This window comes from Chitinophaga sp. SYP-B3965, from assembly GCF_009647655.1.
Classification (GTDB): Bacteria; Bacteroidota; Bacteroidia; order Chitinophagales; family Chitinophagaceae; genus Chitinophaga.
Genome location: NZ_WJFD01000001.1, coordinates 3,056,590 through 3,287,275, shown reverse-complemented (window position 1 = coordinate 3,287,275; position 230,686 = coordinate 3,056,590). Strand labels below are relative to the sequence as shown.

General features: G+C 45.5%; 192 protein-coding genes, 2 tRNA genes and 1 riboswitch (2 of these 195 running past the window's edge). Of the genes, 122 read left to right on the top strand and 72 right to left on the bottom strand.

All coding sequences use genetic code 11. The features are described 5' to 3' along the window. The 8 genes in view from GFS24_RS12990 to GFS24_RS12955 are tightly spaced (at most 39 nt apart) and all read left to right on the top strand, a layout consistent with a single transcriptional unit that may run on beyond the window. On the top strand, nucleotides 1-810 hold the 3' portion of the coding sequence (locus GFS24_RS12990) for a DUF2062 domain-containing protein (RefSeq protein ID WP_153659981.1). It extends 387 nt beyond the left edge of the window; the window shows 810 of its 1,197 coding nt (coding positions 388-1,197); its start codon lies off the left edge, out of view; the stop codon is at nucleotides 808-810. 7 nt (nucleotides 811-817) lie between these two features. Further along, nucleotides 818-4,675 (top strand): trifunctional MMPL family transporter/lysophospholipid acyltransferase/class I SAM-dependent methyltransferase, encoded by a 3,858-nt coding sequence (locus GFS24_RS12985; RefSeq protein ID WP_153659980.1) that lies wholly within the window; start codon nucleotides 818-820, stop codon nucleotides 4,673-4,675. Next, nucleotides 4,668-6,176, top strand: coding sequence for an NAD(P)/FAD-dependent oxidoreductase (locus GFS24_RS12980; protein WP_153659979.1), 1,509 nt, complete (start codon nucleotides 4,668-4,670; stop codon nucleotides 6,174-6,176). Before GFS24_RS12985 ends, GFS24_RS12980 begins: the two co-directional genes overlap by 8 nt. A gap of 1 nt (nucleotide 6,177) precedes the next feature. Then, nucleotides 6,178-7,848: a C45 family peptidase gene (locus tag GFS24_RS12975; RefSeq protein WP_153659978.1), complete on the top strand. Its 1,671-nt coding sequence runs from the start codon at nucleotides 6,178-6,180 to the stop codon at nucleotides 7,846-7,848. Beyond that, a complete protein-coding gene (acpS, locus tag GFS24_RS12970; protein ID WP_153659977.1) occupies nucleotides 7,836-8,207 on the top strand; it encodes a holo-ACP synthase in 372 nt (123 codons plus the stop codon). The genes GFS24_RS12975 and acpS overlap by 13 nt, the downstream gene beginning before the upstream one ends. A gap of 10 nt (nucleotides 8,208-8,217) precedes the next feature. Further along, nucleotides 8,218-9,507: a phenylacetate--CoA ligase family protein gene (locus GFS24_RS12965; RefSeq protein ID WP_153659976.1), complete on the top strand. Its 1,290-nt coding sequence runs from the start codon at nucleotides 8,218-8,220 to the stop codon at nucleotides 9,505-9,507. A 39-nt stretch (nucleotides 9,508-9,546) separates the two neighbouring features. Next, nucleotides 9,547-10,539 (top strand): S9 family peptidase, encoded by a 993-nt coding sequence (locus GFS24_RS12960; RefSeq protein ID WP_153659975.1) that lies wholly within the window; start codon nucleotides 9,547-9,549, stop codon nucleotides 10,537-10,539. A gap of 31 nt (nucleotides 10,540-10,570) precedes the next feature. Then, on the top strand, nucleotides 10,571-11,749 hold the full coding sequence (locus GFS24_RS12955) for a hypothetical protein (RefSeq protein ID WP_153659974.1): 1,179 nt from the start codon (nucleotides 10,571-10,573) through the stop codon (nucleotides 11,747-11,749). An 11-nt stretch (nucleotides 11,750-11,760) separates the two neighbouring features. Here GFS24_RS12955 and GFS24_RS12950 read toward each other — a convergent pair whose 3' ends face one another. Together GFS24_RS12950 and GFS24_RS12945 are read right to left on the bottom strand one after the other, a co-directional pair. Beyond that, a complete protein-coding gene (locus tag GFS24_RS12950; RefSeq protein ID WP_153659973.1) occupies nucleotides 11,761-12,369 on the bottom strand; it encodes a Pr6Pr family membrane protein in 609 nt (202 codons plus the stop codon). Between the two features lie 16 nt (nucleotides 12,370-12,385). Continuing rightward, a complete protein-coding gene (locus tag GFS24_RS12945) occupies nucleotides 12,386-12,859 on the bottom strand; it encodes a DUF6702 family protein (protein WP_153659972.1) in 474 nt (157 codons plus the stop codon). A gap of 66 nt (nucleotides 12,860-12,925) precedes the next feature. Here GFS24_RS12945 and GFS24_RS12940 point away from each other — a divergent pair, with 66 nt between their 5' ends. From GFS24_RS12940 to GFS24_RS12930, 3 genes are all read left to right on the top strand, one after another. After that, nucleotides 12,926-13,516, top strand: a complete 591-nt coding sequence (locus GFS24_RS12940) for a HupE/UreJ family protein (RefSeq protein ID WP_153659971.1) — start codon at nucleotides 12,926-12,928, stop codon at nucleotides 13,514-13,516. A gap of 24 nt (nucleotides 13,517-13,540) precedes the next feature. Then, on the top strand, nucleotides 13,541-15,859 hold the full coding sequence (locus GFS24_RS12935) for a M1 family metallopeptidase (RefSeq protein ID WP_253906441.1): 2,319 nt from the start codon (nucleotides 13,541-13,543) through the stop codon (nucleotides 15,857-15,859). Nucleotides 15,860-16,160: 301 nt separating this feature from the next. Beyond that, complete coding sequence (locus GFS24_RS12930; protein ID WP_153659970.1) at nucleotides 16,161-16,985, top strand: NAD(P)H-binding protein; 825 nt, start codon at nucleotides 16,161-16,163, stop codon at nucleotides 16,983-16,985. Between the two features lie 34 nt (nucleotides 16,986-17,019). On the opposite strand, the gene GFS24_RS12925 is transcribed toward GFS24_RS12930, so the two are convergent. Next, entirely contained in the window at nucleotides 17,020-17,403 is a 384-nt protein-coding gene (locus GFS24_RS12925) for a hypothetical protein (protein ID WP_153659969.1), read from the bottom strand. A gap of 558 nt (nucleotides 17,404-17,961) precedes the next feature. Between GFS24_RS12925 and GFS24_RS12920 the strand changes: the two genes are divergently transcribed. The 6 genes from GFS24_RS12920 (at nucleotide 17,962) to GFS24_RS12895 (ending at nucleotide 26,529) form a co-directional block, all read left to right on the top strand. Beyond that, on the top strand, nucleotides 17,962-18,519 hold the full coding sequence (locus GFS24_RS12920; protein WP_153659968.1) for an RNA polymerase sigma factor: 558 nt from the start codon (nucleotides 17,962-17,964) through the stop codon (nucleotides 18,517-18,519). A 108-nt stretch (nucleotides 18,520-18,627) separates the two neighbouring features. After that, nucleotides 18,628-19,662 (top strand): FecR family protein, encoded by a 1,035-nt coding sequence (locus GFS24_RS12915; protein WP_153659967.1) that lies wholly within the window; start codon nucleotides 18,628-18,630, stop codon nucleotides 19,660-19,662. 195 nt (nucleotides 19,663-19,857) lie between these two features. Beyond that, the gene (locus tag GFS24_RS12910; protein ID WP_216647401.1) at nucleotides 19,858-23,022 is read left to right on the top strand and encodes a SusC/RagA family TonB-linked outer membrane protein; all 3,165 of its coding nucleotides are present in this window, start codon (nucleotides 19,858-19,860) and stop codon (nucleotides 23,020-23,022) included. 24 nt (nucleotides 23,023-23,046) lie between these two features. Further along, on the top strand, nucleotides 23,047-24,717 hold the full coding sequence (locus GFS24_RS12905; RefSeq protein ID WP_153659966.1) for a RagB/SusD family nutrient uptake outer membrane protein: 1,671 nt from the start codon (nucleotides 23,047-23,049) through the stop codon (nucleotides 24,715-24,717). A gap of 54 nt (nucleotides 24,718-24,771) precedes the next feature. Then, a complete protein-coding gene (locus GFS24_RS12900; RefSeq protein ID WP_153659965.1) occupies nucleotides 24,772-24,963 on the top strand; it encodes a hypothetical protein in 192 nt (63 codons plus the stop codon). An 81-nt stretch (nucleotides 24,964-25,044) separates the two neighbouring features. After that, complete coding sequence (locus GFS24_RS12895; protein WP_153659964.1) at nucleotides 25,045-26,529, top strand: arylsulfatase; 1,485 nt, start codon at nucleotides 25,045-25,047, stop codon at nucleotides 26,527-26,529. A 110-nt stretch (nucleotides 26,530-26,639) separates the two neighbouring features. On the opposite strand, the gene GFS24_RS12890 is transcribed toward GFS24_RS12895, so the two are convergent. Both GFS24_RS12890 and GFS24_RS12885 read right to left on the bottom strand, forming a co-directional pair. Further along, nucleotides 26,640-27,410, bottom strand: a complete 771-nt coding sequence (locus GFS24_RS12890) for a DUF4262 domain-containing protein (protein WP_153659963.1) — start codon at nucleotides 27,408-27,410, stop codon at nucleotides 26,640-26,642. 18 nt (nucleotides 27,411-27,428) lie between these two features. Beyond that, the gene (locus tag GFS24_RS12885) at nucleotides 27,429-27,938 is read right to left on the bottom strand and encodes a DinB family protein (RefSeq protein WP_153659962.1); all 510 of its coding nucleotides are present in this window, start codon (nucleotides 27,936-27,938) and stop codon (nucleotides 27,429-27,431) included. Between the two features lie 219 nt (nucleotides 27,939-28,157). Between GFS24_RS12885 and GFS24_RS12880 the strand changes: the two genes are divergently transcribed. After that, on the top strand, nucleotides 28,158-29,105 hold the full coding sequence (locus GFS24_RS12880) for an AraC family transcriptional regulator (protein WP_153659961.1): 948 nt from the start codon (nucleotides 28,158-28,160) through the stop codon (nucleotides 29,103-29,105). A 94-nt stretch (nucleotides 29,106-29,199) separates the two neighbouring features. After that, nucleotides 29,200-30,687 (top strand): S41 family peptidase, encoded by a 1,488-nt coding sequence (locus GFS24_RS12875; protein WP_153659960.1) that lies wholly within the window; start codon nucleotides 29,200-29,202, stop codon nucleotides 30,685-30,687. Nucleotides 30,688-30,733: 46 nt separating this feature from the next. On the opposite strand, the gene GFS24_RS12870 is transcribed toward GFS24_RS12875, so the two are convergent. After that, nucleotides 30,734-32,143, bottom strand: a complete 1,410-nt coding sequence (locus GFS24_RS12870; RefSeq protein WP_216647400.1) for an arylsulfatase — start codon at nucleotides 32,141-32,143, stop codon at nucleotides 30,734-30,736. 191 nt (nucleotides 32,144-32,334) lie between these two features. Between GFS24_RS12870 and GFS24_RS12865 the strand changes: the two genes are divergently transcribed. Beyond that, nucleotides 32,335-32,814, top strand: coding sequence for a hypothetical protein (locus GFS24_RS12865; RefSeq protein WP_153659959.1), 480 nt, complete (start codon nucleotides 32,335-32,337; stop codon nucleotides 32,812-32,814). Nucleotides 32,815-32,877: 63 nt separating this feature from the next. Here GFS24_RS12865 and GFS24_RS12860 read toward each other — a convergent pair whose 3' ends face one another. The 4 genes from GFS24_RS12860 to GFS24_RS12845 all read right to left on the bottom strand — a co-directional run bounded on the left by GFS24_RS12860 (nucleotide 32,878) and on the right by GFS24_RS12845 (nucleotide 36,108). Next, nucleotides 32,878-33,297 (bottom strand): hypothetical protein, encoded by a 420-nt coding sequence (locus tag GFS24_RS12860; protein WP_153659958.1) that lies wholly within the window; start codon nucleotides 33,295-33,297, stop codon nucleotides 32,878-32,880. Between the two features lie 93 nt (nucleotides 33,298-33,390). Next, nucleotides 33,391-34,815: a hypothetical protein gene (locus tag GFS24_RS29090; RefSeq protein WP_216647399.1), complete on the bottom strand. Its 1,425-nt coding sequence runs from the start codon at nucleotides 34,813-34,815 to the stop codon at nucleotides 33,391-33,393. A gap of 227 nt (nucleotides 34,816-35,042) precedes the next feature. Next, nucleotides 35,043-35,240 carry a DNA-binding protein gene (locus GFS24_RS12850; RefSeq protein WP_153659957.1) on the bottom strand — a complete coding sequence of 66 codons (198 nt, stop codon included), beginning with the start codon at nucleotides 35,238-35,240 and terminating at the stop codon, nucleotides 35,043-35,045. A 4-nt stretch (nucleotides 35,241-35,244) separates the two neighbouring features. After that, entirely contained in the window at nucleotides 35,245-36,108 is an 864-nt protein-coding gene (locus GFS24_RS12845; RefSeq protein WP_153659956.1) for an SPFH domain-containing protein, read from the bottom strand. Between the two features lie 241 nt (nucleotides 36,109-36,349). Between GFS24_RS12845 and GFS24_RS12840 the strand changes: the two genes are divergently transcribed. The 4 genes from GFS24_RS12840 (at nucleotide 36,350) to GFS24_RS12825 (ending at nucleotide 43,569) form a co-directional block, all read left to right on the top strand. Beyond that, on the top strand, nucleotides 36,350-36,931 hold the full coding sequence (locus GFS24_RS12840; RefSeq protein ID WP_153659955.1) for an RNA polymerase sigma factor: 582 nt from the start codon (nucleotides 36,350-36,352) through the stop codon (nucleotides 36,929-36,931). 504 nt (nucleotides 36,932-37,435) lie between these two features. Continuing rightward, a complete protein-coding gene (locus tag GFS24_RS12835; protein ID WP_153659954.1) occupies nucleotides 37,436-38,449 on the top strand; it encodes a FecR family protein in 1,014 nt (337 codons plus the stop codon). 4 nt (nucleotides 38,450-38,453) lie between these two features. Continuing rightward, nucleotides 38,454-41,924: a SusC/RagA family TonB-linked outer membrane protein gene (locus GFS24_RS12830; protein ID WP_153659953.1), complete on the top strand. Its 3,471-nt coding sequence runs from the start codon at nucleotides 38,454-38,456 to the stop codon at nucleotides 41,922-41,924. 28 nt (nucleotides 41,925-41,952) lie between these two features. Beyond that, the gene (locus GFS24_RS12825; protein ID WP_253906440.1) at nucleotides 41,953-43,569 is read left to right on the top strand and encodes a RagB/SusD family nutrient uptake outer membrane protein; all 1,617 of its coding nucleotides are present in this window, start codon (nucleotides 41,953-41,955) and stop codon (nucleotides 43,567-43,569) included. 137 nt (nucleotides 43,570-43,706) lie between these two features. Here GFS24_RS12825 and GFS24_RS12820 read toward each other — a convergent pair whose 3' ends face one another. After that, the gene (locus GFS24_RS12820; protein ID WP_153659952.1) at nucleotides 43,707-43,949 is read right to left on the bottom strand and encodes a hypothetical protein; all 243 of its coding nucleotides are present in this window, start codon (nucleotides 43,947-43,949) and stop codon (nucleotides 43,707-43,709) included. Nucleotides 43,950-43,986: 37 nt separating this feature from the next. Then, nucleotides 43,987-44,862 carry an AraC family transcriptional regulator gene (locus GFS24_RS12815; RefSeq protein ID WP_153659951.1) on the bottom strand — a complete coding sequence of 292 codons (876 nt, stop codon included), beginning with the start codon at nucleotides 44,860-44,862 and terminating at the stop codon, nucleotides 43,987-43,989. A gap of 293 nt (nucleotides 44,863-45,155) precedes the next feature. Between GFS24_RS12815 and GFS24_RS12810 the strand changes: the two genes are divergently transcribed. The 3 genes from GFS24_RS12810 (at nucleotide 45,156) to GFS24_RS12800 (ending at nucleotide 51,738) form a co-directional block, all read left to right on the top strand. Next, nucleotides 45,156-46,193: a LacI family DNA-binding transcriptional regulator gene (locus tag GFS24_RS12810; RefSeq protein ID WP_153659950.1), complete on the top strand. Its 1,038-nt coding sequence runs from the start codon at nucleotides 45,156-45,158 to the stop codon at nucleotides 46,191-46,193. Between the two features lie 534 nt (nucleotides 46,194-46,727). Continuing rightward, nucleotides 46,728-50,012, top strand: a complete 3,285-nt coding sequence (locus GFS24_RS12805) for a SusC/RagA family TonB-linked outer membrane protein (RefSeq protein WP_153659949.1) — start codon at nucleotides 46,728-46,730, stop codon at nucleotides 50,010-50,012. Between the two features lie 19 nt (nucleotides 50,013-50,031). Next, a complete protein-coding gene (locus GFS24_RS12800; protein ID WP_153659948.1) occupies nucleotides 50,032-51,738 on the top strand; it encodes a SusD/RagB family nutrient-binding outer membrane lipoprotein in 1,707 nt (568 codons plus the stop codon). A gap of 343 nt (nucleotides 51,739-52,081) precedes the next feature. Here the strand turns inward: GFS24_RS12800 and mutS are convergent, their stop codons facing one another. After that, nucleotides 52,082-54,679, bottom strand: coding sequence for a DNA mismatch repair protein MutS (gene mutS / locus GFS24_RS12795; RefSeq protein WP_153659947.1), 2,598 nt, complete (start codon nucleotides 54,677-54,679; stop codon nucleotides 52,082-52,084). Nucleotides 54,680-54,733: 54 nt separating this feature from the next. Between mutS and GFS24_RS12790 the strand changes: the two genes are divergently transcribed. The 7 genes from GFS24_RS12790 to GFS24_RS12760 all read left to right on the top strand — a co-directional run bounded on the left by GFS24_RS12790 (nucleotide 54,734) and on the right by GFS24_RS12760 (nucleotide 59,724). After that, nucleotides 54,734-55,267 carry an RNA methyltransferase gene (locus GFS24_RS12790; protein ID WP_153659946.1) on the top strand — a complete coding sequence of 178 codons (534 nt, stop codon included), beginning with the start codon at nucleotides 54,734-54,736 and terminating at the stop codon, nucleotides 55,265-55,267. Between the two features lie 4 nt (nucleotides 55,268-55,271). Continuing rightward, complete coding sequence (locus GFS24_RS12785) at nucleotides 55,272-56,144, top strand: UbiA-like polyprenyltransferase (protein ID WP_153659945.1); 873 nt, start codon at nucleotides 55,272-55,274, stop codon at nucleotides 56,142-56,144. Between the two features lie 4 nt (nucleotides 56,145-56,148). Further along, nucleotides 56,149-56,565, top strand: coding sequence for a Holliday junction resolvase RuvX (gene ruvX, locus GFS24_RS12780; protein WP_153659944.1), 417 nt, complete (start codon nucleotides 56,149-56,151; stop codon nucleotides 56,563-56,565). A 42-nt stretch (nucleotides 56,566-56,607) separates the two neighbouring features. Then, complete coding sequence (gene def, locus GFS24_RS12775; protein WP_153659943.1) at nucleotides 56,608-57,186, top strand: peptide deformylase; 579 nt, start codon at nucleotides 56,608-56,610, stop codon at nucleotides 57,184-57,186. Between the two features lie 144 nt (nucleotides 57,187-57,330). Beyond that, nucleotides 57,331-57,882, top strand: coding sequence for an RNA polymerase sigma factor (locus tag GFS24_RS12770; RefSeq protein WP_153659942.1), 552 nt, complete (start codon nucleotides 57,331-57,333; stop codon nucleotides 57,880-57,882). A gap of 50 nt (nucleotides 57,883-57,932) precedes the next feature. Beyond that, on the top strand, nucleotides 57,933-58,751 hold the full coding sequence (locus tag GFS24_RS12765) for an anti-sigma factor (RefSeq protein WP_153659941.1): 819 nt from the start codon (nucleotides 57,933-57,935) through the stop codon (nucleotides 58,749-58,751). Nucleotides 58,752-58,800: 49 nt separating this feature from the next. Beyond that, nucleotides 58,801-59,724, top strand: coding sequence for a hypothetical protein (locus tag GFS24_RS12760; RefSeq protein WP_153659940.1), 924 nt, complete (start codon nucleotides 58,801-58,803; stop codon nucleotides 59,722-59,724). Nucleotides 59,725-59,756: 32 nt separating this feature from the next. Here GFS24_RS12760 and GFS24_RS12755 read toward each other — a convergent pair whose 3' ends face one another. Both GFS24_RS12755 and GFS24_RS12750 read right to left on the bottom strand, forming a co-directional pair. After that, complete coding sequence (locus GFS24_RS12755; protein ID WP_153659939.1) at nucleotides 59,757-61,442, bottom strand: gliding motility-associated C-terminal domain-containing protein; 1,686 nt, start codon at nucleotides 61,440-61,442, stop codon at nucleotides 59,757-59,759. Between the two features lie 167 nt (nucleotides 61,443-61,609). Next, nucleotides 61,610-62,668, bottom strand: coding sequence for an RluA family pseudouridine synthase (locus GFS24_RS12750; RefSeq protein WP_153659938.1), 1,059 nt, complete (start codon nucleotides 62,666-62,668; stop codon nucleotides 61,610-61,612). Nucleotides 62,669-62,715: 47 nt separating this feature from the next. Here GFS24_RS12750 and lipB point away from each other — a divergent pair, with 47 nt between their 5' ends. Beyond that, nucleotides 62,716-63,438 (top strand): lipoyl(octanoyl) transferase LipB, encoded by a 723-nt coding sequence (gene lipB / locus GFS24_RS12745; protein WP_153659937.1) that lies wholly within the window; start codon nucleotides 62,716-62,718, stop codon nucleotides 63,436-63,438. On the opposite strand, the gene GFS24_RS12740 is transcribed toward lipB, so the two are convergent. Genes GFS24_RS12740 through GFS24_RS12725 form a run of 4 tightly spaced genes read right to left on the bottom strand, consistent with a single transcriptional unit; the run spans nucleotide 63,412 to nucleotide 68,790 of the window. After that, a complete protein-coding gene (locus tag GFS24_RS12740; RefSeq protein WP_153659936.1) occupies nucleotides 63,412-64,125 on the bottom strand; it encodes a hypothetical protein in 714 nt (237 codons plus the stop codon). The two genes, lipB and GFS24_RS12740, sit on opposite strands and share 27 nt — an antisense overlap. Nucleotides 64,126-64,180: 55 nt before the next feature. Then, nucleotides 64,181-65,170, bottom strand: a complete 990-nt coding sequence (locus GFS24_RS12735) for a 1-aminocyclopropane-1-carboxylate deaminase/D-cysteine desulfhydrase (protein ID WP_153659935.1) — start codon at nucleotides 65,168-65,170, stop codon at nucleotides 64,181-64,183. Then, a complete protein-coding gene (locus tag GFS24_RS12730) occupies nucleotides 65,154-67,430 on the bottom strand; it encodes a family 20 glycosylhydrolase (protein ID WP_153659934.1) in 2,277 nt (758 codons plus the stop codon). The genes GFS24_RS12735 and GFS24_RS12730 overlap by 17 nt, the downstream gene beginning before the upstream one ends. 25 nt (nucleotides 67,431-67,455) lie before the next feature. After that, a complete protein-coding gene (locus GFS24_RS12725; RefSeq protein ID WP_153659933.1) occupies nucleotides 67,456-68,790 on the bottom strand; it encodes an alpha-L-fucosidase in 1,335 nt (444 codons plus the stop codon). Between the two features lie 153 nt (nucleotides 68,791-68,943). On the opposite strand from GFS24_RS12725, the gene GFS24_RS12720 reads away from it, so the two are divergent. From GFS24_RS12720 to ilvA, 8 genes are all read left to right on the top strand, one after another. Then, nucleotides 68,944-69,843, top strand: a complete 900-nt coding sequence (locus GFS24_RS12720) for a sugar phosphate nucleotidyltransferase (RefSeq protein WP_153659932.1) — start codon at nucleotides 68,944-68,946, stop codon at nucleotides 69,841-69,843. Next, nucleotides 69,843-70,910 (top strand): phosphotransferase enzyme family protein, encoded by a 1,068-nt coding sequence (locus GFS24_RS12715; protein ID WP_153659931.1) that lies wholly within the window; start codon nucleotides 69,843-69,845, stop codon nucleotides 70,908-70,910. Before GFS24_RS12720 ends, GFS24_RS12715 begins: the two co-directional genes overlap by 1 nt. 414 nt (nucleotides 70,911-71,324) lie before the next feature. Continuing rightward, nucleotides 71,325-72,227 (top strand): branched-chain amino acid transaminase, encoded by a 903-nt coding sequence (locus tag GFS24_RS12710; RefSeq protein WP_153659930.1) that lies wholly within the window; start codon nucleotides 71,325-71,327, stop codon nucleotides 72,225-72,227. A gap of 225 nt (nucleotides 72,228-72,452) precedes the next feature. Beyond that, on the top strand, nucleotides 72,453-74,132 hold the full coding sequence (ilvD, locus tag GFS24_RS12705; RefSeq protein ID WP_153659929.1) for a dihydroxy-acid dehydratase: 1,680 nt from the start codon (nucleotides 72,453-72,455) through the stop codon (nucleotides 74,130-74,132). Next, nucleotides 74,098-75,846, top strand: a complete 1,749-nt coding sequence (gene ilvB, locus GFS24_RS12700) for a biosynthetic-type acetolactate synthase large subunit (RefSeq protein WP_371730557.1) — start codon at nucleotides 74,098-74,100, stop codon at nucleotides 75,844-75,846. Before ilvD ends, ilvB begins: the two co-directional genes overlap by 35 nt. A gap of 28 nt (nucleotides 75,847-75,874) precedes the next feature. After that, a complete protein-coding gene (gene ilvN, locus GFS24_RS12695) occupies nucleotides 75,875-76,417 on the top strand; it encodes an acetolactate synthase small subunit (protein WP_153659928.1) in 543 nt (180 codons plus the stop codon). 46 nt (nucleotides 76,418-76,463) lie between these two features. Beyond that, on the top strand, nucleotides 76,464-77,507 hold the full coding sequence (gene ilvC, locus GFS24_RS12690) for a ketol-acid reductoisomerase (RefSeq protein ID WP_153659927.1): 1,044 nt from the start codon (nucleotides 76,464-76,466) through the stop codon (nucleotides 77,505-77,507). A gap of 66 nt (nucleotides 77,508-77,573) precedes the next feature. Then, nucleotides 77,574-78,830 (top strand): threonine ammonia-lyase IlvA, encoded by a 1,257-nt coding sequence (ilvA, locus tag GFS24_RS12685; protein ID WP_153659926.1) that lies wholly within the window; start codon nucleotides 77,574-77,576, stop codon nucleotides 78,828-78,830. Between the two features lie 64 nt (nucleotides 78,831-78,894). Here ilvA and GFS24_RS12680 read toward each other — a convergent pair whose 3' ends face one another. Further along, entirely contained in the window at nucleotides 78,895-79,227 is a 333-nt protein-coding gene (locus GFS24_RS12680) for a HigA family addiction module antitoxin (RefSeq protein WP_216647398.1), read from the bottom strand. Between the two features lie 10 nt (nucleotides 79,228-79,237). Beyond that, nucleotides 79,238-79,522, bottom strand: coding sequence for a type II toxin-antitoxin system RelE/ParE family toxin (locus GFS24_RS12675; protein ID WP_173003061.1), 285 nt, complete (start codon nucleotides 79,520-79,522; stop codon nucleotides 79,238-79,240). 110 nt (nucleotides 79,523-79,632) lie between these two features. On the opposite strand from GFS24_RS12675, the gene GFS24_RS12670 reads away from it, so the two are divergent. The 9 genes from GFS24_RS12670 (at nucleotide 79,633) to GFS24_RS12630 (ending at nucleotide 91,457) form a co-directional block, all read left to right on the top strand. Beyond that, a complete protein-coding gene (locus GFS24_RS12670; RefSeq protein WP_153659924.1) occupies nucleotides 79,633-80,766 on the top strand; it encodes an FAD-binding oxidoreductase in 1,134 nt (377 codons plus the stop codon). Nucleotides 80,767-80,854: 88 nt separating this feature from the next. Then, a complete protein-coding gene (locus tag GFS24_RS12665) occupies nucleotides 80,855-83,248 on the top strand; it encodes a glycoside hydrolase N-terminal domain-containing protein (RefSeq protein ID WP_153659923.1) in 2,394 nt (797 codons plus the stop codon). A gap of 17 nt (nucleotides 83,249-83,265) precedes the next feature. Further along, nucleotides 83,266-84,732 carry an alpha-L-fucosidase gene (locus tag GFS24_RS12660; RefSeq protein WP_153659922.1) on the top strand — a complete coding sequence of 489 codons (1,467 nt, stop codon included), beginning with the start codon at nucleotides 83,266-83,268 and terminating at the stop codon, nucleotides 84,730-84,732. A 142-nt stretch (nucleotides 84,733-84,874) separates the two neighbouring features. Further along, complete coding sequence (locus GFS24_RS12655; protein ID WP_153659921.1) at nucleotides 84,875-86,488, top strand: sodium/sugar symporter; 1,614 nt, start codon at nucleotides 84,875-84,877, stop codon at nucleotides 86,486-86,488. Between the two features lie 23 nt (nucleotides 86,489-86,511). Further along, the gene (locus tag GFS24_RS12650) at nucleotides 86,512-87,999 is read left to right on the top strand and encodes a xylulokinase (RefSeq protein WP_153659920.1); all 1,488 of its coding nucleotides are present in this window, start codon (nucleotides 86,512-86,514) and stop codon (nucleotides 87,997-87,999) included. A 12-nt stretch (nucleotides 88,000-88,011) separates the two neighbouring features. Next, nucleotides 88,012-89,340: a xylose isomerase gene (gene xylA / locus GFS24_RS12645; protein ID WP_153659919.1), complete on the top strand. Its 1,329-nt coding sequence runs from the start codon at nucleotides 88,012-88,014 to the stop codon at nucleotides 89,338-89,340. Between the two features lie 3 nt (nucleotides 89,341-89,343). Continuing rightward, nucleotides 89,344-90,276: an aldose 1-epimerase gene (locus GFS24_RS12640; RefSeq protein WP_153659918.1), complete on the top strand. Its 933-nt coding sequence runs from the start codon at nucleotides 89,344-89,346 to the stop codon at nucleotides 90,274-90,276. 115 nt (nucleotides 90,277-90,391) lie between these two features. After that, a complete protein-coding gene (locus GFS24_RS12635; protein ID WP_153659917.1) occupies nucleotides 90,392-90,577 on the top strand; it encodes a CsbD family protein in 186 nt (61 codons plus the stop codon). A gap of 109 nt (nucleotides 90,578-90,686) precedes the next feature. Further along, nucleotides 90,687-91,457 (top strand): carboxypeptidase-like regulatory domain-containing protein, encoded by a 771-nt coding sequence (locus GFS24_RS12630; protein ID WP_153659916.1) that lies wholly within the window; start codon nucleotides 90,687-90,689, stop codon nucleotides 91,455-91,457. Between the two features lie 76 nt (nucleotides 91,458-91,533). Here GFS24_RS12630 and GFS24_RS12625 read toward each other — a convergent pair whose 3' ends face one another. Then, nucleotides 91,534-92,604, bottom strand: coding sequence for a S1C family serine protease (locus GFS24_RS12625; protein WP_153659915.1), 1,071 nt, complete (start codon nucleotides 92,602-92,604; stop codon nucleotides 91,534-91,536). 26 nt (nucleotides 92,605-92,630) lie between these two features. After that, nucleotides 92,631-93,194, bottom strand: coding sequence for an RNA polymerase sigma factor (locus tag GFS24_RS12620; RefSeq protein ID WP_371730550.1), 564 nt, complete (start codon nucleotides 93,192-93,194; stop codon nucleotides 92,631-92,633). 133 nt (nucleotides 93,195-93,327) lie between these two features. Here GFS24_RS12620 and GFS24_RS12615 point away from each other — a divergent pair, with 133 nt between their 5' ends. From GFS24_RS12615 to GFS24_RS12580, 8 genes are all read left to right on the top strand, one after another. Continuing rightward, nucleotides 93,328-93,543: a hypothetical protein gene (locus tag GFS24_RS12615; RefSeq protein ID WP_153659914.1), complete on the top strand. Its 216-nt coding sequence runs from the start codon at nucleotides 93,328-93,330 to the stop codon at nucleotides 93,541-93,543. A 583-nt stretch (nucleotides 93,544-94,126) separates the two neighbouring features. Continuing rightward, nucleotides 94,127-94,954 (top strand): prephenate dehydratase, encoded by an 828-nt coding sequence (locus GFS24_RS12610; RefSeq protein ID WP_153659913.1) that lies wholly within the window; start codon nucleotides 94,127-94,129, stop codon nucleotides 94,952-94,954. A gap of 26 nt (nucleotides 94,955-94,980) precedes the next feature. Beyond that, nucleotides 94,981-96,165 (top strand): pyridoxal phosphate-dependent aminotransferase, encoded by a 1,185-nt coding sequence (locus GFS24_RS12605; protein ID WP_153659912.1) that lies wholly within the window; start codon nucleotides 94,981-94,983, stop codon nucleotides 96,163-96,165. Next, complete coding sequence (locus GFS24_RS12600; RefSeq protein ID WP_153659911.1) at nucleotides 96,162-97,004, top strand: prephenate dehydrogenase; 843 nt, start codon at nucleotides 96,162-96,164, stop codon at nucleotides 97,002-97,004. The genes GFS24_RS12605 and GFS24_RS12600 overlap by 4 nt, the downstream gene beginning before the upstream one ends. Nucleotides 97,005-97,039: 35 nt before the next feature. Next, entirely contained in the window at nucleotides 97,040-98,125 is a 1,086-nt protein-coding gene (locus tag GFS24_RS12595; RefSeq protein WP_153659910.1) for a chorismate mutase, read from the top strand. A gap of 20 nt (nucleotides 98,126-98,145) precedes the next feature. After that, nucleotides 98,146-99,171 carry a 3-dehydroquinate synthase gene (gene aroB, locus GFS24_RS12590; RefSeq protein WP_153659909.1) on the top strand — a complete coding sequence of 342 codons (1,026 nt, stop codon included), beginning with the start codon at nucleotides 98,146-98,148 and terminating at the stop codon, nucleotides 99,169-99,171. A gap of 11 nt (nucleotides 99,172-99,182) precedes the next feature. Further along, entirely contained in the window at nucleotides 99,183-100,457 is a 1,275-nt protein-coding gene (aroA, locus tag GFS24_RS12585; protein ID WP_153659908.1) for a 3-phosphoshikimate 1-carboxyvinyltransferase, read from the top strand. A gap of 10 nt (nucleotides 100,458-100,467) precedes the next feature. Next, on the top strand, nucleotides 100,468-101,463 hold the full coding sequence (locus tag GFS24_RS12580) for a chorismate synthase (protein WP_153659907.1): 996 nt from the start codon (nucleotides 100,468-100,470) through the stop codon (nucleotides 101,461-101,463). 44 nt (nucleotides 101,464-101,507) lie between these two features. Here the strand turns inward: GFS24_RS12580 and GFS24_RS12575 are convergent, their stop codons facing one another. Genes GFS24_RS12575 through GFS24_RS12565 form a run of 3 tightly spaced genes read right to left on the bottom strand, consistent with a single transcriptional unit; the run spans nucleotide 101,508 to nucleotide 104,876 of the window. Further along, on the bottom strand, nucleotides 101,508-102,221 hold the full coding sequence (locus GFS24_RS12575; protein WP_153659906.1) for an FKBP-type peptidyl-prolyl cis-trans isomerase: 714 nt from the start codon (nucleotides 102,219-102,221) through the stop codon (nucleotides 101,508-101,510). A 39-nt stretch (nucleotides 102,222-102,260) separates the two neighbouring features. Beyond that, nucleotides 102,261-102,965 carry a membrane or secreted protein gene (locus tag GFS24_RS12570; RefSeq protein ID WP_153659905.1) on the bottom strand — a complete coding sequence of 235 codons (705 nt, stop codon included), beginning with the start codon at nucleotides 102,963-102,965 and terminating at the stop codon, nucleotides 102,261-102,263. Between the two features lie 12 nt (nucleotides 102,966-102,977). After that, nucleotides 102,978-104,876, bottom strand: a complete 1,899-nt coding sequence (locus GFS24_RS12565) for a CocE/NonD family hydrolase (RefSeq protein ID WP_153659904.1) — start codon at nucleotides 104,874-104,876, stop codon at nucleotides 102,978-102,980. Nucleotides 104,877-104,943: 67 nt separating this feature from the next. Here GFS24_RS12565 and GFS24_RS12560 point away from each other — a divergent pair, with 67 nt between their 5' ends. Then, nucleotides 104,944-105,453: a DinB family protein gene (locus tag GFS24_RS12560; RefSeq protein ID WP_153659903.1), complete on the top strand. Its 510-nt coding sequence runs from the start codon at nucleotides 104,944-104,946 to the stop codon at nucleotides 105,451-105,453. Here GFS24_RS12560 and GFS24_RS12555 read toward each other — a convergent pair. Beyond that, nucleotides 105,450-107,120 carry a hypothetical protein gene (locus tag GFS24_RS12555; protein WP_153659902.1) on the bottom strand — a complete coding sequence of 557 codons (1,671 nt, stop codon included), beginning with the start codon at nucleotides 107,118-107,120 and terminating at the stop codon, nucleotides 105,450-105,452. The genes GFS24_RS12560 and GFS24_RS12555 overlap by 4 nt on opposite strands. Before the next feature lie 48 nt (nucleotides 107,121-107,168). On the opposite strand from GFS24_RS12555, the gene GFS24_RS12550 reads away from it, so the two are divergent. Next, on the top strand, nucleotides 107,169-107,576 hold the full coding sequence (locus tag GFS24_RS12550) for a nucleoside deaminase (protein ID WP_153659901.1): 408 nt from the start codon (nucleotides 107,169-107,171) through the stop codon (nucleotides 107,574-107,576). Nucleotides 107,577-107,605: 29 nt separating this feature from the next. Here GFS24_RS12550 and GFS24_RS12545 read toward each other — a convergent pair whose 3' ends face one another. Beyond that, entirely contained in the window at nucleotides 107,606-110,434 is a 2,829-nt protein-coding gene (locus GFS24_RS12545; RefSeq protein WP_153659900.1) for an outer membrane beta-barrel protein, read from the bottom strand. Between the two features lie 327 nt (nucleotides 110,435-110,761). Next, complete coding sequence (gcvP, locus tag GFS24_RS12540; protein ID WP_153659899.1) at nucleotides 110,762-113,638, bottom strand: aminomethyl-transferring glycine dehydrogenase; 2,877 nt, start codon at nucleotides 113,636-113,638, stop codon at nucleotides 110,762-110,764. A 160-nt stretch (nucleotides 113,639-113,798) separates the two neighbouring features. On the opposite strand from gcvP, the gene GFS24_RS12535 reads away from it, so the two are divergent. Continuing rightward, on the top strand, nucleotides 113,799-114,290 hold the full coding sequence (locus GFS24_RS12535; protein WP_153659898.1) for a YkgJ family cysteine cluster protein: 492 nt from the start codon (nucleotides 113,799-113,801) through the stop codon (nucleotides 114,288-114,290). A 4-nt stretch (nucleotides 114,291-114,294) separates the two neighbouring features. Here GFS24_RS12535 and GFS24_RS12530 read toward each other — a convergent pair whose 3' ends face one another. After that, nucleotides 114,295-115,551 (bottom strand): MFS transporter, encoded by a 1,257-nt coding sequence (locus tag GFS24_RS12530; RefSeq protein WP_153659897.1) that lies wholly within the window; start codon nucleotides 115,549-115,551, stop codon nucleotides 114,295-114,297. Between the two features lie 117 nt (nucleotides 115,552-115,668). Here GFS24_RS12530 and GFS24_RS12525 point away from each other — a divergent pair, with 117 nt between their 5' ends. Together GFS24_RS12525 and GFS24_RS12520 are read left to right on the top strand one after the other, a co-directional pair. Next, the gene (locus GFS24_RS12525; RefSeq protein ID WP_153659896.1) at nucleotides 115,669-116,856 is read left to right on the top strand and encodes a sorbosone dehydrogenase family protein; all 1,188 of its coding nucleotides are present in this window, start codon (nucleotides 115,669-115,671) and stop codon (nucleotides 116,854-116,856) included. A gap of 227 nt (nucleotides 116,857-117,083) precedes the next feature. Further along, a complete protein-coding gene (locus tag GFS24_RS12520; protein WP_153659895.1) occupies nucleotides 117,084-119,210 on the top strand; it encodes a carboxy terminal-processing peptidase in 2,127 nt (708 codons plus the stop codon). 67 nt (nucleotides 119,211-119,277) lie between these two features. Here GFS24_RS12520 and GFS24_RS12515 read toward each other — a convergent pair whose 3' ends face one another. From GFS24_RS12515 to GFS24_RS12505, 3 genes are all read right to left on the bottom strand, one after another. Further along, a complete protein-coding gene (locus GFS24_RS12515; RefSeq protein ID WP_153659894.1) occupies nucleotides 119,278-120,042 on the bottom strand; it encodes a hypothetical protein in 765 nt (254 codons plus the stop codon). Nucleotides 120,043-120,159: 117 nt separating this feature from the next. Next, nucleotides 120,160-121,110, bottom strand: a complete 951-nt coding sequence (locus tag GFS24_RS12510; protein ID WP_153659893.1) for a hydrogen peroxide-inducible genes activator — start codon at nucleotides 121,108-121,110, stop codon at nucleotides 120,160-120,162. Nucleotides 121,111-121,220: 110 nt separating this feature from the next. Then, nucleotides 121,221-122,441: a hypothetical protein gene (locus GFS24_RS12505; protein ID WP_153659892.1), complete on the bottom strand. Its 1,221-nt coding sequence runs from the start codon at nucleotides 122,439-122,441 to the stop codon at nucleotides 121,221-121,223. Between the two features lie 169 nt (nucleotides 122,442-122,610). On the opposite strand from GFS24_RS12505, the gene GFS24_RS12500 reads away from it, so the two are divergent. From GFS24_RS12500 to GFS24_RS12490, 3 genes are read left to right on the top strand one after another with little or no spacing between them, the layout of a single operon-like run. Further along, the gene (locus tag GFS24_RS12500) at nucleotides 122,611-123,348 is read left to right on the top strand and encodes a glycosyltransferase family 2 protein (protein ID WP_153659891.1); all 738 of its coding nucleotides are present in this window, start codon (nucleotides 122,611-122,613) and stop codon (nucleotides 123,346-123,348) included. Between the two features lies 1 nt (nucleotide 123,349). Then, on the top strand, nucleotides 123,350-124,141 hold the full coding sequence (locus GFS24_RS12495) for an O-methyltransferase (protein ID WP_153659890.1): 792 nt from the start codon (nucleotides 123,350-123,352) through the stop codon (nucleotides 124,139-124,141). Nucleotides 124,142-124,190: 49 nt separating this feature from the next. Further along, nucleotides 124,191-124,823 carry a TMF family protein gene (locus GFS24_RS12490; protein WP_153659889.1) on the top strand — a complete coding sequence of 211 codons (633 nt, stop codon included), beginning with the start codon at nucleotides 124,191-124,193 and terminating at the stop codon, nucleotides 124,821-124,823. Between the two features lie 31 nt (nucleotides 124,824-124,854). Next, nucleotides 124,855-124,947: riboswitch (TPP riboswitch) on the bottom strand. Between the two features lie 8 nt (nucleotides 124,948-124,955). Here the strand turns inward: GFS24_RS12490 and GFS24_RS12485 are convergent. After that, a complete protein-coding gene (locus GFS24_RS12485) occupies nucleotides 124,956-125,573 on the bottom strand; it encodes a DUF4142 domain-containing protein (RefSeq protein ID WP_153659888.1) in 618 nt (205 codons plus the stop codon). A 174-nt stretch (nucleotides 125,574-125,747) separates the two neighbouring features. On the opposite strand from GFS24_RS12485, the gene GFS24_RS12480 reads away from it, so the two are divergent. Together GFS24_RS12480 and GFS24_RS12475 are read left to right on the top strand one after the other, a co-directional pair. After that, nucleotides 125,748-126,536 carry a hypothetical protein gene (locus GFS24_RS12480; protein WP_153659887.1) on the top strand — a complete coding sequence of 263 codons (789 nt, stop codon included), beginning with the start codon at nucleotides 125,748-125,750 and terminating at the stop codon, nucleotides 126,534-126,536. A 9-nt stretch (nucleotides 126,537-126,545) separates the two neighbouring features. Beyond that, nucleotides 126,546-127,322: an alpha/beta hydrolase-fold protein gene (locus GFS24_RS12475; protein WP_153659886.1), complete on the top strand. Its 777-nt coding sequence runs from the start codon at nucleotides 126,546-126,548 to the stop codon at nucleotides 127,320-127,322. Nucleotides 127,323-127,337: 15 nt separating this feature from the next. On the opposite strand, the gene GFS24_RS12470 is transcribed toward GFS24_RS12475, so the two are convergent. From GFS24_RS12470 to GFS24_RS12445, 6 genes are all read right to left on the bottom strand, one after another. Next, nucleotides 127,338-128,324, bottom strand: a complete 987-nt coding sequence (locus GFS24_RS12470; protein WP_153659885.1) for an alpha-L-fucosidase — start codon at nucleotides 128,322-128,324, stop codon at nucleotides 127,338-127,340. Nucleotides 128,325-128,333: 9 nt separating this feature from the next. Beyond that, on the bottom strand, nucleotides 128,334-131,153 hold the full coding sequence (locus GFS24_RS12465; protein WP_153659884.1) for a hypothetical protein: 2,820 nt from the start codon (nucleotides 131,151-131,153) through the stop codon (nucleotides 128,334-128,336). An 85-nt stretch (nucleotides 131,154-131,238) separates the two neighbouring features. Further along, entirely contained in the window at nucleotides 131,239-132,984 is a 1,746-nt protein-coding gene (locus tag GFS24_RS12460) for a RagB/SusD family nutrient uptake outer membrane protein (RefSeq protein ID WP_153659883.1), read from the bottom strand. 12 nt (nucleotides 132,985-132,996) lie between these two features. Next, complete coding sequence (locus tag GFS24_RS12455; RefSeq protein WP_173003059.1) at nucleotides 132,997-136,380, bottom strand: TonB-dependent receptor; 3,384 nt, start codon at nucleotides 136,378-136,380, stop codon at nucleotides 132,997-132,999. 271 nt (nucleotides 136,381-136,651) lie between these two features. Further along, nucleotides 136,652-137,701: a FecR family protein gene (locus GFS24_RS12450; protein ID WP_153659881.1), complete on the bottom strand. Its 1,050-nt coding sequence runs from the start codon at nucleotides 137,699-137,701 to the stop codon at nucleotides 136,652-136,654. Between the two features lie 67 nt (nucleotides 137,702-137,768). Beyond that, the gene (locus GFS24_RS12445) at nucleotides 137,769-138,362 is read right to left on the bottom strand and encodes an RNA polymerase sigma-70 factor (RefSeq protein WP_153659880.1); all 594 of its coding nucleotides are present in this window, start codon (nucleotides 138,360-138,362) and stop codon (nucleotides 137,769-137,771) included. Nucleotides 138,363-138,558: 196 nt separating this feature from the next. Between GFS24_RS12445 and GFS24_RS12440 the strand changes: the two genes are divergently transcribed. Further along, entirely contained in the window at nucleotides 138,559-141,339 is a 2,781-nt protein-coding gene (locus GFS24_RS12440) for a S9 family peptidase (protein WP_153659879.1), read from the top strand. A gap of 103 nt (nucleotides 141,340-141,442) precedes the next feature. On the opposite strand, the gene hemL is transcribed toward GFS24_RS12440, so the two are convergent. From hemL to hemA, 7 genes are read right to left on the bottom strand one after another with little or no spacing between them, the layout of a single operon-like run. Beyond that, nucleotides 141,443-142,729 carry a glutamate-1-semialdehyde 2,1-aminomutase gene (gene hemL, locus GFS24_RS12435; protein ID WP_153659878.1) on the bottom strand — a complete coding sequence of 429 codons (1,287 nt, stop codon included), beginning with the start codon at nucleotides 142,727-142,729 and terminating at the stop codon, nucleotides 141,443-141,445. A gap of 12 nt (nucleotides 142,730-142,741) precedes the next feature. After that, the gene (gene hemB, locus GFS24_RS12430; RefSeq protein ID WP_153659877.1) at nucleotides 142,742-143,713 is read right to left on the bottom strand and encodes a porphobilinogen synthase; all 972 of its coding nucleotides are present in this window, start codon (nucleotides 143,711-143,713) and stop codon (nucleotides 142,742-142,744) included. 21 nt (nucleotides 143,714-143,734) lie between these two features. Continuing rightward, nucleotides 143,735-144,649, bottom strand: coding sequence for an oxygen-dependent coproporphyrinogen oxidase (gene hemF, locus GFS24_RS12425; RefSeq protein WP_153659876.1), 915 nt, complete (start codon nucleotides 144,647-144,649; stop codon nucleotides 143,735-143,737). Beyond that, entirely contained in the window at nucleotides 144,646-145,677 is a 1,032-nt protein-coding gene (gene hemE / locus GFS24_RS12420) for a uroporphyrinogen decarboxylase (RefSeq protein ID WP_153659875.1), read from the bottom strand. The genes hemF and hemE overlap by 4 nt, the downstream gene beginning before the upstream one ends. After that, nucleotides 145,674-146,408 (bottom strand): uroporphyrinogen-III synthase, encoded by a 735-nt coding sequence (locus tag GFS24_RS12415; RefSeq protein ID WP_173003058.1) that lies wholly within the window; start codon nucleotides 146,406-146,408, stop codon nucleotides 145,674-145,676. Before GFS24_RS12415 ends, hemE begins: the two co-directional genes overlap by 4 nt. Further along, the gene (hemC, locus tag GFS24_RS12410) at nucleotides 146,395-147,318 is read right to left on the bottom strand and encodes a hydroxymethylbilane synthase (RefSeq protein WP_153659873.1); all 924 of its coding nucleotides are present in this window, start codon (nucleotides 147,316-147,318) and stop codon (nucleotides 146,395-146,397) included. Before hemC ends, GFS24_RS12415 begins: the two co-directional genes overlap by 14 nt. Nucleotides 147,319-147,321: 3 nt before the next feature. Continuing rightward, nucleotides 147,322-148,719, bottom strand: coding sequence for a glutamyl-tRNA reductase (hemA, locus tag GFS24_RS12405; RefSeq protein WP_253906439.1), 1,398 nt, complete (start codon nucleotides 148,717-148,719; stop codon nucleotides 147,322-147,324). A gap of 174 nt (nucleotides 148,720-148,893) precedes the next feature. Between hemA and hemH the strand changes: the two genes are divergently transcribed. From hemH to GFS24_RS12380, 5 genes are all read left to right on the top strand, one after another. Further along, entirely contained in the window at nucleotides 148,894-149,925 is a 1,032-nt protein-coding gene (gene hemH / locus GFS24_RS12400; RefSeq protein ID WP_153659872.1) for a ferrochelatase, read from the top strand. Nucleotides 149,926-150,094: 169 nt separating this feature from the next. Then, a complete protein-coding gene (locus GFS24_RS12395; RefSeq protein ID WP_153659871.1) occupies nucleotides 150,095-151,228 on the top strand; it encodes a Re/Si-specific NAD(P)(+) transhydrogenase subunit alpha in 1,134 nt (377 codons plus the stop codon). Nucleotides 151,229-151,241: 13 nt separating this feature from the next. Further along, entirely contained in the window at nucleotides 151,242-151,553 is a 312-nt protein-coding gene (locus GFS24_RS12390; RefSeq protein ID WP_153659870.1) for an NAD(P) transhydrogenase subunit alpha, read from the top strand. A 10-nt stretch (nucleotides 151,554-151,563) separates the two neighbouring features. Beyond that, nucleotides 151,564-153,078, top strand: a complete 1,515-nt coding sequence (locus tag GFS24_RS12385) for an NAD(P)(+) transhydrogenase (Re/Si-specific) subunit beta (protein ID WP_153659869.1) — start codon at nucleotides 151,564-151,566, stop codon at nucleotides 153,076-153,078. A gap of 196 nt (nucleotides 153,079-153,274) precedes the next feature. Continuing rightward, the gene (locus tag GFS24_RS12380) at nucleotides 153,275-154,324 is read left to right on the top strand and encodes a LysM peptidoglycan-binding domain-containing protein (protein ID WP_153659868.1); all 1,050 of its coding nucleotides are present in this window, start codon (nucleotides 153,275-153,277) and stop codon (nucleotides 154,322-154,324) included. 212 nt (nucleotides 154,325-154,536) lie between these two features. Here the strand turns inward: GFS24_RS12380 and fmt are convergent, their stop codons facing one another. After that, complete coding sequence (gene fmt / locus GFS24_RS12375) at nucleotides 154,537-155,451, bottom strand: methionyl-tRNA formyltransferase (RefSeq protein ID WP_153659867.1); 915 nt, start codon at nucleotides 155,449-155,451, stop codon at nucleotides 154,537-154,539. A gap of 162 nt (nucleotides 155,452-155,613) precedes the next feature. Here fmt and GFS24_RS12370 point away from each other — a divergent pair, with 162 nt between their 5' ends. The 4 genes from GFS24_RS12370 to GFS24_RS12355 all read left to right on the top strand — a co-directional run bounded on the left by GFS24_RS12370 (nucleotide 155,614) and on the right by GFS24_RS12355 (nucleotide 158,579). Next, a complete protein-coding gene (locus tag GFS24_RS12370) occupies nucleotides 155,614-156,042 on the top strand; it encodes a peptidylprolyl isomerase (RefSeq protein WP_153659866.1) in 429 nt (142 codons plus the stop codon). Between the two features lie 68 nt (nucleotides 156,043-156,110). After that, nucleotides 156,111-157,358, top strand: a complete 1,248-nt coding sequence (gene pepT / locus GFS24_RS12365) for a peptidase T (RefSeq protein ID WP_153659865.1) — start codon at nucleotides 156,111-156,113, stop codon at nucleotides 157,356-157,358. A gap of 74 nt (nucleotides 157,359-157,432) precedes the next feature. Further along, nucleotides 157,433-158,149, top strand: a complete 717-nt coding sequence (locus GFS24_RS12360; protein ID WP_153659864.1) for a MotA/TolQ/ExbB proton channel family protein — start codon at nucleotides 157,433-157,435, stop codon at nucleotides 158,147-158,149. 10 nt (nucleotides 158,150-158,159) lie between these two features. Then, on the top strand, nucleotides 158,160-158,579 hold the full coding sequence (locus GFS24_RS12355; protein ID WP_153659863.1) for a biopolymer transporter ExbD: 420 nt from the start codon (nucleotides 158,160-158,162) through the stop codon (nucleotides 158,577-158,579). 70 nt (nucleotides 158,580-158,649) lie between these two features. On the opposite strand, the gene prmC is transcribed toward GFS24_RS12355, so the two are convergent. Then, nucleotides 158,650-159,504 (bottom strand): peptide chain release factor N(5)-glutamine methyltransferase, encoded by an 855-nt coding sequence (gene prmC, locus GFS24_RS12350; RefSeq protein WP_153659862.1) that lies wholly within the window; start codon nucleotides 159,502-159,504, stop codon nucleotides 158,650-158,652. Between the two features lie 71 nt (nucleotides 159,505-159,575). On the opposite strand from prmC, the gene ribD reads away from it, so the two are divergent. Together ribD and GFS24_RS12340 are read left to right on the top strand one after the other, a co-directional pair. Continuing rightward, complete coding sequence (gene ribD, locus GFS24_RS12345; RefSeq protein ID WP_153659861.1) at nucleotides 159,576-160,589, top strand: bifunctional diaminohydroxyphosphoribosylaminopyrimidine deaminase/5-amino-6-(5-phosphoribosylamino)uracil reductase RibD; 1,014 nt, start codon at nucleotides 159,576-159,578, stop codon at nucleotides 160,587-160,589. A 3-nt stretch (nucleotides 160,590-160,592) separates the two neighbouring features. Beyond that, the gene (locus GFS24_RS12340; protein WP_153659860.1) at nucleotides 160,593-161,189 is read left to right on the top strand and encodes a YigZ family protein; all 597 of its coding nucleotides are present in this window, start codon (nucleotides 160,593-160,595) and stop codon (nucleotides 161,187-161,189) included. Here the strand turns inward: GFS24_RS12340 and GFS24_RS12335 are convergent. Beyond that, on the bottom strand, nucleotides 161,184-162,425 hold the full coding sequence (locus GFS24_RS12335; RefSeq protein WP_153659859.1) for a DUF6786 family protein: 1,242 nt from the start codon (nucleotides 162,423-162,425) through the stop codon (nucleotides 161,184-161,186). The genes GFS24_RS12340 and GFS24_RS12335 overlap by 6 nt on opposite strands. A 259-nt stretch (nucleotides 162,426-162,684) precedes the next feature. Here GFS24_RS12335 and GFS24_RS12330 point away from each other — a divergent pair, with 259 nt between their 5' ends. The 4 genes from GFS24_RS12330 (at nucleotide 162,685) to GFS24_RS12315 (ending at nucleotide 166,360) form a co-directional block, all read left to right on the top strand. Then, nucleotides 162,685-163,905 (top strand): MFS transporter, encoded by a 1,221-nt coding sequence (locus GFS24_RS12330; protein ID WP_153659858.1) that lies wholly within the window; start codon nucleotides 162,685-162,687, stop codon nucleotides 163,903-163,905. A 1-nt stretch (nucleotide 163,906) separates the two neighbouring features. Next, nucleotides 163,907-165,289, top strand: a complete 1,383-nt coding sequence (locus GFS24_RS12325) for an FAD-dependent oxidoreductase (RefSeq protein ID WP_153659857.1) — start codon at nucleotides 163,907-163,909, stop codon at nucleotides 165,287-165,289. A 2-nt stretch (nucleotides 165,290-165,291) separates the two neighbouring features. After that, nucleotides 165,292-166,188 (top strand): endonuclease/exonuclease/phosphatase family protein, encoded by an 897-nt coding sequence (locus GFS24_RS12320; RefSeq protein ID WP_153659856.1) that lies wholly within the window; start codon nucleotides 165,292-165,294, stop codon nucleotides 166,186-166,188. Between the two features lie 99 nt (nucleotides 166,189-166,287). Continuing rightward, nucleotides 166,288-166,360, top strand: a tRNA-Gly gene (locus GFS24_RS12315). 191 nt (nucleotides 166,361-166,551) lie between these two features. Here GFS24_RS12315 and GFS24_RS12310 read toward each other — a convergent pair. Together GFS24_RS12310 and GFS24_RS12305 are read right to left on the bottom strand one after the other, a co-directional pair. Then, nucleotides 166,552-166,749, bottom strand: coding sequence for a hypothetical protein (locus tag GFS24_RS12310; RefSeq protein ID WP_153659855.1), 198 nt, complete (start codon nucleotides 166,747-166,749; stop codon nucleotides 166,552-166,554). 129 nt (nucleotides 166,750-166,878) lie between these two features. Beyond that, the gene (locus GFS24_RS12305; RefSeq protein ID WP_153659854.1) at nucleotides 166,879-167,916 is read right to left on the bottom strand and encodes a glycosyltransferase family 2 protein; all 1,038 of its coding nucleotides are present in this window, start codon (nucleotides 167,914-167,916) and stop codon (nucleotides 166,879-166,881) included. 127 nt (nucleotides 167,917-168,043) lie between these two features. Between GFS24_RS12305 and GFS24_RS12300 the strand changes: the two genes are divergently transcribed. From GFS24_RS12300 to GFS24_RS12280, 5 genes are all read left to right on the top strand, one after another. Next, entirely contained in the window at nucleotides 168,044-169,186 is a 1,143-nt protein-coding gene (locus GFS24_RS12300; RefSeq protein ID WP_153659853.1) for a HAMP domain-containing sensor histidine kinase, read from the top strand. A gap of 54 nt (nucleotides 169,187-169,240) precedes the next feature. Next, nucleotides 169,241-169,324 (top strand) — tRNA-Leu (locus GFS24_RS12295). A gap of 506 nt (nucleotides 169,325-169,830) precedes the next feature. After that, a complete protein-coding gene (locus GFS24_RS12290; RefSeq protein ID WP_216647397.1) occupies nucleotides 169,831-170,385 on the top strand; it encodes an SHOCT domain-containing protein in 555 nt (184 codons plus the stop codon). 50 nt (nucleotides 170,386-170,435) lie between these two features. Further along, nucleotides 170,436-170,645 (top strand): hypothetical protein, encoded by a 210-nt coding sequence (locus GFS24_RS12285; RefSeq protein WP_153659852.1) that lies wholly within the window; start codon nucleotides 170,436-170,438, stop codon nucleotides 170,643-170,645. Between the two features lie 430 nt (nucleotides 170,646-171,075). Then, entirely contained in the window at nucleotides 171,076-171,537 is a 462-nt protein-coding gene (locus GFS24_RS12280; protein WP_153659851.1) for an FxLYD domain-containing protein, read from the top strand. A 92-nt stretch (nucleotides 171,538-171,629) separates the two neighbouring features. Here GFS24_RS12280 and GFS24_RS12275 read toward each other — a convergent pair whose 3' ends face one another. Then, nucleotides 171,630-173,216 (bottom strand): Na+/H+ antiporter, encoded by a 1,587-nt coding sequence (locus GFS24_RS12275; RefSeq protein WP_153659850.1) that lies wholly within the window; start codon nucleotides 173,214-173,216, stop codon nucleotides 171,630-171,632. A gap of 144 nt (nucleotides 173,217-173,360) precedes the next feature. Here GFS24_RS12275 and GFS24_RS12270 point away from each other — a divergent pair, with 144 nt between their 5' ends. The 4 genes from GFS24_RS12270 (at nucleotide 173,361) to GFS24_RS12255 (ending at nucleotide 176,962) form a co-directional block, all read left to right on the top strand. After that, a complete protein-coding gene (locus GFS24_RS12270; protein ID WP_153659849.1) occupies nucleotides 173,361-174,644 on the top strand; it encodes a DUF2130 domain-containing protein in 1,284 nt (427 codons plus the stop codon). A gap of 62 nt (nucleotides 174,645-174,706) precedes the next feature. Beyond that, nucleotides 174,707-175,327, top strand: a complete 621-nt coding sequence (locus GFS24_RS12265; protein WP_153659848.1) for an HAD family phosphatase — start codon at nucleotides 174,707-174,709, stop codon at nucleotides 175,325-175,327. A 340-nt stretch (nucleotides 175,328-175,667) separates the two neighbouring features. After that, the gene (locus tag GFS24_RS12260) at nucleotides 175,668-176,312 is read left to right on the top strand and encodes a DUF4136 domain-containing protein (protein ID WP_153659847.1); all 645 of its coding nucleotides are present in this window, start codon (nucleotides 175,668-175,670) and stop codon (nucleotides 176,310-176,312) included. A gap of 29 nt (nucleotides 176,313-176,341) precedes the next feature. Next, the gene (locus GFS24_RS12255; RefSeq protein WP_153659846.1) at nucleotides 176,342-176,962 is read left to right on the top strand and encodes a porin family protein; all 621 of its coding nucleotides are present in this window, start codon (nucleotides 176,342-176,344) and stop codon (nucleotides 176,960-176,962) included. 125 nt (nucleotides 176,963-177,087) lie between these two features. Here GFS24_RS12255 and GFS24_RS12250 read toward each other — a convergent pair whose 3' ends face one another. Together GFS24_RS12250 and GFS24_RS12245 are read right to left on the bottom strand one after the other, a co-directional pair. Continuing rightward, the gene (locus GFS24_RS12250; RefSeq protein ID WP_173003057.1) at nucleotides 177,088-178,074 is read right to left on the bottom strand and encodes an FAD:protein FMN transferase; all 987 of its coding nucleotides are present in this window, start codon (nucleotides 178,072-178,074) and stop codon (nucleotides 177,088-177,090) included. Nucleotides 178,075-178,099: 25 nt separating this feature from the next. Next, nucleotides 178,100-179,278 carry an acyl-CoA dehydrogenase family protein gene (locus GFS24_RS12245; protein WP_153659844.1) on the bottom strand — a complete coding sequence of 393 codons (1,179 nt, stop codon included), beginning with the start codon at nucleotides 179,276-179,278 and terminating at the stop codon, nucleotides 178,100-178,102. Nucleotides 179,279-179,338: 60 nt separating this feature from the next. Between GFS24_RS12245 and GFS24_RS12240 the strand changes: the two genes are divergently transcribed. Then, nucleotides 179,339-179,731, top strand: coding sequence for a hypothetical protein (locus tag GFS24_RS12240; protein WP_153659843.1), 393 nt, complete (start codon nucleotides 179,339-179,341; stop codon nucleotides 179,729-179,731). 386 nt (nucleotides 179,732-180,117) lie between these two features. On the opposite strand, the gene pyrF is transcribed toward GFS24_RS12240, so the two are convergent. Further along, nucleotides 180,118-180,927, bottom strand: coding sequence for an orotidine-5'-phosphate decarboxylase (pyrF, locus tag GFS24_RS12235; protein ID WP_153659842.1), 810 nt, complete (start codon nucleotides 180,925-180,927; stop codon nucleotides 180,118-180,120). Nucleotides 180,928-181,043: 116 nt separating this feature from the next. On the opposite strand from pyrF, the gene GFS24_RS12230 reads away from it, so the two are divergent. After that, nucleotides 181,044-181,907 carry a sugar phosphate isomerase/epimerase gene (locus GFS24_RS12230; protein WP_153659841.1) on the top strand — a complete coding sequence of 288 codons (864 nt, stop codon included), beginning with the start codon at nucleotides 181,044-181,046 and terminating at the stop codon, nucleotides 181,905-181,907. Between the two features lie 22 nt (nucleotides 181,908-181,929). Continuing rightward, complete coding sequence (locus tag GFS24_RS12225) at nucleotides 181,930-183,300, top strand: Gfo/Idh/MocA family protein (protein ID WP_153659840.1); 1,371 nt, start codon at nucleotides 181,930-181,932, stop codon at nucleotides 183,298-183,300. A 488-nt stretch (nucleotides 183,301-183,788) separates the two neighbouring features. Here GFS24_RS12225 and GFS24_RS12220 read toward each other — a convergent pair whose 3' ends face one another. Further along, nucleotides 183,789-184,415: an FMN-binding negative transcriptional regulator gene (locus GFS24_RS12220; protein ID WP_173003056.1), complete on the bottom strand. Its 627-nt coding sequence runs from the start codon at nucleotides 184,413-184,415 to the stop codon at nucleotides 183,789-183,791. A gap of 43 nt (nucleotides 184,416-184,458) precedes the next feature. Between GFS24_RS12220 and GFS24_RS12215 the strand changes: the two genes are divergently transcribed. Next, complete coding sequence (locus GFS24_RS12215) at nucleotides 184,459-184,890, top strand: RDD family protein (RefSeq protein WP_153659838.1); 432 nt, start codon at nucleotides 184,459-184,461, stop codon at nucleotides 184,888-184,890. Here GFS24_RS12215 and GFS24_RS12210 read toward each other — a convergent pair. Next, nucleotides 184,887-185,984: an Mrp/NBP35 family ATP-binding protein gene (locus GFS24_RS12210; protein ID WP_153659837.1), complete on the bottom strand. Its 1,098-nt coding sequence runs from the start codon at nucleotides 185,982-185,984 to the stop codon at nucleotides 184,887-184,889. The two genes, GFS24_RS12215 and GFS24_RS12210, sit on opposite strands and share 4 nt — an antisense overlap. Before the next feature lie 109 nt (nucleotides 185,985-186,093). Between GFS24_RS12210 and GFS24_RS12205 the strand changes: the two genes are divergently transcribed. Beyond that, nucleotides 186,094-186,732, top strand: a complete 639-nt coding sequence (locus GFS24_RS12205) for a carboxypeptidase-like regulatory domain-containing protein (RefSeq protein ID WP_153659836.1) — start codon at nucleotides 186,094-186,096, stop codon at nucleotides 186,730-186,732. Between the two features lie 69 nt (nucleotides 186,733-186,801). After that, a complete protein-coding gene (locus tag GFS24_RS12200) occupies nucleotides 186,802-187,689 on the top strand; it encodes a 3-hydroxybutyryl-CoA dehydrogenase (RefSeq protein WP_153659835.1) in 888 nt (295 codons plus the stop codon). Between the two features lie 83 nt (nucleotides 187,690-187,772). On the opposite strand, the gene GFS24_RS12195 is transcribed toward GFS24_RS12200, so the two are convergent. Beyond that, on the bottom strand, nucleotides 187,773-188,732 hold the full coding sequence (locus tag GFS24_RS12195; RefSeq protein ID WP_153659834.1) for a GlxA family transcriptional regulator: 960 nt from the start codon (nucleotides 188,730-188,732) through the stop codon (nucleotides 187,773-187,775). A 126-nt stretch (nucleotides 188,733-188,858) separates the two neighbouring features. Between GFS24_RS12195 and GFS24_RS12190 the strand changes: the two genes are divergently transcribed. Continuing rightward, nucleotides 188,859-189,230, top strand: a complete 372-nt coding sequence (locus GFS24_RS12190; protein ID WP_153659833.1) for a VOC family protein — start codon at nucleotides 188,859-188,861, stop codon at nucleotides 189,228-189,230. Nucleotides 189,231-189,314: 84 nt separating this feature from the next. Further along, a complete protein-coding gene (locus GFS24_RS12185; protein ID WP_153659832.1) occupies nucleotides 189,315-189,884 on the top strand; it encodes an HD domain-containing protein in 570 nt (189 codons plus the stop codon). A 61-nt stretch (nucleotides 189,885-189,945) separates the two neighbouring features. On the opposite strand, the gene GFS24_RS12180 is transcribed toward GFS24_RS12185, so the two are convergent. The 3 genes from GFS24_RS12180 to GFS24_RS12170 form a co-directional block, all read right to left on the bottom strand. Then, nucleotides 189,946-190,140 carry a hypothetical protein gene (locus GFS24_RS12180; RefSeq protein WP_153659831.1) on the bottom strand — a complete coding sequence of 65 codons (195 nt, stop codon included), beginning with the start codon at nucleotides 190,138-190,140 and terminating at the stop codon, nucleotides 189,946-189,948. An 83-nt stretch (nucleotides 190,141-190,223) separates the two neighbouring features. Continuing rightward, entirely contained in the window at nucleotides 190,224-191,030 is an 807-nt protein-coding gene (locus GFS24_RS12175) for an SDR family oxidoreductase (RefSeq protein WP_153659830.1), read from the bottom strand. 1 nt (nucleotide 191,031) lies between these two features. After that, entirely contained in the window at nucleotides 191,032-191,910 is an 879-nt protein-coding gene (locus GFS24_RS12170; RefSeq protein ID WP_153659829.1) for a phytanoyl-CoA dioxygenase family protein, read from the bottom strand. A 387-nt stretch (nucleotides 191,911-192,297) separates the two neighbouring features. On the opposite strand from GFS24_RS12170, the gene GFS24_RS12165 reads away from it, so the two are divergent. Together GFS24_RS12165 and GFS24_RS12160 are read left to right on the top strand one after the other, a co-directional pair. Continuing rightward, entirely contained in the window at nucleotides 192,298-194,631 is a 2,334-nt protein-coding gene (locus GFS24_RS12165) for a gliding motility-associated C-terminal domain-containing protein (RefSeq protein ID WP_173003055.1), read from the top strand. 17 nt (nucleotides 194,632-194,648) lie between these two features. After that, nucleotides 194,649-195,530 (top strand): aldo/keto reductase, encoded by an 882-nt coding sequence (locus GFS24_RS12160; protein ID WP_153659827.1) that lies wholly within the window; start codon nucleotides 194,649-194,651, stop codon nucleotides 195,528-195,530. A gap of 4 nt (nucleotides 195,531-195,534) precedes the next feature. On the opposite strand, the gene GFS24_RS12155 is transcribed toward GFS24_RS12160, so the two are convergent. Continuing rightward, entirely contained in the window at nucleotides 195,535-196,170 is a 636-nt protein-coding gene (locus GFS24_RS12155) for a hypothetical protein (protein WP_153659826.1), read from the bottom strand. Nucleotides 196,171-196,335: 165 nt separating this feature from the next. Between GFS24_RS12155 and GFS24_RS12150 the strand changes: the two genes are divergently transcribed. Then, nucleotides 196,336-198,744 (top strand): ABC transporter permease, encoded by a 2,409-nt coding sequence (locus GFS24_RS12150; protein WP_153659825.1) that lies wholly within the window; start codon nucleotides 196,336-196,338, stop codon nucleotides 198,742-198,744. On the opposite strand, the gene GFS24_RS12145 is transcribed toward GFS24_RS12150, so the two are convergent. After that, nucleotides 198,741-199,772 (bottom strand): LacI family DNA-binding transcriptional regulator, encoded by a 1,032-nt coding sequence (locus tag GFS24_RS12145; protein ID WP_153659824.1) that lies wholly within the window; start codon nucleotides 199,770-199,772, stop codon nucleotides 198,741-198,743. The two genes, GFS24_RS12150 and GFS24_RS12145, sit on opposite strands and share 4 nt — an antisense overlap. Nucleotides 199,773-199,989: 217 nt before the next feature. On the opposite strand from GFS24_RS12145, the gene GFS24_RS12140 reads away from it, so the two are divergent. The 8 genes from GFS24_RS12140 to GFS24_RS12105 are packed head-to-tail and all read left to right on the top strand — an operon-like array spanning nucleotide 199,990 to nucleotide 212,501. Further along, complete coding sequence (locus GFS24_RS12140) at nucleotides 199,990-203,235, top strand: TonB-dependent receptor (protein ID WP_153659823.1); 3,246 nt, start codon at nucleotides 199,990-199,992, stop codon at nucleotides 203,233-203,235. 11 nt (nucleotides 203,236-203,246) lie between these two features. Next, on the top strand, nucleotides 203,247-204,992 hold the full coding sequence (locus tag GFS24_RS12135; protein ID WP_153659822.1) for a RagB/SusD family nutrient uptake outer membrane protein: 1,746 nt from the start codon (nucleotides 203,247-203,249) through the stop codon (nucleotides 204,990-204,992). Further along, the gene (locus GFS24_RS12130) at nucleotides 204,982-206,286 is read left to right on the top strand and encodes a polysaccharide lyase family 1 protein (protein ID WP_153659821.1); all 1,305 of its coding nucleotides are present in this window, start codon (nucleotides 204,982-204,984) and stop codon (nucleotides 206,284-206,286) included. The genes GFS24_RS12135 and GFS24_RS12130 overlap by 11 nt, the downstream gene beginning before the upstream one ends. Further along, on the top strand, nucleotides 206,283-207,740 hold the full coding sequence (locus tag GFS24_RS12125; protein ID WP_153659820.1) for a glycoside hydrolase family 28 protein: 1,458 nt from the start codon (nucleotides 206,283-206,285) through the stop codon (nucleotides 207,738-207,740). Before GFS24_RS12130 ends, GFS24_RS12125 begins: the two co-directional genes overlap by 4 nt. Nucleotide 207,741: 1 nt before the next feature. Beyond that, a complete protein-coding gene (locus GFS24_RS12120) occupies nucleotides 207,742-208,884 on the top strand; it encodes a glycoside hydrolase family 105 protein (RefSeq protein WP_153659819.1) in 1,143 nt (380 codons plus the stop codon). A 10-nt stretch (nucleotides 208,885-208,894) separates the two neighbouring features. After that, complete coding sequence (locus GFS24_RS12115) at nucleotides 208,895-210,391, top strand: tagaturonate reductase (RefSeq protein WP_153659818.1); 1,497 nt, start codon at nucleotides 208,895-208,897, stop codon at nucleotides 210,389-210,391. 49 nt (nucleotides 210,392-210,440) lie between these two features. After that, nucleotides 210,441-211,751: a DEAD/DEAH box helicase gene (locus GFS24_RS12110; protein ID WP_153659817.1), complete on the top strand. Its 1,311-nt coding sequence runs from the start codon at nucleotides 210,441-210,443 to the stop codon at nucleotides 211,749-211,751. A 9-nt stretch (nucleotides 211,752-211,760) separates the two neighbouring features. Beyond that, nucleotides 211,761-212,501, top strand: coding sequence for a sulfite exporter TauE/SafE family protein (locus tag GFS24_RS12105; protein ID WP_153659816.1), 741 nt, complete (start codon nucleotides 211,761-211,763; stop codon nucleotides 212,499-212,501). Here GFS24_RS12105 and moaA read toward each other — a convergent pair. Then, a complete protein-coding gene (gene moaA, locus GFS24_RS12100) occupies nucleotides 212,488-213,456 on the bottom strand; it encodes a GTP 3',8-cyclase MoaA (RefSeq protein ID WP_153659815.1) in 969 nt (322 codons plus the stop codon). The genes GFS24_RS12105 and moaA overlap by 14 nt on opposite strands. A gap of 47 nt (nucleotides 213,457-213,503) precedes the next feature. Between moaA and moaD the strand changes: the two genes are divergently transcribed. Both moaD and GFS24_RS12090 read left to right on the top strand, forming a co-directional pair. After that, nucleotides 213,504-213,737, top strand: coding sequence for a molybdopterin converting factor subunit 1 (moaD, locus tag GFS24_RS12095; RefSeq protein WP_153659814.1), 234 nt, complete (start codon nucleotides 213,504-213,506; stop codon nucleotides 213,735-213,737). An 8-nt stretch (nucleotides 213,738-213,745) separates the two neighbouring features. Beyond that, nucleotides 213,746-214,162, top strand: coding sequence for a molybdenum cofactor biosynthesis protein MoaE (locus tag GFS24_RS12090; RefSeq protein ID WP_153659813.1), 417 nt, complete (start codon nucleotides 213,746-213,748; stop codon nucleotides 214,160-214,162). A gap of 171 nt (nucleotides 214,163-214,333) precedes the next feature. On the opposite strand, the gene GFS24_RS12085 is transcribed toward GFS24_RS12090, so the two are convergent. Together GFS24_RS12085 and moaC are read right to left on the bottom strand one after the other, a co-directional pair. Continuing rightward, entirely contained in the window at nucleotides 214,334-214,915 is a 582-nt protein-coding gene (locus tag GFS24_RS12085) for an NTP transferase domain-containing protein (protein WP_153659812.1), read from the bottom strand. Then, the gene (gene moaC, locus GFS24_RS12080) at nucleotides 214,902-215,372 is read right to left on the bottom strand and encodes a cyclic pyranopterin monophosphate synthase MoaC (RefSeq protein ID WP_153659811.1); all 471 of its coding nucleotides are present in this window, start codon (nucleotides 215,370-215,372) and stop codon (nucleotides 214,902-214,904) included. The genes GFS24_RS12085 and moaC overlap by 14 nt, the downstream gene beginning before the upstream one ends. Nucleotides 215,373-215,408: 36 nt before the next feature. On the opposite strand from moaC, the gene GFS24_RS12075 reads away from it, so the two are divergent. The 4 genes from GFS24_RS12075 to GFS24_RS12060 all read left to right on the top strand — a co-directional run bounded on the left by GFS24_RS12075 (nucleotide 215,409) and on the right by GFS24_RS12060 (nucleotide 224,282). Further along, nucleotides 215,409-216,611, top strand: coding sequence for a molybdopterin molybdotransferase MoeA (locus GFS24_RS12075; RefSeq protein WP_153659810.1), 1,203 nt, complete (start codon nucleotides 215,409-215,411; stop codon nucleotides 216,609-216,611). 41 nt (nucleotides 216,612-216,652) lie between these two features. Then, nucleotides 216,653-217,819 (top strand): mannonate dehydratase, encoded by a 1,167-nt coding sequence (uxuA, locus tag GFS24_RS12070; RefSeq protein WP_253906438.1) that lies wholly within the window; start codon nucleotides 216,653-216,655, stop codon nucleotides 217,817-217,819. A 25-nt stretch (nucleotides 217,820-217,844) separates the two neighbouring features. After that, entirely contained in the window at nucleotides 217,845-219,026 is a 1,182-nt protein-coding gene (locus tag GFS24_RS12065) for a multidrug effflux MFS transporter (protein ID WP_153659808.1), read from the top strand. 93 nt (nucleotides 219,027-219,119) lie between these two features. Then, the gene (locus GFS24_RS12060; protein ID WP_153659807.1) at nucleotides 219,120-224,282 is read left to right on the top strand and encodes an FISUMP domain-containing protein; all 5,163 of its coding nucleotides are present in this window, start codon (nucleotides 219,120-219,122) and stop codon (nucleotides 224,280-224,282) included. Here the strand turns inward: GFS24_RS12060 and GFS24_RS12055 are convergent. The 3 genes from GFS24_RS12055 to GFS24_RS12045 are packed head-to-tail and all read right to left on the bottom strand — an operon-like array spanning nucleotide 224,269 to nucleotide 227,568. After that, on the bottom strand, nucleotides 224,269-225,081 hold the full coding sequence (locus tag GFS24_RS12055) for a serine O-acetyltransferase (RefSeq protein ID WP_153659806.1): 813 nt from the start codon (nucleotides 225,079-225,081) through the stop codon (nucleotides 224,269-224,271). The genes GFS24_RS12060 and GFS24_RS12055 overlap by 14 nt on opposite strands. Continuing rightward, complete coding sequence (locus tag GFS24_RS12050; protein ID WP_153659805.1) at nucleotides 225,081-226,664, bottom strand: family 2A encapsulin nanocompartment cargo protein cysteine desulfurase; 1,584 nt, start codon at nucleotides 226,662-226,664, stop codon at nucleotides 225,081-225,083. The genes GFS24_RS12055 and GFS24_RS12050 overlap by 1 nt, the downstream gene beginning before the upstream one ends. Further along, nucleotides 226,648-227,568, bottom strand: a complete 921-nt coding sequence (locus GFS24_RS12045; protein ID WP_153659804.1) for a family 2A encapsulin nanocompartment shell protein — start codon at nucleotides 227,566-227,568, stop codon at nucleotides 226,648-226,650. The genes GFS24_RS12050 and GFS24_RS12045 overlap by 17 nt, the downstream gene beginning before the upstream one ends. 128 nt (nucleotides 227,569-227,696) lie before the next feature. On the opposite strand from GFS24_RS12045, the gene GFS24_RS12040 reads away from it, so the two are divergent. Then, nucleotides 227,697-228,359 carry an NAD-dependent epimerase/dehydratase family protein gene (locus GFS24_RS12040; RefSeq protein ID WP_153659803.1) on the top strand — a complete coding sequence of 221 codons (663 nt, stop codon included), beginning with the start codon at nucleotides 227,697-227,699 and terminating at the stop codon, nucleotides 228,357-228,359. On the opposite strand, the gene GFS24_RS12035 is transcribed toward GFS24_RS12040, so the two are convergent. Both GFS24_RS12035 and GFS24_RS12030 read right to left on the bottom strand, forming a co-directional pair. Beyond that, nucleotides 228,352-229,449, bottom strand: coding sequence for a FecR family protein (locus tag GFS24_RS12035; protein WP_153659802.1), 1,098 nt, complete (start codon nucleotides 229,447-229,449; stop codon nucleotides 228,352-228,354). The two genes, GFS24_RS12040 and GFS24_RS12035, sit on opposite strands and share 8 nt — an antisense overlap. Nucleotides 229,450-229,486: 37 nt before the next feature. Continuing rightward, nucleotides 229,487-230,002 carry an RNA polymerase sigma-70 factor gene (locus GFS24_RS12030; protein ID WP_153659801.1) on the bottom strand — a complete coding sequence of 172 codons (516 nt, stop codon included), beginning with the start codon at nucleotides 230,000-230,002 and terminating at the stop codon, nucleotides 229,487-229,489. Nucleotides 230,003-230,309: 307 nt separating this feature from the next. Here GFS24_RS12030 and GFS24_RS12025 point away from each other — a divergent pair, with 307 nt between their 5' ends. After that, nucleotides 230,310-230,686, top strand: partial view of a SusC/RagA family TonB-linked outer membrane protein gene (locus tag GFS24_RS12025; protein WP_153659800.1) — the 5' portion only. The gene runs 3,172 nt beyond the window's last position; only the first 377 of its 3,549 coding nucleotides appear in the window; the start codon lies at nucleotides 230,310-230,312; its stop codon lies off the right edge, out of view.

Here is a 230,686-nt window from a genome sequence, read left to right as displayed (position 1 = left end):
CAACAGGAGAACATGCCCGGTAAAAATACCTTCGCCAATAAGTTCTCCAACTTCTGGTTCTATGTGGAAACAGGATTGAAATTACCGGATACACAATCCGGCTTCCGCCTGTATCCTTTGCATGCCATGAAGGGGATGAAGTTTTTCTGTAACAAGTATGAATTTGAAATAGAGGTGATGGTAAAATCCTCCTGGAGAGGGATCAAAGTTTTACCCGCACCGGTGAAAGTATATTATCCGCCGGCGGAAGAAAGGGTTTCTCATTTCAGGCCGTTCAAGGATTTCTCCCGCATTGGTGTATTGAACACGGTGCTGGTAACTATTGCATTAGCATATATCCACCCGCGCAATTTCGTGAAGTTCATTTTCACAAAAGGGAACTTTAAGAAAATGTTGCAGGAGCATTTATTCAATAAAGAAGAAAGCACCAGCCGCAAAGCATTGTCTATCGGATTTGGCGTATTCATGGGTATTATACCTATCTGGGGTTTCCAGATGCTGGCAGCGCTGGCATTGGCTACGCTGTTCCGTTTAAACAGGGCATTGGTGATCGTGGCGGCCAATATCAGCATCCCGCCCTGCATCCCCGTGATCGTTTACCTCAGTTTTTTAATGGGCCGCTTCTGGGTAAAAGAAGATGCTACCTGGGTGCTCTTTAAAAAAGACCTTAACCTGAACGACATTTACCTGAACCTCTACCAATACATTACTGGCAGCATCACGCTGGCCATAGTGGCGGGTATATTGGCCTGGGCGATCACATATGTTTTATTGGCCGCATTTCGTAAAAAAAGGCCTGCAGTAATTTAAAGCAGAGATGGGAAGTTTTTTTATATCGATCTACAATTTCTTTAACGGACGCAAATGGCTGTTATGGCTTTTCACGCTCTGCTCATTCCTCATTTCAGGGCTGCTGGCCTCCCGTATCAAACTGGAAGAAGATATCACCCGCATCCTTCCGCAGGATAAAAAGATAGATCAGCTGCAGCAGTTTTTACTGAACGCCAAGTTTGCAGATAAACTGGTGATCATGGTATCCCAGAAAGATACCACACTCCCCGGTGATCCAGATAGCCTGGTAGCTACAGCACAGGCATTCACCAATGGTCTGGAACCTCTGCGCAGTGACATCAAAACCATCCATGCGCAAACAGATGATGCCATGATGATGGATTTCCTGCATACTGTACAGGATCATCTGCCTGTTTTCTTAGAAGAGCAGGACTACAAACGCATCGATTCCCTGATAATGCCGGAGCGTTTGCAGCAAACCATGCAGTCCAATTATAATACCCTGATCTCCCCGGCAGGCCTTGTTTTTAAACAAATGATCCAGGCGGACCCTGTAGGGATCTCCTGGTTAGGTGTAAAGAAACTGGAACGTTTGCAGGTAGATGACCAGTTTGAATTGTATGAAGGATATGTGATGAGTAAAGACCATCGCAACCTGATCCTCTTTATCACACCGGCACATCCGCCTAACGAAACCGGGAAGAACAAAGTGTTCCTGGCGGGGCTGGATAAATTAATCGATACTGTTAATAGCTCGCACACAGAGATCAGTTACTTCGGCGCTACCGCAGTATCCGTAGGCAATGCAGAACAGCTGCGCCAGGATACTTATTTCACGCAGGGCATCACGGTGATCTTATTAATAATACTCATCGCTTTTTTCTTTAAGAAAAAACGTGCGCCTTTATTAGTGATGTTACCTGTAGTATTCGGTGCTTTGTTCTCTGTAGCGATGGTATACCTGCTCAAAGGTTCTATCTCTGTGATCGCACTGGGAGCAGGTTGTGTAGTGTTGGGCATTGCTGTGAATTATTCCCTGCATGTTTTCAATCACTACCGGCATCTGCCGGATATCAGGCTGGTGATCAAAGACCTGGCCATGCCCATGACCGTGGGCAGTTTCACTACAGTAGGTGGTTTCCTCTGCCTGCAATTTGTGAAATCTCCCATGTTGCAGGATGTGGGTTTCTTTGCCGCTTTCTGCCTTATCGGCGCTGCTTTATTTTCGTTAATTTTTTTACCACATTTTATAGTTTTAGGTAAACAAACCCCAACAGTAGCACATAACAACTGGATAGATAAATTATCCAACTACCGCCCGGAACGTAATAAGTACCTGGTGTGGGGCATCCTTGGATTAACGGTTATTTTCTTCTTCACTGCCCGCAACGTGACCTTTGAAAGCGACATGATGCGCATGAACTTCATGACGGAACGTTTGCAGAAGTCGGAAGCGAAGCTGAATAAGTTATACGCTTATGCTGCACAATCTGTGTACCTCGTATCAGAAGGAAAGACGTTAAATGAAGCACTAACCAATAGAGAAACAACAGCACCTGCGTTACAAACCCTCATCGATAGCGGTGCTGTAAAAAAAGTCCTCTCCCCCGCAAGTCTGCTATTCTCCCAGGCAGAACAGGCAAAACGTATCGCCCGCTGGGAAGCATACTGGACAGCAGAGAAGCAGCAACAATTATTCGCACTGCTCCAGAAAGAAGGAGAGCAGTACAAATTCAAACCGGCTGCATTTGAACCTTTTAAAAAGCTGATCAGTAATAAATACGCAATCATTTCACCAGAACAGTCAGAACTATTACAGGCAGATCTGGTCAGTGATTTTGTAACTATCAAAAAGAACACTGCCTCCGTGATCAGCCTGCTGAAAGTTGATCCGGCCAGGAAGAAAGAAGTATATGCAGCACTGGATGGTCGCGAGCACACTGTGATCTTCGATAAACAATATACTGCTAACCGCTTAGTAGAGATCATTAAAGAAGAGTTCAACACCATCGCATGGATGACTTCTTTATTAGTGTTCGCTGCTTTATTATTATCCTATGGTCGTATAGAACTGGCCCTGATCACCTTCATCCCCATGCTGATCAGTTGGGTATGGATTCTGGGGATTATGGGATTGTTTGGTATCCCTTTCAACATCGTGAACATCATCCTCTCTACTTTCATATTTGGATTAGGAGATGACTACAGCATATTTACCATGGACGGTTTACAGCAGGAATACAAAACCGGCAGTAAACATCTTCCATCGTTCAAATCTTCTATTATCTTTTCTGCGATAACAACCATACTGGGTCTGGGTGTACTGATCTTTGCGAAACACCCTTCGCTAAGGTCTATCGCGTTGATTGCCGTGATCGGTATCACCTGCGTGGTAGTCACATCACAGGTATTGATCCCCTTCCTCTTTAACTGGCTCATCACCAACCGTGTAAAGAAAGGCCAACGTCCGCCATGGACAATGAAGAGCTGGAGCCTTTCCATGTTTGCATTTGGTTATTATGCTACGGGGGCTTTATTGCTTACCGGAGCAGGGATAATCCTCACCCGGATCAATCCCTTCAATATTGAAAAGGGCAAGAAGATCTATCATAAGATATTATCCTTCTTTACCTGGAGCCTGCTGCACATCATGGGCAATATCCGGAAAAGGACGGTCAATGAACACGGAGAGGACTTTAAGAAACCAGCCGTGATCATCAGCAACCACCAGTCTTTCCTGGATATCCTGATGTCCACTTCCATGCATCCGAACGTAATTTTGCTAACCAATGAATGGGTATACAACTCTCCTTTATTTGGCTACGCCGTAAGGATGGCAGATTATTATCCCGTGGCAGAAGGAGCGGAAGCCAGTATTGAAAAGTTAAGGGACAGGGTAAATAATGGTTATTCTATTGTGGTGTATCCGGAAGGTACCCGTTCCACAGATGCCAGTATCAAAAGGTTCCACAAAGGTGCTTTCTATTTAGCACAGGAGTTAAACATAGATATCCTGCCTGCCGTGATCCACGGAACAGCATATACCATGTCCAAAGGAGATTTCCTCCTAAAGAACGGCATCATCACTATGAAATACCTGCCCCGCATCAAACCGGATGATAAACGCTGGGGAGATAATTACAGTACCCGTACCAAACTGGTGAGCAAGTATTTCAAACAGGAATATGAGGAGATGCGGAATAAAATTGAAGGGCCGGATTATTACAGGGAACAGCTGGTCTACCAGTATATTTATAAAGGCCCGGTATTGGAATGGTACATGCGTATCAAAACAAAACTGGAAAACAACTATGCCCTCTTCCATGAACTGTTACCAAAAGAAGGGAAGATCATGGACATTGGCTGCGGATATGGTTTTATGAGTTACATGCTGCATTTCCGCGCACCCAACCGCCAGATCCTGGGCGTAGATTATGACGAAGATAAAATTGCCACTGCGCAGCACTCTTACATCCGCAATGAAATGGTACAGTTTGAAGCAGCAGATATCACAAAATACAAACTGGAAAACCAGGATGCCTTTGTGATCCTGGACGTACTGCATTACCTGCAGCCGGATGCACAGGAACAGCTGTTACAGCAGTGTATCAGCAAGCTGAATCCCGGTGGGATTATCATTGTACGGGACGGAGATGCAGATCTGGGGAAACGCCATGAGGGCACAAAGATGACGGAACTGTTCAGCACCCGTTTGCTCGGATTCAATAAAACCGGTGATAAACCCTTATCTTTCTTTTCTTCTTCCACTATCCGAGGTATTGTACAACGGAATGGCGCAACGATTGAGCAAATTGACAACACAAAATATACATCAAACGTTATTTTTATCATCAAACATTCATTAAGCGAGCATTATGCATAATTATGATGTAGTGATCATTGGTAGTGGCCTGGGCGGCTTGGTCTGCGGTGCAATTCTAAGTAAGAACGGCTACAAAGTGTGCGTACTGGAAAAAAACAAACAGATAGGCGGCTGTCTGCAAACATTCAGCAGGGATAAAACAATTTTCGATTCCGGTGTTCACTATGTAGGTGGTCTTGAACCAGGTCAGAACCTTTACCAGATCTTTAAATATCTGGGCATCATGGATAAGCTTAGCCTGAAGAAACTGGATGCGGACTGTTTTGACCGGATCGCTTTTTCTGATGATCCCAAGGAGTATAAAATGGCGCAGGGTTATGAACCATTCATCCAGGGATTACTGAAAGACTTCCCCGATGAAGAAAAAGCACTGCGCGAATATTGCGATACGTTACAGCATATCTGTAGCAAGTTCCCTCTCTATAACCTGCGGACAGGCGGTTTTGATGAAAAGGAATCTGTACTGAGCATCAATGCAGCAGATTATATCAACAGCCTCAGCACTAACAAGAAACTTACACAGGTACTGGCTGGTAACAATCCATTATATGCAGGCGTGGAAAGCAAAACACCCATGTATGTGCATGCACTGGTATTGAACAGTTATATAGAAAGCTCCTGGAAATGTGTGAACGGCGGCTCCCAGATCGGGAAATGGCTGGCACGGGTGATCACAGATCACGATGGCGTACTGCTGAAATACCAGGATGTAAAAAGGATCGTGGCAGAAGGAAAAGAAGTGCAGTATGTGGAAACAGCAGAGGGAGTACGTTATACAGCAAAACATTACATCTCCAACGCGCATCCTTCCAATACACTGGATATGCTGGAAAGTGATGTGATCCGCCAGGCATACCGCAACCGTATCCAGAACCTGGAGAATGGTAATTCCACCCTCATGGTGAATGCGGTATTAAAACCCGGTATGTTCCCGCACATCAATTACAACTATTACTATTGCGGAATAGACAGCGTATGGGGCGGTCACGAATACACACATGAATCATGGCCCACCGGTTATGCCATGTTCGCTTCTCCCAATCCAAAGGATGATCGTTTTGCCAATGGCCTTTCCATCATGACGTACATGAACATCAAAGATGTAGAGCCATGGATAGGTACATTCAATACGGTAGCCAACGTAAATGACCGCGGGCAGGATTACGAAACCTATAAAGCAGACAGAGCGGAAAAGCTGCTGGATATGGTAGAAAAACGTTTCCCTGTACTGCGTCAATGTATACAATCTTATTACGTGGCCACACCGCTTTCTTTCCGTGACTATATCGGAACAGATGATGGTTCCATGTACGGTGTATTGAAGGACTGCAACGATCCGTTCCGCACCTTCATTTCTGCCCGTACGAAATTAGACAACCTGTTCCTCACCGGGCAGAATCTCAATATGCATGGTATCCTCGGCGTGAGTATGAGCTCTGTGGTAACCTGCTCGGAATTACTGGATATGGAGAAATTATTACACGATATCAGAGAGGCTTAATATGACCAGAGGAAAAAAGATATGGAGAAGGGTTTGGAAAGGCTTGCTATATATAGTAGGCTTTTTCGTGTTGCTGATACTAGCGCTCTTTATCTATTTATACAGCGTAGCAAGGATGTTCCCGCCGGAGATTGCAGATAAGAGCAGCCTGCAATGGCAACGCACGCAGTTGGATTCCACCACCTTCACGTTGAACAACAGCTGGTTCCGCAAGAGCCGCAGTGGTTTATATGAAATGTATGTGGAAGGCAAACCCTTTGAGCGGGGCGTTGTATATGGTAAACTGTCAGAAGAACTGGTACAGCGGCAGGAAGATCATTTTACGGAACAGATCAGTAAACTGGTGCCTTCCAAAATGTACCAGCACTTTCTCAAGTACCTGATCGGCTGGTTCAACCGGAACATGGATAAGAATGTACCGGAAGAATATAAAGAAGAGATCTACGGTGTGTCTTTCGCTGCTTCCAAAAAATATGAATTCATCGGCTCCAATTATCAGCGCATCATGAACTATCATGCGGCACATGATATCGGGCATGCCCTGCAAAACATGGCACTGGTGGGTTGTACCTCTTTCGGTACCTGGAATGATAAGTCGGAGGACAGTAGCCTCATCATTGGCAGGAACTTTGATTTCTATGTAGGCGATAAATTTGCGGAAGACAAGATCGTGGCATTTTACAGGCCGGATAAAGGATATGGTTTCATGATGGTGACCTGGGCAGGATTTACAGGCGTAGTATCCGGTATGAACGAACAGGGATTAACTGTTACCATCAATGCCGCAAAATCCAGCATGCCTTCCGGTTCCGCCACTCCCGTATCTTTAGTGGCAAGGGAAATATTGCAATACGCCAAGAACATAGAAGAAGCATACGCCATTGCACATAAAAGGAAGATGTTCGTATCGGAATCATTCCTGATCGGTTCTGCCAATGATAACCGCGCAGCGCTCATTGAGAAAACACCCGGAGAACTCGCGCTCTATGATCCCAAAGGCAACGAGATCTCCTGTGCTAATCACTTCCAGAGTAAAACACTGGGTGCTTCTGATCCTAATAAGCAACAACTGGCAGAAAGTGCCTCTCCATACAGGTACGAACGTTTGCAGGAATTACTGCAACGCAACGGAAAGAATAGCGTTGCCAAAACAATTGCTATCCTGAGAGATCAGAAAGGACTCAAAGATGCCGATATAGGCATGGGGAATGAAAAGGCAGTGAATCAGCTCATCGCACATCATTCCATCGTATTTGAGCCTAAACAGCTGAAAGTATGGGTATCTACAGCGCCCTGGCAGTTAGGGGAATTTGTGGCGTATGATCTGAAGAAGATCCTGGCCATGAAAGGGATTAAAGCCGGTCAGGAGATTTGTGATAGCGCATTGATCATTCCCGCCGATAGTTTCCTGCTCACAGCCGATTACAAAAGATTTGTAGATTTCAGGAAACTGAAAGCGGCTTTCATGGATAAGCAGCCGATAGATGTGAAACGCCTGATAACAGATAATCCAAATTATTATCATACATACGTGCTGGCCGGAGATTACCTGTTTAATAAGAAGGATTACAAAGCAGCCTTGCCTTACTACAAGGAAGCATTATTACGTGAAATAGCCACAAAAGCAGAGAAAGATCATATTTTGCAGCGTATTAAGTTATGCAAGGAATAGGAACAGATATCATAGAAGTAGACCGGATAGCTGCCAAAATGGAAAAGGGGCAGGGATTCCGGGAGCTGGTGTTTTCACCGCTGGAGATCGCCTATTGTGAAAAGCAAACGCATAAATATGAAAGTTACGCTGCCCGCTTCGCTGCCAAAGAAGCTTTCCTGAAAGCATTGGGCACCGGATGGGGTGGAAGCGGTATCCATTTTAATGAAATTGAGATCAGGAACAACGAAGCCGGAAAACCTGACCTCTACCTGATCGGCAATGCCGCTAACCAGTTAGCAGGCATGAACATTAAACAGGTTTTCGTATCCTTGTCGCATGTAAAATCAGTAGCTATGGCAACTGTGGTGATCCTGTAATAAAGCATTTATGTACATACCAGATATAGAATTGCAATCTGCCGCTTTGATCCAACAGTTCCAGGAAAAGGAACTGCAACACCTGTTGGGATACCTTCGGCAGTTCTCTCCTTTTTATAAGGAATGGTTTTCCAAACATAACGTGAATACAGACAAGATCCGCACCATTGCTGATCTGCGCAATATTCCCACTGTTGGCAAAGAAGACCTGCAACAACGTAACTGGGATTTCTTATGTGTAGATAAAGGGAAGATTGCAGAATACACCACTACCTCCGGTACACTCGGCAAACCCGTGATCATTCCCTTAACGGAGAAAGACCTGACCAGGCTTACTTATAATGAATACATTTCTTTCAGCTGCGCCGGTGGTACAGATGAAGATATCTACCAGTTAATGCTTACACTGGACAGGCAATTCATGGCCGGCATGGCCTATTATTCCGGCATCCGGAAATTAGGTGCCGGTGTGCTGAGAGTTGGTCCTGGCGTGCCTTCCCTGCAATGGGAAAACATCGAACGCATTCAACCAACTACTATTGTAGCCGTACCCTCTTTCATATTAAAACTGATGGCATTTGCGGAAGAACATGGCATTGATATCAATGCTTCTTCCATCAAAAAAGCAGTATGTATAGGAGAGAACATCCGCAATGTTGATTTCTCCTACAATGTACTGGGCAAAAAGATCACGGATAAATGGAACATCCAGCTCTTTTCTACCTACGCTTCCACCGAAATGCAAACTGCGTTTACAGAATGTAAAGCAGGGCAGGGGGGCCATCATCATCCGGAATTACTCATTGTTGAATTACTGGATGAACAGGATCAGCCCGTACCGCCCGGCACACCCGGTGAAGTAACCATCACTACATTAGGGGTGGAAGCCATGCCACTGCTGCGTTACAAAACAGGCGATATCTGCCAGTATTACGAAGAGCCTTGCAAATGTGGTCGTCAGACAGTCCGTTTATCTCCTGTGATCGGCCGCCGCAAGCAAATGATCAAATACAAAGGCACTACTTTATACCCACCTGCATTATATGACCTGTTAAGTGAAATGGAGGATGTGAAGGAATTCATTGTAGAAGTGTTTTCCAACGAAATAGGTACAGACGAGATCTTACTCCATCTCAGCCCGGTAGAGGAATCCGAGGAAACCGACAGGAAGATAAAATCCTACCTGCAAGCCAAACTCCGGGTGATCCCCCAGGTGAAATACGCCAGCATGCAGGATATCCTCAAAATGCAATTCCCCGAAGGCAGCCGGAAACCGGTGAAATTTGTAGATAACCGATAAAATTACGGTAACGTACACATTTTTCATATATTAGCATATATGAAAAAGATCCTTATTGCACTCATATTCCTCTCCGGCATCGCCAGAGCGCAGGTTCTGCAGAAAATGGAACTGGTAATGGGACCGTTACCGAAAAATAACCATACTGCGTTCAACGTAAAAATAACAGACAGCCTCGTAGAAGAAGACCACACCCGTTACACCATCAATTTCACCGTAGCGGAAAATGAGATCTTACCGGCTCTCCTGTACATCCCGCATAAAAAAGGAAAACTCCCCGGCATGCTGGTGTTGCATGGTACAGATCCCTTAGGCAAAATGGTCTTAAGCGGCATTAGCACTAAACCTAACAGGGCTTACGCCAAAGAACTGGCACAGCGCGGTTATGTAGTGATTGCACCAGACTATCCCACTTTCGGAGATATGAAGGACTACGACTTTGAAAAAGACAGGTATGTATCCGGGACCATGAAAGGCATCTTTGATCATATCCGCTGTATAGATCTGTTACAATCAAGACCAGAAGTAGATCCCAACCGCATCGGCGTGATCGGTCATTCCCTGGGAGGTCATAATGCGATCTTTGTGGCAGCATTTGATCCCCGCATCAAAGTAATTGTAGCCAGCTCCAGCTGGACGTTAATGGATTATTATAATATCGGGGAAGAAGCATCCAAAAAATTCGGTGGCAGATTAGGCCCATGGGCGCAGACACGTTATATGCCCCTGATCCGCGATAAGTATGAGTTGAAGGAGATTCCTTTTGATTTTGACGAACTCATCGCATACCTGGCACCACGGCCCTTCTTCAACAACTCTCCACTGAAGGATGCTAATTTTGATGTGAAAGGAGTAGAAAAGGGAATGGTGTATATCACGAAGGCCTACAAAGACCTCAAGGCATCAGATAAATTGCAGGTAAGATACCCGGATGCCGGGCATGATTTCCCGCCAAAAGAAAGACAGGAAGCCTACGAATTCATAGACAAAGTGCTGCATTATAAAGGTGTTAACAAGCCATTACTATTTTAATTATTATATATATTTGGGAAAAAGGAACCCTATGCCCGCAAAATTCCCGAAGTTATTATTCGCCGCCACCTTACTGTTGAATGTTACCACCTTAGCCCAGAATAAACTCGATTCTACGGGAAATGTAGGTATTGGTACATTAACCCCCTCTGAGAAACTGACAATCTATAACGGAAATCAGTTATTTAGAAGGCAATTCGGAACAGGCCCTGATTATGATTGGCTGACCATCGGATCACATGAACAAACAGAAAAAGAGATCACAGGTATATTCACGGGTATTTTTGGTACGAATATTAATCCAACACTTGATGGTAATGGAAAGCCAACGTCCAGGAATATTCAACCAACCAACGCATACCGCCAGTCATGGGCACTCACTTTTGGCAGCGGGGAAACGTATAATAATTTTTCTATCTGGACGGGTCATGAAGCAACAAGTAATGTGCCGCTGACCGCCGTTTTCAACATATCCTCGTATGGGAATATTGGTATGGGTTTATCAAATCCGCAAGCACGTTTGGATGTAAATGGTTCTGTCAGATACAGCGGAATGTTAGTAAACGAAACGGATGGTGAAAATACAACTGTCAGGCTAAAGCCCCTTGCATCTAACACAGCCAGCATCTCCGGTATATTTGAAGCATATGAAAAGGGAGACATTGGTAATTCAGGATCGGCTTTGTTTGGTATTGCAAATTCAACATGGGCCGCCCCGCTTCCTTCGGTTGCAATAATGTCTACCCAGCAGGGGACAGGTGTTACAAAGGATATCATGATCTGGGCACATGATAATCCCAGCGCTACCAACACGGCACTCTGCATAAAAGCCAATACAAACAATGTTGGGATAGGAACAACTGCACCGGGGCCTTATAAACTGGCAGTGGAAGGTACAATAGGAGCAAGAAAAGTAAAGGTTACAGGGGTACTGCCCTGGGCGGATTTTGTATTTGAGCCTGCATATGTTTTGCCGACACTGGCGGAGATCGAAGCACACATCAGGTCTAACAAACATCTTCCCGGAATACCATCTGCCGCGGAAATAAAAGAGAATGGCCTGGACCTTGGGGATATGCAGCAGAAGCAAATGCAGAAAATAGAAGAATTGACCTTATATCTGATAGAGATCAATAAAAAGCTGGCTGCTCAGGATGCAATTATTGCAGAACAACAAAAGGAAATAAAGGAACTGAAAAAGAAAAAGTAAGCGGAACGCATTTAGTCAATCGCTTTCCTGCTTCTCCATTTCCCCCAGGCAATAAAGAAGAGGCTCATGCCAATAAATAAAGCAGCAATGCCGATTGAATTGATCAGCGCCTTTGAAATACCGATCGCTGAAACATCCAGGAAAGGATAAGGATAGAATCCGGAAAAAGAGCCCCGGATGAATACATACACGATGTATACCAACGGATAGATCAGCCATGGCAGTAAGGAATTCCATTTCAGTGTATCCTTCGGAACAAACAGCAACCAGTAAACGAAAAAGAGCAGCGGGATCACTAAATGCAGCAGTTCATCTACTATGCGCTGCAATCCCTGCGGCTGCCATGTAAAGCGCAGGATGAGGTTATATATGATCCCTACAATAACGATGTAAACAGTAAGGGCTGTGAATGTAGCGGGCTTGGAAAAGAACGTCCCTGGCCGCAGCAGGGTCATGGTACAGCAAAGCGCTACCATGATATTGGTAAGTATCGTAAAATAGCTGAAGAACCGGATAGTGGCTTCCCCGGGAGGAGTAATTCCGAGGGAAATATGAAGGTAGTATTGGGCAATCAATGCAAACCAGCCCAGAATGGCCATTATAGATAGGTAAGTTTTCATCTGTACTAAGATAATATTAAAACCCAAAACTTGCATTCGCTTTAGGATTATCCAGCTTGGTACTCTGCCTTTTATCATGAACGATCACGTGGATCATGTGGCTCTGGGATTCATGTTGTTCATACAGTATATCATCCTTCAGATCCAGCTTCTTAACGGTGGCCACACCTGAAACTTCCAGGAAACACCAGGCCGCTTCTTCTTCTATTTTATAGCCCAGGTAACGAGGGGCCAAAACCTTCCCATCCACCGTGATCTGCAAATGCTTCGCTATATACCGGGAGATCAAAGAATCTACGGTAGCACGGTTTTGTGGTTTGATGATATCAAAAGTAGTGTGAGACTGCTTTTTGAGTGTATTCTCCAGGTCGTCCGCAAAGATCCGGCAGCTGATTTCCAGCGTTTTGTGATCCGCATTGTGCCTGATCTCCGTCACGCTCAGATAAAACGGATGCAGAAAAATTAACCATTTGCATAATAATAGCCCCATTTGACCCAAATATTTTATATTTTAATTTAGCATCCTTATCATTACGAAGTTACAAAAATCTAAGCCATGCAGGAGTTCAGCTTGTATTTTCAGGAAGGCTGGCAACATATCGTCGATTTAAAGGGGTACGATCATATTTTATTTGTGATGGCATTATGCGCCGTTTACCTGATGAAGGACTGGAAAAAAGTGCTGATACTGGTAACGGCATTTACAATAGGTCATTCCATTACACTCGCATTAAGTGTATTGCATGTGATCAAAGTAAATACCTCACTGATAGAATTCCTGATCCCTGTCACCATTGTGATCACCGCTTTAAGTAATGTGTTCAGAAGAACAGAAGAAGCAAATACCGTACAACTGAATTATTTCTTTGCCCTGTTCTTCGGCCTCATCCATGGCATGGGTTTCTCCAACTACCTGAGAAGCATGCTCGGCTCCCAGACCAATATTATCCAGCCTTTGCTGGCATTTAACCTGGGACTGGAATTCGGACAGCTGATCATTGTAGGTGTGATCCTGCTGCTGGCACAGATCATTGTGAATTTATCAGGCGTAAAAAGAAGGGAATGGACTGTGTTCATTTCCGCCGCTATTTTTGGAATAGCTTTTATGATGAGCCTGGAACGTTTAGGAACATTAATGAACCCGTAGATATAGATCAAATCTGAATCGATTATGATGAAGCAAAAATTATTCCTCTGTCTGCTCACAGTAGCTCCAATGCTGTTACGCGCACAGGACCATGGTTCTAATCATGGCAACCGTTTTGAGCAATTAGGCTATTTGCTCGCGGACCCGAACATGTATCGTTCCGCATCCGGCATTCCAGGTCCAAAATACTGGCAGCAACGCGCAGATTATGAGATCGCCGCGGAAATAGATGAACCGCAGCAACGCCTCAACGGTTCAGAAACCATTACTTATTACAACAACTCTCCTGACCCGCTCACTTACATCTGGCTGCAGTTAGATGAAAACGAACACGATCCTAAAAGCGATAACAACAGCTTTAACGGAAGTAAAATGACGGATAAGATGAGTTCCCGCGCTATCAATGGCATCATGGGAATGGAGCCGGGTTATGGTGTAAATATCCTCAAAGTAACAGACGCAACCGGTAACGCACTCACCTATACCATCAATCAGACCATGATGCGGATAGAGCTGCCAAAGACCATGATGCCCGGAGAAAAGATCCGCCTGAATGTAGACTGGTGGTATAAAATTTCCAACCGCATGACCATTGGCGGCCGTGGTGGTTATGAATATTTCGCCGAAGATCAGAACAGCCTCTATACCATGGCACAATGGTATCCGCGCCTTGCAGTGTATTCGGATTTCCAGGGCTGGCAGAACAAACAATTCACCGGCAGGGGAGAGTTCGCACTCACCTTCGGTAATTTCAAAGTGAAGATGACCGTGCCCGCAGACCACGTAGTAGGTGGAACCGGAGAATGCCGCAACTATAAAGAGATGCTCACACCAGCACAATTCCAACGCTGGCAACAGGCACAGTCTGCCAAAGAACCGGTAGAGATCGTTACACTCGCAGAAGCACAGCAGGCCATGAAAGGCAAATCCACCAATAAAAAAACCTGGGTATTTGAAGCAGAGAACGTGCGCGACTTTGCATGGACCTCTTCCCGTCGCCTTGTATGGGATGCGCTGGCTACCAATGTGGAAGGAAAGAAAGTAATGGCCATGAGTTATTATGGCCCGGAAGCTTATCCCTTATATCGCAAGTATTCAACTAAAGTAGTAGCGCATACGCTAAAAGTATATTCTAAACATACCATCAGTTATCCATACCCCGTAGCTATTTCAGTAGAAGCTGCTAACGGTATGGAATACCCGATGATCTGCTTTAACTATGGCCGCGCAGAGAAAGACGGTACTTATTCAGAGGCTACTAAATATGGCATGATCGGTGTGATCATTCATGAAGTGGGGCATAACTTCTTCCCCATGATCGTGAATTCAGATGAACGTCAATGGACATGGATGGACGAAGGACTGAATACCTTCTGCCAGTTCCTCGCAGAGCAGGAGTGGGACAACAATTACCCTTCCCAGCGTGGCCCTGCTGCCAAGATCGTAGATTACATGAAGCTGCCCAAAGATCAGCTGGAACCGATCATGAGCAATTCAGAGAACATCGTGATGTTTGGTCCTAACGCTTATGCAAAACCGGCCACAGCCTTAAATATTTTACGCGAAACAGTAATGGGTCGCGAATTATTTGATTATGCATTCAAAGAATATGCACGCCGCTGGGCATTCAAACATCCCACTCCTTCAGATCTGTTCCGCACCATGGAAGATGCTTCTGCAGTAGACCTGGATTGGTTCTGGCGCGGATGGTTCTTTGGTATTGAGCCGGTAGATATTTCTTTGGATAGCGTGAAATGGTACCGCATGGATTCAAAAAATCCCGCTATTGAAAACAAATTAGCAGAAGGCGAAGCACTGCAAAAACAAACACACATTTCCAAAACCCGTAACCGCGAGAAAGGCGTAAAATTCGCAGTAGAACAAGATACCAGCCTGCTGGACTTCTACAATAAATGGGAACGTTATGCTGTAACACCAGATCAAACAGAAGCGTACAGCAAAATGCAGGCATCGCTCACCCCGGATGAAAAACGTTTGTACGAAAGCAAAAAGAATTTCTACGAACTAACCTTTTCCAACCAGGGCGGCAACGTCATGCCATTGATCATTGAATGGACGTTTGCGGATGGCACCAAAGAAGTAGATCGCATCTCCGCATATATATGGCGGTTGAATGAAGATAAAGTAACCAAGGTTTTCGCAAAAGACAAGCAGGTAGTATCTGTGCGTTTAGACCCATACCGGGAAACCGCAGATATTGAAGAAACGAATAACTACTGGCCACGCCAGGCTATTCCTTCTAAGTTTGAATTATTCAAAGGTGATAGGCCGGTACGGGGAACCAATAATGATGGTAATCCGATGCAAAGGGCCAGGCAGTAAGAAAAAAACTCCGCCCATGCAAAAGGCCAGGCAGTAAGAAAATCCTTCTCGAAAAAGAAGGATCCTGCACTCATAAAACACCGACTTAAAAAATAAAAAAACCTCCGCCCATGCAAGGGGCGAGGTGATAAGAGGGACCTCTCCCAAAAATAAAAAAACACCGCCCTTTGCTGCGCGGCAAACTCTCTTCCAAAAAAGAGGACATCTCATAAGAGATGCCCTCTTTTTTTTGCCCTGTCGGTTTTGTTCTATTTTCCCGCTGCTACCCATCCTAATTTTGATAAAAAAATAACCAAACTATATGAACACAAAATCACAGATCCTCGTATTAGGCGGTACCGGCAAAACAGGCCGCAGGGTAGCAGAACAACTCACCGAATTAGGCTTACCCATAAGAGTAGGTTCCCGTTCCGGAACACCTTCCTTTGATTGGGAAGATCCCAAAACATGGAAACCAGCATTGAAGGATATTGAATCTGTATATATCAGTTACCATCCTGATCTGGCTATCCCCGGCGCTGTTAAAACCGTTGGCGCTTTCACCAAATTAGCAGTAGAAAACGGTGTAAAGAAACTGGTATTATTATCCGGCAGAGGAGAAAAAGAAGCGCAGGATTGTGAGGAGCTGATCATGAAAGCAGGCGTGGAATGGACCATCCTCAGATGCAGCTGGTTTAACCAGAACTTTAGCGAAGGATATCTCTTAGAACCGATACAACATGGTCACGTTGCACTGCTGGCAGGTGATGTAGGAGAACCATTCATCGATGTGGATGATATTGCAGATGTAGCAGTAGCCGCACTCACAGAAGAAGGGCATGCGGGCCAATTATATGAATTAACCGGCCCGCGCCTCATCACTTTTAAACAAGCCATGGCAGAGATCTCCAAAGCCACAGGCAAACCAATAGTATACGAACAGGTAACAGCCGCTGAATACAAAGCCATGCTCACCGAGTATGAGATCCCTGAAGAATTCATCTGGCTCGTTACCTATTTATTTACAGAAGTGCTGGATGGAAGAAATGAAAGTTTGACAGATGGTGTGCAACGCGCCTTAGGCAGAGCACCCCGGGACTTTTCTGAGTACGTTAAAAAGACAGCAGCCACCGGTGTCTGGGGATAATAAATAATAGGCTCGCAGTATGGGCACTGCGGGCCTATTTAATATTAATATACTTCGAGTAACATCCCTCTATACACATGGGCATAATAGGATTAAGGGTTAAAGAACCTTTTACAATCTCAAACTTGCAAATATAAATTGAGGCTGTCCTGGAGGAAGATATCGTTACCGTGTCTCCGTTAACAGCATACTGGTCATACCCGTTAACCCCGGCAGGAGTAATAATAAACTGGCCGTTTCCTCCAAAAAACATAGTAGTCGCGCTATCCGGATCCACTGGTCTCACTTCCATCGGCCCGCCTGAACTGAAGGCAACTTCCGTAAGTCTCCATTTACCAGAAATAGTAGTGTTGATGATATTATCCTTTTTGCAGGCGCAGAACAAAAGAAAAACAAATGCGTAGAGTGAATACTTCATGTGTGGGATATTTACCTTGAAACGGCATGGAAGAGAAAAAGGTTACACCGCAAAACGAAGCATCTATCCTAAAAAAATTAAGCACACTACCCAACCTTTTCACAAAGGAGCCTAAAAGGAAGCACCCTTCAAGCTAAAAATAAAATACACCTCTTAACCTCCGCACAAAAGAGCCAAAAAAAATAATTGTCCAAACCAAAAAAAACGCTTCCTCATAAGAGAACTTAAAAGCAAATCCCCCCAGCTCCACACAAAAAGCTCAAAAGCAAATACCCCTTCAAACTAAAAATAAAAACACCTCCCCCAAAAGAAAAAAAACATCCGCCCTCTGCTGCGCGGCAAACTCCAACCCAAAAATAAAAAAACACCCCCGGCTCGGCCAGCGCCGAAAACCAAAAAAATAAAAACACCTCCCCCAAAAGAAAAAAACTCCGCCCTTTGCTGCGCGGCAAACCCCAAACCAAAAAAATAAAAACACCCCCGGCTCCACCAGCACCGAAAACCAGGAAATTAGTCCAATTGAATTAATTTTCTTACTTTTTGCCCACTAGATAAGCTATGGGTTCAAACCTCACACAACACGTAGACAGTTGGTATGCACAGTTCCATGTTCACCTGATCCACGTCGCCACTCGCTGGGGATACGGAGAAGAGGAGAGCCGTGACCTCGTGCAGCAATTTTTCCTGGATCTGCTGCAGAAAAACCTGGACCCTGCAGGCATCCTGCATCCCAAAACTTATCTCACCCGCGCCTTCACCCATAAACTGATAGACGACCACCGCAAAAGCAAACAACAACAGTCAGCCACCCTCGCAGACACAACCGCCTACGAGCCCTCAGTGCTGGAAACCCTCGTCCGCATCCAATCCAACGAAGAACTCCTCGCTTCCGTAAAAGCCGCTTTTAAACGCCTCCCCGCCCGTTGCCAGAAAGTGATCCACCTCAAATACTACGAAGGCCTCACCACAGAACAGATCGCAGAACGCACAGGCCTCAACACACGCTCCGTATACAACAACCTCTACGAAGGCATTAAAACCCTCCGGGAAGAACTGAAACAATCCAACCCCAAAATGAAATTCGCCGCCATTTTCAGTCTCCTGCCCGCCCTTTAAGCAACCGGCTAAAATGTAAGTCCGCCTAAAATCCCCCCGTAAAAGAAATCTCAAAAAAAGTTGGTAAATCGGCAAGATGTATCCGTCTATACAGGAAAGAGGTATCGTATGCCCGAACGTTATGAAATCGAACAACTGGTAATAGACGACAGTTTCATCAACTATTGCTTCCGCAGGAACCCGGCGGATATTACACATTGGGAGAACTATCTAACCCAACATCCCGAAGAAACAGCCACCTTCGCTGAAGCCAGGGAACTGGTACTGGGCATTTCCCTCATGCTGCTGGAAGCGGATCAGGAGGAAGCAGAAGTGATCCCCCTGTATAACAAAAATAGAAATCCCCGCAAGCTGATAGCCGTGGCAGCCTCCATAGCAATAATCGCAGCCGCCACATTTTTCATCTTCCAAAAGAACACCAGCAAACCGCCAGTTTGGGCACAACAAACCAGCGTATTCACCACCGCCCTGGCAGAAAAGCGAACCGTGAAATTACCGGACAGCTCCACCGTGATCCTCAACGCAGGTTCAGAACTGTTATTGGATAAGGATTTCGGCGGGAAGAACCGCTATGTGAGCCTGAAAGGAGAAGCGTTGTTCCAGGTAGAACACAATGCGGAAACGCCTTTTATTGTAGCTGTGGAAGGATATGATGTAAAGGTATTGGGCACCGTATTCAATGTAAAAGCATACCCCGGAGAAAAGAAAAGCGAAACGTCGCTGATAAGCGGAAAAGTAGAGATCTATTTAAAGAACACCGCCGCTGTTTATAAAACCCTGCAGCCAAAGGAGAAGTTTGTGATCATAAAAGACCTGAAATCACTCCCGGCGCCCGCTGATGTAAAACCACCAGCCCCGTCCACCGCCATTATGCCACTTTCTTATAACCGCAACCAGGTGAACATTGAAACAGCCTGGTCAGACAACCGCCTTGTGTTTGAAAATGAAACCTTCCGCGACATAAGAGAAAAACTGGAACGCTGGTTTAACGTGAAGATCATCTTTGAAGATAAAACAGTTGAACAGTATACATTCACCGCCACATTTGAAAAAGAAAATATCAACCAGGTTATGAAAGCCCTACAGGCTTCTTATGGATTTAAATACAGCGTTAATGGAAAAGAAATAAAGATCAGTAACTAAATCGGGCAAACGACTTAACATATAAAAATTCCCATTTAAAAAAAGGAGGGGAGCGCAGCTGGTACCTGTTCTCCCCTGGCTAAAAACGTGGGCAGCATTGCTGCGCCATATTTCTAACATTTAAACCTCCTCTAAGGTATGAAAAACACCTGTATTAAACTGCCCTCCAAAAGGGCGTTTAAAAAGATTCTACTTATGAAACTGACAACGGCTTTGCTGCTGCTTACCACTTTGCAGGTAACAGCATATGAAGGAAACTCGCAGAATAAGGTCAGTGTGGATTTTCGCAACACACAACTTACCCGCGCGCTGAAAGAAGTGGAACGCAAAACAGATTACCGGTTTGTGTTCAGCAACCTCGTGTTGAATGAAGGTGTGAAAGTTACCCTGGACGCGAAAAATATGCCGGTCATGACCCTTCTGTCTCAGATGCTGAATGGTACTGGGCTCATTTTTGACAGGTTAGAAAACAATCTCGTGGTCATCAAAAAAGACGAAACCTGCCCGGGGCTCGGAGAGATCACCGTAAAAGGAAAGGTTACAGACCGTACCGGTTTACCCCTTCCCGGTGTCAGCATTGTATCTGGTCCAGGAAAAGGCACCATTACAAATGAACAGGGAGAATATACCATCCGCATAGATGAAAAAGGCACACTCACATTCAGCTTTATCGGATACGCCGCACAGGCCATTCCCGTAAACGGCCAGTCATCCATTAACGTTACCCTGCTGGAAAGTAAGGATACGGAGTTAAATGAAGTAGTGGTAGTAGGTTATGGTACCATGAACAAGCGCGACCTTACCGGAGCCGTTACAAAACTCGGCCAGGAAGATCTGATCGCTGGCTCCGTATCCCCTCTGCTGGCCATCCAGGGAAAAGTTCCCGGCCTTACCGTGATCTCCACCAATGGAACAGATCCCAATGCCGGCGTATCATTACAGCTCCGTGGTGTGAATTCTATCAACGCTGCCCAGGGCCCTTTAGTAGTAATAGATGGTATCCCCGGCGGCAACATCAATACAGTAGTAAAAGAAGATATTGAATCCATCAGCGTATTACGGGATGCATCTGCCGGCGCTATATATGGTACCAGGGCTTCCGGCGGCGTGATCCTGATCACCACTAAAAAAGCAAAGGCCGGTATGCTCCGCGCCAGTTTTACCAGTGAGCTGTTCCTGGAATCCATCCGAAAAAGACCGGAATCCCTTACCGCAGAAGAATTTGTAGCCAATAAAGTGGGTACAGACCTGGGGCATAAAACAGACTGGTACAAAGAAGTGACCAATAAATCTCCCTTCAGCCAGCGTTATGTATTGAACGTGAACGGTGGTACGGAAAATGCCCAGGTATATGCTTCCTTCATGACGCGTAATGCAACGGGCATGGCCATAGAATCCAAAAGAAAAGAATACAGCGGGCGCATCAATACCCATTTCACTTTTTTTAACGGCGTAGCAGAACTCAGTACCAATATCAGCTACATTCAGGCCAATGCTACTTTCAGTGATAATGGCATCTTCAACATGGCATTGACCATGAACCCTACGGAAACACCTTATAACGAAAACGATGTAACCGGTTATAACATCCCTGTAGGCGGATTCGATTATTTCAATCCCATCGCAGAAGTAAAACTGCGGAAAGACCTGGGCCAATACAAAAACCTGCTGGCCAGTTCCACACTTAAGATCAACATCACAAAAGACCTTTATGCCGCTGGTATGATAGCCATAAAGAACGATACAGAACATAAGAACTTCTATCGCTCTGCGCAACACCGTATTTCCCGTAATGATAATATCGATGGAAATGCCAGCCAGTCTTACTCCCGCTGGGACGATCGCACACTGGAACTCACGCTGAACTATAACAAGAACATCGGTCATCATTATATCAATGCAGTAGGTGGTTATACTTACCAGGATTTTAACGGCCAGGGTTTCAGTGCCAACAACTCTAACTTCCCCGTAGATGGTATCCAGGATAATGATATGGGTACCGGTACATGGCTGGCAGACGGACGTGCTGGTATAGGATCATGGAAGAGCAACACCGTAAAACTGATCGCATTTTTCGGAAGAGTGAATTACTCTTTCAAAGATCGTTATATCCTCACCGCTTCACTGCGGCATGAAGGATCTTCTAAATTCGCGAAAGGTAACCAATGGGGTAATTTTCCCGGTATATCAGCTGCATGGCGTATTTCAGAAGAAAACTTCCTGAAGAATTCCAACCTGGTGAGCAACCTGAAACTCCGTGGTGGATACGGTGCTACAGGTAATGAAGGATTTAACGCCAATGTTTCTACACGCGTATATGGCCCCGATACATGGTGGCTGGTAGATGGAGAGTGGCTGCGCACTTACGGTGTATTGCATAATCAGAATAAGAACATCCGTTGGGAAGTGAAAAAAGAGGTGAACGTTGGTCTCGATTTCGGTTTGTTTAATAACAGGCTAAATGGCCGTGTGGACTTCTACAAACGCCGCGTAGATGATATGATCTATGACGTAAGTGTTTCCCAGCCGCCTGCTATCCATGATAAAACAAGTGTGAACGTAGGCAACATGGAGAACAATGGATATGAAATTGAACTCAACTGGGTAGCCATAAAGAACGCCGACTGGAATTATACCACCGGCATCATAGCCTCCGCCAATCGCAGTACACTCACTACACTAAATGGTGGATCAACTTTTGCCGACCGTAAAAGTTTCCCTGCCCCCGGTAATCCCGGAAGTGCCGTAAGACTCTATCCCGGAGAAGATATTGGCCGTTTCTACATCTGGCGTTTTGCCGGATTTACAGATGCGGGCAACTGGATGTTGTATGATAAAACAGGTAAAGCATTTGATGTGAAAGCACAGGCCAAGAAGAATGAAGACAAAGTTTTCATCGGCAACGCCATTCCAAAAATAATGCTCTCCTGGAATCATACCCTTAGCTGGAAGAATTTTGACGCAGGCGTTTTTATGCGCAGCTGGATAGGGCATGATGTATTTAACATGATCAACATGTACTACAGCCTACCCAATGTAAAAGGACAAAACGTACTACGCGAAGCATTCGATAGACACAAGAACATCATCGGTGAAAAAGAACTGACTGACTATTGGCTGGAAAAAGGAACCTTCCTGAAAATGGACGCACTCAACTTTGGATATACCTTCCCTGCACAAACAGTGAAACCACTGAAAGGTCTGCGGTTATATATAACTGCACGCGATCTCTTCGTGCTCACCAATTACACCGGTCTGGATCCGGAAGTGAACATCAACGGCCTGGAGCCTGGTTTTGAAGAGCGGAACGTATATCCGAAAACACGCACGTTCATGTTCGGCTTGCAGGCAAGTTTCTAATTATTCATTCCACAAGTAATTCGTATGAAAAAAATATTTTTAGCAGTAACCGTACTCTTGCTCGGGTCCTGCACAAACCTGGATCAGGAATTTCACGATAGGGTAACACCGGAAACATTCTTCAAAAGCGAAAAGGATATCAAAGCCGCATTATACCGTCCTTTTACACATGCACGCTGGTACCTGGGAGAAGACAGATGGAACTTACAGGAATATACCGCAGATCAGTTTGCCATTACCACTAAAGGCAGGCATTGGTACAATGGAGGTGAAAATGAAAGATACCATTATCATCGCTGGACGCCAGATGATGGATGGGTTTGGGGAACATGGCGTGGTACACTCATGGGCGTAGCGCTGGCACTGGATGCAAAAAAAGATCTGGAAAAACTGGACTACACAAAATTCGCCTTAACACAGGCTGATAAAGATGATCATGTAAACCAGCTGAACACCCTCATCGCATTCTTCTACCTGAGAGGGCTGGACTATTTCGGTGGCCTCCCTGTTTTTGAATCGCTGGAAGGAGAGTCCCTTCCCCGTAAAACAGACGTGGAAACATTTGCGCATGTGGAGAAACTGCTGAAAGAAGCCATAGAGAAACTGCCGAAGAAAGTGATTACCGATAAAGAAGAAGGCGCGTTCCGGCAGGCTGCCGCAGCCACTTTGCTGGCCAGGCTCTATTTCAATGCGGAAGCTTATATCCGCAAACCCATGTTTGCAGAAGCAAAGAAACTCTGCCAGGATATCCTCGCCAAACAATATGGTGAATACAGTTTAGATCCCACCTGGTATGGTCCGCATGGTTTTAAGAACAATGAATCCAAAGAGATCATCTGGTCTATTCCTTCTGAATTCAACAAACTGCAATACGACTGGTTCTTCAGTGTTTTCTATCATTACAACACTGCCAAGTATTTTGATATTGACGGAGGGCTCAACAATGGAGCACATCTCCAACCTTCGCTCACACCAACCGGTGCACCGTATTCCGCTTTATACAAACTGGGATCACCATTTGAAAAGTTCAATGCGGCAGATCTCCGCAAAAAACAATACAAGTATAAAGGCGGTGGAAATTATGAAGGCATGTTTATTTACGGTCCTCACTTTACACCTGCCGGAGATGTGATCGTTGGTGGAGAAGAATATAAGGATAAGCCAATGGTATTTGTAGACCAGGTAGGCCGTTTCTCAGAAGTGGGTCCCGGTAAACGTTTCGCCACTATCGCAGACCTTCCCTCCAAAATGTCTGAAGGAGAAGAGAACACTGGTGTCCGCATTGTAAAAGTGCCGATCCCGAATAACACAGATAAAAACCTCCGCTGGGGAGCAGACAATCCTGCTATCCGCCTAACGGAAGTGCAATACATGCTGGCAGAATGCCTCATGCGCGAAGGAGATAAAGGTGGCGCCGCCACACTGATCAACGCAGTACGGAAAAGGAATTTTGATGGTGGCATCGACCCGGATCCCGTTACAGATGCCAACCTCGATGACTACCGTATGCTGAGTGAATGGGGTACTGAATTCCTGGCGGAAGGCCGCCGCAGAACAGACCTGATCCGCTGGAAAAAATTCACTTCAGATTCCTGGTGGGATCATACCCCATCTGATGTACATTATAACAGGTTCCCGGTACCTACACAGGCAATATCCGGAAACAACAACCTGAAGCAGAACGACGGGTACTAAATAAAATACAAAAAGGGCGGCTATGATTTAGCCGCCTTTTTGTATTTTAGCCAGATGGAAAAATACATAGAGCTCCTTATACCGTTTGCAATAGGCCTTTTTATGATTTTTATGAGTGATTCACTTATAAAAACCACCACGCCGGAGTATGAAAACAAAAAGAAAAAAATAAAAAGGCTGGGATACGGACTGCTGGGCGTTACATTGTTGTTAGCTGTTGCAAAGTATTATTCCCCCGGGTCATAGCAAAATGCCACTAGAAATGGTTTAAAAACGCCCAATCCAACCAGCCCGATACCTTATCTTAGTGGAAGTAAAAATTCCACAATGATCCAACGGGTAATATTCATGTTACTGCTTTGCAGCACGATAGCGAATGCGCAAAATAAGGCCAAACCAAACATCATCTTCATCCTGGCCGATGATCTTGGTTATGGAGATGTAAAAGCCTTAAACCCCGCCGGAAAAATCTCCACACCAAACATAGATCGTATCGCCGGCACCGGGGTAACGTTTACAAACGCCCACAGCAGTTCAGCAGTGTGTACCCCTTCCCGTTACAGCATCCTCACCGGCAGATACCCATGGCGCTCTACTTTACAAAGTGGTGTACTCAATGGTTACAGCAAGCCGTTGATAACACCTGATCATGCAACAGTAGCGGCCTTCCTGAAACAAAATGGCTACAGCACCAGCTGCGTAGGCAAATGGCATTTGGGAATGGACTGGGCACTAAAACCAGACACTTCCATAAAGGAAATTGAAAAGAGGATCGACTTTACCGGAAAGATAAAAAACGGTCCTACAACAAGAGGATTTGATTATTACTATGGCATCAGTGCATCGCTGGATATGCCACCGTACATCTACATCGAAAATGATCACACCGTTGGCCTTCCCACAGTAAGTAAAAAATGGGTGCGTGCCGGCATGGCTGAAAAAGATTTCGAAGCCGTAGATGTATTGCCAACTCTCACCAATAAAGCATGCGAAAGGATCGTTACGCAGTCTAAACAAAAAAATCCGTTCTTCCTTTATTTAGCATTGCCTTCACCACATACACCAATTGTTCCCGGCAAAAGATTTGAAGGTAAAAGCAACCTCACCCAGTATGGTGATTTTGTAATGGAAACAGACTGGGCAGTAGGAGAGGTGTTAAAAACACTGGATTCCCTGGGCCTGGCAGAAAACACCCTCGTTATATTCACCAGCGATAACGGCTTCGCACCTTACGTACTGAAAACCTTCAACGTAGAAGCGCTGGGCCACTATCCGAGTGTTAACTTCAGAGGATATAAAGCCGATGTATGGGAAGGTGGCCATCATGTTCCATTCGTGGCACGATGGCCGGCAAAATTCAAAGCGGGTTCCCAAAACACAAACGTAATATCTCTGACAGATTTCATGGCTACCTGCGCAGATATCCTACAGATACCTTTACCCAATAACATGGGAGAGGACAGTTACAGCATATTAAAGAATGCCCGCCCGGCTGTGATAAGCCATTCTATCAATGGGAATTTCACCATCCAGAATGATAAATGGAAATTAGCCCTGTGCCCCGGTTCCGGTGGTTGGGCCGCTCCATTGAATAAAGCAGCTTTCGAACAGGGATTACCCGAAGTGCAGTTATACAATATGGTATCAGATACCAGTGAAAAGAATAATGTGGCCGCAGCAAATCAGGATGTGGTAAAAGAACTCACCGCCTTGATGCAAAAATATGTGGCAGACGGAAGAAGTATGCCCGGCAAACCGCTGAAGAATGAAGCGAAGGTAGATATCAGAAAGCGGCAACAATACGCCAAATAATCAGGCACATTACAACTCCGGCAATTGAAAAAATTATCACGCTAATTTTTTCAATTGCCGCTTAGCTGCCTTATGCCCTCCTCGGTAACTTATACCACTTCATTGCCTTTTTATGATCCTTCATTAGTATCTTCCTCTTCATCTGCCTCCCCTTCCGCATATTCCCAATCTTCATTTACATCCTGCCGCCAGGCATTCCATCCATATTGCAAATGATAGATCTCATTTATAGAAGGATCCAGTTTTGTAATTGATTCAAGGCTTACAAGCATCGCATTATCGGGGCTGGGATCATCACTACCATAGAATTGCCAGTCACCATCAGCATCGTGATAAACATATAATATCGGTTTGCCTGCCAGCACTTCTTTCGTGGTGTACGCAACCACATTTTTTTCCTCGTAAAATTTGAAGTCTATATCCCTGTCCAGCAATGGTTGTTTGAATTTCCACTCCGGGTTGAAATTTTCATTCCAGGGGAGGTTATTACCCTTATCCGGCCAAATGAGTTGTAATACAGGAAAATCGAATGACTGATCATAGAACCATCCGCCGTAACCCAGGTAGTTTTGATAAAATGCTTTATCCACGGCCAGGAACTGCACATCATGCCCTTCAAGGAAACCCGTGTATGCTTTATCCGTCACTAATTTTTCCCCACTTTGCACCAATTCGCTGGCATAATTTAAGAGATCTCCCAGCACTTCTGTTTTCAGGCCAAAACAAATTACTTCCGGGTGCCCGAATTTTTGATAAAGCCCAATGGAATAGGCAAATGCCGGCAGGTAGTTATCAGCTTCGATAAGTACGAGATGACAGCCATACTGCTCAATATTGTTGAGGATGAGTTGTTTGTCTTGTTCAGGTGAGCTTTGAGTCATTTGAAAGGTTTGGAGATTTTATCGTAGTAGTATCTCACGGATGCTGGCAAGATGATGATCATCATGCTCTGCCACAAAATGGGCGAGATCAATAATACGCATAGGTGTTTTTAAACGGGGGTGTAAAGCAGTGTTAGCTAATTCTTCATCATTCAAATCAATTAGCTTATTGGCAAATTGTAACCTTTGTTCCCGGAACTGCTGTTGTAATAGTTGTAGGTCCGCTGCGTTATGATTAGCAGTATGCGTTCGCTGATTAGTGAGATCAGCTACCCTTAGTTCTGTCAGTCCGTTGATAAGATCATCAAGCCTGCCAAGCCATAGTGGCTCAACATCAGAGAGGTGCCCTATTTGTTCCTTGATCGTCCATTTATCATCCAACCTTGAGATCAGCGAAGAAGGATCAAGGTGCCTGGTTATTTCTTCTATCCGTGCAGGCGTACCAATCAATCGTTCAATAATGGAAGGCAGGATGCCATTATCTTCAATTAAAGGAAATTTCCTTTTAAACCATTCCGTTTTTTGCATGGTTATATAGATTTTGAATAACACCAAATGTAAAAAAAAGTAGGCGGATATGGTAATGCTGCCCGGGTAATATCTCTCCAAAACCACTATCTTTAAGAGGTGTTTTTATCCTTTCTACATAATATATTATTGCTGGGAACAATCCAGGGATTTATCATTGCTGCCTTACTTTTTTTCTCCGGGCCACGCCACAAGCATACCCGTATATTCGCATGGCTGATGCTCCTGGTTACCCTGATATGCCTTAATCAATACCTCTATGAAGATGAATGGGTACAGGGCAATTCTTTAGCGCGCTTATTGCCAGACCTTATTCCCCTTTCACTACCAATGGCTGTAGGCCCCCTTATTCTGTTCTATATCAAAGCAAATAGCATCAACAAAAAGGACCGATGGCATTTCGCGCCCGCTCTGATAGACCTGGTCCCTTACCTGACAGCCTGGCTCTTTATCATCGGCTTCTTTAGTAGGATTTGGAGCAACCCCGGCCCCTGGGGATACTTTATGGATGAATGGAACAAGTATGCGGATATCCCCCGCTGGATCTCCATCACCACTTACCTCTTTTTTGCCTGGCAATACCTGAAAAAAGACCTCCCCAAATGGCCGAAACATTTCCTCCTGGGATTTTCATTATTCCAGGCTATCTGGTTCGTGTACCTTGTCCCTTATATTTTTCCATCCCTTCGCCCAGGCTGGTGGGATAACCTCACCTGGTTCCCTGTATATGTTCCACTGGTGATACTAATTTATTGGATGGGCTTCAATGGCTTTCTGCAATCAAGAAAAGAAAAGCAGGCAGCAGCAAGACCAGTCACATTACCCGACCAGACAGTACGGGAAACAATCATCCAACTCACAAAAGCCATGGAAACCGACAAGCTCTATCTAAACCCCGAACTGAACTTGTCTATGTTGATACAACATACCGGCCTTCCGCAGAAAACCATTTCCGCCGTACTCAACCAACATCTTCACAAAAGCTTTAACGAGTATGTGAATACCTACCGGATCGAAGCATTTAAGAACAGGGTGAAGGAGCAGGATATTTCTCAGCTCACCATCGCCGGGATAGCCAAAGAATGCGGCTTCAGTTCACAGGCTACCTTTCAACGGATTTTCAAACAATACACCGGCATGGTACCCTCCGCTTACCTCAAAAGCTGACGCATGGCTGATCTTAATATGCCTCATCGCTAGGTTTGAGCATTGTTAGTCAGGAAAAAAACACCACTTTCCATGAACTTTGCTCAAAAAAACAATGAAGATTTTCTTATTCGTTTGGGCATTTTTTATCCCCCTGATGGGAGCTGTAGCACAGCAATTTTCAAAAGCAGACCTGGTAAAAGACCTGAATTATGCAGAGAAAGCATTACGGGAAACCCACCCCGGATTATTCAGGTATCAGTCAAAACAACAGTTTGATAGTAACCTGGCCGCTACCTACGCGCAGATCAAAGACAGCATGGACCTGCGGGATTATTATGAAGTGACGGCCAGGTTTATTTCCAGCATCCGGTGTGCCCATACGGTAATCATTCCCACTGCCAACTGGTCTGATACCCTTTATAAAGCCCGGTACTTTTTCCCTTTCCAGATTTACTTCCTGGAAGGAACAGCCCACTTGCTCATTAACAGGTCCCAAAACCAGGACGTAAAGCCGGGTTCTGTACTTTTAGCCATCAATGGCCGGCCTATAAATGATATTGTCCAAAATATCTTTCGCCACCTTTTTGCGGATGGTGCTAATGAAACATTGAAATACATGCAGATCCAAAACGTCCTGTTTTCCTATTATTATAATTTATTCATCGAACGGGCAGATTCTTTTCATATTGAATACATCAACCAGGAAGGAAAGCGAAGGAATGTGACCCTTCCGGGAGTAGGTATGGAAGAAGGAAATAAATATGCGCAGGCAAACCCCGTAAACAAGGAAATACTGGAGGGCATCCGCAAAGAAACGGCACAGAAAAGTGAACCACGGCAGTTTCGCATCAATAGTAATACAAGCACCGCAACAATTGTTTTACGTGAATTTTATGGAGGGCAAACCGGAGAGGAGGCCCGGCAGAAATTGAAGCACTTCATGGATGATGCTATGACGAAGATCCAGGAGCAGCATATCAAAAATCTGGTAATAGACCTCCGTAATAACAGTGGTGGATACGATTCCCAGGGGCAGGAACTGCTGACTTATTTTATACAGCAACCGTTACGGTATTATAAGAGTATGCATACTATAACCTACAATTCTCCATTCCTTGCACAGTCGAGCGTTTCGGAAGAAGAACGAAATGCAATTGCTACAGGAAAGCTGCTGATACCACAGCCAGATAGCACCTTTCTGCTTACAGAACAGGTGAACCCCACTCTGGGCATACTCCAACCAAAGCCCAATGGATTCAGGGGAAAGGTCTACTACCTTGTGAATGGTGCCACAGGATCCGCTACAGCAGAATTTACCGCAGTAGCACACAGTCTCAAAACAGGCGTATTTATTGGAGAGGAAACAGGGGGGAATTATACAGGTGGTAATGGTTCAGAATTTGTAGCACTTCGTTTACCCGTTACAAAAATGCCGCTGATGATCCCGCTTGTTTATTATTGCAATAATGTAGAAGAACCAGGAGAAAAGGGGAGAGGCACTATCCCTGATCACCAGGTACCTTACATCTTGCAAGACCTGTTAACAGGTGTGGATACCCAATTGGAGTTTACATACAGGCTGATCGAAAAGCAAAAATAAAAAGATGGCCCCGCCTGCATAAAGCAAACGGGGTCATTTAAAAAAATCACTTAATCAAAGGAAACACCGCACTCTCCACATGTGCAGCATTGATATAATCCCCCATCTGTTTCACCACCACAGGATTCGAGGCTGCAACATCACGCTGCTCCGCCGGGTCTTTACTAAGATCATACAACTCCAGCAGTGAATGACTATCTTTTGCAACATTCAATCGCACCGCTTTCCAGTTCCCCATTCGTAAAGCCTGCCGCCCACCACTTTCATGAAACTCCCAGTAGAGATAAGGATGCTGTGCTTGTTTACCTTTCCCCAATAGCGTAGGAAGGAAAGAGATCCCGTCTGTATATTTGGGAGAAGGCGCCCCGGTGATATCCACAAACGTAGGCATCAGATCCCAAAATGCACCAATGAAATCACTCTTGCTTCCTGCTTTCACTTTCCCCGGCCATTTTACGATGAAAGGAGTTTTGATACCACCTTCGTAGAGGTCACGTTTAAAACCACGCAGGCCACCTGCGCTGTTAAAGAATACAGGATCTGCACCACCTTCTCTGTGTGCACCATTATCACTGCTGAAAATAACGATCGTATTTTCCGTTAAGCCCAGGGCATCCAGTTTGTCCAGTATCTGTCCAACATATGCATCCAGACGGGTTACCATGGCAGCGAAAGTAGCACGCGGTTTGTCAACAGAAGCATAACCAGCTACCAATGCACCGGGTCCATAACCATCCCCTTTAAATGGATGCTCTTCAAAACTGTTTTCATATTGTTTGTAATAAACATCATCCGGCCCTTGTAATTCAGCATGTGGCAGAACGCTGGGAACAAAGAGGAAGAAAGGTTTATTTTTATGCGCTTCTATGAACGCCAATGTTTTTTCCTGGATCAATGCGGGTGCGTAGATGTTCTTTTGCGTAAGGTCATTTCCCGTCAGCGGTACTTTTTCATTATTACTCCAAAGGTGTGTAGGATAATAACGATGAGATTGGCGTTGGCAATTATATCCAAAGAAAACATCAAACCCTTTTTTATCCGGAGCACCGGAAGTACCAACCATACCCAATCCCCATTTGCCAAAAGCCCCGGTGGTATAACCTGCTTTTTGCAATAGCGAAGCATAACTTTGTACCGTATCTGCTAAAGGCTCTTGCCCTTCCGGTTGTATTTCCTTGTTACCACGAATATAAGTATGCCCGCTATGCTGCCCCGTAAGGATACAGGAACGGGAAGGCGCACATACAGAAGTACCTGCATAGAAACGCGAAAACAGCATCCCCTTTTTAGCGAGCCGGTCGATATTCGGCGTTTTGATCTTTGTTTGTCCGTATACACCCAGGTCACCATAACCCAGGTCATCCGCCAGGATAAAGACAATATTAGGTTTTTGCTGTGCCTTGAGGCCAACAGTAGATATCAATAGGATGCTTATCAATACAAAGAGTCTCATCATGGGTCTTATGTTTTATTTCCACATTGGTTAGGCAGAAGCAGATAAAAATAATAATAATCCGGGAGACACAGTTGCTGTATGATGAGATGGGAAAGATGGTGCATGCTCATAGGAATCTAATATCACAGATTCGTTTGACATAGGCTAAAGATTCGCTTTATTTTCTGGTATCTTATGCTTATCTTTATACTATGGCAGTATATAAACGTAATAGCATCATGCGCGGCGCAAGCGGCAATTTCGGAGGCGAATTAGTCTTCCGCCAGCGAAACGGCAAAACCGTAATATGTAAGCCCCCCTGCAAATACCCTCCCAAAACCGCTACCCAGATAGCGAACCAGGAACGCTTTTCAAGAGCCAACGACTTCGCCAAAGCCGCCGTCAAAGACCCGGTAAAGAAGGCCTACTATCAATCCATAAAGAAACCCAACCAAACCGCCTTCAACGCAGCTTTCCAGGATGCTTACCACAAACCGGAAGTAGAAGTAATTGTAGAAGAAAAGGTAGTCATCAAAGCAAAAGCCAAACACCCCATAGTAAAAGTGCAGGTAGGCACAGGACATGCCGTACTGAATAACAAACAATGGGAATTCCCCCTTATAGAAAAACCCTTCACCGTAAAAGTCTATGATATAGCCGGCAACATCTGCACACAGGAAATAAGAACATAGGGAACAAAATAATCCAGGGCAGCATAAAAAACACTACCCTGGATCATTTCAGATAATGAGCTGTTAACGTACTTTTCTGTACTTGATCTGATCATTTATCACCAGCACTGAATCCCCGTAGTTTTTATACTGAAGGATAGTGGTGTCTGTGCGCCCCCTGGCGACGAAATAGAGCGAATCATTTGTTTGTTGAATAAACCCTGCTGAATCAATACTGATCCCTGGGTTAACGCCTATGTAACGATATTCCCCTCTGATCGGATGCGCCGCCAGATCAATGGAATTGGAGAAGATGGAAAAAGTGCTCCCATTGGAGATCTCCACCCAGTTCGTTGTTCCCGTTCTACTTTCAATTTCTTTCCAGGTAGAAACATACCCATAAGTGGCGTAATCAATTACTTTTTTGCTGTCATCTTGCTGTTTGGTACAGGCATAAAGCGATAGCATAAGCACCGCTGCCGGCAGGATAAATTTACTTTGCATGGTTCCGTGGTATTTTGGACCAGTGAAAGTAATAAAAATATTTCCGGATTAAAATAGGGCCGCCTCAAAAAGAAGAGACGGCCCTTTATGCGTTTAGAAACACTTCGTTCCTTTCTGCCCGGAAATATATTGCGATTGAATGGCGTCTGCCTGTGGAATACTTATCTGATAATTCTGAAGAGCAAAATCACTATATGCCTGATTGTAGCCGGTTAGATTACCACTTTCGGAATATTTCTGTTGCAGCACATCATCCAGGCCCATTAATGCCAATGCAGTGGCATCCGTATAGTTTAAACCAAAACTGTTCATCATAACGTCCCGCATGGATATGATCATGTTTTTGAACATATCTTCATGGGTAGAAAAATTCGTTAATGGCCCAACGGCAAATGCATCCTGCCAAACATAAAGATAGCCATGTACGATTTCATGAAGAATGGTTATACCTGCTATTTCCTGCGTGGCATCGGGTTGTGTAGCCTGCTCCCAGAATCCGGGATTCAACTCTATCACCCAGGTATTACCATCCGGATGAGAGTCCCCGGGTTGATCTGCCGGAAGATTACGATTCTCCTGGAATTTAATATTCCAGTTGACCGTTTGATTGTTGTGAAAGATCAGCAGGCTGTTAGCAAAGATATTCAGGTTGAAATTCGGCAGTTTCTCCTTGGCAGCTACTATGCAGGGGTTTATAAATTGATTGATGATAGACTGAATGCCGAAAAAAGGAATAGCTGGTGCGTCCGATCCGCCACCACCACCTTCACCGGGAGGTGCAGGATTATCATTAGGGTCAACTCCTCCGCCACCGCCACCGCCGCCAGTACCACCATCACCAGAGATAGTGCAACCCAGGGATTGGGTGTAAGTATAACTGTATTCCCCGCCCACATATATATTCCATTCTATGTAACTACAGTTGATCGTATAGCTGGCCATAGTTGCGACAGACGACGGCGCTACTCTTGCTGTAGGGTCTGTTGATATTATACCGGGCTTTTTATCCAGGCGGATAGGTCTTGCAAGTCCTCCCTCATAGTGATAGGCTCTTTTGGTCTGCATGTTCCAGTCATTTACAATAACGATCCCGGAGAAAGGCCCGCTTTGGTTTTTGCGATAAACAGAATCCGGTATGGACATCACCACATCTGCCTGCATTTTTCCTTTGGCATCTGTGTAGATCATCAGTTTGGAAAGTTTATCTACATATGATCTTGCATGACCTCCAGAGCTGGCCATGCCTATCATCTGCTCTTTAAAGTCCAGCGGAATGGTCACTACTTTTCCCATTGCCAGGTTTTGAATGTGGGCTTTTTCCCAATCAGCAGCTTTAGTCAGGGTTTGCAAAGGGGTAGTAGTTGATGCGCCCGAAGTTGTTTTAACCTGTGCATCGAAAAATTGCCTGGCAGTTTCCAGTAACTGCTCGTCTGGCCCTTTTACAGCTTTCTCCTTTTGACAACTAATGTTTGATAAGAATAGGAGGGTAGTGAATAGGGCTAAGAAAACTTGTTTCATAGTAAATGTGATTTATGTTAGGTGAGGGTTATACGAAGGGCTCTCTACATCAATTTACTTATTTAAATCAAACCAGCATAACCAATTAATAGTATCGGATAATTACATATTAATTTAACTGATCCACTTATCTGAAATTCAGATGACTATAACTTTAACTCCTGTGAAAGAAAAAAGGCTACCTTTTTAAGATAGCCTTTTTTAAATAATATAAGCGCTTGTTGGTTTCATTTCTCACCACTTGCACCACCACTTTTTTTCTCCTTCACCTTTTTCTCTCTCCCCGCATCACGCAACGCCTTCGCAATGATCCACTCCATCTGCCCATTCACACTCCTGAACTCATCCGCCGCCCAACGTTCCAGTGCATCATAAGTTGCACCGTCAATACGTAACACAAAAGATTTCTTTTCCTTGCCCGCCATAATTTTATGAATATAAAGATCCGGTATTCAGAACTGGTTGAGCACCTCTCTCTCCACACAATACTACTAATAAATTACTCACCATTGCCGCTTTCCGTTCTTCATCCAGGGTAACGATCTGCTTCTGAGATAACATCTCCAACGCCATCTCCACCATCCCCACAGCACCTTCCACAATCTTAGACCTCGCTGCAACGATCGCCGTAGCCTGTTGCCGTTGTAACATAGCTCCTGCAATCTCTGGAGAATAAGCGAGGTGACTGATCCTTGCTTCCAGCACATGAATGCCAGCAGGAGAAAGTCTTTCATTCAATTCCAGCTCCAGCATATCATTCACCTTCTCACCACCATCACGTAAAGTAAGCTGATCCGGACCAGCTTCCATATGTTCATAAGGACAGCTCCCTGCCAGATGCCGTACCGCAGCCTCACTCTGTATCTGCACATATTGATGGAAACCTTCTACTTCGAAAGCCGCCTTATAAGTATCCTTCACCTGCCATACAATAACAGCAGCGATCTCAATAGGGTTACCCATTTTATCATTCACCTTCAGGGTTTGCCCGTTCAGGTTGTTGGCACGCAAAGAAATATTCTGAGAACGGAAGAGCGGGTTCACCCATAAAAGACCGTTCTGTTTAACACTACCCACGTATTCTCCAAAGAAGGTCAATACACGGGAGTGATTAGGGTTAACGATCATGATGCCTTTGGCTATAAAGATGAACGCAATGAAAAGGACAACGCTCAACCAGGACAAGCCCGGATTATTAGCCGCCAGCACAATGGAGTAAACACCCAAAAGAAAAACAAGGATACATAATACAAATGCAAGGTAGCCAGACATTGGCTTGGTGATCTTTTCCATAAGGGGATTATTTAAAATGATATCAATTTGATATCAAATATACTATTCCTTCCCTAATAAAAAAAATGCATCGTGTAATTCATACACCAATAAATATTTAAAAAATAGCCGGGCCAAAAAGTTTTAAATTAGAAGAGAATGACTATTTTGGGTCAGTAGTTAACCGGAAAAAGGCATTTAAGAAGAGATATTTAAAAGAGTTCAACCAGGATCAACAGCATTTTATCAACCGAAATTTTTTATGTACAATAGCTATTCAGACGAGCAATTGTTATCTCTTTTAAGAGATAGCGATATCGGAGCGTTCAATACAATTTATGATCGCTACAGCCGTCCTTTACATCTTTACATCCTCAGTAAAACAGACCGCGGAGAAACCAGCAAAGACGTGCTGCAAGACCTGTTTGCCACCCTATGGGAAAAACGTTTCACCTTAGATATTCAATTGTCTTTACGTTCTTATTTATACCAGTCCGTCCGCCACAAGATCATCGATCTTTACCGAAAGGACAGCACCTACCGCAAGTACCTTCAGCAACTGATAGAACATTTTGACGCACAACCCCACAACATCTCAGAAACCTACGACTACAAAGCGAAAGCCAGCGAAGTATTCGAAGCCATCAACCGCCTCCCGGCCCGCATGAAAGAAATATTTATGCTCAGCCGCTTCGAAAACCTGAGTATCGAACAAATCGCCTCCCGCCTGGACCTCTCCCAACAAACCGTAAAGAACCAGATCACCAAAGCCCTCAAGATCTTACGCACCCACTACACCCAAACGGATCTATTGGTAGTAGCGGCTATTCTTACTATTCTTTAGTAGAAGCTTTCTTTGTAACGTCTACTCCTCACTATTCTCAAAAAAACTCCTTCCTAAAAGAAAAAAGGCCCTCTCCAATAAAATTTCCTTCTTAAAAAAGAGAAGAAAACCGCCCTTTGCAGCGCGGCAAACTCCCGACCATTCTCACAAAGAACCTCCCCCAAAAGAAAACCCTTCTCCAAAAAAAAGAGAAGAAAACCGCCCTTTGCTGCGCGGCAAACTCCCCACCATTCTCAAAAAGAACCTCCCCCAAAAGAAAACCCTTCTCCAAAAAAAGAAAAAAACTCCGCCCTTTGCTGCGCGGCAAACTCCCAACCCATTCTCAAAAAGAACCTCCCCCAAAAGAAAACCCTTCTCCAAAAAAAGAAAAGAAAACCGCCCTTTGCTGCGCGGCAAACCCCCAACCCCCTCAAAACCAACCCCCTAAAACTTTTTTAAAAACAGATGGTACTTTCCCAACGTACACACGACTCCCTTTATATCACCAACTAAAAAATTACCGCAGTGGATATTGAACAGATCAAAAAAGTCCTGGAAAGGTATACACAAAACAAGTGTACAACCGAAGAGATAAGGATCATCGAGCAATGGTTTGCGAGCATCAACCAACACCGGTCCGCCATGATAGAAGACGATTTCCTCCAGGAACAACTGGAAGAAGTCCGAATGCGCATCCAGGACCAGATCAACACACCAGAAATACACAGGAGAAAACGCAACTGGCGCCCATGGATATACACTGCCACCGCAGCCATGATCACAGGACTGATAGCATTTACGCTATGGCCAACACCAGAAACGAATCTTGTGAACCCACTCCATCCCGCCGTACAATCTGCTGTGGTAAAAGCAAATAAAGTGATAAGGAATGGTTACGTAGAAGTCTCTACCACCAAGGGTTCCACAGAAAAGGTTGTACTGGCCGATGGCTCCACCATCATCGTCAATTCATCCTCCAAATTACGCTACCCTGAAAAATTCTCCGGAAAGAACAGAAGCATCTACCTCGATGAAGGAGAAGCCTTCTTCAAAGTAGCAGAAGACCCAACCCATCCTTTCGTGGTACACAGCGGAGATATCGCCACCACCGCATTAGGTACATCTTTCAATATCAGAGCGTATTCAAGAGAAAAGAAGATCACGGTAGCATTGCTCACTGGTAAAGTAAAAGTAGATCATGCCCAAAAAACTCCGGTGATACTGAACCCCAGTGAACGTTTAAGCTATGATAGAGTATCCCTCAGCATGGCCAAAACCACCTTTGAAAAAGAAGACGATATCGTAGGTTGGAAACACGGCTTCTTAGTGTTCAAAGATGCCAGCTATGAAGAATTAGTGAATGAAATTGAGAACAGGTATAACGTAACAGTGATCAACGAATGCGAAGCGAAAGAGTGGAACTACACCGGTTTCTTTAAAGATGAGAACTTACAGGAAATAATAGAAACCATTTGTCTAACCAAAAATATAAGCTACACGATCAAGAACGACACAATTTTCCTTAAATGCAAAAACTAGATGTATGAAAAAATGCCTACGCCTTTTATCACTAGTGACTCTTGCGTTGGCCATCACACTGGCGGCTCCTTACACCGCCAGTGCTAATGCCGAGTCGCAGGATACTAAAAACGTCAGTCTCACCATCCAGGTCAGGAATAAGAACATGGAAGAGGTGTTTACTGAAATTTCCTCCAAAACAGGTCTCAGTTTCCATTACGACAAATCCGATCTGAATCTCAAAAAGAAGATTAACCTGAACTGTGTGAAGCAACCCATAGATGAGGTACTTACACTGCTCGCGGAACAAACCGGACTGAAATTTACGAGAAAAAACAGTAAGATCATAGTAAATCAGGAACAACATAACGGATCTTTAACGTCCGTTACCCTGATGAACAGTGGTAATTTAGCTGAAAAAGAGATCCGCGGTACCGTAAAGGACGCAAAAGGAGCCGGCCTTCCCGGCGTAACCGTAGTTGTTAAGAACACCAACAGGGGAACCCAAACCCAGCCTAATGGCGCATTTGTCTTAACCGCCAATCCCGGCGACATCCTGGTATTCCGTTTTTTGGGGTTTACCAGTCAGGAAGTAGCCGTAGGTAGTGGTGATGTGTATGATGTAGTACTGGAAGAGAACAGCCGTTCCCTCAGTGAATTTGTTGTAACTGCTTTGGGCATTCAACGTAAATCCAAAGAACTCACTTACGCTACCCAACAATTGAGCAACGAAGATCTTTCCCGCGTGAAAGATGTGAACGTGATCAACAGCCTGGCTGGTAAAGCTGCCGGTGTAACCATTGGCCGCAGTGCCTCAGGCCTTGGTGGAACCGCCCGCGTGATCATGCGCGGAAATAAATCCACCCGCGAAAATCAGCCCCTCTATATCATAGATGGAGTACCATTAGCGAATTTTTCTCCTTCCCAACCCGCCAATTCATACGGCCAGTCATCTGATATTCAAAGTGGTGCAGGCCGCGATGGGGGAGATGGTATTTCCAACATCAACCCGGACGATATTGAAACCATCAATATCCTGAAAGGTGCTTCCGCAGCTGCTTTATATGGTAGCCAGGCTGCAAATGGTGTGATCATCATCACCACCAAAAAAGGCCGCGCAGGAAGAACAAAGATCGACTTTTCTTCAGACGCTACTTTCGAATCTCCCTTTTTATTACCTGATCTGCAATACAGGTACGGACAAACACCCGGAGGCTCAGGTCCTGGTGATAACCAGAGCTGGGGCCCTAAAGTTTCCAACGTAAAGGATCACGCAAAAGATTTTTACAACACAGGTTCTACCTATACAAATAGTATTGCGCTCAGCGGCGGTAACGAAATTGCACAGTCTTATTTCTCCTACTCCAATACCAGTAGCAAAGGCATTATTCCTACCGCAAAGCTCAATCGCCACACCTTCAATTTCCGGGAAACACTGAAGCTGCTGAACGATAAATTAACCGTAGACGCAAACATCACTTTCCTCGCACAGAATGCAAGGAACAGACCAGGTGTGGGCCTCTATTTTAACCCGCTCACCGGTTTGTATTTATTGCCCCGCGGAATTGATTTCGACAAATACAAAAAGTACGAATACTTCGATAAAGCGAGGAACATGAACCTCCAGGACTGGTGGAACATTAACAACGAAAAAACCTGGGCCGGAGATGCAGAACAGCAAAATCCATACTGGATCCTGAACAGGAATGAGAGAACAGAAATGCGTAACCGTGGCATGGCTTCCCTCTCTCTTAAATACCAGCTGCTGGATTGGTTAAGCGTACAGGCACGCGGTAGCTTTGATAAAAGTTATGACGAGTATGAACTGAAAGCATATGCCAGTACACAAGCCACACTCGCACCCACCAATGGTCGCTACACTTATGAAAGGGAATTCAACACGCAATTGTATGGAGATCTGCTGTTGTCTGCCAACAAAAAACTCAGCGAACACCTGAACATCAGTGGTAACCTGGGCGCCAGCGTAACTGATCTGAAAGCACACGACAGGATATTGTCAGATGTAAACTGGGCCTCCAATCCCGGATTAGTTTACGCCAACAAATTCCAGTTAACCAATATCGATCCTTTAGCTTTAACACAGATGCAAGGTATAGACCAGAAACAAACACAAGCTGTTTTTGGTAATGTGCAACTAGGTTTGAACGACTATCTCTTCCTGGACCTCACCGGCCGGAACGACTGGTCCAGCACGCTGGCATTTACGCCGAAAGAAAAAGGTGGTTATTTCTACTACTCAGCAGGCATTACCGCTGTGATCAGTGAAATGGTAAAACTGCCCGAAGCCATCAACTTTGCAAAAGTTAGATTCTCTTATGCAAGAGTAGGTAATGAAGTACAACCTTACTTCTCCCGCCCTGCAGATTTTAACATGCAGATCGTAGGTGGCCGTCAGGAATTGAACAGTAACCTCCGCGCACCATATCCGGGAACTTTCCTGGAACCGGAAGATAACCGCTCCATAGAAGCCGGTCTGGAAGTACGTTTCCTGAACGACAGACTCTCCCTGGACCTTACTTTCTACAAGAACAATAACTTCAAACAATACATGGAGATCGGCGCGCAACCCGCCAGTGGTTTCCAGATCTATTATGTGAACATGGGTAATATCCAGAATAAAGGGATCGAAGCCATGTTAACCGCAGTACCTGTAAAAGGCAGAGATTTTACCTGGACCTCCAATATCAACTTCTCCGCCAACAAGAACACCGTGATCAAACTGTCTGACGCAAACATCGCAGGAGCAGATCCTACCGCCCGTTTTCAGCTAACACAGTTTGGTTCCAATATGTACGGTTCCTTTATCCAGGAAGGTGGTGCATGGGGTGATATCTATGCCAACCGTACACTTCGCCGTAACGCACAAGGAGCTTTCATTCTGAATGCTGCCGGAGATGGAGTAGAAGATAGTGTTGCATCCAATGCTAACGGTAGTTTTTATGTAGTCGGTAATCCCAATCCTAAGTTCAACCTGGGCTGGAACAACACATTTGATTATAAGAACTTCTCCCTCAGCTTCCTGATCGATGGCCGTTTTGGTGGTAAGGTAATGAGTATGACGCAAGCCATCCTGGATGGTTATGGTGTAACCGAAGCTACCGCACAGGCAAGAGATAACGGAGGTGTAAGCCTGAATGCTGTAACGCAGGATGGTAAACCTTTCACCGGCAAACTGGACGCCAAGAAATTCTATCAATCCATCGGCGGCCGTGCAGGTGTAGGAGAATTCTACATGTACGATGCCACCAACATTCGCTTACGCGAATTGGCACTCAGCTATAAAATACCCGTTAAATCCAAACACATTCGTAACCTGCAAATTGGCATCATCGGCCGCAACCTGTTCTTCTTCAAGAACGATGCGCCATTTGATCCTGAAGTAAGTGCTGGTGGTAACAACAGCTTACAAGGTATAGATGTATTTGGCCAGCCTGCAACACGCAGTTTCGGTGCAAGCCTGAAAGTAGGACTATAAGAGAAGTATTGACAACAAAAAACTTACAATGATGAGAACGTTTAAATACAAACTTACCCGGAGTCTGGCCATCGCAGGACTGAGCACTATTCTGCTTGGCGCCTGTACAAAGGATTTCGAGCGTATCAATACAAATCCATATGGAATGAGCAAAGACGAACTGAAAGCAGATTTCAGGTTAGTCGGTGAGCCATTCCGCCAGATACAGTTTAATATATTCGCCGTACAACCAGGCTGGGTAATGCAGGTACAACAGAACCTGCAGGGAGATATCTACTCCGGTTACATGGGAGTACCCGGTCCATTCGGAAACTTTGGAAATAATAATTCTACCTATAACCTGATAGATGGCTGGAACCAGGTAATGTGGGGATGCGCTTACGGTTCTTATATCGATGCGCCAAACATTGCCGTAATGCCTATTGCCAGCCGTATCATGAAGGTAGCTGGTAATGAGTTTGCTGATTTCAAAGCATGGCTGCTGATCCTGAAAGTGCTCACCATGCACCGCATCAGCGATGTCTATGGTCCGATCATCTATACCAAATTTGGTATCATCAATCCGGATAAAAGCATTGATTACGATTCTCAGAAAGATGCCTATTATGCATTTTTTGCAGACCTCAATTCAGCTATCACAACTTTAACACCATTAGCCAACGATCCGCTGAAACCCTTCGCTCAATTTGATCTCACGTATGATGGATCATACAAACCATGGATCAAACTCGCTAACTCCCTGCGTTTGCGCCTCGCTATCCGCATAGCAAAAATAGATCCCGCAAAAGCGAAACAGGAAGGAGAAGCCGCACTGGCTAATCCTGTAGGATTGATGAGTGTTCCGTTAGACGATGCCCGTATCAACATAGCACCCGTAGAACATCCTTATAATGCATTCAGCGATAGCTGGAATGATATCAGGATGGGGGCGCCAATGGAGTCTATCCTCACTGGTTACAATGATCCCCGTATCAAATTATACTTTAAGACTGCCGCAGCAAAACCAGATGGTTACAAAGGTGTAAGAACAGGTATTGCCCTGCCTTCAAAAATGTACGAAGATTATTCCAGGCTCGCTACTTTCCCTTCTAAGGTACAAGTAATGACAGCTGCAGAAGCCTGGTTCCTGAAAGCAGAAGCTGCTCTGAATGGCTGGGCTGGTGCAGGTTCCGCAGCAACAAATTATGAGAACGGTGTAAAAACCTCCTTTGAACAAAATAGCATCGGTGGCCAGGCTGCAGCTTATCTTTTAGATAATACCAGCAAAGCCGCGCCATACACAGATCTCAAAAATGCCGCCAACAATGTAGCGGCAGGAGATCCTTATCTCAGCACCATCACTATTCGCTGGGAAGAAGGAGATGCCCCTGCAAGAAAGCTGGAACGCATCATCACCCAGAAATGGATCGCCATGTTCCCGGAAGGCCAGGAGGCATGGACAGAATTCCGCCGTACCGGTTATCCTAAATTGTTCCCGGTTGTAGTGAATAACAGCGGAGGAAAAATTCCCACCGCCACATTCGTTCGCCGCATCAATTTCGTGATCCCCGAGTACGCTACAAACGCGAAAGGTGTTGAAAGAGCCATTACTTTACTAGGTGGTCCAGACAACGGAGGAACCCGTCTCTGGTGGGACAAGCCATAATTATAAATAGACATAGCTCATCTAAAATGCACGGCCGGCCCTTTTGGGCCGGCTTTATTTTTTATTTAAATAAAGGGAAAGAAAAATTTATGCAGCCATCTTCAGTACTACTATCATCCGCCGTTGTGTCACTCCCTTCAACGGCTTGTTCTTTCTTCTTCTTCTTTTAAAAACCAATCCCCAAAAACAAAAATGCCGCCCTTTGCTGCAGCAAGCTCCCAGTTCCCCAAAAAATACCTTCCCCTAAAAAAAATAAAAAACCGCCCTTTGCTGCAGCAAGCTCCCAGTTCCCCAAAAAATACCTTCCCCTTAAAAAAAATAAAAAACCGCCCTTTGCTGCGCGGCAAGCTCCCTACCAAAACAAAAAAAAAGCGCAGCATGCAATGCTACGCCTTTCTATCTTTGGTTGATAAATGCTCAATTCTCCTTCAACCGCAATTCATTCTTATACTCCTTCGGCGTCTTCCCCACAATCTCTTTAAAGAACCGGTTAAAGTTAGAAAGGTTCTTAAACCCACATGAATACGCGATCTCCGCAATAGACCAATCCTCTTCCGTCAGCCGCTTACAGGCATGCCCAATCCTCACCTCATTCAGGAACTGCACAAAAGACTTCTTCGTCCTGTTCTTAAAGAACCGGCAAAAGGACTGCGGCGAAAGGTTCGTGATACTCGCAACGTCCTGTAAGGAAATCTCCTTAGAGAAGTTGTTCATCACATATTTAAACACCTCGTCTATCTTATGATTATCTTTTACATTATAAGCATGTGAATACCCCGTACTGGCCAGGTAATAACAATCCTTCGTCTCAGACAACGTTTTCAGGATCTGCAGCAAAGCAATGATCCGCTCCAATCCCTCCTTTTTAGGAAGAGAAAGGATCTCATTACGCAAAACATCCTGCGTGTTGCCAATGATCTTCATGCCACGTTGGGCACGATGAAAGAGGTCGGTAAGGGCCTTGGTTTCCGGTAAACCATAAAACTTGTCGCCAAAAATGTCCTTAGGGAAGTAGATCACCACAGATCGGGCCTTCAACGATTCGTCGTTTTTATGATATCCTTCGTCGTTATACCACACATGTGGAATATTCGGCCCCAGGAATACCATATCTCCTACGTCAAAGCTCTCAATGCTATCCCCCACGATCCGCTTACCGTGACTCTCGGTAACATACACCAGTTCACACTCTGGATGAAAATGAAAGGGAGTATTAAAGTGCGGATCACAACGTTCAATGATAGTGATCTGGTTGTCGGCAAAGGCTCCCACTTTTATCAGAATGGGTTTCATATTGCTTCCTTGATTGTTTTAGTCCTATGAAAAAGCTGACAGAGGAATTCTGCCATTTTAAATTCTATTTTGCCAAATTATTAAATTTAAGTTAAAAAAATACTAGTCCGGCCTATTATCTTCAGAATATTGTAAAGTTTTTTTCCAGCTGGCAGTCCTGACCCTCCCGGAAGCCCCTTTTCCCTCAATCCCCCCATTTCAGGGCATCTAGCCCCAAAATTCTTTTCTCTTTTATGTTTTTTTGCGTACCTTGTCTGTGCTAAATCGATTAAGCACGTACGACCAAAACTCACATGAAAGGTATATCAATCAAAGATATTGCGAAGCAGGCAGGGGTTTCACCTACTACAGTCTCCTTTGTTCTGAACGGCAAAGCCAAGGAAAAGAGGATCAGTGAGCAGGTGAGCAAAAAGATCCTGAAGCTGGCCGCTAAGCTAAAATATAAGCCAAATCAGCTGGCAAGAGGCTTGCGCACCGGCAAAACCAAAACCATAGGCCTTATCGTGGAGGACATTGCCAACCACTTCTTTGCTAATGTAGCCAAGATCGTGGAAGAAGAAGCCGATAAGTTTGGTTATAAAGTACTCTACGGCAGCACGGAAGACAATCTCGCCAAAGCCAAAGGACTCCTGGAAGTCCTGGAATATCGCCAGGTGGACGGGTATATTATTACCCCCACACCCAACCTGGATAAGGAAATAGAAATGCTCAAGAATGCGAAGAAGCCCATCGTGCTGATGGACCGTTACCTCCCCCAGATCCCTACCAACTATGTAATGGTAGACAACTTCCAGGGAGCCTACGATGCCGCAGAGTATCTCCTGAAGCTGGGTTATAGTAAAATAGCCTTCGTAACTACCACCTCAGAACAGATCCAGATGAAGGAGCGGTTGAATGGATTTACGGCGGCCATGAAAGCCCAACAGGCCAACTTCCCCCGTAAACTGCTCAAAAAGATCCCCTTTTCCGGTACCCGGGAACAGGCCGTAGATCAAATATCCGATTTCATCAAAGGCATCCCCGATCTGGACGCCATTTTCTTCGCCACCAACTATCTCGGCGTTTACGGAATTGAAAGCATAAAACAGTTAGGCTTATCAATAGGAGAGGACATTGCCCTCATCAGCTTTGATGATCACGATCTGTTCCGTCTTCATACCCCAGGTATCACCTGCGTGGCACAACCGATCCATGATATTGCCCGGAATGTGATCCAGGTGCTCATGAACGAACTCAATAATAATGATCACCAGCTAAACCAGGTAGTACTGCCCGCCACACTCATCAAACGGGAGAGTTGCAGCAAACGCGTGAAAGTAATAGCAGGTTAATAATAATATTAATACTGAAAAAAAGACTGGCAGAAATGCCGGTCTTTTTTTATGCATGAATAACGCCCAACGATACACGACTACCATAAGTTACACCTCATGTAATATTCTCCTCCGCTGATATTATTTTGCAAAATGTTATCGTCATCTTAACGCAACATCAAAAAAAAGTTAAATTTTCTTTTGCCCGTTTAACAAGATTTCCTAGTTTGCATGCGTTCGTTTTTCTGAACCAAATCTGTGCGTGTAAAATGAAAGTGTTGCGGTTGATGATCACAGGTTTTTTTTATTAGTAGAATGCTAAATCGTTTTATTAGTAGGTTCCATGAAATAACGGAGATGCGGAAAACAAAGAAAAAGATCAAGCCACTCCCATTTATCAACCTGTATTTGCACCGTACGTAATAACCTGCGTTACGGTAATGAAATTGTATTGTCTTGCAGCTGATGCATGCGTATCAGCTATCAACCGATAATGGATAACTATTTTCTATTGAGTACACATTCACGTCACAATTAAAATCTAAGGAAGCTATGCGCAGGATTATTCTTCTCGCCACGTTACTGTCTTTCTGCTTTGCCCCTCACGTTTGGGCACAGGAGAAAAAATCAGTTGCTGGTACGGTCAAGGATGTTAACGGCACCCTGTTACCAGGGGTAACAGTAAAAGAAAAAGGCACACAGAATGGTGTATTAACCACTGCAGACGGATCTTTCAGGATCAACGTTCCTGCGACTGCAACACTTGTATTTTCATTCATGGGATACGCAGCCCAGGAAGTACAGGCAGGAGAGGGCCCGATGGCTGTTATACTAAAAGAAGATTCTAAAAATCTGAATGAAGTAGTAGTAACAGCACTCGGTATTAAACGCGAAGCCCGCAAACTTGGTTACGCCATGACGGAACTGAAAGGCTCCGAACTCACCCGCACCAACTCCATCAATCCCGTTGCTGCCCTCCAGGGAAAAGTAGCAGGGGTGGACATTTCCGGAGCTGCAGGTGGTCCGCAGGCTGCTAACCGTATCATACTCCGTGGCGCAAAATCACTGAACGGTAAAGATCAGCCCATCTTTATTATTGATGGTGTGATCTTCGAAAATGAAGATGCGGACAATGCCGTGAACTTCGGTAACGTACTGAAGAATTTTAACCCGGACGATTTTGAATCTGTATCTGTACTGAAAGGTGCAGCTGCTACTGCATTATATGGTTCACGTGCCATCAACGGCGCCATCCTCATCACCACCAAAAAGGGATTAACCCGTAAAGGTATTGGTGTAGATGTCAGCCAGACGGTACAGTTCGAACATGTATACCGCGGCCCGATTGGATTGCAAAATGTATATGGTGGCGGAACAGATGGCAAATTTACAAAGGACGCACAGGGAAATGATGTGATCGTTCCCGGTGGTAACAGTTTCGGCCCTAAAATGCAGGGCCAGATGGCAAAACTCCCCAACGGTGATATAGTTCCATTCAACCCCATGCCGGACAATGCCACAGATGGCTACCAGCTGGGAAAATATTCCAATACGAATGTGGCGGTAGAAGGTGGAAACGAAAAAGCGAACTTCCGCGTTTCCTATTCCCACCTGGATAACAACAGTGTAATGCCGAACAACAAATTCTCGAGAGATGCCTTCTCCCTGAAATCCTCCGCTATCATTTCCAAATGGCTCAGCGCGGATGCCGGCTTCACTTACGCATTTTCCAAGACACTCAATCCAACCGCACAAGGTGGTGATTATACCAGCCAGAACATCGGCCGTAAATGGATCTATGTTTTCCCGCGTAACTACGATCCCGCTTACTGGAGCGCCCGCTACCTGGGTCCAAACCCAGGCAAGCAGGATCTGAACGATTACCTGGGATCTTATCCTGGCGCGGATTACTGGTTCGCACTGGAAAACGACAGGTGGACACACAAAGAGAACCTGATGACGGGTAACCTCTCCCTCAATGCAACCGCTAACGACTGGTTGAAATTCCTGGTACGCGGAACTTTCAGTAATGAACAGAATTCAGACGATCGTCGTGAATTAGGCTGGGGCGTTAACTATGGCGGCTCCCGTGGTTTATATGCATACTCTGGTATCGCCAAAACGCAATATACTTTCACTGGTATGGCCATGTTCACACCTAAGCTGAATGATGATTTCTCGCTGAATGTGAACGTAGGTGCTGAAACCTGGAACTCTGGTATCGGTAATCAATACAGTTCCAGAACTACTAACGGTTTATTGATCCCCGGAAAATTCACCGTAAGCAATAGCGCCGGCCCTGTAGATACCCGTAACAATAAAATACTGGCCCGTAAACAGATCAACTCTGTGTTTGCTGCTGCCAGTCTTTCTTATAAGAATGCCTTCTTCCTGGATGTAACAGGCCGGAACGACTGGTCTTCTGCACTCGCTTATCCAATGGGTGGCGGTAACTACTCTTACTTTTATCCTTCTGTGAGTGCCGCATGGGAATTCACCGAAACATATAAATCACAACTGCCTTCCTGGATCTCTTATGGTAAACTGAGAGCTTCATACGCAGTAGTAGGTGGAGACACTGATCCATACCAGCTGAACAGTGGTTACATCATGGAAGAACTCTGGACTGGTGCTTCAAGGGATGGATATCTTTATTATCCATACAACAAGGATACCTATCCTAATGCAGACCTGAAACCTTCCATGGCACACTCTTTTGAAGTAGGTGCAGATATCAGGTTCCTGAATAACAGGATCGGTTTGGATGTAGCATTATACAAAACAAACATCAAGGACCAGATCCTGAAACTGGATGTGCCAACAGAATCTGGCGTGAAGAATAAATTCATCAACGCCGGTAATTTCCAGAACCAGGGTATTGAGATCGCCATCAATGGCCGTCCCATTCAGAACAAGAATTTCCAGTGGGATGTAAATCTGAACGGTAGCCGCAATACCAACAAGATCATTGAACTCACACCCGGCGTGAACACTTACGAAATGGGGAATGACCAGGACGTACGTGTGATTGCACAGGTAGGTCGTCCATATGGTGTGCTGGTAACTAATTATGGTTACACACCTTTTGTGTCTACCGATCCTTCCAAGAATGGTAAACCCGTGATTGAATCATCCAGTTCCTTCCCGGTTCAATACAAACGCAGTTATGCAGAAGTAGGTAACATCACGCCTGATTTCAACCTCGGCCTGAGTAACAACTTCACTTATAAGAACTGGAACCTGAGCGTATTGCTGCAGGCGCGTGTAGGAGGAGATATCTTCTCTGCTTCTCATCAATATGGAACAGGCCGTGGTGTATTGGAAAGTACTTTACCTGGCCGTGATGCTGCTTCCGGTGGCCTCGCATGGACAGATGATCAGGGAACACAACGCAACGATGGTATGATCCCGGATGGTGTGTTCGGTGCAGGTATGAAAGGAACAACTGCAACCGGTAAAACACATGACATCAGTGGTATGAGCTATAAAGAAGCATATGATAAAGGTTACGTAAATCCTTTAACACCTTATCAGTATTACAGCATGATAGGAGAGTGGGGCATCGGGATCCGCGAAGCTTCTGTATTTGATGCATCTTATGTAGCACTGCGCGAAGTATCGCTCGGTTATACCTTCCCGGCTAAAATGATCGAACGCCTGAAACTGACAAAAGCACGTGTGATGCTGGTGGGCCGTAACCTTGGTTACCTGTTCAACAACCTGCCGGACAACATCAACCCGGAGAGCTTGCGTAACAACAGCACCTTCGCTTTCTCTGAATACGGCGGCGCTCCCTTTATCCGCAACATGGCAATAACGGTTCAACTTGGTTTCTAATTTTTCAAAAAGGATAACGATGAATATCAAACATAAATTAGGCATCGGCGTATTAGCTATCGCAACTTTCGCGAGTGCTTGTACAAAAGATTTTGCTGAATATAATACAGACCCGGAAGTATCTCCCACACTGCCACCGGAATACATGATCACCACTTCCCAGAAGGCAATGGTAGACAGGGATTTCGATTGGTACTATGATAACTACGGTTACCTGATGCGCTGGATGCAGTTCACAGTAGCCTTCCCTGCAGGAAATGTAACCGGTATGTTCGGCGCACAGAATGTGAACGATTACTACAATACTTTCTACACCAACATCGGTCGTAACCTGGTAGAGATCGAAAAGATCGTAGGCAAAATGCCGGAAGCGGAGCAGGGCCAATATCGGAACCTGATAGCCATTGCACGTATCCACAAAGCATTTGCTGCATTCCGTGTAACAGATGTGAATGGCTCTATCCCTTATACAGAGGCACTGAGAGCACGCGAAACAGCCAATTTCACACCGGTATATGATAACCAGGAAAAACTGTTTGCCACCTTCGATGAAGAATTGAAAGGTGCAGTAGATTCACTGATGAAACCTGCCGCAGGACAAATATCTTATGGCACATACGATATGTTCTACACAGATGCAAACACCGCCACTGCCAATTACGCAAAAACAGCCAACGTACTGCGCTTAAAGATCGCGATGCGTATGCTGAAACGTAACCCGGCAAAAGTGAAGCAGATAGTAGATGATGTATTGGCCAGTGCTGGTGGAGTATATACAAGTAATGCAGAAGAATGGAAATTTATCTCCGGTAAGAATTTTGCCCGTGGTGGTAACTGGGGTTCACAGGGAAATAATGCCAGCGCTGCCGGCCGCAATATGCTGGATTTCCTGCGTATGCATACAGATCCGCGCCTTCGCTTGTTCTACAAGCAGAATGGCATGACGAAAGAACGTTTCGATTACATCAAACTGGGTGGTGGTTTCCCTGAAACAGCTGTCTACAATCCGCAACGTTATATTGGCCTGCCAGTTAGCCCGGATGCAGTAACCCTTCCGGAAAACCTCAACCTGTTTGGTACTAAAACATACAGCCTTGTATTTGCAGGTGGAAGAAAAGAAGATGTAACAGTGGACACACTCTCCCAATATCAGAACAGGCTTTTTGATCTGTCTGGAGATGGTGGTGCAGATGGTTTCTACACACAACCTTTGCTTACTTATGCAGAGCTCTGCTTTATGATGTCTGAACTGTCTGTACGCAACATTATCAGCCAGGATGCAAAGGCATGGTATGATAAAGGTGTAGCAGCATCTATCCAGGCTTATGATGCTATGGGTAAGATTGCCGGCGTTGTAGAATACAGCGCTGTCACCACTCCTGAAATAGATACATACCTGCAAAATGCAGATATCGCTTTCGCAGGAACAGATGAACAGAAGATAGAAAAGATCGGTATCCAGAATTTCCTGAACCACTTCAAATCTCCATGGGAAGCCTGGGGCAGCTGGAAAAGGTTAGGCATTCCAAAGAAAGGCGGCATCCTGCCCATGGAACCAATAATGATAGGAGGCGTAGAAGGCACAATCCCTCGCCGCTGGCAGTTACCGATCCCCAACTCCTTAAACACAACGAACTACAATAACGCCCTCGCTGAAATGCAAACGAGCGGTGAGTACGGCAGCCCTAACCAGCTAACCGGACGTGTATGGTGGGATAAACAGTGATCTTGAAAAACGAAAGCCGTCTCGAAGGAGACGGCTTTTTTATTGAATTTATTTTTAAATAGAAAAGAGAAAAACTCCGCCCTTTGCAGCAGGGGGCTTTTTTTATTGTAAGAAAGCTACTTCTCTAAAAAGGGAAAATCCTACAATAAAGACCTTCCCTTAAAAAGAAAAAAAACTCCGCCCTTTGCAGCGCGGCAAAATCTCAGCAAAAACAAAAAGAGGGCTCCTTAATAAAAAACCTTCCCCAAAAGAAAAAAAAACTCCGCCCTTTGCAGCGCGGCAGAGTCTCTGCAAAAGCAAAAAGGAGGTGTCTTTTTTTACTATAATAACCAGCGCGGCAAGCCTACTGCAGCAAATCCTTAATCTCACTCAATTTCAACAAAGCCTCCACGGGTGTCAACCTATTAATATCAACAGACTCCAACTTCTCCCTGATATCCTTAAAAGTATCACTATGCGCATCAAAAATACTCAGCTGCACTTTATGCACCGGTGCCGCAATCTGCTCCATCGGCGCCGCAATATGCTGACTCTCCAATTGCGAAAGGATCTCATTCGCCCGGTCAATCAGCTGAGGCGGCATCCCCGCAATCTTCGCCACATGAATACCAAAACTATGCCTGCTACCCCCCGGCGCCAGTTTACGCAGGAAGATGATCTTATTCCCCACCTCTTTATTGGTAATATGAAAATTCTTCACCCGGCTATGTTTATTCTCCAGCTCATTCAATTCATGATAGTGCGTGGCAAATAATGTTTTAGGCCGGTGCGGCGTCATATCATGCAGGTAATCCACGATACTCCAGGCAATAGAGATGCCATCATATGTACTCGTACCACGGCCGATCTCATCTAAGATGATCAGGCTCCGCGGAGTAAGGTTATTGATGATACTGGCCGTTTCATTCATTTCCACCATGAAGGTACTCTCCCCACCACTGAGGTTATCAGAAGCCCCCACCCGCGTAAAGATCTTATCCGTCAACCCGATCTCAGCAGCAGCAGCCGGTACAAAACTCCCCATATGCGCCATGAGTGTGATCAACGCCGTTTGCCGCAACAAAGCAGATTTACCACTCATGTTGGGTCCCGTGAGGATGATCACCTGTTGTTCATTCTGGTGTAACAAGAGATCATTCGTCACATAACTCTCACCGGTAGGCAACCCCTGTTCAATCACAGGATGCCTGCCGTCTTTGATATCTATAAAGTACGCCTCCGTTACATTCGGCCGGCGGTATTTAAATTGTACAGCATTGTACGCAAAACAGAGAAGGCAATCCAACCGCCCAAGGGCTTGTGCATTACGCTGAATTGGATTGATGTATTCCTGCAAAGTGAGCAAAAGTGCATCATACAATTGTATCTCCAGCACATGGATCTTATCCTCAGCGCCGGTGATCTTCTCTTCGTATTCTTTCAGCTCCGGTGTGATATATCTTTCTGCGTTGGCCAGTGTTTGTTTCCGGATCCAGTTAGCAGGCACTTTATTTTTATGCGTGTTCGTTACTTCCAGGTAATAACCAAATACATTATTAAAGGCCACTTTGAGCGAAGGGATGCCCGTAGCTTCAGACTCTGTCTGCTGGATACGTAACAGGTATTCTTTCCCGGAAGTGGCTATTGCACGGAGGTCATCCAGTTCTGCATGTACGCCTTCGCGGATCACGCCACCTTTGTTAGCGAGCACCGGAGGATTATCCGATATTTCAGCCAGTATCTTTTCCAGGATCACCGGGCAGGGATCAAATTGCCCATGTAATTCCTGCAAAAGCACAGTGCCTGCATTGGATAATAATTCTTTAACGGCAATCACCTGTTGCAGGGAACGGGCGAGTTGCATCACTTCCCGCGGATTGATCTTCCGCAGCGGGATCTTGGATACCAGCCGTTCCAGGTCACCGACAGATTTAAGATGCTGTTGCAATGCCTTGGTACGGTCTGCTTCTTTGATCAGGTCTTCCACCGTATCCAGCCTTTCATGAATACGGGTGATATCCCGCAGGGGGAACACTATCCAGCGTTTTAATAAACGTGCGCCCATGGGCGTTAGCGTATTATCTAAAGTGCCGATGAGCGATTTCCCTTGTTCCACCGTGCTTTGCAGCAGTTCCAGGTTGCGGATGGTAAAGCGGTCCATCCAGAGGAAATCATCCTGATCGATCCGCTGAATGGCAGTGATATGCTGGAGGTTGGGATGTTCTGTATCTTTCAGATAGTGCATGGTGGCACCTGCAGCAATCACTGCATCTGAAAGGTCTTCCACACCAAATCCTTTGAGCGAATGCGTCTGGAAATGTTTATTGAGTATCTCGCGGGCATAATTATTCGTAAAGATCCACTCTTCCAGGGTGTAGGTATAGAAGCGGGAACCGAATGTTTGCCGGAAATGTTTCTGTTGCTGTTTGGCAAAGATCACTTCCGCAGGACGGAAGCTTTGCAATAATTTATCGATGTATTCAATACTGCCCTGGGCAGCAAAAAATTCCCCGGTAGAAATATCCAGGAAAGCCACGCCCGTGTTGTTCAGTCCAAAATGTACCGCTGCCAGGAAGTTGTTGTTGCTGTTATCCAGCAGTTTATCATTCACTGCCACACCGGGAGTGATCATTTCCGTTACCCCTCGTTTCACGATCCCTTTCACCGTTTTGGGGTCTTCCAGCTGATCGCAAATGGCTACGCGATGACCAGCCTTCACCAATTTGTGCAGGTAAGTGTCCAGCGAATGATACGGGAACCCCGCCAGGTCTATATAAGCCGCACTGCCATTGGCCCTTTTGGTGAGTACGATCCCTAATACCTTGGAAGCTATTACAGCATCTTCATTAAATGTTTCATAAAAATCTCCCACCCTGAAAAGCAGCACTGCATCAGGATATTTGGCCTTAATAGCCTTATGCTGCGTCATGAGAGGTGTTTCTTCCGATTTGCTTTTAGCCATGCGGCAAATATAGTAGAAAAGACAAGATCAACTAACTTCAACTATCTTTGCAGGATGCGTAAATTGAACATGCATGAACTGGGCCGGAAAACGGTGGCTGAGTTTAAGGCGGCAGATAAAACCCCGCTGGTGCTGGTGCTGGATAATGTACGGAGCATGCACAATGTAGGGTCTGTATTCAGAACGGCAGATGCCTTTTTAGTACAGGGTATTGTATTATGTGGCTATACCCCCGTACCACCGCACAGGGATATTCAGAAAACAGCACTGGGCGCTACGGAAACAGTGGAATGGCAGTATTTTCCCACAACCGTAGAGGCCGTGAACGCGTTAAAGCAAGAGGGATATACTATTATCGCCATTGAACAGGCCGCCCAAAGTGTGATGCTCGATGATTTTAAACCAACCGAAGTGCCGCTGGCACTGGTATTTGGGAATGAAGTATCCGGCGTGGATGCAGAAGTGATGAAACTGGCAGATGGTTGCATAGAGATACCACAGCTGGGCATGAAACATTCTCTAAACATTTCCGTGAGCACAGGTATTGTAATTTGGGACCTGTTCTGTAAATTAAAAACTGAAAACTAGCCATATGCGTTCACCTGTTATCCAGAATTACCTGTCGCTCGTAAAATTCAGCCATACTATTTTTGCCATGCCCTTTGCCATGATAGGATTTTTTCTGGCAGTAACCTGGGCAGGGTATTCCTTCGACTGGTCGAAACTTTTACTGGTAGTACTTTGCATGGTATTCGCAAGAAGCGCCGCCATGGCCTTCAATCGCTGGCTGGATGCGGATTTCGACAAAAAGAACCCGCGCACCGCACAAAGGGAGATCCCGGCCGGCATTATTTCCGCTTCCAATGCCTTGTATTTCGTGATCGGCAACGCGGCATTGTTCATGGTCACAACCTGGTTCATCAATCCGTTATGTTTCTTTTTATCTCCCATAGCCCTGCTCGTTGTGCTGGGATATAGCTATACCAAACGTTTTACGGCATTATGCCATCTCATCCTGGGTATTGGCCTCTCGCTTGCGCCCATTGGAGCTTTCCTGGCAGTAACAGGTCACTTTGCTGTGCTGCCCGTTTTGCTGAGTATCCTCGTATTGTGCTGGGTATCCGGTTTTGACATTATTTATGCCCTGCAGGATGAGGAATTCGATAAATCACAGCAATTGCATTCTATTCCTACCTGGTTAGGAAAAGCAGGCGGGTTGCGGTTTTCAGAAGCATTACACCTCGTGGCAGCCGGATTGGCCATCACCATTGGCCTGCTGGGAGGTTTTCACTGGTTGTACTGGATAGGTGCCGGTGTTTTTATGTTGATGTTATTGATGCAGCACAGGCTGGTAAAACCCAACGATCTTTCCCGGGTGAACCTGGCTTTCATGACAACGAACGGTATTGCAAGCGTGGTTTTTGCCCTGTTTGCCATTGCAGATATGTTTATATTAAATCAATAGGATCATGCCCCGGATAATGGCCATCGATTATGGAAAAAAGCGTACAGGGCTGGCGGTAACAGATCCGCTGAAGATCATTGCCAGTGGCCTGGGAACAGTTCCTTCACATGAGTTGATCCCCTTCCTCAAAAAATACTTTGCAGCAGAACCCGTAGAACTGATCCTGATCGGTCTTCCGCGTAACCTGGATGGCAGTGCCACAGATGCTACTGCATTGGTGGAAGAGTGCATCCGCATCCTGAAGAAACATTTTCCGGATATGCCCCTGAAAAAAGTAGATGAGCGTTTCACTTCAAAGATGGCTTTTCAGAGTATGCTGGATAGTGGAATGAAGAAAAAAGACAGGCAGAATAAGGGTTTGGTGGATGAGATCAGTGCAACGATCATACTTCAGGAATACCTTCAGCATACCACAAGCTGAAAAATCCTTACTTTTGCAGTTCAAATTTTGATCACTTACCAGATGATATTACCAATAGTCGCATATGGCAGTCAGGTTTTAAGAGAAGTAAGCCAGGATATCACACCAGATTATCCAGGTCTGCAAACGCTGATCGATAATATGTGGGAAACCATGTATGCCTCCAGCGGAGTAGGTCTCGCTGCACCACAGATCAACAAACCCATCCGCCTCTTCGTAATTGATAGTGAACAGATTATCAATAACCTGGAAGAAGATGAAGTGAACGCATACCCCGGAGATCTGGGGGTGAAACAAGTGTTCATTAATGCGGAGATCATTGATACAGAAGGAGATGAATGGGCTTATACAGAAGGTTGCCTGAGTATCCCCAAGATCCGGGAAGATGTATACCGCCCTGAAAAAGTGACCATCCGTTATATGGATGAGAACTTTAAACAGCATGAGCGTACATTCCATGGCATCACGGCCCGCGTGATCTTCCATGAATATGATCATATAGAAGGAAAACTGTTCATAGACTATCTTAAACCATTGAAAAAGCGGCTGTTGAAGAGCCGGTTGGATGATATTTCCAAAGGAAAGATCAAAGTGGATTATAAGATGACATTCTCTAAATAAATTCATTCTCAGGGGCCGGTAGATCACCGGCCCCTGTTCTTTTTATTAGGCATTCCTTAACAATTATTAAAAATTATTATGCCTAAGAATTTTATATTGTAATATTTTTCCCTATTTTAGTGCCACTATTTACGATAATTACATTTGGGAACTGCAAACACATACACTGAAGCCGAATTGGTCCAGGGTCTGAAAGACCGGGATCAGGTGATATTTGGTTACCTGTATGACAACTATTCTCCCGCACTCTACGGGGTAGTTCTTAAAGTCCTTAACGATGAATCCACATCAAGTGACGTATTGCAGGAAGTCTTTCTGAAAATTTGGCGGAGTATAGAAAAATATGACATGGAGAAGGGGCGTCTCTTTACCTGGATGCTCAATATTGCCCGCAATACTGCTATTGATTCACTGCGTTCCAAAGCCCATAAGCTGGATCAAAAAATCCAGGAGCTCAGTAACGACGTATATCATCATACAAGTCAGTTAACGGTTCATCCCTCCGTGGATCACCTGGGCCTCACCAAGGTGTTGGAAAAGCTCAACAAAGAACAACGGATCATTATTGACCTAGCTTATTACAAAGGTTGCACCCAGGAAGAAATTGCCAAGGTGCTTGATATTCCTTTGGGTACCGTGAAGACTAGAATGAGAAACGCTATTATTCAACTTAGAAATATTTTAAAAACAGTATAGCAAAAGTGGATGTACAACGTTACATATCATCCGGTATAATTGAAAGCTACGTGGCTGGCTTAGCTACGGACCAGGAGGTCCGGGAGCTGATGGCTGCGATAGCACAATACCCGGAAATAAAAGCTGCGGCAGATGCTGTTCGGCTTGATATGGAGCGCTATATCATCATGCAATCCGTTCCTCCGCCACCTACCGTGAAAGACAGGATCTTCCAGATAGTGAATAATGAAGGAGTGGATACTGTTGTTCCGGTAACCGGCAGCACCAGCGCCAGTTTAATGGACGAAGCCTATGCGCACGAAGAAGAACCTGCAAAGGTAATTTCCGCCGCACGCAAATGGCAATGGGTAGCAGCAGCTGCTGTTGCAGGTTTGATCACCAGCATCGCATTCAATGTTACTTATCTCAATACCAGCAAGGAATGGAAAGGCAAATACGAAGCCCTCCTTGTTGATCAGACTAAAGTACTCGCACAGAATGAAGTGTACCAGACCCAGCTGAAGGAATCAGATAATATGCTGGCCATGATGCGCAGTCCTGAAGTGAAAGCAGTACGCATGTTCACCGCTTCCAAAGACAGACCTAATTTACTGGCCACTGTATTCTGGAACCCGAAAACGAAAGACGTTATCCTTACTGTTAATAATCTCCCTGAACCAGCTGCCGATCAGCAATACCAACTCTGGGCCATTGTAAATGGCGTACCGGTAGATGCTGGCGTATTTGAAATGGGTGATACTGCTAAAGGCTTCCAGAAAATGAAAGCCATCGAAGGCGCGCAAATGTTTGCCGTTACCCTTGAGAAGAAGGGCGGCAGTCCCACACCAACACTCACCGCTATGTACTTAGCCGGTAAAGTATCCAGCTGATAATATTTCTCCTTCCTTCCATAATAATGAATTTCCTTAAATTTGCCAGATGCGCAAGTTTCTGCTACAACTGTTATTATTATTGCCCTGCACATACGTATTCTCTCAGGACACCGCTTTTAAGTACAAAGGCATGACCATTAACCTGGACGAAGTGGTGGTGAAAGCTAAACGTGTAGGCTTCGACGTGAATGGATTTATCAAAAGGGTAGAGGATGATACTACCTTCTACCGCGCATTCAAGAACCTCCGCCTCATTGGCTTTACTGCTGATAACGATATCCGCGTCACAGATAAAAAAGGTGGCAAAACCATCGCCTCCCTCAAAAGTCACACCCGCCAGATCATGACCGGTAACTGCCGTAAGATGGAAGTGATAGACGAAAAAACGACCGGCAACTTCTACACAAAAAAAGGAGACTATAATTATTATACCGCAGAACTCTACGCCAATCTCTTTTTCACACAGGGAACCGTTTGCGGAGATGATGGCGGATCAGGTAAAGGAAGCCTCGCACGGCATAAGAATCAGTTGAAACAACTGATCTTCAATCCCGGCAAACCCATCAACGGCGTGCCTATCGTAGGAAATAAAGTAGCCATTTTTGACCGGGACCTGATGAAGTTCTATGATTTTTCCATCACCTCAGAAGCACATGTGGATGGCACGGATTGTTATGTGTTCAGCGCCACCATGCGGAAGGATCTCAACAGCATAGACCGCGCAGAAATAGTAATAAATGAACTGATCACCTATTTCAATAAAGAAACCATGGAAATAGTAGGAAGGAAATATTCCCTGTCCTATAAAACAATGGTCTTCGATTTTAATGTAAGGATGAATGTGCAGATGACGAAGAAAGATGATCTCTTATTACCCGCCCTTATTACATATAGCGGTACCTGGAATGTGCCTTTCAAGAAGCGGGAAACCGCTGATTTTACTGCGAAGTTTACAGATTTCGGGAAATAAAAAAGGGGGAAGTTTTAAACTTCCCCCTTTTTTTATCTTATCAAAGTAACAGTGCCCTGTTTCTTATAGTATTTCTGCGTCAGCTCATCCACATACTCTACGATCCATACATAAGTGCCTACCGGCGCCATCTGCCCGTTATGCAGCCCATTCCAGGAAACGCCAGGATCAGAAGTAAAGAATACAAAATCTCCCCAGCGGTTATAAATACTCAAACGGTACTGGCCTAAGATACATCGGTACACCGGCCGGAATACATCATTCCGCCCATCCCCGTTAGGACTGAAACCCGTTGGTAAAAAGAGCGTGCAATTACATTCCTGGTAATAAATATTTACAGAATCTGTAGCCCTGTTACACACATTGTTGGCCACAATAGCATAAATGCCCGGTTGTGAAACAAGGAAGGTAGCAGTAGAAGTACTGTCCTGCCATTTATAATTTATACCTGCACCACGTGGCGTTAAAGTCAGTGTTTCTCCCATACATAACACGGAATCTTCTCCCAGCGTTACTCTCAGGCTATCCTGAAATTGAACGTGTATGGTATCTCTTTCAATACATCTGCCTATTTGCACCGTCACATTATAATATCCGGAACTGTCCACGTGATAAGTGGCCTGATCAGATCCATCCTGCCATAAATAATTACCCGTTCCAAAATCTGCACTCAGCACAACGAAATTAGGATAACACAAAGTGGTATCATTTCCCAGGCTGAAATCACGTAAGCGGCTGTATCGCACTTCAATGGTATCCACTACATCGCAGATGCCGTTAACCGTCATGAACACAGAATAATTGCCAGCCCTGTTTACATTGATCATAGGTTGCGTGGCACGGGTATTCCAGATATAAGCTGAACCCTCCGGCCTCGTAGCATCCAGTATCACAGACTCACCGGGGCAAAGCAAAGTATCAGGGCCAAGACTATATGGATAAGGCGTGCCGGTGAAGGTAATGGTCACCTGGTCCGTAAAGTCCCCGCAACCGGCAATGGTGGCTATAACAGAGTAAGTTCTGGTAACACCGCTGGCCACAATCGTAGGAGTAGTTTCTCCTGTACTCCAAACGTAGGTAGCATTTTGCGCGGTAGCATCCAGTGTCAGCAATTCATCCGTACACAATGTTCTGTTCGGCCCCAGATCAAAAGTGGGCAGCGGAGAATAGAACACATTCGCGGAATCTATTTCCATACATCCATTGATAGCTACATGGTATGTAGCCATTTGCGAAACAATGAAAGTATTGGTGCCGGGAACAGTATCTTCTAAATAATACCAGGTATAGGTAGCGCCGGGAATAGCAGGTGCCGTTAAAGTAGTGGTGCCATTCTCACAAAGCGTAAGGTCTGGTCCCAGGTCAATACCCAAACGGTTTACAATAGTAATGGTCTGCGTTGTGATATCTTCTACCCCTCCGCGGTACGCTTTCAGCGTAACCCTATAGATACCGGGAGTTTTATACACATAAGAAGCGCTGTCTATACTATTGGAGGAATCGATCGGAAGTGCAGGCGGAGTCACAAAATACCACTTCACAGAATCAATCGTTGTGATATCGTCTGTTATCCTGAATTTCACGGTATCGTTAATACAGGTAGTGCTATAGATAAAGTTTGTGAGCAGGGGACGGTTACCGGCTTTGACTATATGAATAGCAAAGGCACTCAGGAACAGAATAGTCAGGATACTGGTCAGGTTTTTCTTGGGACGCATTATGCTACTAAATTAGTAGAAAAAATGATATGTAGAATGTTTTTAATAAAATAATTAATATGAAATTAAGATGAAACGCAGGTGTATAGGCAGATCTTGGTTTGCATAGTAAAGGATTAATTTAAGCAGAATGCCTATTTAACGGAATAATCCCTTAAAAATTACACTCAATCCTCCTCCCGGCGCTTATATCTTCTCCATTTTTCCAGTACCCCGGTAAAATCTGCCGGTAATTCACTCTCAAATAGCATCGGCTGGCGGGTTTTGGGATGAATAAACCCTAATGTCTGGGCATGCAGGGCATGCCGTGGCATGATCTCGAAGCAGTTATCTACAAACTGTTTGTATTTTGTGTACACCGTTCCTTTTACAATACGGTCCCCGCCATAAGTTTCATCATTAAAGAGGGAATGCCCTATATGCTGCATGTGCACCCGGATCTGGTGTGTACGGCCAGTTTCGAGCTTACAGGCAACGAGTGTTACATAATTAAAACGTTCCAGTACTTCATAATGCGTGATGGCTTCCTTGCCCTGTTCCCCATCCGGGTAAACATCCATGATCTTCCGCAAACGCTGGTGGCGGCCAACATGGCCTTCTACCGTGCCTTTTTCTTCTTCAAAATCACCCCATACCAATGCCATATAGCGCCGGTTTACAGTATGATCAAAGAACTGTTTGGCCAGGTCCGTCATGGCCTTTTCTGATTTGGCTATTACGAGCAGGCCGCTGGTATTTTTATCTATCCGGTGCACCAGCCCAAAACGGGGGATGGTTTCCACCACATTCTCCTTATCCTCACTGAGATAATAGGCCAAAGCATTTACCAGTGTGCCGTTGGGGTTGCCGGAACCGGGATGTACCACCATACCGGGAGGTTTATTGATCACCATTACATCCTCATCTTCATATACAATGTTCAGGGGAATGTTTTCCGGTTTGATCTCTGTGCTCTCAGGGCTTCTGTTGGAATATACAATGAGGCGGTCCAGGGGCCGCACCTTATAATTCGCCTTAACAGGTTTATCATTAACCAGCACCATGCCGGCCTCAATAGCCTGCTGCACTTTACTGCGGGTGGCGCCCTCAATGCGGTTCTGGATGAACTTGTCTATCCGTAAAGGCTCCTGTCCTCTATCCACGATAAGGTTCACCCTTTCGTAGAGTTCCTCGCTACCTTCCCCGTTTTCCAGTTCATCTTCCAATACCGGCAATTGATCGCTCATCAGTAAAAATTTTTGCAAAGATAGCTTATAGTTATCTTTGCAGACGAATGAAACAGCAGATAAGAGTGAACGATTTGGGTGTAATTCCCTACCAGCGGGCCTGGGACTACCAGGAACAGTTATTACAGGAAAGTGTGCAACTCAAGGCCGCATTGCGTAATGGCACCGCTTTGGAATCTGCTGCCATTGCCCACCACCTGCTTTTTTGCGAACATCCACCGGTATATACCCTTGGCAAAAGTGGCCACCTGGAACATTTGCTCATCAACCGCCAGCAACTGGAAGAAAAAGGCATCGAATTCGTGCAAACCAACAGGGGAGGGGATATCACCTTTCATGGCCCCGGCCAGGTAGTAGGTTATCCCATCATAGATCTGGAGCTGTTCTTTACAGATATTGGCCGGTATTTGCGTTTCCTGGAAGAAGTGATCATCCGCACCATGGCAGATTACGGTTTGCAGGGCGCCCGCTCAAAAGGAGAAACCGGTGTTTGGCTTGATCCGGAAGATCCTGCAAAAGCCCGAAAGATCTGTGCGATGGGCGTACGTTGCAGCCGTTGGGTAACCATGCATGGTTTTGCCATCAACGTTAATACAGACATGGATTATTTTAACAACATCGTTGCCTGTGGCATCGTTGATAAGCAGGTAACTTCTTTAGAAAAGGAACTCGGCCATGCCATACCCCTGGAAGAAGTGAAAAGTAAGATCGCAATGTATTTTGCAGAAGTATTTGAAGCAGAGTTACTTGTAACTGAGGGGGATAAATAAGTTCCATTTCTCCAGCAACTTCCCTTCCTCAAAGATTTCAAAGTTGAACCAGCCCGCATGCATGAAAATGGCCTTTTCTATGATCAGGAAGGGCTCCTGCACATGATCCACTTCAAACAGGAAAACGCCGGTAGGCTCATAGAACTTAACGCCATATTTCTTCTTCATGGCTTCCGGCAGCCGGATATTCACATTCCCGTCAGCAGTAGTATAGATATAATTGGATGGTTTCCAGGGAATAGTCTCTTCTTTTTTGGTAGCGCCTGTTTGGCCCTGGCTCAGGTTGGCAATATCCGAGGCATTCAGTTTGGCATCCGCACTGATCGTTGAATCTTCAACGGCCAGCACCACTTTACTGTGCATGTAACGGTTATTGGAAAAGAGGATAAAGAGGCGGTAGTAGTTTTTGCCCGGTAAAGGTTTGTTATCCATGTAGGCATTACGGCTTTCACCGGGACTGCTGGCATAACCGATCGTGGTAAAGTTCAGCACACTGTCCAGCGAGCGCTGGATACCTATCTGCACTGCATTGGGGAAGCCGGATATCCAATCCAGCTGTATCTTCCCTGTTTTGATCAGGGCAGAAAAGTCCGGCAATACCGGCGGTACACGCTCTTGTGCTTTCGTAGCAGTGATGGCACTCAGTAAGATCACCACAACAATTATTCTTCTAACAGTCTGCTTCATACAGTTGATCCAAAACTCTTAAGATGGCTAAAGTACAAATATACGTTGTCACTTTTTAAAAGCATAGAACGTCAGGAAGTAATGAATCATTGCCCTGTAAACCACCGGAATGGATCAATAACAAACGGCTGTTTTCCGGGAAATAACCCTGCTCCACCAGCTTTTTTACGGCAAGTACCATTTTGCCGGTATATACCCTGTCCAGCGGAATGCCCGTTTGCCGGTAGAAATCATTCATAAAGTCAATCAGCGCAGGGCTCATTTTACCATATCCCCCTTCATGAAAATCGTGCAGTAATTCCCAGGGGCCCGGGCTGATCAGCAAACTCTCTATTTCAGACTGTAAAGAGAAAGCCCCTTTCAGCGCAGAAATGCCCACTACTTTTTGAACAACATGGTCCGGACTGCCAACAACCAGTTTAGCGAGATCATGCAACACCTCGTCCACAATGGTTTCATGCCCTTCCACGGTAGCATTGATAAGTCCTGCCATGGTGGTGCCTGTACCTACAGAACAGATAATATGGGTGAAGTCTTTCGTGTCTGCCAGTGCAAGGATCTCGCTGCATCCTTTTACCCCCAGGGCATTGTGCCCGCCTTCCGGGATCAAGTAAGCATCCGGGGGAATGATATCATCGTCGAGCTGATGGAGAGCGTACATATAATCATCCGCCCCCATGCTGCCATCAGATGTGAGCACCCGGTATTCTTCCCTGCTCACAAATACCAGCTGCATACCCATGCTGCTGGCCTGTTCCAGCGTACTGCTCAAAACAGGAGGTCTTTCGCCACGGATGATACCTGTACAGCGCAAGCCTTTCATCTTACAGGCAGCAGCAGCAGCCAGGATATGATTGGACCATGCCCCGCCGAAAGTAACAATGGGTTTGCCTTTCGCCGCTTCCAGGTTATATTTCAGCTTAAACCATTTGTTGCCGGAAACAAATGGATCAAGCTGGTCCAAACGCAACATGGCTGCCGGGGTATGCTCCGGCAGCCATGTGGTATGAATAGGTTGTAATATGTCTTTAGTGGAAAAGTGCATTCCGCAAATTAACACTTTGTTTGCCTTTTGGCCCAAAACTCACCTGCAGTTGTTTTCCTCCGCCGGCATCAAAGTATTTCACACTGATCTTGTGGAACCCTTTGCGCAGTGGGATCATACCAATTTTATCTGTGGGCGCATGTTCGCCATCATTATCCACGATCACTTCATCATCCACCGCTAATATGGAACCGTCGTCAGAATTCGTTTTGAATTCATACAAACCATCTGTTTCGATCTTCACATATCCTTCGTAACGTACACCAAAAGCAGGTTTAACCGTGAACGGACGGATATCAAAAGCAGGCAGCACACCTGTTGAATCTGCTTTTCCTTCGCCTACATTTTTAGCCTGTTTGAAAGTTTTAAAGTAAGCATCGAACTTAACACCTTTTGTGGTGGGATTTATATTCAATGCTGTCTTATAGTCCTTACGCATATAAGTAGCAGAATATACGCTGCTGGCCCTTCCTGAAGGTGTGATCACAATCAGTTTAAGTGTAGTGGTACCATTGGAAGGTGCTGTAACCACAATTGGTTTCGTGTATAAAGTACTGCTGGCAGCAGGTTCACTGCCATCCAGTGTATAACGGATGGTGCCATAAGCTACGGAAGGTTTTAAGGTAACTGTAGTGTTGGCGCCAGTCATTACTTCATCCGCCAGACCTTGTGGTTCAGGGATGCGGAAATTCAAACGTACATCATCCCACAAAGCAAGATGTCTTGGCAGGCTGTTCATAAAGCGGGTATAGTCCTTTTTGTTCTGTGGGCTCCAGGCAATCTCCGCCATGGCAATCGCACGCGGGAAAGCGAAGTAATCAACAGATTTTTCCGTAGGTATATACTCCGTCCAAAGATTACCCTGCACACCTGTGATGTATTTTTTCTGTTCCTCTGTAAGTTCAGCAGGATATGGTTCATAGCTGTACACCTTTTCCAGTGGCAGATATCCGCCAATGGCCAAAGGTTCCGTAGCAGGATTTCCCTGGTTATAATCAAGGTAGAGATAAGTATTTGGCGTCATGATCACATCATGCTTTTGCTTCGCTGCTTCAATACCACCTGCTTCACCACGCCAGCTCATTACAGTAGCATCCGGTGCCAGGCCACCTTCCAGGATCTCATCCCAGCCAATGATCTTTTTGCCTTTGCTGTTCAGGAATTTCTCCATCCGCTGAATGAAATAACTCTGCAATGCATGCTCATCTTTTAATCCCAGCGCTTTCATACGTGCCTGGCATTTAGGGCATGTTTTCCATCTGTCTTTCGGACATTCATCTCCGCCAATATGTATATACTGACCAGGGAAAAGAGGGATCACTTCCGTTAATACATCTTCCAGGAAAGTAAACACTTCATCATTTCCTGCACAAAACACTTCTTTATGAACACCCCATTTAGTAGCCACTTCATATGGCCCGCCCGTACAACCTAATTGCGGATAGGCTGCCAGTGCGGCGAGTGCGTGACCCGGCATTTCAATTTCCGGGATCACCGTGATATGGAATTTTGCAGCGTATGCCACTACCTGTTTAACCTCTTCCTGTGTATAATAACCACCATAAGGTTTTCCGTCATACTTACCATCCCTGTAAGGGCCTTCCATTGTTTCCTTTCTTTGGGAAGCAACAGATTGCAGCTTGGGATATTTTTTTATTTCAATGCGCCAGCCCTGATCTTCCGTCAAATGCCAGTGAAGACGGTTCAGTTTATAGAAAGCCATTACCTGGATCAACTTACGGATGTAATTAACATCAAAGAAATGACGGCCTACATCCAGCATAAAACCGCGATAGGCAAAACGTGGTTCATCTTTGATCGTTACACCGGGAACAATGATCTTGTTCTTTGCAGCTTTTACTTCCGGTTTTAATGGCATTATCTGCTGAAGCGTTTGCACCCCATAGAACATACCGGCAGCGCGCCCTTGCAGCACAATTTTATTTCTTGCCACTGTGAGCTGATAACCTTCAGCCGGCAAAGCATCGTCCTCTGAAAATACCAGCGTGCTATTTTGCATCGTGCCTTTTTCTAAAACGAAATTGTAGTTGGAAGCCACGAACTGCACAAATACTTCCGCCGCTTGTTGCGCCGCTTCACTATTTGCGAAGTATTTCATCTGTGGTGTGATCGTTACCTGACCGCCGATCATTTCTACTGACCTGGGTTCAGGGATAATTGATAATACGGGTTGCTTCTGCTGCGCCAAGCCTGTAAAACAAGCCAGCGCCATGAAAGCAAATAGGAGCGTTTTTTTCATATTGAGTTGATTGCTTAAAGTTCATTTATCCATTCAGTCCGCCTTTGCCGCGATATAGCTTCACGGGCTTATCCAGCTTTAATTCCAGTACGGTCATGTATTCATCCTGCACAGAGGACGGTACATCAATATAGATCAATCCGGGTACCGGGCTCCAGGAGATCTTACCCACGATCTTATGTGTGAGTTTAGTTCCATTGCCAACAACGGTAATATCCTGGATCTTATTATCCAGGCCTTTCACCATGATCTGCCCGCTCACTTTGCCCGGCAGGAAAAGATACAGCGTGGTAGAATCTTTAGACAAGGTAGTAGGGCCATAGAAGTGCCCCTGCGGAATACCGCCGATAGTAGAAAAGATGGCTTTATCGTGTTTTTTATTCCACTTGCCTAACTCCTTGAGCACGTTAATTTGCTCCGGAGGAATAGTGCCATCTGCTTTCGGCCCAATGTCCAGCAACATATTGCCGCCATTACTGATGGCATCTGCAAAGATGGTGATCACTTCATAAGGTGTTTTCCAGTTAGTGTCCTGTGGCTGATATCCCCAGTTGTTATTGATGGTCATGCATAATTCCCACCAGTGGAATTGTGGTCTTACTACAGGAAAGTTCTGTTCTGGTGTATCATAATCACCATATCCCTGTAAGCGGCCATTGATAATGGTATTAGGATTATGTGTGGTGAGCATCTTGCGTACTTTCACTGCTTCCCATTCTTCCGCACTACGTTCCCAGTCTCCATCAAACCACCAGAGGTCAGGATTGAATTGCGTCATCACCTCTGCCAGCTGGCCCTGGTAGAACTTTTGGAAGCGTTCCCATCTTTTAGGATCATCACTGATCTTATACCGGCTGCTGTCTTTCAGGAAACCGGGATAATCAGGGGAAGTCCAGTCCAGCAGGGAAAAGTAAGCGCCTGCTTTGATATTATTTTTACGAAGTGCAGCAAAGAAAGGTGTGAGTACATCCCTTTTGGCTGGCGTGCTCTTAGCCGTGCTGAGTTTATTGAATTTGGTATCCCATAAGGCAACACCATCATGGTGTTTGGTGGTGATCACGGCATAACGGGCGCCGGATTCCTTCACCAGGTCAGCCCAGGCTTGCGGATCGTATTTGTCTGCAGTAAAGCCTTTCAGCTGTGCCATATAATCAGCATGAGCGATCTTTTTGTTGTAAAAGCTCCAGCTTTCGTCAATTCCTTTCACGGAATAAATGCCCCAATGAATAAAAATGCCCAGTTTAGCGTCTGCAAACCATTGCATTTTGGGGCTTATCTCTTCGGGGTTGGTCTTTTGTTGTGCATATGTTGGCTGCATGAAATGCAATGCCATGGCTCCCGCCACTACTAATCTTTTCATCTGCGTATAATTTGTAATAAAATATAACTTCACTGTAGACGTTAACGTCGGATCGCAACAATAACAAAAAAATAAAGAGTTGGGGAAAAATTTAATGATTAAATTTAGCCCCCGATATTAATTCGTTCGAAATTTATAAACTAATATCAACAAATGCAACCGACATTATTGATTCTCGCGGCAGGCATGGCCAGCCGTTACGGAAGTTTAAAACAGATCCAACAGTTTGGCCCCAGTGGAGAAACTATCATTGATTACTCTATCTACGACGCTATCCGCGCGGGTTTTGGCAAGATCGTGTTTATTATTCGCGACAACTTTGCTGAAGAGTTTAAAGAGATCTTTGAACCCAAACTGAAAGGCAAAGTAGAAACTGCCTATGTATTCCAGGATATTAATGCTTTCGTGAACGGACATACTATTCCGGCAGATCGCACAAAACCATGGGGTACCGCACATGCCGTACTTTGCGCTAAAGACGCTATTAATGAGCCTTTTGCAGTGATCAACGCAGATGACTTCTATGGTCGGGATGCCTTCGAAAAGATGGCTGCTTTCCTGAAAGAAGAATGCACGGCAGACAGATACAGCGTAGTAGGTTACGAACTGGGTAAAACCATTAGTGAATACGGTTCTGTATCCCGCGGTGTTTGCGAAGTGAACGGCACTGGCAACCTCTCCGGTATCACCGAAAGGACCAAGATCTACATCGATAATGAAAAGATCGTATACGAAGACGGAGACAAGAAAGTGGAACTGGGTCCTAAAACCCCTGTATCCATGAACTTCTGGGGTTTTGCACCCTCCGTGTTCCCGATCAGCGAAAAACTGTTCGATCAGTTCCTGGACCAAAAGATCACAGATCCTAAATCTGAATTCTTTATTCCTATCGTGGTAGACCAGTTCATTGCCAGCGGTACAGGTTCTGTTAAAGTGATCCCTACCAGCTCACAATGGTTTGGTGTTACTTATAAAGAAGATGCTCCCGGTGTGCAGGCAAGCCTGTCCGCATTAGTAAATAAAGGGGAATACCCGGATAATCTCTGGAAATAATGGTGAATGCTGAAATTATCAGTGCTTTTGGATTGAATGCGGCCGACTTTGAAGTAAAGAAATTTGGAAGCGGCCATATTAACAACACCTTTCTATTAAGCGGACAGCAGGAACAGAAGTATATCCTGCAAAGGATCAATACCTACGTTTTTAAGGAACCGGGCGTTATTGCCCGCAATCTGAGACTGGCAGCCAGTTTTCTGGCTAAACACCATCCGGATTACCTGTTCATCACAGCTATTCCCACGGTAACGGGGGAGGAGATGTTCCATTTTAACGAGGAATACTGGCGGATGATCCCCTTCATTCCCAACTCAACCTCTGTAGATCAGGCAGATACACCTAAACAGGCGTATGAAGCTGCCCGTCAGTTTGGGAAAATGGCCCGGCTCCTGCATGGTATCGACCTGCATGAGTTCAAAGCCTCTATTCCCAACTTTCACAATCTCACCTTGCGTTATGCCGCCTTCCAGGAAGCTATCCGCACCGCAAAAGAGGAAAGGAAGAACTTTGCAGAAGAACTGATAGAACAATGTCTGCGTTATTCAGACATCGCCATCACTTTTGAGTCCCTTAAAACGGACCCCGAGTTTGGCGACCGCCTGATGCACCATGATACCAAGATCAACAACGTACTGCTCAACAAAGACACCTTTGAAGGCATCTGCGTGTGCGACCTGGATACCCTGATGCCCGGTAAGATCATCTCAGACCTGGGAGATATGGTGCGTACCTATGTATGCCCTGTTTCCGAAGAAGAGCGTGATTTCAGCCAGATCAGCGTAAGAGAGGATTATTACGAGGCATTAATGAAAGGATATCTCTCTGAAGTAGGCAGCACACTGTCTCAAACAGAGAAAGACCATCTTTTCTATGCAGGTAAGTTCATGATCTACATGCAGGGCGTGCGTTTCCTTACAGACTATCTGAATGGGGATGTGTATTATCCCATCAAGTATCCGGAACACAATTATAACCGGGCAAAGAACCAGTTAGTGCTGTTAGAGAAGCTGTTAGAGAAAGAAGAGAAACTACAGGCGGTGATCGATACCTGCCTTCAGGGTTAAAATTATACGGGCTGCCTCCAAAAAAGGCAGCCCATTTTGATAGGAACCACAGTAAGTTCGATATTCTTAGATTTTATTCAATCTGGAAAGCCATTATTTCGATATTTTTAAAAATAGCCCCTGAGTTTAATTTTTGACAAAATATTCACCCTTGTATTGTTTTTTACTTCAATCACCAATACATTTGTACTAGTCAACAAAATTGATCAGACCTCCATGTGGTTAAATAAAGACAATAACAAGATCAGTCACATAGTGCCCCAGCTCAACTGGGCAATCACACTAGTCGTGATCGTCATTGTCATTATTAGCCACCAAACCGGAGGATAGAAAAGCGTGTATTAAACTAACTAAATATAGAACGCCTTCCTCCACACCGGGGAAGGCTTTTTTTTATGTGCAAATTCCAATAATATGTATAGCTATTACAACGAAAACACGATTCTCTACTTTGATGGGGCTTATGCTAAAGCCGCAGAAACCAAAATCGACCTTTACGGTCAATCTCTTCATTATGGATACGCAGTGTTTGAAGGCATCCGTGCTTACAAAACCGCCAGTGGTGAGGTAAAGATCTTCAAAGCAAAAGAACACTTTGACAGGTTTAAGCGTTCCTGCGAACTGATACACATCCCTTACAAATACAACAACGACGAGCTGATCGCCGCTTGCTATAAAGTGCTGGAGATGAATAACATGCAAGAGGCGTACATTCGTCCGCTGGTATTCTGTCCTCCTAACATGACCCTCAAAGCTGCTACAGAAACACATCTGCTGATCTGTGCATGGGAATGGGGTGCATACCTTGGTGAGAAACTGTTGCGTGTAATGGTTTCCTCTTATCAGCGTCCTAACCCGAAAGCTTTTAAGATAGAATCCAAAGCGGCGGGCATGTATATAAACTCCATACTTGCGTCGCAGGAAGCTAAGGAAAAAGGATATGAAGAAGCGCTGCTGCTGGATATCGACGGATTCGTCGCTGAAGGCCCCGGCGCTAATCTTTTTTATGAAAAAGAAGGAACGATCTACACCCCGCAAAAGGGTAACATCCTCCCAGGTATTACCCGCGCTACTGTGATTGAGATCTGCGGAGAACTGGGTATTCCATTGGTGGAGAAACAAATTACCGTGGAAGAGCTCAAGCAGGCAGAAGCAGTCTTCTATTGCGGAACTGCAGCTGAAGTGATCGGATGGGATTCTCTGGACGGTCAGGGTTTCAGCAAATCATGGGCAGACTCTTTGGGCAAGGTCATTCAACAGGCCTACAAAGCAAGGGTCCTCGAAAAAGAATTCAAACGCGAAGCTATTCCAGCTTAGTGTACAGATAGCAGGGTGGTGGACCAGGCTATCAGCGGGTCCGCCACCCTCTTTTTTTACTTTGAATGGCGTAACCGCTAAAACCCCTAACCCACTGCCATAGCGAATTTTGGCCTTCGAGGCCGCCTTTTGAAGACCGGGAACCGGCAAATTATAGGTTTGAAGATGAAGCGCTCCGGGGATACTTTTACCAATATTTCGAAATTAGGCTAACTGACTAATCATATGGAGTTAAACAAATACAGCAAAACGATAACACAGGATCCAACGCAGCCCGCTGCACAAGCTATGCTGTACGGAATTGGATTAACAGAGGAAGATCTGAAAAAAGCGCAGGTAGGGGTGGTTAGTATGGGTTACGATGGTAACACCTGCAATATGCACCTGAACGATCTGGCGAAAGAAGTGAAAAAAGGCGTCTGGGCAAATGACCTGGTAGGCCTCATTTTCAACACCATCGGCGTAAGCGACGGTATCAGCAATGGTACAGATGGTATGCGTTATTCCCTTGTTAGCCGTGATCTGATTGCTGACTCTATTGAAACAGTTTGTGGCGCGCAGTATTATGATGCCCTGATCACTGTTCCGGGTTGTGATAAGAACATGCCTGGTTCCCTGATGGCAATGGGTAGATTGAATCGCCCCGCTATCATGGTATACGGCGGTACTATTGCCCCTGGTAAATATAAAGGACAAGACCTGAACATCATCTCTGCATTCGAAGCCCTTGGTCAGAAAATGGCCGGCAACCTGGATGAAGGAGATTTCAAACAGATCGTACAAAATTCCTGCCCTGGTGCAGGAGCATGTGGCGGTATGTATACTGCCAATACCATGAGCTCTGCTATTGAAGCGCTGGGAATGAGCTTACCTTACAGTTCCTCCAACCCCGCACTCAGCAAAGACAAACAGGATGAGTGTTTCGAAGCAGGTAAGTACATCCGCCTGCTCCTCGAAAGAGACATTAAGCCAAAAGACATCATGACCTATGAAGCATTTGAAAATGCCATCACAGTCATCATGGCACTTGGCGGCAGCACCAATGCTGTATTACATTTCATTGCTATCGCGAAATCTGTTGATATCAAGATCAACGCAGATGATTTTCAGCGTATCAGTGATAAAACACCGCTGCTGGCGGATCTGAAGCCCAGCGGTAAATACCTCATGGAAGATCTGCACAACATTGGCGGCGTTCCCCTGGTAATGAAATACCTCCTGAAAAAAGGTATGATCCACGGTAATTGCCTCACCGTAACCGGTAAAACAATTGCAGAAAACCTGGAGAACGTTCCTGACATCGACTTTACAACACAAAATATTATAGTTCCGCTGGAACAACCACTGAAACAAACCGGTCACATCCAGATCCTTTACGGCAACCTTGCAGAACAAGGTTCCGTAGCAAAGATCACCGGTAAGGAAGGAGAACGTTTTGTTGGCCCTGCACGTGTTTTTGATGGCGAATTTGAATTGATAGCAGGTATCACTTCCGGTAAAGTAAAACAGGGAGATGTAGTCGTCATCCGTTATGTAGGTCCTAAAGGCGGGCCTGGCATGCCGGAAATGCTGAAACCTACTTCCGCTATTATGGGAGTTGGTTTAGGCAAGAGCGTAGCCCTCATTACAGATGGCCGGTTCTCTGGTGGCACGCATGGTTTCGTCGTCGGCCACATTGTGCCGGAGGCTTACGAAGGCGGTACCATTGCCCTGGTGAAAGATGATGATGTAATAGAACTGGATGCAGTGAACAACATTATCAAAGTTAACCTTACTCCTGAAGAGTTGGCAACCCGCAAAGCCGCATGGAAACAGCCGGCATTGAAGGCAACGAAAGGAATATTATTCAAGTACGCTAAACATGTTAAAAATGCAACAGAAGGATGTGTTACCGATGAAGACTAACGAGTCTGACAAACGGGCCGCCGCTGCCAACATTATCACTGGTGCTGAAGCTGTGATCCAGTCATTGATCGCAGAAGGTGTTAAAACCATTTTCGGCTACCCGGGCGGTGCTATCATGCCCATTTACGATGCCCTGTATGATTTCCAGGATAAAGTCCATCATATTTTAGTTCGTCACGAACAAGGCGCTACGCATGCTGCGCAAGGTTTTGCACGTGCAAACGGACAGGTAGGTGTGGTGTTTGCCACTTCCGGCCCCGGCGCTACCAACCTGGTAACAGGTCTCGCTGATGCTTATATGGATTCAACGCCTATGGTATGTATCACAGGTCAGGTAGCTGCTGCTTTATTAGGTACAGATGCTTTCCAGGAAACAGATGTGATAGGTATCACAACTCCGATCACTAAATGGAACATCCAGGTGACCAAACCGGAAGATATTCCCGGCGCAATTGCTAAAGCATTTTATATCGCCAAAAGTGGCCGTCCCGGTCCCGTACTGGTAGATATCACCAAAAACGCACAATTCGGCAAGCTGGATTTTCAATACAAAGCTTGTGAATATATCCGCAGTTATCGTCCCGTTCCTGAATTGAAAATGGAAGACGTGACCGCTGCTGCAGAAATGATCAACAACGCTAAAAGGCCTTACATTTTATGTGGCCATGGTGTACTTATCTCCAGCGCAGAAAAAGAACTGATAGCATTGGCTGAGAAAGCGCAGATCCCTGTAGCTTCCACACTGCTGGGCCTTTCCGCTGTACCTGTTGATCATCCCTGTTATGTAGGTTTCTTAGGTATGCATGGTAACTATGCGCCTAACATCAACACCAATGAATGTGATGTACTGATCGCCATCGGTATGCGTTTCGATGATCGTATCACTGGAGACGTAGGTTCTTATGCTCGTCAGGCAAAAGTGATCCACATAGAAATTGATAAGGCAGAGATCCACAAGATCATTCATGCAGATATTGCAGTGCACGCAGATGCAAAGCAGGCGCTGGAAGCATTGCTGCCACTGATCAAACCTGCGGAACATAAAGAATGGATGCAATCATTCAAAGAGCTGGACAAACAGGAGTACGAGAAAGTGCAGCAAAAAGAATTACATCCCACAGAAGGTATGCTGAAGATGGCAGAAGTGATCCGCATCATCTCTGAGCAAACAGACGGTAAAGCCATCCTGGTAACAGACGTAGGCCAGCACCAGATGGTAGCTTCCCGCTACTACCGCTTTAAAGATCCCAACACCAATATCACCAGTGGTGGTATGGGTACCATGGGTTTCTCACTGCCGGCATCTATGGGTGCTAAAGTTGGCGCTCCTGAAAAAGAAGTGGTAGCGATCATCGGAGACGGTTGTTTCCAAATGACCTTACAGGAACTGGGTACTATTTATCAATCACAAATAGGTGTGAAGATCGTGATCCTGAACAATAATTTCCTGGGCATGGTACGCCAATGGCAGCAGTTGTTCTTCGATAGAAGATATTCCTCTACTGAAATGACGAACCCGGATTTCGTACAGATCGCCAAAGGATTTTTCATCCCGGGCCGCAAGGTCAGCGAACGTGCAGAGATTGAAGGCGCAGTAAAAGAAATGCTGGACACACCAGGTGCTTATCTCCTGGAAGTGGTGGTAGAGCAGGAAGACAATGTATTCCCAATGGTTCCTGCTGGTGCAGCCATCTCAGCCATCCGCCTCGAGTAATTCAATTCATTTTTAGAAAAGACACAACATGCAAAAAGAATATACCATAACGGTGTACACGGAAGACAGGATTGGGATCACCAATCGTATCTCCGTGATCTTCACCCGCCGGGGCATCAATATCACCAGTTTAACCACTGCGGAAACAGAGATCCAGGGCGTTTATAAGTTCATCATCACCGTACTTTCCAACAGGGAACTACTCGATAAAGTGGTGGGACAGATAGAAAGGCTCATCGAGATCCATCGTGCATTCGTACACGAGGAAGATGAAGTGGTGTACCAGGAACTGGCATTGTACAAGATCTCTACGAAAGCCCTGCACAACGGGGATATTGAAAAGATCATCCGTGATAACAATGCGCGTATCCTCACCATTACGCCGGATTATTTCGTATTAGAAAAAACAGGCCACCAGCAGGAACTCATTGCGATGCTCCAAAAGCTGGAACCATATGGCCTCATAGAATATTCCAAAAGCGGTCGCGTTGCGATCGTGAAATGGAGCCGTCGTTTCCACGAACATCTGAAAGACTTGTCCTTAATTGAAACTGACAATCTGAAGGACTAAATCGACGCAATTTTTTAACAACTCTTTAAAAAAACACTATCAAAACATGGCAACCATCAATTTTGGCGGAGTACTGGAAGACGTAGTAACCAGAGAAGAATTCCCCATGGAAAAAGCAAGAGAGGTTCTGAAAAATGAAACTATTGCTATCATTGGTTATGGCGTACAAGGTCCCGGCCAGGCTCTGAACCTGAAGGACAATGGCTTTAACGTGATCATCGGTCAGCGTAAGAATTCCAAGACCTGGGATAAAGCAGTAGCAGACGGATGGGTTCCGGGCGAAACTTTGTTCAGCATCGAAGAAGCGGCTGAAAAAGGTACGATCATTCAATACCTGCTCTCCGATGCAGGTCAGATCACCCTTTGGCCTACCCTGAAGCCTTTCCTGACTCCTGGTAAAGCGCTGTATTTCTCTCACGGTTTTGGTATCACTTATAAAGAACAAACCAGCATCATTCCTCCTGCTGATGTAGACGTGATCCTGGTAGCCCCTAAAGGCTCCGGTACTTCTCTCCGCAGACTGTTCCTCGCAGGTCAGGGTCTGAACTCCAGCTTTGCTATCTTCCAGGATGCAACCGGTAAAGCCCGCGACAGAGTCATTGCGCTTGGAATCGGTGTTGGTTCAGGATATCTCTTCGAAACAGATTTCAGAAAAGAAGTATTCTCTGACCTTACCGGTGAGCGTGGTACTTTGATGGGTTGTATCCAGGGTATCTTTGCTGCGCAGTACCAAACACTCCGCACAAACGGTCACTCTCCTTCAGAAGCTTTCAACGAAACCGTGGAAGAACTGACCCAATCCCTGATGCCTTTGGTAGCAGAGAACGGTATGGACTGGATGTATGCTAACTGCTCTACTACTGCTCAACGCGGTGCGCTGGACTGGTGGAAGAAATTCAAAGAAGCAACACAACCAGTATTTGATGAACTGTACGCAAGCGTAGCTGCCGGTAAAGAAGCAGCTCGTTCTATCGACCTCAACAGCCAGCCTGATTATCGCGCTAAGCTGGAAGTGGAACTGGCAGAACTGCGTAACAGTGAAATGTGGCAGGCAGGTGCAGCAGTTAGAAAACTGCGCCCTAATAAATAATCATACAAATGAAAATGGGAAAAGTGAAATATCTTTTCCCATTTCATTTTGAAATAGCGGTAAGAAATGGAGGAAGTCGTCAATACAGTCAATACGCTCCGGATAAAGGAAGCAGCCGAAAGGTTAAAGTCAGTGGTGATCCATACACCGCTTACTTATTGCGCCAGTTTATCCCGCCGGTATAACTGTGAAGTGTACCTGAAGAGAGAAGATATGCAGGTAGTACGCTCGTATAAATTACGCGGCGCCTACAATATGATGAGCAGCCTGGATGCAAAACAACTGGCAGATGGTGTTACCTGTGCAAGCGCCGGTAACCATGCACAGGGTTTTGCTTATTCCTGTAAAAAGCTGAACGTGAAAGGGGTAGTATTCATGCCCATTATCACACCTAAACAGAAAGTGAACCAGGTAAGGATGTTCGGTGGTGAAAATATTGAGATCAGGCTGGTAGGCGATACCTTCGATGATTGCTCTGTTGAAGCACAGGCATTCACCCTGCAAAATAATATGACGTTCATTCCTCCCTTTGATGATATCAAGATCATTGAAGGACAGGGAACTGTAGCGCTGGAGATCCTCGAGGAACAATCCGGCATCGATTATTTATTTGTACCGGTTGGCGGTGGCGGCCTGGCCGCTGGTGTTGGAACATACTTCCGCACTTACAGCCCCCAGACTAAGATCATTGGCCTTGAGCCTGTAGGTGCCCCTTCCATGGTACGTGCACTGGAGAATGGTGGTCCCGTTACTTTAGGAGATATAGACCGCTTTGTGGATGGTGCTGCCGTAAAACGTGTAGGCCAGCTCACTTATTCCATCTGTAAAGATGTGCTGGATAAAATGAGCCTCGTGCCGGAAGGCCGCGTCTGCTCTACCATCCTTCGTTTATACAATGAAGAAGGGATCGTGGTGGAACCTGCCGGTGCATTATCCATGGCATGCCTGGATGATTTTGCTGAAGAGATCAAAGGAAAGAAAGTAGTGTGCGTAGTGAGTGGCAGCAATAATGATATAGACCGGATGCAGGAGATCAAGGAACGTTCTTTGCTCTATGAAGGATTAAAACATTATTTCATTATCAGGTTTGCACAACGCCCCGGTGCATTGAAAGAGTTTGTGAATTACGTATTAGGACCCGGAGACGATATCACCCGTTTTGAATTTATTCAGAAACATAATAAGGAAACAGGGCCTGCATTAGTAGGGATCGAGTTGAGTGACCGGAAGGATTATGATGTACTCATAGCTAACATGCAGCAATACAATATCAATTACACCGAACTGAATAAAGACGACAATCTTTTTGGTTACCTGGTTTAGTATGGTTCAACCTATAGTAGTGTTCAAAGCCCCGGTCGTTGCGATCGGGGTTTCTTTTTTGGGGTTAACTGACAGATGAAGCCAGTTTCCTTCTTTTTTTCTTCTCTTCAGAAGGAATATATGGCTTCAACTTCAGTTTTTCAATTTTAGGCGTGGCGATATGAATGTTGTAAGACATCTGTACACGTTGCCAGATCTCTGCGGTGCCACCAAATACCTTGGCTATCCGCAGGCTCATTTCAACAGAAATATCTGCCTTGCCATTGCATACATTAGATAACGCCGTACGCGTTACCTTTAGTAAGGCAGCGGCCTCTGTGATAGTAAGGCCTTGCTCTTCTATCACTTCCGACCTTAAGCATAGGCCGGGATGTAAAAATCTCATTCTTCGTTCCATCATCATAGTTTTAATGGTAATCCAGGTAATCTACATTGTAGGCATTGCCGCCATCAAACAAGAAAACAATCCTGTAATTACCGGTTACTGTTAAACTCCAGAGATTCTTTACAGGCCCTTTTAAAGGATGGATGCGCCATCCTTTAATACCTGACAGATCATCCGGAACAATTTCCGCATCATTCAACTGATCCAGCATAAAGAGGATCTTTGTCAGTAATCGAGCAGGTAACCTGCTCGCATCATCGTACTCCCACAAAGCCCTCAAGGCTTTGCTCTTAAAATTTTTGATCATAATCCGCCCAGGATTAACAAAGTGAACAATATGGGGCATTATGATCTCTGCATAGTGTAAAGTTACGCTTTACACTATGATCTTCAAATCTTTTTCTTTAAATTACAGGCATGCTTAGCTTCTGGGAAAAACAAAGCCTCCTCCAATATGACTGCATCCTTTTAGGAAGTGGTATTGTTGGTCTCTCCGCAGCCATCAGCTATAAAGAGAAGTTCCCCCGCAAAAGGATCCTGGTGTTGGAAAGAGGGTTATTACCCACAGGCGCCAGTACCAAAAATGCCGGTTTCGCCTGCATTGGCAGCCTCACAGAGATCCTGGAAGATCTGCAGACCATGCCGGCAGAAGAAGTGGTTTCCCTCGTTCACATGCGCTTAAAAGGTTTGCAACTCCTGCGTTCCCGCATCGGAGATGATCGTATGAACTACCGGGAAAATGGCAGTTATGAACTGATCAGCGCAGCAGAGTCTTCTGCACTGGAACAAATGGAAAGTGTCAATTCCATGCTCTTCGGCATTCTACCCGGTCCGGCATTCAAGCTGGCAGATGAAAAACTGAAGCGATTTGGCTTTAATACACAACACGTTCAATCCCTCGTACAGAATAATTTTGAAGGAGAACTGAATACCGGCATGATGATGCGCACCCTGATAGACCTTGCCTTTGAAAGAGGCATAGAGATCAAAACAGGTTGCGAGGTCATTGGTTTTGAAGAGAATGCTCAACAGGTACTCGTTACCGTACAGCAGCCCGGTAGTAAAGAAACACTTACCTTTAGTGCAGCACAACTGGCTATATGCACCAATGCCTTCGCGAAAGGCCTGTTACCAGAACTGGATATCACACCAGGCCGCGGGCAGGTACTGATCACAACGCCTATAAAGGGATTACCCTTCAAAGGTGTTTATCATTTTGATAAAGGATATTATTACTTCAGAGAGATAGAAGGCCGTGTTCTCTTTGGCGGCGGGCGTAACATGGATTTTGCAGGAGAGGCCACTACCAGTTTTGAATTGACAGACAATATCCAGCAGGACCTGGAAGAAAAACTCCGCACTTTCATCCTACCCAATCATTCTTATACCGTAGAAGACCGCTGGACGGGCATCATGGGATTTGGTAAAACCAAACGTCCTATACTACAAGCATACTCTGATCGTATATTCCTGGCTGTGCGCATGGGAGGAATGGGTATTGCCATTGGTTCTGAAGTGGGCAGAACATTGGCTGGCATGATGCAAGGCTAAAGAATAATCGCAATTGTTAGTACTGAATTAACGGCGCCTTGCAATCAAGGGCTGCAATGATTATATTTAACCAAGATCGTTTACAGGTATGAAAAAGATCCTTATCCTTCTGTTACTGTTAAGTAACGCAGTTCATGCGCAACAACAATCCCTGCAACTTTGGTACAAACAACCTGCCCGCAGATGGGAGGAAGCATTGCCCGTAGGAAACGGCAGGCTGGGAGCCATGGTATATGGCCGCCCTGATAAAGAGATCCTCCAGATCAATGAAGAAAGCGTATGGGCCGGCAATAAGTTTAACGATGCCAATCCCAATGCCTTTCAGTACCTGGACACCATTCGTAAACTGATCTTTGCCGGAGAAAACGAAGAAGCCCTGAACCTTGCACAAAAGAACTTTGTAGCCGTAGATGGTGAGAACTCCAACCGCATTGCACGCAACTTCCGTTCCTATCAAACCCTGATGAATGTAAACATCGATTATGGCGCCAGGGAGGTAACAGATTATAAACGCCAGCTGAACTTAGTGAACGGGATCGCCGCCACCACTTATAAAGTGAATGGCATAGAATATAAACAGGAAGTACTGGCCTCTGCGCCGGACAATGTGATCGTGGTACGTATTACCACGGTGAAACCCGGAACCATCAATGCCATCCTTTCCCTGGACCGCCCGGATACAAAAGATACGGCCACACATATGAAAGATTGTGCCGTCACCACATTGGGAAATAACCAGCTCATATTGAATGGCCGCATCAATGATAAGAACACAAAAGACCTGCGTGGCCCGGAAGGATACCACATGCGTTTTGCCGGCATATTACAGGCCGTGCCACAGGGTGGTACCGTTGCAGCAAAACAGCAAACCCTGCAAATAAAGAATGCGGTGGCCGTTACCTTATATATACAGGGCGCCACAAATTATAACGCCGTAAAACAGGATATTGACGAAGGAGCGAACATCGCACTGAATAAATGCAAGCAACTGCTGCAAAAAGCTGTCATACGCAGTTATGCACAGATCGCCGCCAATCATGTGAAGGACTTTGAGCCTTACATGAAAAGAGTACACTTGCAGATCAATGGATCTGATGGTGAAGATGAGTTGCCAACCGATGAAAGATTACAGCTGACAAAAGCAGGCAAAGAAGATGCACACCTGATTGCCTTGTATTTTCAGTATGGCAGATACCTGTTGCTTTCCAGTTCCCGCAAACCGGGTTTGCTGCCCGCTAATCTGCAAGGGATCTGGAACCAGCATATAGATGCACCCTGGAATGCGGACTTCCATACCAATATCAATCTGCAAATGAACTACTGGCCGGCGGAAGTATGCAACCTTTCTGAAACAACAGCCCCGCTGTTTGATTTCATGGACAGGATCCGCCCGGAAGGACGCAAGACCGCAAAGAAAATGTACGATGCCCGCGGATGGGTAGTGCACCATTGCACAGATGCTTTTGGTAAAACAGGCGTACAGGCCAATGCTGCCTTTGGTACTTTCCCCATGGCTGCCAGCTGGATGTGCCTGCATTTCTGGGAACACTTTGCGTTCACACTGGATTATGAATTCCTGAAGACCAAAGCGTATCCCATCATGAAGGAACATGCTTTGTTCGTGGAAGACTTCCTGGTGAAAAGCCCTGAAGGTTACCTCGTTACCATTCCTGCCAGTTCTCCTGAAAACAGGTTTAAACATCCCGTAACAGGAAAACCTACTGGTATCACCTATGGCCCCACAATGGATAATCAGATCTTAAGGGAGTTCCTCAATAAATGTATTGCAGCAGCAAAAGTATTAAGAACAGATTCTGCAGAGGTCGTAAAATGGGAAGGCATGGTAAAACTATTACCACCTACTAAAATAGGAAAGGACGGCAGGATACTGGAGTGGATCAATGAGTACGAAGAAGCAGAACCTGGTCACCGGCATATCTCACATTTATTCGGATTACATCCCGGTACGCAGATCACAGAACAAACACCTTCTTTATATGAAGGCGCCATGCGTACACTCACTGGCCGCCTGAGCCAAGGTGGTGGGCATACCGGATGGAGCCGCGCCTGGATCATTAATTTCTATGCCCGTTTAAAACAGGAGGACAGTGTGCGTAATCATTTACAGGCATTGTTCGCCAAATCCACCCTGCCCAATCTCTTCGATAATCATCCGCCCTTCCAGATAGATGGCAACTTTGGGGGTACAGCAGGTATAGCAGAAGCCCTGTTGCAAAGTCATGGTGATTATGTTGAACTGTTACCTGCATTACCTGCTGCATGGGGAAATGGCTCAGTAACCGGTCTGCGCGCAAGAGGAGGTTTTGAACTGGACATCACCTGGAAAGACGCAGAACTTTCCGGTCTGAAACTTCGTTCTATAGGAGGTCGTAACCTCGTTCTTAAATATCGTCAACATCTTTTGCCACTTACAATTGAAAGAGGGAAGGAGATCATCGTTCCGGTTAACCAATTGTTATAAAACAACGTCTACGTATTATGAAGTATTTTTCGTTTTTCTTATGGCTGCTACTGCCATTTACGATCAAAGCCCAGCAGTACAAACCTACCTGGGAGTCGCTGGACAGCCGGCCTGTTCCTGCATGGTTCGAGAACGCTAAATTTGGCATCTTTATTCATTGGGGAGTTTATTCTGTTCCTGCCTGGTCTCCCAAAGGCACTTACTCAGAATGGTACCAGTACTGGCTGCAATCGAAACAGGTGTATGGTAACAACAACCCGAAACCCACCGCTGTATTTGACCATCACAACAAAGTATACGGAGAAGATTTTTCCTATTACAAGTTTGCTGAACTCTTCAAAGCAGAAGATTATGATCCGGATGCATGGGCTAAACTCTTTGAAAAGTCCGGTGCCAAATATATTGTACTCACTTCCAAACACCATGATGGATTTGCGCTCTGGCCCAGTAAGGAAGCCAGTAAAGCTTTCGGCAAACCATGGAATGCCATGGAGTCCGGTGCTAAGCGGGATGTGCTGGGAGACCTCACTGCTGCCGTTAAAAAAACAAGCGTGAAGATGGGCTTCTACTATTCGCTTTATGAATGGTACAACCCGCTTTACAAAAACAAACAATACAAACAGTATGTGAATGAACATATGATCCCGCAGCTGAAAGACCTCGTGAACCGTTACGAGCCGGATATCATCTGGCCGGATGGAGAATGGGAACAGTCTGATACCGTATGGCAATCCCGGGAATTCCTCACCTGGCTGTACAATGAATCACCGGTGAAAGACAAGATCGCAGTGAATGACCGCTGGGGGAAAGGTATCCGCAAGAAACATGGTGGTTATTACACGACGGAATATGAAGTAGGGGCTACTTTCAACCGCCCATGGGAAGAATGCCGTGGGATGGGATTTTCGTTCGGTTATAACCGTAATGAAGATATTGAAGACTATAACAGTGCCCAATCCCTCGTTTACCTGTTGCTGGATATCGTAAGCAGCGGTGGCAATCTCCTGCTGGACATCGGGCCGGATGCACATGGTAAGATCCCGCCCATTATGCAGGAGCGCCTTTTGCAGATCGGGAAATGGCTGGATGTTAATGGAGAGGCCATCTACAACAGCAGGAGCTGGAAAACCCCGGTACAATGGTCTGAAGGCCGCCGCGACTGGAAACCGGCAGAAGGGATGGTAAGCGGGGAAGCCATGCTGAAACAGACCGTTCATCCGGATCCGGGTTTTGCCGTGAAGGAGATCTTCTTTACCCGCAATGGTAATACTATATATGCCGTAACGCCACAATTGCCGGAAGGTAAGTTCCTGATCAAAGGGGTAAACCCTTCAGCAGCCACCACGGTGCAAATGCTGGGCCTGAAAAAGCCACTGGCTTTTAAAAAGGTAAAAGATGGTATAGAAGTGACTGTGCCTAAGCTTTCTGTAAAAGAAGTTCCCTGCGAATATGCCTGGACTTTTAAAGTATCCGGCGTTATGTAATTGATATTGAATGAATTAAAGCGTTCCGGGGAATTTTCCTCCGGAACGCTTTTTATATCTGTACTATTAAAATAGTACAAATAGTTTGTTATCTTGACACGCTATTTTCGTTCACCACGTTCACACGTTTTACTGAGATACAATGAAAAATGATTCTTTATTCTTCTGGGACAAAATGGTGTTCCTGCTTTATTTTCTGATTGTTGCAGGCTACGGTTATTATATCTATCGTAGAAAGAAGAAGGCAACAATGGAAACAAAGGATTTTTTCCTCGCAGAAGGATCCCTTACGTGGTGGGCTATTGGTGCATCGCTGATCGCATCCAATATCTCTGCTGAACAGTTTATTGGTATGTCCGGTTCCGGTTTTAAAATGGGACTGGCTATTTCCACATACGAATGGATGGCTGCAGCAACATTGATGGTAGTGGCTATTTTCTTCCTGCCCATCTACCTGAAGAACAAGATCTTTACCATGCCGCAATTCCTGCTGCAACGGTATGATAGCCGCGTAAGTACAGTGATGGCGGTATTCTGGCTTCTGTTATATGTGTTTGTGAACCTCACATCCATCTTATATCTCGGCGCACTGGCTATCCAGACGATCTCAGGTTATGAGTTTTCCACCTGTATCATTGGTCTCTCCGTTTTTGCCATCTTTATTACACTGGGCGGGATGAAAGTGATCGGTTATACAGATGTGTTGCAGGTATTCTTCCTGATCTTAGGTGGTTTGGCTACCACTTATCTTGCACTGAACCTCGTATCCGATCATTTTGGTGGTCAGGGTATGTGGGAAGGACTGGGTTTATTACGTCAGAAAGCACCGGAGCATTTCCATATGATCTTTGATAACTCAAGCGAACATTATAAGGAACTTCCTGGTATTGCCGTACTCATTGGCGGTATGTGGATCATCAACCTGAACTATTGGGGATGTAACCAGTATATCACACAAAGAGCGCTGGGTGCAGATCTGAAAACAGCGCGTAATGGTTTGCTGTTTGCAGGGTTCCTGAAATTGCTGATGCCGATCATTGTGGTATTACCTGGTATTGCTGCGTATGTATTGTATAAGAACGGTATGTTCCAGACGCAAATGCTGGATGCAGCTGGTGCCGTGAAGCCGGATCATGCTTATCCGGTGTTGTTGAACCTGTTGCCGGAAGGGCTGAAAGGTTTATCATTTGCAGCACTCACTGCTGCTATTGTGGCTTCTCTCGCCGGAAAGGCCAACAGTATCGCTACTATATTCACGCTGGATATCTACAAACATTTCATTAAGAAAGATGCTACGGAAAAGGATCAGGTGAATGTCGGCCGGATTGCGATCATCGTTGCCATTATAATAGGTGCTTTAGTGGCCCCGGCATTGAAGAGTCTCGACCAGGGTTTCCAATTCATCCAGGAATACACCGGTTTCATTTCTCCGGGCGTATTTGCGATCTTCATAATGGGCTTCTTCTGGAAACGTACTACAGCTAATGCAGCACTCGTAGGTGTTATCCTGGCTATTCCATTATCCGTTGCACTTAAATACTTTTACCCCGCGCTGCCATTCATCAATCGTATGGGTTGGGTATTCGTGATCATCGTGGCACTGATGGTACTCATCAGCCTGCTGGATCCGAAAAGTAAAAATAATGAAAAAGGTCTTGAGATTGATGCTTCCATGTTCAAACTCAGCACCGGCTTTGCAGTGGGGGCAGTACTGATCTGTGGTGTCCTCGCGGCACTGTACACTATCTTCTGGTAATATTCATTTGCGGAAAACTAATTATGTATTTACTCGGCTACGATATTGGATCTTCTTCCATCAAAGCGGCATTGCTGGATGCCGCTACAGGAAAGTGTTTAGCCACAGCCACCGGCTCTGCTGATGAACTGGTTATCCAGGTGCCCCGCGCCGGATGGGCAGAGCAGGACCCGGAAATGTGGTGGCAGGAAGTGATCAAAGCAACACACGCATTACAACAATTACATCCCTTTGATCCTGCAGCCGTAAATGCTATTGGTATTGCCTACCAGATGCATGGATTGGTTTGTGTGGATAAAGAACAGCAGGTATTACGCCCCGCTATCATCTGGTGCGACAGTCGCGCTGTGCAGATAGGAGATGAAGCAGCGATCGCATTAGGTGAAGCATACACTTTGCCGCATCTGCTCAATTCTCCCGGTAACTTCACTGCATCCAAATTACGCTGGGTACAGCAAAATGAACCGGCTTTATATGAGCGCATTCAGCACATCCTGCTGCCCGGCGATTTTATTGCCATGCGCCTCACAGGAGATGCCGTTACCACATTATCCGGTTTATCTGAAGGTATCTTTTACGACTTTGCAGAGCAGCAGGTATCCACTTCTCTGCTGGACTATTATAAGATAGATAAGCAATTACTGGCGCCGATCGTGCCTACCTTTGGAGAGCAAGGCCGTGTAACAGAAAAGGCAGCACAACTGCTGGGTCTGCGTGCAGGTATCCCCGTTACCTACAGGGCCGGAGATCAGCCCAACAATGCATTTTCCCTCAATGTGCTGCAACCCGGTGAAGCCGCTACCACAGCAGGTACATCAGGTGTAGTATATGCTGTGCATGACCAGGTGGCGTATGATGCGGAAAGCAGGGTGAACACGTTCATCCATGTGAACCAAACCGCCAAAGAGATCAGGAATGGTGTACTCATGTGCCTGAACGGAACCGGTATTTTAAATAGCTGGTTGCGTACTATCACAGGTGGCATGGATTATAACAAAATGAATGAACTGGCTGCCCGGGCACCCATCGGATCAGACGGTCTGCAAATATTCCCTTTCGGAAATGGTGCTGAACGTATCCTCGCAAACCGGCAACCGGGCGCAAGGGTAGAAGGCCTCGCATTTGGTGTGCACCATCAGCAACATCTGCTGCGGGCAGGCCAGGAAGGGATCGTGTTTGCTTTAACCTATGGCGTGGATATCATGCGCGAAATGGGTTTAAAGATCAATCGCGTACGTGCCGGCAAAGCCAATATGTTCCTCAGCCCTTTATTCCGGGAAGCATTTGCCAATACGGCCGGTGTGACCATTGAATTGTATAATACAGATGGTGCATTAGGCGCAGCACGGGGTGCGGGCGTAGGCTCCGGTTATTACAGCAATATGAAAGACGCTTTCATTGGCATGGAATGCCTGGCCACTATTGAACCGGAGAAAGCGCCGCAACAGGCATATGCAGCGGCCTATCACCAATGGAAAAAACGATTGGAACAGATCTTACTTGAATCCTAAAAAACATTGAACATGAATATCATTACAGGAAACAAAACCTATTTTCCTACAGTTGGAAAGATCCAGTTTGAAGGAGTAAAATCAGATAATCCATTTGCATACAAATGGTACGACAGCACAAGACTTATCAATGGAAAGTCTATGGAAGAATTGTTCCGCTTTGCCGTAAGTTACTGGCATACCTTCTGCGGAACAGGCGGAGATCCCTTCGGCCCAGGTACAAAAGCTTTCCCCTGGTTAACTGCCAAAGAACCTGTACAACAGGCAAAAGATAAAATGGATGCCGCGTTTGAGTTCATCACCAAACTGGGCGTGCCTTATTATTGCTTCCATGATATTGACCTGGTAGATGAAGGAGAGAACCTGGCGCAATATGAAAGTCATATACAGCAGATCGTGGAATACGCCAAAGAAAAGCAAAAAGCCAGTGGCGTTAAATTGCTTTGGGGTACCGCTAACGTATTCAGTAACCCACGTTACATGAATGGCGCTTCCACGAATCCTGATTTTGCAGTAGTGGCACATGCCGGTACGCAGGTGAAGAATGCACTGGATGCTACGATTGCATTGGGTGGTGAGAACTATGTTTTCTGGGGAGGCCGGGAAGGTTACATGACCTTGCTGAACACCAATATGAAACGTGAGCTGGATCACCTGGCGCGTTTCCTGACCATGGCAAAAGATTATGCACGCAAGCAGGGCTTTAAAGGTACTTTCTTCATAGAGCCTAAACCATGCGAGCCTACCAAACATCAATATGATTATGACAGTGCCACCGTGATCGGTTTCCTCCGTGAATATGGCCTGGATAAGGATTTCAAACTGAATATCGAAGTGAACCATGCTACCCTGGCAGGCCATACTTTCCAGCATGAATTGCAGGTAGCGGCAGATGCAGGTATGCTGGGCAGCATAGATGCGAACCGTGGTGATTACCAGAACGGATGGGATACAGATCAGTTCCCGATGAACCTGAATGAACTGGTGGAAACCATGCTGGTGATCCTGGAAGCTGGTGGATTTGCAGGTGGTGGTGTGAACTTTGATGCCAAAACACGCAGGAACTCTACAGACCTGGAAGATATCTTCCACGCACATATCGGCGGTATGGATGCATTTGCCCGCGCTGCTATCATCGGAGAAAAGATCCTGAAAGAATCACCTTATAAAAAATTCCGTACAGACCGTTATGCTTCTTTTGACAATGGTCAGGGTAAAGCGTTTGAGGAAGGTAAACTGCAACTGGAAGACCTGAGGAGTTTTGCACTGGCAAATGGTGAACCTAAGCAAACCAGCGGCAGACAGGAGTGGCTCGAAAACATCATCAATCAGTATATTTAACGCATGAGCTTTAGTACAGCACGCCTCCAGCAGAACGGTTTTTACATCATTGAATTAAAAAGCGATGCGGGTACCAGCGTACAGATCATTCCTTCCTATGGCGCTCTTTTACATGCGTTTGAATTAATGCATCAGGGCAAAAAGATCAATCTCATTGACAGTTACAAAAGCAGTGATGAATTGAGATCACAGGTGGCCGGTAGTTTCAAAAGTGTGAAACTGAGCCCGTTTGCCTGCCGTATTAAAGATGCAGAATACAGCTGGGAACAGAAAGATTACAAGATCAGCAAATCACCTATCCATGGTTTGCTCTATGACGAGGTTTTTGAAGTGATGGCAGAAGAAGCTACTACGGAGTATGCGAGTGTTACATTGCAGCACAAATACAAAGGCACCGATCCCGGTTATCCCTTTGCCTATAGTTGCGATGTACAATACCGCCTGCTCAGCGACAATGCCCTGGAAGTAACCACTACCATTACTAATGAACATACAGCCCCCATCCCCATGATGGACGGATGGCACCCGTACTTTTCTACAGGCACACCGGTAGATCAGCTGGAATTACAATTCCATTCCAAAGAGATCGTGGAATTTGACGAACAACTGATCCCCACCGGTAAAGTATTACCTTATACTGCCTTCAGGCAGTCAAAAAGCATGGAAGGCGTAAGCCTGGATAATTCTTTCGTGCTGGATTTCGATCAGCCATCACCGTTATGCACCCTGCATGATCCTGAAAAGGGCATCAGCATCGAATTCTATCCGGATAAAAGTTATCCCATCCTGCAGATCTATACGCCGCCGCACCGCAAAAGTATTGCGGTGGAAAATCTCACGGGTGCGCCGAATGCCTTTAATAATGGTATCGGACTCGTCACCATTCCAGCCGGGCAAACCGCTCATTTTACCACTACTATTAAGATAAAAGGATAATTGGAGCGGCAGGAGAAAACCTCCTGCCGCCACCATGGCCCATCTCTCTCATTTGGCACAAACTTTGGATTTCATTACCTGTCCCTTTATTATCTAACATTTAAATCATTGTGATATGGACATCTTAATGATCAAGGACAGGTGGAATGAGATCAAGGAAAAGTTGAAAAGCATGTTTGTTGATCTTTCCGATACAGACTTGTTCTACGAGCAGGGTAAAGATGACCGGCTCATTGGTCAGATCCAGATCAGGCTCGGTAAAACCCGGGATGAGGTGATCAATCTGATCCGTTCCTTGTAAAAAGAACCGGCAACAGGCCGACAACGGCATTTTAGGATACATTTAACAGCGCATTGCATAATTACGGGGTAATACTTAACTATTTTGGTGCATAATTGTTAATAGTTATATGAAATCCTGTAGACTGTTCTTAGTTCCGATAATAGCCTGCCTCATAGCAGGAGGCCTTCCCCGCAAAGTATTTGCGCAATCTGAAACGCCCGTTATGGTGCGTGGTCAGATCACCGATCCGATAAAAAAGCTGACATTATACCCGGCCACCGTTCGTAATCAAAACACCAATGCAAAGGTGTTTTCTGATAACGGGGGGTATTACCGCATTAGTGCCCGGAAGGGAGACGTCATTATTGTATCCTTCATCGGGTATGTTTCTGATAGTTTCACGGTGACCAATTATGCCGGATCAGAAACGCATGATGTGCGCCTGCGCGAGCAGGAGCGTTTCCTGCCCGGCGTGGATATATCCGGCAAATGGAATCCCTATCAGCTGGACTCTATCTCGCGTGCGGAGGAATTCAAACCTTTCCTGGAAACAGATAATCGCAGCCTGGTAGATAAATCCAAAAGAGGGCAGGGAGGTTTTGGCCTTGTTTTCAGCCCCTTCTCCAGGTATTCCCAAAAAGAGAAGGACCTCCGTAAGTTCAAGAAGCTCTATGAAGACTATAATGAGCAATCCTATATAGATTACCGTTATTCCAAAGCTTTTGTGAGTAAGGTGACGGGTTTAACAGGCGATTCCCTGTTGCAGTTCGTCTATAAATACACGCCTTCCCATAATACGTTACGCACCATGAGTAATGAAACACTGATCTACTGGATATCAGAACGGGTGAAACTCTGGCGGAAAGATCCAAAGGCCACCCTGAAGGAAGAGCAATAAAAGCACCGCAACTTATATAAAAAAGGAAGAGCCGGATCACTCCAGCTCTTCCTTTTATTTTTCATTTCTAATTCGCTTAGTTGTACACCTTCACCATATACACAAACTCTTCGAGTTTCTTCAGCTGTTCCACACGGTTCAGTCCATTCAGCTGATTTTGTTGTTTCAGGTCTTTACGGGAGAATTTATCCTTAGGTAATTCATCCAGTAAACGTTTCAGGTGGCCGGATTTAACGGCAAAGGCAATACCATCTGAAGAAGATTGTTTACCGGTAATGATACCGATCACTTCTCCATTATTATCTAACAGGGGGGCGCCGCTGTTACCTGGATCAACCTGTATGGATACCTGGTAGGCCAGGGTATCTCCGTTAAAGCCTGTTTTCGCGCTGATATATCCTTTTCCGTAAACGATCTCGTCGCGGGGGAAACCCATGGTGAATACTTCTTCACCGGGGAGGATAGGCAGTTGTTTGAGGGAGTAAGGTAAAGAAGCGGAACGGAAACCTGAATCAGCAATACGGAGAACAGCCAGATCGCTGGACACATCTTCGAACACACTGACAGCTTTAAATGCTTCGCCTTTGTTGTTTTGTATATAAATGGAGTCTGCCCCGGCAATTACATGATAATTGGTGACCATATAGCCGCTCCGGGAGATGGCAAAGCAGGTGCCGCCAAAAGTACCCGGGTTAATGGGAGCCTTCTTAATGATATTGATATCGCTTTTAAGGGCGTTCTGGGAACGCTGGATATTATTCAATACCCTTCTTACATCTTCGTATTGAGCGGTGGAAGAGTTTTTGGCTGCTTTTTGCATAACAGCAATGGTACCCAGTGAGGTAAGCAGTGCTATGCAGGCTGCAGCGGCCAGATTGAGCCAGGTGCGCTTGCTGCGCATCTTCACAACAGGTGTGGCTGGTTTGGCAATGGCAGGGATCTGGGCGTGAATGGCTTCCATTTTGCGCAGTAACTCTTTCCGCTGGCCATTGGCCCTGAACTGTTGTAACAGCAGTTGGTGTTCAGTCACCTGCCGGTCTATATTGGAATCACTACGACGGAGGACGTCGAATGCCTCCCTTTCGGGGGCACTCATTTCGCCATCCAGATAGCGCTCTATTTCTTGTATCAGATGTATATCGTTCATCACAGTAGCCCTGGGGGCCTATTTATTTATTTTTGTGCAAAGAATAATTTCTTCAGGCGCATAAGGCACTTATATTTCTGGTTCTTGGCGTTCTCTGCGTTGGTGTAACCAAAGCGATCCGCAATTTCCAGCATGCTCTTACGATGGATGTAATAATCTTCCAGGATGGTTTTGCAAGGTTCCCCGATCTTTCCCATAGATGCTTCCATCTTACTAAAAAGGAGGTCTTTTTCTTCCTGCGCTTCCAGGGTTTCCTCTACGGGGGGGGGTTCTTCCAGATCCTCGTAAATGGGCCCGTTTAAAGCGTTCCCCTGTAATTTTTTGAGCCATAACCGCCGGCAGACAGCATACAGGAAGGTTTTTAAGCGGGAGGACAGTATAAAATTCCCCTCCTGCACCTTTTCATATAGCACAATCATCGCTTCCTGGAAGATATCCTTGGCATCGTCCTCTGATCCGTTATTCTGCAATATCATCTTGGCTACCATGGGGAAATTATCTAAATAGATGGTTTCCAATGACTTGTCGTCATTCATGGCGAGCCCTTGCAGTAATTCCTGATCCCGTTCTATGTTCAAAAGATTATTCACTTATTAATACGATTAACGCCTTTTAGTAACCCAAAGTACCGAAAAAATATTTTTTTAAAGAACGGGTTACCTTTTATCTCTTTCCGGTATAAACTGTAAATCTCATTTCAAAAAACCTTAAAAAACACTAGTCATGAAAAAAATCGGTTTCTTAGCTCTCGCCCTGGGTCTGTTCGTAGCTGCTTGTAACAATGCTGGCACTGAAAACAAAGGTGATTCTGCATCTTTGGATAGCGCTATCAACGCAGTACCTGCTACTGTAGATTCTACTGCTTCTGCTACTATCGATTCAGCTAACGCTGTTATTGATTCAGCTTCTCAGAAGATTGATTCTGCTGTTAAACACTAATTATCGGCAAGCAATATAAAGGATATTAATCCGGCCTCCTGTGCAAACAGGGGGCTTTTTTATTTTTAACACATCTTATAAATACTTGCTATAGCAGGGAAAAAGGCCTTTTGCTATTCGGATAAGATGATTTTAGGAAGGTTTTTAGATAATTTCAATGGAAATAGATGATTTATTAGACAGTATGTATATTTTACGCTCCCTGTTTGAGAAATTGAAATCCTGAATTACTTTTGTACAATCAAACAAGCAAATAAACAGCAATGCAACAACGCACCTTTGGTTACTTTTACGGTTTTTACTTTTTCTGGTACCAGGAATAGGAGGTTCGTTTGCTAGTATGCTAAAAAATATAAACTAACAAAAGGGCCTCCTGGTAAAGGGGGCCTTTCTATTTACAATGAAACCTGATAAACGATCAATTATATGTCACAAAAGAGCTTTAGCCTGTATTTCTTTTACTTTTTCTTTTACGGAGAAGAAGCAGGGCCTCTTTTGTAACAACGGTTTATCATAAACTTACAAATAAAGGGGCCCTGCTCAGGGGGCCCCTTTTTTATTCAACTATACGAACTCAATTTTTATGCACATAGCTATTCAGGGATTTGAAGGAAGTTTTCACCAGGTTGCCGCAAGGAATTATTTCGGTAAACAGATATCTATTGAAGCATGCGGCTCTTTTTCCGAACTGGTACGGAAAGTGAAGCAGGGCAACGTGGTGGATGCAGGGCTCATGGCCATTGAAAATTCAATCGCCGGCAGCATCCTGCCTAACTACAGCCTGTTGAAAAATAACGGCCTCCATGTAATAGGAGAGGTATACCTGCAGATCAATCAACACCTGATGGTTTTGCCCGGCCAAACGATCGATGACATCAAAGAAGTACATTCGCATCCGATGGCTTTGCTGCAGTGTACGGCCTTCCTGGAAAAACATCCCCACATTAAACTGGTGGAAACAGAGGATACCGCCCTCAGCGCAAAACATGTGCGCCAGAAGAAATTGAAATCCACAGCAGCCATTGCAGGCAAGCTGGCAGCAGAGATCTTTGAACTGGATATCATTGCTCCAAACATCCACACGGCTAAGAATAACTATACCCGTTTCCTGGCTATTTCAAAAGATGCGGTGGAAGCACCTGCGGATGCAAATAAATCTTCCGTATATTTCCAAACTTCTCACGAGCGGGGAAGCCTGGCAAAAGTACTGACAAGAGTAGCAGCTGAAGGTATCAATTTGAGTAAGATCCAGAGTTTTCCTATACCGGCTAAAGAGTGGAATTATTATTTTCATGCGGACATGGAATTTGATTCGCTGGAACACTTTAACCTGGCGCTGAAAGAGATCACACCGCTCACAGAACACCTCACGGTGTTGGGCATTTATAAGAAAGGTAACACGCACGCCTAGACCAGATAAGATATAATTAAAAACCAATGCAACCATCCGTAGCTAAAAGATTGCAACACACCGAGGAATACTACTTTTCACGGAAGCTCCGCGAGATCGATGAGATGAATAAAGCGGGCGCCAACGTGATCAACCTGGGTATCGGAAGTCCGGACCTTCCTCCGCATCCCTCTGTGGTAGCGGCTCTGAATGAGCATGCTGCTAAACCTAATACCCATGCTTACCAGGGGTATAAAGGAATTCCCGCATTACGGCAGGCTATTGCTAACTGGTACGGCCGGTTCTACAACGTTCCCCTCAACCCGGATACGGAAGTACTACCGCTGATCGGTTCCAAAGAAGGTATCATGCACATCTGTATGACCTTCCTGCAGGAGGGAGACGAAGCCCTGATCCCTGATCCCGGTTATCCTACTTACCGTTCTGCCGTTCAACTGAGTGGCGCTACGCCGGTTACTTATGCTTTAGAAGATGCCAACAACTGGCAGCCGGACCTGGCTGCTTTGGAAGCGCGGGACCTGAGCAAAGTAAAACTGATGTGGGTGAACTACCCGCATATGCCCACCGGTGCAGAAGCAAAAGAAAATACTTTTAGCGCATTGGTAGCCTTTGCGAAAAAACATAACATCCTGCTTTGCCATGATAATCCATACAGCTTCATCCTGAATGACAAACCCGCCAGCCTCATGGCTACGCCGGGTGCCATGGATGTAGCGCTGGAGCTGAATTCCCTTAGCAAAAGCGGCAATATGGCCGGCTGGCGTGTAGGGATGCTGGTAGGCAAAGCAGAGATCCTGAATGAAGTGTTACGCTTCAAAAGCAATATGGATTCAGGTATGTTCCAGCCGGTACAAATGGCTGCCGTGGCAGCCCTGGAACTGGGGCCTGAATGGTACGCGGAATTAAATACCATCTACAGCGGACGCCGTAAGAAAGTATTTGAACTGCTCAACCTGCTGGGTGCCAGCTTTGATCCTGCACAGGTAGGCATGTTCGTGTGGGCAAAGATCCCTGCCGGTTACAAGGACGGTTTTGCCGTAAGTGATGAAGTATTACAGCAGGCACGTGTATTCATTACCCCCGGCGGTATCTTCGGTACTAACGGCAACGGGTATATAAGAGTAAGCCTTTGCAGGGATGAGCAGGTATTTGCTGAAGCCATTGAACGCGTAAAACAAACTATCCGGGAACCCCAAACTGCTAAAATATGATCGCAACTATAATAGGTGTTGGTTTAATTGGCGGGTCCCTGGCGCTGAGTTTAAAAGAGAAAGGAATAGCTAACTGGATCATTGGCGTGGATTTTAATGAAGCGAACCTGAAAAGGGCGCAGGAATTAAAGATCATAGATGAAGCTTCCAATATAGAAGATGCGATGAACCGCAGTCAGCTCATCATCCTCGCTATTCCGGTGGATGCCATGCTGAAAGCGCTGCCTTCCATCCTCGATAAAATAACGAAGTCCCATGTGATCATGGACGTGGGTTCTACCAAAGAACAAATATTGGAACTCGTTTCCGGTCATCCCCAGCGCGGTCGTTTTGTAGCGGCCCACCCGATGGCCGGAACGGAGTACTCCGGGCCGGAAGCAGCTATACCCAACCTTTTTGCACAAAAGACTATGGTGCTTTGCGATGTGAAGAACAGCGACGAGGATGCACTGGAACTGATAGAAACCGTAGTAGACCAGCTGAGCATGCGCATCGTGTACATGAATGGAACGGAGCATGATCTGCACACCGCCTACGTGTCTCACATCTCACACATCACATCTTTTGCACTGGCCTTAACAGTATTAAAGAAGGAGAAAGAGCAGGGCCGCATTTTTGAACTGGCAAGCGGTGGTTTTGAATCCACTGTGCGGCTGGCAAAAAGCTCCCCGGATATGTGGGTGCCCATCTTCAAACACAACCGCCACAATGTGCTGGATGTACTGGAAGAACATATCAAGCAACTGGAACAAATGAAACAGCTCTTGCAGGACGAGGATTACGATACGTTCTACAAGCTCATCCAGAAGAGTAATAAAATAAGGAAAATCTTAAAATAGCCATCAAATCTTTAACTTAACACATCACAAATAAAATGGAACAGATCTTAGCAAAAACGAAATTCGCCGATCCGGCTTCAGATAAGAAGCCGCTGATCATCTCAGGCCCCTGCTCAGCAGAAACGGAGGAGCAGGTATTAGCTACTGCACTGGCGCTTGCTAAAACCGGTAAAGTGGACGTACTCCGCGCTGGTATATGGAAACCACGTACCCGCCCCGGTTCTTTTGAAGGTATCGGACCTAAAGGTTTGCCCTGGTTGCAAAAAGCAAAAGAGCTCACCGGTATGCCTGTTGCTGTAGAAGTAGCTACTGCCAAACAAGTGGAAGATGCCTTGCATTTTGGAGTAGACATTCTGTGGATCGGTGCCCGTACTACCGTGAATCCTTTCTCCGTACAGGACGTAGCAGATGCACTGAGAGGTGTAAAGGTGCCTGTATTGGTGAAGAACCCTATCAACCCTGATCTGGAACTCTGGCTCGGTGCTGTAGAGCGTATCCAGAAAGCAGGTATTGAGCAGGTAGGTTTGATCCACCGCGGATTCTCCAGCTATGGTAATACGGACTACCGTAATGCGCCTATGTGGCACCTGGCTATTGAACTGAAACGCCGTCTTCCTGAATTGCCAATGATCTGCGATCCAAGCCATATCAGCGGCCGCCGCGATATCCTGCAAGCTGTTGCACAGGAAGCGATCGACCTGGATTATGATGGTCTGATGTTAGAAACGCACATCGATCCGGACAACGCATGGAGCGATGCCAAACAACAGATCACACCTGAGAAATTCGGTGAAATGCTGGATAATATTACCTGGAGACATGAACGTACTGATCATAAAGATTTCAACACTGCGCTGGAAAAACTGCGTAACCAGATCAACGGTATCGATGATGAGATCCTGTTGCTGTTAGGCCGCCGTATGAACATTGCTGAGAACATTGGCCAGTATAAGAAAGATAACAACATCACCATCCTGCAAACCAACCGCTGGAACGAGATCCTGGATCGCGCTATCAGAGCAGGAGAGAAGCTGGGCCTCACCAAAGATTTCGTATTGAAATACTTTGATGCAGTGCACCTGGAATCTATCAATCGCCAGAACAAAGTGATGAACGACTAAGCCCCATTTTTCTAGTACATATGACAACGCAATCGCACCAGTTCCAACATGCAACAACGAAGTATTACCTCGGCGAAAGCCTGGTGAACCTCGGCAATTATGTGAATAAAGACCGCACCATCCTTTTACTGGATGAGAATGTGGACGAACAATATGCAGACTTACTGCCCGGCTGGAAAAAGCTGGTGGTACCGGATGGAGAAGAGCACAAGAACATGGAAGTGCTGGAACAGATCATTGACGGGTTGATTGAACTGGAAGCAGACCGCAAAACAATGCTGGTAGGTATTGGCGGCGGTATGCTCACGGATATGACGGGCTTTGTGGCCAGCATATACATGCGCGGGCTCCCCTTTGGTTTTGTACCTTCTACATTACTGGCCCAGGTAGATGCGTCTATCGGCGGCAAGAACGGGGTAAGCCATGGCATGCATAAGAACATGCTGGGCACTATCCGCCAGCCGGAGTTCATCCTTTTTGATTATGCCTTACCCTTAACCATGCCGGCAACGGAATGGTGCAACGGGTTTGCAGAGATCATCAAGTATGCCTGTATCTATGATGCAGAGCTGTTCTCCTACCTGGAAGCAAACAAGGATAAAGCCCTTGCGCAGGATGTAAGTGTATTGCAATTCCTGGTGGAACGTTCCGTGGAGATCAAAACGAAGTTTGTACTGGAAGATGAGTTTGAAAGTGGTGTTCGCCGCTGGTTGAATTTTGGTCATACTCTCGGGCATGCCGTGGAGAAGATCGAAAACATAGCACACGGACAAGCGGTGGCCATCGGAATGGTAGCAGCTGCTAAGATCTCCGAAAAAATAAACAAGCTGCCATCCGAACAAACCAACCGGCTGATCCGTTTGATCAACGATTACCGTTTACCGGTAACGATGACCTCTGATAAAGAGGAAGTGTTTAACATCTTCAAACTGGATAAAAAAAGGGAGAAGGACCATATTCATTTTGTGCTGCTCAACGAGATCGGTAAAGCCACTACGCAACCGATCCTGTTAGATGAGCTGAAACAAATTTTACAAGAACTGTAGATCCATAAATAATGAAAGTCATTATATCACCTGCTGCTATCAATGGTGTGGTTACAGCCAATCCATCCAAGAGTGCCATGCAACGTGCAGTTGCGGCAGCACTCCTGGCAAAGGGCACCACCATGATCCACAATCCGGGTTTAAGCAATGACTGCCTGGCAGCATTGGAAGTAGCAGAGAACCTGGGAGCAATGGTAAAGCGGCTGGATGATGGCATTCAGATCACCAGTAAAGGCGTACAGCCTTTTTATGATGAGATCAACTGCGGAGAGTCCGGTTTAGGCATCCGTATGTTCACCCCCATCGCTGCATTATCTGAATTACCTATCACTATAGAAGGACATGGCAGCCTTGTTACAAGGCCCATGCATTTCTTTGAAGAAGTGTTGCCACAGCTGGGTGTGGAGATCAAAAGTCAGGACGGTAAGTTACCGCTGAAGATCAAAGGCCCGCTGAAAGCAAAGGATATCACCATAGATGGTTCTCTTTCTTCCCAATTCCTCACCGGTTTACTGATGGCCTTTGGCGCAGTGGCAGATAAGGCTGCCATCACGGTTACAGACCTGAAAAGCAAGCCCTACATTGCGCTCACCCTGCAGATCATGGAACACTTTGGTGTGAAGGTGCGCCAGGAGAATTTTGAAGTATTTCACTTTGATAAGAAACAGGAATACCGCGCAAAGGAATATACCGTGGAAGGTGACTGGAGTGGTGCTGCCTTTTTACTGGTGGCTGCGGCCGTAGCCGGTAAAGCAGAAGTGCATCATCTCAATACCCAGTCTGCCCAGTCAGATAAGGCTATCATGGAAGCGCTGGAAAAAGCCGGAGCGGAAATATTGCCGGGTGTGTTCACCATGATCGTGGTGAAGCAGGAACTGAAAGCTTTTGAAATGGATGCAACGGACTGCCCTGATCTGTTCCCGCCGCTGGTGGCCCTGGCTGCCAATTGCAAAGGGATCACAAAGATCAAAGGAGTGAGCCGCCTGGCCCATAAAGAAAGTGATCGCGGCCTTACACTGCAGCAGGAATTTGCCAAGATGGGTATTAAGATAGACCTGGAAGGAGATGTGATGCTCATTCACGGCGGTACCGGCATCAAAGGTAATGTGACTGTTTTCTCTCATAATGATCACCGTATTGCCATGGCCTGCGCAGTAGCTGCATTAACGGCAGACGGCGCTATCACCATCGAAAGCGCGGAAGCGATCAATAAATCCTATCCGGAATTCTATGAGCACCTGGAAACACTGGGTGGCATAGTGGAAAGAGAGGAATTGAAAGTATAAAATAAGCGTCATGAACAGTTTTGGTAGAATATTCAGGGTAAATGTTTTTGGCGAATCGCACGGGGAAAGTGTGGGCGTGAATATCGATGGTATCCCCGCCGGTATCCCTTTAAAGCAGGAAGATTTCCTGTATGACCTTGGCCGCCGTAAGGCAGGAGCAAAGGGCACTACCCCCCGGAAAGAAGATGATCTGCCATTCCTGAAATCAGGTGTGTTCAATGATCATACTACCGGCGCACCCATTACCATTTTATTCGAAAACAATAACACACGCAGTGCGGATTACGCCAAACTCCGGGAATTCCCGCGGCCCGGCCATGCGGACTTTGTGGCTACGCAGAAGTTTGGTGGTTTTGAGGATTACCGCGGTGGTGGTCACTTTAGCGGCCGCCTTACGCTCAACCTGGTAGCAGCCGGTGTGATCGCGAAAAAGATACTGGGAGATAAGATACAGGTGAACGCTACTTTGAAAGAAGTAGGCGGTTTTGCCGATGCGGAAGAAGGCCTGGCTGCTGCGATTGCAGCGAAAGACTCTGTAGGGGGTATTGTGGAATGTACAGTAGATGGATTGCCCATAGGATTAGGAGAACCATTCTTTGATTCTGTGGAGTCTAATATTGCACATGCTGCATTTGCTATTCCTGCTATTAAAGGCATTGAATTCGGAGCCGGTTTTGCAGCCGCTAAGATGAAAGGCCTGGAACACAACGATCCGATCATTGATGCCAGTGGTAAAACTGCTACCAATAATGCCGGAGGTATTGTAGGTGGTATCACGAATGGTAATCAGCTGGTGTTCCGTGTAGCAGTAAAACCTACTTCCAGCACGCCGAAAGATCAGCAAACACTCAACATCAGCAGTGGGGAAGTGGAAACATTTTCCGTGAAAGGCCGCCATGACCTCTGCATTGCACTTCGTGTACCGGTGGTACTGGAAGCTATCACAGCCATGGTGCTGGCGGATTTTATGATGCTGGAAATGAGGGTGCCGAGGATAGTGAAGTAAGAAATTAAAAAAAGGGAAGAAGCATTTGCTTCTTCCCTTTTTTATTATGGTGCAGGTGTAGCAGGTTCTATACCCATTAATTCCATATCAAATATCAATGTACTACCGGGCTTGATGTCCGCTCCCGCCTGGCGGTCACCATAAGCAAGGTCCGCGGGGATGAATACTTTCCACTTAGAGCCTACAGGCATCAGCTGAAGTACTTCCGTCCAACCCTTGATCACGCCGGTGAGGCCTATTACCAGTGGTTCTCCACGTTTAATAGAACTATCAAAAGGAGTGCCGTCGATCAGCGTACCGTTATAATGTACTTTCACTTTATCTGTGAGGGCAGGTTTAGGACCTGTGCCAGTAGTGATCACCTGGTATTGTAAACCGCTGGGCAGCGTTACCACCCCGGGTTTTGTTTTATTCTGTGCCAGGAATTTCTCTCCCACAGCCTTATTCTTAGCTGCTTTTTCTGCTTTTACCTTCATAATATGCTTACTTACGGTAGCCGTGCCTTCATCTGCAGAAAGCAACGGTTTTTTACCGGCATACTGATCCTGGATAGCAGCGAAGAGCACTTTCAGGTTGAGGCTGTCCAGCCCCTGGCCTTTCAGCATCTGCGCAAGATCGTTACCAATAGCATAGCTAACGGAGTCCAGCGATGTTTTTATAATGGAAACCGGTGCGGCAGGTTTCTTTTTCTGACTGTAGGCAGTTTGCAGGGCCAGTACGCTCATGGCGCTGATAAACAGGCATTTTCTTATTATCATATTACCAGTTATGTATATTTAGAACTGCAATATAATACATTATTCAATCCTGCTCCATATTTCGCTGATAGGATCTCCTTTAGAACTTTTACCGCTGTGGTGCCATTGTTTGCCCGTTACTTTACCGTCGAAGGACAGGCTTATGCCCACACGGCTGCTATCCCGGGAAAAGAAGGCGATGGTTTCTGTGTATTTGCCGTTCTCAAAGGTGTACGTGCCACCGCCGGTACCAAAGAACTCCTTGGTTTCTGTATTGATGGCTGCCCATTGGAAGCGGTTGCCGGAGAGGATCTTCAATGTTTTACGGGGACCGGGCCGCATGGGCTCTATGGTGCCATTATTCTCCCTGCCGGTAATACGCCAGGTGCCGCTCAGGGCAGCCTTGCCGGCATCCAGGCGTTTCCATTTAACCATTTTGCCATTGGTGGCAACAGTAAGCACATCCTTTTCCAGTGTATAAGAAGCCATGTTCTTAATACCTACATTGCTTTTATCTGCTGTATTAAATTCAATAGTTTCCTGCAGGGCTTTTCCATCTGCAGAGAACTGACCACCCAGTGTACTGATGAATTGTTTGCCGGCATGATCGTATGCTGTTTGCATAAAATAACCGTCTTCAATGATACGGATGGTTTGTGGTTCAGTACCGGCAGGTAATAACTGCCAGGCACCCGTTAGAGGATTTTGAGCAAAGGCCAGATGCGTTATCAGCAACAGTAATATGGCAGAGGATAGTCGTTTCATAATGCGTATTTTTTAACGTGGTGAAATAACAGGCAACATAATCTTAGACGCCCTTTTATTACTATGGTATACGTTGATATCGGATTTAATAAAATCCTTGTTTTCCGCCTTATAAATATTCATGAACTGCTGTGGATTCATATCCACTAAAGGGAACCAGGAACTTTGTATTTGTATCATTAAACGGTGCCCTTTCTGAAAAGTGTGCGCCACATCCGGTAAAGTGAATTTTACGGTAGTGGGTTCATTTGCTTTAAAAGGGACCGGGTTTTCAAGGCTGTTGCGGAATTTGCCGCGCATCACTTCTCCACGTACAAGCATCTGGTAACCGCCCATAGGGTAGGTTGAAGATACATATCTTGCGTGAGCTGTGGAAGCCTGCATTTCACCATAGCTGAAATTATCAGGGAAAACGTCAATCACCTTTACTACAAAGTCTGCATCCGTTGTGCTGCTGCTCACTACCAGGTCTGCTATAACGGGGCCACCTAATGTAAGGTCTTCTGTTAAAGTATCGGTTTGGAATACCAGTACATCCGGCCTTCTTGCAGCAAAACGCTGATCATCGTTCATATAGCTGATCGTTCTGTTGAAATGTACATCTTCAGTATAAGGCACTGGTTTAGCAGGATCACTTCTATAGGTGCTTGAACTTTCAGTTACAGCAGGCAGGCTAAAACTAAGGCCTCCTTTCGGTTGCAGATAAATAGGCGTCATTTGCATATCCGCCGGCGGCCAGGCAGGCAATTGCTTCCAGTTATTTTCACCGGTAAAGAATACAGTGGCTTCTTTGATATCAGGTGTTTTACCTTTCCCTTTCAGGTAAAAATCAAAGAAGGGGATCTCAATATTTTCCTGGTACCAGGCGGCGGTATTGCTCCCAAAGTGTACATTCCCCATATAACTGCCGTCATTGGATGCCCATTGCCCATGATACCAGGGGCCCATCACCAGCCGGTTATTGGCATTCTTACTTTGGCCCTCAATAGCTTTATAAGTGTTCCATGCTCCAAAGCAGTCTTCCGCATCAAAGGTGCCGCCAACAATGAGCATGGCAGGTTTTACATCCGTTAAAAAGTTCCGCACATTACGCGCTTTCCAGAATGCATCATAAGCAGGATGTGCATATAAGTCTTTCCAGAATTTAATACTATCTCCCATTAACCGGGCAATGTTCGTTAAGGAACCTGCTTCGAGATAAAATTTGTAATTATCCTGCGTAGGGTAGGGATACTCAGTAGGCCCCACCGTAGTAGGTTTGGGTCTTGGTTTCCCAAAACTGGAATAGAAAGCAAATGCATCATTAATGAAAAAAGCACCATTGTGATGGAAGTCGTCTCCTGCAAACCAGTCTGTAACAGGCGCCTGCGGACTCACTGCTTTCAAGGCAGGGTGCCCGCTGAGGGCAGCCATGGTAGAATAAAAGCCCGGGTAAGAAATGCCGAACACACCCACATTCCCGTTATTGTTTTCCAGGTTCTTCACCAGCCAGTCGATGGTGTCATACGTATCGCTGGCTTCGTCAATATCTTTATTCGTTTTTTTATTCGGATTAAAAGGGCGCACATCCACAAATTCTCCTTCACTCATCCAGCGGCCGCGTACATCCTGTAATACGATGTAATAACCTTCACGGAAATAATGATTGATATAACGCGTGTGATAGTTATTAAAATACTGCTCGCCATAAGGTGCGCAGGAATAGGGCGTACGCATCATCAGGATGGGATGTTTTTCCGTTTTGTTTTTGGGAACATACACCGTTGTAAATAATTTCACGCCATCCCGCATGGAGATGGTCATTTCTTTCTTTACGTAGTTGTTCCTGATCCAGAGGGAATCCTCATTTACACGCGCAGCACTGGTGAAATAAGCCAACAGGGTTATTAGCAGGATAGATCCTTGTTTCATAGCAGGTAAGTTTTTCGCACCTTAAATATAAGTGATATCTTCAATTAAAATTTAAACGCACCACTATATGCCCAGACCATTGTCCCAGGAATATGGGAAATACTATCACGGCTACATCAGCCTGGTTCCTGAAGATGAGCTCTCCTTAGCATTTGACAATCAAACTGCTGCCACATTGCAGTTCCTGGAAGGAATTCCGGAATCTAAACTGAACTATGCGTATGCCCCCGGAAAATGGACCGTTAAACAAGTATTACAGCACCTTACAGACGCTGAACGCATTTTTGTTTACAGGGCGCTTCGTTTTGCGCGTAAAGACAGTACGCCGCTTGCCAGCTTCGAAGAGAATGATTATGCGGAAGTTGCGCGGGTAGATCACCTTCACTGGAAAGATATGCTGGAAGAGTTCCGCCTGCTACGCAATTCCTCCGCACACTTTTTCCGTGTTTTGAATGAGGAAGAACTGAGCCGTTCCGGAAAGGCCAGTGGTGTTGATATTACCGTGCGGAGCTTAGGTTTTATCACTGTCGGCCATGCTATGCATCACCAGAATGTATTGAAGGAAAGATATTTTTAGTTCAGATAAACAGACCCTGGCGGCATTTCATCTGCATGAGAAAATGCCTGCTGGTATTTTTTACGGTAAGTTTTTGCCTTCTTATGTTGTGCCTCCAGGCTTTGGCACAACCCTAACAAAGACCATCCATTACCCGGGTTCCATATGAGATCCTCCCTGTATACTTTTTCTGCTAAAGCAGGTTTTCCCAGTTTTAAAAGATAAGCGCCTAAGAATTGGCGGGCAGGGATCATCCAGTCTTTAGGTTCTGTATAGATGAGACTGTCCTCTATCCTGATGGCATCTGTAAGGCTGCTGATGGCTGCATTGTTTTCCTGCCGGGAGAATAATATAACTGCGTGCAAAATACCTTCCGCTATGCCGGCTCCCTGCAAAGTGGAATTGAAGGGAACACGCCTGGTGGCTAATACAGGGTCTTTTGCTTTTTGCTGCAGTTGCAGTAATTGTTGCTGTGCGGAATCTGTCTGGCCTGTATAAACAAAGGCGAGGCCCTTTGCAAAATTGTGCAGGAGAGAAGCATAAGGCCACTGTTCATCCGGCTGCAGATCATCCTTTAATATTTCTTCCCATTTACCCAGGCGCACAAGATGAAGCACAGGCATCATGTACAGGTATTGTTCATAGGTGGATGCATGTGAAGGAGATACACTTTTTCTGCAATCCTGCGCAGTACGTTTGCCGGTTTCATACATGCCCCCGCTGAGTGCACAGTATGTTTGCACGCCATAATAATGAGATGAATATTTGTTGAGGGAAAGGTTCTTTGCAATGGAATCATAGTGTACAAGATCATCATCCGCTTTATCATTGGCTTCTACCCCCAGTGCGTATAAACCATTCCTTTCGTATTCATGGCTGGACATATGCACCATATGCGCCACACCCGGCAAAAGTTCCTTTAACGCAGCTGCATTTGGCAGTGCCACTTCCGGATGGCGGGAGGCTTCCGTGAGATGGATATAGTAATGTAAAGCGCCGGGATGTTTAGGAGATGCTTTCAACAGGGCTTCGCATAAACTTACTGCTTCTGGCGTCCATTCTTTTGGAGTGCCGTCATTGAACCAGAAATCCCAGGGATGGATCAGCATCACCGCATCTATGTAGAGCGCTTTTATATCCTGATCTTTCGGATATGAAGCCATGAGTTCCTTCATGCCATTCGCATAAGCAGGAGAAGAAACTGCATCAGCCGTATAACGGCGGTTCATCACGGCTATCAGTTGTTTTTCTTTATCTGTAGCCTGTTCAATATTTTGATTCATTAATTGTAATACGGCCGGTACACTCTTAGGCATGGTGTAAGTATGCGCAAAGTTATAACCAGGCCCCATGGATAATGCCTGCCCCCAGTAAGCCATAGCACACTGCGGATCCAAACGGGCAGCCTCTTTAAAGGAAGCAGTGGCTTCTTTCAGGTGATAGCTGTAATACATGTTGAGGCCCTGGTTGAAATAAAATTGCGCACTGTCGCTATGGGTAGAGATGCGGTAAGCATATTGCCCCCAGCCGGAAAGTGGCACAATGAATTTTCCATTCGCGGTAGTATCAAAGTTGTCCCGGAGAGGAGGGGCACAGCCTATTGTGATGTTATCTTTCAGTGGTGGATTATACTGAGAGATGCCCAGTAAAAGGAGGGGGAGCGCTATAAAGAACAAAGAATATTTCATCTTATTGTTAATTTACGCTTTTTTACGAACAGCACGAAATTTAGCCGGATGAATGAACATGCAGTCTTTATGCAGAGATGCAATGAACTTGCGTCAATAGCCAAACAACGGGGAGACAGCCCGGTAGGTTCCGTTCTTGTGTTGGATGGAGTGATCATTGCCGAAGGGATCGAAGGTGGTAAAACCCATCGTGATATCACTTATCACGCAGAGATCGAAGCTATCCGGCAGGCTACGGAAAAGCTGAACAGCCAGGACCTTTCTGCCTGTACGATGTATACTACACACGAGCCCTGCATCATGTGTTCCTATGTGATCCGGCATACGAGGGTCCGCACGATCGTAATGGCAGTAACAACAGGAGATATCGGCGGCAGCAGCTCTGCTTACCCTTTACTTGCAGATACAACGATAAAGAAATGGGGCCCTCCTCCTGAAGTGATCATCTATAAATAAAAAAGCCCCCGAGGGGGCTTTTAGTGTATTTAGAACATCATGAATCCACCATTATTATATCTCCGGTTAGGACCACCTTTTGGTTTTCCTCCAAACCTGCTGATATTATAAGATACCGTAACCATGAAATATTGTTCCACAATATTCGTCTGGATATCATCAATATAATAATCAGATTGCATCCGTCTTACACTCGTATTCTGCCTTAACAGGTCATACGCGCTTACTTTTACCTGTAAGCTTTTGTCCTTGAAGAAATCATAGGCAAGGCCCATGTTCCATAACACTACCCCTTTACGGAAACCAGGAGAAGTACGGCTGTTAAAAGTGTAGTTCACATCATTCTCCAGGGAGAAGTTGTAAGGCCAGTAAAGCGTGGCACCTATGTTTGCGCGGTGCATGTAATAGCTATTCTGGCTGTTCGGCGGTGTCACGGAATATTGCACTGCATTGAAACTGGGGCGGTACATCAGGGTTACATCCAGCAATTCTTTGTAAGAATAAGAGAAATTTACCATCGGAGATACAGACCAGTTCATGGTTGAATTGGCGCGGAGCACAGTATCTCCTTTTGCATTGCCGAGTGTAGAGAAGTTAACGTTCCTGGAACCGTTACCAAAGAATCCGCCATTGATGCGCCATTGGTAATCCTTCTTCTTTTTATTCATGCTCACATTAACATTTGCATTGAGGCTGTAAGTACCATCCACATTGATCGACTTTGTTTCCTGACCGCCACCGCTCAGTATGCGGGTAGCAGTAGAGATCCGGTTGAGCACAGGAGAGATACCAATACCGGAGAATATACCGAACCCTGTTGGCGAGAAGATGTTATATCCCAGGCGGATGTTCTGGGAAAAGGACGGCTTCAGATCAGGATTTCCCACCCTGATGTTCAGTGTATTCGTATTGTCCAATACTGGCTGCAATTGATCAAGACTGGGTTGCTGCATGTAACCATTATAATCTAAGTTCACCTGGGCGTTATTCTTAAAACGATAAGAGATCCGGGAATTTGGAGCAAGGTTGGTCTGGTATTGCCGCAATGTTGTATTGTCCGTAAGAGAATAGTTATCCAGCACGTTCAGGTATACCATACCACCCAGGTTAGCGGTCAGTTTTTTATCCTTACTGGTATAGTTGAATGATACCTGTGGTTGCTGGCTGGTGTTCAGCGTTCTGAACTGGTTGGTGTATAAACTGTCCAGATCCGTATAATCCTTTGCGCCTTCATTATAGTTGTATGTTCTGCGGTTGGATTTACTCAGGTTATAATTCCAGGCATAAGTTAAGGTCATTCTCCAGGTGGGAGACAATGGTTCGTTATAGGAGAGCTGGATCTTGTAATTCTCATTCTTATTATCTGAAATGGTGCGCTGATTAGTACTGGCAGTAGAATCCACCAGTTCATTCTCATAGAAATCGCGGTCAGATCTGACATACGAATTACCGTCCTGTGTATTGTAAGTGTTGGAAAAATTTAAGCCGATGCTTCTGCCTTTCTTTTTAAACTGGCGTGTAAGGTCAATATTGTTTTGAAAGTTATAACGGGTGCTTAAAGAGCGGTTATTTGTTTTGTTGGTATTCACCAGCGCATTGTTTTCATCCCAGGTGGTTTCATCTCCATTGTTATTCATGCTTTGCCTGGAGTAATCAAAACTGGGGCGGATGTTTAACTGCGTCATGGAATCCAGTTCAATATCAACCCCAAAGTTCATGCGGTGGTTAGCATTGCGGCCATAACCATCCTTTATACCAGCGATCCTGTAGTTGTCAATGAGCCGTTGGCGGTTGCTGATAGAGTAATTGCGGGAATTGGTGTTGTTGAAGAAGTAGCTGTTGTTGATGCCTGTCTTATCACCCCACTTGTCGTTATAGTTATAACCCAGCATGGAAGCGGTGCGGATGCCTTCACCACCACCGCCGAAGGAAATGCCGTTCACCTCAATGCCAGCACCTGATACCATTACGGTAGTGCCTCCTTTTCTTTCAGCAACAGACATCATTTCGCCCTGCGTAAATCCCATTTTATTCAGGTTATTGGAAGAACCCAGTACACTGATCTGTTTCGGGCCATTGAAATAATTCACCATGCCGCCGGCTTCAAAACGTTCGTCTGTACCATACCCTGCGGAGATACGGCCAAAGAGTCCGCGTTTTTTATCCGCTTTCAGCGTGAGGTTGATGGTCCTGTCTTCTCCGTCTTTCGTAATGCCCATTTTTGCTTCCTGTTTGGTTTTGGTGTCCATCACCTGCACCTTATCAATGATATTGGAGGGCAGGTTCTTGGTGGCCAGTTTGGGATCATTGGCAAAGAACTCCCGTCCATCTACTAAAATGCGGCTTACTTTTTTTCCATTCACCGTGATACCACCTTCTTCATCAATATCCACACCCGGCAGTTTCTTTAAGAGGTCCTCCACCACCGCATTAGGGCGTGTTTTAAAAGACGCCGCATTGAACTCAATAGTGTCCGCACGGATCGCTACAGGAGGGCGATCTCCTTCAATCACCACGGTGTTCAGATCCCTGGCGGCAAGGGGAAGGAAGATCTGGCCCAGGTCTGTTGGCCTGTTCGCATCCAAAATGCGGGTATAAGTGCGGTAACCGGTATAGGAGATCAGCAGGCGCACTGCTTTGTTCTCCGGCAGGCCGTTCAGCACAAAGGCTCCTTTCTTATCCGTAAGGGTATAGGTGATGAGGCTACTGTCCTTTGGGTCCTGGACGCTTACGGAAGCCATCTCGAGTAATTCCTTATTCGTAGAGTCTGCTACAGTGCCCCGTAGCGCTGATTTTTGCTGGGCAACGGAATAAAGGCTGCACATGAGTAAAATGGAGGCGAGTAAACTGCGTAACATCGGCGGTTTTGAATTAGGTAACTAAAGTACGAACATTTCGTAGAAAAACGAACGAGATAGTTAAAACATTGATGAACGGGTGAAAAGAGGGGGTAGAAGGGGGAAGTTGACAGGTTCAAAGCGATCCATAAAGCAACCCTTCTGCAGAAATACCCGTTCTTAAGTTATAGATAAGTCGTAGATAAGCCGTCTCTATAAGGGACGGCTTATCTACGACTTATATACGGGTTATATACGGCTTATATACGGGTTATCCTACCTTGGCATAAGGCACAAAAAAGGCTATCTCGTACTTGAGATAGCCTTTTTCTATTGATTTACAGTATCTTATGCTTCTGCGTAGGCGCTGGCCGGTTCGCAGGTACAGATCAGGTTACGATCGCCGAAAGTATTGTTGATCCGGCTAACAGAAGGCCAGAACTTATTCAGCTTCACATATTCCAGCGGGAAAGCTGCCTGCTGACGGGTGTAAGGCAAAGCCCACTCATCCGCCGTGATCACAGCCTGGGTATGTGGTGCGTTCTTCAGCACGTTATTGGCTTTATCTGTTTTACCTTCTTCCACGGCACGGATCTCTTCACGGATGGCCAGGAGCGCATCACAGAAACGATCCAGTTCCGCTTTATCCTCACTTTCCGTAGGCTCGATCATGATGGTACCCACAACCGGGAAACTCATGGTAGGAGCGTGGAAACCATAGTCCATTAAACGTTTGGCCACATCTTCTGCTTCCACACCAGCCGTTGCTTTAAACGGACGAAGGTCTACGATGAACTCATGGGCACAGGTACCGCTGATACCGGTGTACAATACATCGTATGCTTTTTCCAGCCGGGCCTTCATGTAGTTGGCGTTCAGGATAGCGTACTCAGTAGCTTTACGAACACCGGTACGGCCCAGCATCCGGATGTAAGCATAGGAGATCAGCAGGATGCTGGCAGAGCCATATGGCGCTGCAGATACCGCGTGCGCCTGTTTGCTGCCGTTACCGGTAGCCTGGAGGCTTACGTGACCAGGCAGGAAAGGAGCGAGGTGTTTAGCCACGCAGATAGGGCCCATGCCGGGACCGCCGCCACCATGTGGAATAGCAAATGTTTTGTGCAGGTTCAGGTGGCAAACATCCGCACCGATAAGGCCGGGAGCGGTAAGGCCAACCTGTGCATTCATGTTGGCACCGTCCATATAAACCTGGCCGCCGTTGTCATGAATGATCTGGCAGATGTCTTTCACGCTTTCTTCATATACACCGTAGGTGGAAGGATAGGTGATCATCACACCGGCCAGGTTATCTTTATGTTGTTCTGCTTTCGCTTTCAGATCGGCTACATCAATGTATCCGTTATCCAGTGCTTTTACGATCACTACTTTATAGCCTACCATCACTGCGCTGGCAGGGTTGGTTCCATGTGCAGAGATAGGGATCAGGATCACATTCCTGTGTGCATCCCCACGGCTCTCATGGTACAATTTGATGGTGAGCAGGCCGGCGTATTCGCCTTGTGCGCCGGAGTTCGGTTGCAGGCTGCAGGCATCAAAAGCGGTGATCTTGCAGAGATAATCGCTCAGTTCTTTCACGATCTGCTGGTAGCCGCCTACCTGTGCGATGGGTGCAAAGGGGTGCATTTTACTCCAGTGGCTCCAGCTCAGGGGGATCATTTCTGAAGCCGCATTCAGCTTCATAGTGCAGGATCCGAGGGAGATCATGGAGGTGTTCAGTGAAAGGTCTTTGTTCTCGAGAGATTTGATGTAACGCATCATTTCCGTTTCACTGTGGTGGGTGTTGAACACCGGGTGTAACAGGTAGCTGGAAGTACGTTGCTGGGAGGCCGGAACACCGGTAGTGGCTTTTTCCACTTCCGCTTCCGTTACTTTTCCTGCACCGAATACAGCGAGGATCGCATTCACTTCTGCTACATCAGTGGTTTCATCCAGGGAGATACCTACCTGGGTGGCGTTGATAGTGCGGAAATTGATGCCGGCTTCCTGTGCTTTGGCTAAGGTAGCGGTTGCATCTGCTACTTCTACAGTAATGGTATCGAAATGACTGCCGTTGCATAGTTTCAGCCCGGCTGCCTGCAGTTTCGCCGCCAGGGAGGCGGTGAGCAGGGTGGCTTTCAGGGCAATATTTTTCAGGCCTTTAGGTCCGTGATACACAGCATACATAGCAGCCATATTAGCCAGCAGTGCTTGTGCAGTACAGATATTAGAGGTAGCTTTTTCACGTTTGATATGCTGCTCGCGGGTTTGCAGCGCCATGCGCAAAGCGCGCTGGTTTTGTGCATCTATGCTCACACCAATGATACGGCCGGGAATGGCGCGTTTGAATTCATCTTTGGTAGCAAAGAAAGCAGCGTGCGGGCCGCCAAAACCTAAGGGAACGCCAAAACGTTGTGCGCTGCCTACTGCTGCATCTGCGCCCAGTTCACCGGGAGGGGTGAGGAGGGTAAGCGCCAGCAGGTCTGTAGCCATGGCCACATAAGCGCCTACGGCGTGTGCTTTCTCAATGAACTGGCGGTGATCCGCTACGGTACCTTCTGCATCCGGGTATTGTACCAGGGCGCCGAAGTAATCCGCATCGATCTCAGCAGTAGCAAAATCGCCTACCACCACTTCTATTTGTAATGGTGTGGCGCGGGTGATCACCACATCTATTGTTTGCGGGAATACACGTTTGTCTACAAAGAACTTACCACGTGTGATATGCTCATGATCTTTGTTCAGTGCGTTGAAGAACATGGTCATAGCCTCTGCTGCTGCAGTAGCTTCGTCCAGCAGGGAAGCATTGGCAATGGGCAGATCAGTCAGGTCGCTCACCATGGTCTGGAAATTGAGCAGGCTCTCCAGGCGGCCCTGGGAGATCTCTGCCTGGTAAGGCGTGTATTGCGTATACCATCCTGGATTTTCAAAAACGTTCCGCAGGATCACACTAGGGGTGATGGTATCATAATAACCTTGTCCGATATAATTTTTAAATACCTTATTCTTTAAGGAGATGTCTTTCAGCTGGCTCAGGTAAGCAAATTCGCTGATCGCTTCCGGGATATCCAGGTCGCTTTTCATGCGGATGGCCGCAGGCACAGTTTTGTCGATCAATTCGTCCAGTGTACTGATGCCGATCTTGCCGAGCATTTCACGTGTCTCTGCATCATTGGGTCCTATGTGACGGCCAATGAACTCATTCTTGAATGTATTCAAAAGATTCATGATGTAAGCAGGTATTTAAAGAAAAGAATGCGCAAAGCTATGATGTTTTTAAGCAACAGCCAAACAGCTGGCGATAGGGGGAAGCTGCGCTGATATAAGGCCTTAAATAGATGCTGCATTTGTCATGGAATTTTCATCTACTTTTGCAGAAAATAAGAGGATGTCTGAATTACTCTCCGAATGGGAGAAAAAATCGAAAGAGAATCAAAAGTCATACAAACAGCTTTTGCTGAAAATGCAGACCAAAAAGGGAAAGGAAACGTTGCGCGAGTTACCGGACCTGCATGACGAAGCTTTTTCGAAAATAGACTGCCTGCAATGCGCCGGTTGCTGCAAAACCATCAGCCCCCGGTTTAAAACACCGGATATCAAGCGGGTATCCAAACATCTCGGCTTACGGGAATCTGTTTTTATCGAATCTTACTTAAGATTGGATGAGGATGGGGATTACGTGGTGAAAAGAAGCCCCTGTGCTTTCCTCGGTGAAGATAATCATTGCTCTATCTACGATATAAGGCCCAATGACTGCCGGAACTATCCTTATACGGATAGTGATGAGTTATTTAAAAGGGACAAAAGCACGATGTTGAACTCCGTGATCTGCCCGGCTGTATATTATGTACTGGAAAGGTTGAAAACGATCGTGAAATAGGCCGTCAGGCTTTCAGTTCCAGCTTCCGCATGGCCGGAGAGATGATATAAGTGGTGATCACGATCCCCAGGGTCATGCATCCGCCAAATACCACAGAGGTAACGGTGCCCATTATTTTAGCAGCCACCCCGCTCTCAAAGGAACCCAGTTCATTAGAAGAGCCTACAAATATGGAACTTACAGAAGATACCCTGCCCCGCATATCATCCGGGGTTTTCAATTGCAGGATGGTTTGCCGGATGATCACGCTTACCCCGTCCAATAACCCGCTCCCGAACAGAGCTGCCAGGGATAGCACGAAATTCTTAGACAGCCCGAAAATAATGATGCACAGTCCAAACCCGAATACGGAAGCCAGGAGTTTGATGCCTGGTTTGGTAACAATCGGCTTGTAAGCCAGGGTGAAAAGGATCAGGAACGAACCCACGGCAGGTGCTGCCCGCATCATCCCAAAGCCCTGTGGCCCTACATGCAGGATATCGTTGGCGTAGATAGTGATCATGGCCACAGAACCGCCAAATAGTACGGCAAACATATCCAGGGCCATGGCATTCAGTAATACCTTGGTCTTCCACACGAACCGCAGGCCGGAAGTAAGCCGTTGTTTCACGGTTTCGCCAATTTCTTTATAATGGATGGGTTTGGGTGTTATTTGAAGAATGCAGAAGAAGGCCACCAGCACAAAGGCCAGTACCAGTAACATAGACCAGTGGATGCCCAGCCAGGCAATGCAAAGACCTCCCAGTGCAGGGCCTGCTATGGCGCCGATCTGCCAGGCGGAAGTGCTCCAGGTAGTGGCATTGGCATATAATTCCCTGGGAACCAGTACGGAAAGAAGGGTGAAATTGGAGGGGCTGGTAAAGGCCCGTACGATGCCCCCGCAGAATACCAGGAGATAGATCAGGCCCAGGACCATATTTTTAGGCACACCGGCCATCACATAGTCCCAGGTAAGGAAGAACAGGCCGGTTCCTATGAACAGGTAACCGAAAATGCACTTCAGCACCATGCCTCTTTTCTCCTTTTTATCCACAATATTGCCGGCAAAGAGTGCCAGGCAAAAGGCGGGTACGAATTCCGCCAGGCCTATGAGGCCCAGGTTCAGCGGGTCGTTGGTAAGGATGTACACTTTCCACTCAATAATGGCAAACTGCATGGCCAGCGCAAAGATCAGCGCAAAACGGATTACAAGGAAGAACTTGAATTCTCTGAATCGTAACGATGCGTACGGATCGTTTCTGTTAGTTGCGGCGTCGTCCAATCTGATAGTTTTTATGGCTGCTCAAAAGTAAAACATATCACCGATCCCCGCTAATCAACTTTTTATCATTTGTATGGGCGAGATGATTATTTTTAGCTTCTTAAAATTCCAAATCGTATGAAGCTAGTCAGGTTATTATTAATGGGTGCCTTGCTGCCCTTTTCGTCGGGCATTGCACAAACCCAGAAAGTTAAACTCCAGTTGATCACGGACAAAGTACAGTCCCCCGTAACAATGGCTGTTCCGGGAGATGGTACCAACCGCCAGTTCGTTGTTCAGAAAGAAGGTAAAGTATGGGTAATTCAGAATGGCCAGTTACTTCCCACCCCTTTTATTGATGTAAGTTCAGACATGGTGAAGGTAAACCCCGCTTATGACGAGCGCGGCCTGTTGGGCATGGCTTTTCACCCGCAGTATAAGTCTAATGGCAAATTCTACCTGTATTACAGCGCACCGGTGGCCAATGCCGGTAAAGGCCTGAACCACAAGACCGTTATTGCTGAATTCAAAGCAGCTAAATCATCTGATAACACTGCGAGCTTCGACACTAAAAAAGTAGTACTGGAATACAATCAGCCGGAATCCAACCACAATGGCGGAGATATCATGTTCGGCGCTGATGGATACCTTTATATTTCTTCCGGCGACGGTGGCGGCGGTGGAGATAAACATGGCACCATTGGTAATGGCCAGGACCTGGGTACATTGCTGGGGAAAATACTCCGCATTGATGTGAACGGCAGCCCTTACCGCATCCCTAAAGACAATCCTTTTGTGAATAAAGAAGGCGCCCGTGGCGAGATCTGGGCATATGGCCTCCGTAATGCATGGCGTTTTTCATTTGATAAACCTACTGGCAGGTTATTTGCCGGAGATGTAGGGCAGAACAAGTATGAAGAAGTGGATATCATTGTAAGAGGCGGCAACTACGGCTGGCGCATCATAGAAGGCTACCATGATTTCAATGTTCCTGCAGGCGCTGATAAGAAAGGGCTGATAGAACCCATTCATGAATACGACCATGACCTGGGTATCAGTATTGCCGGCGGTTACATCTACCGTGGTAAAGCTATTCCGGCTTTAAGTGGTAAATATGTTTTCGGCGATTACAATGGTAAAACCTGGATATTGTCCCAAAAAGGCAACAAATGGGAGCGTTCAGACCTCGAAATTGAAAATAAACCACAAGGTAACCTACAGTTGCTGAGCTGGGGCCAGGATCAGGCAGGTGAGCTTTACATGCTTGTCACTATTCCCGGAGCTGGTGGTGTAGTTACGCCGGGTGTTTATAAACTCGTAAAGTAAAATTGATCCACGAATTATCTATTACGAATTACGAGTGGTGAATTGAGGCATATTAGTGGTAATTTGTAATTGTTTTACGCATCATATTTGCAACTATTTGGATAGTAATATTTTGTTAAAACACCTTGCAACTCTTATGGGCTGCGTGAATAAGTTTATATTTGGTAGAGAAACACGAACCGAACAACCATTCGAAATTCGTAATTGGTAATTCGTAATTGAATCAGATGAAATTGAAAGTGATAGTACCGATCATGCTGATCAGCATCTCGGCAGGAATATTTGCCTTCGCAAAGATTGGTGGTACAGACGATCCGCCGGGAAGATATGAAGCTATTATGACCCTCGTAGGCCAGATCCTGAAAGAGGGGCATTACCAGCCGAAACCCATAGACGATGCTTTCTCCAAACAGGTATTTAAGAAATACATGCGGAGTTTGGATGGTGAGAAGAAATTCTTCATGAAGAGCGATATTGATGCGCTCAAACCATTGGAAACACATGTGGATGACGAACTGAACGGCGCCCCGCTGGATCTGTTTGCAAAAACGAACGTGATCATCCGCCAAAGGATAACCGAAGCAGCCGCTATCTATCCTGTTATCCTGGATAAACCTTTCGATTTTTCCAATAAGGAAACTATCGTGGTAGATCCGGAAACGATGGACTGGCCTGCAGATGCAGCAGCCCGCACAGAAGCCTGGCGTAAATCACTGAAGTTACGCACACTGGAAAAATATGCGGACCTGATCGAACAGCGCGAAAAAGAAAAGACCGGTAAAACGGATGCAGCGCTGGAAGCAGAAGCCCGCGCCAAAGTGAAAAAAGTATACGATCGTTATTTTGACCGGTTGAAGAACCGCATGAAAGAAGATGATCGTTTCTCCATGTATGTAAATGCCATCACCACTACGATGGACCCCCATACAGATTATATGCCTCCTGTAGAGAAACGTGCTTTCCAGGAGCAGATGGCTGGTAAGTTCTTCGGTATCGGCGCACAGCTGAGAGAAGATGAAGGGCGTATCAAGATCGTGAGCATCGTAACAGGCAGCCCCAGCTGGAAACAAGGGCAACTGAAAGCAGACGATGTGATCCTGAAAGTAGCACAGGGAGACCAGGAACCTGTAGACATCGGCGGTTTTGCCGTGGATGAAGCAGTAACCCTGATCCGTGGTAATAAAGGAACGGAAGTGCGTTTAACGGTGAAGAGTGTAGACGGTACCACCAAAGTGGTTAGCCTGCTGCGTGATGAGATCAAACTGGACGATACTTTTGCCAAGTCTGCCGTTATCACCGGTCAGCATAAGATCGGGTACATTTATCTGCCTGAGTTCTATGCGGACTTCAACGACCGTCAGGGTTCTTTCTCTTATGATGACGTAGCCGAAGAGATCAAAAAACTGAAAGCAGAAAAAGTGGATGGCATCATCCTGGACCTCCGTTTCAATGGTGGCGGTTCCCTGCCAGATGTGATCAAAATGGCCGGCCTGTTCGTTCCGGAAGGAACTATGGTACAGGTACGTTCCCGTGGTGGTGAAACACAACAACAAAAAGATCGCGATAAAAATGTACAGTACGATGGTCCGCTTGCCATTATGGTGAACGAATTCAGCGCTTCTGCTTCTGAGATCATGGCAGCTGCCATGCAGGATTACAAACGTGCGGTGATCATTGGCAGCCCTTCTACTTTTGGTAAGGGCACTGTACAGCGTTTGCTGGAGCTGGACAATTTTGTACGGACAGATATTGGTGGCAGCCTTGGCGCTATCAAACTGACGGTACAGAAGTTCTATCGTGCAGATGGTGGTTCCACACAGTTGAAAGGTGTTGAATCTGATGTTGTATTGCCTTCTCCATATTATGAAGTAGGTGAGCGCAAAGATGAAGATGCCCTGAAATGGGATGTGATCCCTAAGGCAGACTACACTGTATGGCAGGACCCTGTGGATGTGAAAACACTGAAAGCGAACAGCGCTAAACGTGTAGCCAATAACGAAGCATTCAAGATCATCAACGATAACATTGCTACGCTGAAGAAACTGGAAGAGCAGAAAACTTATCCGCTGGACCTGACTTCTTACAAAGCAGATCAGAAGAAGAATGCAGCAGCGCTGAAACGTTATGATGCGGTGAATGATAAAGTGCAGGCCCTGAACATTAACAGCCTGAAAGTAGACCTCACCAAGATGGGTACTGATACCGTGAAGTTAGCGCGTAATAAAGACTGGTTAAAGGCCCGTACGAAAGACGCTTATCTGAGCGAAGCGGTGAATGTGATGAACGACCTGATCCTGCAATCTTATCCGAAGTTGAAGAACAACTACACGGATGCGAAGAATAAGGAGAACTAAACTTATTGAATTATAAAAAAGGGGTAATTGGAATATGTTCCGGTTACCCCTTTTTTAATGCCTTGAATTATAGATCCAATCTGAGGTGATCAGGTAGTACAAGGCCTTTTATTTTCTCCCTCATTCTCGCATTTTGTTTGGCAAAGAGGTCTACGTCCGGGTTTTGTTTTCTCCTTTCCAGGAACAATGCAATCATTTCTTCGGCTGAAGTTGGTTCCATCACCTCCTGGGTTTGATTCTCTTCGACTTTCATACTATGTTGGTTTTTATTTTTCATGAGAATAATTGATTCCTGTTTGTGATCCGGCATATAATCGATCAGTGTTGGTTTGTTATCAGTGCTATCTAATCCACCGTAGAAAGTATAATCCATTTTTAATGTATCATAATGTTTGTTTACATATCCTCTATAGATATTTATTCTTCTATTCGCATTTTTGCAGATATCTGCACAGTTTTTTCTGCAATTAGCACGGCACTTATCAAGAAATTCGGGGCCACTGTCGCTTCCTTCAATCATTATAATAGCATTGCTATGTATTTCAAAGAAAAGCGGAACTGTACTCAGAACAGTATTAAATACCTTATATGTGTCTCCGTTATTTGACAGCTCAATATCTTCTATTATATCTGTTTCGAAATCATAATTCCCAAACCCAAAGTTGAAAAGCTTCTTTCCGTTCAACTCTTCCATAAAAGAATAATCAATCACTTTCAATATATTTCTTTCTCCCTTACTGATGAAAATGTATCTAACCACATCATCCTTTATATTTTGTGCTACATCATATTTTAATTGCTTTGGCTCATAAATACTATCGTAAGTATACATTGTACTTATTTAGGTTAACAAATCTTACCACAAAACTACTTTCTTTCTTTGGGAGCAGGGCCAAAAAACACTAACACTTTATCCGTTTTACAAACACTTTATTACCTGAAACTGATATTACTTTTTATCTATCACAATATCTATCACCTTCTTCGTTTTCTTCACCTTCATCTTCTCCGGTACATTTGCCAGGATCTCTTTCTTAAAGGCCTCTATTACGCCTTGTTTAATGAAATAGCGGTGTGTGACAAGACTGATCTCCCTAACGGGCTCAGGCGTCTTAAAAAAGCGCACCATGTTCATTTGTTTGGCGCTCAGGTCCTGCAAGGATAGTTCCGGCAGGATGGTGTAACCTTCATTGAGCTCTACCATGCGTTTGAGTGTTTCCACACTGCCGGTATTATATTCCAGGTTCCTGAATTCTCCCATGCTGAATTTATCCCGGCAGATATTGAGCACCTGGTTGCGCATGCAGTGGCCTTCATTAAGCAGCCAGATGTCTTTGGTATCCAGGTCTTCCGGCAGGATCACCTTTTTATCGGAGAGCTTGTTGCTTTTGGCGGTGAACACCACAAACGTTTCATAGAACAAAGGATGTTCTTCCAGGTGTGTATTATGCAGCGGGGTGGCCAGGAGGCCGCAATCCAGCTGTTCCTGTTTCAGTAAGGTGATGATCTGTTCTGTAGAGTATTCCCATACTTCCAGTTTCACCTTCGGGTATTTCTTCATGAAAGAAGTGAGCACACGGGGTAGCAGGTATGGCGCCAATGTAGGAATGATGCCTACTTTAAGCGTACCCTGGATCTCTTTCTTCTGATCTGCAATGATCTCCCGGATGCGGGCACTTTCTTTCAGGATCACCCGCCCCTGGGCTATAACGGCCATGCCTATTTCTGTGGGTACTACCGGAAGCTTGCTCCGGTCAAATATCTTCACACCCAGTTCATCTTCCAGTTTCTGGATCTGCATGCTGAGCGTAGGTTGTGTTACAAAACATTTGTCTGCGGCTGTCACAAAACTCCGGTAGGTGTCTACCGCCACTACATATTCGAGTTGTACTGTGGTCATAATGGGGCAAAATTAGGCATTAAAAGGGGATTGGGTGGGGCCGGGTGTGTAAAATGTGATTAAAAAAAGCGGACCGTTTCCGATCCGCTTTCCTTTATGTTGTGTAAGATTTAGAATATCCTGTAACGGTATTTCACTTTTTCTACGTTGATAGTGAGTTCCCGCATATTGATAGAAGACTGGATCTCCTGTACCGCTTCATTTTTCAGCTGGCGGAATTCATTTTGTTTGGCCTCTACGATCGCTCTGTCAGCCAGGGAATTATCCTGTGCCAGGCGGAGAGAATGGTTCACTTTGGTATAATAAGAGTCCAGCAGGCTGAAATACTCATTATAAAGGTTCTCGAAACGTTTAGTTTGCAGAATGAGGTCTTCCAGCTGGTTGTTGGCCTCTTTCAGGTTCATATTATCATTCAGCAAACTTTCATAGTCTATCTTTTTTCCCTTTGTATATTTCTCTTCCAGTTTGGCGAAGTAGTCTATTACTTTTTCTTTCTTGAAATCAATGAAGTAATCGTTCAAAGATTCTGCAATGGTTTTATTACCGCGGGCGGGCAATGGCATTTTGAGCACGTTGGCAGTGAAAGCCAGGTGATCATACATATTGTCCTGCAGCAGAGAAAGCTGGTCCTTATTGAAATTCAACCCAAATTCAAACTTCTGGTTGGCATCATTCAGGGCGGTGTAATAGATCACGTACTTGTTCAGTTCCTTCTCAAATTCCTGGAGCAGTTTATGATTGATAGCCTTATTGCTTTGGCTTACGCTGTGCAGGAAGCCCATCACGGAGCTGGCGATGGCCAGGGGAGGGGTGAGGGAAGTAAAACTTTTAAAGATAGGGCTATTGATAATGGACTTAGTGGATTCTACCAGTTTGGTATTCCGTTCATTCTTATCAGATTTGCCTTTGAGGATGATCTTTTCCACCAGTTCCACTACACGGTCGCTCAGGGAGAACCCTAATTCCTTACTCTCCGGGTTGTTGAGGGAGGTAATGAACACATCCAGGTTACTGGTAGTGGTCCTGGATTTCAGGTCAATGATCTTTTTGTTCAACAAATAGTAGGTTTCGGATGCCTGGATGAGGTTGTTCTTGACCAGGTTGTACTTAGTGATATTGTCGAATTCCCGGCCTCTTGATAATGATTCAATAGCCTGGGAATTCTGTTTATCACTGTCTGCCACCCTTTGAAGATCGTCCAGGATCTTCTTGAGTGTGGTATCCGCCGTTTTAACCTCGGCTTTCTTTTCCGGGTCTACCTGGGCAGATACCTTCAATGTCACTAGTCCTGTCATCAACAATGGCATCATCCATCTAATTAGCTTCAGCATGCTTGAATGTCCTTTTAAATTAAGAAAACCTTAAGAAAATATAATGCCAAAAAATCGCCAAGCCACAAAGATAAGAATTAATTCTACTGCATAAAAGTAAGAATTGTATATAGCTACTTATGCATTAGGAGTATTTTTATACCTTTGCAGCCTAAATCACCCTTGATTCATGCTCAATAATAAAAAGGTAGTGGTAGTGTTGCCAGCTTATAATGCTGCACTCACCCTTGAAAAGACCTATCTCGAAATACCAATGGATGTAGTGGATGAAGTGGTGCTGGTGGATGATGCCAGTAAGGATGACACGGTGGATGTAGGTCGTAAATTAGGCATCCGGCACATTGTACGCCATGATGCCAACAAGGGTTATGGCGGGAACCAAAAATCCTGTTATAATAAGGCATTGGAGCTGGGGGCAGATATCGTGATCATGGTACATCCTGATTATCAGTATACACCAAAGCTTATTCTTGCCATGAGCAGCATCATTGCCAATGATGTATACCCGGCCGTATTCGGTTCGCGTATCCTGGGCAAAGGAGCCCTCAAGGGTGGTATGCCTATGTATAAGTATATCTTTAACCGGATGCTCACCCTTACCCAGAATATCCTGCTGGGCCAGAAATTAAGTGAGTATCATACGGGATATAGGGCATTTTCTGCGGAAGTGCTCCGGAATATCAATTATATGGCGAATAACGATGATTTCGTTTTCGACAATGAAATGGTGTCCCAGGTGTTTATGAAAGGGTATGATATTGCAGAAGTAACTTGTCCTACCAAATATTTTGAAGGTGCTTCCAGCATCAATTTCAAGCGCAGCAGCATATATGGATTAGGTGTATTGCGGGTTTCCGTGCAACACCGCCTGCATAAATGGGGGCTGATCAAGGCAAAAATCTATTAATTTGAGTTTACAGCACCAGGTTGCATTAGCCAGGAAATATATCCGGTACCGCTTTACGGCAGGTAACCGGCATGGTTTGCATTCTCCGTTCGCTTATGCGTTACTGGATGAAGTGCTTTATGACCGCAAACCCCGTCCTGAATATGCGTCTATTGAAGCGCTGCGGCGGCAATTACTGCAAAGCCAGGATGTGATCGAGGTAACAGACCTGGGGGCCGGTTCCTTAATGGGCGCTACCAATACCCGCAAGATCAGGGATATTGTACGGCATGCTGCTAAACCGCCCAAATTCGGGCAATTGTTTCACAGGTTGGTTAAACGCTTTAATGCGGTTACCGTGCTGGAACTGGGTACCTCTATGGGCCTTTCTACCGCTTATATGGCCACTGCAGGGGCAAAGGTGCATACAATAGAAGGCTGCCCCAATATTGCAGCCCGCGCTGCTAAGAACTTCGAAACCTTAGGTTTAAAGAACATTCAGCAGCATATCGGGAATTTTGATACCGTATTGCCTCAGTTATTGAACGAAATCCCTCCGCCAGACTTAATATACATTGACGGCAATCACCGGGAAGACCCCACTGTACAATACTACCTGGAGTGTATCAAAAAAGTAAAACCTTCCGCCGTACTGATCTTTGATGATGTACATTGGACGGATGGGATGGAACGTGCCTGGGAAACTATCAAAGGGCATCCTGCTACTACCTTATCTATTGATCTCTTCTTTATTGGCCTTATTTTTCTGCGGGAAGGGTTTAAGGAAAAACAGCATTTTACGTTGAAGTTTTAAAAGGGATTCTTTATTTTAGGTCTCCTATTAACAGTTAACTCATTATACCATGAAAAAGATCCTATCCCTTTTCTTGTGTTGTTTCCTTTTTTGCAACACAAATGCCCAGACTCTTACACCGGTAACAACTCAGCAAATAACCGTGCAGGAAGGACCTACCGATTATATAGGAATGATTGGCAGGGGAAGTTATGTTACCGGCGGCTGGGTTTCCAGTTCTCTTCCTGACGCTTATACTTTAACCTATTTCAAGCGGGACTTTGCTATTGGTGGATGGAGGAAGGCCGATGGCGTATGGGGAGGGGCAGCGTTCTTCATCAATTCCGATAACGGAAATGTGCTGATCGGCAAAATCACACAAGCCAATGCCACCTATAAATTAGATGTTGCCGGAAAGATCAGGGCGGATAAAGTGGTAGTGAACACAACAGGAGCCGACTTTGTATTTGATTCCACATACAGCCTGATGTCTTTGCCTGCATTGGGAAAGTACGTAAAAGAACATCGTCACTTACCCGGTATTCAACCAGCCACAACAATGCAGCAGGAAGGACTGGATGTAGGAGATAACCAAACTAAACTGTTGCAGAAAATAGAAGAGCTCACGCTTTATATCATCGATCTGAATAAAAAAGTAGAGGAGCAGGAAAAGAAGATCAATGCACTGGAAAAAAAGAAATAAAAAAACTCCGGCCCTTACAGACCGGAGCTTTATACGCGATGCTTCTCAATTCCTTCGCTGGGATTATCCAGAGCAGGTACAAAAGGTGTAATCTCAGGCTTTGAGGCCACCCTCTAATAAGAAGCTGCGTAATTATTTCAATTTAGCCTGTTCCTTCTTCACCATTTCCAGGTGATTCCTCAATTCCGGAAGGGTTTTGGAAAACCATGCTTTTAATTCTTCGTCCTTTACATCTTTAGATGCATCTTCAAATAACCTGATGGCTTTTTCATGTTTGTCCGACAACTCTTCTACAAAAGCTTTGTCAAAATCATTACCACTTTTTTCCAGTAACCTGTTGATATCATCCACTTTACCCTGAGCAATCACAGTAGGTACTGTAATGCTTTTCTTAGCAGCTAATTCCATCAGTTGTTTATTGGCCTTTTCATGTGCCTGCTGCATATGAGCTGCCAGTTTTTTTACACCTGCATTAGCTGTTTTGGTCTGTGCATCAGCGCTTAACCTCACTTCGTACATGCCGTCTTCCGCTGCTTTTGTTACAAACCCCGCATCATCCCGGAGGGAATCATCGGAGAATTTATCCTTGTTCAGGTCCTGTGCCATACCCTTTGTCATACCGGTATCCACTGCTGTTATGTCTTCATTCCCTACTGTAGATGTATCATCCGTTGTTTTGGTGGTACCGCTGTTACATGCCATCACGCCGCCAATTGCCAGCGGTAATAAGTATTGCTTGATCTGTTTCATTTGTTTAGGTTTTTCTGTTCATGGATAGTATTGAAAAGATTGTGCCATTGCTATAAATGCCTATTAAACAGCTTTTTATGAAGCAGCGTTGTGGAATTGAGTGCCCGAACTGAGCGAATAGTATACACGAATTAATAAAATTCCATATATTTATTACAGAAAAACCTATATCCTATGAAATCCTGGTTACTGTTAGCCGTGTTGCTAATAGCGCAAACCGTTCAGGCCCAGAAGAATAATACAAGATCTTTTTCTGAAAAGCTGGAAACCGCACAATGGATGCGGGAGTACGACAGCATTGCCTGGCGCATGTCTGAACTGGTCACCGAAGCTACTTATGAGGAATTGGCCCGCATTGGAAGGGAATGGTTCTGCTATAAAGCAGAAGACAGCCTGTGGAACGGTGTGTATGGTAAATTCAAAGATGGTAAATATGACCAGGTACTGCATTACCGCTTAAATACAAATGATACGATAGATGTGGTGTCTGATCCCATAGATTCTGTGATGCTGGTAGCCGTTTCACGGGCTATTAGTGTAGCCTACCGGGAAGCGGGTGTGATCCTGGGCAAATCATATGTGAAGATGAATAAGTTCATCCGGTATCACCCTGATAAAACAATCACCATCTGGTTGCTGCCTGCACTCCAGCCCAGCGATGTGGCCATGTATGGCGGAGAGTTCTATTATCACTTTGATGAAAGTGGATTAAAGGTCCTGGAAAGAGAAGAATACTATAAAGGCAGCTTCAAAGGTTTCAAAATAGGGAAGACGAGGGAAGTGCGGTTGAATTATGAAGATACAGACGAACCCACACAGGGCGCCGTTTATTTTGCACTGCAATACCAGCGCAGTTTTTCTGAGATACACATTGATACGAGGGCCAGTACAAGCCTGATGGCCTTCAGCCAGGAGAAAGGATACTATTGGCTCCATGCAGGTAAATCAAAACCTAATCCGTAATTTAATAGCATGAAATACGCGCTTTTATTCCTTTTATGCACACTGCCTTTCCTGGGATACAGTCAGGCGGCTTTTGAAGCCCGTACGTTTGTACGTGGCAGTGATACTTTGCCTTATCGTATTTTGATGCCCGTGGATTATAAACCCGGTACGGAATATCCGCTGATCTTAGTGATGCATGGTGCCGGAGAAAGAGGGAATGATAATATTTCGCAGCTTAAACATGGCAGTAAATTATTCCTGAATGATTCATTGCGTAAAGAATATCCAGCCATTGTAGTGTTTCCGCAATGCGCAAAGAACAGCAGCTGGGCAGTGATGCAATTTAATAAAGATAGTGTGGGTTGGGGAGGTGTGAAATTCATTGCAGATACCATACCTACAGTGCCTGCCGGATTGCTGCACCAGTTAATGGATAGCCTGCTGCATTCCGGTAGTGTGGACTACAGGAGAATATATGTGGGCGGATTATCTATGGGGGGCATTGGTACATTTGATATGCTGGCCCGTTATCCGAACCGCTTTGCTGCAGCATTTCCTATCTGCGGCGCAGGTAATGAAGAATATGCCACCCGTTTTGCAGATGGTACTGCAGTGTGGATCTTTCATGGCGCAGAGGATAAAACAGTACCCACAAAATTCTCTCAGGATTATTATAAGAGATTAAAAATGGCAGGATGCAGGGTGCTGTATACAGAGTATCCCGGCGTAGGGCACAATAGCTGGGATAATGCCTTTGCAGAACCGGACCTGTTATCCTGGATGTTTTCTTTTAAACGGAAATAGTAAAAAGGCCCTTAGTTAAAGGGCCTTTAATCTTCTGTTAATTCCTCTCAACGTTTCCAGGTGAGAAGTTTCAATGGTTCCATCTCTGAATAAACATACATCCATCGTTACCACGCCACCTGCCAGGTTACATTTCCGGATGTAGTCTGCCATAAATCCCGGATTATAACGTAAACCCGGTGAACACCAGTCATTGCCCAGGTAAGATAAGATATGCCACTGTACACCATCCCGCCATCTGGATAAAGGAACTTCGCCGAATTTATTCTGTTCTCCTGTTGTGTAATCATCATCCGGTGTGGAAGAATTGGAAGACGTCATTTTAGGATTGTTCAATGCAATGATCCTTTTGCTGTTTCCCGCACGAAGAGCTTTGGCCATGATCGCCCATTTTTCTTTATTGTAGCCGATGTAATCATAACAACCATCTACCCACCAACCAGCTACTTTCCCTTTATATCTTTCGCCATATTCTGCTACCACATCCGCCCAATGTTGCACATATTGTGTGGATACTTTTTCTGTATAACCCATGGCCTTTGCAGCTTTCTCATCATCACGGGGGCCATCTCCCGTCCAATACAGCATCAGTTTAATGCCGCGTTTATGGAGGGATGTGTAAAGGTCTTCCACAAGGTCTCTTTTAGAACAGGCCTCTCCGGGTTTATAGCCGGTTATCTTATCATACGTTTTATTGGGTGCTATCAGATGGCGGGTGCGTTGCTGCATGGTGAATATAACATACGCAGCACCGGTGGACTTTATCTGTTCTGCAAATTTTTCTGTATCAAATTCATTCACACATTTATTCCAGTCTGTACTGTCTCCATCCATAGTCGTAATGCGCTGGCCTGCGCATTGCACTTTATGGAGGTAATGCACAAAAACACCCCAGCCTGCTTTTTGAAACCAATCTGTATTGCCTGCCCTTTCAGGAGGAATACGGCTCTGTGCGTATCCCTGTGTGCTGATGAGTAAGAATAATAATATCGTTCGTATCATGAAATTGAATTATTGCCCCAGCGCAAACCATTGCTGGCTGTTGGCAGGGATGGTTACTTTTAGATTGAGCTTTGTTCCTTTTAAGGATACCTTTTTTGTAATGCCATTCTCTCCCGTCATACTTGCCTGATCTTTCAAGCCGGTATAGTAAAGGTCTACTTCAATGTTCCGGGTGATAGGTTCCGTTAAAGGATTATAGAGCATAATAAGGCCCTTATCTTTTCCTTGCGGGTCTATGTGCAGGATACCATCATAATCTCTTCCATCCGGGCGGCGGAGGTGGATAATATCTCCATCCAGTACACGCCTGTACTTCTTGTAAAAGTCTACCCATTTCTTCACCAGCACTTTTGTTTCAGGTGCATCGTATAACCGTGGCCCGCGATAACAGGCTTGTACACCTGCACCGAAGAGGTTGGCCAGGCGTTGCTCATAATGGGGGAGATGTTCTTTCAGCGGTTCAATGGTAGCTGCGGGGCCGCCACCGTGGTATTGTACGAGCGGCACAAACATCCAGCCCATGGAAGGTGTTTTTTCCCAGGTGCCGTCATAGATATTCTGGCGTTCAATGATCTCCTGTTGTTCCCTTGGGAGGGACCAGTTGGTTTCTCTATATCCCATCGCTACTTTGGTGCCGCCACTTAAGAAATACCAGTCGGGAATGTTGAGGTAGATACCTTTTCCCCTGCACCATTGATAAAATTGCTGAATGGTCCTGTATTGCTTCCACCGGGAATCTTCAAGACCCCTGTGCCCCGGATGTGTAGTGGATGCACAAACATCGCCCGGATAAGAACCATCATGTTCCAGCAGGTCCTGCCCGGTAGCTTCATAAAAGTTGTAGAGCTTTTTAAAATAGTTTTGCCCCCATTCACTTTGCAGGCAGGGAGAATTACCGAATGCCGGTTTCATACCTTCCGGCATCACCACATCGTTTTCTTTATTGATAGAACGACTGGCCAGCAGCGAATATCCACCCAGCGCCACACCTTTGGATGCGGCATATTGCTTCAGCTGCTTCATGCGTTGCAGGTTCTGCTGTGTGGTGTCTTCAAGATTGAAACCACTGCCAAAGGTCATGATCACCATTTCAAATCCTACTGCCGCAGATTGATCGATAGCGCTTTTTACAGGTTCGTCTGCTGCACTGCTAACATGCATGATGATGGGGTTCTCTGTTATCCATGGTGCAATAGTGCGGTACAATTTCTTCTGGCTGAGGCCTCTTCTTTCCCGGTCGTAACTATCAAAGATCAACTCCCAGATGCGCGGGCTTTCAGTAGATGCACCTGCTGCCACTTCCTGCCCCATGCCTGTTTTAGGCATACATACCAATACGGTGGGTGTTTTTAAATTGTAGTTCACCTGTGTGATGTAAGAAGGATCCGTTTGCCAGTCGATGCAGGCATTTTGCGCAGCGTTGCTGGACATAGAGCCGAAAGCGAAATCACTCTCTGCCAGGATCGGCGGCATCTCCCAGCGTTGTTTATGTTCCACCGCACTTTCTGCTTCTATCACTGCCAGGTGTTCACTTTTAATATTATTAATGATGATCTGTTCTTTGCTGTTATTTTCCACACTCACCCATTTGCTGAGCAGGGGAATGCCGTCATATATTTCGTAATGCACTTTGACGGTTAAACCTGCAAGGAACTGAAGGTCCTGCTGTACGGCTTCCGGAGCACCTAATAACAACACCGCTTCAATTTTACTGCGACCTCTTGCACCAGCTTCTCCACGTTCTGATCTGCCACCCTGTGCATCCGTTTTGCCGATCCTTACATGTGTAGGCATGGCAGTAATGGGTAATTCCGTGAGGGTGGTATAGGTTTTCCCATCTTCAGAAATGCTGCAGGCCATCTTTCCTGAAAGGAATATTATGCGAAGGAAATAAGACTTCCCCGGATCATATCCTTCAAAGTTTGCGCTCTTGTTATCATGGAATACACGGAATCGTTTTGCACCGGGGGCCAGATGAAATTTGGATGATTGCCCATCCGGGAATTGCAATGCAATGCCTGCACCATAACCATTGCTTTCATCCGTTCCGCTATTCAGTTTACAAATGATCACCTGTGTTTCCGGAGATAAAGCCTGTTCCGCAAATATCACGGAGTTGGCGGGTGTGAGCATTTCGCCTGCTTTGCCTTCATTGTTGAAGGAGGCATTCTGTGAAGCAGCTCCTTTTATGATATCCCATTTAGGAGAAAGACCCAGGAAATTATCAGAGAACAATACTTTCCTGTTCACATCTGAAGCCAGCAGGTTTTGAGAATTCTTCACAATAGCTGCATCTGCCTTATAAGTAAAAGTTACTTCCAAACCTTTAGGTGGCCAGGGCAATTGCTGTGGCGCCCATGCCGTACGGCGGTTCCATTCAAATCTTGCTTTGATGGGAGCAGTGATATAGGAAGTGAGTTTCAGGCTTAAAGGATCTGCTTTCATTTCAGGGATCCACTTCGGTAATAAATAATTCCCGATAGGCTGGCCGGTTAAACCACCTGCTTTGATCTCATGCCCGTTGATCCATAACACTGCTTCCGGCGAAACTGCACGCACCAGTGCTTCATTGGTTACAAGATTATCCAGGCCTATGGTAGCGCCGTTAGGATCCAAAGCAAAGGTGCGTGTGATAAGCCCGTTACTGAGGGCCATATATCCTTCCGGTGTTTTGTAAATGGCAGATTTGCGGGCAGTGGTAGCCAGCAGCCAGTCTTCCTTGCTTTGCAAGGCGGCTTTGTCGTATAACGGAAGACCCGCTACGTTGATAGATTGTGCTTTTACTGTAGCTGCTGTTACCAGCAATAGGAACGTGGTTCTGATTTTCACATGTATAAATTTAAAAAGAGTAGCATCCCTGGGTTAAGAAACAATGCCGGCCTGGATTAGTTCAAAAGCCAGGCCGGCGGATTGCTTAATGTAATGTTGGATCAAAATCCCCGCCCCAATCTTTATTCTGTTTGAGGTTCGGGTTCTGATTAATGTTTGATAATTGAATAGGGAAGAAGTAATACTTATCCGGCATCACCATTTGTTTCGGACCGTTTGTGATCAGTTCCACCACTTCATAGGTGAAGTCCTGCGGCTGCAGTTCAAAACGATTGGCTTTGCCAACTTCCGTAGCCGTAACCTGGTCGTAGGTAAGACCATTTACTTTAGTGGCCATGATACCGTATTTGCGCGCACCATTCAGTACATTCAACATGCGGTGACGGCGAAGGTCCCAGAAACGTTGTCCTTCAAACATGAATTCAACACGTTTTTCATCCAGGATGGCCTGGCGCATTTCAACACGCGTCATGCCTGTTTTTAATCCATACATGCCATCACCTCCTATTTCAATACCGGCGCGTTTCCGGATGTCTTTCAGTACCTGTAATGCTTCAGCTGGTTTGCCTGTTTCGTTGGCGGCTTCTGCATAGTTGAATAAAACTTCTGCATACCTCATCTCCGGCCAGTCTACATCATTCAGTGTTACCTGTGTGGAAGGCAATTCTTCCATAATACCTTTCCGGGTATATAAACCGGTACGGTAATGGTTCTCGCCCTGCACACTGAGGCCAAAAGCATCCATTGATTTGGCGATGGCAGACATGGTATATTGACGGCGGCCTTTGATACCGCTTAATTCATATATACTGCCGTTCCATACCATGGTAGCATCAAAACGAGGGTCCCTGTTCTGCCAGAATGTTTGCACATTGTAAGCATAGGCAGAAGCCGGATCGCCTGGTTTCCTGCCATCCTTCATGGTGAAAGCTTCCGCCATTCCCCAGGTGGGCTGATCGTAGCCAGTTGCATTTTTAGATTCAGACAAAGGGCGCACACCATCTTCTCCGCGGCCATTTGTTTTTGCAGGATTCACATATATGACAGATAAGATATTTTCTTTGTGCCCTTTTGTTTCAAAGAGTTTGGAAAAATCATCCAGCAGGCCATAGCCATTCACATCCAGGAAATCCTTGGCTGCTTTGTTGGCAGTATAGGCAGTTGCCCAGTTGGCATTATCATATGGATTAGCAGGGTTGAATTGTGGCGATGCTTTATAGAGCAATACTTTTCCTTTTAGTGCTAATACGCAGGCCTGGTCAATCTTGCCACGGTCATTACCTGTGTATTTAGGAGGTACTAATGCAGCAGCTTCATCCAGATCTTTAAGAATAAAGTCAAAACATTCTGCGGTAGTATTCCGTGTCACCTTCAGGTCATCTGTTAATTCCTGTGGTACCTGGATGATAGGTACGCCACCGTAATAGTAAACCATTTTAAAATACAGGTAGGCCCGCAGAAATTTTGCCTGTCCTATCATTGGATCTTTTATTTCCGCAGCCAGTTTCCCGGCGGGGAGTTCCTTCAACAGGATGTTCGCTTTCCTGACAGCCACATAAGGCCAGAATTTCATAACATCATTATCCGTGGTGATCCATCCATCACCCAGGATGCCACCGCCTTCATCTGCAGTGCCGGCCAGGGAATAGGGCCATCCACTTGTGAAAGTGCTGGCATACACATTACTCAGGAATGCGGCGGATGTGAGAGGATCATCAAATGTTCCGGCAGCCGGATAATTCCCCAGGTCCTCTACTTTATCTATTACCTTACCGCAGGCGGAAAGCAGGATAAATAAAAACAGGTAACTGATATATTGTATCGTTTTCATTATCGTCATAGTTTAGAAGTTAATATACGCCCCTCCGGTAAAGGTTTTCATCAGTGGATAAGAGTCCAGTGTGAGCTGTTCCGGATCATGTTCTTTCAATCCTGATATGTAGAACAGGTTGGCAGCATTAGTGAATAACTGCACATTGGTAACACCGATCCTGCTCAGCCATTTTTTAGGAAGCGTATAGGTGAGGTCCAGGTTCTTTAAACGCAGGTAAGCGCCGTTCCTTAACCAGAAGGAAGAAGCTCCGCCACCTACATCTGCTACCTGGAACTCTCCGGAAACCCGGGGATATTTAGCGTCAGGGTTTTCAGGTGTCCAGTAATCCCTGGCCCATATTTCAAAGTAAGGTCTGTCGTTCTGGAATACGCCACCACCGTTACGGGTGCTGATCATCCTGTCATAAGCGCCTACACCCTGGAAGTGTGCGTTTAATCCAATGCCTTTCCACTCTAATCTGAAGCCAACACCATAGTTCATTCTTGGGGAGCCATTGGTGGAAAGGTAGGTCATGTCATTATCATCGATCTTACCATCCGGTCCTTCTGAAAAGTTAGCGCCACGGATATCTTCAAACAGCAAATAACCAGGTTTGGGAATACGGCCATATTGTGTAAAACCTGCGGGAAGTTTATCCAGGTCTGCCTGCGATCTGATGATGCCTTTTGAAATGAGGCCGTACACTCTGTCGTTAGGTTGCCCCAGTATACTTCTCCAGTTGTCTTTATAAGTACCATTATGGAGCGCCTCCGCTTCATCAAAGAGGTCCCATTTATCTTTGGCATAACCAACATTGCCATATATGGAGTAGGAGAGTTCCCCGATCCTGTCAGACCATCCGGCAGATATCTCAAATCCTTTCCAGGAACGTTGTGCGTAGTTTAATGAAGGAGGGGTGGCGCCCAATGTAGAGGGGGTTGAACCATCTCTGGTGCCGAGAATGTCCCATTGCTTTCTTGTGAAGAAATCGATCTCACCAGTCAGCCTGTTGCCAAGGAATCCGTAATCCAGCCCAATATCGAGCATGTTTGAAGTAGACCAGGTAACGATAGGATTGGGCATGGGGCCGGGTGCGATCCCATCATTCAGTGTTGTACCAAAAACATAACCAGTGTTCTTCGCATATGTCTGGCTCCAGTAGAAAGCGTTCACGTCATCATTTCCGGAAGTACCATAGGAACCTCTCAGCTTCAGGTTGCTCAGCCAGGGTGTATTGGCCTTTATGAAATTTTCTTCCGAGATGCGCCATGCTGCAGATACAGAAGGGAAGAAACCCCATCTGTGGCCTGGTGCAAATTTGTAGTTCCCATCATAGCGGAAGGAAAATTCAGCAATGTATTTTTCGTTATAGATATAATTGGCGCGGCCTATCCAGGAAGCCCTTGCTGTCATGGTTTCATTACCCGTGAACCATCTTCTGCTGGCATCCTGAGATGCATTATAGATCTGGTCAATAGCGGTGGTTAGTAACTGATCTGCACGGCCGGTGAGGTTGTTGCCATTGTCCTTGCCTTGTTCATATACCGCTAATGCAGAAACAGCATGTTTCCCGAATGTTCTTTCGTATTTCAGGTTCCAGTTGATCTGGTAAGAATTGTAGAAGTTAACATCATGCTGGATATTAGGATAATTAGCACTCAGGTTATGGAGATTGATCTTAGTAGGATCGATCGGCCCCGGAACAAATTTATTGGTACCGGCTGCAGGCTGGAAAATGTAGGCTTTGTTATGTACAACAAAGGATTTCATATTCTGATCATATCCGTTATAATGTGCCTGAAAGCTGGTACTTAATCCCTCTGTGATATCAGCCAGATCAAGGTCCAGGCGAATGATACCATCCAGTGTACGTTTCTTGATATCACGGTATCCGCCACTGTTGAGCATCAGTTCTACCGGATGCCATGCACCAGGTACTACGGGATTTTCATTGGTATTGGTGGTGGGGTTACCGGCATCATCTACATAAAAAGGATATAAGCGTGTCCAGTTAAAAGTGGCCCTGTAAAAGTCTCCCACATTAAAGTCTTCCGCACCATCATAAGGCCAGTACCAGCGATGATAATTACGTTGGTTGCCACTAAGGTTCACATTGATCTTAAACCGCTTGGAGATCCTGGCGGTTACATCAGAACGGAAGTTGTACCTGCCGAAGTTCAAATTCTTGTAAGAACCTTCTTCATCATGATAACCGAGTGATAAATAATAGGACAATGTTTCTGTACCACCTCTCACTGCCAGGTTATGTTGTTGTACAGTGGGGTTCTGCCAGATATAATCGTTAATAGAATAACTCTTGTCTTTAAAATAATCATAGATCTCCTGGCCATAACGCTTAGGATTTCCCAGTGTTACATCCACCTGGTTATTGAATTCGATCTCCTCTGTGGCGGTATAGCTCTGTATGGGTTTTGTGGGCCTTGAAGTAGAATAGGAGCCTTTGTATTCAAAGGTAGGTTTCTGTACGGTACCGGTTTTGGTAACCACCAGTACCACGCCATTGCCTGCTTTAGAGCCATAAACAGACGCTGTAGCAGCATCCTTCAGGAAGTTGATACTTTCTACCTCACTCGCATCCAGGGCATCAAAATCAGCCTTGCCTTTGATGATCCCGTTGATCACATACAAAGGGTCCGCAAAACTTCCACGCATGCGGATAGAAGAGGAGGCGCCTGCCAAACCGGTACTGCCCACTACGGTCACTCCCGCAGCACGGCCAGCCAGCAGATTGGACAGATTGGAAGCAGGGATATTGCCGATCTCTGATGGTTTAATGGTTCCAATAGCACCTGTAAGGTTCACCTTTTTCTGGGTACCATATCCTACCACCACCACTTCGTTTAACCCCGATGTAGATGCTTTTAACACAATATTGCCCAGTTCACTTTTCCCGTTCACCGGAATTTCCAGCGGCTCAAAGCCCATGAAACTGATCTCCAGGGTCACTTTTTCATCCACTGCAAGGGAGAAAGAACCATCCACTTTGGTCACTACCCCTATGCTCTGGCCTTTTACCTTTACGGTTACGCCAATGAGCGGGGCGCCAGCTTCGTCCAGGATCTTGCCATGCACCTCTATCTTATCTGCCAGTGCAGAGGCGTTGGGGGAGATCACTACAAGGTTCCTGTTGAGGATCTTGTAGGCAAGAACGTTGCCCAGCACCTGTTGCAGGATCTCCTGCACCGTAGCATCGGTAACGTTGATATCGATCTTTCCGAGTTTTTTAATGTCATCCTGCAAAAAGAAGAAGCGGTAGTCACTTTTCTGCTGGATATTGAGCAGCACCTTTGCCGCATCCACCTGCTCCAGCTTTAGAGAGAACTTATCCTGTCCATACCCCATGGCGGATACATGTAAAAAAGGTATGACGATGAATAGAAAAGCTATTTTCATAATCAAAAGCAACTTTAATACCGACTGCGTGGAAATTTTCTGCAGCTTAAACCTGCATTTTTTCATAGATTTGAGTTGAAAAGTTAATAACAGTGGCCTAAGCAGGGCTAATTGCCCTGCTCAAACCAGTTCCAGAAATTGTTAGCTATTCATGGGGAGGAGCTCCACCTCTTCCCCTTTCATAGAATTTACTGCACTAAGGACCGTGGTGTTCCATAAATGGCGATTTTGGTTTATTGTAGAATTACGTGGTTGGGCTTAAAACAAGAGATTACCTGATATATATATTGTTCCCTGTCATTTCGTATTTAAAGTGCACCATCATTTGCAGTATGTGCATTGTTTCTTCTATGCTTACGTTGTCAAAGTCGCCATTCAGGCGGAGGTCTTTTAGTTTTTCATTTGCGAAGTAGAACTTTACATTGTGCCATCTTTCCATTTTTAATGCAACGATGTCAAAAGATTCATTTGTAAAAGCCAGCTTTTCCTTTACCCACACTGCTTCTTCTGGTATGGTTTCATTGTTGGCTGCTTTTACTGTTTGCACTTCATATTTGATATTTGAAATTGGTTGATCTGATTTTGTGAATATGTTATTCTTGAGTGAGATCTTTTCATTTGGCAGGAGGATCACTTTCTTTTCCTTACTTTCCTTCAGGCTTACTTCTACTTTGCCTGATACAACCGTGGTTTCAATATCTTCCATGGTGTTATAAGACTTTACATTGAAAGCCGTTCCCAGCACTCTTACCGTCATGCGGTCAGTATATACATGGAAAGGATGTGCGGCATCTTTGGATACATCAAAGAAAGCTTCCCCGTTCAGCCAGATCTCCCGGTCCTTTACACCAAAACCTTTATGGAACCTTAACTGGCTGCCACTGTTCAGGTTTACCTGTGTTCCGTCCGGCAATACAAAACGTTTCCTTTCTCCGTTCTTTACTGTTATGATAGAGTCCTGTACTTCTGTAACAGCCACCAGGGGAGAAGGGGTGTTATAATTCCGGAAGCCGAACCATGCTGTAGCTACAGCGCCTGTTATGGCAGCTGCTACAGCCAGCCTGCGTATGATGAACCATTTCCGGGAGGGTGCAGCTGTTTCATGCACTATATGCAATCTCCTGGCAGCGCTATCCCAACGTTCCTCCATATGCAATTCATCTTCAGCAGCTTTTTTCAGCCAGATCTCCTGCAATAGCTCTAATGTATAAGGCTGAACAGATTCCCGCCTGATCAGTTCTTCCAGTTCAGAAAGTTCTTCCTCCGTGGCTTCTTTGCTCAGTTTTTTTCCCAGTAAAACAAAAAGTCTGGCATCATTCATTAGCGGATGTGCTTTATTATAGGACACAAGGAATTCGGGTATCCCCTAGTGGAGCGGAAAGTTTTTTTTAATTCTTTATACCCGGCAGGGTAAAGGATTTACGGGGGAGGGGGAAATCTGCATCCAGTAAAGAGGCTAATTTTTTAATGGCGGCGGCAATGTGGTTCTCAACGGTACGGGGTGAAATGTTCAGTATTTCTCCCACTTCTTTATAAGATAAGCCGTTTTCTTTTACCAGCTTATAAACGATACGGCATTTGGGGGGCAACTCATGAATGGATTTATTCACGCGCTGTAACAGTTCAGAAGCTACCAGGAGGTCTTCCGGATTAGGCACCAGTTCTGCGCACACCACATCCAGCTGATCCAGATCTATCTCAGCTGTAGTACCCCGCCTTGTTACATGATTTAAACAATGATTCTTTACAGAAACATACAGATATAAACGCAGGTTGGCAATTTCAGTTAGGCGCTTGCGCTGGTTCCAGACCTTTATAAAAACGTCTTCCACTATTTCTTCAGCAGTTTCCCGCACTTTTACGATGGAAACGGCGAACTGGAAAAGAGTCGTGTAATAGTGCTTAAATAAGATCTTGAATGCGTGCTGGTCATCAAAAAGAGCTACCTGTTCCTGTAAAGCCTGTATCTCTTTATCATTCATGTCCAAATATTAGCTGTAACCAAGGTATTGTTAATTTCCTATAAATACAAGTTCCTTTTCCGCTGAAATATTGCCAATATCGTGTATAATTCACGCGGATGTTTATGATAGCAATATCATTTTAACCTTTCTCAATGTTATTTTATATTACTATCTTGGTTATATACATACGCTTCAACTTAAATCTAAACCTTCAATGCAAAGATTTTATTCCCTGTTTCTGCTACTAGCGGTCTGCCTAACCGTTAATGCACAGCAGAAAAAAGACCTAACCCCTGCCGATTATGCAAAATGGCAGTTCTTCGCCGGCACTACCTTATCTGAAAATGGAGAATGGGCAGCTTACTCCGTAGGTGTTCAGGAGGACAATGATACCCTCTACCTTTTCAATCAGCTCACCAACAAACGGTATGCCCTTGAATTTAGCACGGCTCCTTCTTTCTCGAAAGATAACCAGTGGGTAGCTTACAATATTGGCGTTCCTTTCAAGGAAGCGGAAAAACTGAGAGATCAGAAAATGCCCATTCCTTTAAAGATGGGTTTGCTGAACCTGGTGACGGGTAAAAAAGAAGTGATCAAAGATATCAGCAGTTTCCGCTTTTCGAGGAATGGTAAATTCCTGGCTGTAACGCTCAACCCGCCAAAGGAAAATAAAGATAAAGGCACGGTTGTATTGCTCAGGAACCTGGCAGACAGCAGCACGCGTACCATAGGCAACGTAACGGCCTCCGAGTTTAACCGCAAGAGCGATCATTTTGCCTATATCCTGGAATCTGCTAACCAGGCTGGTAATACCGTAGAGTTATTTAATCTGCAAACCAATGTGGTAAAAGTACTGGCCAGCGATACCTGCAAGTTCTCCAAACTGGCCTGGTCCAAAGAAGGGGATGGCCTTGCTTTTTATAAGACGACCAAAAGTGAAGATTACGAAGAAGAAAATGCGCAGGTATATGTATATAAGAATTCAGTGCTTTCTGTATTTGATCCTGCCAAACAACCTGCTTTTCCAAAAGGCATGCGCATTAATCCAAATTCCAACCTGCGCCTGACGGATGATGTAACGGCTGTTTATTTCAGTATCAAAAACTGGACGGCTAAACCAGCAAAGAAAAGTCCTGTGAAGGATTCTGCCAGCGTGAAGAAGGATACGGTGAGTATAGCAAAGGCAGATACTACAAAGAAAACAATAGTACCACCTGCGCCGAAGAAAGAAGATAAACTGGCAGCAGTAGACATCTGGCATTGGAAAGACACAGAGATCCAGCCTCGCCAGAAGATCACTTACATGATGGATAAAGACTTCAGCCTGCAGTCTGTCTGGAACTTTTCAAGCAACAGCTTCTTTCAACTGGCCAGCGACAGTACGCCCCGCGCGAACCTTGCCAACTATCAGAAGTTTGCGGTGATCACTACAGATAAAAAATACAAGCCGGCCTTCAAGGAAGACTTCTCTGATTTCTATCTCGTGAATACCCGCACCGGCGAGAAAAAACTGATCGGTGAAAAGATCATCCTGTCATACGGATACGCGCCCAACCTGTCTCCGGATAGCAAGTATGCACTGTACTATAAAGATAAACAGTGGTTTACCTATAACACAACCACAGGAGAGAACGTGAACATCACTAAAGATATTCCTACCATTTTCGAGGACTTCCATGATGATCATCCTGCAGCCAAACCACCTTTCGGTTTAGGTGGCTGGACAAAAGGAGATAAAGAAATACTCCTCTATGATGAGTATGATGTGTATGCCGTAAAACCGGATGGTAAAGGATTCCGCAAATTAACGGATGGAACAAAAGAGGAGATCAGGCACCGGATCATCCGGACAGATTTTGAAGAGCCTTTCCTGGACGACAGCAAAGCCATCTATATTGATCTGTATGGTGATAAGAGCAAATACTTTGGTGTGGGCAAAGTGGAGAAGGGTAAATTCAGCCGCCTGATCTATGAGCCGAATGCGGTAGATCAGTTCAATAAAGCGAAAGAAGCAGATGTATTCACTTTTATCCGCGCAGACTATAACCGTTCTCCCGAATTATATATCACAAAGAATTTCCAGGGAGAACAAAAGATGGCCAGTACCAATCCACAGCAGAAGGATTACAAATGGGGCAAAAGTGAATTAATATCTTTTACGAATAAGAAGGGAAAGAAAATGCAGGGCGCATTGTTCTACCCGGCAGATTACCAGCCTGGTAAGCAGTACCCGATGGTAGTGTACATCTATGAGGAACTGGCTAATACCGTACATAGCTATGTGATCCCTTCTGAAAGAAGGGCTTACAATACCACTAACTATACATCCGGCGGTTATTTCATTTTCCGTCCGGATATTGTGTATGATATCAACGATCCCGGAATGAGTGCAGTTGATTGTGTGGTACCCGCAGTGGAAGAAGTATTGAAAACAGGCATGATAGATAAGAACAAAGTGGGTTTGATGGGGCATAGCTGGGGGGCTTACCAGACCTCTTTCATCATTACACAAACAGATCTTTTCAAAGCAGCCTGCGCAGGTGCGCCTTTAACTAACCTGATCAGTATGTCCCTGGCTATTTACTGGAACTCCGGTATGCCTGATCAGAAGATCTTTGAAACCAGCCAGGGCCGTTTTGATGGTCCGTGGTACGACAGGATGCAGGAGCATATGCGTAATTCTCCCATCTATGCTGCGCAAAATATCAAAGCACCGCTGCTGGTTGCCTTTGGTGATAAAGATGGCGCAGTGGACTGGCACCAGGGAATTGAAATGTATGGCACCATGCGCAGGATGGAGAAACCGCATGTGATGCTGGTGTATGCAGATGAAAATCACGGCCTTGCTAAAAAGGAAAATCAGATAGATTATCAGAAGCGCCAAAGGGAATGGTTTGATCATTACCTCTTAGGTAAAACAGCGCCGAAGTGGATCACAGAAGGGGTTTCTTATTTGGATAAGATGAAGGAACAGGAGAAAGAAAGTAAACAATAAATAAAAACGCCCCCGGTAAAATCGGGGGCGTTTTGTCATAAAAAAGCCCCGTATTATACGGGGCTCCCCAGTCATACAATAACCAGGTTGATCGTTAACTTCTTTATCTGATAGCTTGCATGGATGCTTTGGCAGCAGCCACGGTAAACTCGATGTCTTCTGTTGTAATAGCATTACTGATGAACCAGCTCTCAAATGCAGAGGGTGGCAGATAAACGCCTCTTTCCAGCATGGCATGGAAGAAACGTTTGAATAATTCATTGTTGGCGCTGGACGCTGCCGTAAAGTCAACAATGGGATATTCCGCAAAATGCACGCTCATCATGGAACCGATGTGATTGATCTGGTACACCACACCTGCTGCGCCAAATGCTTCCCGCAGACCAGCAATGAGTTGATTTGTTTTTTCCTGCAACTGGGTATAGATAGCAGGGCGTTCCTGTAATGTTTTCAGCAAAGTATAACCTGCTATCATGGCGATGGGATTGCCGCTGAGCGTTCCTGCCTGGTATACTTTGCCGGCCGGTGCAATGTGTTCCATGATCTCGCGTTTACCCGCAAAAGCACCCACAGGCATGCCGCCGCCGATGATCTTGCCAAAGCAAACGATGTCTGCTTTAATGCCGAATAATTCCTGCGCACCACCTCTTGCCAAACGGAAACCAGTCATCACTTCATCCATGATAAACACAATACCGTGGGTATCACATAAACTTCTCAGCCCTTCCAGGAAACCCGGCTGTGGCAGGATACAGCCCATGTTGCCGGCTACAGGTTCTATAATGATAGCCGCAATTTCATTTGGATATTCTGCAATGAGTTGTTCTACTGCAGGGAGATTATTATAAGGTACGCTAAGTGTATCATTCGCCACAGCACTGGTTACACCGGGAACAGATTGTATCCCTAATGTAGCCACACCACTGCCTGCACTCACGAGGAAAGAATCCGCATGGCCATGATAATTACCTTCGAATTTGATCACTTTATTACGGCCGGTATAACCACGTGCCAGCCGCAGGGCGGACATGCAGGCTTCTGTACCTGAGTTCACCATGCGCACCATGTCGATGTTAGGTACCATGCTTACGATCAGTTCTGCTACTTCTATTTCCAGTTTAGTAGGCGTACCAAAAGAAGTAGAATAGGTAGCATATTCCTGGATAGCTTTCACCACCGGCTCATATGCATGACCCATGATCATTGGACCCCAGGAATTGATATAATCTACATAACGGTTGCCATCTACATCATACAGGTAAGCACCTTTAGCATGCTGCATGAAAACAGGCGTGCCGCCAACGCTTTTGAATGCGCGTACAGGAGAGTTCACACCGCCGGGAATTACTTTATTGGCCTGTTCAAATAGGGCTTTACTTTTAGTATACATGCCATCAGTTTTTTAGTTGTTTAACAAACGCACCGCATCTTTCGCGAAATAAGTGGCAATCAGGTCTGCCCCTGCGCGTTTGATGCTGGTAAGGCTTTCAATCACCGCTTTCTCTTCATTGATCCATCCCATTTTAGCGGCTGCTTTGATCATGGCGTATTCACCACTTACATGGTAAGCGCTTACCGGAACGGTTACACTGTCTTTGATCAGGCGGATGATATCCAGGTAAGCCATGGCTGGTTTTACCATCACGATATCTGCTCCTTCATCTACATCCATCAGCGTTTCTTTCAATGCTTCACGTGCATTGGAGAAATCCATCTGGTAAGTTTTCTTATCACCGAAACCGGGTGCAGAATCCAATGCATCGCGGAAAGGACCGTAAAAGCAACTGGCATATTTGGCGCTGTAGGCCATAATGCCTGTTTTTGTAAAGTTATTATCTTCCAATGCTTCGCGGATAGCCAGGATGCGGCCATCCATCATATCACTGGGTGCCACAAAATCCGCACCAGCTTCTGCATGGCTTACGCTCATAGCGGCCAGTACATTCACAGTAGCATCATTTACGATCTCTTCGCCTTCCACAATACCATCGTGGCCATAAGAAGAGAAAGGATCCAGCGCCACATCCGTCATCACCAGCATACCAGGTACCGCTTCTTTCACAGCGCGGATAGCACGTTGCATTAATCCATTCGGGTTGAGGGCTTCCGTTCCTTTATTATCTTTCAGTTCATCCGCACATTTAATGAACAGCAGTACACTTTTTATGCCCATTCCCCACAGCTCTTTCACTTCCTGTACCGTAAGGTCCAGTGAATGACGAAAGTACCCTGGCATGGAAGAGATCTCTTCTTTAATGCCTTTTCCCTCTATAATGAAAAGCGGCGCAATGAAATCGCTGGGGCGTAAAATGGTTTCTGCTACCATCGCACGGATGGCAGGGGAGTTGCGTAAAATTCTGTTTCTTCTGATCATCATCTTCTATTTTAATTCACATTATTTAACCCATTCTCTCGGCTTCAGGTATTCCAGCAGCTCAGCTTCCGGACTCCCCGCGGCAGGATGAAAATCATACTCCCACCGCGCCCTGGCGGGCAAGCTCATGAGTATGGATTCTATGCGCCCGTTCGTTTTCAGTCCAAAAAGAGTTCCCCTGTCGTGTATCAGGTTGAACTCCACATAACGGCCACGCCTGTATTCCTGCCAGTGTATATTTTCTTCTGTATAAGGAAGGTCTTTCCTTTTTGCTACGATCGGGAGATAAGCGCCGATCATGGAATTACCGTTGGCAAACTGGAATTGCAGCAGCTGTTCTGCTGTGCGGGAAGGCTCGGGACGAAGGTAATCGTAAAAGATACCTCCTATGCCGCGCGCTTCATTATTCCGGTGTTTGTTCACGAAATATTCATCGCAATGTTTCTTGTATAACGGGTAGAGTTCTGCGCCAAAGGGATCGCAGGCTTCTTTGAATGTACGGTGAAAATGACTGCCGTCTTCCTCAAAGATATAATAAGGGGTGAGATCTGCGCCTCCGCCAAACCAGCAATCCGCTATGCTGCCATCTTCCTTGTAGAGTTCAAAGTAACGGAAATTAGCGTGTACAGTAGGTACAAAAGGATTGACCGGATGGATGACGAGGGAGATCCCTGCAGCCAGGAAGCTACTGTCTCCGGCCACATTGAACTGCTGCGCCATTACCGGCGGCAGTTTGCCATGTACCACGGAAGTGTTCACGCCGCCTTTCTGAAAAACATTCCCTTCAGCAATAACGCGGGTAATTCCGCCGCCACCGCCATCTCTTTCCCAGCGGTCTTCCCTGAACTTCGCTTTTCCGTCCATGGCTTCCACTGCGCTGCAGATCTCATTTTGCAGCTGGTGAATGAAGGGTATGAATTGTTCTTTGATCGTCATGCAGTATAACTTTTCACGGCTTCAATAAATGCTTTCGCATGATCTACCGGTATGTTGGGCAGGATGCCATGTCCAAGGTTCGCAATATAACGTTGCGGACCGAAAGCGCGGATCATCTCATGCACAGATTTCGTGATCTCCGGGATAGGACGCATCAGTTGCGCGGGATCAAAGTTCCCTTGCAAAGTAACGGCCGGTCCTGCAAACTGGCGGGCCAGTTCAGGTTTGATACACCAATCCAGTCCAAGTCCCTGCGCTCCTGTGGCAGCCATTTCTTCCAGGGCAAACCAGGCGCCTTTCGCAAATACGATCACAGGTGCGAGACCTTGCAATGCAGCTACGATGCGGCGGATATATTGTAAAGAGAATTCCTCAAAGTCTTTCGGGCTTAGTAAGCCACCCCATGAATCAAAGATCTGTACTACGTCTGCACCTGCTTCTATTTGTGCTTTCAGATAAAGGATCGTGGTTTCCGTGATCCTGTTCAGCAGTTCATGTGCAACAGCAGGTTGTTGATAACAGAAGGCTTTGGCTTCATCAAAAGTTTTAGATCCTTTGCCTTGTACCATGTAACATAACAGGGTCCAGGGGGCACCGGCAAAACCGATCAGGGGAACACGGCCAGCCAGGGTTTGTTTGGTAAGGCGCAATGCATCCATTACATAATGCAAACGATCGTTTACATCAGGGATCACGATCCTGTCCAGATCAGCCGCAGTTTTAATGGGCTGGGGGAGGAGGGGACCGAGTTTTTCTATCAGCTGCACTTCCATGCCCATGGCTTGTGGCACCACGAGGATATCAGAGAAGATAATGGCAGCATCTACACCTACCTGGTCTACCGGCATTACTGTGATCTCAGTAGCAAGTTCAGGTGTCTGGCAGCGTTCAAAGAAGGAATATTTATCACGCAGTTTGATATAATCAGGCAGAAAGCGTCCGGCCTGGCGCATCATCCATACCGGTGGGCGGGGTACCGGAGTGCCCTGCAATGCTTTTAACAACAAATCGTTCTTTAATCCGCTCATTCGTAGCAATTGATATTGTCAAAGTAAAAAATAGCTGTTTGTACTAACAGATCTACTGCGGGCTCAGGGCTCACAATGATCCGGTTATTGGTTATATCTTCCAGGGAAGCTGCGGTGGTAGTACCTATGGCAAAACATACCGTATGTTTTGGAAGGGTGTTCGCAGAGAAAAAACTTTTTACGCTGCTGGAACTGAGGAAGAGTACGCCATCGTATTCTTCTTCCAGTGTTGCGGGTGTTTCCACGGTATCATACACTACAATCTCTTCTACCGCTACATTGTGTTCCTGTAAAACATCCGGCAGCTCATTCCTGCGGATCCTGCCACAGAAGAAAACTACCGAAGGAATATTATGTTCTGCCACGATCAGTTCTGCCAGTTCCTTTGAATTCAGGGCAGTGCCTGCAATGGTAACATGATGCAGATGTTCTTCCACTGCTTTGCGGGTTGCACCCTGTAAGCAATATACTTTGCTGATCGTTTTTTTCTCAGGTGTATCATTGTAATGCAAAGCCCTGCTCACGATCTTCACTGCATTAGGACTCGTGAACACCAACGTGCTGCCCTTGATAAAGTGCTGCATACTTTGAGTCGTCAGCTCAGGCGTAAGCGTTGGCTGCACATCAATAAATGCCTGTGCAGATATAGCAATATCATGCGCCCCCGCAAGCTGCACCAGCGTTTGCGATAACGGCTTCGTACTCAGTATGCGGTATTTAGCGTTGGACATGTTTGATCTCTTCAATAATAGCATCACCTCCCTGCGCCAGTATTTCTTTGGCAGCAGATGTGCCCAGCCCGGCTGTTTTTGCTACCGGCAACTGATGAGAAACGGTAAGCGACAGTGTGCCATCGAGGTTACAGAGGTTGCCTTCAAAATATAATTCTCCTTCCTGAATATAAGCATAAGCGCTGATAGGGGTTGTGCAACCGCCTAAAAGGTAACGCAGGAATTCCCGCTCAATACCTGTGCAAAGTGCTGTGTCTGCATGGTTCAGGGGAGTTAAGGCTTCTCTGCAGAAAGTGTCATCTTCTCTGCAGGCCACTACAATGGCCCCTTGTGCTGGAGCAGGCAACATCCAGTCCAGTATCATAGATTCAGGGGGCCTTACGCCGATCCTTTCAAGTCCTGCAGCAGCAAAGATAGCGGCATCCCAGTTTTCGGAAGCCAGCTTTTGCAGGCGGGTATTTACATTCCCCCGAAGGTTGTGCAACTGATGTTGCGGATAACGCCGCAACCACTGTGCTTTTCGGCGGATGCTGGAAGTGGCGATGTTAGCAACATAAGTACTATCTTCTAAGAATTGTGTATCGTGTTTGTATACCAGCAGGTCTTTTACCGGCCCTCTTTCCAGGATGGCGGCATTGATGAGCCCTTTGGGTAATTGGGTGGGAACGTCTTTGTAGGAGTGTACCGCAATATCTATGCGGTCATTGAGCAGGGCAAGGTCCAGGCTCTTGGTGAAAATACCCTGTACACCAATCTCATAGAGTGGTGTTACGAGGTCAATATCACCGTCACTTTTGATGGGAACTAAAACCGTGGAGAACCCTTGTGCAGTTAGTAAATCTTTTACCAGGTTGGCCTGCCATAGTGCGAGCTGGCTTTCCCGGGTACCTATCCTGATGACTTTGTCCATTTGCTATTCCTGATTAACGCCGGCTTCAAAAATATCATTGATCATGGCGATGTAGAGATCGCCTTTCTCTGATTCTTTGCGCACTTTGCCGGCCATAAGATTGATCATTTTCTGAATGATACGGGAAGAAACTTCTTCCATATCGTCCATGTTATATTGTGCGCCGTTCTTTTGCTCTTTTATTTCCCGTGCATGGATCTCCGTGAGTTTCTCTTTCACCGCTTTCAGCACTACGGCATGTTTGCGCATCTTGAACCAGTAGAGGAATTCCTCCATGTGCTCTTCAATGATGCTCATGGCTTTGGGAACTTCGTTGAGGCGTTTTTGTAAGGTTTCATCCTGCACTTTACTCAGTTCATCCACATTCACTACTTCCACATGTGCTAATTCCCTTACATCTGCCGCTACGTTGAAAGGAATGGAAAGGTCAATCACCAGTTTGGGTTGTGTGCCTTCCAGATGTGCTTTCAGAATAGTGGGTTGGGAAGAGTTGGTAGCTACAAGGATCACATCTGCTGCCTTCAGCACATTGTCCATTTCCTCATAAGGCGCATATTGCAGACCGTGTGTTCCTGCAAACTCTTCTGCCACAGCGGTAGTACGATTAATGAGTGTGATGTTGCGCGCGCCCAGGTACTCCATGATATTTTTACAGGTATTGCGGCCAATTTTGCCAACGCCCAGTAAAACGATCTTCTTATCCTTAATGTCCGCCACTTTACTTTCCAGCATACGCACCGCGGCAAAAGCCACAGATACAGTGCCGGAGCTAAGGCCGGTTTCATTCTTAATGAGTTTGGATACCTGCAGCACACTGTTCACCAGCCTTTCCAGGAAAGTGCCGATGCATCCCGCGCCTTTCGCAAATTTGGCAGCGTTCTTGATCTGCCCTACAATTTCATAGTCGCCAAGGATCTGGGAATCAAGGCCGGTACCAACATGGTAAAGATGCCTTACGGCGCTTTCTCCGGATTTGTGATAAGCCAGTTCTTTGAATACCTGGGGATTGCCGTGGGCGGCATTGCATAACAGGTTCATTAATACTTCCACGTCCGGCGCAAAACCATATACCTCGGTCCTGTTGCAGGTGGAAAGCACGAACAGATCATTCAGACCGGCCAGTTGGGCGGTCTGTAAAAGTTGCTGATATTGATCCTGGTTTATAGCGAATAAACCGCGGATCGCAGCGTCGGTTTTCTTATAGTTGATGCCAACGATATGAAAATGTGATATGTCTTTGGGCTGATTGACCTGCATGTGTTTCTTAAAAGCTTCCGGTTGCAAAAATACTTGCATAGACTTCAAAACCACACGGGAGGCTGTCACTACTGTGTCATTTCTAAACATGCTAACGGGTGCCGGTAAAAAATGATATTCATCATGTTTGATAATAGCTGCCATGTGAAAGCGTTTAGAGAGATAAGCAACAAAATAATGACAGAAATTTCACTCCTCCAATGATCTGGATCAGTCTGAAACATAACATGCTATTCGTTTTTATTCTAACAATTTAATGACACTACTAGCAGGATAAAGGCTTAAAAGCCCTTACTTTTGCAACAATTTTTTAGGTCTATGGTCGCGAAATCTGATACAGCTATTATACTGATGAACCTCGGTTCGCCTGATTCTACGGCGGTACCGGATGTGAAAAAATACCTTCTGGAGTTCCTGATGGACAAGCGGGTGATCGATTATCCCTGGCTGCTGCGTAAAGTACTGGTGGGAGGGATCATTGTTCCAAACCGGGCAGCAAACAGTGCAGAAGCTTATAGTAAAGTGTGGCGGGAAGATGGTTCTCCGCTCATTGCGCTGACAAAGCAATTACAAACTGCCCTGCAGCACGATCTGGAGATACCCGTTGAGATCACCATGCGCTACGGCAATCCTTCTCCCCTGGCTACTTTTGAGAAGCTCATGAAAGAGCATCCGCACCTGAAAGAAGTGGTACTCATGCCTTTATATCCGCATTACGCCATGAGCAGTTATGAAACCGCCGTGGAATATGCGAAGGAGATCTATAAGAAAAAGAAATATCCATTTACGTTAAAAGTGGTGGAACCCTTCTATAACCGCCCTGAATATATTGACGCACTGGCTGAAAGCATGCGGCCTTATCTTGAGCAGGATTTTGATCACATCCTCTTCAGTTATCACGGGCTACCGGAAAGGCACATACGAAAGGGAGATGTAACTGGTAATCATTGCTATAAAGTAAATGATTGCTGCCATGTTGATTCTGCTGCACATAAACAGTGTTACCGCCACCAGGTGACCATCACCTCAGATCTGGTGACAGAAAAGCTGGGTATTCCCCGTCATAAATGGAGCATTTCCTTTCAATCCAGGCTGGGCCGGGAAGAATGGGTGAAACCTTATACGGCCGGCTTGTTTGAAACGTTGCCTAAACAGGGTGTAAAGAAATTACTGATCGTGTGTCCGGCTTTTGTGTCAGATTGCCTGGAAACACTGGAAGAGATTGCCATGGAAGGAAAACATTCCTTTATCAGCAACGGTGGGGATAGCTTTACCATGATCCCCTGCATGAACACGCATCCTGCATGGGTCAAAACCGTGGCACTGCTTTGTAAAGAAGAAATGTCGTAAATGAAAAGACCGTCCTGATAAATACCAGGGCGGTTTTTTTATTTATTTAAAAAATTTATAATCCTTTAGGGGCGTAGGATTCAGCCCTTTTTGCCCCGATACGCATAATCCTTAACCCCATTTTCTCCGCTTTTTTCTTTAAATTCCATCAGCAAAAACACCATCGCAGATGATCTTGGCCGTCCTAAAAGAAAAAGCAGAAGAAAGCAGGGTATCGCTGGTTCCGGAAGTGGTAAAACAATTAGTGCAGCAGCAGGTAACGGTGTGGGTAGAAGAAGGTGCCGGAGCAAAAGCATTTTACACAGATGATGCCTACCGGGAAGCAGGCGCAGTCATCAAACCCCGCGCGGAATTATTACAGCAGGCAGATCTGCTGCTCAGTATCCGCTCCCTGGTCCCCGAAGAATGGAACCAGTTAGCCCCCGGAAAGATCCTGATGGGTGTGTACCAACCCCTCTACAATCAGGAGCTCATGCAGCAATGGGCAGAAAAACAACTCACCACTTTTAGTCTGGACACCATCCCCCGTACCACACGTGCGCAAAGTATGGATGTACTGAGTTCCCAGGCTAACATTGCCGGATACAAAGCCGTGATAATGGCGGCATTTACCTATAGCCGTTATTTCCCCATGCTCATGACGGCTGCAGGAAGTATTCCTCCTGCAAAGGTCCTGATCCTTGGAGCAGGTGTGGCCGGATTACAGGCCATTGCCACCGCACGCAGACTGGGAGCGGTTGTAGAAGTGTTTGATACAAGGCCTGCCGTTAAAGAAGAAGTGATGAGCCTCGGTGCGAAATTCGTGGAAGTGGAAGGAGCAGCAGATGCTTCTAAAGCAGGCGGTTATGCAGTGGAGCAAACAGAAGAATACAAACAGAAACAGGTAGAAAAAATAGCGCAAAGCGCCGCGAAAGCAGATATCATTATTTCCACCGCACAGATTCCCGGTAAAGCCGCACCAATATTGATCACCAAAGAGATGGTGGAAAGTATGCACACGGGCTCTGTGATCATTGACCTGGCTGCTGCCACTGGTGGTAATACCGCCGTTACGAAAAACGGAGAAACCATTTTGCATAAAGGCGTAACCGTGATCGGCAATTCAGACCTTGCTGGTACTGCTCCGGCAGATGCCAGTAAACTATATGCCCGCAATGTGCTGAACTTCCTGAAACTCATGCTCACCAAAGAAGGCCAGCTGGACCTGAACTTCAAAGATGATCTGATCCAGGGAACCTGCATCACCCACCAGGGTGAGATTGTGAATGAACGCGTGAAAAACCTCCAACCCGCAACCGCATAAATGATTTGAATATATGGACGCAATACTGGATTTTATACAACTGCATATAGAGATGGTGTACATCGTGATACTCTCTATATTCCTGGGCATAGAAGTGATCTCCCGTGTTCCTGCTGTATTGCATACGCCGCTGATGAGTGGTGCAAATGCGATTCACGGTGTAGTGATCATCGGGGCCATTATTGTAATGGGCAAAGCGGAATCAGATAATTATCTCGCACTGGTACTTGGATTCCTGGCCGTGATATTAGGAACGCTCAATGTGGTAGGTGGTTTTGTGGTGACGGACAGAATGCTGGAAATGTTTTCAAAGAAGAAAAAGTAAATAGCCCTATATGCAAGCAAGTCTTTTGTCTATCGCTTATCTGATCGGCTCTGTTACATTCATTATTGGCCTGAAAATGCTCAGTCATCCTGCCTCCGCGCGCAAAGGCAACCTGGTGGCTGCTGGAGGAATGTTCCTGGCGATTGCCGGAACGATATTCCTGTATGAAGAAGGAGGAGAAAAACTGCATAATTACGGCTGGATCTTCAGCGGATTATTAATAGGAACAGTGGTAGGTGTGATTGCGGCAAGAAAAGTGAAAATGACGGCGATGCCGGAGATGGTGAGTATGTTCAATGGAATGGGGGGAGCCTGTGCGATGCTGATCTCTATTGTGGAGTTCAATCATTTAGCGCATACGCCTGTGTCATTGAGCATAAGCAACGGAAATTTAAATGCTGCATTAACGGATCTGATCAATATGGTTTCGGGAGGTGTAGATGTGCATGTAGGCGGAAAACTGCTGATCATACTCTTAGGACTTATCATCGGAACAGTTTCATTTGCAGGTAGTGTAATTGCATGGGGCAAATTAAATGGAAAAGTAAAAGACTTTGCTTTTAAAGGACAGCATATTGTGAACCTTACCATGCTGGGTATTATTGTGATCCTGGCAGGATACCTGGTGGCAGTGATCAATAACAGTTATGTAATGGAAGAAGGCAGCTATCATGTTTTGCCACAGATCTCTATTTCCTTTTACATCATTCTCGCATTATCCATCGCCTATGGCGTATTATTTGTAATGCCTATCGGCGGAGCAGATATGCCGGTAGTGATCTCCTTACTGAACTCCTTTACCGGCGTGGCAGCAGCTTGTGGCGGTTTCTTATATAACAATCCAGTCATGCTCACTGGAGGTATCCTGGTTGGTTCCGCAGGTACCATCCTCACCATCCTCATGTGTAAAGCCATGAACCGTTCATTGAAAAATGTACTCATCGGCTCTTTCGGAGGACCTAAAACAGGTGGTGCCGCGAAAGAACAAACGGGCAGTTACAAAGAGATCAGTATCTCAGATGCCGCAGTGGTATTGCGTTACGCCAATAAAGTAATGATCGTTCCCGGTTATGGTCTGGCTGTAGCACAAGCACAGCACGTTTGCCATGAACTTGAAAAATTACTGGAGGAAAAAGGAGTGCAAGTAAGTTATGCTATTCATCCCGTAGCAGGCCGTATGCCTGGTCATATGAACGTTTTGCTGGCAGAAGCAGATGTACCGTATGAGAAATTGGAGGAAATGGAACAGGCCAACGGAGAAATGAATACAACAGATGCCGTACTGGTATTGGGTGCCAACGATGTAGTGAACCCTGCCGCCAAAAATGATCCGGACAGTCCAATTTACGGTATGCCCATACTGGAAGTAGAAAATGCCAAGATGGTGATCGTGAATAAACGCAGTATGAAACCAGGATACGCCGGTATTGAGAACGACCTCTTTTTCCAACCTAAAACCTCCATGCTTTTCGGTGATGCAAAAGCTGTGCTCCAGCAGCTGGTGGCCGAAGTAAAGATCGTATAAAGTTAAATCCTTATCTCTTATTATTTTGCGGAAGCAGGCCTGCGTATTCCAATGTGGAAAACGTAAGAGGCCATATGTGGAGAAATAGGATCGGCAACGGTTGCGGGATAACAACAAAAGCCGCTTTTTGTCGTTTTCCAATAAACATTAATTCGTTTTTAACACATATATTCGTTCCCTTAAAGTATTAGATATTATGTTAAAGTCAGTTTTGATAGGTGTTTTCATGGTCAGTACGATAGGAGTAGCCGCACAGGATACGCTTGTTGCACAGGGCAGCGCACCCGATCTGTATTTGACACATACAGTGAAGAAAGGGGAAACCTGGTACAGTCTCGGTCGTGCGTACGGTTTAAGTCCAAAGGACATTGCGGCGAAGAATAAAATGCAAATGGACCAGGGGCTTAGTTTAGGGAAAGGTATCACGATCCCTTTGAGCAAAAGTAACTTCATTCAATCGAAGGAAGCCCACACCGGGGAAGGTTCCCGGCCGGTATATCACCAGGTTACAGACAAGGAAACTTTGTACAGGATCTCTTTGCGGTTTGATAAAGTGCCCCTGGACAACGTGCGCCAGTGGAATAATTTTACAGGAGACGGTGTGAAGAAAGATGCCTACCTGATCGTAGGTTTTGTGAAAGGAAGCGGGCATTCTATTGTTTTGCCGGTTGCTGCACCAGCGGCTCCCGTAGTAGCAAAACAAGAGGCTCCCAAACAAGATCCGCCACCAGTAGCAAAACAGGACCCACCGCCAGTTGTAAAGCAAGATCCGCCCGCAGTTGTGAAACAGGAAAAACAGGAAGTTGTGGATGAAAAGCCTGTCGCGGTAACAAAATCACAGGGAGCAGAACCTGAAACCAAACAAGAGCAGCCAGATACCAAACCTTCTACCAGCCTCGGCCGCACACCCAATGTGCCAGACGGAGGATTTGAGCAGCAATACCAGCAACAAACCAATAACGGCAGAAATGTAGTAGGCGAAAAAGGCCCCGGCACCTGGTTCAGAAGCAACGCAGTAGTAGGTTCAGGCAAATATTACGCCCTGCACAATACAGCCCCCCGCGGCACGATCGTAAAAGTTACCAACCCGCTCACCGGCAAATCCATCTACGCAAAAGTACTGGATGCCATCCCGCAACTAAAAGCAAATGCAAACCTGATCATCAAACTCAGCGATGCGGCCCAGGATGCACTAGGGATCAATGAAACGCGTTTCTATTGTGAACTCAGTTACGACGAAAAATAAAACACCACAGCACCTTATAAAAAAACGGTCAGGATGGAACATCCTGACCGTTTTTTTTATTTTAAAGAGAAAAAATCTGCCCTTTACAAGAATCCTTAATCATACCTAAAAGAAAGCCTTTCCAGAAAGAAAAAATACATCCCTCAAAAGAAAAGCCCCCGTCAAAAAAGAAGAAAGAAAACCGCCCTTTGCTGCGCGGCAAACCCTCTACTCTAAAACCTATACCCCCTCAAAAACTCCTCAACCCCCATCTTCTTCTTCCCCTCCAACTGCAATTCCACCAAATTAATATACCCCCCATCCGCAGCAAACTTGAGAAAAGTCTTCTGATCCGTATGCACAGACCCCAACACCTCCGAATGCGAAACAGATTCCTTCACCGCTTTAAAGATCTTCAACGTTTTATCCCCTAACAACGTAAATGCCGTAGGATAAGGACTCAGCCCACGAATAAGGTTATAAATATGATCAACACTATCTGACCAGTTGATCTTACAATCTTCCTTGAAGATCTTCGGCGCATGTTTTAACTCATCCGAAGGAATATTATTCTGCACCATCTCCGGCGCATTCCCATCTTTCAAAGCCGCCACTGTTTTCAACAAAACCCCAGCCCCCGCAGCCATCAAAGAAGCATACAATTCCCCCGCAGTTTCATCTTCCCGAATAGGCACTTCCACAGAAAAAAGGATATTCCCCGTATCAATAGCATGTTGTAATTTGAAAGTAGTAACACCCGAAACAGACTCCCCGTTAATAACAGCCCAGTTGATCGGCGCTGCCCCACGATATTGCGGCAGAAGAGAAGCATGTACATTGATAGTCCCCAACGGCGGCATATCCCACACAATTTCAGGCAGCATGCGAAAAGCCACCACCACCTGCAGATCTGCTTTATAGGAACGTAATTCTTCAATGAAATCAGGGTTCTTCAACTTCTCCGGCTGCAACACAGGAATGTTATGACGAAGCGCATATTGCTTCACTTCACTCTGCTGCAACTGCAAACCCCTGCCGGCAGGTTTATCAGGCGCTGTGATCACTGCCACCACATTGTAGCCATTCTGAACGAGCGCATCTAAAGAAGCTACAGCAAACTCGGGCGTACCCATGAAAATTATCCTCATGGATGCAAATGTATTAGAAAATCCCCCATTCTTATATATCAAAAACCAATATATCTACATTATTCACATAGCAACAGTAGCGACAAATTCCCCTCCGCCCGCCAGAAATCAAAAACAAAATCTGTACCTTCACAACCTATTGTCTCATTTTAAATCATTTATATGCAACAAGTAAAGACCGGTGATACCGTACGGGTGCACTATCACGGCCGTTTAAACAATGGTAACACCTTTGACTCATCCGAAGGAAGAGACCCCTTGGAATTCAAGGTTGGAACCGGTTCTGTGATCAAAGGTTTCGATAACGGAGTTTTGGATATGACGGTGGGGGAAAAAAGAACCCTGAACATCCCAGTAGAAGAAGCATATGGCCCTAAAAGCGATGAGTTGGTCATGGACTTTCCAAAGGCTAATATTCCTGCTGATTTGAATCCTGAAGTAGGCATGGAATTGCAAATGAGCAATCCACAAGGCCAGGTGTTCCCTGTGAAAGTGGCTGCTATTGGCGCTGAGTTCATCACCCTGGATGCTAACCATCCCCTGGCTGGTGAACCATTGATTTTCGATATTGAACTGGTAGAGATCGTTTAATATAGAAATTTTTGTGAAATATAGAGAAAGGCTGTCCGCAAGACAGCCTTTTTTAATAGGTTTGCCCCATGGATAAAAATTACGCTTATTCAGTAACAGAACGTTTCCTGCGTTATGCGCAAATAGATACGCAGTCAGATCCAGGCAGTACTACTTTTCCTTCCACTGCCAAACAGAAAGACCTGGCAATGCTGCTGGTAAAGGAATTGCAGGAGATAGGTATTACAGATGTGGTAACGGACGAATTCGGATATGTATATGCAACGATCCCTGCTACCTCTGCAAAAGAGGTACCCGTGATCTGTCTTTGCGCACATATGGATACCGCGCCCGATTGTAGTGGTACTAATGTGAAACCCATTGTGCATAAGGCTTACAATGGAGAAGATATTATCCTGCCGGATGATAAAACACAGGTGATCCGCACAAAAGATCATCCTTATCTCAAAGGAAAAATAGGAGACGATATTATCACGGCCAGCGGTAATACCTTGCTGGGCGCGGATAATAAAGCCGGTGTGGCAGAGATCATGGATGCTGCGTTGTATCTGATACAACACCCTGAAATAAAACATGGAAAGATCCGCATCCTCTTCACACCTGATGAAGAAGTGGGCCGTGGTGTGCAGCATGTGAACATGGAGCAGCTGGGTGCACAGTTTGGTTATACCATGGATGGGGGAGAACTGGGATCGCTGGAAGATGAAACTTTTGCAGCAGATGGTGTGAAGATCAGCATCCAGGGTGTGAGTGTACATCCCGGCACAGCAAAAGGCAAACTGGTGAGTGCCATCAAAGTGGCAGCAGAAATAGTGAACGCATTGCCAAAGGATATCCTTTCGCCTGAAACTACAGAAGACCGCCAGGGCTTTATTCACCCTGTAAGGATAGAAGGTATGGTGGAAAAAGCAGAGATAGAATTCATCATCCGCGATTTTACTGCAGCTGAGCTGGAAGGCCATGAATTTTACCTGCGTAAGATCATGGAAACCACCGTGGCCAGACATCCCGGTGCTACTGCCATCATGAAGGTCACAGAACAATACCGCAATATGAAAGAGGTACTGGATCAGCATCCGCAGGTAGTGGCCAATGCAGAGGAAGCGATCAGACGTGCCGGCATCAAACTGGAAAGAATGAGTATCCGTGGTGGTACGGACGGTTCCCGCTTATCATTTATGGGTCTGCCATGTCCTAATATTTTTACCGGAGAAATGGCACTGCACAGCAAGCAGGAGTATGTAAGCGTGCAGGATATGCAGAAAGCCGTGAACACTATCATTGAACTTGTACAGGTCTGGGAAGAGCGGAGTTGATAATAAATTCGGTCTAAATCCGTTTTTATTATTACTTTAACCCCTTATAGAACTCGAATGTTAAAATTAAATTCATGTTGCTAGGACTCGTTACGTTTATGCAGGATTCTCTTTTACTCCCTAAAGCGGATACCGTTTCCGCAGGTGTAAATGCAGTAACTGCCACAGCCCAGGAGATCAAGTTATGGGATATGATCGTGAAAGGTGGGCCCTTGATGATCCCTTTGGGTATCCTTTCCGTAATTGCGGTATATGTATTTGTTGAAAGATTTATCACCATTCAGAAAGCAGGGAAGTTAGAAGATAACTTTATGCCGATGATCCGTGATCACATCACCTCTGATAATATCAATGCCGCCCGTTCTTTATCCAAGAACACCAACAGCCCTATTGCCCGGATGATCGATAAAGGTATCCAGCGCATAGGCAAACCCATCGACAATATTGAGAAATCAATGGAGAATGTGGGTAAGCTGGAAATATATAAAATGGAAAAGAACCTGGTGATCCTGGCCATAGTGGCAGGTATTGCCCCGATGTTCGGTTTCCTTGGTACCATTGCGGGGATGATCCAGACCTTCTTCAACATCTCCCAGACTTCAGATATCACCCTCAGCACGATCGCCGGCGGTATCTATGTGAAAATGGTGACTTCTGCCGCAGGTCTTATCATCGGACTGGTGGCTTATATTGGTTACAGCTACCTGAATGCGCAGATCGATAAAGTGATCAATAAAATGGAAGCCACTACCGGCGAGTTCATTGATCTAATGCAAACACCGACGAAATAAATTACGATATATGAATTTGCGGAGGCGTAAAAAAGGAGCGGCAGAACTACACAGCGGAGCGTTGAACGATATCCTGTTCATCCTCCTGTTGTTCTTTCTGATCGTGTCATCACTGGCCAATCCCAACGTTATTAAACTGATGTTGCCGAAGGCTAAAAGTAATACCAAAGCAAAGCAGACTGTAGTGGTGAGCATCGATGCGCATCAGCAGTTTTTTGTGGGCACCAATAAAGTGAATTTTGAAGAACTACGCGAAAAACTGATCCCCAAGTTACCTGCCAACGAAGTAGATAATACGATTGTGATCAATGCGGAAGAAACAGTACCCATCGGGGTGGTAGTGAGTGTGATGCAGATTGCGAGGGAATTAGGGGCTAAAACTGTATTGGGAACAGCCAACCCGCAAAGTGCGGCAGCAAATAAGAAATAAACCGTTTAAGTATTCATAGGTAACTGCATTCTCAAAAGGAGTGCAGTTATTTTTTTAAGGGAATGCCCTGCTATTTCTTCACCGCCCGCACCATCCTGTCCTTCCCAAACATATCCTGCTTCAGTTTTGCCTCCTTAAAACCTTCTCCCTCCAACATTTCCACCACCTCTTTCCCTAACGCCTCATTGATCTCAAAATATAACTTCCCCCCCGGTTCCAGTTTCTCCTTTGCCAGCCCCGCTATCCTCCTGTAAAAAAGCAAAGGATCATTATCCGGCACAAATAAAGCAATAGAAGGCTCAAAAGCTTCCACCTGCTCCTGCATGCCGGAACGCTCAGATTCCCGGATATAAGGAGGATTACTGACGATTATATTTAAAGAAGGCAGGACTTTTGATGTATCAGGGGAAAGTACATCCTGCGGAATAAAACGGATAGGCGTATGTTGTAATCCTGCATTTTTAGTAGCAATCGCCAGTGCACTGGGGCTCACATCCATGGCCCAGATATCCGCTGCAGGCCATTGTTTTTTCAGGGCAATGGGGATGCAACCGCTGCCGGTACCAATATCCAGCAACCGCCAGGCAGGCTGTGCAGGATGGTCCAGCAGGATCCATTCCACTAATTCTTCCGTTTCCGGGCGGGGGATCAAAACCTGCTCGTTCACCACCAGTTCCATGCCATAGAACCAGCTTTTGCCGGTAATATGTTGCACAGGCCGGTGTTCCAGCAAAGCGGCCAGCGCCTGCTGATATTGAACTTCCTGGGGTTCAGAAAGGTCGCTGTCTTTATGGAAAACACGGTCCAGTTTTCCTAATCCGGTAAGGTGTTCCATCACGAGATGCGCTATGTTGGCGGCTTCCCGGTTATCGTACAATGGTGTAATCGCTGCCACTAATCCGGCAAATGCAGTTTGAATCGTCATGATCTTTAGATAACAGCGGAAAATAGCCGCTGAAACGATATTTTTGCAAACATATTATTTCAAATTCATTCATGGTAAGTATTTCGCACGAATTTTTTATACAACGTTGTATTAGCCTGTCACAAACAGGTATGGGAGCCGTGGCGCCCAATCCAATGGTGGGTGCTGTACTTGTGCATGAAGGAAAGATAATTGGCGAAGGATTTCACCGGGTATATGGCCAGGCCCATGCAGAAGTGAATTGCATAGATAGTGTACCGGATACATTGCAATCCCTGATCCCCGTATCTACTATGTATGTAAGCCTGGAACCCTGCGCGCATCATGGCAAAACCCCTCCCTGCGCAGATCTGATCATACAACACAAAATCCCGAAAGTGGTGGTCGGTTGTGTGGATACCTTTTCAGCAGTAGCCGGCAGAGGAATTCAAAAAATGAAAGATGCAGGGATCGAAGTGATGACCGGTGTACTGGAAGAAGCCTGCAGAGCAGTGAACCGCCGCTTTTTCACCTTCCACGAAAAGAAAAGGCCTTACATCATTTTGAAATGGGCGCAATCCGCCGATGGTTTTATCGCCCCTCCGGATGGCCAGCCAGTGAGGATCTCCAATAGTTATACAGATCGACTGGTACATCAATGGCGCACCAGGGAAATGGCCATTTTGGTAGGAACGAATACTGCATTAAAGGACAATCCAAAATTAACAGCACGCCTCTGGCCCGGAAAACAGCCATTACGGATCGTTGTAGACAGAACACTACAAATACCGGCACATTATCAGTTGCATAACGCAGAGGCGCCCACTATTTTTGTGTCAGAAGACAAATTTGATTTCAGCCAGGATATCATTCCGCAACTCCTTACCCGCCTGCACGCAGATAATATCCAAAGTGTGATCGTGGAAGGAGGAGCGCATTTATTACAACAATTCATAGCAGGAGGTGTATGGGACGAAGCGCGTGTGATCACCGGCCAGCACACGCTGGGCGGAGGTTTGCAGGCACCCGTTTTGCAAAATGCATCATTGCAGGAAGAACTGGAAGTACAGGGAGATCTGATCTCCGTATATACTTCATCAACTTAAAAAATGGAAGTTTATTATACAATAGAGAAAACAGCAGTAGCGGAATTCAAGGACAAAGGGAGTAAATTCCTGGCATATGCCTACCCCGTTAAAACCACAGACCAGGTAAAAGAGTGCCTGCAGGAAGTGAAAAAAGAACATCCCAAAGCCACCCATCATTGTTATGCCTATCGCTTAGGAACAGATGGCCTGCAATTCCGTGCAGTAGACGATGGTGAGCCATCAGGCTCTGCCGGGAAACCCATCCTGGGGCAGATAGACAGTAAACAACTGACGGATGCACTGGTAGTAGTAGTTCGTTATTTTGGCGGAACATTACTCGGCGTACCCGGCCTGATCAATGCTTACAAAATGTCCTGCGCCATGGTGCTGCAGCTTATTCCATCCGTACAAAAGAATGTGGAAGCAAAATACCGGCTGGTGTTTGATTACACCATTCTGAATGATGTGATGATGGTAGTAAAGCAGAATAACTGCACAGTATTGAAACAGGAGATCCAGCTCTTTTGCGAAATGGAGATCGGTATACCCAAGTCCAGCCGGGACCTTACCCTGCTGCGTTTAAAGGATATCTACAACCTCGAAATAAAAAGTTTATAGTGCTTTTTTGATCTCCGCTAAAGAAACCCCGAATACTTTTTTCACAATAGGATCAAGGTGTTTATCATCACCGCTGAGATGAATCGTGCGGTGATAATGTTCCATGCTGCCGCCGGGTTTTAAAGCAGCAGCAGGAGAGGAACTTTCCAGTTCATAGAAATTACCGAGCTGTGGCGCTCCTTCAGCAGGTGGTCCATCGTTATAAGCATTGATGGCATCCCCGTTGAAAGGAAACGACTGAATTCCCCAGGCTGCATTTACATATCTTTGCGTAGTAGTAGGTAGTGTGAATTGTACAATGGTCAGCAGCTTATGTTCCACATCATAACTCCCCAGGTAATTATAAGAAGCATGCTGCTGCAACCCAATTTTACTGCGGTATTTTCCATCTGCTTTAAAGTAAACGATCTTTTCGTTTGTCCGTAAACGTTCTTCCGGTACTTTCCCGAAATACTTATCATTCACAGCGCCACCATTGCGGGTAGGCACGATCACTGTATTTTTTTCAGCTGCTGTGAACATGCCCAGTATCCAGATGGATGGCATGCCATAAGCAGTATCCCATTTATGCTGCCCGGTGTTACTGATGCTATTGGCAGAATGAAAAGCCACGGCCTGCACGCTTTTATGAAGATCAACGCCAATATAATTCCTCACATCCCTGCGTGCGATCAGTGTAATAGTACGTGTAGCTTTTATATCGAAAACATGGCCTTTATAATTGGTGAGCTGCATATCCCGCTCAAATGTAACAGCACCTTTTGATTTAGCTACCACCTTAAATGGTTCTGTATCCAGTACAGCAGGTACCTGCCAGTGTGCTAAATCAAATGGATCCCCCGGTGCAAAATAAAAACTATTCTGACTACCTTCCGGCCCAAGCCAGAAGCGGTCTTCCCCGCCATATGCATTTATATGCGGTTGTGTTTTCTTCGCAGCAATGAGATCATGATTCACCCAACCAAGACTTCTCCCGTCATTCCCCGTAGCTGTACTCGTCATTACCCTTCCCTGCCAGGCAGGCACAATAGCAATAGCTGCTTTGCTGGTACTATCGGTTAATACCAACGTTTCCACATGTTCTTTCAGGAATGCCACATCTGCCCCGAAATTATCCGGACGGGTGATCGTCTCTTTCTTATCCGATTGTGATGTTTGTTGTGTTTGCGCCTGTTGTTGTGTGCGTTGACCGCAGGCCATCAAAAACAGGGCACCATAGACTATGCTTTTTCTCATGATATGGTAAATCGTGTCCGGCGGAATAATTCACAATGATACAATTCTTCTCTTACCCAAAGCTGAAAAAAGGGGAAAACTCAGCCCTAAAGCACCCCTTCCTAAAAAAGAAAAAAAACTCCGCCCTTTGCTGCGCGGCAAACTCCTTAATAGGCTATAATTTTATTTAAAAACATTTAAATTAGTTTTATTTTGCTTTTATATTGTTTAATTTGGTCATTTAAGGCCTATTAAAGCAAGATTAAACAAAGGCTGCGTTATGACCTTAGTTCCACGAAAAAGACGCTGGTTTATAATTTTTATTATATTCTTAGCTATCGTATTCAATTATTTCGATCGACAGATCGTGTCTATCCTTAAACCGATCATTAAGGACGAATACAATTTAGGCGATGACGGGTATGCCCTGATCCTGAATATATTTACAGTCTGTTATGCCATCATGTATCCCGTATCAGGCTGGCTGGTAGATAAATTTGGCGCAAAAAAAGTAATGTTCGCCGGCATCATAGGATGGTCAGTAGCCTGCATCGGCGGCGGCATTTCTAAAACATTCGGCCAGTTCACTTTTTTCCGCGGCTTATTAGGCATGGCAGAACCAACCAATTTCCCCGCACAATTAAAGGTCATCACCGTTTGGTTCCCTGGTAAACTAAGAGCCACTGCCAATAGTTTATGTGTAGCCGGAAGCTCCATAGGAGCCATCATCGCACCGCCCTTAGTAGCCTGGCTGGCCATTACCTATAACTGGCAGATGGTTTTTATCGTAGCAGGCATAACAGGTTTGATCATCGCATTATTGTGGATCACCATTTACAGAGCACCACCACCAAGCATTGTAGCAGAATCAGTAGAGATCACAGAAACAGCTTTCACCTGGCGGCAGTTATGGACCAGGAAAAGTTTATGGGGCATCTTATTGATCCGCCTGGTAAGTGATCCCGTTTGGTATTTCTGCCTTTTCTGGCTACCGGGATACTTACAGGAAGAGTCAGGTTTGTCTTTAGTACAGATGGGCATGTTTGGATGGATACCATTTTTAGTAGCAGACCTCGGCGCCATTGGCACTTCTGTATGGAGCGACTGGATGGTAAGAAAAGGGAAAGCACCATTAAAAGCACGAAGGATCATGTTAACGACCGTTGCAGCTGTAGCACCACTTTGCATCTTAACACCTTACCTCACACATCCCTTTGCCACATTAGCGATCTTCAGCATAGTAGCAGTAGCCTGCCTGAGCTGGTTATTTACGATCAGCGTTGTAATTGCAGAAGCGTTCCCTGTAAAGAATGTAGCCAGCGTATTAGGCATTGCAGGAGGGTTTGGTGCATTAGGCGCAGTACTGTTTAATTATTTCACCGGCCAGTTCATGGGAACAATAGGAACAGAAAAGATCTTCATCGCGATGGCTTTCTTACATCCCATAGCCGTACTCATTCTTTGGACAATGGTAAAACAAGAGAAACCTAAAATAGCATAGTATGGAAAATAAAACAATGATCACAGAACCGGCAAGAAGTTTGCCCGTACGTTTGAAGGTAGACGTATTAGTAGTAGGTGGAGGACCCTCCGGTATTATTGCTGCACAGGCAGCCGCAGAAGATGGATTGAGCGTAACGCTGATAGACAGCAGAAGTTTTGTTGGCGGAAACATGACCATCGGTTTACCTATACTTGGTTTTTTAGGACAGAAAGGAAACCAGATCATCAAAGGCATTCCGCAAAAGTTCATTGACAAATTGAAGGAAAAGAATGCCGCCAGCGAACACAGGCCCTGCCCGCTGCACATGAGCCTTACACTGGTAGAACCGGAAGCCGTGAAAACAGTAGGCCTGCAAATGCTCGCAGACGCTGGCGTAAATGTATTACTGTACGTGTTCTTCGCCGGTGTGATCATGGAAGGCAATCATCTGAAAGGTGTGATCATAGAAAGTAAATCAGGCAGGGAAGTGATCCTCGCCAAAACCATTATAGATTGCACAGGAGATGCAGACGTAGCTTTCAGATCAGGAGTAGTATGCGAACAGGGAAATGAACAGGGCGGCGTACAACCTCCCACATTAATGTTCTGTCTCGGTGGCGTAGACACAGAAAAATTACGCTTAAGCATTTCAGAAGAACCCAGAACATACCTCACTGATTTTATCCCCAATGAATATTTTGGACAAAACAACCAATTCATTGTAGTAGGCCTGCGGTCATTAATTCAGAAAGCACAGAACGATGGACTGTCCTTACCCACAGAGCGCACTATCGTAATAACAGGTCTCCGGGAAGGAGAAGTGTGGGTGAATATGACACGCGTAAATGGTGTAGACGGTACAGATCCTGCCAGTCTTTCTTTCGGAGAAATGGAAGGCAGAAGGCAGATCACTGATATTCAGAGATACCTGATAGAATACGTACCCGGGTTTGAAAATGCTTATTTCACCAAGATGGCACCTTTCATTGGTATCCGCGAAACACGCAGGATAGTAGGAAAGTATGTAATGACAGCACAGGATGTATTAGGCTGTGCACGTTTTGATGATGCCATCGCAGTAGCCAGTTATCCTTTGGACCTGCATCATCCGCAAGGCGGTGGCTGTACTTTAGAGTGGTGTGGTGATTGTTACGATATCCCTTATCGTTCACTGATCCCGGAAAAGATAGAAAACCTGATCGTAGCCGGAAGATGTATTTCCACCACACACGAGGCCATGTCTGCCATAAGAGTGATGGCACCATGTATGGCCATGGGAGAAGCTGCAGGCAGAGCTGCAAAGATGGCGATCAGGAAAAATATTTTACCCTCTCAGGTAAACGTGGCTGCGTTGCAGGCTGAATTACGGGAAAAAGGCGCTTACCTGAATGCAAAAAATTAAACATGTTATCAAGAAGGAATTTTATAAAAGGAATGGGAATAACTGCAGCAGCACCTTTACTACCAAATGTGGTAAAGGCAGCTGCTCCCTCATCTCATAAAATACTCACCTGTAATATCCGTGTAGACTTACCCGAAGATGAACAGGCAGGATTTGGATGGAAAGGCCGAAAGGATGTCTGTGTAGCAGTGATGCGAAAACAAAAGCCGGATATTATCTGCATGCAGGAAGTACTGAGAAGCCAGAATGAAGATCTCAAAAAAGCATTTCCCGATTATTTCTCTTTTGGATTTGAAGGCCCGGAAATGGATGCATTCAAAGAAGGTTATCACGGCATTGCCAAGAACCCGATCTTCTTCTCCACAAAAAGATATGAACTATTATCTGCCGGAGGATACTGGTTATCAGAAACCCCATTGATAGCTGGCAGCTTATCCTGGGATTCCGCAAGAGCAAGGAATGCAAACTGGGTAAGACTGAAAGATAAACGCACCGGAAAAGATTTCCGCGTAGTGAACCTCCACCTGGATCACAAAAGTCAGCCCGCAAAAGAAGGTCAGATCAAAATCGTAATAGAAGAAGGAAAACAGTACGCTGCAGATTATCCTCAGATCCTTTCAGGAGATCTGAATGCCAATGCGACGAACCCTGTATACGAACTCATTAAAACAGGTGATTGGAAAGATACCTATACCATGATCCATGGAGAAGCAGAACCGGGATATACTGTACACGAATTCCAGGGAGAGAGCTATACCAAAAAAGCTACAGGCAAAAAGATAGACTTTATATTTTTCCGGGGACCGGTGAAACCACTAACTGCAAATATCATCAGGGATAACATGAACAACCGTTATCCCAGCGATCATTATTTCGTTTCTGCAGAAGTGATTATCTGAGTCATCTTTTATTGGCTCGATTTTTTCTTTTATAAATTCGGAAAAATATTTGCTGATTTCAATCTGTTTCCTATTTTTGCAATCCCAAAACGGGAAAGCGCGGAAGTAGCTCATTTGGTAGAGCACGACCTTGCCAAGGTCGGGGTGGCCGGTTCGAGCCCGGTCTTCCGCTCAAAAACAAAAAGCCTGGTTGATTCATTCAACCGGGCTTTTCCTATCTAAGGGCATTCCTATACCTCAGATAGGCTTGACATAGGCTCAAGATAGGGTATGCAAAGCTCTACATATGCTCTTTCCTTCTCTTAAAGACATAAAAAAGCCGCACTCAAAGAGCGCGGCTTCCGGAAATATCGTTCTAAAAGATTATTTATACTTCGGTTCGTACAAGGAACTCTCATTCACCTGCACCTTAGGTTTCCCCTTGTAACGACGTTCCCACAGCTTATAAGAACCACCGATCAGAAAAGCCAGTAAACAGGCAATTTTTACATAAAACAGGAAACGGGAGGAAGACACCCAGTCACGGGTAAAATCATTCGTATTTTCAACTGTATGCTCCATATAGAATTTTTTCGTATCACAAACTTACAAAGTAAATCCACAATGTCCAAACATCCCCATAAAATCTATAATTGTTGATCGCTGAGAATCAGGCTGGATAAGGGGTATATAATCACTTACTGATAAAAATCACTTTTTTAAGCGGGTAAGCTCGTTGAATTTTTGCTGGTTGAGGAAGTAATAACGCCAGATCATGATACCATGAAAAACACCTTTCAGATCGTACAGCCTTTTACGGGGTAATGTATCCTGGTGTTTTTTCTCTTCTGTACGGCGCCAGCGGTAGTAATCCCGGTAAGCACGGAAAATGGCCACCATGTCCCTCGGTTTGCCGGAAACAAGACTTTTAAAGGCAGCCAGGAGGTCTAAAAAGTGCCTTTGGGAAAGAATGATCCATTGCTCCTTGAAATGAAGGTTCTTGCAGAGCATGATCAGATTATTGCGGAAGTTGAGGTATAATTTACGGGGATTGCCCTGTGGCAAACTGCCTCCTCCCACATGGTACACCACGGACTGCGGACAGTAAGTGATCCGGTAACCCGCCCGCTGTAATCGCCAGCAAAGGTCTACCTCTTCCATATGCGCAAAGAAATAAGGATCAAAACCACCTACCTCAAAGAAACTTTTGGAGCGGATGAAGAGCGCTGCTCCCGTTGCCCAGAAAATATCCTGCGGGTCATCATATTGACCGTTATCCGTTTCAATCGTGTAAAGGATCCTGCCACGGCAGAAAGTGTAGCCCAGGATGTCCATCCATCCACCAGCCGCGCCGGCATATTCGAAATCTTCCCGGTCCTGGTAACCCCTTAATTTGGGTTGGCAGGCAGCAATAAGAGGATCCTGCTGCATTTGTGCTATCACCGGGTTGATCCAGTCCGGCTCTACTTCCACATCCTGGTTCAGGAGTACAAAAATATCAGCCTGCACATGTTTCAGCGCCTCATTATATCCTCCTGCAAAACCGGCATTGCTGGCATTGCGAATGATCTTAACTTGCGGGAAACCAGATTGTACAAAAGCGAGGCTGTCATCAGTAGAAGCATTGTCCGCCACATAGATCTCAAGGTTGCCGTATTGGGATGCACAAACAGAAGGGAGGAAGCGTTCCAGGAAAGCTTTTCCATTCCAGTTTAATATAACCACAGCTACCGAGGGCAATACCTGCAAAAGAGATCCGTTTAATTCGTGACGAAATAATTTTTAGCAGTTGCAAATATGCAACATAACCTCCGAATATTATTAATTTAGTTGATAGTTAACAGTCAGATGATTGTGGCTTTACTTAAACAAACAGATGTTTAAACAGTATATAGGTTGGAAGTTTACGTTGATTTCGGTGGCTGTGGTCATTATTGTGACCACTATCTGGTTCGTCAATAACCTCACAGAAAAGATTCAGCAGGAAGAAACAAAGAAAGTAGCCACCTGGGTAGAAGCCTACCGGGAACTATTACAGGCTTCTCCGGATGCCAATCTGAACCTGGTAGGGGAGATCATCACCACCAATACCACCATCCCCATGATCCTTACAGATGATCATGGCAAGATCATCGATCACCGGAATTTTGATTCCTCCAAATTCGTAGGGCAGTCCGGTTACCTGGATGAACAGCTGGCCTCCTTCAAAAAACAGCATCCGCCTTTTATCATGGCCATAGATGTCCATTCCAACAGCTATATTTATTACGGGGATTCCCTGATCCTCAAACAGATACGTTACTATCCCTACATCCAGTTACTGGTAGTGGCTTTGTTCATCGGCATCGTATTATTTGCGTTATCCTCTACCAACCGGGCCACCCAAAACCTGGTATGGGTAGGTATGGCGAAAGAAACAGCCCATCAGTTAGGTACCCCGCTTTCCTCCATGGAGGCCTGGCTGGAGATCTTAAAGGAAAAAGAAGAGAACGCGCCCCTGGCCAACGAACTGGCCAAAGATGTAAACAGGCTAAAGCTGATATCTGACAGGTTCTCAAAAATAGGCAGTGTGCCTAACCTGGAAGAATGCAACATCGTAGCCCAGATAGACAATATGGTGGCCTATATCCGGAAAAGAGCACCGCAAAAAGTAACCCTCTCCCTGCAATCAGCAGAACAGGAGGTAAGCGCCATGATCTCCCCCCCCTTGTTCGACTGGGTAGTAGAGAACTTATTGAAGAATGCACTGGATGCCATGGAAGGAAAAGGAAGCATTACAGTAGTGATAGAAAATCATCCTGCACATATAACAGTAGATGTAACGGATACAGGAAAAGGTATTCCAAAAGCATTTCACGATAAAATTTTCCACCCCGGATTCAGCACAAAAAAGAGAGGCTGGGGTTTGGGCTTATCCCTTGCCAAGCGCATCATACAGGACTATCACAAAGGCCGTTTATCCGTGAAGTGGTCAGAGGTAAATAAGGGTACAACCTTCCGTATTTGGCTCCGAAAGTGAAAATATATTTGCTTATATTTAAAAAGGCTTTATTTTTGCACACCTTATAACGCTGCGGAGGTGGCGAAATTGGTAGACGCGCTACTTTGAGGTGGTAGTGCCTGAAAGGGCTTGGGAGTTCGAATCTCCTCTTCCGCACAAGAAATTCAAAACCCGCTAGCACAGCGGGTTTTGTTGTTTTCAGAACCTAGCGGGGGCCGTATAGGGGCCACGCATAAATTCCTGAATATGAAATATACGTTGGCCCAAATTTACCCTGAATCACATGATCTTACTGTTAAAAAAAGAATCCGGAGACATCACTTGTGTTAGCGATGCTGGATGACTACACTGAATTTAAATCTAAAAATGAGGATTATGAACCTGTGAAGGCAGAGATGCAGTGAAAAGCGCATTTAATCTTAGGAGCGTTAGACTCTTGGTTCCTAGAAAAGTAGTTTTGGCATGTTCTTTCTTTTTTCCTTTCTTGCGTTTCATACTCACATGATTTTGGTGGTAACGGGAATGTGAACGAACTTACTACAGTAGTACGCCCCGAAACTGCGTAGTGAACATTTTACCCACTGTGATAAATAAATAGCTATACACACATACATTGCAGAATTGAACCTTAATCCTGATAATAAACCTATCAATTTGAAGCTATGAGAAACACTTTATTATTTTCAATGTTCTTCCTTTCCGCGCACCTGTGTTATTCCCAGACTAATTATGCAACATTGAAAGAAGCCAAAGAGGCGACCAAGGATGGATATAAAACATCAAGTGGGTGGGTGATTAAAGAAGGCGATAAGATCAAAATAGGCACCGGATCTACAGGGAATAAAGTATTTGCTTATATATATAACGCACCAGGAATCACTTTAGATATAAGTAGGACTCCACTTCCAACAGGATTTGCCCACAAAAACGCTACAGTAAAGAACATTACTTTTAATGGGTTTAAAAAAACAGGCTACACTCCCATAATTGTAGTTGGAATGGGAGTACTAAATAACTTTCAAATAGAAATTGATAATGCAATTACATCGGGAGAAGTATTAGTACCAGCTGAGTTTGCCAAAAAGGAAGCAACTGTATCATCAGCACCAGCAGCCTCCATGGCCGACGAATTAAAAAAGCTAAAAGATCTACTGGACTCCGGCGCCATCACGAAAGAGGAATACGAGACGATGAAGAAGAAGGTGATAGGGCAATAATATTACTCCAATCCATAAGACGATATTCTAACCACCAAAACAAACCTCAAATGAGAAAATTATTATTGGCACTTGCCATAATTGCCACCAGCTTATTCGCAACCCAATCCGCAGCAGCTACTCCCACAATGGAATCACCAGAAAGTACCGCACTCTACCAGAAAAAGGCAAAAACGGTAAGGGTAAAGAGTTACAAAACAAAATCCGGCAAGACGGTGAAAAGCTACAAGCGTAGCAAACCATCGAAGAAGAGAAGTTAATTGGAATTGCATACGTCTTATAAGGGCGTATGCAATTTTATATTATTTCACCAGTAGGAGGCCGTTCGGAGGCCAACGTTGATAATATTATTCGAAAATAAGTGCATACCTATCATATTCAATGAACAAGGATTTTAACTAGCCAGAGATATCCTCTTCCGCACAATAGACATTGAGACCTGCACATCGTGCGGGTCTTTTCGTTTTTACACCCCAGGCATTTAAAAACAACCCCTAAAAACCTGATAATAAATCACCTGCAAGTGATACAAATATGTTTGTGTAACAAAATGCATATCAACATTATAAATATTATAGTGAATTGATAAATGTGTTATTGATTTGCCTTATATTTAATCGGATTTTATCCCGGTCTGAATGAATCACTAAGCAACCTATCTTTCATTCTTTAATTAAAAACATATCCCACATGAACACTGCTACAAACCAGCCCAAAAACAAATTTGGTATTGGTAAGATTATTCTGATCGTGATCGCTACAATTATCGTTTTAAGCGTTATTGCGAATATAGGTAAGGGAGACAAAGCATCTTCTTCCTCCAGCTCAGAATCCGCGCCGGCCGCAAATTCTGCCGCTTCCAGCGATAGTAAACCAACCATTCAGATCCTGCAACACAACGAGAAAATAGAAAACATGGCCAGCGAAACAATGCGGACCATACACGTTACCGTGCAGAATAACGGAAGCAGCCTGGAGGATTATGTAGAGGTCAAAGCAACCTGGTATGATAAAGATGGGAAAGTAGTGGGTACCGGTATGGGGAATACTACAAACCTCGCCAGCGGTGCTAAAAGGACCATCGATGTATTAGGCCTGAGCATTGAAAAAGCAGTGAAGTATGATATTGAGGCGCTCAACATGCCATTCTGATAAAGCCTTCTTTCGCCAATTATAATGACCTGACCACTGTTGGAATATTTCCGGCAGTGGTTTTTCTCTGGCGGGGGCCACATAGAAGTAGTTTAAATAATCTTCAACCGCTCTTCCTCCAAATCAATCTGATATAATTGCTGACGAATAATTTCCTCATCAATAGAAGGATCTTTATTGAGTTCTGTAAGATATTGCCGCTGACTTTCCAATACTTCAAAGAAAATAGCCTTCATCTTTTCATCCATCCAGCTATCATCTGCGGCCTTTGTTTTTTCTTCCCAGTTCTTCATGATCTTTTCCATGCCGGCATGACCGATCAGCTCGTTATCATGTTTATTTTTAAGGAACTGGTAAACATGCTGCTTCAGGCCTTGCTTCATTTTCTGTTTGGCTGATCCTTCCTCTTCTTCCTTAAATATGCCATCAAATATCCGGAAGCGTGTTATAAAAATAGGAAGTGTAAGTCCCTGTACTACCAGTGTAAGCAATATCACAACAAAAGTGATGAACAATATCAGGTCCCTGTGCGGAAAAGGAGGGCCGCCCTTATACAAAGTAACGGGTATGGCTAATGCGGCAGCCAATGATACCACACCACGCATGCCTGTCCAGCCGAGCAATAGTGGCATGAGCATTTGCCTTGTTCTGGAGGATGCGCGGGGCATCACGCCCGGGCGGAAAATAAATGTGGCTATCATAGCGGCAAAGGAACTGATGATCCGCGCTGCAATCAACACACCTGTTACCAACAGGCCATAGCCAATGGCTGTACTTAAAGGAATACCTTTTGAGCGTAACCCATCTACGATCTCCGGAAGTTCCAGGCCAATGATCAGGAAAACAATACCGTTCAGAATAAACACAAAACTTTCCCATACACTATAACCCCTGATGCGGCTGGTGCTGTTCAGAAAGATCAAACTCCTTGCAGACATATACAAACCACCACTTACAACCGCCATCACTCCGGAACTACCGACTTGTTCGGCTATCCAATACATAAAGTAAGGCTCAATGAGTGTAAGCGCTATGTCTGAGGGAGCATCTGTAGGCAAACGTTTATGTGCCTGTACAAATATCCAGCCTAACAGCAAACCAATAGCCACACCACCAATTACCATCCACAAAAAACTAAGCGTTGCATCCTGCCATACGAACTGACCGGTACCCACTGCCACCAATGCAAAACGGAAAATGATCAGCGAAGATGCGTCGTTCAGCAGGCTTTCTCCTTCCAGCACGGCCGACGTGGAGTTTGGGATCTTTACAAACTTGGTAATGGCCCCGGTACTTACTGCATCAGGTGGTGATACAATTCCCCCTAATAAAAACCCCAGGGCGATCGTGAATCCGGGAATGTAGTAATTGGTGACCAGCGCTACAGAGAGTGCTGTAAAAAACACTACCAGGAAAGCAAAGCTGCCAATAATACGCCACCATTTCTTCATCTCTTTAAAAGAGATGGCCCAGGCCGCGTTAAAGAGCAGGGGCGGAAGAAATAGAAAGAAGATAAGATCGGGGTTAATTTTAACCACTGGTAGTCCGGGGATAAAACTGATCAGTAATCCGCCTATAACCAGTAATATGGGATAAGCAATTTTGAGCTTCGCGGCCCACATATTCAGTAACACAATGGCGGCTACCATCGCCAGCAGAAAAGGTAAAAGAGTATGCATCAACCCTAATATACAGAATGTTATAGATATTTCCGGATTATGGGATCTCCCCTTCTTCAATAAAAACAATCGCCTACCTTTGCACGGGATGTAAATACACTGCGTAGTAAAACAGGATATTTATCTCGTTTAATCATGTGAATTATGGGTACTTCGATCACTTGTCCTAATTGTAAACACCAGTTTGTTATGGAAGATGCGTTTGCCGCTGATATTGAGCGGGAAATGCGTGGCAAGCTGGAAACGGAATGGCGTAAAAGGATGGAGGCGTTACAGGCGCAAAAGAATGAAGTGGAGCAGCAGCGCCAGCAGATCCAGCAGGAAAAGCAGCAGCAGGAGGAAGAATTGAATAAACGCCTGCAGACAGAAAGGGTCAAACTTCAGGAACAACTTTCTGAAAATATACGCAAAGATGTAAGTGCGGATTTCGAGAACCAGCTGCAGCTCATGAAAGAAACGCAGCAGGAGAACGAAGAAAAGCTGAAAGAAGCCCGCACCAAAGAACTGGAATTCCTGCGTAAAACCCAGGAGCTGAATAACCGTGAACAGGAAATGGAAATAAACCTCCAGAAACGGTTGCTACAGGAACGCAGCCAGTTGATGGACCAGGTACGGAAAGAAGAAGCGGAACGCAGCAGCCTGAAAGAAACAGAAACCCAGATGCGCACCAAAGAACTGGAAAAGCAACTGGAAGACCAACGCCGCCTGGTAGAAGAAATGCGCCGAAAAGCAGAACAGGGCTCTATGCAGTTGCAGGGAGAAGTACAGGAACTGGCCCTTGAAGAAATGCTGCGCTCTAATTTCCCTTTTGACGCTATCTCTGAAGTAGGCAAAGGAGTAAGAGGAGCAGACTGTATCCAGACCGTCAGGAACCAATATGGCCAGGAATGCGGAAAGATCATCTACGAAAGCAAACGCACCAAAGACTTTTCAAAAGAATGGCTGGAAAAGTTGAAGGCAGACATGCGCAGCCAGGGAGCAGATGTAGCCGTGCTGGTAACCCAAACCATGCCCAAAGACATGGACCGTTTCGGTGAAAAGGACGGCATCTGGGTATGCACCTTCCACGAAGTGAAAAGCCTCACCTTCGTACTGCGGGACGCCATTCTGAAAGTATACAGCGTTTCCAAGAACCACGAGAATAAAGGAGATAAAATGCACCTCCTCTACGATTACCTTACCAGTGGCGAGTTTGCAGAACAATGGAATGCCATCCGGGAAGGATTCAGGGCCATGAAGAACAGTATCCAGAAAGAAAGGGAAGCCATGGAAAAACTCTGGAAAGCCCGGGAAAAGCAACTGGAGAAAGTATTGCTGAACGCCGCGCACATCAAAGGTTCCATTGAAGGCATTGCCGGCAGCGACTCCATAGACTTACAGCTATTAGATGATGCAGCAGATGCACTGCTGGCAGCAGGAGATGATTGATCTATGAAAATAATTCTATATAAATCCTTGCAAGGTTAATTTTAGCGTTATACATTTACTCTATGAAGAACCATGCCTACCATTCTGTCATTTTTGATCTGGGAGCTGTACTTGTTGATTGGAATCCGCGTTATTTATATAGTAAGATCTTCGCCACACCGGAAGAAGTAGAACATTTCCTGGAACATGTCTGCACCTCAGACTGGAATGAAGCGCAGGATGAAGGCCGTACCCTTCAGGAAGGAACTGAACTGCTGGTTAGCCAGTTCCCGGAACATGAAGCGCAGATTCGTGCCTTTTACGGAAGATGGAAAGAAATGCTCGGCGGCCCCATCCCGGAAACCGTAAAGATCCTTCAGCAATTAAAAGAAAGTGGTCAGTATAAATTATACGCACTCACCAATTGGTCCAACGAAACATTTCCGATTGCTTTAATGGAGTACAAATTCCTGGAACTGTTTGATGGCATCGTTGTGTCCGGTAAAGAAAAACTCCGCAAGCCATCACATGATTTTTATCAGCTTTTGCTGGATCGCTATGAAGTGAACAAAGCAAATACTATTTTTATCGACGATAATTTACGCAACGTAAAAGCAGCAGAAGCCTACGGAATTGAGAGTATCCATTTCCAATCATCTGCACAATTACAAGAAGAACTTATAAAACGCGGAATACTGAACTGATATAGTTATCGTAACATACTACTGCAAAAAATAATATTCAAATTCGAGAATATATACTTTAAATCCCCCATGCAAACCGCCTACCCCGGCGGTTTTGCTTTAACATTTCTTTAAGGCTATTTTAACGTTTCTCCTGTAAACGAAAGTAACATTCTCCTGTCTATAGCGTTCAATAATTGATTGGTCGGTTGTGAAGATGATATGGTGAAGATGGAAACGTGTTGAATGTAATGAACGATGATGTGCGTCCGTTTGTCCGGATTAACTAGTAATGTATGATTATGTGTATAACGGACGTCATCACCGGCCATCTTACTAAACTGAGAAAAAATTAACACATATGAAAAGAACAGGAATGATCTTAAGTGCAATTGCCGTTAGCGCCCTGTTGATCAGCAGTTGCAGGAAAGAACCACTCAATGACATGACGGAGGAAGAATCCCGGATTTATGTTACAAACTACAACGACACAGCAGATTTTACATCTTACAAAACGTTTAGTATAGTAGACTCTGTGGCCGTGATCAGCAATAGGGAAGATGCGAAGAAAGAACTGACAGCGTATGATGTGAAATTGCTGAATAGTCTGAAAACTTCCCTGCAGGGCAGAGGTTACACATTGGTAGATAAAGGTGCAAAACCAGATCTCGCCGTGAATGTGAGCCGCATCGATAACACCACTACTTCCATCGGTTACGATCCAGGCTACTGGGCAGGTTACCCGGGATATTGGGATTCAGGATACTGGGGATATCCGGGCTTTGATTACTGGTTCCCTTCTTACTATTCCGTATTCCGCACAAGAGAAAAATCTGTTGTAGTGGATCTGCTGGATCTTAAAAATGCGCCGCATGCAGATAACAAACTGAATGCTATCTGGAATGCCATGTTACGTGGAACAGGTGTATGGAACAGTGATAACATTGAATCGATGGTGAAAGCAGTGATCGATCAGAGTGCGTATCTGAAAGCAAGCAACAACTAATTGATTGGACCAGCTAAAAAAGTAAGAAAATGAAAAGTATTAAAGTAATTATATTATTGATGATCGGCTCGCTGGGTGTGCATAGCGCCTTTGCGCAGAGCCGCCCACCACTTTCTGTTAACGTGAATTATTCTATTGCACAGCCACTTGGTTCGCTGAGTGATTACGCAAAGAACACAAGCTTCCGTGGATGGACAGCAGGCATCAATTACGCTATCAACGATCGTTTGAGCGTAGGTGGTAAAGTAGGGTATGCGGATTTTTATGAGAGATTTCCCCGTGCAGTGTATCCTGGTAAAGGAGAAGATGTTTCTGCCGTACAAACACATACACTGCAAACTATTCCTATCCTTGCAACGGTGCAATATTCCTTTGCAAAAGCAGATGCCCGCGTAATTCCATACGCTGGTGTAGGGATCGGTACAGCCAATATGAACTATGAAAAGTATTGGGGTGAATTCGTGGAAAAAGAAAACAAATGGGCCTTCCAGGTGAGTCCTGAGTTAGGTATCAATATACCCTTTGGGAAATATTCTCCAGTGATGCTGAACGCGAACGTGCAATATAACTATGCACCTTACAAGCTGAACGAGATTACGAACTATAGCTCGATACAAGCAAATATTGGACTGAAGTTCCATATCCAATAAACCAAGTTAACGGAACATGTGAGAATGATGGGCTGTCTTCGGACGGCCCTTTTTTATTCTGTTTCTTCGAAGAATCCGGGAGAATATTTTTCAGTGATCTTACCTGCTGCATCTTTACGGACTTTCTATTCTGCAAAGAAATCGGGAGAATATTTTTCGCTGATCTTACCCGCTGCATCTTTGTATACATAAAAAGCCTGCAACTTTAACTTCGGATGTTCGCTGATAAATTGCAACCCTGCATCCACGCCTAAAATGATAAGGGCATTATCAAATGCATCTGCTGTCATGGCATCTGGCGCTGTCACTGTAACGGAAATGATGTTGTTATGTAAAGCCTGGCCGGTGCGGGGATCAATAGTATGCGCAAAACGGGTGCCGCCTTCATCAAAGAACCGTTGGTAATTGCCACTTGTAGCCACAGCTTTGTTCTTCAACCGTAATAATGCCTGCACAGGTTTGCTGCTGCTGTCTGTACCAGGAGGCCTTTCTATTCCCACACTCCATGGCAGCCCTTGTGTATTCACACCGGAAGCCACGAGTTCACCGCCAACATCCACCAGGAAATTATGAATACCACGTGCATGAAGCAACCTGGCCACTACATCAGAAGTATAACCTTGTGCAATACCATTGCAATCTATCTCCATGCCTTCTCTTTTTTTGATCAGGTATTTTGCACGAACAGTGAGTAGCTTGTAATCCACCAGTCGTAATTTTCTGGTTATATCCTGGCGGGAGGGTTGTCCTTCATGTCTTACAACGCCAAATCCCCAAAGGTCTACCAATGGTTTGATGGTAATGTCGAACAGTCCGTCTGTGATCTTGCTTACTTCCTGGGCTTTCCGCACTACGGTAAGCATGTGATGGTCCATCACTACCTTGGGGCCTTTATTGAACCTGTTGATGAGGGAACTGGGCAGGTAGAGGGACAAAGACCTGTCAATGTCCTTGAAAAGATCTTCTACATCTTCGCGGAGGGAGATCGTATCGTCACTCACGTATTTAACAATGTAATAAGTGCCCTGTGCTTTTCCCTGGAAACTGACCAGTTTTTGTGCAGAGGTACTAACGGATATGCATATGCCAATAAAAAAGAATAGGCCCTTCATGTCTGTAAAATAAGCAATCCATCTGTCAGGAAAAAGCATTCAGCCCTGTAATATCCATGCCGGTGATCAATAAATGTACTTCATGTGTGCCTTCGTAGGTGATCACACTTTCCAGGTTCATCATATGCCGCATAATGGGGTATTCCCCGGAAATACCCATCGCACCAAGGATCTGGCGTGCTTCCCTTGCAATATGTACAGCTGTTTCGCAGGAATTCCTTTTAGCCATGGAGATCTGTTCCGCCGTTGCTTTCCCTTCATTGCGCAATACGCCGAGGCGCCAGTTCATCAGCTGTGCTTTGGTGATCTCCGTGATCATTTCTGCCAGTTTCTTTTGGATCAGTTGAAAACCACCAATTGGCCGGTTGAATTGTACACGTTCTTTTGCATAACGCAAGGCTGTATCATAACAATCCATGGCCGCGCCAATAGTTCCCCAGGCAATGCCATAACGGGCTGAAGATAAACAGGAGAGGGGCGCTTTTAATCCTTTTGCATCCGGAAGGATATTGGTTTTGGGAATACGCACATTATCCAATACCAGTTCTCCGGTAGCGCTGGCGCGCAGGCTCCATTTACCTTTTGTTTCCGGCGTGGAAAAACCTTCCATGCCACGCTCCACGATCACGCCCCTGATCTTTCCTTCCGGATCACGAGCCCATACCAATGCAATGTCTGCAAAGGGAGCATTGGAGATCCACATCTTGGCGCCATTCAATAATATATGATCTCCGTCGTCATCAAAATAAGTGAGCATGCCTGCGGGGTTGGAACCAAAGTCCGGCTCCGTCAATCCAAAGCAGCCCATCATTTCACCGGTAGCTAATTTGGGCAGGAAGCGCTTTTTTTGTTCCGCACTGCCGAATGTATAAATAGGATGCATTACCAAAGAACCCTGTACAGATGCAGTGGATCGTATCCCACTGTCTCCGCGTTCCAGCTCCTGCATCATTAATCCATACGAAATGTAATCCAGCCCTCCGCCGCCAGCTTCCGCCGGAATGGTAGGGCCAAAACAACCCAGGGCACCGAGGCTTTTGATGATCTGGGTAGGAAATTCCGCGCGCTGGCAATAGCCATCTATAACAGGGGAGATCTCATTCTTCACCCATTGTCTTACAGATGCGCGGATCATCTTATGCTCTTCCGTCAAAAGTTCATCTATCTGGAAATAATCAGGTGATTCAAACAGGTCTTGATGCATAGCTCTAATTTACGGAATTACAGATAAGTTATTATATTCGGGGCTGCAAATCTGAAGCATATGGCTAAACTGTTGCCTGTATTACTATTGGCGGTGTTCCTGACTTTTGTGATCGCCAGATTTACATCAAGACCATTAAAAATAGAGCCGGTACAAAAAGGAGAGAGCAAAAAATATTGGATGGTGATGCTGCGCACAAACGCTAAGAAACCACCGGATCCTTTACTAGAGAATGCACATCTCTACGCGGTACGAAATCTTGCAAGAGAAGGTAAGCTGATTGTAGCCAGTCCTTTTAGGGAAAACGAGGAACTACAGGATGTTTTGATCATGGAATGCAAGGACAGCCTGGAAGTGGTCAGCCTTATTCAGCAGGATTCCGCTGTGGCAGCCGGTTGGCTGGATGCAGAGATCAGGCCCTGCTGGACGGCGCGGGATATGTCTTTTAAATAAACAATCATTAGGACTCTGCCGGAGGGCTTGCAGGACTTTAGATAAAAACTACTCCAAGGGCTTGCAATGTTTTAGATAAAACTCTGCCCAAGGGCCTGCAACATTTTAAATGGAATAACAACCTCCTTGCCAGAGGGCTTGCAATGTTTTAAAAAAAGCCCTCTCTGCCAGAGGGCTCGCAATACTTTAGATAAAAAACAACCTCTCTGCCTTAGGGCTTGCAATGTTTTAAAAAAAGCCCTCTTTGCCAGAGGGCTCGCAATACTTTAGATAAAAAACAACCTCTCTGCCTTATGGCTTGCAATGTTTTAAAAAAAGCCCTCTTAGCCAGAGGGCTCGCAATGCTTTAAATAAAAAACAACCTCCCTGCCCAAGGGCTCGCAGCCTCAAAGAGTAATATACTGCGCCATTTCCGCCTGGTACTGCAAAGCTACAGCCCTGGCATCTTCCGCAAATTTTTCATCATTACCCGCATAGATCACAGCCCTGCTGGCATTCACCAGCAATCCCACTTCTTTATTCATGCCTTTTTCAGAAATCTCTTTCAAACTACCTCCCTGCGCACCAACACCAGGAACCAGGAAGAAATGATCCGGCAGTAAACGACGGATATCTGCTACCACATCAGCTTTGGTAGCACCCACCACAAACATCATATTATCCGGTGTACCCCAGGATGCCGTGGTTTTCATCACCTGCTCATACACAAATCCTCCTCCGTCCAGTTGCAACTGCTGCACATCGCGGGACCCTTCATTAGAAGTTAACCCCAGCACAATCGCCCACTTTTCAGAGAAAGCCAGGAATGGTTCCACACTGTCCCGCCCCATGTAAGGTGCAACTGTTACGGAATCAAAGCCATAGGTCTCGTAAAAGGTTTTGGCGTAATAAGTAGAGGTATTGCCGATATCACCCCGTTTGGCGTCTGCGATAGTGAAGATCTCTTTTGGAATATATTCAACAGTACGTTGGAGGCTTTCCCAGCCACGGATACCCTGGCACTCGTAAAAAGCCGTATTGATCTTATAGGCTACACAAATATCTTTCGTGGCATCAATAATTGCTTTATTGAAGGCAAAGATGGGGTCAGGGTGAGATAACAAATGTTTGGGGATCTTATGTATATCCGTATCCAGTCCGATACAAAGGTAAGATTTCCGCTCCCTGATAAGCTGCACCAATTCCTGTCTGTTCATAGTATAATTGCAATTATTGGCGAATTTCCGCCATTTTTATGAAAACCCGATTTTGATTTTCCGATTTAAGTTCTTAATTTTTGGCTTGCCCACGGTATCGAAAAACGAACTTTTCCATGAAAAAATATGCTTTTCTCCTATTATTTATCCTGTTACAAGGTCTTTATCTGCAATCGAATGCACAGAAAAGCGCCATTCCGCCATTAGGCGTCTGTACTTCATTTGAGAACGACAGCCTCCTGCATGCCGCAGGATTTGCTTATATAGAAGAGTCCGCCCGCAAGATCCTTTCCCCAGCAGTTCCCGATTCTACCTTTGAAAGGCAATTAGCCCGGATCAGGAAAATGAAGATGAAAGTGGAAACCTGCAACCTTTTCATGCCCGCCACTATCCGTCTCTTTGGCAAAGAAGCAGACGAAAAAGTGATCCTGGGATATGTGGATTCCCTCATGCAACGCGCAAAAATAGCCGGCATAAAGATCATTGTATTCGGCAGTGCCGGCTCCCGCAAATTGCTGGATGGACAAGACCCCGTGCAATCCAAAAAAGAACTGATCGCCATCTCCCGTAAAATGGCAGAAGTTGCAAAGAAATATGACCGCATTATTGCCATGGAGAGCCTGAACACATCGGAAGATAATTTCATGAACAGCCTGAAAATTGTAACGGATGTAGCACAACAGGTGAACCATCCTAACTTCAGACTGACTGTTGATCTCTATCACATGATGAAAGAAGGAGAGGACCCGAAAGATATCCTGAAAGCCGGCCCATACCTGGTACACTGCCATATTGCAGAGAAAGAAGGCCGCAGAGCACCAGGCACCAACAAAGAAGATTTCAAACCTTACTTCGCCGCTATGAGACAAGCTAATTATAAAGGTCGCATCATGATAGAAAGCGGCTGGAAGAATATGGCGGAAGAATGTAAACCTGCTTTCACTTTCCTCTCTGAACAACTGAACGAAGTATATAAATAAACCACTAAAAACACTGTACAAAATGACAGAAGCTAAAAAGAACCGCCGCGAATTCCTGAAGCTTTCCATGATGGGAGGCGCCGGAGTTGCCCTGAGTACAATGGGAATGCCTGCGAGCAGTTATGCACGTATTATGGGAGCCAACGACCGTGTGAATGTAGGAGTAGTAGGCTATTCTGACCGTTTTCGCCAGGCGCTTTTGCCTTGCTTCCTGAAGAATCATAAAGAACTGAACTTTGATATCGTAGCTGTTTCTGATATCTGGAACCGTCGCCGTGATGAAGGTAAAGCTGCACTGGAAAGTAAACTGGGGCACAGCATCCAAACCTGCGTTAACAACGACGAACTATATAAGATCAAAGACCTTGATGCAGTAATGATCGCTACAGCTGACTTCCAGCACGCATTTCACACCATCGAAGCTGTAAAGAACAAGAAAGATGTATACTGCGAAAAACCTTTCGCAGAAACAATGGAAGATGCCCGCAATGCCCTCAAAGCAGTAAAGGAATCCAAAAAAGTTTTCCAGGTAGGTACGCAACGCCGCAGTGGCCAAAGCTATCACAACGCAGCTAACTTCATCAAAGAAGGAAAGTTCGGTCCTATCACCATGGTGGAAATGACCTGGAACGTAAATCAGCCAGGCCGCTGGCGCAGACCAGATCTCACAAAATCAATTAAAGAATCTGATGTAGACTGGAATCGTTTCCTTTGCAGTCGCCCTAAAGACAGCTGGGATCCGCGTAAATACTTAGAGTTCCGTCTCTTCTGGCCTTATTCTTCCGGCATTTTCGGTCAATGGATGACGCACCAGATTGATACTGTACATTGGTTCACGGGTTTACAACATCCACGTAGCGCAGTAGCGAATGGTGGTATTTACCAATGGAAAGACGGCCGCAGCAATGCAGACACCCTTACCGCAGTATTCGATTACGGTCCGCAGAATGATCCGAAGAATGGTTTCCAGGTTGTATACAGTTCCCGTTTCCATAACTCAGCAGGTGGTACAAAAGAACTCTATTATTCCAACGGCGGTATGATAGACATGAGTACCAACAAGATCACACCAACCGGTGGCCTGAGAGAAAAAGAAGCGGCTGAAATGGGCATGAAACCAAATCTTCTCCCAAGCATGGACCTCTCTAATGTAGCGGCTGCTGTTGAAACTGGTGCTAATACAGGTGGTGATGATACAACGGATGCGCACGTACGTAACTGGATGGAATGTGTACGTAAGCAAGATGTTAAAACAAATGCTCCTATTGAAGCGGCGTATTCTCACTCTATAGCGCTGATCATGGGTACTGCTGCATATCGTACTGGTATGAAAGCTACCTTTGATGAGGCTAAGCAGGATGTGATGGTCGGCGGCAAAGTGTTCACGCTCTAACTATAAACAAAACCAGTGTATGTAATTTTTTTAAGGAAAAAACTGGGCCAATATTGCGCTTAGGCTGTGCATACAGTTTTCCTTAAAAAAATCACACACACTGGTTTCTTCTTTTGGCGGCAAAGGTGTTAGGCTATGTGATGTTAAGTTGCTCGCTGATATAACACATCACTGCATTTCACATGGTTCAATAATACACACAATATTCGCAATACTCCAGTATACTCAATATAACATAATCCAACCCACCGCACCCCATCACATCATAATCAACCCATCACAACATAACACAATCCAACCCACCACAATCCATCACAACATAAAACGAACACAACCACCACAACCCAACAATCTCCAACAACACAGCAGCCGAGGCTTAATTTTCTTTTGTGATACAAGAAAATGAGGGTGTATATTTTTAAATGAATACTGTATGTATTGCCTGAGCGCAATATTGGCCCAGTTTATTCATTTAAAAATATACACCCTCATTTTCGACGCTCCCGCCTCAGCTCCATCTCCGCAGCAATCCGGAGACTATGATCATCCCCAAGATCCTTAAGATGATCCACCACGCTAAAATAATCATGATCATTCCGGTTCTGAGAAAGCTTAAAACGCGTATCCACACGAGAGATACTGATCTCAAAACCAGTAATAGCCTTCAGATTATTACGAAACTCCTGGGAAGGAATATCATGCACATGCACAGGATGCGAAGAATTAGCTTCGTAGCGGTTCATCAGTTGCTGAAGAGATAAAACCAACTCAGCTTCATCCATTACCCGCAGCGTGCCATAGACATGCACAGCAATGTAATTCCAGGTAGGGATCTTTTCTTTTTTATACCAGGAAGAAGAAATGTAAGCATGCGGGTCCATGAACACCACCATGAAAGTCTGCCCGGTAACAAAGGTGGAAACCTGATCATTAGCATTAGCAATATGCCCATGCAACACAAATTCACCAGGATTTTTTTCCACCAGCTCAATAGGCAAATGCGTCCCGACCGGCAGACCGTCCGAAATACTGATCAGTAATCCGAAACCATGCTGCCGGATAAACGCCGCAACTGTTTCCCAGTCTTTTTCTTCATTGTATCTAGGGGTATACATACAGTGGTATTTTATCATATATTAGCAGACAAATTCCTATACCATGATCAATCACCTGGACGATGTTCCTGTAACCGAACCCACGTACCCCGTACTCGTAAAAAGAGTACAATCCACTTTTATCGATTTCCTGATCATCGTTTTGCTGATGCTTTTAGCGTCTATGTTACTGAATGCGATCGGCGACGAAGAAGATACACCAACATGGATCAATGTCGTTCTTTTTTTAACCATTTGGGGTTTATATGAACCATTGGCGATAGCTTATGGCTGCACTGTGGGTAATTACATTACGAGGATACGCGTGGTGGATATCAACAATTACCAGAAGAAGATCGCGCTGTGGAAAGCCTTTGTGAGATATGCACTGAAGGCATCACTGGGCTGGGTATCTTTTCTGTCTATTCATTCCAACCCCCAGCGCAGGGCCATACATGACCTGGGCGCCGGGAGTGTAATGATTCAAAAAGATTAAACTACTATCTCAACGATCTTCGTTGGTTCAATGTTGGCGTTGCGCATAGCAATGCTGCGGGCAGTGGCGCCGGCAAAATCAGCAAACGCATGTTTAGTGACGAGGTCGTTTCCTGCAACTGCGGGAACACCTTCATCACCACCTTCACGGATACTTTGTACTAAAGGTATCTGACCGAGGAAAGGTATTTCCAGTTCTTCTGCCAGTCTTTTTCCACCTTCTTTACCAAAGATGTAATATTTGTTGTTGGGTAATTCAGCAGGGGTGAAGTAAGCCATGTTTTCCACTAAACCGATGATCGGTACGCGGATCTGAGGACTGTTGAACATGCCGATCCCTTTTTTAGCATCAGCGAGGGCCACATCCTGGGGAGTGGTCACGATGATGGCGCCAGTTACAGGTACCGTTTGAACAAGCGTCAGGTGAATATCGCCAGTGCCGGGAGGCATGTCGATGATCAGGTAATCCAGTTCTTCCCAGTATACATCACTCACAAATTGTTTGAGTGCGCTGCTGGCCATGGGGCCACGCCATACGATCGCCTGGCTTTCGTCTACCAGCAAACCGATGGACATGAATTTGATACCATATTTCTCCATGGGAACGATCATGCCTTTGCCTTCCACATTCACCATCATAGGTCTTTCTCCGCGAACACCAAACATAATGGGAACGGAAGGACCGTAAATGTCCGCATCCATCAGTCCCACTTTAGCGCCATCCTGTGCCAGGGATAAGGCAAGATTGGCAGCTACGGTAGATTTACCCACCCCGCCTTTGCCGGATGCCACCATGATGATATTTTTCACATTCGGCAGCATGCCTTTCCCATCTTTCCTGTTGGAGCTTACGTTGGCCGTCATTTTTACTTCTACCTCAGCTTCCTTGCTTACCAGGTGAATGATGGCATTCACACAGGCATTTTTTATCATTTCTTTCAGCGGACAAGCCGGCGTGGTCAGTACTACGGTGAATTTAACTTTATTGCCGTTGATCTCGATGTCTTTCACCATGTTCAGTGTCACCAAATCCTTACCCAGATCGGGTTCTTCCACATTCGACAGCGCCTCGAGCACCATTTCTTTTGTGATCATAAATTGTTGTTAAAATTGTTTCCGATCAGCAAAGTTAACCTAAAATGAGGTTTAATTTGTTGGTTTTATATTCCTCTTTCCGGGAGTATATATTTATCTTAGTAGCTGCATGCATAAGAAACTGATCATACTTTTTTCCCTGCTGTTCGTACCGTTTTTGTTAAAAGCGCAGTTGAAAGCATTCAAAGACAGCATCATACAAATATCCGGTATCACCATGACGGCGGACAGTCTGAGGGCTATTCCCGCCGTGAGCATCATCGTGAAAGGGCAAAACCGCGGGACAATTTCCAATAGCCAGGGGGTATTTTCCATCGTGGCTTTTAAAGGAGATACCCTGAGTTTCACTGCAGTGGGCTTCCGCAAAAAAGAATACAAGATCCCTGCGGCCCTGCCCGGAAACAGCTATTCCGTGATCCAGCTTCTAACAGAAGACACTATTTACCTGTCAGAAACCATCATCAAACCTTATCCCAGCAAAAAGGAATTTGAAAAGGCTTTTGTAAGTATGGATATTCCCAATGATATGTACGAAGTGGCCCGTAAGAATAACGACCAGGCCAAAATACGTGCCCTGGCCCGTTCAATTCCTATCGACGCGGGTGGAGCTTATGGGGTTTTTATGCAGAAACAGCAACAATCCCTCTACTATGCAGGCCAGACGCCGCCGCAGAATATCTTCAATCCAATCGCCTGGGCGCAATTCATAGAAGCCTGGAAACGGGGTGACTTCAAGCGCAAAGATTAGCGCGTGTGAATGGTTTTTCTCCTTAAATTGCCGGATTATTGACCATTCACCAAAACAAAAGAACCTTTTATGCAGAAAATCGCTGTGATCGGAGCCGGAACTATGGGCAACGGTATTGCACATGTATTTGCCCAAAACGGATACGCCGTTCACCTGATAGATGTTTCCCCCACTGCACTGGAAAAAGCGCTGGCCACCATCGGTAAAAACCTGGACAGGCAGATCGCTAAAGAAACCATCACCGAAGCAGACAAAAAGAACACTCTGGACCGTCTGAAAACTTTCTCAGACCTGGCCGCAGGCGTGAAAGATATGGAACTGGTGGTAGAAGCTGCCACAGAAAACATAGACCTCAAACTGAAGATCTTCCGCGAACTGGACCAACATACCGGTGCAGACGTGATCCTCGCTACCAATACTTCCTCCATTTCCATTACAAAAATAGCTGCCGTTACGAAGAAACCGGGGAAAGTGATCGGCATGCATTTTATGAATCCTGTGCCGGTGATGAAACTGGTGGAGATCATTAATGGTTATGCCACAGAAAAGGCCGTTTCAGAACAAATTAAGCAGCTCACTGTAAAGTTGGGCAAAGTTCCCTGCGTGGTGAATGACTATCCCGGATTCATCGCTAATCGCATCCTGATGCCCATGATCAATGAAGCCATCTATTCTCTCTATGAAGGAGTAGCAGGTGTGGAAGAAATTGATACTGTGATGAAACTGGGCATGGCACATCCGATGGGGCCACTGCAACTGGCAGATTTTATTGGCCTGGATGTTTGTTTATCTATTTTGCAGGTACTCTATGATGGATTCGGCAACCAGAAATATGCACCTTGCCCCTTATTGGTAAATATGGTAACAGCCGGATACCTTGGTGTGAAAAGCGGAGAGGGCTTTTACAAACATACACCTGGCAGCAAAGATCTTATAGTCAGCGAACGATTCCGCTAAAGAGATAATAAAAGAACAGGCCACCTCGATGAAAAGGTGGCCTGTTTTTATGAATATCATTTTTAAAGAAACGCTTACGAACATTACCCCGCATATTTCTCTCTGTATTCCTTCGGTGATAATCCCACTATCTTCCTGAACACCTGACGGAAAGCCTTCGCATCTTCATAACCTGTATGCATCATCACCCCTGTAATATTTTCAGATCGTTGTTCCAGTAATTTCTTCGCAGCTTCTATCCGGATCCGTTGTAAATATTCAATAGGCGTAATGCCCGTTGCCATCTTAAACCGCCGGATAAAATTCCTTCTGCTCACCGGCAGGTCATGGATCACTTCTTCCACCGTTAGCCGGTCTTTAAAACGGTTTTCCATCCTGTTCTGCGCTTCTGTTACCAGTTCATCCTGATGCCGCCGGGAAGGAGCCCAGTTGGCGAAATAGGATTGCCGGTAACGATCCATGTCTATCGCAAATAATTTGGCAGTATTGATAGCCACCTGGCGGTTGCAGTATTTTTCAATGAGATGCAACAGCAGATGGAATGTGGAAGTAGCGCCACCACTTGTATAGATGCCATCATCATCTGTTACCACCGCTTCCGGTTGCACTTTCACCAAAGGAAATTTAATGGCCAGGTCCTGTATCGCCATTACATGCGAAGTAGCTTTTTTATTATCCAGCAGGCCGGATGCCGCCAGCAGGAAAGCCCCTGTGCAGAAACTCGCAATTTCTGCACCCAGCCGCTGCTGCTCCTGTAAGTAAGGAATGAAAGCCACATTTTCCATCACATTCACATGATCACTCTGAAAGGCTGGGATCAGTATAAGATCTGAAATGGGTGCATCTTTCAGCAACACAGGTGTGTAAATATCGTACACCGGTGTAGCCGGACAATCATCATCGAGGCATACTAATGTGATGTCAAAAAATGGTTCTCCGTGCGCTGCCTTGTAATGTGCATTCACTGTTTGAAATACATCCAGTATGGCAGCCATACTAAGATGTCTATACTTCTTGCTAAGTAATACGGTTAACTTTTTCATAATAAAACTGTAGTGTGAGGAACAATATAGTTCAAATTTCTGGCACAAATGACCAATAAGTTGACCGTTTTACCAGCTGTTATTTCGGTTGTTAATGATTAATTTGCAATATTAACAAAACCGTTTATGGATAAGCAACCTGGAACACTCATCGGTTTCGATCTCACCGTACCTAATGCCACTGAAGTAAGCAATTTTTATCACGAAGTAATAGGCTGGGAAATTGGCACACAACAGATGGGAGACTATGAAGATTACTTTATGAAGAACCCTGAAACGGGAGACATTATTGCTGGTGTTTGCCACAACAAAGGCAGTAACAAACACCTTCCCCCAATGTGGCTGGTATACATACAGGTGGCGGATCTTGACCTTAGTCTCGCCAAATGTGAAAAGCTCGGTGGTAAGATCATGAGTGAAAAAAGAAGCTGTGGTACCATGGGAGAATTTGTACTCATACAAGACCCCGCCGGAGCATATGTAATGTTGTGGGCTTAACGTAATTTTAAAACAGGTATTGATACCGGAACGGATACTTATTTGTTGTTTATTTGTATGTTGCAACATCATAACCTAATTGATATGTCCAATTCAGCCCAACAAACCGTAGACGAAATTTTTGCACTCTATCAGCAACATGGTGATCATGAATATGGCGAAAGTGTTACCATGATGATGCACATGATGCAGGCAGCACTGATAGCAGAACAGGAGGGATATGATGATGAAATGATCCTCGCCGCTTTCCTGCACGATATCGGTCATTTTTTTGAAACAGAAGAGCAGATGAATATTTACGGCACCATGAAACATGATGATCTTGGAGGCCGTTATCTCATGGAAAGAGGTTTCCCGGAGAAGATGGCAAAACTGGTGGCCAGCCATGTAGCTGCCAAACGTTATTTAACCTTTGCAGACCCTGCTTACTATGATACGCTCTCTGAAGCCAGTAAACAAACACTCGGCTATCAGGGTGGCCCCATGACCCCGGAAGAAGCAGCCGTGTTCAAAAATGATCCTTTATTTGATGCTTATATCCGTATCCGCATCTGGGATGATATGGGAAAAGATGCGAATCAGCCGGTACTGGAAGAAGATGTGGAAAGATTGCGTTATAAAGCGTACCAATATCTAAGCAAATCATCAACATAAAATTCTGTAAACCAAAATGTTAGAGGGCTGCTCCAAATTGAATTGAAGCAGCCCTCTGGTATTATTTTCTCTTTTCAGGTTTAATAAATTCGTACCCGCAATAAGCACAATGTGTAAGCCCTGGTTGCTTCGCCTCCTTAGCCCCACAGGCCGGGCAATCTCCTCCTCCTTCATGGTCGTATTGGGCTAGGTCCGGCGGAGGGTGTAACTTGAGCTTATCAATAATATCCCGCGGTTTATTGTTCTCGTCTGGCATTCCAAATAATTTTGCTAATGATTCATACTGATCGTCTAATGTCACTATAAATATAACAAAATAATTTAAAATGAAAAAGCCTTTTATATAGTCGCGGGAACACCCTGGAATACCTCCGGTTCATAGATCCCTGCCGCTATCCTTTCCACAAATATCTTCGGGAAAAATTTGGGCAGGAATCCATTCAGCTTATTGGTAAATCCCGGAATGATCTCCGCTTTTCCCGCAAAAAGTCCCTTCACAGCAACCTTAGCTACCTTTTCCGCCGTCATATTGAACCGGTCAGCAATACGGAGGGTATTTGATCCCATACCAGCTCTGTTCACGAAATCCGTATCCGTACTGCCAGGTATCAAACAACTCACAGATACAGGCGATTGCCGCAATTCAAAACGCAATCCCCTTGTAAAAGACACCACGAATGCTTTGGATGCTGCATAGATGTTCAGGAACGGCACTGTCTGAAAAGCAGTCGTACTGCCCACATTCAACAGGTAAGATTTCGGAAAACTGCGGAGGATAGGGATGAAGGTATGCGAAATAGACACCTGCGCCCTGATATTCACATCAATGATATTGAGCTGATCGGTAACAGACAATTCTTCAAACCGCCCGTTCAAACCATAACCTGCATTATTAACCACCACACTCAGTTCCCGGTGATGGTCCGCACTCCATACTTTCACCTGCTCTGCAGCGTCTGGTTTGGATAAGTCGAGATGTAATACCTGCACAGGTACTTTATAAGTGACGATCAGTTCTGCCGCAGTGGTATTAACACCATGGGCATCGATATCCACCAGCAGCAACCCATAATTCCTGGCAGCCAGTTCTGCTGCAATGGCTTTACCAATTCCTTTGGCTGCGCCGGTTACTAAAGCATAAGACATATTATAGTGAATTTAATTCCGGAATACTTTTCTCTTTTGAACGGAAAGCAGCAATGCTGCCGGGTTTAAACGCGGCAAGCTGTGCCAGTTTATGATAGAAAGGCGTTGGGCTTTCTGCATGTTTGGGTTGATAAGCACCCGTGATAATAGGAATGTACATCACGCGCCTGCGGCTTTTTTCTCCGTAAAACGGCGACTGTTGCACCCTGTGCCATAACCTGCCGTCATGGATGGTAAGATCACCCGCTTCTATATCAAACCCCACTTCTTTTTTATCAGGATCATTATCAATGAAATATTTTTTCCTGAATAACAAGCGGAACAATCCCTGGTGATGCGTGCCCGGCAATACTCTCAAGCCACCATTTTCCAATGGGCAATCATCTAAATGAAGCCCCACATTCAGCATAGGCATAATGCGGGAACCCAGGAAAAGATCACGCGGACTATCTGTATGCCAGCCCAGTTGTTTAAACTGACTGTCCTCCGTGTTCACATAATGATTCACCACCAGCCCGTCTTTTTCCTTTTCACCAATGCGCCCGTTATAAGGGGCCAGCAATTGTGTGAGTACCTGCAGGCGTTTGTCTTTGAGGAAATTACTAAGGGTATCACTGTATTGCGATGCAAAAGCAATACGCTGGATGAAAGGCGCTCCGGTTTCGTCCTGGCCAAACTTAAGAGGAATACCATTTACTTTTTTGATGTCGTATCGCAGTAACTGATCCTGTACATTTTCTGTTTCACGAATGAAACGTTGTACCGTGTTCCTGTCTATAAAATTTTTGAATTGAATAATACCGTGTTTACGGAAATATTGCAGTTGCGGGTTAGTGATCGTTCCTTCGAAACGAAACACAGGCTGGTCTGTTTTGTTCATGACAAAATTTTTGGGAAGTAATGATTGGTTACAATTGATCCATAAGGATCCTGTCCCGTTTTTATACCGGGAAATGGTTGGTGCAGCGGAAGATAAAATCTAAAACGGTGAGAATGTTGATGTTAGCATTTACAACAACAGCATGCACCGGAGCGCATGACGATAGCAGAAGTGGGTCTGTTACAAGAGGCTTGCTGATGGCTGGTTCTAAGTGTTTCAGTTTGTACGTTCATGGTTGGATTTTTAATAGTCTACCAAACTTGTAGACAAATATAAATGGTAATATTCAATTCATCAAAAAAAAGTTTTTAATTGTCTACATTTACATCCTGGCCCTTTAGGCTGCACTGAACTAACATGTTGAAATACAGTTTCCTTTACCTACTGATGCTTCTGGCAGTTACCCAACAGGCGCACGCACAGCGTGCCTGTTCAACGATTGGTCAGACGCCGGCTACTGCATTTCCCGTGTGTGGTTCAGAAACTTTTATACAGCAATCCGTACCCATTTGTGGGTATCAGACCATACCCGGCCCTTCCTGTAATACGCCGGGAGATTATAATCACCAGGATAAAAATCCCTACTGGTATAAATTCACTTGTTATACTGCCGGTACATTGGGATTAACGATCACTCCAAATGATCTCACAGAAGATTACGACTGGCAGATCTGGGATATTACCGGCCATGATCCTAACGAAGTATATACGAACAGAAGTTTATACCTCACCATGAACTGGTCTGGCGAAGGTGGCATTACCGGAGCATCTTCTGCAGGCACATCATTGAATGTATGTGGTGGTTACGGGCAACCGCTCTTCAGTTCAATGGCCACCTTGATAAAAGGTCATGAATATTTGCTGCTGATCAGTCACTTTTCAGATTCACAAAAAGGATATAAACTGAGCTTTGGCGGTGGTACCGCAGATATTACAGATCCAATTGTACCTGCATTGGTATCCTCTAAATATGATTGTGCAAATTTTGCAGTAGGTATAAAATTATCCCGCAAAGTATTGTGCAATACACTGGATGCAGATGGAAGTGATTTTATATTTGGTCCGGGCGGCCCAACTATAAAATCCGCGAAAGGAGTGACCTGTACAAATGGATTTGACCTGGATTCCGTTATCCTGTACCTGGATAACGCATTACCGCCCGGAGTTTATACAGTTTTGGCGCAGGATGGAAAAGATGCCAATACCGTATTGAATGCCTGCGGCAAACAATTACCTGCCGGTGAATCAACCTCTTTTACAGTCGTGCAGCCATTGCCGGTAGGCATGGCCAAAATGAAAGTGTTGCCCTGTGCACCGGATGAGCTGGTATTGGAATTTCCCGATGATATCAGGTGCAGTTCTATTGCTGCTGATGGAAGTGATTTTGTTTTGAGCGGCCCTTCTGCTGTAAGTATAATTGGAGCTACAACTATCTGTACTGCGAATGATCTGACACGTACTGTTACATTAAAACTGGATCAGCGGATACTGGCGGCAGGAAACTATACCGTAACATTGGTGGCTGGTACAGATGGTGGTACTATTCTCAGTTATTGCCAGGTAGAAACTTTTCCGGGGGGCCAGGCGCTTTTCAATATACCACCAACACCTCCTGTGTTATTACGTGGTGTTGCGATCCCGGGTTGTGCACCGGTTTCCATAAAAGTAGGTTTGAGCATTCCGGTAAGATGCGGTTCTATTGCAGCGGATGGAAGTGATTTTATTATTACAGGCCCCGGGCCAGTTACCATCACCAGTGCATCCGGCATTTGTAATACGAATGGTTTTGCGGATACAGTGATCCTTCAGTTTGCTGCACCCATCCTCACCATGGGCAGCTTCCAGGTACAAACTGCCACTGGTACGGATGGAAATACCTTACAGAGTGAATGCTGGCAATCAGCCGCAGCAGGACAAATTGCCAATTTTAATACAGCCGATACCGTGAATGCAGATTTTTCCTTCACCCTGCAATTCAATTGTAAACTAACTACGGCCAGCTTTGTACACGATGGGGATAACCATGTAAATAACTGGAAATGGACAATGCCCGATGGCGAGATCCGTCGTGAGCAACGCCCTGTTAAAGTGTTTGATAGCTTTGGTGACAAAGCAGTGCAACTGGAAGTATCCAACGGTGTGTGCAGTGCAAAAGTAGCTACGGCCATCCTGATCACCAGTGAACTGGATGCCATTTTCTCTGTAAATCCCGGGCCTTATTGCCCCATGGAGATAGCCATCCCTAAAAATGAAAGCACCGGTAATATAGTAGCCTGGGAATGGGATTACGGTAATGGTACTACCAGCATTGGGGAACAGCCTCTAAGCATGCGCTATTTCCCACAGGCAAAAGAACAGGATTTCCGCATCCGCCTGATCGTTCGCAATGATGTGAATTGCAGGGACACGATGGATCGTTACGTGAAAGCAGTGCGGAGCTGTTACATCGATGTACCTTCTGCTTTCTCTCCCAACCACGATGGGCAGAATGATTATTTCTATCCCCTCAATGCTTATAAGGCGCAGGACCTGAAGTTCCAGGTATATAACCGTTTGGGGCAACTGGTATTTGAATCCAAAGACTGGCGGAAACGCTGGGATGGTTGTGTGAATGGTGTCCCCGTTGATGTAGGTACTTATGCCTGGATGCTGGAGTACACGGAAGAAGGGGATATGGGGAAAAAAGTTTTCAGAAAAGGGACGGTGGTGCTCGTCAGATAAATTCCTACCTTGGCTGTATGAATTACCATACATTAGGCCAGTCTTCTTTAAAGATCAGTGAAGTATCATTCGGCTGTATGTCCCTCCATTCCGGTGGGGAAGAATTGATCCATCGTGCAATAGACCTTGGCATTAATTATTTTGATACAGCAGACCTATATGATAAAGGCACCAATGAAAGCCTGCTGGGCAAAGCATTACAGGGCAGAAGAGATAAAGTGATCATTGCCACCAAAGCAGGGAACCAATGGCGGGAAGATGGCAGCGGCTGGGACTGGAACCCACGAAAGGAATATATACTTTCAGCTGTGGAAGGCAGCCTGTTACGCCTGAAAACAGATTACATTGATCTGTATCAACTGCATGGGGGCACCATCGAGGACCCCATCGATGAAACCATTGAAGCATTTGAGTTATTGAAACAACAGGGAAAGATCCGCTATTACGGCATTTCTTCCATTCGCCCGAATGTGATCAGGGAGTACATAAAACGTTCTAATATTATCAGCGTAATGATGCAATACAGCTTGCTGGACCGCAGGCCGGAGATCAGCTGCCTGCCATTATTGGAGAAACACAACATTGGTGTGCTGGCAAGAGGCAGTGTGGCAAAAGGATTGCTCGTCGATAAACCAGCCGCTCCTTACCTCAGTTATACCAAAGAAGAAGTGCAGCGGGCAAAAGAAGCGATAGAAGCTGTCTCCGGCCCGCAGCGCCTTCCTGCGCAATCCGCTTTGAAATATGTGCTCATGCATTCTGCTGTTACATCTGCTGTAGTAGGGATCCGTACCCGGCAGCAACTGGAAGAAGCTGCCGCCAATGTACCCAGACTGAATGCTACAGAATATGAACAACTCACCGCAGCGGTGCCTGTAAGGGATTATACAGAACACCAATGATCCTTTAATTCTTTAACAATCCCTGCTTCTCTAATTCCTTTACCAGCGCAGCTGTATAACTCTTCGAGAAATCGTCAATGCTGTTGGGGTTCATGGTGGAAGACTGGATAGAGAATAACAGTTCTTCCGATGTGGCATCATACACATTACTTTCCATCACATACGTTTTGTCCGTGGTGTAATACCCCGGATCATACATCATGGGAGACCAATAGGAGTAATACCCCCAGAAATTACCATACCAGCCATAACGGGGGTAAGGAGCATATCTTCCGGAACCAGGCACATAGCGTGTTTCACTTTCCTTATCCAGCAACGCAACCGTAAAGATGGCATCACATCCCTGTTGTTGCACTTTGCTCAGCATGGCGCTTTTATCTGCCGGATTTTGTTTCGTGAAATTGGGTGGGAAAACATCAATACTTTTTACCACTTTGTATCCTTTTGCAGTAGCTGCATTCGCCAGGTTATCTTCAATCGCTCTTTTTGCATTCACATTATTCACCAGTGCTGCAATGAAAATACTCTTATACGTTTTGGCGGGTGCCGTATCACTTTTCCAGAAATTGGTCACGTAAGTGGGGGTAGCACAGGAAAAGAGGAGTGCCATTATTAACAATAAGCAGGAGGCTTTTTTCATAGCATATCAATTTTAACTAAAGAACAGACTTGTCTTGTAATTTGTTCATAATCGAACGGACACTGTACTAAAAGCGGACAATCTGAATATTGTAAACAGTTGGTTTTCAATATATTTGTACTATGGTATTTAATTTGAAGCCCTTGGTGTTATAACCTGAAATCTATGTTCCGTAATTACCTCCGCATTGCCTGGCGTAATCTCTTAAAGAACAAAACATTCTCCTTCATCAATATCACCGGCCTTGCCATTGGCATGGCTTCGTGTATTATGATCATGTTGTTTGTTACCTACGAAAAGGGGTTCGACAGTCAGCATACAAAGAACATTTACAGGTTGTGCGAAGTGCAGAAATGGGAAGGTATGGTAGCGCCGCAGAATGTTGCGCTGAGCATGTATCCTATGGCCACGGCGTTGAAGCGGGAGTTTCCTGAAGTGGTCAACTTTGTCAGGGTATCACCAAATGATGGCCTGGATATTAATTACGGAGAGAAAAGAATATTCCTGAAGAGATCACTTTTAGTAGATTCTACTTTTCTGCAGCTGTTTAATTTTAAACTTACTGCAGGAGACAAAGGAACTGCGTTGATGAAACCCGGCAGCATTATCCTGTCTGAAGAAACAGCGGTAAAGATGTTCGGAGAAGTTGATCCTATAGGCAAAACCATCGTAAAGAATATAGGAGATACCGTTGTTCTACATGTAACAGGTGTGATAAAAATACCCGCTGAATCACATTTTCAATTTGATGCGTTGATCCCTTTTAGTACGCGGTATAATCCGGAATGGGAAAAGAACTGGGGAGGCAATTGGGTGACCACGTACCTGGAACTGGCGCCCCATGCCAATATCGCCGGGATGACTAATAAATTCCCTGCTTTCCTGAAAGAACATATGGCAATGGATGACAGGTGGAAAGGGTATGAATTATTCCTGCAATCGCTGCCGGATGTACATGCCGGTTCTACTAATATTACACATGATTACATCAATTTCCAGAAGTTCGATAAACGGTATACTTATATCTTCTTTATCATAGGCGTGATGATCCTCATCATTGCCTGCATCAACTTCATGAACCTTTCTACTGCAAGGTCTGCGGAAAGGGCAAAGGAAGTAGGGATCCGGAAATCTATTGGCGCGCACCGTTCACAGCTGGCCTGGCAGTTCATCGGAGAATCTGTGATGTTATCCTTCATTGCATTGATCTTTGCTTTGCTGGTAGTATGGTTCACCTTGCCACTTGTATCGAATTTTAGTGAGCGGGCCTTACATTTTCCTTTATTCACCAACTGGAAAGTATTTGGAGTGGTAGTGGGCGGTACTGTGCTGTTAGGTATATTGGCAGGGCTTTACCCGGCAGGATATCTTTCTTCCTTTGAACCGGTGAAAGTATTGAAAGGCTCCATACAATCTGGCAGGAACAAGGGGAATTTAAGGAATGCATTAGTAGTAGTGCAATTCACCGCGGCCGTATTCCTCATTATTGCCACTGTATTTGCGCTGAAGCAATTGCATTTTATGCAAACAAAGGACCGTGGATTTAATGGTGATCAAATACTATTGCTGAAACTGGATAGCGAAACAAACGGCAGGTATGATGCGATGAAACAGGAGTTGCTGGGAAGTTCCCTGATCACTGCTGTATCTGCTTCCCAGCAAAGATTGGGCGCTAATATACACCAGGGCGGTGTGAACTTTCATGGAAATGGCCCTGTGCGTAATTTAGCCACATCCGGTGTAGTGGTAGATAAGGATTTCATCAAATTATATAAGATACCGATAATCGCAGGTGCAGACTTTTCAAAAGATGTGGCCAACAATGCCAAAGAATATATCATCAATGAAACGCTGGCCAAAGAGTTATTGAAAGAAGAAAAGAAAGGCGCCACGATGGAATCCCTCGTAGGGAAAATGTTTGGATATGGTGGTATGGATTCCTCCGGGAGGATAGTGGGTATTACAAAAGACTTCAATTTTAATACGCTTCATCATAAGATAGAAACCCTGATGATGTTTTCACAGAAGGATTGGGGTTACAGTGAAATGGCCATCAAACTCAACGGGAATAAGATCAAAGAATCCATGGCTTTGGTAGAAACGATTTGGAACAAACATGTGGTAGGCCATCCTTTTGATCCCTATTTCCTGGACCAGCATTTTGCAAAGATCTATCAGTCTGATAAACAGGTGAGTACTGTAGTGTTGATCCTGGCCATACTGGCTATTATCATTTCCTGCCTGGGTTTATTCGGACTGGCATCTCATGCCGCGGAAAGAAGGCTGAAAGAGATCGGCATCCGGAAAGTATTGGGTGCCACGGTGCAGAATATTGTGACCATGATGAGCAAAGACTTTGTAAAGCTGGTGATCATTGCCAACCTCATCGCCTGGCCCATTGCCTGGTTTGCTGTATATAACTGGTTGAATGACTTTGCTTACCGTATCAATATCAGCTGGTGGGTTTTTGGCATTGCGGGTATCATTGCTGTATTGATTGCTTTGTGTACTGTCAGTTACCAGGCCATCAGGGCAGGGTACAGTAACCCGGTGAACAGCCTGAAAATGGATTAGAGCGGTTTAGAGGAATCACGGATAATAAGGTGGCTGGATAATACTTCCTGCTCAAATACCGTAACGGGTTTCCTGCTTTCTATCATTTCTATCAGTAATTCCGTAGCCCTTTGCCCGATCTCAAATGCCGGTTGCCGGACCACACTTACAGGCGGCGTAAAAAGATCTGCCAGGTTGGTATTGGTGAACCCAATGAAACCCACCTGTTTATATTTATTCTGCACATTTTTCAGCGCACTCAGGCATACGGTTGTTAGCCGATCACCTGCTGTAAATAAAGCGTCAATCTTACCTTTATTGATAAATAAGCTCTCTACAGCTTCCTCTACTTCGTCATAGATCATGCCGCCGCGATTGCAATGTTTTACCAGTTCATCATCATAGGGAATGCCGTGTTTTTGCAGGGCATCTTTATACCCCTGTAACCTTTCCCGTGTGATATTCAGGTTGATGGTACTGGTGATATGCCCTATTTTCCTGAAGCCCTGGGAGATCAGATGTTCTGTAGCATGGAAGGCGCCCTGGTAGTTATCTGCTATTACCTTATGGGTATCAAGCTCTTCCATCACCCTGTCGAACTGCACGATGGGAAAACCTTTTTCATGCAATTGGTTGAGGTAAGAAATGTCTGTGGTTTCGCAGGAAAAAGACAGCAGAAGCCCGTCCACATTGCGGGACACGAGATGCTGCACATTCACCATTTCCCTGTCGCGGCTCTCGTGGCTTTGCGTAATAATAACGTGATAACCCCTGTTGTAAGCAATGGATTCAATACCGTTAATAGCTTGTGAAAAGAAGTTGTTGGCAATCTCTGAAACTACGATACCGATGGCTTTGCTGCGTTGTTCCTTCAGGCTCAGTGCAATAAGGTTGGGCCTGTAGTTCATGCGCTCTGCATATTCCAGTACCATCTTCTTTGTTTCCGCAGATATCTCGTACCGTCCGCGCAGGGCGCGGGATACCGTTGAAGTGGAAAGGTTTAGCGCCTTGGCGATATCCTTAATCGTTATTACATCATCGAATTTCATCTTGGTTGATAGGTCTGTCTGCTTTACGTGGATAACTAAAATAAGAAATTTAATGAGTTAAATGGGTTTTTTCCACCCTTTGCAATCGTTATCGGGAACGATTGCATAAATAAAGTTACGCATATATTGTGTAGTTGACACTTTATGGTGTAGCATTGTTAAACAGTAAGCAAGGTGTTTCCACGTAACCGATTTTATTTTATCAACCCTTCCACATATGAAACTGATATTACCCACGTTGTTGCTTTTTCTGATAATTGCAGTTCCCGCTATGGCGCAAACCCGTAAGATCACCGGCCAGGTTACGGCCACCGGTACCGGCGCTTTGGGAGGTGTAACGATTCAGATCAAGAACACTAAAACTGGTGTTTCCTCAGATGCAGCAGGCAATTATAGCCTGGATGTACCTGCCTCCGGAGACCCCGTTCTCGTTTTCCGATTTATGGGCTTTAAGACAGTAGAGACAAAAGTAAATGGCCGTAGTGTAATTAATATAGAACTGACTGAAGAAGCCTCTTCCCTGAATGATGTTGTGATCATTGGTTATGGCACTGCCAGGCGGGGGGACCTTACCGGTTCTGTTTCATCTGTCAATGCAAAACAGATCAAAGACATCCCTATTAACTCTGCTGCACAGGCACTTACAGGACGACTGGCCGGCGTGCAGGTAACCGGCTCTGAAGGATCACCCAATGCAGATGTAATGATCCGTGTAAGAGGTGGCGGTTCTATTACGCAGGATAATTCTCCGCTGTATGTAATAGATGGTGTGCAGGTAGAAAATGCACTTTCCTCTATTTCCCCGCAGGACATTGCTTCCATTGATGTATTAAAAGATGCATCCACTACTGCTATTTATGGTGCAAGAGGTGCCAATGGCGTAGTGATCATCACTACCAAAGGTGGAAGGAATGCCAAAACCACCCTCAACTACAGCGGTTTTATGGGCTTCCGTAAACTGGCTAACAAACTGGAAGTGATGAAGCCTTATGACTTTGTTACTTACTGGTATGAAAGAACACGCGGCGTTGTGGCAGACAGTACTGCTTTTGCCAGAGCTTATGGTACCACCTGGGATACACTGGCTAATTACAAAAATGTACCCTTCGCAGACTGGCAGGATGAAATGTTTGGCGGCAAGGCATTAATGCAAACACATAATGTAAGTGTGAATGGCGGCAACGCTTCCACACAATACAATCTCAGCCTTACATCCAATACAGAAGAAGGCATCATGCTGCAATCTGATTTCGACAGAAAACTGGCCAGCTTCAAGTTTGATCATACGCTGAACAAGATGATCAAAGTAGGTTTTAATACCCGTTACAATCATACGGTGGTGAATGGAGCCGGTACTACCAATGAAGGTTCTTCTGCCACCAACAGGTTGCGGCACAGTCTCAAATACCGTCCTTTGTTGATGAGAGGATTGGGGATAGATGATTTTGACCAGGAATACTGGCTGGAAACAAATGCGAACAGTCTCAGCCTGGGTAATCCCATCCTGCTCAATGAAGCAGAATACCGAAAGAACATCAGTGATATCCTTAACCTCAGCGGTTATGTCAATATTGAACTTACAAAGTTCCTGAGCTTCCGGAGTACTTTTGGTTATGACCTGAACACAGAAGAAAGAAGGTTCTTTGATGATACGCTTACCTCAAATGCGCGACAATATGGTAATACACCACTTGCCATGTTGCAGAACATTAAAAAGGTAACGTTGAATAATTCCAATGTGCTCACCTTCAGCAATGCACAACTGGGAGGCGACTTTTCTAAAAGGAATGAGATCACGGTGCTGGTAGGGCATGAGATCTATGAAAGCAGGATGAATACCAGTACTATTGAAACACGTTATTTCCCGGCAGGTATCACACCGGAATGGGCATTGGCGAATATGAACCTGGGCTCTGCGCCACAGGGTGTGCAACAGCCCAAACCAGTGACCACTGAACTCACCAGCCGGCTGGTATCTCTTTTTGGCAGGATAAATTATGCTTATGATAAAAAATATTTGCTGGCATTTTCGATGCGGGGAGATGGCTCCTCTAAATTCGCTGCAGCAAATAAATGGGGTTATTTCCCCTCTGGTTCCATTGCCTGGCGCATCTCCAACGAAGATTTTCTGAAGGACCAACTTGGTCCGGTGAGTGATCTGAAGGTGCGCGCGGCATATGGTAAGGCGGGAAATAACCGCATTAATGATTTCCTTTACCAGATGCAGTACAGTGCTATACAGTCATCTGTTTCGTTCCCGCAATACGGATTGAATGAGCAGGTGGTGGCAGCGCTGGCGCCTGTAGCATTAGCTAATCTGGACCTGCTGTGGGAAAGTACTATTTCCCGCAATATTGGTCTTGACCTTGCACTCTGGAACGGAAGGGTTGTATTCAATGCAGACTTCTACAAAAATACCACAGACAATCTGCTGGTAGCAGCACCCATTTCTCCTACACTGGGTTACGACAAGCAAATGCAGAACGTAGGGGCTACTACCAATAAGGGCATGGAATTCCAGGTGAATGCCATTCCTATTCAGCAAAAAGATTTTAACTGGAACCTCAATTTCAATATCTCCTTCAATAAGAATACAGTAGACCGGCTCGCTGCTAAACAAGTGAACGGATACCTGCAAAACTCCGGATGGTTCCACCCAACAAATGCCACGGCAGATTACATTGTACGGGTAGGTGATCCGGTAGGTGCTATCTGGGGATTGGAAACAGATGGTTTTTATAAAATAGACGATTTCGATTACGACGCTGCTACCAGGGTATACACATTGAAAAAGGGAGTACCCAGTAATAACAGCATCACTTCCACACCACCGCAACCCGGTACGCTCAAATTCAAAGACCTGAACGGAGATAGTGTGATCACAGAAAAAGACAGGAAGGTAATTGGTGTGGCGCAGCCTAAATTCTTCGGTGGCCTCAGCCAGCAATTCTCTTACAAACAATTTGACCTGAGTGTGTTTGTGAACTTCCAGGTAGGCAATGATGTGTTCAATGCCAACAGGCTGGAATTCACCAGTGGATATACCAATAACTCCAATATGCTGGCCATCATGAATGATCGCTGGAGAACGATCAATGACAGGGGAGAAGTGGTGACAGATCCGGTAGCACTGGCTGAACTGAATAAGAATGCGAAGATCTGGCGGCCCGGTACACAGGCAGCTTCTTTCATTGCACATTCCTGGGCAGTGGAAGATGGTTCCTTCTTACGGGTGAATAATATTTCGCTGGGTTATACATTACCACCTTCTTTACTGAAGAAGATGCGGATGCAAACCCTCCGTATCTATGGCACTGTAAACAACCTGGCCATCTGGACGAAATATTCCGGTTATGATCCTGAAGTGAGTACACGGCGTGCCAGTGGGGTAACGCCAGGGGTTGACTTTTCTGCCTATCCCCGCAGCCGTTCATTCCTTTTAGGGCTAAATCTTTCATTATAAAAGACAGCACCATGAAAATCAGATATATCATTATACTTATTACAATTTGCCTGGCTGCCTGTAAGAACTACCTGGAAGTGGCGCCGGTGTCTTCTTTTGATCCTGCCATCACCTTCTCCAACGTGGTGAATGCAAGGATGGCAGTGCTGGGTACATATGGCGCATTAACCGGAGACCAGGTGTATGGTATCCGCGTGAATATGTATTACGCTTATGACAGTGATGAAATGATGGGGCAGGGGGGTACACCTTATCCGGATAATGAGCGGAGGGATATTGCGCATTATAATGTAACACCTAACAACTCACAGCTGGCACAACCTTTCAGCCAGTTATATAACGGAATAGAAAGAGCGAACCTCTGCATCTACTATATTCCAAAGATGGAGCAGTACACAAATGGAACAGAAACAGAAAAGAAAGAGTTGCAGCGCCTGCATGGAGAATCATTGACCCTTCGTGCGCAGTTCTATTATGAGCTGATCCGCAACTGGGGAGATGTACCGGCACATTTTCAACCGGCTATTTTTGAAACAGATCTGTACCCTGCAAAAACAAACAGGGATACGATCTATGATCACATATTAAACGACCTGGCGGTTGCGGCTCCGCTGGTTCCCTGGAGAACAGCTGCCGGTACAAGGGATGAAAGGATCACACAAGGGGCTGTGAGAGCCATGCGTGCTAAGATCGCACTCACCCGCGGCGGATATTCCCTGCGCTTATCAAAGCAAATGGAACGCCCTGCCAACTATAAAACGTTTTATGAAATAGCACGCACAGAGTGTAATGAGATCATGCAGCATCGTACAGATCATAGTCTCAATACCAGCTTTCAGGCTTTATTTAAAGATAATCTCTGCGCGCACAGATTAGACCCTGCAGGAGAGATCATCTTTGAAGTGGCGATGGCTGGTGCCAACAGTGCAACAGGCGATAGTAAAATGGGTTATTACAATGGGCCAAGATTTGGTACTGTTGGGAATGGTGCATTAACCATCCTGCCCACTTATTTCTATGCCTTTGATTCGGTGGATAGCCGCAGGGATGTTACTTGCGCACCTTATGATCTTACTACCACACTGAATAAGGCAGGCCGCCCGTTACAAACGATGGTGGATGGAAAGTTCCGCCGGGACTGGATCACCAACCCCGTATCCGTAACTTCTGTGGCACAATACTTTGGATTGAACTGGCCGCTGATCCGTTTCTCAGATGTATTGCTGATGTATGCAGAAGCAGATAATGAATTGAATAATGGTCCATCCGCTACTGCAATAAGTGCATTTGAAGAAGTGAGGAAACGTGCTTATGGCACCAATCCTATAGGCACAACACCTACAGCTTATGCAGATTTCTTTAATGCCATCGTAAAAGAAAGGCTGCTGGAATTTGGCGGGGAAGGGATCAGGAAATATGATCTGATCCGCTGGAACCTGCTGGCCACAAAGATCGCGGATACCAAAACTGCATTAACTGCTATGTCTGCCAGAACTGCACCCTACAATACTTTGCCGCAAACCATGTATTTCAGGAACAACTCGGCTGACCTTGTTTGGGCAGGATCATTTTATAAAGCAACTGTAACACCTGCTCCCACAGGCTATACTGCCGTAGCCTGGTTCGGAACGGCTATCAATACTACTATCATCAGATATTATGCTATAGAGTTTAAAACAGGTAAAAGTGAACTGTTGCCGATCGCTCAATCGGTACTGGATGCTAACCCGAATTTGAAACAGGACTATGGATATTAAGGGCTTATTTTTTTCACTAATTCTGGTAATTATCATCCCTGGTTGTGCGTCTGCACAACCAGCTTTTCCTGGCGCTGAAGGTTTTGGCAGGAATACTACCGGAGGAAGAGGCGGCAAAGTACTGATCGTGCGTAATCTTAATGATAACGGGCCGGGTAGTTTGCGGGAGGCCATCAATGCCACGTTTCCCCGTATGATCGTGTTTGCAGTTTCCGGCACTATTGCACTGCAATCTCCCCTGAGGATCAATACCGGCAATTGTACCATCGCTGGTCAATCTGCCCCCGGAGACGGTATCTGCATCAGGGATTATACCGTTTCCATCCATGCGGATAATGTGATCATCCGTTATATGCGTTTCCGTTTAGGAGATGAAAAGAAACAGGCGGACGATGCATTTAACGGCATCGGCAATAAGCGCATTATGATAGATCATTGTTCCATGAGCTGGGCTGTGGATGAATGCGCTTCATTCTATGACAACAAGGAATTTACTTTACAATGGAGCATCATTTCAGAGAGCCTTCGCAGCTCCGTGCATCCAAAAGGAGAACATGGTTACGGAGGAATATGGGGTGGGCAGGGCGCCAGTTTTCATCATAACATACTTGCCAGCAATACCAGCAGGAATCCCCGTTTCTGCGGTTCCCGTTATACACACGAACCCGCAAAGGAAGTAGTGGATTTCAGGAATAACGTGATCTTCAACTGGGCGTATAATAGTTTGTATGGGGGAGAAGGCGGCAATCATAACATCGTAAATAACTACTATAAAGCAGGTCCCGCCACGAAGAAGAATGTGCGCGACAGGATTGTGAACCCATGGGATACGGCTGCATTTACAAAATTCTATGTACAGGGAAATTATGTGGATGGATCAGAGAAAGTAACGGCGGATAACTGGGCAGGTGGTGTGCAGTGTAATGATCCGGCTGGAGTAAGGTTAAAAGAACCGGTACTGGTAGTAGCGATTCCACCACAATCTGCTGTGATGGCTTATAAAGAAGTATTGCAAGGTGCAGGCGCCAGTTTACACAGGGATGCGGTAGATGAAAGGATCGTAAAGGAGATTAGCAGCGGTAAAACAACTTTTGGAGATGGCATTATTGATAAACCTGGTGGTTGGCCGGTTTTGAAATCACTGGCAGCACAAAAGGATACAGACGAAGATGGCATGCCAGATGAATGGGAGCAGAAACACGGACTGGATGTACAAAATGCAAAAGATGCTTCGGCATATACAATTGATAAACAGTACACGAATATTGAAATGTACCTGAATGGTTTATTATGAAGAACAGCTTATTTATTGCAGGGATAATGCTATTACAGCTATCGTTGCAGGCACAGCAGCAGGTACAGGTACCTGTTTTTAAAAAAGACACTTTTAACATTACCCGTTATGGTGCACAACCGGATGGGGTAACGTTAAACACGGGTTTTATACAGGCAGCTATTGATGCCTGTAATAAAAAAGGGGGAGGTGTAGTGTTCATTCCGAAAGGATTGTGGCTCACCGGCCCTATTACATTGAAAAGCAAAGTTAACCTGCACTTAGAGAGGAACGCCCTGCTGAGGTTTACAACAGATAAAACGGTCTATCCCCTGGTAAAAGGAAATTGGGAAGGATTAGAACAGATGCGTAATCAGTCTCCGCTGTCGGGCACTAACCTGGAAGATATTGCTATCACCGGCAAAGGAAGTGTAGACGGCGGAGGAGATGCCTGGCGCATGGTGAAGCGGGATAAGCTCACAGACAGCCAATGGAAAAAGCTCATAACTTCTGGTGGAATATTGAGTGAAGACAAAAAGACATGGTATCCTTCAGAAAGCATGCAGCGTGGTGCACAAATGACGAATCCGGGTGTGATCAGTTCTGATCATAGTGATGCGCATTTCCAGTCCATCAAAGATTTTCTGCGCCCTAACTTACTGGTGCTTACGAATTGTAAAAGGATCTTACTGGAAGGTGTCACTTTCCAGAACTCCCCGGCCTGGTGCCTGCACACCTTACTCAGCGAACATCTGACCATGCGGGATGTATATGTAAAGAATCCATGGTATGCCCAGAACGGAGATGGCATTGATGTGGAATCCTGCAAGAATGTGGTGATCGAAAACAGCACATTTGATGTGGGAGATGATGCCATCTGCATTAAGTCTGGACGTGATGAAGCGGGGAGGAAAAGAGGGGTGCCCACAGAAAACGTATGGGTGCGCAATTGCACGGTATATCATGCGCACGGTGGTTTTGTAATTGGCAGCGAAATGAGTGGTGGCGCAAGGAACATTTATGTGGAAGACTGCACTTTTATGGGAACGGATATTGGGTTGCGTTTCAAAACCACCCGCGGAAGAGGTGGTATTGTAGAGAACATCCACATAAAGAATATCAACATGCAGGACATTCCCGGAGAAGCCATCCTGTTTGATATGTATTACATGGCGAAAGATCCGATCCCATTGACAGGAGAAAAACAGGTTGCGCCTAAAGTAGAATTGCTCCCTGTAACAGAAGCCACCCCGCAGTTCCGTAATTTCTTTATCAGTAATGTAACGTGTTACGGGGCCGCAAGGGCCATCTTTATCCGTGGCCTGCCGGAAATGAAGATCAGGAATATACAGTTGAAGAATATGGTATTGCAGGCTGATAAGGGAGTGGAAGTATCAGATGCAAGTGAAGTATCCTTACAGAACGTCCGGGTTATTACCAGTGAAAAAACTGAAACGATCAATAAAGTGTATTAAGATGAGATATCTGTTAACCATTACATTTCTTTTCAGCAGTCTGTATAGCTATGCGCAATCGGCGAAAGATATGGCGGCCACGGTGATGGAAAAATGGAAGGATTCATTGTCGATGGCACCCGGAAGACCCGTGAGATGGACTTACGACCAGGGCGTTGTATTAAGAGGCATAGAAGGTTTATGGCAGCGAACAAAAGACCCTGTTTACCTGGCTTACATCAAAAAAAGCATGGACCATTTTGTGGAACCCGATGGCAATATCCGCACGTACAAACAGGAAGATTTTAATATTGATAACGTGATGCCGGGCCGCAACCTGCTTTTTCTTTACCGCCAAACGAGACAAGAAAAATACAGGCTGGCAGCTGCTAATCTGAGGAAACAGCTAAAAGAACATCCACGTACAAAGTCCGGCGGTTTCTGGCATAAGAAGATCTACCCCTGGCAGATCTGGCTGGATGGCTTTTATATGGCGCAGCCATTTTATCTTGATTATGCCCTCACTTTTAAAGAAGATACAGTCATCAATGATATTGTCCGCCAGTTTGTACAGATAGAGCAGGTTGCCCGGGATAAAAAAACGGGTTTACTTTATCATGGTTATGATGAATCCCGGCAGCAGAAATGGGCAGATAAAACAACGGGGCTTTCCCCGCACGTATGGGCCAGGGCGATGGGATGGTACGGTATGGCGTTAGTAGATGTATTGGAATTATATCCCCGTAGTGCGGCATTGAAAAACATATTGGGCCGCCTGGCAGTAGCCATAGAAAAATACCAGGACCCTAAAACAGGTTTGTGGTGGGATATCGTAGATCTACCGGGAAAGGAAAAGAATTATTTAGAAGCATCTGCTTCCAGCATGTTCACTTATACGCTGGCCAAAGGTGTACGCTTGGGTGTTTTACCTGCCAGATATAAAGCCGTAGCTAAACGTGCATATGCCGGTATCCTTAAAGAATTTATCAGGAGAGATGAACGCGGGTTTACGCATTTGCATGGTACGGTAAGTGTATCCGGTTTGGGTGGTAACCCATACAGGGATGGAAGTTTTGAATATTATATGAGTGAAAAAGTAGTGGTGGATGATCCTAAGGGAGTAGGGTCTTTTCTGCAGGCTGCTAATGAGATGGAAATGCCATAAATAGAATATTATGATTTTGTCGCGATTTACGTTGAAGCACATTGTGCCCGGTGCGGTGAAAGTTCCGGATGAGCATCTGTTTGAACTACCGGAGAAAGTGTTGCAGTTTGGAACAGGCGTATTGCTGAGAGGATTGGTAGATCATTATATTGACAAAGCCAACCGCAACGGTATCTTTTCCGGAAGGATCGTGGTAGTGAAATCTACAGGGCAGGGAGGCGCAGATGCATTTGATAAACAGGATGCTTTATATACGCTTTGCATCCGTGGGGTGATGAACAATCAAACGATCGCGGAGAATTATATCAATGCATCTATCAGCAGGGTATTACATGCGCAGAAAGACTGGGAGCAGATCTTATCCTGCGCACACGATCAGGGCATGCAGGTGATCATTTCCAATACCACGGAAGTAGGGATTCAACTGGTGAATGATGATATCCGCCGGCATCCGCCCATTTCTTTTCCCGGTAAATTACTGGCCTTTTTATATGAACGTTTTAAAGCATTCGGGGGAAGTATCCACAGCGGTATGGTGATCGTACCTACGGAACTGGTACCGGATAATGGCATAAAACTGGAAGCGATCGTATTGGAACTGGCACACCTGAACGGTTTGCCGGAAGAATTTATGGAATGGCTGGAGAAATATAACTACTTCTGTAATTCGCTGGTAGACCGTATTGTGCCCGGCTCTCCGGATCCGGCACTGCAATCATCACTGGAAAAGGAATTCGGTTATTCGGATGCATTGCTCAGTATTGCAGAAGCATATAGTCTCTGGGCCATTGAAGGAGATGAAAAGATCAGGAAGGTATTGAGCTTTGCAGAAGCCAATGAAGAGATCGTGATCAAACCGGATATTGATCTTTTCCGGGAATTAAAACTGCGTTTGCTGAACGGAGCACATACATTGAGTTGCGGGGTAGCTTTCCTTTCTGGTTTTGAAACGGTGAAAGAAGCGATGGATGAACCCGTTTTCTCTGCTTATATCAGCAACCTGATGTTAAATGAACTGGCCAATGGTATCCCTTACCCCGTAGATCCGCAGGTAGCAGTGCAATTCGGGCAAAGTGTGCTGGACAGGTTTCAGAATCCCTATATCCGCCATTACTGGAAAAGTATCACGATGCAGTACAGTACTAAAATGAAAATGCGCTGTTTGCCCATCCTGCTGGAATATTATGAAAGGCATGGCCGCCTGCCTGAGTTATTTGCGAGAGGGTTTGCCGCCTGGCTGTATTTTATGCGGGTGCAGGAAAAGGAGGGGCGTTATTATGGGGAACTGAACGGTCAATCTTATGAAGTGATAGATGACATGAGCCCTGTTTTCTGCAAACGATGGGAAGAATTAACACCCGGAGAGCTGGTATACACCACGTTATCAGACCGGTCTTTCTGGAAACACGACCTCAGTTTATTGCCCGGCTGGCAGAAGATGATATTGCAACAGCTGGAAGAGATCATGCACCAGGGAATGCCCGCTGCGCTTGTCAGCAGCAGCTGAAACCAGCAAAAAAGGGGTTAATCAACTAAACTGCCGTACTTTTGCGGCAATGCAATCAATTAACGACATACTTTCGAGATTAAAGATAGATCAGCTGAACGAGATGCAGCTGGCGTCTATTGAAGCGACTAAAAAAGAACAGGATGTGATCCTGTTATCAGATACCGGTTCCGGCAAAACGCTGGCTTTCCTCATTCCTGTACTGCATTTGCTGGACCCTGCTAATAAGAAAACGCAGGCCATGATCATCGTTCCTTCCCGGGAACTGGCATTACAGATTGAGCAGGTGTTCAGGTCTATGATCACCGGTTTTAAAGTTACCTGCTGTTATGGTGGTCACCTGCGGGAAACAGAAGAAAACAATCTTCTGGAAGCTCCAGCCCTGATCATTGGCACTTGCGGCCGCCTGGCGGATCATATCCGCAGAGGCAATATTCAAACAGACAGCATCGAAACACTGGTGCTGGACGAGTTTGATAAATCCATCGAATTAGGCTTCCAGGAGGAATTGTCCTTTATCATGGGTAACCTGAAAGGCCTGAAAAAACGCATCCTCACCTCTGCCACAGATTCTGTGGAGATCCCTGATTATATTGGCCTGCAAGCACATGAAACGCTCAATTTCGCCACCGGCGAAAAAGCGGAAGCCCTGGCAGTTAAATGGGTGAAAAGTGATGATGACGACAAAATAGCCACCCTTTTCCGCCTGATCTGTTACTTCGGTAACCGTTCCACCATCGTATTCTGCAATCACCGGGAATCCGTAGAGCGCACCAGTAATATGCTGGCGGACAGAGGTATAACTAATGTATTTTACCATGGCGCCATGGAACAACAGGAACGGGATGTGGCTTTGTGCAAGTTCCGTAACGGTACTTCCAATGTGCTGGTAACAACAGACCTGGCAGCACGTGGCCTGGATATTCCGAATATCCGTTATATTGTACATTATCACCTTCCGCATACAGAAGATATCTTCACACACCGTAATGGCAGAACTGCCCGTATGGATGCCAGCGGTACTGCTGTTGTGATCCTTTCTCCGGATGAAAAGATGCCAAATTACATCGCTTCAGATATAGAAGAGATCCAGTTGCCTGAAACGGCTGTTGTGCCGGAAAGTCCTAAATGGTCTACTTTGTTCATTGGCGGTGGAAAGAAGAACAAGATCAATAAAGTAGATATCGTGGGTTTCCTCACCAATAAAGGAGATCTGAAGAAAGAAGATATCGGCTTAATTGAAGTGAAGGATTTCTTCTCTTTTGTGGGCATCCGTAAAAGTCGCATGGGCAATACCTTGCAGCTGATCAAGAATGAAAAGATCAAAAACAAGAACGTAAAGATCGATATAGCCAAATAGCCGACTGTTATGGTTTTGGAGTTGTGTATCATATTTTTCTTCATAGCATTGGTGTATTCATCCGCCGGTTTTGGCGGAGGTTCCAGTTACCTTGCATTGATGGCATTATGGGGCGTTGGGTTTCAGTTGATGAAATCTACCGCCCTTCTTTGTAATGTGGTAGTAGTAATGGGTGGTGTATATCACTTCTGGAAAAATGGCCACCTGCCCATGAAAAAGGCATTGCAATTAAGCCTGGTGAGTGTGCCCCTGGCATTCATCGGAAGTTATCTTCCCATGAAACAGGCCACCTTTTTCCTTGTGCTGGGTATTGCGTTAACACTGGCAGCATTGCTCATGTGTTTCCGTTTAATCTTTCAGAAAACCTATACCATTCGTGAGCAGCCCCGTGGCCTTTATGGTATTATTGGTGGTGCCATAGGTTTCCTTTCCGGCATGACGGGAATTGGAGGTGGCATCTATCTTGCGCCGGTATTGCGCCTGGGGCAATATGATACGGCTAAGAACATTGCAGGATTAAGTAGCTTTTTTATACTCGTGAATTCTATTTCAGGGTTACTGGGACAGGCTGCCAAAGGAGCTATCCTGGTAGACTGGCCTTTTACACTTCCCTTAATAATAGCAGTAATAGCAGGCGGACAGATCGGTGCGCGTTTAAGTGCGGCGGCTCTGAAACCCCGTTGGGTAGAGGCGGCTACGGCTTTGCTGATCTTATATGCAGGGGGAAGGATGTTGTTTAGCCTCCAATAACAGACATGCTTTCCAGTTGGGCATGTGTATTTGATCTCGCTGCTTCAAAACCATCTACAGCTCTTTTCTGCAATGCAGCCTGCAAATGTTCCAGCAGTTCTGCATCAGAAGCACCTTCTTTTAGTAACGATTTTACATTTAATACATCATCTCCGTAAAGGCAGGTTTTGAGGCCGCCTGTGGGGGTAATGCGAATTCTGTTACAGCTGCCGCAGAAAGTACGGCTGTAAGCAGGGATCACACCAATGCTGCCTTTATGTTGTGGTATCTGATAATTCAGGGATGTACTGTGCGGGGCATCGGTTATTTTTTCTATGGGATACTGCGCGCGGATGGTATCCAGGATCCGGAGATAATTCCAGTTGATGCCGGAGAAATCATTCCCCTGTCCGTTAAAGGGCATTTCTTCTATAAACCTTACTGATACTGGCTGATCGCGGGTAAGGGCAACAAAATCGATCAGTTCGTCTGTATTGACCCCATCCATCACTACCATATTGAGCTTCACTTCCATGTCATGCGCGAGTAGGCTTTCCAGCGTTTGTTTTACGGCGCTGAACTGGTCCCGGCGGGTGATCTGGAAAAAACGGGGGGCTTGCAGGGTGTCCAGGCTGAGATTGATCTGGCGGATGCCTAATGTTTTGAGTGCTGGAATAAATGGAGCGGTGAGTACGCCATTGGTGGTAATGGAAATGCTGGCCATGGGGGCCAGTTGTTCCAGCAGCTGCATCAGGTCTTTTCGTAAAAAGGGTTCGCCGCCAGTGATCCGTATTTTGTTGATGCCGGCGTCTGTTAATGTTCGCATTAACCGTACGATCTCTTCATAGCTGAGCAGTGCTGCTCTTTCCAGGAACTGCATATTTTCCGGCATACAATAAGTACAGCGGAGGTTACACCGGTCCGTAACCGCTAATCTCACATAATTGATCGTTCGCTGGTGATTATCCTTCAACATCTGGCTAAAGTTAACGAATTATCGCCGCTATATTGTAGCTTTAAACCATGAGAGTTTTGTTATTCGGCATCATGAAGGATATTGTGGCTGCCAAAACACTGACAATTGAGGCGGAGCTTCCTACTGTAGGGGATCTGAAGCATTGGCTGAAACAGGAATATCCTGCCGTGCAAGACCTGAAAGCAGTGATGATCGCTGTCAATAAAGCATATGCTTCGGATGAAACAATGCTTTCTTCTGAAGATGAAATTGCTATCATTCCACCTTTAAGCGGAGGTTAATTTTATTTATGGAACAATTGATCAGGATCTCAGATAACATTGATGCGGCGGAAGCGGTTGCTTTTGTGCAATCCGAGGAAAGCGGGGGTGTTGTTACTTTCATTGGCTCCGTGCGGAACCAGACTAAGCAGAAGAAGGTGCTGAAGCTGGTGTTTGAATGTTATGAGCCGATGGCCATATTGGAGATGGAGAAAATTGCGGCGCAGATGTATGAGAAATGGCAGGTTAAAAGGGTGGCTATGTTGCATGTGACCGGGGAGAAATTGCCGGGAGAAGTAGTGGTGGCGATTGCTGTGGCGGCGCCGCATCGGGGGGCCGCTTTTGAGGCTTGTCAGTATGCTATTGATACTTTGAAAGAGACGGTGCCTATCTGGAAACAGGAGTTTTTTGAGGATGGTGCGGTTTGGGTAGCGGCGCATCCGTAGGTTTTCTTGTATAGCGTTTGCCGCGCAGCAAAGGGCGGTGTTTTTTCTTCTTTTTGGAGAAGTGTTTCTTGGTGATGTGTGCCTTTTTCTTTTTGAGGCGGTGTTTTTTCTTCTTTTTATGAGGTTGTTTCTTTGCTGATTGTGCGTCTTTTTCTTTTATGCGGTGTACCCCTAATTAATCTTACCCATCGCATCCTTCATTTCATCCGGTGTATTCGCATTAAATTGCTCTGTATCATTCGGATTCTTCAAAATCTCCACTTCCACTTTCAACAACGTTTTACGCGGGCAATTCTTTCCTTCCCTAAACTCTAACTCTAATGCATCCAGCCCTTTGGGCTCCCAGATGGTGATCAATGGCTCCGGGGAGAAATTGAAGGGGCTGACAAAAGCGGTTGCGGCTTTTTGGGGATTACGGTTACTGAGTAGATAACTTATACTCTGTTCACTGATCAGGGGCAGATCGCAGGCCAGTACCAGCCAGGAGGCATCGGGGTATGCAGCATGGGCACTGAGCAATCCGGAGGAGGGTCCTGCGCCGATCACGCTATCCGGGATCAGGTTGTCGCAACCAGGGAATTCTTGTTCCGGGCGGCAGGAGAGATATACTTCGGGGAGGAAGCTTTTTAACAGATCATGGAGGTATTGCCACTGGGGTTTGCCATGGTAAGCGATCTGACTTTTATCTTGTTGCATGCGGGTACTGAGGCCGCCGCATAATATGAGGCCTTTTAAGTTATTATCCGATGTCATGTTTACCTCCGCTTTTACTGATGAGCCTGGTTTCCCTGATCACCATTTCGTGAGAAAATGCTTTACACATATCATAGATCGTTAATGCAGCCACACTGGCACCGGTCAGCGCTTCCATTTCTACCCCCGTTTTACCGGTTGTTTTAACCGTACAGCGCACCACCGCATCAGATCCTTCCAGTTTGATACTGATATGACAATTATCCAACAGTAAGGTATGGCATAAAGGAATGAGCTCAGGCGTTTTTTTAGCCCCCATGATACCTGCAATGATGGCCGTTTGAAATACCGCACCTTTCTTTGTTACCAGCTCTTCCCCGGTGAATTGCTGCAGGATGATTTCTGGTAAAAATACCCTGCTTTCTGCCACGGCAATACGTTGGGTAAGGGCTTTTTCACCCACATCCACCATTTGCGGCTGGCCACTTTCATTCAGGTGTGTAAAATCATTGCCCATAAATGCATTAAATTTATCAAAGCAAAAATAGTTAAAATGATGATGCGCGTACCAGAAGCTTTTGCAGCCATTATGGCTACTGTCCGTGATTTCGGAACGGAATGGGTGCCTTTTGAAGCAGCCACAGGAAGAGTATTACGCGAAACTATTTATGCTGACAGGCCCTTTCCCCCCTTCGACCGGGTAACCATGGACGGTATTTCCATTCACTACGACAGCTATGTACGCGGTCAGCGGGTATTTGGACTGGAAGACGTACAAGCGGCAGGGATGCCTCAGATGCAGCTGCGAAACCTGGCGGATTGCATGGAAGTGATGACCGGCGCTGTTTTGCCGGACCTCACAGATACCGTGATCCCCTATGAGCACCTGGATATTTCAGAACATGAAGGTTTCCGCCGTTTTACTATTCTGAAGGAGGTAGCGAAAGGGCAGTTTATTCATAGAACAGGATCAGATGCCCAGGAGGGCAAACCATTACTGGAACCGGGTATCCGGCTGAGTGCTGCGGAAGCTGGTGTGTTAGCTACCGTGGGGAAAACGAAGGTGTTGGTGAGCAAACTGCCCAGGGTAGTACTCATCGCTACCGGAAATGAATTAGTACCTGTAGAAAATAAACCGGAAGCCCATCAGTTGCGCATGTCCAATGTTTACAGCCTCGCCGCCGCGTTACAGGGCATCTCTGCTGAAATAGTACATCTGCCGGATGATATGCAACATCTCACTGCTCATATCAATAAACTGATCCCTGCTGCGGATGTACTGATCTGCACAGGCGCTGTATCTGCCGGGAAATATGATCATCTGCCGGAAGTATTGAAGACAGCAGGCATGCAGGAAATATTTCATAAAGTACAGCAACGCCCCGGCAAACCTTTATTGTTTGGTGCGTTTAATAACGGACCGGTAGTATTTGGGCTGCCGGGTAATCCTGTTTCAGGATTCATGTGTTATTACCGGTATATACAACCCTGGCTGAAAGCCTGCCTGCAGGATGTAAGCAGTAAACCGGAGTTCGCTGTATTGGAAGAAGATGTAACGTTTGATAAACCCCTCGAGTATTATCTCCCCGTGAAATTAAAATCTTCGCCGGAAGGTGTTGTACTGGCAACGCCGGCAGCTTATCATGGTTCCGGCGATCTGGCCAGTCTGTTGCAGGCAGATGCTTTCATGGCGTTACCGGCTGACCAGGATGTTTTCAGAAAAGGCAGCAGTTTCCCTGTTTGGAAATTCAGGTAACAGAAGATACTTTTACACTTATGGTAGCAATGCAACATACAATGCGTTGGTTTGGACCCAACGATCCCGTTAGTTTAATGGATATCAGGCAGGCAGGTTGCAGTGGTGTGGTAACTGCACTGCATCAGATCCCTGTTGGAGAAATATGGTCAGTGGAAGAGATCAGGAAACGCATTGCGATGATCGAAGCGGCTGGTATGACATGGACTGTTGTGGAAAGCCTGCCGGTGCATGAACACATCAAACAACAAACAGGGCAATACCTGCTATACATCGATAACTACAAACAAAGTTTGCGCAACCTGGCGTTATGCGGGATCAAAGTGATCACGTATAACTTTATGCCGGTGCTGGACTGGATGCGCACAGATATTGACTACACGATGCCGGATGGCAGCAAGGCTTTGTATTTTGAACGTTTGCCTTTCATTGCATTTGATCTTTTCCTGCTGCAACGCCCTGATGCAGCAAAGGATTATACCCCTGAAGAGATCATGCAGGCGGAGCAGCATTTGAAAGCTATGAGCGTAGAAGCAAAAGAGAAGTTGTTCAATAATACACTGCTGGGTTTGCCGGGAAGTGATGACCGCTTCACCAAAGAAATGGTACTCGTAGCACTTAAACAATATGAACATATTGATGCAAAACGTTTACAGCAACACCTGTTCTATTTCCTGCAACAGGTAGTGCCGATAGCGGAAGAACTGGGCCTGAAGATGGCCATCCATCCAGACGATCCTCCCTATCCCTTATTAGGCCTTCCGCGTATTGTGAGTACGGAAGCAGACCTTATTGCATTGATGAATGCGGCACCGTCTCCTGCCAACGGATTATGTTATTGCACGGGTTCCCTAAGTGTGCGTAAGGATAATGATCTGCCGGGTATCGTTCAACGGCATGGAGATCAGATCCACTTCATTCATCTGCGCAATACGAAACAGGATGCGCAAGGGAATTTCTACGAAGCAGATCACCTGGATGGGGATGTGAACATGTTTGCAGTAGTAAAGGAACTGCTGACGGTGATGCAAAGAAATCGTGTATCCATTCCCATGAGGCCGGACCATGGCCACCAGATGCTGGATGATCTTTCCAAGAAAACCTATCCCGGATACAGTGCCATAGGGCGTTTGAAAGGCCTGGCGGAACTGAGGGGGCTGGAATATGGGCTGATCAATATTTTCTATCCTGAAAGTGAAATAATGTAGCCATCTTTGCGGAAATTCTTACAGCTTGACACGCGCTACCTACTTTTCGCTGATCCTGATCCTTGGCGCATTGACTGCACTGGGCCCATTTACGATAGACATGTATCTGCCGGGTTTTCCGGCCATTGCGAAAGATCTGAAAACAGACATTTCCAGTGTGGGGTTAAGTTTATCCAGTTATTTTGTAGGCATCTCTGCAGGGCAGTTGTTGTATGGGCCTCTGTTGGACAGGTTCGGCAGAAAACCTCCCCTTTACATAGGACTTGTATTATACATCGCAGCCACCATCGGTTGCATCTTTGTGAACAGTATTGATAATTTTGTGGCGCTTCGATTTATCCAGGCAGTAGGCAGTTGTGCAGCAGCCGTAGCGTCCGTTGCCATGGTGCGCGATCTGTTTCCGGTGAAAGACAGCGCCAAGGTGTTCTCACTACTCATGTTAGTAGTGGCTTTATCTCCCATGGTAGCACCCACAGTGGGTGGTTACGTGACGACTGAATTTGGATGGCACGCTGTATTCATCATCCTAACGGTAATGGGTATATTAGTATTGGCGGCCAGCATCCTGTGGTTGCCGGGTAGTTATAAACCAGATACTACTTTATCATTGATGCCATTGCCTATCATTAAGAACTTCCTGGCCGTTTTAAAAGTGCCGCAATTCTATACTTATACCTTTACTGCGGCTATCGCTTTCTCTGCTTTGTTCGCATACATTTCCGGTTCTCCCAAGATCTTTATGGGCATCTTCCAGGTAAGCAGTAAAGCTTATGGTTGGATATTTGCTTTGTTATCTGTGGGTTTCATCGGGTCCAGTCAGGTGAATACATTACTGCTGAAGAAGTACACCAGTGAGCAGATCATTCCTGTTGCGCTCTTTGCGCAATCTTTAACGGGGATCTTTTTTGTGATCGCTACTATGAATGGCTGGCTGGGGTTAGAAGGCACGATTGCTGTATTGTTTGTGTTCCTCTGCGGGCTTGGTTTCACTAACTCCAATGCTATTGCGCTGGCGTTAGCGCCTTTTGAGCGGAATGCAGGAACAGCTTCTTCTTTAATGGGTGCTTTGCAAATGGGTATCGGTACGCTGGCATCTGTACTTGTAAGTCTTTATAAATCAGCGAATGCATTGCCGATAGCGGTGATCATGGCCAGTGCGGCTGTATTGGCTTTGCTGATATTACTGGTAGGCAGGAGGCGTATTTAAAATAGCACAAAATACGCATTTTACCTTCCGGCAAATCCCTGTAGTTTTATGCTTTCCCCGTTTGTTGTCCCGTCAAGATAATTTTGATATCCTATGCCTAATTTCAACCTGCTTAGACACAAGTTTTTCTTCTTACTATTGTTTTTCTTTACGCATGCAGCGTGGGCACAAACACCTCCTCCTAAACCAATATTGCAGTGGCCACTTGACCAGGCAAAGGGTCATGATGATTTTAGTCTTGGACTCAAATTTAAATCCGCAGGAGGCAGCAATATTGTATATGATGTTTACTTAGGTCCGGATGCTGATCACCTGCGTGTATTTGCAGAAAACGCCGGTGCGGATTTTTATAATGATTCCTGCATTGTCTTCATGGCGGCAGATACCTTTTACGTAATGGCGTTCTATCCACCTGTCCAGTTATCAACCATCTACTGGAAAGTAGTGGCAAAGGATGGTAGCGGAGGAGCTACTGCCAGTGATGTATGGAGCTTTACAATGGGCAGGGCGAATCTCTTTGAGCCAGAGGCTCCTGTGTTATCAGCACCTGCAAATAATGGGGTGAATTTATCCCGTTCACCTTTATTGGAGTGGACAGCCAGTACTGATCAGGATGGAGACATGCTTGTATATGATATCTATTTATCAACAGGAACTATACCTGCCAATTACCCCCCGATCGCTACGGGGATCACCGGTACCAGCTTTCAGGTAACTACACCCATAACAGGAAACACGACCTATTATTGGAATGTAATAGCCAGGGACCCCGGAGGGCTTTTTACCAACAGTAGTATCTGGAAGTTCACTACACGTAATACACCACCACCTGTTGTTATACAATCACTTCCGGAGCACCAGGCTGTTGGCGTGGATTATAATGCAACGCTGTCCTGGGAAAAAGCGGTGGATGAAGATAGGGACAGTGTGCGTTATGAATTGTGGTATGGTATCGGTGCCGCCCTTGATAAAATGCAGGCCGTAAATGGGTTTTCCAAAACATTGAATTTATCTGGTAATACTACCTATAGCTGGAAAGTAGTGGCAGTGGATAGCAGAGGTGATCGTTCTGAAAGCAGTGTACGTACATTCATTACACAGAATAATCCGGGTAATGCAGCACCTGCTGCACCACAATTGCAAAGTCCGCTGAATAACAACACAGGGATCACTTTTCAACAGACCCTTCAATGGAATGCAGCGACAGACCCCGATAATGATGGCGTAAAGTATACGGTGTATATGGGAACAGCGGTAACAGCCCTCACGGCAGTAGCTACAGATCTGACCAATACCACCTTCCTGCCCACTGTGTTGTCCGGCAAAACATATTATTGGAAAGTGGCCGCTTACGACAGTAAAGGTGGTGTAACGGAAAGTAGTATCTGGCAGTTCGCTACGATCACTGATGATATGGGACTATCGAACCTCCGTTTTTATTACCGCTTCTCTGATCCACAGTTATACAGGTATGATCTGGCAACACTCTCTCCCGCTTTTGATGTGAGTACTTCAACCTATACCACAAAGGGAAAGACGACGGTGAAAGATGCGGTAGGCATTGTGCTGGATTATAGTGATCCTTCTACCGTAGTGACTTTTGATATACCTTCTTACCTTACGCTGACGGAAGGGATCACTTATAATTACGGGCTTCCTGTCGGGGCTACTAAATATTATATGATCTCTGGTACTTTGGCAGCGGATAATATCATTACGGTACATCTGCAAAAGGGCGCGGCAAAACGTTCTTATACCATTAATGCAAGGCTCAATCAGAAACCTGCGAAACCTGTTGCACTGGAGCCTGCCATTAATGCAGCGAATGTAAGTGTTACGCCGGAACTGAAATGGACAGGTGGGGATGATCCGGAAGGAGGCAACATGTTATACAGGGTAAGCTTAGGGACTTCTTCTGCTGCATTAAGCCCGCGTGGGATCATCAATAAAAAATCCATGCCTGTGACCGGCCTGATGGGTTTGCAACGTTATTACTGGAAAGTAACAGCAATAGATGATAGTGGAGAACAAACAGACAGTGATATCTTTACTTTTGTAACGGAAAAAGTTACAAAAGTTGCAAACCCTACCCTTGAGTATCCGCGCGAAATATCTGTTTATGTAGCGACGGATGTAACACTCGCATGGCGTTATATGGATGATCCGGGTATTACCTATGATGTATACCTGGATACGAAGGCACAGCCAGACCGCATAGCGCAGGGTATTACGGGTAAAACTTATACGGCATTGGGCCTGCTGCCGAATACTACTTATTACTGGAAAGTGGTGGCCATTGATCAGCAGGGTGTTGCAAAAAGCACTGTGGTGAGGAAGTTCCTGACAAAACCACTGAACAGTAACGAAACAGGCACGTTCACAGATATCCGGGATGGACAGATCTACCAATGGGTGCGTATCAACGGAGAAAAATGGATGACGCATAACCTGAGTTACCTGCCGGAACCCAGGGATGGATATTATGGATATGAACCCTGGAATGAGCTGGACAGAGATAAGAATTTTGCAGCCCTCGATAATAATGATCAGAACATCTCTAAATACGGTTACCTCTATACCTGGGCAGCTGCACTGAATTTCGATGCACTCCCGGATACTGCAAAAAAGATACAGGGTGTTTGCCCTGCCGGCTGGCATGTGGCTGATCTCGAAGATTGGAATAAACTCTATCCCATCTCGACTAACAAACCCGCACAGATGCACTATAGTACCTGGAGTTTCGTCGGGAAAGAAAATGAATGGTTAAATACTTCTGGTTTGAGTATGTTGCAATCCGGTTTCTTCAACGTGTTTGCCAATGGTTTTGATACGAAGGCCAATCAGATATGGTTGGCCCAGCGGGATAGGGAAACTTCAGACCAGCGGGGGATCACTTATGGAGAGCAACAGAATTATTACTTTGCTACCAACAATACGGTTTATGGCGGGGCATCTGTACGTTGTGTGAAAAATACACCGGATAACCATCCGCCTGCTGAACCAGTATTACAAAGCCCCCTGAATAATAGCCAGAACATACCGTTCAACGGTCTGTTGCAATGGACAGCAGCAACGGATCCTGATAACGGAGACATTGTAGTATATGATCTGTATATAGATACTATCAACGTGCCGGCGCAACTCATTCAATCCGGGATAAAAGAAACAACTTACCAGTTATCTGAACTGGAGCCTAATAAAAAATATTACTGGAAAGTAAGGGCACGGGATACTTCCGGAGAAGTAATGGAAAGTGCGGTATGGGCTTTCACCACGCAAAGCAACCCCGCTAACACGGTACCTCCTGTGCCTCAGTTGATAACACCGGCGTTTCAAAGTACATCGGTAACTATTACCCCTGCTGCCTTTCAGTGGACGGCGGTTACAGATGCTGATGGAGATGCGGTAAAGTATCATTTTTATATCGGCAATCAGTTGGCAAATCTGCAATTGGTGGCCAAAGATCTTAGTACTCCAGCTTACCAGGTAAGTGGTCTGCATGCAGGTGTTACCTATTATTGGAAAGTAGTAGTTACAGATGGGCGTGGCGGAAGATCAGAAAGTGCAGTAGGAGAGTTTGCAACATTGAACCGTGCGCCAGATACACCGTTATTATTAACACCTGTTAATAGTGCGCAGAGTACGGCGCTGGTATTTGACTTAACATGGAGTAGCGTAACTGACCCAGATGGAGATAAGGTGTATTACAAATTAATGTTTGGCACTTCCCCTTCAACGTTAGGAATCTGGAACTCGGACTTTAATGCAACACGTTATGCTATTCCATGGGCCTACCTCCAAACCGGCACAGTCTATTACTGGAAAGTAGTTGCTACAGATGAAAAAGGAGGTGAGTCAGCAAGTGAGATGCGCAGTTTCAGAACTTACGGAACGTTTAATACGAATGGAAGCCCCACGCTGGTGAGCCCGCTTAACTGGAGCATTGATGTAAATACAAATCCGCTGCTTACCTGGAGGAAGACGATGTTTAATCATAAATATGATCTTTATGTTGGGGGAGATCCTTTGGGCATGAGCCTCGTGGCTAATGATCTGACGGATTCATCTTTTACGATAACACAATTATATGGCGCCAGTAAACTGAAGCCACACAGCATTTATTTCTGGAAAGTAATGGCTAAAGATGGTCCCTGGTCTGTCTGGGAATCTCCGGCCTGGAGGTTCACCACTGCCAATACAGCTCCTTCCAAACCAATACTTACAAATCCGTCCGCTGCCAATTCAACACTCAGCTGGACGGCAGCTACAGATCCTGATAAAGATATCCTGACATATGATGTGTACTTCGGCACAGATCCTGACCCTGTTACGAAAATTGCAGTGGATCTCCAATTGCTGCAATACACTACTGCGTCGCTGGCGCCGGGTACTTATTATTGGAAGGTAATAGTAAAGGATGCATATGGTGGCGCGGTATCCAGTGATGTAGCGAGCTTCACGGTACAGCCGCCAACACAAAATACGCCTCCCTCAGCACCGCAATTATTAACGCCGGCAGATCAAAGTAAAGCGGCAGCTACATTACCTGTTGTATTTAGATGGGCAGCGGCAGCTGATCCTGAAAATGGGCCGGTTACTTATGAACTGTATCTATCCGATGTAAAAGTAGCAGAAGGGCTCACCACACTTAGCTATACGCATAATAATCTTACGGCCGGAACTTATAGCTGGAAGGTGATCGCAAAGGATGATCATGGCAATACAACGGCGAGTGCTGTTCGGAGTATTACTACCGTTAATGCATTTGTGATCTCCGGTAAAGTGGTTTATGCCACGGGGCGCGGATTACCCGATATCCTGCTCAGCGCATTAGTAAGAACAGACGGTAATGGAATATACAGTGTAAGCGTACCTCCCGGATGGAGCGGAATATTTAAACCGGTGTTCTGGAGTTATGAATTTGAGCCGAAGGAAATAGTGTATACTAATGTTCAATCAGATTTTTCCGCGCAGGATTATGTAGTGAAAGTGATCACGGCTGTAAATGATCCTGAACTGGATTCACTGGTTAAGGTTCATCCCAATCCAACATCCGGCCCGGTGGAGATCATATTGCCGGTATCGCTCCAGGCCTGGCAGCTGGAAATACATGATATAAAAGGCGTGTTGGTGCATGCGCAAAAGATAGCCGGCAATACAGGGAAATTGCGTGTGCAAATTCCCGGAAAAGGTGTCTTTTTATTAAGGCTCAGTAATCAGAAAAAAACGATCGTGAGAAAGATCATTGTGCTTTAACATCGATCCTTAACTGGTGTGTGTTGAATACATTGGAATAAGGATGTACACTTTTGGTGAGGAACACACTTCCGCCAATAATACTATTATGCCCGATCACCGTATTACCGCCTAATATGGTGGTTCGGGCATAAATGATCACATTATCTTCTACTGTGGGATGTCTTTTTACGGCAGAGAGGTCTTTACTTACCTGCGATGCGCCAAGGGTAACACCCTGGTAAATGCTTACATTCTTTCCTATAATACTTGTAGCACCAATTACGATGCCTGTGCCATGATCAATGAAGAAGGGTACATCAATACTGGCATTGGGATGAATGTCCACACCGGTTTTGCCGTGTGCGTGTTCACTCAATATCCGGGGGAGGATAGGCACTTCCAGTTGTGTTAACCTGTTGGCAATACGGTATACGGCAATAGCATAAAATCCCGGATAGGACACGATCACTTCCTGGATGCTGGTAGCAGCAGGATCACATTCATACGTTTTATTGGCATCCTGCCGCAGGCTCTGGTAAATGGATTCCAGGGAATCATAAAAAGCATCAACCGTATTTTCTATGTCAATGTCTTTCGGGTCCAGGTAACTGAGCAGCAGGTTTACGAGGTCTATCTGATTCTTTTTGAGTATCCCCAGGTATTTGGCTTGTTTGTTCAAATGGTTATTGGGGAAGAGGAACTCGTAAAGATCATTCAGCCAGGCAATAGCATCCGTGGTAGAGGGGCTGGCCTCCCATTCTGCTTTATGCGTATGATGCAACAGGGCAATGAACGTATGGATATGTTCGTTTTCCATTAGTTTCTGTGTCTGCTTTGAAGGCGGAGTAAAGTGGCAACTAAAGTATCTATGTCCGCACAGGTATTATAAAATGCCAGTGAAGGGCGAACGGTGCTTTCCACTCCAAACCTTCTCAGGATGGGCTGGGCACAGTGATGACCGGAACGTACGGCAATCCCTTCTTTGTTTAATGCGGCACCCACTTCTTCTGTTTTAAATCCTTCCAGTACAAATGAAAGCACACTGGCTTTTTCCGGTGCGGTTCCTATCAACCTTAATCCCGGTACTTCTTTCAGGAGTTTAGTGCCGTAAAGCAGTAATGCATGTTCATACTGATTGATGAGATCAATGCCTAACTTACTTACGTAATCCAAAGCAGCACCTAATCCTACAGCATCTGCAATATTGCCGGTACCTGCTTCAAATCTTCCGGGCGCAGGATGGAACTGGGTATGTTCAAACGTAACGTCTGAGATCATATTACCGCCGCCTTGCCAGGGTTGTGTTTGGTTCAGCAGTTCTTCTTTGCCGTATAATACGCCAATGCCTGTGGGCCCGAATATTTTATGACCGGAGAATACGAACCAGTCTGCATTCAGGTATTGTACATCTGAGCGGAGATGGGAAACGGATTGTGCGCCATCTACCAAAACTTTTGCACCAGCCTGATGTGCCAGTTCTACAATCTGTTTTGCAGGTGTGATAGTACCTAATGCATTAGATACCTGTGTGAAGGATACTAGTTTGGTTTTACTGTTCAGTAGTTTGGTATACTCTGCAAGTATCAGCTGTCCATCTTCATCTACCGGAATAACCCGCAGTTTTAGACCCTTGCGCAATGCTAATTGCTGCCAGGGTACAATGTTGGCATGATGTTCCAGGTGACTGAGGATGATCTCATCTCCGGCCTGCAAATGTTGTTCTCCCCAACTTTTGGCAACCAGATTGATCCCTTCTGTAGCACCTCTTACAAACACGATCTCATTCGGGGAGCGGGCATTCAGGAAATGCTGCACTTTGGAACGGGCAGCTTCGTAAGCATCTGTAGCTTTTGCTGCAAGGGCATGTGCTGCTCTGTGAATATTAGAGTTCTCATGCTGATAGAAATAACTGATGCGATCTATCACCTGCTTCGGTTTTTGTGTAGTGGCTGCATTATCCAGCCAGATCAATGGTCTGCCATTTACCCGTTCCTGCAGGATGGGGAAATCCTGTTTGATACGGTTCACATCAAAAGGCGGAGGCGTTTCTTTTCCGGGCAGGAAATAATAATCTGTACCGGAAAGCGGTAATTGCCCGGTAGGAATGAAAGTCTGAATGTTCCAATCAAAGGTTTGATCTCCATAAAAAGGGATATCCTCTTTCGGATGCGGTAACTGATAACTGGAAGGGGATACGCCGCTTCCTGCCACAGACTTAGGAATACCACCTGTGAGATTGGGATCCGGCAGGCTGGTTTGCGGATCGTTGATATCTACGTTATTTCCCGGATGGAGGATGGGATCATGTTTAGGCGGTACAGCTGCCGTACTTCCTTTGAAAAACTGATTCGCCAATTGTTCCAGGAGCGAAACGTCCGGTAAGTTAGTATTTGTACTCATGGTAATTTCCAATTTCTACATCATCCAATACTGCGATAGCATCATCTACCAGCACAGATAAAGAACAATATAATGACACCAGGTAAGAGGCAATGGCTTTATCATTAATACCCATAAAACGAACTGATAGTCCCGGAGACTGTTCTCCCGGAAGGCCCGGCTGGAAAAGACCTACCACACCCTGGCGAGCTTCACCTGTTCTGATAAGCAGGATCTTGGAAGTATTATTTTCAATGGGCACTTTATCTGAGGGGATCAATGGAATGCCTCTCCATGTAATGAACTGGGAGCCGAAAAGAGAAACGGTGGGAGGGGGAACACCTCTGCGGGTACATTCCCTTCCAAATGCTGCAATGGTGAGCGGATGTAATAAAAAGAAACCGGGTTCTTTCCAGACCTTCGTGATCAGTTCATCCAGGTCATCCGGGGTGGGAGGGCCTTTGCGTGTTTTGATCCTTTGAGATGGGGCAATGCTGTGCAGCAGGCCATATTCTACGTTGTTGATCAGTTCGCTTTCCTGTCTTTCTTTAATGGTCTCGATGGTCAGTCGTAATTGTTCGCTGATCTGGTTGTAAGGTTTGCTGTAGAGGTCAGATACACGGGTGTGTACATCCAGTACAGTGTTCACCGCACTTAATAAATACTCCCGCGGGTTCTCAATGTAATCTACATAAGTGGTGGGGAGGGTCCTTTCGTCCCGGGCAGAACAATCAACCTGTACACTGCTGGCATCCTTTACTTTGTTCACTCTATAGATACCTGATTCTACGGGTATCCAGCTTAAGAGGTGCGTAAGCCATCTGGGCGTGATGATGGAAAGCTGGGGGACGGTCCTGGTGGCAATGGCTAGCTGGCGTGCGGCTACATCACCTAAAGCGGTTTGCTTGGCTGGTTGTTGAGACATTGGGTTGTTTTTTGTGGTGGTTTAAATATACAGTTCTAAGATAGTCTATAAAATTGATAGACTAATACATAACCGGTAAAAAATATTAAAAATGTCGGGTTCTCTGCTTTCTACCCTAAATTTGGCAGATGAATGTAATTATCACAGGATCCACCGGTATGGTGGGAGAGGGCGTTCTGCATGAATGCCTGCAAAACCCGGACATATCTGCCGTACTGTTGATCAACCGGAAGCCCCTGGGTGTTAAACATCCCAAGCTGAAGGAGATCATTCATGGAGATTTCTTCGAACTATCTTCTATTGAGAGCGAGCTCAGGGGTTATGATGCCTGTTACTTTTGCCTGGGCGTATCTGCTATTGGCATGAATGAAGCAGACTATTATAAAATGACCTATACGCTTACGCTTTACATGGCGCAGATCCTGAGCAAAGCAAACCCGGAGATGATCTTCTGCTATGTTTCCGGTTCGGGAACAGACAGTTCAGAGAAGGGGCGTGTGATGTGGGCAAGGGTAAAGGGTAAAACAGAGAATGATCTGATGAACCTGCCCTTTAAGAAAGTATATGCTTTCCGCCCTGGTTATATGCAACCTACCAAAGGGTTAAAGAATGTAAAGAAGTACTATCATTATATGAGCTGGATGTATCCTTTTGCCCGGGCTGTATTCCCTTCTTTTGTGAGTACATTAAAAGAACTGGGGCAGGCTATGATCGAGGTCACTAAAAATGGTTATAGCAAAAAGGTATTGGAAGTAAAAGATATTGTTAAGCTGGCGAAATCTGCTACTTAAAATGTAATACCCCTTCCTTATCGAAATAATAATCAACCGCTGTTGTGCTTTTCAGATTCTCCAGGAAAGTACGGATGGGTTTGTTCCTGTTCACCAGTCCGCTGAAAAGATCTCCGCCAACATCTGGCTTGTCCATCACTACTGAAATACCAAACCATCTTGGCAATACTTCTGTGATCTGCCGAAGACTGGCATTGTTGAAGTAATAGATGCCTTTTTGCCAGGCCAGTACCTCTTCTGCATCAAAGCTATGAGATATCAGTGTGGTGGCATTTTGCAACACTGCTTCCTGACCGGGTGAAAGTTTTACTGCCTGGTTGCCTGCTTTCATCTGTACGGCTCCTTCCACCAATGATATTTTCACTGCTGCCGTATCATAAGTATTTACATTGAATGCAGTACCCAGTACCTGTATTGTAGATGCGCCGGCCTGTACAATGAATGGCCGGCTTGCATCTGGTGCTATCTTCAGATAAGCTTCTCCGGTTATTCTTATTTCCCGGGTATTACCGGAAAAACGGAAAGGGAAATTGAGGGTAGTGGCGCTGTTCATCCATACCTGTGATCCATCAGGGAGATCAATTTTATAATCCATGCCAATAGGTACGGTGAGGCTATTCCAGCCTCCGGGTGTTTGATCGCCTGTATTATAGGTCAAGGACTTGCCGGAATTGGAAAACTGTGTGCCTGCTACGGTGAGGGTATCAGGTGTGCCAGAAAGCCCGATGGTTTCTCCATTGGCTAATGTAAGTACAATGAGTCCGGCGGTCTGTTTCTTTTCTGCAGGTCCTTTGTAACTCATCCAGATGATAAGGCTGCCAATGATCAGGCCAACCAGTCCGGCCGCCACCCGCGTATTCCTTAAAGAGAACACGCCGGCTTTTTTAAAGAAGCTCTTTTTATCATACCGGGCAAACCGGTTATCAATGTCTTTGGGGTTATATGCGTTGAGCAGTTCATTCCATTGGAGCTGAACGTTGGTATCATTCTTTATCAGGTTATCCAGCCACACTTCCTCTTCCGCGTCTATCAGGCCGGACAGCTTAAGGGTCATTAATTTGAAAATATGTTCACGATCCGTCTGCATCATTATGAATACCGTTTTATGAAGTGTTAGGAGTAAGGGATTAATGGATGTTTTTCAGATAATTACGTAAAGCCTTTAATGCCAGCTGCATTTGTTTCTTTACAGTTTTTTCACTGATCTTCATTTCATCCGCAATCTCTTTCCTGCTTTTATCCATGAGGTAGGCGCTTTGAAATACCTGGTTTTGCCGGGGCGGTAGTTGCCCGATGGCATCATCCAGCTGATTTTTAAGTTCTGTATTTTCCAGTTTATTGTCGGGTAGCGTAACAGGCCCGGGCATGATCAGGAACCTGTTGAGCCGCTTCAGCCGTGTATCTTCTCTGGCTATCCGGTTAAGGCATCGGTTTTTGATACTCACGAAGAGATAATTCTGTGTGGCTTCTTTGCTGCCGACAGGGATATTTTTATAGGTCTGGTGTTGCCACAGGTCTATGAAGAATTCCTGTACGAGTTCTTCTGCTTCCTGTTCATTTTGCAGGATGCCTACAGCTATTACCATTAACCACCGCCTGTAGGTAGTATAGAGATGGTCAAAATCATTATATCCGTCTATCATGATTGAAGCAAATAGCTAGTTCGCAGCTAAAAAGAGTGCCTTGTCAGAAGCTTGGAGGCGGTTAAAAGTAGCATTTTTAAATTATTATTAAAAAATTACCCCGGCACTTACTCCCCCGTTTGTTAAAATTGGTCTTATAGTAAATCGTGTGAATTAATTCGGGCGTCCCTTACCGGCAATTGTTGTATCTGATGGAGATATCTCCATCTACCTGAGACTATTATTTTCTTCATCATTTAGCGCTTGACGGTGGGGGGACCACTATGAATATGAATACGTAAAGATCAACCAATATCAACGCTATTGTATGCAACTATTCCGCAATTGTTTACGCAGTTTCCTACTGTGCTTTCTGATGCTTTGTTATGGCATCACAGATGCAAGTGCCGCCTGGCAAAAAGATGCTGTTATTACACTACAGGCACAGCAGATCACATTGGGGAAGATCTTTAAGGCCATCCTGCAACAAACCGGTATTAAGATCATGTATGCCGGTAAAATGGTCAACGAAAAGGAAGTCTATGCCAGGGTACAGTTTAAAGCTACCAAACTGGAAGATGCACTGCAATTCCTCTTCAAAGGAAAAGGGCTGGAATGGATCTACCGGGATGAGGTGATCATTCTGCGTCCCAGGGCTACAGATACTGTTTCCGATAGTATTCCCACTTTAAATGTTTCCGGGCG

Bases quoted from the DNA above. Each gene is read 5' to 3' on its own strand.
- GFS24_RS12800 (WP_153659948.1), top strand. From the start codon at position 50,032: ATGAATATCAAACATAAATTAGGCATCGGCGTATTAGCTATCGCAACT.
- GFS24_RS12265 (WP_153659848.1), top strand. From the start codon at position 174,707: ATGAAGAACCATGCCTACCATTCTGTCATTTTTGATCTGGGAGCTGTA.
- hemH (WP_153659872.1), top strand. From the start codon at position 148,894: ATGGTCGCGAAATCTGATACAGCTATTATACTGATGAACCTCGGTTCG.
- GFS24_RS12340 (WP_153659860.1), top strand. From the start codon at position 160,593: ATGGAAGTTTATTATACAATAGAGAAAACAGCAGTAGCGGAATTCAAG.
- GFS24_RS12385 (WP_153659869.1), top strand. From the start codon at position 151,564: ATGCAAGCAAGTCTTTTGTCTATCGCTTATCTGATCGGCTCTGTTACA.
- GFS24_RS12490 (WP_153659889.1), top strand. From the start codon at position 124,191: ATGAAAAAGATCCTATCCCTTTTCTTGTGTTGTTTCCTTTTTTGCAAC.
- acpS (WP_153659977.1), top strand. From the start codon at position 7,836: ATGCAAGGAATAGGAACAGATATCATAGAAGTAGACCGGATAGCTGCC.
- GFS24_RS12830 (WP_153659953.1), top strand. From the start codon at position 38,454: ATGAAAAAATGCCTACGCCTTTTATCACTAGTGACTCTTGCGTTGGCC.
- moaA (WP_153659815.1), bottom strand. From the start codon at position 213,456: ATGTTGAAGGATAATCACCAGCGAACGATCAATTATGTGAGATTAGCG.
- GFS24_RS12460 (WP_153659883.1), bottom strand. From the start codon at position 132,984: ATGAAAACGATACAATATATCAGTTACCTGTTTTTATTTATCCTGCTT.
- GFS24_RS12935 (WP_253906441.1), top strand. From the start codon at position 13,541: ATGATGAAGCAAAAATTATTCCTCTGTCTGCTCACAGTAGCTCCAATG.
- ilvC (WP_153659927.1), top strand. From the start codon at position 76,464: ATGGCAACCATCAATTTTGGCGGAGTACTGGAAGACGTAGTAACCAGA.
- GFS24_RS12570 (WP_153659905.1), bottom strand. From the start codon at position 102,965: ATGAAACGACTATCCTCTGCCATATTACTGTTGCTGATAACGCATCTG.
- GFS24_RS12085 (WP_153659812.1), bottom strand. From the start codon at position 214,915: ATGACATCGGATAATAACTTAAAAGGCCTCATATTATGCGGCGGCCTC.
- GFS24_RS12300 (WP_153659853.1), top strand. From the start codon at position 168,044: ATGTTTAAACAGTATATAGGTTGGAAGTTTACGTTGATTTCGGTGGCT.
- GFS24_RS12900 (WP_153659965.1), top strand. From the start codon at position 24,772: ATGGAAAAATACATAGAGCTCCTTATACCGTTTGCAATAGGCCTTTTT.
- GFS24_RS12550 (WP_153659901.1), top strand. From the start codon at position 107,169: ATGAATGAACATGCAGTCTTTATGCAGAGATGCAATGAACTTGCGTCA.
- GFS24_RS12975 (WP_153659978.1), top strand. From the start codon at position 6,178: ATGACCAGAGGAAAAAAGATATGGAGAAGGGTTTGGAAAGGCTTGCTA.
- GFS24_RS12170 (WP_153659829.1), bottom strand. From the start codon at position 191,910: ATGAACAAAACAGACCAGCCTGTGTTTCGTTTCGAAGGAACGATCACT.
- xylA (WP_153659919.1), top strand. From the start codon at position 88,012: ATGAATATCATTACAGGAAACAAAACCTATTTTCCTACAGTTGGAAAG.
- GFS24_RS12840 (WP_153659955.1), top strand. From the start codon at position 36,350: ATGTACAATAGCTATTCAGACGAGCAATTGTTATCTCTTTTAAGAGAT.
- GFS24_RS12110 (WP_153659817.1), top strand. From the start codon at position 210,441: ATGCAATCAATTAACGACATACTTTCGAGATTAAAGATAGATCAGCTG.
- ilvD (WP_153659929.1), top strand. From the start codon at position 72,453: ATGGAGTTAAACAAATACAGCAAAACGATAACACAGGATCCAACGCAG.
- GFS24_RS12760 (WP_153659940.1), top strand. From the start codon at position 58,801: ATGCGCAAGTTTCTGCTACAACTGTTATTATTATTGCCCTGCACATAC.
- GFS24_RS12555 (WP_153659902.1), bottom strand. From the start codon at position 107,120: ATGAAATATTCTTTGTTCTTTATAGCGCTCCCCCTCCTTTTACTGGGC.
- GFS24_RS12270 (WP_153659849.1), top strand. From the start codon at position 173,361: ATGGGTACTTCGATCACTTGTCCTAATTGTAAACACCAGTTTGTTATG.
- pepT (WP_153659865.1), top strand. From the start codon at position 156,111: ATGGATAAAAATTACGCTTATTCAGTAACAGAACGTTTCCTGCGTTAT.
- GFS24_RS12880 (WP_153659961.1), top strand. From the start codon at position 28,158: ATGCTCCTGGTTACCCTGATATGCCTTAATCAATACCTCTATGAAGAT.
- GFS24_RS12195 (WP_153659834.1), bottom strand. From the start codon at position 188,732: ATGAAAAAGTTAACCGTATTACTTAGCAAGAAGTATAGACATCTTAGT.
- GFS24_RS12455 (WP_173003059.1), bottom strand. From the start codon at position 136,380: ATGAAAATAGCTTTTCTATTCATCGTCATACCTTTTTTACATGTATCC.
- GFS24_RS12105 (WP_153659816.1), top strand. From the start codon at position 211,761: ATGGTTTTGGAGTTGTGTATCATATTTTTCTTCATAGCATTGGTGTAT.
- GFS24_RS12680 (WP_216647398.1), bottom strand. From the start codon at position 79,227: ATGGAACGAAGAATGAGATTTTTACATCCCGGCCTATGCTTAAGGTCG.
- GFS24_RS12220 (WP_173003056.1), bottom strand. From the start codon at position 184,415: ATGTATACCCCTAGATACAATGAAGAAAAAGACTGGGAAACAGTTGCG.
- GFS24_RS12715 (WP_153659931.1), top strand. From the start codon at position 69,843: ATGGTGAATGCTGAAATTATCAGTGCTTTTGGATTGAATGCGGCCGAC.
- GFS24_RS12640 (WP_153659918.1), top strand. From the start codon at position 89,344: ATGAGCTTTAGTACAGCACGCCTCCAGCAGAACGGTTTTTACATCATT.
- GFS24_RS12725 (WP_153659933.1), bottom strand. From the start codon at position 68,790: ATGAAAAGATTAGTAGTGGCGGGAGCCATGGCATTGCATTTCATGCAG.
- pyrF (WP_153659842.1), bottom strand. From the start codon at position 180,927: ATGAACAGACAGGAATTGGTGCAGCTTATCAGGGAGCGGAAATCTTAC.
- GFS24_RS12910 (WP_216647401.1), top strand. From the start codon at position 19,858: ATGAAACTGACAACGGCTTTGCTGCTGCTTACCACTTTGCAGGTAACA.
- GFS24_RS12535 (WP_153659898.1), top strand. From the start codon at position 113,799: ATGTCTGAATTACTCTCCGAATGGGAGAAAAAATCGAAAGAGAATCAA.
- GFS24_RS12205 (WP_153659836.1), top strand. From the start codon at position 186,094: ATGCATAAGAAACTGATCATACTTTTTTCCCTGCTGTTCGTACCGTTT.
- GFS24_RS12185 (WP_153659832.1), top strand. From the start codon at position 189,315: ATGTCCAATTCAGCCCAACAAACCGTAGACGAAATTTTTGCACTCTAT.
- GFS24_RS12445 (WP_153659880.1), bottom strand. From the start codon at position 138,362: ATGAATGATAAAGAGATACAGGCTTTACAGGAACAGGTAGCTCTTTTT.
- hemA (WP_253906439.1), bottom strand. From the start codon at position 148,719: ATGGCAGCTATTATCAAACATGATGAATATCATTTTTTACCGGCACCC.
- hemL (WP_153659878.1), bottom strand. From the start codon at position 142,729: ATGTATACTAAAAGTAAAGCCCTATTTGAACAGGCCAATAAAGTAATT.
- GFS24_RS12735 (WP_153659935.1), bottom strand. From the start codon at position 65,170: ATGCACTTTTCCACTAAAGACATATTACAACCTATTCATACCACATGG.
- GFS24_RS12135 (WP_153659822.1), top strand. From the start codon at position 203,247: ATGAAAATCAGATATATCATTATACTTATTACAATTTGCCTGGCTGCC.
- GFS24_RS12515 (WP_153659894.1), bottom strand. From the start codon at position 120,042: ATGTATACTTACGATAGTATTTATGAGCCAAAGCAATTAAAATATGAT.
- GFS24_RS12120 (WP_153659819.1), top strand. From the start codon at position 207,742: ATGAGATATCTGTTAACCATTACATTTCTTTTCAGCAGTCTGTATAGC.
- GFS24_RS12865 (WP_153659959.1), top strand. From the start codon at position 32,335: ATGGCAGTATATAAACGTAATAGCATCATGCGCGGCGCAAGCGGCAAT.
- GFS24_RS12035 (WP_153659802.1), bottom strand. From the start codon at position 229,449: ATGATGCAGACGGATCGTGAACATATTTTCAAATTAATGACCCTTAAG.
- GFS24_RS12360 (WP_153659864.1), top strand. From the start codon at position 157,433: ATGTTGCTAGGACTCGTTACGTTTATGCAGGATTCTCTTTTACTCCCT.
- GFS24_RS12950 (WP_153659973.1), bottom strand. From the start codon at position 12,369: ATGAAAACTTACCTATCTATAATGGCCATTCTGGGCTGGTTTGCATTG.
- GFS24_RS12525 (WP_153659896.1), top strand. From the start codon at position 115,669: ATGAAGCTAGTCAGGTTATTATTAATGGGTGCCTTGCTGCCCTTTTCG.
- GFS24_RS12785 (WP_153659945.1), top strand. From the start codon at position 55,272: ATGCGTTCACCTGTTATCCAGAATTACCTGTCGCTCGTAAAATTCAGC.
- GFS24_RS12890 (WP_153659963.1), bottom strand. From the start codon at position 27,410: ATGACTCAAAGCTCACCTGAACAAGACAAACAACTCATCCTCAACAAT.
- GFS24_RS12675 (WP_173003061.1), bottom strand. From the start codon at position 79,522: ATGATCAAAAATTTTAAGAGCAAAGCCTTGAGGGCTTTGTGGGAGTAC.
- GFS24_RS12615 (WP_153659914.1), top strand. From the start codon at position 93,328: ATGAAAAAAATCGGTTTCTTAGCTCTCGCCCTGGGTCTGTTCGTAGCT.
- GFS24_RS12335 (WP_153659859.1), bottom strand. From the start codon at position 162,425: ATGAGAAAAAGCATAGTCTATGGTGCCCTGTTTTTGATGGCCTGCGGT.
- GFS24_RS12470 (WP_153659885.1), bottom strand. From the start codon at position 128,324: ATGATACGAACGATATTATTATTCTTACTCATCAGCACACAGGGATAC.
- GFS24_RS12810 (WP_153659950.1), top strand. From the start codon at position 45,156: ATGAAAGGTATATCAATCAAAGATATTGCGAAGCAGGCAGGGGTTTCA.
- hemE (WP_153659875.1), bottom strand. From the start codon at position 145,677: ATGAGCGGATTAAAGAACGATTTGTTGTTAAAAGCATTGCAGGGCACT.
- GFS24_RS12390 (WP_153659870.1), top strand. From the start codon at position 151,242: ATGGACGCAATACTGGATTTTATACAACTGCATATAGAGATGGTGTAC.
- GFS24_RS12155 (WP_153659826.1), bottom strand. From the start codon at position 196,170: ATGAAAAAAGCCTCCTGCTTATTGTTAATAATGGCACTCCTCTTTTCC.
- GFS24_RS12850 (WP_153659957.1), bottom strand. From the start codon at position 35,240: ATGGCGGGCAAGGAAAAGAAATCTTTTGTGTTACGTATTGACGGTGCA.
- GFS24_RS12275 (WP_153659850.1), bottom strand. From the start codon at position 173,216: ATGCATACTCTTTTACCTTTTCTGCTGGCGATGGTAGCCGCCATTGTG.
- GFS24_RS12520 (WP_153659895.1), top strand. From the start codon at position 117,084: ATGAAATTGAAAGTGATAGTACCGATCATGCTGATCAGCATCTCGGCA.
- GFS24_RS12720 (WP_153659932.1), top strand. From the start codon at position 68,944: ATGCAACCGACATTATTGATTCTCGCGGCAGGCATGGCCAGCCGTTAC.
- hemF (WP_153659876.1), bottom strand. From the start codon at position 144,649: ATGACGATCAAAGAACAATTCATACCCTTCATTCACCAGCTGCAAAAT.
- GFS24_RS12740 (WP_153659936.1), bottom strand. From the start codon at position 64,125: ATGAAGCAGACTGTTAGAAGAATAATTGTTGTGGTGATCTTACTGAGT.
- GFS24_RS12260 (WP_153659847.1), top strand. From the start codon at position 175,668: ATGAAAAGAACAGGAATGATCTTAAGTGCAATTGCCGTTAGCGCCCTG.
- GFS24_RS12090 (WP_153659813.1), top strand. From the start codon at position 213,746: ATGGAACAATTGATCAGGATCTCAGATAACATTGATGCGGCGGAAGCG.
- GFS24_RS12125 (WP_153659820.1), top strand. From the start codon at position 206,283: ATGAAGAACAGCTTATTTATTGCAGGGATAATGCTATTACAGCTATCG.
- GFS24_RS12635 (WP_153659917.1), top strand. From the start codon at position 90,392: ATGGACATCTTAATGATCAAGGACAGGTGGAATGAGATCAAGGAAAAG.
- GFS24_RS12670 (WP_153659924.1), top strand. From the start codon at position 79,633: ATGCTTAGCTTCTGGGAAAAACAAAGCCTCCTCCAATATGACTGCATC.
- GFS24_RS12605 (WP_153659912.1), top strand. From the start codon at position 94,981: ATGCAACCATCCGTAGCTAAAAGATTGCAACACACCGAGGAATACTAC.
- GFS24_RS12630 (WP_153659916.1), top strand. From the start codon at position 90,687: ATGAAATCCTGTAGACTGTTCTTAGTTCCGATAATAGCCTGCCTCATA.
- GFS24_RS12955 (WP_153659974.1), top strand. From the start codon at position 10,571: ATGCCCGCAAAATTCCCGAAGTTATTATTCGCCGCCACCTTACTGTTG.
- GFS24_RS12895 (WP_153659964.1), top strand. From the start codon at position 25,045: ATGATCCAACGGGTAATATTCATGTTACTGCTTTGCAGCACGATAGCG.
- GFS24_RS12875 (WP_153659960.1), top strand. From the start codon at position 29,200: ATGAAGATTTTCTTATTCGTTTGGGCATTTTTTATCCCCCTGATGGGA.
- GFS24_RS12475 (WP_153659886.1), top strand. From the start codon at position 126,546: ATGAAATACGCGCTTTTATTCCTTTTATGCACACTGCCTTTCCTGGGA.
- GFS24_RS12480 (WP_153659887.1), top strand. From the start codon at position 125,748: ATGAAATCCTGGTTACTGTTAGCCGTGTTGCTAATAGCGCAAACCGTT.
- GFS24_RS12860 (WP_153659958.1), bottom strand. From the start codon at position 33,297: ATGCAAAGTAAATTTATCCTGCCGGCAGCGGTGCTTATGCTATCGCTT.
- GFS24_RS12600 (WP_153659911.1), top strand. From the start codon at position 96,162: ATGATCGCAACTATAATAGGTGTTGGTTTAATTGGCGGGTCCCTGGCG.
- GFS24_RS12500 (WP_153659891.1), top strand. From the start codon at position 122,611: ATGCTCAATAATAAAAAGGTAGTGGTAGTGTTGCCAGCTTATAATGCT.
- ilvA (WP_153659926.1), top strand. From the start codon at position 77,574: ATGGAGGAAGTCGTCAATACAGTCAATACGCTCCGGATAAAGGAAGCA.
- GFS24_RS12370 (WP_153659866.1), top strand. From the start codon at position 155,614: ATGCAACAAGTAAAGACCGGTGATACCGTACGGGTGCACTATCACGGC.
- GFS24_RS12030 (WP_153659801.1), bottom strand. From the start codon at position 230,002: ATGATAGACGGATATAATGATTTTGACCATCTCTATACTACCTACAGG.
- def (WP_153659943.1), top strand. From the start codon at position 56,608: ATGATATTACCAATAGTCGCATATGGCAGTCAGGTTTTAAGAGAAGTA.
- GFS24_RS12485 (WP_153659888.1), bottom strand. From the start codon at position 125,573: ATGAAACAGATCAAGCAATACTTATTACCGCTGGCAATTGGCGGCGTG.
- GFS24_RS12595 (WP_153659910.1), top strand. From the start codon at position 97,040: ATGGAACAGATCTTAGCAAAAACGAAATTCGCCGATCCGGCTTCAGAT.
- GFS24_RS12755 (WP_153659939.1), bottom strand. From the start codon at position 61,442: ATGCGTCCCAAGAAAAACCTGACCAGTATCCTGACTATTCTGTTCCTG.
- lipB (WP_153659937.1), top strand. From the start codon at position 62,716: ATGAAACAGCAGATAAGAGTGAACGATTTGGGTGTAATTCCCTACCAG.
- ilvN (WP_153659928.1), top strand. From the start codon at position 75,875: ATGCAAAAAGAATATACCATAACGGTGTACACGGAAGACAGGATTGGG.
- GFS24_RS12985 (WP_153659980.1), top strand. From the start codon at position 818: ATGGGAAGTTTTTTTATATCGATCTACAATTTCTTTAACGGACGCAAA.
- GFS24_RS12310 (WP_153659855.1), bottom strand. From the start codon at position 166,749: ATGGAGCATACAGTTGAAAATACGAATGATTTTACCCGTGACTGGGTG.
- GFS24_RS12945 (WP_153659972.1), bottom strand. From the start codon at position 12,859: ATGGGGCTATTATTATGCAAATGGTTAATTTTTCTGCATCCGTTTTAT.
- GFS24_RS12415 (WP_173003058.1), bottom strand. From the start codon at position 146,408: ATGTCCAACGCTAAATACCGCATACTGAGTACGAAGCCGTTATCGCAA.
- GFS24_RS12790 (WP_153659946.1), top strand. From the start codon at position 54,734: ATGCGTAAATTGAACATGCATGAACTGGGCCGGAAAACGGTGGCTGAG.
- GFS24_RS12210 (WP_153659837.1), bottom strand. From the start codon at position 185,984: ATGATCACAAAAGAAATGGTGCTCGAGGCGCTGTCGAATGTGGAAGAA.
- GFS24_RS12230 (WP_153659841.1), top strand. From the start codon at position 181,044: ATGAAAAAATATGCTTTTCTCCTATTATTTATCCTGTTACAAGGTCTT.
- uxuA (WP_253906438.1), top strand. From the start codon at position 216,653: ATGCGTTGGTTTGGACCCAACGATCCCGTTAGTTTAATGGATATCAGG.
- GFS24_RS12045 (WP_153659804.1), bottom strand. From the start codon at position 227,568: ATGTCTCAACAACCAGCCAAGCAAACCGCTTTAGGTGATGTAGCCGCA.
- GFS24_RS12055 (WP_153659806.1), bottom strand. From the start codon at position 225,081: ATGGAAAACGAACATATCCATACGTTCATTGCCCTGTTGCATCATACG.
- GFS24_RS12060 (WP_153659807.1), top strand. From the start codon at position 219,120: ATGCCTAATTTCAACCTGCTTAGACACAAGTTTTTCTTCTTACTATTG.
- GFS24_RS12965 (WP_153659976.1), top strand. From the start codon at position 8,218: ATGTACATACCAGATATAGAATTGCAATCTGCCGCTTTGATCCAACAG.
- mutS (WP_153659947.1), bottom strand. From the start codon at position 54,679: ATGGCTAAAAGCAAATCGGAAGAAACACCTCTCATGACGCAGCATAAG.
- GFS24_RS12115 (WP_153659818.1), top strand. From the start codon at position 208,895: ATGATTTTGTCGCGATTTACGTTGAAGCACATTGTGCCCGGTGCGGTG.
- GFS24_RS12580 (WP_153659907.1), top strand. From the start codon at position 100,468: ATGAACAGTTTTGGTAGAATATTCAGGGTAAATGTTTTTGGCGAATCG.
- GFS24_RS12165 (WP_173003055.1), top strand. From the start codon at position 192,298: ATGCTTCTGGCAGTTACCCAACAGGCGCACGCACAGCGTGCCTGTTCA.
- GFS24_RS12225 (WP_153659840.1), top strand. From the start codon at position 181,930: ATGACAGAAGCTAAAAAGAACCGCCGCGAATTCCTGAAGCTTTCCATG.
- GFS24_RS12255 (WP_153659846.1), top strand. From the start codon at position 176,342: ATGAAAAGTATTAAAGTAATTATATTATTGATGATCGGCTCGCTGGGT.
- GFS24_RS12925 (WP_153659969.1), bottom strand. From the start codon at position 17,403: ATGAAGTATTCACTCTACGCATTTGTTTTTCTTTTGTTCTGCGCCTGC.
- GFS24_RS12040 (WP_153659803.1), top strand. From the start codon at position 227,697: ATGAATGTAATTATCACAGGATCCACCGGTATGGTGGGAGAGGGCGTT.
- GFS24_RS12845 (WP_153659956.1), bottom strand. From the start codon at position 36,108: ATGGAAAAGATCACCAAGCCAATGTCTGGCTACCTTGCATTTGTATTA.
- GFS24_RS12245 (WP_153659844.1), bottom strand. From the start codon at position 179,278: ATGCATCAAGACCTGTTTGAATCACCTGATTATTTCCAGATAGATGAA.
- ilvB (WP_371730557.1), top strand. From the start codon at position 74,098: ATGCAACAGAAGGATGTGTTACCGATGAAGACTAACGAGTCTGACAAA.
- hemC (WP_153659873.1), bottom strand. From the start codon at position 147,318: ATGGACAAAGTCATCAGGATAGGTACCCGGGAAAGCCAGCTCGCACTA.
- GFS24_RS12320 (WP_153659856.1), top strand. From the start codon at position 165,292: ATGTTATCAAGAAGGAATTTTATAAAAGGAATGGGAATAACTGCAGCA.
- GFS24_RS12960 (WP_153659975.1), top strand. From the start codon at position 9,547: ATGAAAAAGATCCTTATTGCACTCATATTCCTCTCCGGCATCGCCAGA.
- hemB (WP_153659877.1), bottom strand. From the start codon at position 143,713: ATGATCAGAAGAAACAGAATTTTACGCAACTCCCCTGCCATCCGTGCG.
- GFS24_RS12815 (WP_153659951.1), bottom strand. From the start codon at position 44,862: ATGAAACCCATTCTGATAAAAGTGGGAGCCTTTGCCGACAACCAGATC.
- GFS24_RS12290 (WP_216647397.1), top strand. From the start codon at position 169,831: ATGAGAAACACTTTATTATTTTCAATGTTCTTCCTTTCCGCGCACCTG.
- GFS24_RS12280 (WP_153659851.1), top strand. From the start codon at position 171,076: ATGAACACTGCTACAAACCAGCCCAAAAACAAATTTGGTATTGGTAAG.
- GFS24_RS12575 (WP_153659906.1), bottom strand. From the start codon at position 102,221: ATGATAATAAGAAAATGCCTGTTTATCAGCGCCATGAGCGTACTGGCC.
- GFS24_RS12820 (WP_153659952.1), bottom strand. From the start codon at position 43,949: ATGCTGCGCTTTTTTTTTGTTTTGGTAGGGAGCTTGCCGCGCAGCAAA.
- GFS24_RS12215 (WP_153659838.1), top strand. From the start codon at position 184,459: ATGATCAATCACCTGGACGATGTTCCTGTAACCGAACCCACGTACCCC.
- GFS24_RS12250 (WP_173003057.1), bottom strand. From the start codon at position 178,074: ATGAAGGGCCTATTCTTTTTTATTGGCATATGCATATCCGTTAGTACC.
- GFS24_RS29090 (WP_216647399.1), bottom strand. From the start codon at position 34,815: ATGAAACAAGTTTTCTTAGCCCTATTCACTACCCTCCTATTCTTATCA.
- ribD (WP_153659861.1), top strand. From the start codon at position 159,576: ATGGTAAGTATTTCGCACGAATTTTTTATACAACGTTGTATTAGCCTG.
- GFS24_RS12330 (WP_153659858.1), top strand. From the start codon at position 162,685: ATGACCTTAGTTCCACGAAAAAGACGCTGGTTTATAATTTTTATTATA.
- GFS24_RS12190 (WP_153659833.1), top strand. From the start codon at position 188,859: ATGGATAAGCAACCTGGAACACTCATCGGTTTCGATCTCACCGTACCT.
- GFS24_RS12505 (WP_153659892.1), bottom strand. From the start codon at position 122,441: ATGCTGAAGCTAATTAGATGGATGATGCCATTGTTGATGACAGGACTA.
- GFS24_RS12610 (WP_153659913.1), top strand. From the start codon at position 94,127: ATGCACATAGCTATTCAGGGATTTGAAGGAAGTTTTCACCAGGTTGCC.
- GFS24_RS12175 (WP_153659830.1), bottom strand. From the start codon at position 191,030: ATGTCTTATGCTTTAGTAACCGGCGCAGCCAAAGGAATTGGTAAAGCC.
- gcvP (WP_153659899.1), bottom strand. From the start codon at position 113,638: ATGAATCTTTTGAATACATTCAAGAATGAGTTCATTGGCCGTCACATA.
- GFS24_RS12395 (WP_153659871.1), top strand. From the start codon at position 150,095: ATGATCTTGGCCGTCCTAAAAGAAAAAGCAGAAGAAAGCAGGGTATCG.
- GFS24_RS12885 (WP_153659962.1), bottom strand. From the start codon at position 27,938: ATGCAAAAAACGGAATGGTTTAAAAGGAAATTTCCTTTAATTGAAGAT.
- ruvX (WP_153659944.1), top strand. From the start codon at position 56,149: ATGCCCCGGATAATGGCCATCGATTATGGAAAAAAGCGTACAGGGCTG.
- GFS24_RS12160 (WP_153659827.1), top strand. From the start codon at position 194,649: ATGAATTACCATACATTAGGCCAGTCTTCTTTAAAGATCAGTGAAGTA.
- GFS24_RS12450 (WP_153659881.1), bottom strand. From the start codon at position 137,701: ATGAATGATGCCAGACTTTTTGTTTTACTGGGAAAAAAACTGAGCAAA.
- prmC (WP_153659862.1), bottom strand. From the start codon at position 159,504: ATGACGATTCAAACTGCATTTGCCGGATTAGTGGCAGCGATTACACCA.
- GFS24_RS12750 (WP_153659938.1), bottom strand. From the start codon at position 62,668: ATGAGCGATCAATTGCCGGTATTGGAAGATGAACTGGAAAACGGGGAA.
- GFS24_RS12510 (WP_153659893.1), bottom strand. From the start codon at position 121,110: ATGACCACAGTACAACTCGAATATGTAGTGGCGGTAGACACCTACCGG.
- GFS24_RS12145 (WP_153659824.1), bottom strand. From the start codon at position 199,772: ATGAAATTCGATGATGTAATAACGATTAAGGATATCGCCAAGGCGCTA.
- GFS24_RS12440 (WP_153659879.1), top strand. From the start codon at position 138,559: ATGCAAAGATTTTATTCCCTGTTTCTGCTACTAGCGGTCTGCCTAACC.
- GFS24_RS12920 (WP_153659968.1), top strand. From the start codon at position 17,962: ATGGGTTCAAACCTCACACAACACGTAGACAGTTGGTATGCACAGTTC.
- GFS24_RS12240 (WP_153659843.1), top strand. From the start codon at position 179,339: ATGGCTAAACTGTTGCCTGTATTACTATTGGCGGTGTTCCTGACTTTT.
- GFS24_RS12565 (WP_153659904.1), bottom strand. From the start codon at position 104,876: ATGAAACAAGGATCTATCCTGCTAATAACCCTGTTGGCTTATTTCACC.
- aroB (WP_153659909.1), top strand. From the start codon at position 98,146: ATGACAACGCAATCGCACCAGTTCCAACATGCAACAACGAAGTATTAC.
- GFS24_RS12805 (WP_153659949.1), top strand. From the start codon at position 46,728: ATGCGCAGGATTATTCTTCTCGCCACGTTACTGTCTTTCTGCTTTGCC.
- GFS24_RS12660 (WP_153659922.1), top strand. From the start codon at position 83,266: ATGAAGTATTTTTCGTTTTTCTTATGGCTGCTACTGCCATTTACGATC.
- GFS24_RS12980 (WP_153659979.1), top strand. From the start codon at position 4,668: ATGCATAATTATGATGTAGTGATCATTGGTAGTGGCCTGGGCGGCTTG.
- moaD (WP_153659814.1), top strand. From the start codon at position 213,504: ATGAGAGTTTTGTTATTCGGCATCATGAAGGATATTGTGGCTGCCAAA.
- GFS24_RS12915 (WP_153659967.1), top strand. From the start codon at position 18,628: ATGCCCGAACGTTATGAAATCGAACAACTGGTAATAGACGACAGTTTC.
- GFS24_RS12545 (WP_153659900.1), bottom strand. From the start codon at position 110,434: ATGTTACGCAGTTTACTCGCCTCCATTTTACTCATGTGCAGCCTTTAT.
- GFS24_RS12180 (WP_153659831.1), bottom strand. From the start codon at position 190,140: ATGCCAGACGAGAACAATAAACCGCGGGATATTATTGATAAGCTCAAG.
- GFS24_RS12665 (WP_153659923.1), top strand. From the start codon at position 80,855: ATGAAAAAGATCCTTATCCTTCTGTTACTGTTAAGTAACGCAGTTCAT.
- GFS24_RS12930 (WP_153659970.1), top strand. From the start codon at position 16,161: ATGAACACAAAATCACAGATCCTCGTATTAGGCGGTACCGGCAAAACA.
- GFS24_RS12150 (WP_153659825.1), top strand. From the start codon at position 196,336: ATGTTCCGTAATTACCTCCGCATTGCCTGGCGTAATCTCTTAAAGAAC.
- aroA (WP_153659908.1), top strand. From the start codon at position 99,183: ATGAAAGTCATTATATCACCTGCTGCTATCAATGGTGTGGTTACAGCC.
- GFS24_RS12710 (WP_153659930.1), top strand. From the start codon at position 71,325: ATGTATAGCTATTACAACGAAAACACGATTCTCTACTTTGATGGGGCT.
- GFS24_RS12655 (WP_153659921.1), top strand. From the start codon at position 84,875: ATGAAAAATGATTCTTTATTCTTCTGGGACAAAATGGTGTTCCTGCTT.
- GFS24_RS12130 (WP_153659821.1), top strand. From the start codon at position 204,982: ATGGATATTAAGGGCTTATTTTTTTCACTAATTCTGGTAATTATCATC.
- GFS24_RS12050 (WP_153659805.1), bottom strand. From the start codon at position 226,664: ATGAGTACAAATACTAACTTACCGGACGTTTCGCTCCTGGAACAATTG.
- GFS24_RS12940 (WP_153659971.1), top strand. From the start codon at position 12,926: ATGCAGGAGTTCAGCTTGTATTTTCAGGAAGGCTGGCAACATATCGTC.
- GFS24_RS12325 (WP_153659857.1), top strand. From the start codon at position 163,907: ATGGAAAATAAAACAATGATCACAGAACCGGCAAGAAGTTTGCCCGTA.
- GFS24_RS12905 (WP_153659966.1), top strand. From the start codon at position 23,047: ATGAAAAAAATATTTTTAGCAGTAACCGTACTCTTGCTCGGGTCCTGC.
- GFS24_RS12560 (WP_153659903.1), top strand. From the start codon at position 104,944: ATGCCCAGACCATTGTCCCAGGAATATGGGAAATACTATCACGGCTAC.
- GFS24_RS12625 (WP_153659915.1), bottom strand. From the start codon at position 92,604: ATGAACGATATACATCTGATACAAGAAATAGAGCGCTATCTGGATGGC.
- GFS24_RS12380 (WP_153659868.1), top strand. From the start codon at position 153,275: ATGTTAAAGTCAGTTTTGATAGGTGTTTTCATGGTCAGTACGATAGGA.
- GFS24_RS12285 (WP_153659852.1), top strand. From the start codon at position 170,436: ATGAGAAAATTATTATTGGCACTTGCCATAATTGCCACCAGCTTATTC.
- GFS24_RS12650 (WP_153659920.1), top strand. From the start codon at position 86,512: ATGTATTTACTCGGCTACGATATTGGATCTTCTTCCATCAAAGCGGCA.
- GFS24_RS12200 (WP_153659835.1), top strand. From the start codon at position 186,802: ATGCAGAAAATCGCTGTGATCGGAGCCGGAACTATGGGCAACGGTATT.
- GFS24_RS12825 (WP_253906440.1), top strand. From the start codon at position 41,953: ATGATGAGAACGTTTAAATACAAACTTACCCGGAGTCTGGCCATCGCA.
- GFS24_RS12355 (WP_153659863.1), top strand. From the start codon at position 158,160: ATGAATTTGCGGAGGCGTAAAAAAGGAGCGGCAGAACTACACAGCGGA.
- GFS24_RS12730 (WP_153659934.1), bottom strand. From the start codon at position 67,430: ATGAAAAAAACGCTCCTATTTGCTTTCATGGCGCTGGCTTGTTTTACA.
- fmt (WP_153659867.1), bottom strand. From the start codon at position 155,451: ATGAGGATAATTTTCATGGGTACGCCCGAGTTTGCTGTAGCTTCTTTA.
- GFS24_RS12140 (WP_153659823.1), top strand. From the start codon at position 199,990: ATGAAACTGATATTACCCACGTTGTTGCTTTTTCTGATAATTGCAGTT.
- GFS24_RS12075 (WP_153659810.1), top strand. From the start codon at position 215,409: ATGATGATGCGCGTACCAGAAGCTTTTGCAGCCATTATGGCTACTGTC.
- GFS24_RS12870 (WP_216647400.1), bottom strand. From the start codon at position 32,143: ATGATGAGACTCTTTGTATTGATAAGCATCCTATTGATATCTACTGTT.
- moaC (WP_153659811.1), bottom strand. From the start codon at position 215,372: ATGGGCAATGATTTTACACACCTGAATGAAAGTGGCCAGCCGCAAATG.